Raw genomic sequence first — 230,686 nt, 5'->3', positions numbered from 1 at the left:
GCGGGTGCCCGACGTGCAGGCCCGCGCCCGACGGATACGGGAACATGTCCTGGATGAACATCTTGTCCGGGGCGTCGGGGGCCGCGCCGCCGACGGCGCTGAGGTCGCCGGCCAGCGGGCCCACCGGGTTGGGCGCCTCGTAGGCATGCTGGTCCGCCCAGGTGCGCTGCCACCGGGCTTCGATCTCGCCGGCAAGCTCCGCGGTGTACCGGTGGCCGGGCACGTTCGCGTCCGGGGCCGTCGATGCGGTGCGGGAAGAATCAGCTGAAGTCACCCGACCAGCGTAAATCGTCCGCAACGATGGGCTGCCGCGGGGAGTCGGGTCGTCGGCGCACCGTCCCCGCCGCGCCCGCTCCACGGGCGGGTCCCGCACGGTGGTAAGGCGGCTCACCAACAACGATTCGTGCTGCTCCGACCGTCGGTCGTATGGTTGTCGCTGTGAACGTCCTGCTTGTTGTCGCCGCCGTCATCGTCTTCGCGCTGGCCGCGATGTGGCTCGTGGTGGGCGCGATGGGCATCACCGGCCGGCTGCGACGTAATCGGTGGGTGGGCGTTCGTGCCGACGCCACCATGCGCTCCGATCAGGCGTTTGCCGTCGCGAACCGGGTGGCCGCCCCGGGTGAGCTGGCCGCCGCGGGCATCCTCGTGCTCGCCGGCATCTTGACCCTCGGGGTGGGCGGCTACTGGTCGCTGGTGTTCGCCGTGGTCGGCTTGATCGCCGCGATGTTCGTCGTCGGGATCGTCAGTGCCTATGGTGTCCGCGCCGCCGCCGCGGTGCCGGCCGACGACCCCGCGGACGACTGCGGCACGTCGAGCTGCGGCGCGTGCAGCCTGCGGGGAGCCTGTTCGAACGAGTCCGCGCAGGCCTGACCCGCGTGGCCGCCCCGCTGGCAGTCGCGCGCGACTGGTTCAACCGCTCGCCCGTCGACGGGTTCATCCTCGCGATCATCGGGGCCGTGATCCTCGCGGCACTCCTGCCGGCCAAGGGCGACGCCGCCGAGGTGCTCGACTGGGTGGTCGTGGTCGCGATCGCCGCGCTGTTCTTCCTCTACGGCACCCGGCTGCATCCGCGGGAGGCCCTCGACGGCCTCAAGCACTGGCGCCTGCATCTCACCATCCTCGCGTTCACGTTCGTGGTGTTCCCGCTCGTCGGCCTGGCCATCGGCCCGCTCGTCGAGCCGATCATCGGCGGCGACCTCTACGCGGGCCTGCTGTTCCTGTGCCTGGTGCCGTCCACGGTGCAGTCGTCCATCGCGTTCACCTCCATCGCCCGCGGCAACGTACCCGGAGCGATCGTCAGCGCATCAGCGTCCAACATCCTGGGTGTGGTGTTGACCCCGCTGCTGGTGGTGTTACTGATGACCACCGACGGCGACGTCACGATCGACGGCACCTCGGTGCTGAAGATCCTCGGTCAGATCCTGCTGCCGTTCATCGTCGGCCAAATCGCCCGGCCGTGGGTCGGTCCGTTCTTCGCCCGGCACGCGAAGATCACCAAGCTCGCCGATCGCGGCACCATCGTGCTGGTGGTCTACGTGGCGTTCAGCGAGGGCGTCCGCGAGGGCATCTGGTCGATCGTCGACGCCGGGCAACTGGTCGCCGTCGCGGTGATCTCGCTGATCCTGGTCGTGGTGATGCTGGTGGTGACGCGCTGGGTGCCGCGGCGCCTCGGATTCTCCCGCGAAGATGTGATCGCCATCCAGTTCTGCGGCACCAAGAAGAGCCTCGCCACCGGCCTACCGATGGCGACGGTCCTGTTCGCCGGGTCGACGGTCGGTCTCATCGTGTTGCCGCTGATGATCTTCCACCAGATCCAACTGATCCTCTGCTCATGGCTGGCCACCCGCTACGGCCGTGAGGCAGACGCGGCGACGGTGCCCTAAGGCCGTACCCGCGTTTCGTCCACTGCGAGGAAACAGAAACTAGCTACACTGGCCCGATGGCTGCCGATTCGACGAAGACGATCCGGGACACCGGCGACCCCGCACCGGTGCATCGGGAGGTCCACGGGGACGTGCCGACCGCCGGCGATCTGGAGGCGGCGATCGCACATCAGGTCCGGATGCTGCGCCGCAATGCCGGGATGTCGGTCGCAGACATGGCCGCCAAGGTCGGCATCTCCAAGGCGATGCTCTCCAAAATCGAGAACGCGCAGACCTCGTGCAGCCTCTCCACCCTCGCCCGCCTGGCCGCCGGACTCGACGTCCCGGTCACCTCGCTGTTCCGCGGCGCCGACGTCGAGCGGGAGGCGATCTACACCGAGGCCGGCAAGGGCGCGGTGATCGTGGGACGCGGCACCCGCGTCGGCCATCACTACGAACTGCTCGGCGGTCTGCGCGGCCAGCACAAACGTCTCGAACCCGTATTGGTCACCCTCACCGACGACAGCGAGGTGTTTCCCCGCTTTCAACACCCCGGCACCGAGATGCTGTACATGCTCGAAGGCGTCATGGTCTACGGCCACGGCAACGCCGAGTACACGCTGCGTCCGGGTGACTGTCTGCTCCTCGACGGTGAGGGCATCCACGGGCCGCACGATCTGGTCCGGCTGCCGATCCGGTTCCTGGCGGTCACCGCATATCCGGACAATCACGACACCGAGTGACGGCCCCGGCACGACGACCTGGGCATAATGCTCCGCATGAGTGGATCTCACGTCACCCCCGAAGATGTCCCTACCGAAGATGTCGTGCGCCGCTACTTCGCGATCGTCGCCGATCTGGCATCCACCGAGGCCGATCTGCGGGGCATCCTCCATCCGGATGCGTCATTCAACGAACTGCCCAACCCCATCGCGCCGGGCGGAAACACGCGCGATGTGGAGGAGACCGTGGCCGGGTTCCTGGCCGGCAAGCAACGCCTGACGACGCAGAGCATCACCATCGACGAGGTCCTGGTCTCCGGCGATCGCGCCGGGGTGCGGTCCCGGTGGCAGGGCACGATCGGCGAGACCGAGATCGTGGCGCACATGGCCGGGTTCGTGACCGTCGCCGACGGACTGATCCTCACCCACGACACCTACGACTGCTACGAACCGTTCAGCCTGCCGGGTTGAGCCACACGCGCAGGACCGTGCCGTTGCTCAGTTTCGCGCGACATCGATCGGATGGGTCGCGAGCAGCGGCGTGGGCCACGTCTGGCGACGCAGCACCGAACCCCAGAGATCGGTCGTCGTCGGCGCCAACAGATCCTTCGCCAGTGCCGAGGCCAACAGCCAGCTGTTCTGTTCGAGTTCGGCGTCGAGCTGACGCTCACCCCACCCGGAGTAGCCGGCGAACACCCGGACCCCGTCGAGAACGTCGGCGAGTTCCGTCGGATCGCCGTCGAGGTCGACCAGCACCACGCGTCCGTCCACTGGGCGCAATGCCTCGTGGCCGGAGATGTCGGCGCCCAGCTTCACCACACCCAGGCACAGCGCGGCATCCTGCTTCACCGGTCCGCCGACGAACAGCGCCCGCGGCGATGCGGACAGGTCGGCCCACTGGGGGAGCAGGTTGTGCACCGCGGTCTGACTCATCCGGTTGAGCACCACGCCGAGGCTGCCGGCGTCGTTGTGCTCCATGATGTAGATGACAGTGCGGGCGAAGGTCGGTTCGATCAGATCGGTCGACGCGATCAGCAGTGTGCCCGGCCGGACTCGACCGGCCGTGGGCATGTCGGGTGCAGCGCCCTCCGAGTAGAACTCGGGGGTCGGATCCTCTGAGTCGTCGCCGCCGGCCACTCCCCCATCATGGCATGGCTCACCGGTCGAGGTCGGTAGTCTGAATCAGTGACGTCAGGCTCGCCGCACACCTCCCCCGGTCTGCGGGGGTTCATCCGCTCGTTGGGGCACTCGCCCGGGCTCGGGCGGCTGCTCGCGGTGCGGCTGACCAGCCAGATCACCGACGGTGTCTTCCAGGCGGCGCTGTTTGCGTCGATCCTGTTCAATCCGGAGCGACACGCCGATCCGCTGGCCGTGGCCGGCGGCCTCGCCGTGCTGCTGCTGCCGTATTCGCTGATCGGTCCGTTCGCCGGCGCGCTGCTCGACCACTGGGATCGGCGCAACGTGTTGATGTTCGCGAATGTGCTCCGGGCCGGGCTCATCTCTCTGGTCGCGCTCGCCATCGCCACCGGCGCGAGTGACACCGTGGTGCTCTTCGGTGCGCTCGCTGTCACCGGCGCCAGTCGGTTCGTCGCATCGGGCCTGTCGGCGTCGCTCCCCCATGTCGCCCACCGCGACGTCATCGTCGCCACCAACGCCCTGTTCACCACCCTCGGAGCCGGCATGCTCGCGGTCGGCGCGGGCATCGCCGCGGTCCTGCGGATGATCTTCGGACCGGACAACTCCGGCAGCGCGTTCACCACCCTCGGCGGAGTGGTGATCGCGCTGATCGCGGCAACCCTGGCGCACGGCTTCGGCCGCCTGCAACTGGGCCCCGACGAGCCCGACGACCCGGGACGCTCGGCCCTGCACGCCATCACCGTCGGCCTACCACACGGGATACGGGCGGTCGCGCACTCGCGCACCGTTGCGGCCGCGTTGTCGGCGATCGGCGCCCACCGCCTGGTCTTCGGGATCAACACGCTGATGCTGCTGGTGCTCAGCAAGGAGGCCGGGGTGGGTGATGGCCTGGCCGGGGTGTCGGTGGTCGCGGGATTCACCGCCGGCGGCGCCTTCCTCGCCGCGGTGGTCACCCCCATCTCGGTGGAACGCTACGGCCGACGCCCCACGCTGATCGGCGCCATGCTGCTCGGCGCCGTCGCCGAGGCGTCGCTGCTCACCTTTCACCCGATCGTCTTCTGCCTCGGCGCCTTCGTGCTCGGGCTGATCGGGCAGATCGCGAAACTGTGCGGCGACGTCGCCATGCAGGTGGACATCGGCGATATGGTGCGCGGGCAGGTGTTCTCCGTGCAGGACGCCGTGTTCAACATCGCCTACGTCGGCGCGGTCACCATCGCGGCACTGGCCATCCCCGACGACGGACGATCAGTGGGACTGCTGATCGTCGGTGTGGTGCTCTACCTCGTCGGCGTGATCGTGGTGCGCTTCGTGCACACGCCGCCCCATCACGGGCCGCTGGCCGTCACCGAGCCTCGAATCGGGGCGATTGGTCATCAAAACTGACGTCGGCGCGGCCGTCACCGTCGGAATCCACCAAGACGCGATCGAACCGGCCGTCACCGTCGGAGTCGACGTAGAGCCGGTCGGCCACCGGAATGCCCGCGCGGCGAGTGCCGACGAGTTCGATGTCCGCGGTGCCGTCGCCGTCGAGGTCGATTGAGCGGACCACCACCGCGTCGGCATCATCTTCCCGGCCGGCGGTCTCGTGCGGAGGCATTGGTTGGTCCACCCGACCCGGCGGGGGCGGGATCTCGAGCTCGTGTGTCGATGGTGCGCCACCCACCGGCCCCGTGGCGGGCTGCCCCCACACGCCGGAACCGTCGTCCCGGTAGAAGTCGTCGGCGCGCCCGTCGTCGTCCCGGTCGAGCGCGACGACGTCGGCCACCCCGTCGGCATCGCTGTCCCACATGGCATCGTCGCGCCGGCCGTCACCGTCGAAGTCGAGGACCACCCCATCCGGCCGCCCGTCTCCGGAGATGTCGGTGTCGGCGCCCGACACCCAGGAGGTGGTGTCGCCGTTGCCGGTCCCGAAGAGGTACTCGATGGGGTCCATGGTTCTTGGACGCTTTTCAAGCGGCTGTGGTTCCGTGGTCCGACGAAATGCTCGGCCCTCATCGCGGAGGCACTGACGACAGAACGCACGGGTCGGTTGCCGTGGCGCAGGCCGGCGACCAGCTGATGGATGGTGGTGGCCGCGGCGACAGCACGACCGAGGAGCCGATTTCCGGTGGTCATGCGTCTGCTCTGCAGGTGGGCGCCGCGGATGTGGACTCGGCGGGAACAAACCTGTCGTCGGGGAACGTCAGACCTGCGACACATTCACCTGACGCAATGTCTTCGAGGGGAAGATCGCCACCATGTCTGACAGCACCGCCGCCCACAGCGCCGCGCAGCCGAACATCAGCCCGGACCGGCCCTACGACGAGTCCACCGACCCGGCAGCGAACTCTGCGGCCGCGGCGCCGCCGGCCGATTCGGCCCGGCCCGAGCCCGTCGCGGATGCCGACCCCGTCGCGGCCGCCGAGCCCGCGCCGACGCCTGCCGCCGGTACTCAGCCCGCCCCGTCGGGTGGCGACGACACCGTCCGCCACACCACCGATGCCGCCGGTAACGATGTCGCCGTGCACTACGACGAGGCCGGCAACGTCACCCTCATGGAGGCCGACACCAACGCCGACGGCATCGTCGACACTGCTGCCGCCCCGACCGCCGATGGCGGAGCTCAGATCGTCACCGACACCGACTACGACGGCGAGGTCGACACCATCGTGCACGTCGACGACACCGGCACCGCCACCCAGATCGACGTGGTCGACGACGGCCAGATCGTGGCCACTGCCCTGGACTACGACGGCGACGGCGACGGCCAGATCGATGCCTACTCGGACGACTACGGCAACACCTACGGCGAGGACCCGACCGGCCCGGCGCCGGAGGATCCCAACACCGGCGGGTATGACGACAGCATTCTCTGAGCACCCCGCACCATCACCGGAAGCCACCCGACAGGGGGGCTTCCCCATCAAGAGTCACGGCCGTGTCGCAGCGCGCGACACGGCCGTGGTGGTATTCGGTTCGGCGCAATCCACCGCCGCCAGTGCACATTTCAACAACCCTGGCGCCAACGATCCGATGTCCGACGAGTTCCATCCCTTGATACCGCGCCCCACCCGACAAGTGCTGTGCTCGTACGCCAGATATTGCAGTGCACCAATCCCTCACCCTTCCGGTCCGCAGCAGTCCACAAACCCGGGTGGGGTTGACGGGAACCTTCCCGCTGCACCGCTGCGTCTGATCTGTGTTCCGCGAACGCGCAACACCAGCGTCCCACCAGTAAGGAGCTCACAGATGTATCCCAGTCAATCGCCGTCGACCCCGCACCGCCCGTTCATGATGGCCCCACCGATGCCGCCCATGTCGCCGCGGGTGACGGCACCGATGCCGGCCACCAACGCCGGATGGGCTGTGGCCGCGATGATCTTCTTCTGGCCGTTGGCGTTCGCTGCATTCGCCCATTCGTCCAAGGTGACCGGGCTGTGGCTGTCCGGCGACCATGCCGCCGCTCAGGACGCCGCCGACCGCGCCAAGCGACTCGGCAAGATCTCACTGCTGCTCTGGGCGATTCTGAGCGTCGCATTCATCGTGCTCTATGTGGCGATGATCGCCGAGATCATCTCCTCGGCGAGCTCCGTCTCCTACTACTGAATCGGCTCAGCCACCTCGCTGTCATCTGGGGCTGTCCACGACACGTGGGCAGCCCCAAATGCGTATCTGTGCCACGTCGGTTCGGCACAGAGCCGGCAGCGTTCACGGTCGAGGGAATGCAGCAACGGCAGGCGCGCAGCTCATGCCAACGTATTCGGCAGCAGAGCAGAATCTTTCGAGGAGATTCCGGCGAGATTCCCTCTCGAGAGCTCCGCGTGGACAACGAGGTGGTTGCGATCAGCAGCAGTGCACTGCCGGGCAGCACGGGGCTGGTGAGGAAGGGTTGAACAGTATGGCGTCGCTGTTACTGACTGTCAGGTCGGTGCTGTGACGGCGACAGATGATTCGGCGGCGGCCAGTGACCGGGCGGCGGGTAGTTCGGGTGAAACCCCTGACCGTACGGGGAGTTCGGGGGCGGATATACCCGTGCGAGATGGCCGGGTGTGGGATAACCGGGAGCGACCTGACCGAACGACTGGATCGCATGTGCCTGACGCAGCAGTCGTGCGCGTCGGCGATGCAGCAGGACGGCGCCGACGGCGGCGGCGATCGGCAAGCCGATCATGCCGACCAGCCGCCCGAAGGCCTCGGCACCCGAACTCGGGGCAGGCGTGGTCGATGCCGAGGCGGCTCGACCGATCGTGCCGAGGATCATCAAGCCCACGAGCACCCAGAGCAGGATCGCTCCGGTCAGCGCGGTCGAAGCCTGTCGACGCAGCGGGGCGGGATCCCGCGGGGGCCCGGATGGGGGCGGGTAGGCGGTCATGGCGGGCCTCTCGGTGTGGTGCGGGATGGAGTGGTCACGTCATCGAACTGGTGGGTCACATCACGTCGTCAGTGGTGTGGTCGGCTCCGCCGTCGATGTAGCTGACGGTGTCGCTGTAGCCGTCACGGTCGGTGTCGGGCGGCGGTCGGGCGCGGCGTGCTCGTGTGGCGTACAGATGAGATGCACCCGACGGGCGGCAATGTTCCCGCCGAGCACACCGAGTCCGGTCAGCGAATCAGGCCGGATTGGGAGAGAAAGGTCTGGGCATCCTCGACCGAGGCCAGACCGTCGACCGTGATCACCAGTCCGGTGCCGGCGTCGACGTAGTCGATGGTGGTGCCGGCGCCATCGGTGTCGACTTCGCCGGCGGCCTGACGGTCGGGAGACTCGATGAGGATGCCGGTCCCGTCGGTGTAGACGCCGTTGCGGATGTTGACGATGCGAGTGTCGGCCTCGTTGCTGTCGATGTGGAACATCATGTAGTCGCCGGGCGGTTCCATCAGCTCGACCAACGATCCACCTTCGGCGAAATCACACATCATCGTCACCGCTCCGTTGGTCGTGAAACCGGTTTTGCGGCAGTTGGTGGTGTCGGCCTGCAATGACCCCGGCAGGGTGGCGAGCAGGGTCGCTTCGTCTGTGACGATGCTGCCGCCGTCGTTGCCGGTGGCCGCGGCTGCCGCCGTCGACTCCGCCGCACCTGCCGCGGCGGTGGAGTCCGGGCCGGCAGGGTCGTCGGACCCGGTGCGCGTCACCACGATGGCGGCGGCGATGATGCCGAGGACCACGACGGCGGAAACGACGATCGCGGCGGTACGGCCGGTCCGACGACGCGGCGGCGTGGGGTCCTCCTGAAACTGTGGGCCCGCGATCGGTCTGCCGGTGGGCTGGCCACGGCCCGGAGGGTGGCCGAGTTGGCCGTACCAGGCCGGCATCAGTGCCTCGGGCCCGGGCACCCGCTGGTGATCGGTGTTCGGGGTGGCCCGGACCAGGGCCGTGGTCACCGCACCTTGGGCGACCACGGTTTTCGGGTCGTCGAGGGTCGCCACCGGGCCCAGCGCCCCGAGCTCGTGTTGGATACGCGGAATGCGGGACGAGCCACCGGTCAGATACAGGGCGGTGATCTGGTCGGGATGAGTGATGGCGGCGTCGAGCAGGGTCTCCCGGGTCAACCGGATCGCCTCGGTCACCGCCGGGGTGATGAGTTCGTCGAACTCGTCGCGGGTGAGCTGCAGGGTGGTACGTGCGCCGTTGGGGGCGGGCACGGTGATGGTGGCCGACGGCGTCTCCGACAGCAGCTCTTTGGCGTGTCGGATCGAGTCTTGTAGGGCTTGCAGCGTGTCGATGGGTGCCCCGCGCCGCAGCCATTCGACCAGATCCGGGTCGCGTTCGGCGATCCGGTCGAACACCCAGCGTTGGATCAACGCATCCAGGTTCTTGCCGCCGAGCCCGTTGTTCCCGCGGGCGGCGACGACCTCGAAGTCGCTGTCACCGGTGACGGTGAGGACCGCGATGTCCAGCGTGCCGCCACCGAAGTCGAACACCACGATTGTGGCGCCCGGCGCCATGGCGTGCGATCGGGAGTAGTGCGCGGCCGCCGCGCGTGGCTCGGAGATGGTGCGGATGTCGTCGGCGGGCACCCCCGCTCCGGCTGCTGCGTCGGTGAGCACCGCGATCTGCTCCGGCGCCCAGGCCTCGGGATGGGTCAGCACCACCTGGCTGGGGGGATGTCCGGCGTGCGCGGCGACCGCGCGTCCGATGATGGTGCGCAGCACCGCGCTCACCAATGTGGCGGTCGGCACGGTGTGGCCGTTGACCGTGGTCACCGATTGGCCGCCGATCAGCCGCTTCGGGGAGGCCACATACCCGGCCGGGTTGTGCTGGGCGGCATCGATGGCGGCGTATCCGACGATGACGCGCTCCGGGGTTTCCAGGAACACCGCCGACGGCATCAGATTGCTGGTGTGGGTCAGTGACAGCGTCTCCACACCGCCGCTGGTGGCGCCGGAATGGGCGGCAGCGGAGTTGGAGGTGCCGAAGTCGATGGCCAGAATCCACGAGGCGGCAGAAGGCATGTAGAAGGGGTCCTTGCTGGTTAGCGGCTGGCGCCGCTGCTGGTGGTGTCAGGGCAGTAGCCACGGATGAGCGTGCCCCGGGGCGGCGACGCGGCGGGGACCGGATCGGTGGCCCGACGTGGGGGGGTTGGTGCGCAACGTCCGCTGAGATTCGAGCACCGTCACCGATGCGTCATGTTCAGCCATCACTGCTGGTCCCCCGGTTCCCTCACCCCGCCCCTCGCCAGCCCCAGGGCAGATGCGGAGTCGCGCGTGACCCGGGGTCCGGGGATATCGGGGTGTGAGTGTACCGACACCCGACTCCGGCCGGGAACACGGCGCTGCACTACTCTGCATCCGAACAACAGAATCGTGCAGGTCTGGTCGGGGGGAACCAAATCGGCCGCCGGCGCATCCAATCATGCAGACCACACAAATCTTGCGTGCGGGCCGCGGCCGGTCACAAGGGATCTCCCTTGCAGCGGCACACCCGCAGAAGGAGACACCACACTGATGACGCGTTGGCAACCGACACTCCGCACGATCGGTATCGCAGCAACTGCGACCGCCACCCTCACCGCCCTGACCGCCTGCTCCACCGACGGCCAATCCACCAGCGACAACGCCGCCGCCAGCAGTGCGGCACAGCCGTCGGTCGATGTATCCGCCCTCGATACCGGCCCCTACCCCACCGAGCCGCGTTCAGAGTTCGGTCGCGCCACCGATGACCAGATCGTGCAGGTCGAAGGTCAACGCATGGCGCAGTTCATCGTGGTGCCTTTCGAGGTCGATCGCGATATCACCAACGGCAAACTCCCGACCTCGGCGATCAGCAGCCGCCAGAACCTGACCGTGGTTCTCGGCGAGGGCACCGCCGACATACCCGCCAACGACGAACTCCTCTATGGGTTCACCACCACCGCCGCCACCCCGGACTCCACCATTCGTGAGGGCACCAGCCGCAGCCTCAGCAGTATGGTGTTGCGCTACATGACCCCGCAGGCCGCCGAGGACGCGGCCCGGCAGCTCGCCCAACAGGTCGCCTCCAACAGCAACGCCACCGTCACCACCTTGCCCGGCCTACCCGGCACTCACGTCATCCGCGACAGCGGCACCGACGGCACCGAGCGGCTCATCACCTTCACCCCACACGACACCTACGTGATCTACGAGTGGTATCAGACCACCACCGAGCAGCAGGAGCTACTGGAACCCACAGTGCGTAAGGCGATCTCGCTGCAGACGGCATTGATCGACCAGTTCCCCGCCACGCCCACCAAGGACGAGGCGGCTGCCCGCGGCATCACCGGCCCGACCCGACCGATCGTCGATCAAGATCACGTCCTCATCTACGCGCTGCCCTACACCGACGAGGAAATGTCGGGCGGCAAAACGGGTTTGACCCCGCAAAGCATGCGCGCGGTGTACGGACCACGTGGGATGGCGCACTTCAGCAGCGACCCCGTCGGCACCTTCAACAGCCTCAACGACGCCGGCTCCACCGCCAACGCGGTCGAGCGCTCCGTGGTCTACCGTGCTGCCACCCCCGAGCAGGCCACCACGCTCATGAAGAGCTACGCGGCCAACGCCACAGGCGAGGGCATCGACTCCCCGCCCGGACTGCCGTCCGCAGTCTGCTCCACCACCAACACCACCTACACCTGCTGGGTCCACAACGACCGCTACGTCGGCGAGATCCACTCCGACAACCAGCAGGACGCCTACCAGCAGGCCTCCGCGCAGTATGTTCTGTTCACCAAAGCCGACCAGAACGACAGCTGACCGGCACGTGTAAAGGAGTCGGCGCCGGTGCGCCGACCTGCTGTCAGCGATTGCCTCCCGGGAACCGATCGGATTCGATGGTCATCTTGGGCCACGGCGGCTGGCGCAGCACGGCAGCCGAGCCCAGCGTCGCCGCGATGAGTCCGGTTATCACCCCGATCATGGCCACCCGACCGGCGTCCACGACCGGAGTCCAGGTGGTGGTGCCGTCGGTGATGGTCAGCACCCCGACCGTCACCGGCGCACCCCGGAGTCCCGTGCGCGAGACCGAGATCATCGTGGTGCGGTCGTCGATCGTGTGCGGTTCACCGAGATAGCGTCCGCCATGGGGGCGGGTGGGGTCGAGTTGGGACATGCGGCCTCCTTGACGTCGCGGCTCCTCACCGGAGAGCACTCGCAGATGGATACGGCCACCTCGCCGGGTTCACGGTGGCCAGGGGTGCCCGATTCAAGTATCGCCCCGGGCCGGTAGGTTCAGGATTCATGTACGTGAGCGAACTGGGCGAGCAATGGCGACGTGCACGCCTGCGCCCGGAAGTCGTCCACCTCGACTCCGCGGCGGCGGGCCGGTCGTCGAACGCCGTGATCGGATCCATCTCGGCGCACCTGTGGCGCGAGAGCGAGCGGGGGTCGTACGTGGCGGCCGCCGATCGCGCCGACGAGATCGCCCGGGACAAGCGCGATCTCGCGTCGCTGATCGGCCACACCGCCGACGAACTCGCGTTCCGGGAGAGCGCCCGCGCCGCGCTGCGGGCGCTACTCACCTACTGGAATCTGCCGATCTCGAGCACCGTGTGGGTGGCGAAGAACGAGTTCGGCCCGAACCTCGTGGAGTTCGAACGTCGCGGCTACGCGGTGCGGCCGCTGCCGGATGCCGACATCGCCGGCCACGTCGACACCGACGCGCTGGAGAACATGCTGCAGTTCGAGCAGCCCGACTTCATCCACATCTGCCACATCGGGGCGATGTCGGGGATCGTGCAGCCCGTCACCCGGATCGTCGAGATCGCGCATGCGGCAGGCGTTCCGGTGGTGGTCGACATGGCCCAGACCGCCGGCCACGTGCCCACCGTCACCGGCGCCGACGTCGTCTACGGCACCAGCCGCAAATGGCTGACCGGACCGCGCGGGGTCGGATTCGTCGCCGTGCGCAAAGACGCCTTGCGTCCGGTGGAGATCGAGAGTTCCGAAGCATTTGTCGCCGGCCGGCTCGGCCTGGGGATGGCGGTTTCGGAGGTACTCGCCATCGGGCAGCAGCGGGTGTTCCGCGAACTCGCCGCGATCGGCCGGGCGACCCGCGAACGCCTCGACGGCATCGGCAGCTGGGAAGTGCTCGAACCGGTCGACGAACCATGCTCCACCACCACCCTGGCGCCGCCGCCGGGCTGGCAACCATCCGACGTGGCCGCCGCCCAGGCCAAGCTGTTCTCGCTGGGCATCCTGGTCACCTGCGCCGACTCCTGGCGCGCCCCGCTGACCACCGAACAGTCGGTGCTGCGGATCAGCCCACATCTCGATGTGGAGCGCGAGGACCTCGACAAGCTCGCCGACGCGCTGCGAACGATGGGCTACTGAGACCGCACCTGCTCGACGATCTCGGTGATCGCAGGTCGCGCCCGGTCGGCGTCGGCGTCCACCAGCCCGATGCGGGTGCGCCGGTGTAGGACATCGCCGACGGTGAGCGCGCCCTCGTGGGTGAGTGCGAACTCCACCTCCGCCCGGACGACGTCGATCTCGTCGACGATCGGCTCCAGTGGCCGCTCGACCTGTGCCGACGACACCACCTTGGTCGCCTCGGAACCGAAACGGCTGATCAGCGACGCCGGCAGCTCCGGCGGTTGCGCGATTCCGGCGGCGCCGATGAGCGGGGTCGTCGCGGTGATGCAGCGACCCGCGGGCAGTCCCCCGGCCGCCACCGCAGCATCGACGGCGTCCTGCGCCATGCGCCGGTACGTGGTCAACTTTCCGCCGAGCACACCGACCACCGTCTGATCGCTCACCTGTATCCGGTGCCGCCGCGAGAGATCGGCGAGACTTCCGGCGCCCGAAGACCTGCCGTCACCGACGTCGACGAGTGGCCGTAGCCCGGCGTAGGTCCCGATGATGTCGGACCGGGTCACCGGCCGGTCGAGCGCAGGGTTGATCGCCTCGAGCAGATAGTCGACCTCGGCGTGCGACGCCTGCGGGACGTCGGGGATCGGACCGGGCGCATCGACGTCGGTCAGGCCGACGAACACCCGCCCGAGCGGCTCGGGCAAGGCGAACACGAACCGCGAGATCGACCCGGCCACCGGTACCGTCAGCGCACCGGCGGGGTGGCCGAAGGTCGCCGCGTCGAGGATCAGATGGGTACCGCGACTCGGCCGGATCCGGACGGTCGGGTCCACCTCACCGGCCCACACGCCGGCGGCGTTGACGACCGTACGGGCGGCCACGTCGAAGGTCTCGCCGGTGCGGGCGTCGGTCAGCCGGGCGCCGGTGCCGGTGACCCGGTCGGCGCGCGTGTGGGTGCAGATCATCGCGCCGAAGGCGGCGGCCGTGCGGGCGACCGTGACCACCAACCGGGCGTCGTCGACGAGTTGCCCGTCGAAATGCGCGGTGGAGCCACGCAGCCCGCTCCGCGAGGTCTGCGGGCACAATTGAAGGGTCTCGGTCACCGACAGCCGTCGCGGCCCGGGCAACACCGAGGCGGGGGTACGCGCCACCCGTCGCAGCACGTCGCCGGCCCCCACGCCGGTCCGGATCATCGCCGCCGCGGTGCGTGCACCGAAGTCCGGCACCACCTGGGCCAATGGACGGATCAGGTGCGGAGCGATGGTCGTCATCAGGTGATGCCGCTCGACGGCACTCTCGTAGGCGATGGGCAGATGCGCGCCGGCCAGGTAGCGCAATCCGCCGTGCACCAGCTTGCTGCTCCACCGCGAGGTGCCGTACGCCAGATCGTGCGCCTCCACCAACCCGACCCGCAGCCCGCGGGTCGCGGCGTCGAGGGCCACGCCGACGCCGGTGATCCCGCCGCCGACGACGAGCACGTCGAGCGGGTGGTCCTGCTCGGCCAACTCGCTCAGCCAGCGGCGCCGCCGGGTGGCGTCGAGTCCCGTCATCCGATGATCGTCGGTGGCTCGCCGTCGGGACGGCGCAGATACGACGACAACGCGTGGTGCAGTTCCCTGCTCCACTCGTCGCCGAGGATGGACTCGACCAGCGCGCGCGACTGAATCGCCGACTGGGTGATCAACAACACCATCGACGCCAGCTTCTCCGGGTCACCGTCGCGGACCTGGCCTCGCCGCTGCCCGTGGGCGATCGCATCGGAGAGGATGGCGAGCACCCCCTGCTGACTGGTCCCGAGACGGTCGAAGACATAGGGCGTCATGAACTCCCGCTGGGCCCGCCACAATGCCGCGACCAGTTCGTCGTCGCGCAACGCCGCCGCCACCCGCACCACCAGATCCACGGTGGCGTCGAACTCCGCGGTGCGCAGCGGAGTGACGTCGGTGACCGCCGTGACGATGCCCATCACCTCGCGGGTCAGCAATGCGCGAGTGATCTCGGACATGTCCGTCCACCGCCGGTAGACGGTGGGACGGCTGACGCCGGCCTCTCGGGCCACCTCGGCCAACGTCACCTTGTGTCCGTCGCTGCGGATGAGGCAGGCACGGGCCGCGTCGAGTACCTGCTCACCGATATCAGCTTTACAGATTGACATGATGTGTAACATCGTAACCTATGGCAGGCCTGCCCCACGACCACCGCACCGACCGGACAGCGGTCGGCCACGTGACCGTGCTGGTCAATCCGCATGCGCGTCACGGCGCCGGCGGGGCGGTCGCCGAGACCGCGGTCGCCGAGTTCGCGGCGCGCGGTGTCGACACCGAGATCATCACCGGATCCGACGCCCAGGATGCCGCCGAACGGACCGGCAAGGCCGCCCGCGGCGACACCGACGGCATCGTCGTGGTGGGTGGGGACGGAACCATCCGGCTCGCCGTCGAAGCGACCTTCGGAACACACAAGCCGCTCGGCATCGTGCCCGCCGGCTCCGGCAACGACGTGGCCCGCAATCTGGACATCCCACGCGACGACGTCACCGCCGCGGTCGAGATCATCGCCACCGGGCACACCCGGGCCATCGATCTCGGCCGGGTGACCTTCCCGGATGGCCGCGGCGCGCTGTTCGTCACCGTCGCCGCCACCGGCTTCGATGCGTCGGTGACCGCACGCGCCATCGACATGCGGTGGCCCAAGGGTCAGGCCCGGTACACGCTGGCCGCGCTGCGCGAACTCGTCCGACTGCCGTCCTATCACTACGACGTGCGTGTCGACGATGTCGAGGTCGACGACGACCTGGTGTTCGCCGCCATCGGCAACACCACCTCATACGGCGGCGGTATGCAGATCACCCCGCGGGCGTCGATGACCGACGGCCTGCTCGACCTCACGCTCGCCCATCATCCGGAGCGGTTCGCCCGCGCCACTGTTGCGCGGGTGTTCCCGAAGGTGTTCGGCGGAACCCACGTCGATCACCCGATGGTGCGCACGATGCGCGGCAAACAGATCGAGCTCTACTGCGATCCGCCCGCCTTGGTGTCAATCGACGGCGACATCGTCGGCGAGCTGCCGGCGGTGTTCGAGGCCGTGCCGGCGTCGGCGGCGGTGTTCGCCCCCTCGTGATCCTCGGCGGGCGCGCGTTCCGCTGCTCGGCGCGCGAGTGGTGATCAGCCCTGCTGCTGCCACCACTCCCGCAGCGCCTCCTCGGCCTCCTCGTGGCTGAGCGGTCCGCGATCGAGGCGCAGTTCCTTGAGGTAGCGCCAGGCCTCGCCCACCTTGGGACCGGGCGGCAGTCCGAGCAGCTGCATGATCGCGTTGCCGTCGAGGTCCGGGCGCACCCGCTCGAGATCCTCCGCGGCCTGCAGATCGGCGATCCGGGCCTCGAGATGGTCGTAGTTCTCCTGCAGCCGCCGCGCTCGCCGCTTGTTGCGCGTCGTGCAGTCGGCGCGCACCAGCTTGTGCAGCCGATCCAGCAGCGGACCGGCGTCGGTGACGTAGCGCCGCACTGCCGAGTCGGTCCAGGCGCCGTCGCCGTAGCCGTGGAATCGCAGATGCAGGAACACCAGCTGCGACACGTCGTCGACGATGGCCTTCGGATACTTCAGCGCGCGCATCCGCCGCCGCACCATCTTGGCGCCGACCACCTCGTGGTGATGGAAACTCACGCCGCCGCCCGGCTCGTGACGACGGGTGGCGGGTTTGCCGATGTCGTGCAGGAGCGCCGCCCACCGCAGCACCAGGTCGGGATCGCCCTCCTCGAGGTCCATCGCCTGCTTCAGGACGGTCAACGAATGTTGGTAGACGTCCTTGTGCTGATGGTGCTCGTCGATCGTCAGCTTCATCCCGGGCACCTCCGGCAGCACCCGCTCGGCCAGTCCGGTGTCCACCATCGCGTCGACCGCCTCGAGCGGATGCTCGCCGAGAATCATCTTGTCGAGCTCGGCGCGCACCCGTTCGGCCGTGATGCGTTCGATCTGCTGAGACATGTCGGCGATCGCGTCGAACACCCGAGGTGCCACCCGGAACCCAAGCTGGGAGACGAACCGGACCGCGCGCAACATGCGCAGCGGGTCGTCGTGGAAAGACTCCTGCGGGGTGGCCGGCGTGTCGATCACGCCGGCCAGCAGGGCAGTGAGCCCGTCGAGCGGGTCGACGAACTCGGCCGGACCATCGCGGCCGACACGCACCGCCATCGCGTTGATGGTGAAGTCGCGACGAACCAGGTCCCCGTTCAGGGAATCGCCGAAGACGACCTGCGGGTTGCGGCTGACCCGGTCGTAGGAGTCCGCGCGGTAGGTGGTGATCTCGATGGTCGCGTCGCCCTTGCGGGCGCTGACCGTGCCGAACTCGATGCCGGTGTCCCACTGCGCGTCGGCCCACCCAGACAGGAGCGCAGTGACCTGCTCGGGCCGCGCATCGGTGGTGAAATCCAGATCGCCGGCGAGCCGGCCGAGGACAGCGTCACGCACCGACCCGCCGACCAGATGCAGCTCGTGACCGGCGTCGGCGAACAGTGTCCCCAGGGGGACCAACACGTCCGAGAACGCCTGGAGCGAGACTGCCGCGCCGGCCAGCAGACGAGTTCGGCGATCGGGGTCGGTCACGGCAAGACAGCCTACCGTCGACGCCTTCGCCATCCGCAGCGCATCCGGTGCCCGATGGCCCCCCGAGTAAGTGCCGACCGGCCACGATCAGGGTGAACCGGGGCACAGACCACCGCCCATCCGTGCCGACGCCACCGACTTCGCCACGGCCCATCCAGGCAAACGCCAGGTTGCCAGCGGCTAGCATCGGAGACGTGTCCGCCGACCCGTCCACCGACCCCTCTGACGTCTCCGACGACGTCATGGCGGGTTCGCGTGGTCCCAACGGCGCCGGCCGCCGCGATTCCGGGCGCCAGGATTCGGCCAGATCGTCCGATTCTGGCACCGGTCACCGGGTCACCCCGGCCGACCTCGCCCGCGCGAACTCCCGCGGCAACGGCGGCGGAACCGGCGCGGGATCCACCACGACCGACGACTCGGGCGGCACCGGGCGCCGGGGACGACGCGGGCGACGGCGCCGCGGGCGACGGCCGCCACATCCGGGCGCGACCGAGCCGGCCCGCGACGAGAAACCCGCCGCCGAACGACGTGACACGCCCAATCCCGGACAGATGCCCAAGAGGTCCGGCACCGCCGGCCACGTCGAGGAGGAGCTGCGGCCGACGCACTCGCGGGTCTCGCCGCCGAAACCCTCCGACCTGGTCGCGGTGACCGCGAAGGTCACCAAGACCGGTTTGACCCACCCGGCGGTCGGCGCCGAGGCGACGTCGACGACGTCGAAATCGACGAACCGGCGCCGCAGCGGCGGCAAGGGGACCGAGCGCAACCAGGAGCGGCTGCGCACCGTGCGCGAGACGTCGGCGGGCGGCCTGGTCATCTCCGATCTGGACCTGCCGGACGCAGAACTGTGTGCCGCACTCATCGGCCGCATGGACCGTCGGGGCCGAATGATGTGGTCGTTGCCCAAGGGTCATATCGAGACCGGGGAGACCGCGGAGCAGACCGCGATCCGCGAGGTCGCGGAGGAAACCGGGATCAGCGGCACCGTGGTCGCACCGCTGGGCAAGATCGACTACTGGTTCGTCAGCGAGGGTCGCCGAATCCACAAGACCGTGCACCACTACCTGCTGCGCAGCATCGGCGGCGAACTGTCGGATGCCGACTACGAGGTCAGCGAGGTGGCGTGGGTGCCGCTCGAGGAGTTGCCCCGCAAGCTCACGTACTCTGACGAGCGGCGACTGGCCCGGATGGCCCGCGGCGTGATCGCCGATCTCGCCGCCGACCCGACCCGGTTGGCCCAGTCCGAGGCCGAGAGCATCCGCACCGAACCCAACGCCTATGAGAGAGCCGCAGCCGCCCGCAACCAGCGCCGCAACGAGCCGTTGCCACCGGCGCGGTCGCGTCGACGGCGGCGGCGGCCGCGGCGCCCACCGGCCGGCGATGCCTGAGCCTGCACCGTTCCCGTTCCCGCTGCTTCTCCGCCGATCCGCGCATGGTCCCGCTGCGTTCATCCCCGCTGTGTTCGTCGCCGTGCTCGCACTCGTGGTCGTCTCCTGCGGACTGGCCGTGTTCGCGCCTGCCGGTCCGGCCGGCGCCGCACCCGTCGCCGATGACGAGGCCGGCACATCGACCGGCGGTATCGGCTCCTTCCTGCGTCTGACGATCGACGAGATCACCCCGTCGATCGTCACCAGCGGCGGCGGCGCCGACGTCACGGTGAGCGGCACCGTGCACAACATCGGCGACCGCGATCTGGCCGACCTGTCGATCCGGCTCGAACGCGGCGACGCGGTCGCCGACGCCGACGGACTGCGCAGCAGTCTCGCGGTGACCCCGGTGCCCGTGAGCGCGGCCACCGCATTCCGCCCCATCACCGACGAACTCACCCCCGGCGAGTCGGACACCTTTAGCGTCACCACTCAGCTGTCGGCGGCCGACGGCCTCGACATCCAGCGCACCGGAGTGTTCCCGCTCACCGTCAACGTCAACGGCGTCCCCGACTACGGCAACGCCGCCAAGCTCGCACAATCGCGCACACTGCTGCCCGTGCTGTCGCTGCCTCCCAACGCCGCGCGGGCCGATCAGTACGTCGACCCCAGCACCGACGTCGGGGACGCGAACATCGATGGCGACCTCGGCTCCGACGGGTCGGTCTCGGCGAATCTGTCGAGTCCGGCGCAACTCACCATGCTGTGGCCGTTGGCCGCGCCGCCGCAGCTCACACCCGGCGTGCTGGGGGGCAACACCGAACCGGTCCGCCTGGTCGGCGAGGCCATGGCCCGCTCCCTGTCCGACGGTGGCCGGTTGCGCACACTGCTCGACGCCGCCCGGTCGGTGGCCGGTGCCGCCGCCGAACCGACGCCGACTCCCCCGGCACCCGAGCCGCCGGCGCCCGGGGCCAGTGCCCCGGCCGAACCGACGGACCCCGCCGCGTCGATGCCTCCGGCCTCGGGAGAGGCCGGCCCGCCGACCTCCGCAGCCCCCCAGAACGCCCAATCCCGACTGGCGCAGAGTATGTGCCTGGCGGTGGACCCCGACCTGTTGGTGACCGTGCGGGCGATGTCGCTGGGCTACGTCGTGTCGTCGGATCCGATGGACCCGACGTCGCCGACCACGCCGGGTACCGGCCAGCCCGCCGCCCTGCAGTGGCTGACCGAACTGCGTGAACTCGCCGGCCGGATGTGTGTGGTCGCGTTGCCGTTCGCGCAGGCCGACCTCACGTCGTTGTCCCGGATCAACGACTCCGGGCTGACCGACGCGGCCCTGTCCGGTCCCGCCGATGTCGTCGACACCGTGCTCGGTGTGCGCAGTGTCCGCGGCCTCACGGTGCCGGCGCTCGGTGCGATCGACACCACCGGCGCCGAGGTCCTCGGGTCCGCGTCGATGGGTGCCGCGGTCACGTCGACCAGCAGCGTGGCCACCGAGCGCGCCGACCCCACCGGGCGATACCGCGTGGGTGACCTGGCGGTGCAGACCACCGAGGCCCAGGTGACCGCAGCGCTCGCCGGGCTCGGCGACGCACCCACCACGCCACCCCTGACGACGGCCGACGAGGAGGTCTCGTTCGCCGGCGAATCGGCCACCGCCCGCCGACAGGCCGCGGTCGCCGCGGTGGCGTACCCGGCGATCGACGCACCCGCCCCGTCGAGCCCCACCGGTCTGCCGACCGCAGGTCGCAGCGAGTTCGTCGTTCCGCCGACCTACTGGTCGCCCACCGCCGACGACACCGAGGCGCTGTTCACCACGGCGACGCTGCTGCTCGAGGCCGGCGCCGCCGCACCGGCACCGCTGACCGAGGTGCGCGCCGCGCTGGGCGCGACCGTGACGGCGGCTCGCCTGGTCGAGCCACCGGGCGTCGAATCCCTCGCCGAACTGGGTATGGCCGTCTCCGACGACGTCGCCGCCACGATGGACGACGCGGCCGAACTGTCGTTCCAGCTCCAGGCATCCCTGATGAGTTCGGCCGACGTGGCCGCGACCCCCGAGCGCTACGTGGCCCCGCTGCGGGAGGATCTACTGCGCGCGATCCGCACCCCGGACACCGCGTCGGCGGCGTTGCGTGCCGATCTGCGCGGGCAGCGCGCTGCCCGCGTCACCGCCGTCGACGCCACCCTGCAGCGGATGCGCAACGCCGTGACCCTGCTCGACCCCGGTGGTCGGTACACCCTCGCCTCCGAACGCAGCCCACTGCTGCTGGTGGTGCGCAACGACCTGTCCCTGCCGATCCGGGTGCGGATCAACGTCGACGCACCGTCCGAACTCGATGTCGGCGACCTCGGGGTGATCGAGATCCCCGCGCGCGGCACCCGCCAGATCCAGCTCCCGACCCGCGCGGAGACCTCCGAGGAGGCGATCACCGTCACCATCGGGTTGACCACCTCCAGCGGCATCTCCGTCGGGTCGCCCATCCGGCTGTCGGTGCATGCCAACGCCTACGGCAAACCACTGTTCTGGGTGACCATCGTCGCCGCGGTCGTGCTGGTCCTGCTGGTGGCGCGCCGCCTGTGGCACCGCTTCCGCGGACAGCCCGACCCCGCCGACGAGGACCGTCCCGACCCCGACGAACACGATCGCCTGCTGGCCGGTGCGACCTACCAGGAACGCCGCCGTAACCTGCAGACCGAACACCCGGGGCACGAACACCCCGACGAGCATCACCCGCACGAACATCGAGACATGGCGTCGCACCCCGAGGAGACCCCCGACCATCAGGAGCCGACCACGACGAGTTCGAGTGACGGGGACAGGCCATGAGTGAACAGCGACCACCGGAGTCGGGCCGGGCGACTCCGCGACGGATCCCGCCGGGAGCACCGTCCGCTCCGCCTCCGCGCGGCACACCGGCGGGTCGCGGCCGGCCCGCTGCGCCACGGTCGCGAACGGACACCCTCACCGACTCCCGCAACCCGCGTGCAACGCCGACCGGCGGCACAAATGCCGGTGAACGTGCGGGCGTCGACATCGACGAGACGTCGACCGGCCTGTCGCGCGACTCCGACGCCAGCATCCTCAAGACCAGCGGCTCCATCGCGCTGGCGACGCTGACCAGCCGCATCACCGGATTCGTGCGCACCGTCCTGGTGCTCGCGATGCTCGGTCCGGCCATCGCGTCGGCGTTCCAGGCCGCCTACGTGCTGCCGAACATGATCGCCGAGGTCGTCCTCGGTGCGGTGCTCACCGCCATCGTCATCCCCGTGCTGGTGCGGGCCGAGGCCGAGGACGACGACGGCGGACGCGCCTTCATCAACCGCATCTTCACGCTGACGGTGGTCACCCTGGGCGCGGCCACCGTCATCTCGTTGATCGCCGCTCCCCTGCTGACCTACCTCAACGTCGGCGACGGCGACGTCAACCGGGACCTGACCACCGCACTCGCCTACCTGCTGCTGCCCGAGATCCTGTTCTACGGCCTGTCGGCCCTGTTCATGGCCATCCTGAACATGAAGGGCTTCTTCAAGCCGGGCGCGTGGGCACCGGTGCTCAACAACATCGTCCAGATCGCGACGCTGGTGCTGTACGCCGCGATGCCCGGCGAGATCACCCTCAACCCGGTGCGGATGTCCGATCCGCAGCTGTTGGTGCTCGGCATCGGCACCACCCTGGGCGTCGTGGTGCAGGCGATGATCCTGGTGCCGTGGCTCAAGCGCGCCGGGGTCCGGCTGCAGCTGCAGTGGGGACTCGACGCCCGACTGCGCCGCTTCGGCAACATGGCGGTGGCCATCGTCATGTATGTGGCGATCCTGCAGGTGGGGCTGGTCGTCACCTATCGCATCGCCGCGCACGCCGACGCCGCCGGCATCAGCGTCTATGCCACCCACTGGCAGCTGCTGCAACTGCCCTACGGCGTGCTCGGTGTCACCATCCTCACCGCGATCATGCCGCGGATGTCGCGCAACGCCGCCGCCGACGACAACCGCGCGGTCGTCGACGACCTGTCGCTGGCCACCCGACTGACAATGGTCGCGCTGGTGCCCGTGGTCGCCTACATGACGTTCTTCGGTCCGGCCATCGGTGTCGCCGTGTTCAACTTCGGCAAATTCGATGCCGAGACCGCATCACAGCTCGGGTCGGTGCTCGCCTGGGGTGCGTTCACGCTCATCCCCTACGCGATGACGCTGGTCCAGCTGCGGGTGTTCTACGCCCGCGAGGACGCATGGACGCCGACGGTGATGGTGCTGGGCATCACCGTGGTCAAGGTGGCCGCGTCCCTGCTGGGTCCGGTGCTGTTCACCGATCCCGAGCTGGTGGTCCGCTGGCTGGCGCTGTCCAACGGGCTGGGCTATCTGGTGGGTGCGGTGGTCGGACACTTCCTGCTGCGAAAGCGGCTCGATGGCGCCCGGCTGACCGATGTCGCGCGGACCACCACGGTCACCCTGGTCGTGTCGGTGGGCATCAGCGCCATCGTGTGGGCCGTCGCCCAGCTGTCGGGCCTGCACCTGATGATGACCGAGGCCGGCAAGTTCGGCTCGCTGATCTACCTGGTGCTGACGGCGGTCGTCGTGCTCGGCGTCACCTACGCCGGGCTGGCGGTCGCCCGCCTGCCCGATGTGGTCTCGATCGGGCTGACAGTACGTCGCGTGCTGGGCAGATTCATCCCGGCCTTGGCACCGGCTGAGAGCCCGGTAAGAGATTCGACAGCAACCATCACGGTTCAGTTTCCGCAGACCGCCACAGACGAATCGCTCCCGTACTCTGGTCAAGTACAGGTGCTCCGGCGATTCGACCGGGGTACTGCCACATGGCAGTCGTACTCGGTTCACAGCGGTGGAGCCGCGCGCCTCCGCGATGGTGGCGAGATGCGGATCCACGCGCCCCGCGACATGCGCTATCGCAGGAGAGGAGCTCGGCGCGTGACTGACAATGAGATCGGTGCCACGCAGGACACCGAGATCATCCCGGACTCTCCGGCCGACACCGGCGGCTCGGTGGGGGTCGATGATCGGTCCGAGACGTCGACGGCGGAGACTGCCGCCGACCGCGTTGGCGATTCCGGTCACACCGAGAAAGACTCGGACACAGAGAAACCCGACCAACCGGCCACGCCGGCACCGGCCACCACCCGGATGCCGTCGGCCGGTCCCCCCGCACGTCCACGCGGTCCGCGCCTGGTGCCCGGCGCGGCCGTCGCCGGCGGCCGCTACCGGCTGCTCGATCATCACGGCGGTACCCGCGGTCTGCAATTCTGGCGGGCGCGCGACATCAACCTCGACCGCGAGGTCGCACTGACCTTCGTCGACGCCGAACAGCTCGCGCCGCCACCACGGCGCGGCGAGACCGCCAAGGTCACCGATGACGGACCACAGGGCGTGCTGTCGCGGACGCTGCGGCTTGGTCAGATCTCCTCGGCCGGGGTCGCGCGCGTGCTCGATGTGGTGCGCGGATCGTCGGGCGGCATCGTGGTGAGCGAATGGGTCACGGGCTCGTCGCTGGCCGAGGTGGCCCGTTCCGAACCCTCCCCCATCGGCGCGGCACGCGCGGTGCGCGCGCTGGCCGCCGCGGCCGAGGCCACCCACCGCTCCGGCGGTGCGCTGTCCATCGACCACCCCGATCGCATTCGGATCAGCACCGACGGCAACGCCGTCCTCGCCTTCCCCGGCACCCTGGCCGGTGACGACAAGTCCTCCGACGTCCGCGGTCTGGGGGCGGTGCTCTACGCCCTGCTGCTGGCCCGCTGGCCACTCGACGGCCGCACCGGCACCCAATTGGTCACCACCTCCGACACCACCGACGAGGTCGGCGGTCTGCCCATCGCGCGGCCCGACAAGAACGGCACGCCGGTCGAGCCCCGCGAGGCACGACCGGACACCCCCTTCGAGATCTCGGCCGTCGCCGCGCGCGCCCTGGACGGCAATCGTGGGATCCGCACGGCCGGAACGGTGCAGCACGTGCTCGATCAGGCGACGGTCATCGACCTGAACACCGATATGTTGCCGGCGATCGAGACCGACCGGGACCCGATCACCATGGCGCCCCCGCCGGCCCGCACGGCACCCGGCACCGAGCCCGAGCACACGGGCCGGCGCAACATGGCGCTGCTGGCCGGGGCCGGGTTGTTGGCACTGTTCGTCATCATCGCGCTGATCGTGTGGGCGACCAACATCTTCGGCTCCGACGGCGACGCCTCCGACATCGACTCCATCCTCACCACCACCTCCGCACCGCCGGCCCCCGAGACCCAGAACGAGGCAGCGCCGCCACCGGCCGCGCCGGCGCCCATCCCGCTACAGCGGGTGAATCTGGTCGACTTCTCCAATCAGCCGCCGGACAGTTCCGCCAACCTGGGCAACGTGATCAGTGGTGTCGCGCCCCCCTGGAGCACCGACATCTACCGTGGCTCACCCGATTTCGGCGGCCTCAAGGATGGACTCGGGCTGATGTTCGACCTCGGCAGCGACCAATCCGTCGCAACCGTCACCATCCGGACACCCACTCCCGGCTTCGACGTGTCGATCCGGACCGCGACGTCGGCGCAACCCACCTTCGCCGAGACCACCGAGGTCGCCACCGGCACCGTGTCGCAACCGTCCACCACCATCACCATCCCGAACCCCACCGAGGCCCCGTTCGTGATGGTGTGGTTGACCTCGCTGCCGGCCGGTGGCGGTGGCTTCCAGGCCGAGATCGCCCGGGTCTCGATGGCCGGCTGAGCCGCGCCGACAGCAACCTAGTTCTTGCCGACAGCAACCTGATTCGGGCCGCCGGGCACCTCGTGCGGCGCGACCGCGTCCGCCGACGCTGCTGCCGGTGCCCATCCGGGCGGACCGAGGACCAACCCGAGTCGTGTGCGAAATCCTCGCGCCGCCCGTACATCCCGGGCGATCGCCACGTATTCGTGGGTCTGCAACCGCCAGATGTTGTAGGTGTCCACCGGGGTGGTGAGTCCGTAGGTGGGTCGGTGCACCTCGGGTGCGAAGCTGCCAAAGAGGCGATCCCAGATGATCAGGGTGCCACCGTAATTGCGGTCCAGATATTCGCTGTCGCTGCCGTGATGAACCCGATGATGTGATGGCGTGTTGAAGATGTATTCGATGGGCCGCCAGAGCTTTCCGATGTGTTCGGTGTGAATCCAGAACTGGTACACGAGATTCAGTGAATACGCCGCAAAGACGATGGCCGGCGGAACACCCAACAGGGGGAGTGGTAGCCACATCAGGATGCCGGCGCTGTTGTTCCACTTCTGCCGCAGCGCCGTGGTGAAGTTGAAGTACTCGCTGGAGTGATGGGCCTGATGCGTCGCCCAGATCAACCGCACACGGTGGGCCAGTCGGTGCTCCCAATAGAACAGGAAATCGAGGCCGACGAACGCGATCACCCAGGTGTACCAGGCATCGGCGGGCAGCTGCCAGGGCGCCAGATAGGCGAAGATCGCCGCATAACCGAGCAGCGCCAACGCCTTCCATGCCGCGCTCGTGCCGATCGACACCACACCCATGAGCAGACTGGCCCGCGAGTCGCGCGGGTTGTACGTGCCGGGTTCGGCGGAGAGGCGCTGCGTACCGGCCGATTGGGCACGCTGGGAGGGACGTTCGCGATCGGTGTGGTCCAACTTCCAGGCCGCCCACCATTCGAGCGCCACCATCGTCACGAAGAACGGCACGGCGAGCACCGTCGGCTCGCGCATCGCCTCGGGAAGAAAATCCAGCACCGGTCACTCCTTGCTCGGCGGCCATCGGGCCGACATATCTGACATGTTCACGTGTCAGATATTTCTGACACGATAGCGTGTCAGATAACGTGCTGTAAACAGATCACGTGAAGTCCACTCGAGGAGCCACGTGTTCGCAGCGGCAGGAGCGTGCAGGATGACCACCACCGGCGGTCGGCGCTACGGCGGCGCCGACGCGGCGCAACGGCAGGAACGCCGGCGGACCGACCTCATCGTCGCCGGACTCGATCTGTTCGGCAGCGAGGGATTCGCCAACGTGTCGGTGAAGCGGATCTGCGACCGTGCCGGGCTCACCCAGCGCTACTTCTACGAGTCCTTCGATGATCGGTTCGCCCTGCTCGCGGCCGTGTACGAGGACTGCGTCGTGGTCGCCCGCACCGCCACCGTGGCCGCCGGTGGCCCCTTCGTCGCCGACGCCGGTGCAGCGGGCATCGCTGCCGGCGACGCCCCGGCCGTCGCGCGAGCCACCCTGGGCGCCTTCATCGGCACACTGGCCGATCAGCCGCGCCGCGCCCGGGTGATGTTGGTGGAGGTCGTCGGCGTCAGCCCGGACCTCGAACGACAACGCCTGACGGCGATCCACGGGTGGGCCGACCTCATCCTGACGCTGGCGCTGGGGGAGCGGCGGCCCGATCGTCGGCAACGGCTGGCGGCGATCGGTCTCGTCGGCGCGGTCACCCAGCTGCTCGTGGACTGGTACACGGGCACCGCAGGAGAGTTCGCGCCCGGGGATGTGACCGATGGTGATCTGTTCGACCTCGACACGATTCTGGAGGTCAGCGTGGAGCTGTTCGTGGCCGCCTACCAGCGGCTACTCGGCTGAACCCGACCCCGGCCCCGAGCGGCACGCCCGGCGGATTCCACAGGCGTGTGCGGTGTCCCCTGATCTGTGGACAACGCGCAGGTCACTGGCACATCCACAGTTCAGTTCCACTAATCTTCATTCCCATGACTCGGGGGAGCGTCGACGCACGCAGCGACGAGGACCTGCTCCTCGCCCATGTGCGCGGCGATCCCGGCGCCTTCGCGGTGCTCGTCGAACGACACCACGCCTACCTGTGGTCGGTCGCCTGCCGCACCAGCGACAACCGCGACGATGCCGCCGACGCGCTCCAGGACGCACTGCTCAAAGCCCATCGGATGGCCGACCAGTTCCGCGCCGACGCGAAGGTCACGAGCTGGCTGCACCGGATCGTGGTGAACTCCTGCCTCGACCGCATCCGGCGCAACCGGGTCCGGCTCAGCGTGCCGATCCCCACCTACGACGTCGAGCCGTACGCCGACGAACGTGACCAGATGGCCGCAGTGGATCTGTCGCTGTCGATCGGGCGCGCACTCGACGCCCTGCCACCCGATCAGCGCGCAGCGGTCGTCGCCGTCGACATCGAGGGCATGACGATCGTGGATGCCGCCGAGCGACTCGGCGTGCCGGTGGGAACCATCAAGAGCCGCTGTTCGCGTGGTCGACTACGTCTCGCGCAGATCCTCGGCCACCTGCGCGACGGGTGATCGTGGACTCGGCGACAATTGCTCACAGATCCGATGGAACCGGACCGTGGCCCGGTGCGTCCTAAAGTTGACGAGCACGAGCAGACGTCCGGTCGGGCGGCTGATCGAATGGCCAAAGAAGTGGGAGAGTGCAGCGATGGTCCCGCCGGGAGCAGACAATGACGAGACGTCATCCGCCGCTCAGTCCTCGCCCTACCCACAGCCGCCTTATCCGGTCGACCTGCTCGCCGATCTGCATGCGGACGCCCTGCCGCCCGACGTCGCCGCACACATCCGGTCACGCCTCACCGACGACCCGCACGCCCGGTCGGTACTCGAGGCGCTCGACCGCACGACCCAGGACCTGCACGATGCTCCGGTCCCGCCGGTTCCGGTCCCACCCGCCGTCGACGAGATGACCCGCCAGACGCTCGACCGAATCAGCGCCGAAGTATCCGCCGGCGCCGGCGGCACCGTCGTCGCACCACGTCGTGCGCACCGGGCCTGGAGGTGGGCGGCAGTGGGTACGGCCGGTGCCGCGGCGGTTGCCGCCGTCGCTGCGATATCGGTCGCCGTGGTGCGCTCGCCGGAGCCGAGCACGCCGGTGCAGGCCCAGCCGTCGACCACCGCCGACCAGTCGGGGCCGGGGGACCGGGTCACCCTGCTGTCGGTGCTCGGCAACCACGATTTCGACCCGTTCGGCTCCGAGGCGGCGCTACGCCAATGCACAGCCGCCAACGGCGTCTCGGCCGACACCGGCATCGTCGGCTCCGGACAGGTGTCGCTGCAGGGCCGGGACAACGCCGTCGCCATCCTGCTCGCCACCGGCGTGGCCGGCGTGTTCGATGCGCTGGTCGTCGGACCGGACTGCAGCGCCGGCAACCCGTCGACCATCTCGCGGACCACCATCGGCGAATGACCCGCTGTCACCGGGACGAGAGCACGCCACGCCGGTGCCGCAGCAGGCACGGGCGCGGACGGTGGGAACATCTGCCCTTACCCTGATGTTGACAGAGCCGAGACCGACGCAGCGCAGGAGCTGCCTGACCCGCGCGTCGATGACTACGGAGGACGGATGACCCACGCAGACAGCCAGCAGATCCACGACCTGATCATCATCGGGTCCGGCCCGGCCGGATACACCGCGGCGATCTATGCGGCACGCGCTGAACTGGCACCGATCGTGTTCGAGGGAACCCAGTTCGGTGGCGCCCTGATGACCACCACCGAGGTGGAGAACTTCCCCGGCTTCCAGAGCGGCATCCAGGGCCCGGCGTTGATGGACGAGATGCGTGAACAGGCCATCCGCTTCGGCGCCGACCTCCGCATGGAGGATGTCGACACCGTTCGCCTCGAGGGAGCCATCAAGGAGGTCGAGGTCGGTGGCGAGGTGCATCGCGCCCGCGCGGTGATCCTGGCCATGGGTGCCGCGGCCCGCTACCTCGGCGTCGAGAACGAGCAGGAACTCCTCGGCCGCGGCGTGTCGGCCTGCGCCACCTGCGACGGCTTCTTCTTCAAGGACCAGGACATCGCCGTCATCGGCGGTGGCGACTCGGCGATGGAGGAGGCCACCTTCCTCACCAAGTTCGCGCGCAGCGTCACCCTGATCCACCGGCGCGACGAGTTCCGGGCCTCGCGCATCATGCTCGAGCGTGCCCGCGCCAACGACAAGATCCGCTTCGTCACCAACTCCGCGGTGACCTCCGTCGTCGGCGACGGCTCCGTCACCGCGCTGGGGCTGACCGACACCGCCACCGGCGAGACCAGCACCATCGAGGTGACCGGCATGTTCGTCGCCATCGGTCACGATCCGCGCAGCGAACTGGTCAAGGGACAGATCGATCTCGACGCCGAAGGCTATGTGCAGGTCGACGGACGCACCACCCACACCTCGGTGCCGGGTGTGTTCGCCTGCGGCGACCTCGTCGACCACACCTACCGCCAGGCCATCACCGCGGCCGGCAGCGGGTGTTCGGCCGCGATCGACGCCGAACGCTGGCTGGCCGACCAGGGTGTGGCCGCGCCGTCGGTCGAGAGCGACATGTACGTCGTCGACGCCACGGCCTGACGTCCCAACCGGTCCCACTCGCCCCGTCCAGACAGACCAGACAAGCCCGAAGAGTCCACAAGGAGGACACCCATGGGAGCAAACACCGTCGCCGTCACCGACGCCACCTTCGCCGATCAGGTACTCATGTCCGACAAGCCGGTGCTCGTCGACTTCTGGGCCACCTGGTGCGGTCCGTGCCGCATGGTCGCGCCGGTGCTGGAGGAGATCGCCCGCGATCACGCCGACAAGCTGACCGTCGCCAAACTCGACGTCGACGAGAACCCTGCCGTCGCGCGTGACTTCAAGATCATGTCGATTCCCACCATGATCCTGTTCGAGGGCGGCAAGCCCAGCAAGACCATCGTCGGAGCCAAGGGGAAGGCCGCCCTGCTGCGTGAGCTCGACGACGTGGTCGGATCCCCCGCATAACACATCTACCTGGCGATTCGGCAGGCGGATTACCGCTGCAAACGTCGCCGACCCCGATGATGGCGCCCCGAGCGGCGCCATCATTTGGTCGTGCCGTCACGACCTGAGAGAATGCCTGGTGTTTGCGCCGGTGTGCGGCGCGGATCGGCGCACGACGCGCCGGCACCACGCCGCCGGGCCGCACCGAACCGATGAGGAGTTGCTGATGCCGATGTTCCGCCTCGGGGACCATGGCTCAGCCGTGGCCGAGATCCGCAACATCCTCGTCGGACTCGGGCTCCTCACCGCGACCCCCGCCCCGGAGTCACTCTCGGGCACCATCAGCGGCTGGACGCCACCCGAGGCCGTCTTCGACGACGCATGCGACCGGGCCGTCCGAGCATTTCAGCAACAACGCGGTCTCATCGTCGACGGTGTCGTCGGCCCGGCCACCTACCGCGTGTTGCGCGAGGCCTCCTACCAACTCGGTGCGCGCGTACTGCTGTATCGCCTCTCCGCACCGATGGTCGGCGACGATGTGGCCACCCTGCAGGGTCGACTGCAGAATCTCGGCTACTACACGGGCCTCGTCGACGGCACCTTCGGCGAAACCACCCACAATGCGGTGTGCCTGTATCAAGGCGAATTCGGCCTGTCCTCGGACGGCATCTGTGGTCCGGCGACACTGCGCTCCCTGGAACGACTCGGCACCCGCGTCACCGGTGGCTCTCCGCACGCCATCCGCGAGGAAGAGCACGTGCGACGGTCCGGACCCCAACTCTCCGGCAAGAAGATCTTGATCGACCCGGGTTCCGGTGGGCTGCACCACCTGTCGACCGGAGCCCGGGCCGAGGCGGAGTCCGCGGTGCTGTGGGATCTCGGTTCGCGGCTCGAAGGACGGATGGCCGCGGCCGGCATGGAGACCTTCCTGTCCCACGACGGTCGCGGGCGGCCCGGCGACGACGAACGCGCCCGCGTCGCCAACATGGTCGGTGCCGATCTGATGGTCTCCTTGCGCTGCGGTCATTACCCCAGTGAACTGGCCCACGGCGTCGCGTCGTTCTACTTCGGCAACTCACACGGTTCGTATTCCACCATCGGCCGCAATCTGGCCGGCTTCATCCAGCGCGAGATCGTGGCACGGACCTCACTCACCGATTGCCGTACCCACGAGCGCACCTGGGAAGTGTTGCGGCTCACCAGGATGCCCGTCGCGCTCATCGACGTCGGCTACATCACCAACTCGGCAGACGTCGCACTCCTCAACGACGCCCAGACGCGCGACGTGATCGCCGAGGCCATCCTGGTCGCCGTGAAGCGCCTGTACCTGCTGGGCAACGACGATCGCCCGACCGGCACGTACACGTTCGAGGAACTGCTTGCCGCGGAACGTCTTTCGAGCTGACAAGCGGTAGTTCCACAGCTACTCGACGGCACCTCGGTCAGTGGCGACGGCCGACCGGCACCGCGGTACGCTCGCGGCCGGCCAGATCCAGCGCTGCCATCACCACCAGCTTCTCCAGAGCGTGTTCCACCTCGTGCTTCCACCCGAGCCCCTCATCGAGTTCCAACCGGAATCGCGGGAACCGGGGGTGTGACGCGATCAGATCAAACCCGGAGTCCTTGAGGAAGTCTGCATCGATCATGCACCGCAGACACAGACCCACCTGCGGGCTGTCGTGCATGGCGCGGGTGATCTCGACGATAGCTTCGTCGGCCCACAGCCGCATCTCCTCGGACATGCTCTCCAGGGCGCCGAGTTCGGCGACAGCTTCGGGCTCGGCCGGCGCCGGCGTCGGCTCGCTGTGCGGTCCCGATTCCTCCGGTGTAATCCGGACCAGACCGAACGCCTCGATCGCCCGCACCCCTCGTCGCACCAGATCCGTCACGACGCTGTCGAGCAGAATCGGCGCGGCCTCCTCGAATCCGGGCTCGGTCCGAATCGAGGTCAGCAGCACCGCGTCGGCACTCACCGGTGAGGTGGGGAAGAGGGTCGACCGCGGCACGCGCCGCGGCGGGGCATAGAAGGCATTGCCGACCACCTTGCCGGTCTGGCCGTCGATCGCGACCTGGGCGCACGTGCCCCACTCCAGCAAGACCCCAGAGATCCAGGCTTCCTTGTCGAACTCACTCTCGAACGAACCGAAATCACCGAAGATGCTCTTCTCCGCCTCCCGCGTCGACCCCGGATCCACTTCCCAGAACACACACCGACGGGTGTGGAGCGGTAGCGAGTCGAAGGACTCGAGATCCAGGCGAGTGACCGCGAGGCTCATACCGCCGGCCTCCCCGAGGAATGTGAGGTTACGCCGAAAGTTATGTGCGCCAAGAGCTTTCGTGCTTTCACCATCGTCCTCGCTGCTGAAGTGTCACTGTGACGTAACAACCGGGTACCTGCGGTTGGAAAAATCACATGGTCACGAAGTTCCCCGCGGATCGATCACGCCCACGATCCGCTCGAGATCATCCACGGAGCCGAACTCGACCACGATCTTTCCCTTTCTCTTCCCGAGACTGACTGTAACTCTCGTGTCCAGTCGATCCGAGAGCCGCTCCGCAACATCCTGGAGACCCGGCATCTGCATCGGCTTGCGCTTGACTGGTCCGGTCGGGGAGGACGGCTGATCGTCGCCGCGGTTGGCGAGCGTGACGGCCTCCTCGGTGGCACGCACCGACATGCCCTCGGCCACGATGCGGGCCGCCATCGCTTCCTGCGCCTCGCTCCCTGTCTCCATCGAGAGCAACGCCCGGGCATGGCCGGCCGACAGTACTCCCGCCGCCACGCGCCGCTGCACCGGAATCGGCAGCTTCAGCAGCCGGATCATATTGGTGATCAGCGGTCGTGAGCGACCCAGACGGTTCGCGAGTTCCTCGTGGGTGACGCCGAACTCATCGAGCAACTGCTGATAGGCGGACGCCTCTTCCAACGGATTGAGCTGAGCACGATGAATGTTCTCCAGCAGTGCGTCGCGCAGCATGTCGGCATCGGCGGTCTCACGCACGATTGCCGGAATGGTGTCGAAGCCCGCCTCTTTGCTGGCCCGCCAGCGGCGCTCACCCATGACGAGCTCATAGGTCACCCCCTCGTCGGTCGGTGCCGGCAGTGGCCGCACGACGATGGGTTGCATGAGCCCGAACTCTTTGATGGAGTGCACCAGCTCGGCGAACGCCTCTTCGTCGAAGACCGTTCGCGGCTGCTTGGGATTCGGCTGGATCTGTACCGGTGGGATCTCGCGGTACACGGCGCCGACGTCTTCCGAGACGAGCGCCTCCCCGTCGACACCGTCGATACGATCTGCCGAAGCGGGTGCCGACGATGTTCCGCCAGGGGGAGTGGCGGCCGAACCCTTGCCGATCACCACATCCGCAGCAGCGGACCCCAGTCTGGGTCCCGACGGTGCGTCGCCCTCCGGCGGCCCGGTGGGGATGAGCGCGGCCAGGCCACGACCGAGGCCGCCGCGCCGTTGTGTGGTTTCTCGCTGACTCACTGTTGTCCTCTCCCTGTGTTCACCGTGAAACCGTTCGCGGTGAGTTCGCGGTGACACCGTCGGCCGTGATGCCGTCGAACGCGACCTTCATGGTGCCGGATATTATCCCCACGTCGAGCTGCAATTCCCGGCCGCATCGACCGCTCCGCACCGACTGTGGATAACCCTCCGGATGTTCATACCGTCGCACCGCGCAGCGCGATCTCGCGGGAGGCGTCCAGATAGCTCATCGCTCCACGTGATCCCGGGTCGTACTCGATGATGGTCATCCCGAAGCCCGGCGCCTCGGAGACCTTGACGCTGCGGGGAATGATCGTGTTGAGCACGGTCGCACCGAAATGCCGGCGCACTTCCTCGGCGACCTGATCCGCAAGCTTGGTGCGCCCGTCGTACATGGTCAGCACCACGGTCGACACATGGAGGCCGGGATTGAGATGCGCCTGCACCAACTCGATGTTGCGTAGTAGCTGCCCCACACCCTCGAGCGCGTAGTACTCGCACTGGATCGGGATGAGGACTTCCTTGGCGGCGACCATCGCGTTGACCGTCAGCAGACCCAACGAGGGCGGGCAATCGATCAGGACGTAGTCGATGCCCAGATCGGACAACGCGCCTTCATCTATGGCGTTGCGCAGACGATTCTCCCGCGCCACGAGTGAGACCAACTCGATCTCGGCGCCGGCCAGATCCAGGGTTGCCGGGACGCAGTGGAGACGGTCGTTGTTCGGACTCTGCTGAATGGTCTCGCGCAGCGACACCTCGCCGAGCAGCAATTCGTACACCGACGCGATGTCCGGCGCGCGGTGGTCGATACCGAGCGCGGTGCTTGCGTTGCCCTGCGGATCGAGATCGATGACGAGGACTCCGAGGCCATGCAGCGCGAGCCCGGCAGCGATGTTCACCGTGGTGGTTGTCTTGCCGACCCCACCCTTCTGATTCGCGATGGTGATGATGCGGGGCGATGGAGGATGGGGGAGCTCACCGGCACCACCGGGCGTCAGCACCTGACTCGCGCGCGCTGCGGCAGCCGCAATCGGGGTGTCATCGAACCCGGGGACCGAACTTGGGGAGGGGCTTGCCTCTGAGGTTGTTTCACGTGAAACGCTTCGGTCCTGTTCGACCACGCCTGGACTCCTTCGCCCGACTTCGTATCCATTGACACCGTGGTCGATCTGACCGCCCCCGGTGTCGGCGACATCGGCGGCTCCCGACCGATCCCCAGCCTGCCGTCCATTCTGCGCCCTTCGCCGACTCCACACCAATCCGGTCACCCCTTCCGATCTGACCGACGCGCACGTCGCTTCGCCACCCGACCGGCACCCGGCCTCTTCGCCTGTTTGCCGCCTGGTCCGTCGTCGTGCTTGCGACCGATGACGACGGTGGTCGGTATGTCCAGTACCCCGCTGCCGCACTGTTGCACGTGCAGATCGACGATTCCGTGACGGCGCGCGACACCGGCGTCGCGCTCGATCTCGTCGGCCGCCGATGATCCCTTGATCGCGACCAAGCGGCCGCCGTCCCGGATCAGGGGAGCGGACCACTTCGACAGCCGCTCCAGGGGAGCGACGGCGCGGGAGGTCACCACGTCGGCGCCTGCGATATCCGCACGCACCGCCTTCTCCTCGGCGCGCCCTCGGATCACCCGCACATCGAGATCGAGATCAGCAACCATCCGATCCAGGAAGTCACTCCGACGAAGCAACGGCTCGACCAACGTTATCGACAGGTCGGGTCGGGTCAGCGCCAGCGGAATACCCGGCAGGCCCGCGCCGCTGCCGATGTCCACGACGCTCTCGCCGCTCTCGATGACCTCGCCCAGCACCGCGCAGTTGAGTATGTGTCGTTCCCATAGCCGCGGCACCTCTCGGGGACCGATCAGGCCGAGAAGAACCCCGTCCGTCGCCAACGCAGCACAGTAGCGTTCGGCCCGATCGATGGCGGGCCCAAAGACCTCAGACGCCGCGGCCGGTGCGGATGGGATCTCTCCTTCGTCGACGCGTTTCACGTGAAACATCCTCTCACTGCTCTGACTCTCTCCGGTCGCGCCATAGCCTGTTTCACGTGAAACCTGGGCGTGAAGGTTTCACGTGAAACGTACCCAAGTCGCGGAGCCATCGACCTCTCCCTTCGAACTACCTCGCCGTGCGAACTACATGAATGTGATTCTCCCCGGAGACGACGAAAGTCCCGGCCGCAACCGGGACTTCTCGTCGGGGTGGGGATGGCCGTCACGCAGTCGGCAGTACCACCACGCGCCGCTTCGGCTCAGCACCCTCGCTCTCGCTGACGACGCCGTCGACAGCCGCCACCGCGTCGTGCACGATCTTCCGTTCGAACGGGGTCATCGGGTCGAGCGCCTCACGTTCACCGGAGTCCAGCACGCGCCGCGCCACCTCGGCCCCGAGGCGGGCCAACCGGTCGCGGCGGTCGGCGCGCCAGCGTGCGATGTCGAGCATCAACCGGCTTCGCACACCGGTTGACTGCTGAACCGCCAGTCGGGTGAGCTCCTGCAGCGCGTCGAGCACTTCGCCCTTCCGGCCCACCAACCTGTCCAGATCGTCGCCGCCGTCGATGCTCACAACTGCGCGATCGCCATCGACGTCCAGATCGATGTCTCCGTCGAAGTCCAGAACGTCGAGCAACTGCTCGAGGTAGTCGCCGGCGATCTCGCCTTCCTCGACCAGCCTGTCCTCTTCCGCCAGATCATCGTCATCGGAGTCATCGTCCGAATCGGCTGTCGCATCAGCATCGGCCGCAGCCTCGGCACTGTCGTCCGAGTTCTCGTCAGACACATCGTTCGTGTCGGCGGCTTCCGAACCGGACGTCTCCGTCACGTCGTCGGACGACCCGGTGCTGGTTGCCTCCGCCACCGACTTCGCCGCGTCGGTCGACACATCCGACGACCCGGTGTTACTGGTCGCCGAGTCCTCGATCTCCCGGACCTGCTCGTCATGCGCAGCAGTCTCTGCTGTCATCTCACTTCCACCTAACTGTGCTTCTCAACCAAACGTCTACGTGCCACTCGGGGGGAGGGGAGTGGACCACCCTTCGGTCCTCACTGCGCCGGACTCGTTCGCCGAGACGTCACGTGAGGCCGAACGTCAATGCCGGCCGCCGGGCCGACCACCCTTGCGCCGACGTGATCCGCCCTTTCGGTTCTTCGCCGCGACGTGCGCGGTGCCCGACTTCTGGGTTCCGGGCTTCTTCACCGTCTCGCTCCCGGAGCCGCCACCAGAGGGCCGCTGACTCCCGGCGGCATCCGAACCCGACGTAGTCGTGCCCGACGACGCGCCCGAAGACGTCGACTCAGCTGTCTCCGCGTCCGCCGCCGAGCCACTCTCCGCGGACGACTCCTCGCTCGCGGTGGCCGTGTCCGACGGCGCAGCGGTCGAGTTGGACTTCGATTTGTCGAGACCCAACATCCGCTGCAGCCCGGCGAGTGGTCCGGCCGTTCCCGCGGCCGTCGCCGTCGTTGCCGGCACGTCGTCGTCAGCGGCGACGACCTCACCGTCGACCGTCGCGGCCTTTTTCGAACGATCGGGACGCGCACCCGGCTTGGGTGCATTCGCCTTGAGCTTCTCCTGTTTGAGCCGTTTCGCTTCCTCTTCTTCCCGCTCGATGCGGCCGAAGACGATGTGCTGCTGGGCGTAGGTCCAGAGGTTGTTGCTCATCCAGTAGAGGAGGATCGCCACCGGGAAGAACGCGCCGGTCACCAGGATGCCGAGCGGGAAGATGTAGAGCGCGAGCATGTTCATCATGCGGGTCTGCGGGTTCTCCAGGGCCGCTTCGGGCTGGCGGGCGACAGAGGCGCGCGAGTTCATGTGCGTGGCGATCGACGCGATGATCATCATCGGGATCACCACGACGGCGATCTGGGTACGGGTGAAGTCGATCGGCGACCCCGGTTCCACGAACGCCTGGAACTCGCTGACCGGCTCGGTGATGTACGACGAGAGCGGCACGCCGAACAGACGGGCGTCGAGGAAGTTCTGTACCAGTTCGGGGCTGAACGCGTAGTTGCCGAGCGAGCGCGTCTCCTCGGCGGTCATCCCCGGCTGTCCGAAGCCCGTGGCCATTCGGTTGAAGGATCGCAACACGTGGAACAGACCGATGAAGACCGGAATCTGCAGCAGCATGGGCAGGCAGCCGAGCAGGGGATTGAAGCCGTGCTCGCGCTGGAGCTTCTGCATCTCCTCGGTCATCTTCACGCGATCCTTGGCGTACTTCTTCCGGATCGCCTGCAGCTGCGGGTTGATCTCCTGCATCTTCTTCGTGGTGCGGATCTGCTTCACGAACGGCTTGTAGAGGATCGCGCGCAGCGTGAACACCAGGAACACCACCGACAGCGCCCATGCCACTCCGTCGCCGCCTGGTGAGTCCGGCGTGACATGGCTGAACAGCCAATGCCAGACCCACATGATCCAGGAGACCGGGTAGTAGATGAAGTTCAGCACGGGTCAGTTACCCCTAACCTCGGACGGTGTCGATTCCTCGACAGATCGTTCACTGGTGACGGTTTGTTCGGCGGTGGTGAAGAGATCGCGGAACCCTCGTTCCGGAACCGGGTCATAGCCCGGCTTGTGCCAGGGCCCGCATTTGAGCAGTCGCACCACCGACAACCACCCTCCGTAGAGGAACCCGTGTCGAGTCAACGCTTCCACCGCGTAGCCCGAACAGGTGGGTTCGAAGCGGCACGTCGGCAGACGCATCGGGGACACCCAGGTGCGGTAGAGCTCGATGAGGAAGATGACCACTCGACGCGGCAACCGGTGGATCCAACGCGCCGGCGACAAATGGGCCGATTCCGGCGGCGTTCCGGCGGCGTCGCGCTCAGGCGTCTCGGTCACGGTGCCACCCGGGCCTGGCGACGAGTGGACACGCGCTCGTCGAAGGCCGCACGGACCCGTCGTCGGGCCAGCGCCTCGGTGATCTGCACGGCCAGCTCGGGGCTGCCGAGAACGGCCGAGGAGGGACGTGCGCGGATGACCATCATCGTCTCCGGGACGGGGAACCGGTCGCAGACGTCGGCGAACGCGGCACGCAGCCGACGCGCCACTCGATGCCGGATCACCGCATTCCCGACGGCCTTGCTGACGATCAGACCCAACCAGGGACCGCCGACTGTGGCCGGCCCTGGCGTCCGTTCACCATGGGTTCGTCGAGCAGAGGTTCGTCGAGCAGAGGTTCGCTCAGCAGAGGTTCGCTCGCCGGCCGACCCGTCGTCGGGGTCGGATGGGAGCGAGGTGTCCAGCGGGAGCACATGGATGACGAGATCACGCGTCGTCACCCGCACCCCGCTCTTCAGCGTGCGATCGAAGTCGGATCCACGTGAGATCCGATGTGTGGCAGCCACCATCGATACGACGAGCCGGCGGTGGGAACGCCACCGCCGGTGACATCGAAGTGGACTCAGGCCGTGAGCTTCGCGCGGCCCTTGCTACGGCGACCGTTGACGATGGCCCGTCCGGCGCGGGTACGCATCCGCAGACGGAAACCGTGCACGCGTGCGCGACGACGGTTGTTGGGCTGGAAGGTCCGCTTGCCCTTGGCCATGAGTGACTCCTTGTGCTCTTGTGTGATCTCACGCCGACAGCACGCGCGAACCACATCCCTGGTTGGTGGTCTGCTGATCCCGGTGCGGTGCCGAACTGACGCCGGATGGATGACCGGTGGCCATCACGCAAATCCGTCACCTGGATGACCAGTCGAGACTACTGAGTACGGCACCGCAAATCAAACGGGCCGATGGCAAGCACCCACACGCGTGACACCGCCCACAGGGGCCCACTCCACACACCGTGCCGACCGATTCATCCGATCGATTGCCCCATTCACTTTGTCGGGCGCGCTGCACTCTGTTAACTTCGGCGCAGGCTCAACAAAGAGACGATTCAGTGGACTCCCTCCTGGCCGGCCCGAGAACTCGAGATACCCCCAGATCTGTACACAGCTGTGGACAACTATGTGGACAACTCCCGACGGGGTGCGGCATGGTGACATCCTCGTGACCGACGATGGTCGTAGTTCCGTAGGAGGGGTGCAGCACCGTGGTGAGTGATCGCGATTCGTTCGGCGAAGTGTGGCAGAGCGTGGTCGCCGAACTCAACGACGACGCCTCGGCCCACCACCACGAACCACTGACCCGCCAGCAGAAGGCCTGGCTGTCGCTGGTGCAGCCGCTCACCCTCGCCGAGGGGTTCGCACTCCTGACGGTCCCGACCCCGCTGGTGCAGGAACAGATCGAGCGCAATCTGCGCGACACGATCCGTTCGGCGCTCAGCCGCCATCTCGGCCAGCCGGTGGATCTCGGTGTGCGGATTGCCACGCCCATGGTCGAGGAACCGGTTGCCGAGCCGGCCCCCGCGGTCGCCGATCACGGTGATCACGCGCCGCTACACACCACCGGCCCGGTCGGTCCCTCCCCGGCATCCCCGTCCCCCACGGCCCCGTCCGGATTCGACGGTCGACCCGATCGGATGAGTGCCGGGTCCGACACGTCGGACTGGTCGACCTACTTCGCCGAACGACCCACCGCAGGGCAGTCGCCGTCGAGTGCCAACCTGAGCCCGAAGTACACCTTCGACACCTTCGTCATCGGCGCGTCCAACCGCTTCGCGCATGCGTCGGCGGTGGCCGTGGCCGAGGCGCCCGCCCGTGCCTACAACCCGCTGTTCATCTGGGGAGAGTCCGGGCTCGGCAAGACCCATCTGCTGCACGCCGCCGGCCACTACGCCCAACGGCTGTTCCCCGGGATGCGGGTGAAGTACGTGTCCACCGAGGAATTCACCAACGACTTCATCAACTCGTTGCGTGACGACCGTCGGGTCGCGTTCAAACGACGCTACCGCGACGTCGACGTGCTGCTCGTCGACGACATCCAGTTCCTGATCGGCAAGGAAGGTATCCAGGAGGAGTTCTTCCACACCTTCAACACCTTGCACAACGCCAGCAAGCAGATCGTGGTGTCGTCGGACCGTCCGCCCAAACAGCTTGCGACACTGGAAGATCGGCTACGTACCCGATTCGAGTGGGGACTCATCACCGACGTCCAGCCGCCCGACCTCGAGACCCGCATCGCCATCCTGCGCAAGAAGGCCCAGATGGACAACATCGCGGTGCCCGACGACGTGCTCGAACTCATCGCGTCGAAGATCGAACGCAATATCCGTGAACTCGAGGGCGCCCTCATCCGCGTCACCGCGTTCGCCTCACTCAACAACGCCGAACTCGACAAGTCGCTCGCCGAGGTGGTGCTGCAGGCGCTGCTGCCCAATTCCGGCACCCTCGAGGTCAGCGCGGCCAGCATCCTGGCCATCACCGCCGAGTACTTCGACATCTCCGTGGAGGAGTTGCGCGGCCCCGGCAAGACCCGCTCGATTGCGCAGGCCCGGCAGATCTCGATGTATCTGTGCCGCGAACTCACCGACCTCTCGTTGCCGAAGATCGGCGAGACGTTCGACCGCGACCACACCACGGTGATGTACGCCGAACGCAAGATCCGCAAGGAGATGGCCGAGCGCCGCAAGGTCTACGACCACGTCCAGGAACTCACCGCTCGCATCAAACAGCGCGCGAGCTGACCGCCTGCGCCGACAACTCTCGACTCGAACCACAGACTTTGTCATTCCGGGATCCCTCCGATCCCGGCCTCGTCGTGCCCCGGAACGGCTATGCACCAGCTGTGGATAACGCTCGGGATAACTGCGGATCCCATGTGTACCGAAAGTGGACAGCGCTGGAACGGTCTGCGGCGCGCCCACAGGCAACCGGATCCCCTCACCAGTTGTCCACCAGAGATCCACACCCACCCATGCCCGATGACCTGCACGAGACTGCGGCGGTGCACAGATCCACAAGGCCTATTACTGAGATGGATCCCTCTCTGAAGAGAATCTTTCAAAAGAAGATCTTGTGCACAGACACCATCGACGTGTGATTCCGCCGAGGTCTGGGCGCCCCCGGAGTTCGCCCCATTGGCTTCCCGTCTGGCAGGCTCGTTCTACAGTTGGAATCCCATCAGCAAATCCCACCGACGTCATAGCGCTCGGCGGACGACGGTGGGTGTGGCGAGAGCAGCTGAACAGAGAAGGGCAACCACCCAGCATGAAGTTCCGTGTCGCACGTGACGAGTTCGCAGATTCCGTTGCCTGGGTGGCCCGCAGCCTGCCGGCCCGCCCGCCGGTGCCGGTGCTCGGTTGTGTGGTGCTGACCGCCGAGAACGGGCTGGAGGTCTCCGGGTTCGACTACGAGGTCTCCGCGCAGGAATCCATCGGCGCCGAGATCGCCGAGCCGGGCAAGGTGCTGGTGTCGGGGCGTCTGCTCGCCGACATCACCAAGGCGTTGCCCAACAAGCCCGTCGATGTGAGCCTCGACGGCTCCCGGGTGGCCATCAGCTGCGGCAGCGCGAAGTTCTCGTTGCCGACCATGCCCGTCGAGGACTATCCGGAGCTGCCCACGCCGCCCTCGGTTACCGGCACCATCCCCGCCCAGGTGTTTGCCGAGGCCATCGGACAAGTCGCTGTGGCCGCCGGCAAGGACGACACCCTGCCGATGTTGACCGGCGTCCGGGTGGAGATCGACGGCAACCGCGTCGTCCTCGCCGCCACCGACCGCTTCCGCCTCGCCGTTCGCGAGCTGGAATGGCAGCCCACCGGCGCCGACACCTCCGGCGCGGTTCTGGTCCCGGCCAAGACGCTCTCGGAGAGTGCCCGCACCGCCGGCTCGGGCACCGGCGAGATCTCGTTGGCCTTCGGTGCCGGGTCGAGTATCGGGGGCGAAGGCATCATGGGCATCCTCGGCGAGACCAAACGCAACACCACCCGGCTGCTCGACGCCGAGTTCCCCAAGTTCCGTCAGCTGTTGCCGGCCAGCCATACGGCGATCGCCACCATCGACAGCGCCCCGCTGCTCGACGCGATCAAACGTGTGGCGCTGGTCGCCGAGCGGGGCGCGCAGGTCCGGATGGAGTTCAGTGAAGGTCTGCTGGTGCTCACCGCCGGCGGCGACGAGGCCGGCAAGGCCGAGGAGGAGCTGCCGGTGCAGTTCCACGGCGAGCCGCTCACCATCGCGTTCAACCCCGGCTACCTGCAGGACGGCCTGTCCGCGATCGGCGTGCCGACCGTCGACTTCGGTTTCACCACCCCCAGCCGACCGGCGGTGCTGCGGCCTTCGACCGGTGAAGAGCCCGTCGCCGACGAGTCCGGCGCGTTCGTCGCTCCGGACAGTGTGTTCACCTACCTGCTGATGCCGGTACGCCTACCGGGCTGATCCGACCGCGCTCCGGCCGCAGCTCCGCACCGACCGAAGGAACGTCACATGCAACTCGGACTCGTGGGCCTCGGCAAGATGGGTGCCAACATGCGCACCCGCATCCAAGAGGCGGGGCACCAGGTTGTCGGCTACGACCCGCGGCCGGAGGTCTCCGACGTCGCCACCCTGTCGGATATGGTGGCCGGGCTCGACGCACCCCGCGCGATCTGGGTGATGGTGCCCTCGGGAGAGCCGACCCGGACCACCATCGCGCAGCTCGCCGAGCTCCTCGAACCCGGCGACGTCGTCGTCGACGGCGGCAACTCCAAATACACCGACGATCACCCGAACTCGGAACTGTTGGGCGGCAACGGCGTCGGTTATGTCGACTGCGGCGTCTCCGGCGGCGTGTGGGGACTGCGCAACGGATACGGCCTGATGGTGGGCGGCTCCGACGAGGACGTGACCCGGCTGATGCCGATCTTCGACGCACTGCGCCCACCCGGGGAACGCGCCAACGGCTTCGTGCATGCCGGCCCGGTCGGCGCCGGCCACTACGCCAAGATGGTGCACAACGGAGTCGAGTACGGGCTGATGCATGCCTACGGTGAAGGGTACGAACTGCTCAGCGCCGAACCGCTGATCACCGATGTGGAGGGCACCCTGCGGGCGTGGACCACCGGCACGGTGGTGCGGTCCTGGCTGCTGGAGTTGCTTGTCCGAGCACTCGATGAAGATCCCGGACTCGCCGAGATCTCTGACTACACAACCGATTCCGGCGAAGGACGGTGGACGGTGGAGGAGGCGATCCGACATTCGGTGCCGGCCAACGTGATCTCCGCGGCGCTGTTCGCACGGTTCGCTTCCCGTCAGGATCAGGGATCGCCCGCTCTGAAAGCGGTGTCGGCACTGCGTAATCAGTTCGGCGGGCACTCGGTCAAGGACACTTCGGGACGCTCGTTCGGCGAAACCGGCACCCCGACGACCTGACGTGTTCGTCCGGGAACTGTCCCTGCGCGATTTCCGGTCGTGGCGGGAGATCGATCTGACGCTCCGCCCCGAGCCCACCATCTTTGTGGGGCGCAACGGATTCGGAAAGACAAACCTGCTCGAGGCGGTCGGCTATCTGGGTACCCTGCGGTCCCATCGGGTGAGCACCGACGCACCACTGGTGCACAGCGGAATGTCGTCGGCCACGGTGACCGGCACCGTGGAGAACCTGGGGCGCGAGCTGACGGTGCAGCTGCAGATCAACGCCGAGGGCGCCAACAAGGCCACCGTCAACGGCGCTCCGTCCCGTCGCAGCCGCGACATCCTGGGGATCCTGCGTTCGGTGATGTTCGCACCGGAGGATCTGCTGTTGGTGCGCGGCGACCCGTCGGATCGTCGACGGTTCATCGACGAACTGGTCGCCCAGCGCGGACCGCGTTGGGCCGCAGCACGTTCCGACTACGACCGGGTGCTTCGGCAACGGTCGGCGTTGTTGAAGACCGCCGGATCCGCGCTACGCCGGGGCGGGTCGGAGGCCGAGTCCGTGATCAGCACACTCGATGTGTGGGACGGGCAACTCGCCGATCTCGGCGGGCAGGTCACCGCCGCCCGGATCGAGGTGCTGCGGCAACTGTGTCCGCATGTGACCGCGTGCTATGCCTCGATCGCGCCGCATTCGCGGCCGGCGACGATGCGTTACCGGGCCGCGGCCGGGCCGGATGTGGTGGCCGCCGACGATGCACCGGTCTCCGCCGAAGAGATCGGGGCGATCCTGTTGGCGCGGCTGGCCGACCTGCGCGACAAGGAGATCGACCGCGGTGTGAGTCTGGTGGGGCCGCACCGCGACGACATCGACATCGTCCTCGGCAACGAGGTGGCCAAGGGTTTCGCCAGCCACGGCGAGTCCTGGTCCTTGGCGCTGGCCCTGCGGCTGGGTTCGGTCGAGCTGGTGCGCGCCGAGGGCATCGAACCGGTGATCATGCTCGACGACGTGTTTGCCGAACTCGACGCCCAACGTCGTGCCCAACTCGTCGCCTTCACCGAGTCCGCCGAACAGCTGCTGATCACCGCGGCCGTCGGCGAGGACATCCCCGACACGATCGGTGGTCGCCGGGTGTCTGTCGGGGTCGTGGAGGAGAATGGCACCCGGCACTCGGTGCTGACCGAACAGACTGCAGGGGAGGGCGGTGCATGAGCGAGTCGACCCCGCCGGGGCAGGGACAACCGGCCCACTCGTCGGGCTATGAGCTGGCCCGACAAGCGTTGGAAGAGGCGCGCGCCGCAGCGCGCGCCGCAGGTAAATCCGTCGGCCAGGGTCGGTCGTCACCGACGAACGCACGCCGCCGCCCGGCCGGCCGCCGCCGCAGCTGGTCCGGATCCGGGCCGGACGCGCGGGATCCGCAGCCGCTCGGTCGCCTCGCCGGCACGCTGGCGCGGGAGCGTGGGTGGGAGTCGCAGATCGGGCAGGGCACTGTCTTCGGTCTCTGGGAGCAGATCGTCGGTGCCGACGTGGCCGCTCACGCTCACCCGACATCGTTGCAGGACAACGTCTTACACATCGCCGCCGAATCCACCGCGTGGGCCACCCAGCTGCGCTACATGCAGGGTCAGATCCTGGTGAAGATCGCCGGTGCCATCGGTGATGGGATGGTCACCAGCCTGCGGATCACTGGTCCCAAGCAGCCGTCCTGGCGTAAGGGACCCAGGCACGTCTCCGGTCGCGGACCGCGCGACACTTACGGCTGATCACCCGGCCGCCGTGGCGGCCGCGATCTCGGGGCCAGCCAGCGTTCGCCAGACGGAAGAATCTGGCGTCATCCACAATCGGACCGGCATCTTTCGAAAAAAATCGATCTACGCGGTTGTTAGCGGCCCCGGATACCCGTTCCTGGTCGGGTCAGGCAGTAGTATGTAGGGAGTTGTCCCGACAGGGGTGGACACACCCGGGCCCAACGCCCGGACTGCATACCGATTCTCGTCCGCGCGAGGCGTGCGGATGACATCGTCGTGTGTCCAGTGTCTGCGTCTGCCGGGTTTCACCGAGACAGAAGGAGCGGACGCACCTCGTGGCCGACAAAGGTAAGTCCAAGAAGCCGGGCGAGTACAGCGCTGATTCGATCAGCATCCTGGAAGGTCTCGAGGCCGTTCGCAAGCGGCCGGGTATGTACATCGGTTCCACCGGTGAGCGGGGTCTGCACCACCTGATCTGGGAGGTTGTCGACAACTCGGTCGACGAGGCCATGGCCGGCCACGCCTCCAAGGTGGAGGTCACGCTGCTCGAAGACGGTGGTGTCCAGGTGGTCGACGACGGCCGCGGCATCCCGACCGACATGCACAAGACCGGTGTGCCGACCGTCGAGGTCGTGATGACCCAGTTGCACGCCGGCGGCAAGTTCGACTCCGATGCGTATGCGGTCTCCGGTGGTTTGCACGGTGTGGGCATCTCGGTGGTCAACGCTCTGTCGACCCGTGTCGAGCTGGAGATCGACTACGGCGGTTTCCACTGGGAACAGCACTACGACCACGCCAAGCCCAGCAAGCTGGAAAAGGGTGATGCCACCCGCAAGACCGGCACCACCGTGCGGTTCTGGCCGGACGCCGACATCTTCGAGACCACCACGTTCAGCGCCGAGACGGTGGCGCGACGCCTGCAGGAGATGGCGTTCCTGAACAAGGGACTGACCATCACGCTGACCGACAACCGGCTCAGTGACGAGGCCGCGGTGGCCGAGGCCGAGATGGACGAGGACAGCGCCGAGGCCGCGGAGACCATCAAGTCCGAGGTGGAGAAGGCGCAGAAGGCTGCCAAGGTGCGCACCCGCACCTATCACTACCCCGATGGCCTGGTGGACTACATCAAGCATCTGAACCGGACGAAGAACGCCATCCACACCTCGGTGGTCGGCTTCACCGCCAAGGGCACCGGCCATGAGGTGGAGATCGCGATGCAGTGGAATGCCGGCTACTCCGAGTCGGTGCACACCTTCGCCAACACCATCAACACCCACGAGGGCGGTACGCACGAAGAGGGCTTCCGCGCGGCGTTGACCAGCACCGTCAACAAGTACGCGGTCGACAAGAAGCTCCTCAAGGAGAAGGACGGCAAGCTCACCGGTGACGACATCCGGGAGGGACTGGCCGCGGTCATCTCGGTGAAGGTCGGCGATCCGCAGTTCGAGGGTCAGACCAAGACCAAACTCGGCAACACCGAGGTCAAGAGTTTCGTGCAGAAGACCTGCAACGAGCACCTCGCGCACTGGTTCGAGGCCAACCCGGCCGAGGCGAAGATCATCATCAAGAAGGCGGTGGACTCCGCGCAGGCGCGGATGGCTGCCCGCAAGGCCCGAGAACTGGTGCGGCGCAAGACCGCGACGGATATCGGCGGACTGCCCGGCAAGCTCGCCGACTGCCGCAGCAACGACCCCACCAAGTGTGAGGTCTACATCGTGGAGGGCGACTCCGCCGGTGGTAGTGCCAAGTCGGGTCGCGACTCGATGTATCAGGCGATCCTGCCGATCCGCGGCAAGATCATCAACGTCGAGAAGGCACGCATCGATCGAGTCCTCAAGAACACCGAGGTCCAGTCGATCATCACCGCCTTCGGTACCGGTATCCACGACGAGTTCGACATCGCCAAGCTGCGCTATCACAAGATCGTGCTGATGGCCGACGCCGACGTCGACGGCCAGCACATCGCGACCCTGCTGCTGACGCTGCTGTTCCGGTTCATGCGTCCGCTGATCGAGCACGGCCACGTCTACTTGGCGCAGCCGCCGCTGTACAAACTGAAATGGCAGAAGACCGAACCCGAATTCGCCTACTCCGACCGGGAACGCGACGGCCTGCTCGAGGCCGGCCGCGCCGCGGGCAAGAAGATCAACACCGACGACGGCATCCAGCGCTACAAGGGTCTCGGCGAGATGAACGCCAAGGAACTGTGGGAGACCACCATGGATCCCGCGGTCCGTGTGCTGCGCCAGGTGACCCTCGACGATGCCGCCGCCGCCGACGAACTGTTCTCGATCCTGATGGGTGAGGACGTGGCCGCCCGCCGCAGCTTCATCGCCCGCAACGCCAAAGACGTTCGCTTCCTGGACGTCTGACGGCTCAGCCGTCCTGCGTTACCAGTGACCTCTGAGAAGGATTCTTCATGACTGACACCACACTGCCCCCCGCCGGGGGAGAGGGCGACCGCATCGAACCGGTCGATCTCGGCCAGGAGATGCAGAACAGCTACATCGACTACGCGATGAGCGTCATCGTGGGCCGTGCGCTACCCGAGGTGCGTGACGGTCTCAAGCCGGTGCATCGCCGCCTGCTGTATGCATCCTTCGATGCCGGCTTCCGGCCCGACCGCAGCTATGTGAAATCCGCGAAACCCGTTGCGGAGACGATGGGTAACTACCATCCGCACGGTGACAGCGCGATCTACGACGCGCTGGTGCGCCTCGCGCAGCCGTGGTCGATGCGCTATCCGTTGATCGACGGCCAGGGCAACTTCGGTTCCCGCGGCAACGACGGCGCCGCCGCCATGCGCTACACCGAGGCACGGCTCACGCCGCTGGCAATGGAGATGTTGCGGGACATCGACAAGGAGACCGTCGATTTCATCCCCAACTATGACGGCAAGACCAGTGAGCCGACGGTGCTGCCCGCGCGCATCCCGAACCTGCTGATCAACGGTTCCGGCGGTATCGCGGTCGGCATGGCCACCAACATCCCCCCGCACAACCTCAATGAGGTTGCCAACGCGGTGTTCTGGGCGCTCGAGCATCCCGACGCCGACGATGAGGCCCTGCTGTCCGCCTGTATGGATGCGATCAAGGGGCCCGATTTCCCCACCGCGGGACTGATTGTCGGCAGTCAGGGCATCAAGGATGCCTACAGCACCGGCCGCGGCAGCATCCGCATGCGCAGCGTGGTGGAGATCCAGGAGAACAAGGGCACCACCCAGCTGCTGGTCACCGAGCTGCCCTACCAGGTGAACCCCGACAACCTGATCCAGTCGATCGCCGAACAGGTCAACGAGGCAAAACTCAAGGGCATCAGCCGGATCGAGGACCAGTCCTCCGATCGCGACGGCATGCGTATCGTCATCACCCTGCGCCGCGACGCGGTCGCCAAGGTGGTGCTGAACAACCTCTACAAGCACAGCCAGCTGCAGACCAGCTTCGGTGCCAACATGCTTTCCATCGTCGACGGGGTGCCGCGCACCCTGCGCCTGGACCAGATGATCCGGCTGTATGTGGAGCACCAGATCGACGTCATCGTGCGGCGCACGCGGTACCTGCTGCGCAAGGCCGAGGAACGTGCGCATGTGTTGCGCGGCCTGGTCAAGGCGCTCGACGCGCTCGACGAGGTGATCGCGCTGATCCGCGCCTCGGCCAACACCGAGGCCGCCCGCACCGGCCTGATGGATCTGCTCGACATCGACGAGATCCAGGCCGACGCTATCCTGGCGATGCAGTTGCGTCGATTGTCGGCGTTGGAGCGGCAGAAGATCATCGACGAGTTGGCCGAGATCGAACGCGAGATCGCCGACTACAAGGACATCCTCGACAAGCCCGAGCGTCAGCGCGCGATCGTACGAGACGAACTGAAAGAGGTCGTCGAAAAGTACGGCGACGAGCGACGCACCCAGATCATCGCCGCGGACGGAGACGTCAGCGACGAAGACCTGATCGCGCGTGAAGAAGTGGTCGTCACGATCACCGAGACCGGTTACGCCAAGCGGACCCGGTCGGATCTGTATCGCAGCCAGCGACGCGGCGGCAAGGGTGTGCAGGGCGCCGGCCTCAAGCAGGACGACATCGTCAAGCACTTCTTCGTCAGCTCCACCCACGACTGGATCCTGTTCTTCACCACCAAGGGCCGGGTCTACCGGGCGAAGGCCTACGAGCTGCCCGAGGCCAACCGCACCGCCCGCGGTCAGCACGTGGCGAACCTGCTGGCCTTCCAGCCGGAGGAGCGGATCGCCCAGGTCATCCAGCTGCAGACCTACGAAGACGCGCCGTATCTGGTGTTGGCCACCCGCAACGGGCTGGTCAAGAAGTCGCGGCTGGAGGACTTCGATTCCAACCGGTCCGGCGGGATCGCGGCGATCAATCTGCGCGGCGACGACGAACTGGTGGGGGCGCAGCTGTGCAGCGCCGACGACGACCTGTTGCTCGTGTCGAAGGTCGGGCAGTCGATCCGCTTCCACGCCGACGACGAGGCGTTGCGTCCGATGGGGCGGCAGACCTCCGGTGTGCAGGGCATGCGGTTCAACGGCGAGGACGAACTCCTGTCCCTCAACGTCGTCCGCGATGGCACCTACCTGCTGGTCGCGACCTCCGGCGGGTACGCCAAGCGCACCGGCATGGACGACTACCCGGTGCAGGGCCGCGGCGGCAAGGGTGTACTGACCATCCAGCACGACCGGCGCCGCGGCGAACTGATCGGTGCGCTGATCGTCGACGACGACTCGGAGCTCTACGCGATCACCTCCGGTGGCGGCGTCATCCGGACCGGGGCCAAGCAGGTCCGCAAGGCGGGTCGGCAGACCAAGGGGGTGCGCCTGATGAACCTCGAAGAGGGCACCACCGTGATCGCGATCGCGCGCAACGCGGACGAGCCGGAAGAAGATGCCGGCGCCTCGGCGGGTCCCGCCAAGTAGTGGCCGGATCCGGCCATCGGTAGCGGTTAGTGTGGGTCCTACGACCACCGAATGAGGGAATGCCAGTGAGCTCACCGAACACACCGGACGACAAGAAGCCGACCAACGGGGACTCCGGTCCGCACGCGGCCTCGAGTTCGGGGCCGCAGGGGACCGCTCCGGGTGGCCTCGTGCCGCCGTGGCAGCGTGGACCCAACGGGACCGGGCATCAGTCGGAGGCACCGAACGGGAACTCGCGTCAGCCCGGCCCGCCGCCGCGGGGCATCGTCAGCGCCACCGCGGCGGCCAGCATGGCCGGTCAGCAGGCACCGATCACCAAGCTCGACGACCCGCGCGAGTCGGGATCATCGACGTCGTCCTATGGCGCGGCAGCGACCAAAACCGACTCGGGTGAGAAGTTCGTGGAGTCGCCGACCCGGCACATCGACCGTGACTCCCTGCCGGGCGAGAAGCTGCCGAACCTCGATGCCATCCACCATGTGAACGAGCCGAAGCCGGCGGCACCCACACCCGCTCCGACGCGATCGTCGCCGGCCGAGATCGGTGCGCGGCCGCTGCGCGCGGCCGTGCAGTTGCGGCGCATCGATCCGTGGGCGACGTTCAAGATCGCGGCGGTGCTGTCGGTGGCCGGCTTCCTCATCTGGATGATCTCGGTTGCCGTGCTGTATCTGGTGCTCGACGGCATGGGCGTCTGGGAGCAGGTGAACAGCTCCTTCGGCACCCTGGTCACCGCCGACGGGTCCACCAGCGAGGGCGACATCATCGGTGCGGGAGCGGTGTTCGGCTGGGCCACGCTACTCGGCGCGATCAACGCGATCCTGCTGACGGCCCTGGCCACCATCGGCGCCTATATCTACAACCTGTGTGCCGATCTCGTGGGCGGCGCCGAGGTGACTCTCGCCGACCTCGACTGATCCCACCGCCGGTCCTCGGGTACGAGTGGTCCCCTTCTGGATGTGCAGAGGCGGTTCCTTTCCGGTGGTTGAGTAGCCTGCGAGCCGCTAGGCGAGCATGCGTATCGAAACCACCACCACCCGTACAACCTAGACCCCAACCCCCCCTGACCACCCGTTTTGCTCCCACACCACCCCGTCGGGTAATCTCTGTCTTCGGTTCACGGGCCTATAGCTCAGGCGGTTAGAGCGCTTCGCTGATAACGAAGAGGTCGGAGGTTCAAGTCCTCCTAGGCCCACTGCGAGAGGTGTGTTGCACACCCGATTCGCACACCCAAGACCGGTTGTCTTCAGCTGGCGCGGGGCCTTAGCTCAGTTGGTAGAGCGCCGCCTTTGCAAGGCGGATGTCAGGAGTTCGAATCTCCTAGGCTCCACCACATTCGTGCTCCACGTCATCCACCTCGATTCGCTGAAGCCACCTTGCAACGGAAGCAAGGTGGATTCGTCGTTTCGGGGTATCTGCGATCAGAAGGATCAGGCCGTCGGTCACGTGGTGTACGCGGTTGTGACCTCGTGCCCTGCGCGTATTAGGTTCGACGGGCTGCAATCAATTCGATGGGGGTCGTTTGATCATGGGTAAAGCTCTTGTCTCCGTTCTGGTCGCCGCGTTCGGGGTGCTGGCAGTTGGCCAGGAGTCGAAGCTCTCACTTGCAGTCTGGTGATGCCTATCACACTCGCTTGGGTCACGTGTCCTCCAGACGAATGAATCTGGGCTTGTGCCCGCGCGAGACCGCCTTCCGGATACGGGCAAGGGTGCGTGGGCGTGGCACAATCCGCACCAGAGGTCATGCACAACACGGCGTGAGGGGCGTCGTTCGGTAAGGTGCTGCACAGCTTCGTCGGGGGGTGAATTCTGGATGGCTGGTGTCGGGGGTAGCGCGCGTCGTAGCGTGCCGACCCGCTGCGGTCCGGCTCTGTTTACGCGGATTGCTCGTCGCGTCCAGAAGGCTCCGCTCAGGAGTGTGAGCGCCTCATGACTGGCGATCAATCCGAGTGGTTCGACGACGTACCTGCCTGGCCGGCGGGGCAAGGTGCGCCCGCTCACCAATTGGCTCGCGATCTCGCGTCGGCCCGATTGGTCGGCGCTGGTGCACCTGTCCCACAGAGCGTCTCACCAGATCCGATGTCATTCGCGCCCGAGCAGAGTTCCCGAAGCGACTCGCCTGCTGACAGTGTCGACGACTACCCGGACACCGAATACCAACCGACAGCATCGGACGACGGCGATCCCTTCGAACTGATGCGTGTGCGGTCCGCCAAGACCAAGACCAAAGATGGTGCGCCGAGTTTCGTCCGCAAGCACCGCACGGCGCTGATCGGCACGGTCGCAACTGTCGTCGGTTTGGTGGTGGTGAGCGCGGTTGCGATCGGCCTTCTGACCGGCCAGAGCGACGACGACTCGACGACGACCCAGGCGGACGCGGTCGCCAGTTCGCCGGCGGACGTCTCGGATCCGGCAGCGGTGGCCGATGCGTGCCCGTCCCTGTCCGACGGTGCAGTGACCACGGGCAACGATGCCGGAGATCAGAAGACCGGCCCCGGTGCGATCAAGGCCTTCAACTGGGGGTATTACGTCGAGCGATCTGCTCGTGCGGCACGAGAAGTCGCAGCGCCGAACGCCGTCGCCCGCGAAGGTGTGTTGCAGAGCTTCATCGACCAGGTGCCCGAGGGCAGCACGCATTGTCTGTCGATCACCGATGAGGGCAACGGGACGTACGCGGTGGTGCTGACCGAGATCCCACCCGACCCCGACGCCGCACCCATTGTCTATCCCCAGATCATCAAGACCATCCGAACCGACGGCAAAGTGTTCATCGCCTCGATCACAAGCGAGGAATGACCGAGCCACCTCGGTCGTGATCGCGAGTGAGCAGCACGACCGAGCAGCTACCCACGACCAGACCCGGGCATCGAAAGGAATCAGACGACAATGGCGAATCCACCCAAGCGGAGGGGTCGACACCGCGCTGAAGAAGACCGGCGGACCCCTGTGCTGATGACGGTGACGTCGGCAGCGCTCGCGGCGTCCATCGCGACCGGCTTCGCCGCCGGCATGGCGAACGCCGTGCCGCACCAGGGTGGGACGAGCCCCAGCGATACCGCGCCTCAGCAGGGTGGGACAACCCCCGACGCGCAGGCGGTGCCGCAGCAGGGCGGCACCACCCCGACGCCTGATGTGGCGCCGGTCAACGTGCCCGGACCGGGTGTCATCCCGGCACCGCCGCAGGAAGCTCCGTACCAGCCCTACGTCGAGCCCAGCACCTACACGGCCCCCACCTACGAGGACGCCTACAACCCGGTGCCGCAGGGACCGCTGACGGCGCCCAAACCGGTTGCGCCCGTGCGGCCGATCGCCCCGCCGCCCGAGAAGATCCGTGTCGGCAACTACATCACCGACATCCCGGAAGGCATGTCGGAACGGGACGTCAACTCCATCAACGCGTGGGCCGCCTACGGTGAGGCCAAGATCGCGCAGGGTCTGATCTCGATCGGCGTACCCGAGGACGAGGCGACCCGGCAGGCGGCATCGACGATCATTGGTGTGGCGCTGGGTGGTACGGCGGGTGCGGCGGCCGGAGCGGTGCCGGGTGCGGTGATTGGTGCGCCGATTGGTCTCGCGGCGGGAACAGTTATCGGTGCGGTCTACAATGGTGTCGCGTTCGCGTGGACCGGACCCACCACCCCACAGTGGTGGGGATTTGTCGGCCTCGGCGCAGCCGCCGGCGCGGGCATCGGCCTGGCCGCCGGCGCTGCGGGCGGTGCTGCGCTGGGTGCCGCCACCGGCGCCGTCATCGGCGGAACCGCCGGCGGCGCACTCGCGTACGCGCTCGGCGCCGGTGACCCCGGCGCGAACCCGGACGAACCGTGGAAGCAGGGTCGGCCCGATGCCGAGCCGCTGCCCAATCCCGACGCCAACCAGTTCGAGCTGGAACTGTCCCCCGAGGACGCGCAGAAGGCCGGCCTGCCGTCGGTGTCCTACGTGGTGAACTCGCGTGGGGACGTTCACGCGTCGGTCAACGGCATGGAACTGAACTGGACGGTCGAACAGGCGATGGCGCCGTATGGGCTACTCGGTGCAGCCGGACCGCAGGCCGAGAAATCCGCCCTGCAGGCCACCAAGCAGCGCACCGATCAAGCACAGAACGCCAACCCGGATCTGCATGTGGCCTGGCCGCAGGAGACGGCTCCGGAAGCCTGAGTGGTCGAAGGCTTCCTACACTGACTGTGGCCTGCCGCGTGGCGGGCCACAGTCGCGACCAGACACAGTTCGGAAGAGACGATGACCGAGGACATGCAGGGACACGGTGGTCCCATCCCGCCACCCTCGTACAACGAGCGCAGTGTGGTCGTCTGCGGAACCGCCGGGGGAGTGGGCACGTCGGTGGTCTCGGCGCTGCTGGCCGAGTACCGGGCGGCCGCCTCGTTGCACGGCGCGTCCTGGTGGGTGGATGCCGCGGGCAATGACGGCGATGTGCACCAACGTCTGCGGGCCACCGGCGACGAGGCGCTGCTGCGGACCGCGGCCGGAACCGGCCTGCTGCCTGCTCCCGAAGCCGCGATCACCGACGTGGTGGCGCACACCTGGCGGTTCGGTGCGATCCCGGTCGTCGATGCGGGCGCCCGGCCGCTGACCGCGCTGCCCGAGTTGTGTTCGCCGGAATTGGCCGACGTCACACCGGTTCTCGTGGTCGGCCCGCGACCGGATCTGCTCAACCGGTCGCGCGAGGTGTTCTCCGAATGGGACCACGCAGGCGTCCTTCGTCGCACCATCGTCGTGATCTGTTGCCAGGTACCGACGTTGAACCACCAAGCGCTCACCGGAATGCTCACCGATGCCGTCACCGGGCAGGTGGCCGGCGTGATCGGCTTGGACTACGAACCCGTGCTGGGTGCCGGCACCGCGCTCGACAGTGCTGCACAGCAACGCTTCTCACCGGCCACCCGGCTGGCGATCCAGGAACTTGCCGCGGTCACCGTGCGCCGGTAGATCTTTCGGATCTACGAACCCTGACCCGCGATCCAGAAGTACGTCACCAGGCCCAGCACGATCACCGCGAGATACAGCCAGCCGATCCAAATCGCCACGCGGGCAAAAGGTTCGCCGAGTTCTCGCGTCCGGGCGATCTGCGATCGTGATCGATAGCCGAGGTAGAGCCCGATGGGCGAGGTGATCCCCAGAAGTGAGAGCACCAGGGCCCAGATCGCCGTCCGGTTGGTGCGTCGCGGCTTCGCCGCCTGCGACGTCCGAGCCGGCTGATTGCGCGTGGGCACCTGTTCCTCCGGGCGTTTGTCGTCGTCGATCTCGATGCTCGAGTATGCCTGCGCCGGCTTCGACGGCTGATCCTCGTCCATCGCTGTGGTGGTCGACGAGGTGGCCGCAGGTGCCGGCCCCTGCAGGGGCCGGGAGTCGTCGGCCTCGGCGGCCGGTGTCGGTTGCTGGGCCTGTGTCTCGGGTGCCGGCTCCGGCTCCCGGGACACCCGACTCGTCTGTTCGTCGGTCGGCGGAACCGCTACTGTCCGGGTCGGCATGTCCCCCGGCGGCAGGAAACCCCGTGAGGTGCCGCTCGGCCGCGGTGGGCCGGCATACGGCCGGCCCTGGGGTCCCGCGGTGGGCGGGCCGGGTCGAGGCGCACCGGGCGCTCCCGGCGGCGGGGGCCGTCGTCCGGGCGGCGGCCGATAGCCGGGCGGCGGAGGACCACCGCGCGTCGGTGGCGGGCCGGTGCGTCCGCCCGGGCCGGTCGCCCACGGCGGGATGCCGCCCCCCGGGCCACGTTGCGGTGCCGGCCGTGCGCCGGGTCCGGGACCCGGAGCGCCTGGACCGCGTGCCGGTCCGTGGCGGGTGGGCGGACCACCCGACTGTGCTGCACCGGACTGCGCCGTACCCGACTGTGCCGTACCCGACTGTGCCGTACCCGACTGTGCCGTACCCGACTGGGCCGTACCCGACTGTGCCGTATCCACCTGCGGAGGCCGCGGCATCGAGCGGTTCTGTGGTGGCGTCGGATGACCACCGGGCGATGGTGTGGCTGATCCCGGCGACGTGACGGGCGCCGTCGGCGGCCGCTCCCAGGGCGCCGACACCGGAGTACTCGGACTGGCGTCGCCGTCGGCGTCCGCACTGTTCCGGGTGGTGCCCGGATCAGGAGTCGGACGCGAGCTGTCGTCGGTGGTCACTGTTCCAAATTACCGTTTCCGCAGGACCGCTGTTCGGTCGCCGGCCGTGCGGATGCCGACCGCAGCCTGACCCGCGCTCGTCAGGATCGTCACGGGATCACGACGCCGCGGAATCCGCGTCGGCACCGTCGGTGACGGTGCGAAGGTCCTCCACGCGTGGCACGGTCGCCGACACCGGCGGGATCTCCCGGCGGGAGCGCTGCAGAATGCCGACGGTGATCGCCGCGGCGAACAGCGCGGCGACACTCGATACCCCGGCCCACACGTACTTGTTCGACATGCCCACCAGCGTGCCAGCTGCCCAGGTCGCCTGTCATCTCGGGTGTAGGCCTTCCATCGGTGTCACCTGCGGTCACCGGCCACAGACCCTTCATCGGCAGAAGTGGTTGGATGGTGATGTGACTACTCAGAAGCAGACCGCGACTCTCAAAACCAACCGCGGCGACATCGTTGTCGAACTCTTCCCGAACCACGCACCCAAGACGGTGGCCAACTTCACCGGCCTCGCGGACGGCTCCAAGGATTACAGCCAGCCCAACGCCTCCGGCGGCGACAGCGGACCGTTCTACGACGGCTCGGTGTTCCACCGCGTCATCGAGGGCTTCATGATCCAGGGCGGCGATCCCACCGGCACCGGACGCGGCGGACCGGGCTATCAGTTCGCCGACGAATTCCACCCGGAACTGCAGTTCGATCGCCCCTACCTGCTGGCGATGGCCAACGCCGGACCGGGCACCAACGGCTCGCAGTTCTTCATCACCGTGGGCCCCACCCCGCACCTGAACCGCCGGCACACCATCTTCGGCGAGGTCAGCGACCCCGCATCGCAGCAGGTCGTCGACGCCATCGCCACCACGTCGACCGATCGCGCCGACCGCCCGCTCGACGAGGTGGTCATCGAGAAGATCGAAATCAACTGACCGGCCCGCAGTATCCCGGCCCGCAGTACACCGCAGGTCCGCCTGCGGTGTGCTTTCGGCACCCCGACCGTCCCACCGGCCTGTCCTGCAGCCGGTGCGGACGGCCGGCGTGCCCCGAGTGTCTCCGGCCCGCCGCGGTCGGACAGCACTGTGTCGACTGCCTGCGCAATGACGGGGTGCAGCGATCGACCGCGGCCCCGACGTTCGGCGATCGGGGCATCCGGCCGATGGTGGCGAGCCCGATGGTCGCCGCACGGCCATACGCCACCTACACGCTGATCGCGATCAACCTGGTCATCTTCGCGCTCTGCGCGATGCAGGCCCGCGGGTTCGACATGCTCGACTCGCGGCTGTTCGTCGACCTCGCGTTGGTGAAACCCTGGGTCGCCGACGGCGAGTACTGGCGGTTGTTCACCGCAGGGTTCCTGCACTTCTCGATCACCCATGTCGCGGTCAACATGATCTCGTTGTTCATCCTCGGCCGCGACCTCGAGATCGCCATCGGCATCCCGCGCTACCTGGGGGTATATGTCACGTCGCTGCTCGGTGGCAGTGCCGCGGTGATGGCGTTCGGCTCCGACATGTCGATCAACGCCGGGGCGTCGGGAGCCATCTACGGCTTGATGGGTGCGGTCCTGATCGTGGTCCTCAAGGCCCGGGTGTCACCGACACCGGTCATCTCCATCATTGTGCTGAACCTGGTCCTGTCGATCACGATTCCAGGCATCTCGCTGCTGGCCCACGTGGGTGGTCTGGTGTTCGGCGCCGCCGCAACCGCGGGCATCATCTTCGGGCCGCAATGGTTGCTGTCACCGGATCGCCGGTCGGCGGTCGCGGCCGCCCGCATCGGCTGGATCGTCATCGCGGCGCTACTCGTGGTGGCGTTGGCCGTCAGCGTGGCGGTCGGGATGTCGTATACCGGCATCCGCGTCTACGGCTGACGCCGACCCGCGGTCGTCGGTCACCTGCGTTCATCGTCGACGACGAACCCGGCCAGGCGCAGGTCATCGGCGACCGCGCCGAGGTCGGCGCCCAGATCCCAGCGGCTGAACACCACCAGCCGGGTGTCGTCGCGCAACGCATCCACCGGCGCGGTCGCCGGTGCGTCGTGGTGGAGGACATCGAACTCCAGCTGACCGGTGCGCCGGCCGATACGGCGGAAGTCGAGCAACCGGATCCGGTCGATCCGATCCCGCGGATAGGTGTGCGCCCCGCCGATGGTCCGGACCCGGATCGCCGGCTGCCCGTCCGGTGTGGAGGTCACCGCCAGACGCGGCCGAATGAGCAACGCGTAACCGGAGAACCCCAACAGCAACAACCCGGCCGCACCCATCAGGACCAGTCCCGCGGGATCGCCGGCCGCCCACACCGCGGCCAACAACAGGATCAGGCCCCCGATGCCCAGGGCCCCGGCGGCGGGACGAGGAGTGGCCCATTCGGTTGTGGATAGAGGGGCAGAGTTATCCACAGGTTTTACTCACAGTGGGGATGACTTACACACATGTGATTTCCACAGTGTGAATGAATTACACACATGTGAGTAGCTTCTGTGGACGGACGATCGAGCACGTCCGTGCACGCGTCAGCGCCACCGCATGGTCATCAACAAACCGACCACCATCAGCGCAAACCCGATCAAGAAGTTCCACGGACCCAGCTCGTACATCCAGTTCAGCGGCTTGCCCTCGGCGCCCAGCGCGGACGGGGTGGCGACCAGATAGAAGACGATCAGCCAGGCCAGGCCGAGCAGCATCAGGCCGAGCATGATCCACACGTAGATGTTGCTCGAAGGACCGGCTTTCACCTTCACCGGCGTCCGGCTGGCCGGGTTGATGGTGTAATCGGTCTTCTTCCGGACTTTTGACTTCGGCATGACTTCCTCTGTAGTGCTGAACAGCTCATCGGGCTGTCGGTCGGTCGCGACGGTACCGGGATGATCCCCCGTTGGGCGGTCCGCCGCTCGCAAAAGGTGTTCCTCTACGGTATCTCACCTGGTCGCCGACCCCCCAACGTCGCGAAGAGGCACCGCGGCGGCGGCGAAATCCGCTCGACCGGCGTGGGGTCGCCCAAGGTAGCCTGACGGGGTGAATCAGCCGCCTGTGCACGAGGGATCGGGGTCTGCCGCCGGTCGCATCCTCGTCATCGACAATTACGACAGCTTCGTCTACAACCTGGTCCAGTACCTGGGCCAACTGGGCGTCGAGGCGGTCGTGTGGCGCAACGACGACCCACAACTGGCCGACCCGGCTGCCGCGGTCGAGGGCTTCGACGGCGTGCTGCTGAGTCCCGGTCCGGGCACCCCGCAACGCGCCGGCGCCACCATCCCGATGGTCGGCGTCGCTCGACAGTCCGGGCTCCCGCTGCTCGGGGTGTGCCTGGGACACCAGGCCATCGGCGCGGCCTTCGGCGGCACCGTCGACCGGGCCCCCGAACTCCTGCACGGCAAGACCTCGCAGGTCATCCACGAGGATGTCGGCGTGTTGGCCGGCCTGCCGAGCCCGTTCACCGCGACGCGCTATCACTCGCTGACCGTGGTGCCCGACACGATTCCCGACGAGTTGATCGTCACCGGCCGTACCGAATCGGGCATCGTGATGGCGATGGCGCACCGCGAGCTCCCGATTCACGGGGTGCAGTTCCATCCGGAGAGTGTGCTCACCCAGGGCGGGCACCGCATGCTGGCCAACTGGCTGGGGATCTGCGGCATCCACATCCCGGAATCCCGCGTCGCCGTGCTGGAGTCCGAGATGGCGGCGGCGGTCGGCTGACGTCGGATACAGCCCGCAACCAGAGGGTCGAGCGGGGGGTTGCTGCCGAACGGGGATCAGCCCGGCAGCAGACTCGCCTGACCGACCACCACCGACACCGTCCCGCCCTTGCGCACCCGGGATCCCGGGGCCGGGGTCTGGCTGAGCACCTTGTCGTTGTCGGGGCTGGTGATGGGTACGTTGCGGGTGGTCTGGTTCAGGGTGCCGCCGCCCCAGCCTGCGTCCACGAGGCGGGCGCGGGCCTGCTGCACGGTCTGACCTCGCAGGTTGGGCATCACGAACATGTTGCCGCGCGACACCACGATCTGCACCGTCGCGCCCTGCTCCACGGTGGCCCCGGCCGACGGTGAACTGCTCACCACCTGCCCGGCCGGGAGTTCGGAGTCGCCGGACACACTGACGACCTCCAGCCCGACCTGCTCGAGGACGGTGCGCGCCTGATCCTCGGTCTGGCCGGTCACATCCGGCACGGTGATCTCCTTGGGACCGTTGCCCACGAGCACCACGACCGCACCGTTCACCGGCGCCTCGGCACCCACCGGCGGGGTGGTACCGACCACCCTGTCCTTCAGATCACCGGTCGAGTCGACCCGATCGGTCCGGACGTTGGAGAACCCCAGCACCCGCAACGCCTCGGTCGCCTCATCGGGTGTCTGACCACGCAGATCGGGCATCTGATGACGCTGCGGGCCGGTCGAGATGTACAGGGTGATCCTGGACCCCTCGGTGGCCAGCACGTTCTCGGCCGGCGCCGAGCGGGTCGCCGAGCCGGCCGCCACGTCGAGACTGGGTTCCTCGAGTTCTTGCACGGTGAACCCGGCTGTCTCCAGACTGGCGCGAGCCTCGGTCGCGGTCTTGCCCGCGACCGCCGGGACCGGGATCTGGGCGGCGGTGCTCGATCCCCACGGCGACCACAACAGCAGACCGGCGACCAGCGCGATCACCGCGGCCACCGCCGTGCCGATGATCAACCCGAGCCGGCGCCGCCGCACCGGCTGCTCGTCGTCGCCGTCGTCATCGTCGCGGCGATGCGAACCGCCGGTCACCGCGCGCCGCGGACCGGAATCGGTCAACGACCGCCGGGACATGCTGTCGATGAACTCGGTGCGGTCGGCATCCGACATCAGCATCGGCGCCGACGGGCGGCCACCGGCGAGCACCTTGATCAGATCCGACCGCAGATCGGCGGCCGACTGGTAACGGTTCGCCGGGTTCTTGCTCATCGCCTTGAGCACCACCGAATCGAGCTCGCGCGGGATGTCCTCGCGAATCGACGACGGCCACACCGGGTCCTCGTGTACGTGCTGGTGCGCGACCGCGACCGGGGAGTCGCCGGTGAACGGCGGCTCGCCGGTGAGCAGTTCGAACAGCACGCAACCCATCGAATAGATGTCGCTGCGCGGGTCGACCTTGATGCCGCGAGCCTGCTCCGGCGACAGGTACTGTGCGGTACCCATCACCGCCGAGGTCTGCGTCATCGTCGAGGTGGTGTCGCTCATCGCGCGGGCGATGCCGAAATCCATCACCTTCACCGCGCCGGCCTTGTCGATCATCACGTTGGCCGGCTTCATGTCGCGGTGCACGATGCCGTTGCGGTGCGAGAAGTCCATGGCCGCGGCCACGTCGGCCATCCATGTCATGGCCTGGCGCGGCGAGACCGGACCGTTGGACCGCAGCACGTCGCGCAGGGTGTCGCCATCGACGTACTCCATCACGATGAACGGCAGCGGGCCTTCCTCGGTCTCTGCCTCGCCGGTGTCGAAGACCTGCACGATCGTCGGATGGTTGAGTTTGGCGGCGTTCTGCGCCTCGCGGCGGAACCGCAGATAGAAGGTGGGGTCGCGTGCGAGGTCGGCGCGCAACACCTTGATCGCGACGTCTCGGTGCAGTCGGAGATCCCGCGCGAAGTGGACCTCCGACATCCCGCCGAACCCGAGCGTCTCGCCGAGTTCGTAACGGTCCGAGAGATGGTGCGGCGTCGACATCACGTTGCGCTCACCATCTTTCGCAGCTCCGAGCACGACCACTCGAGAGCGATCGTCGCTCTCGGGCCGACAGCGTCACCGACACCCCTCCCATTATCGCCACCTCATCGACCGGACAGGCCAGGGATCGTGAACGTCGGGAAGACCGGGTTGTCGGCGGTCGGCGCACCGGGATCGGTGGTGTCGGGTGTCTGGGGCACCGTCGGATCCTCGGTGGTGGGTTCGGGTGTGGTGGTTTCGGTGGTGGTCGTCGGTTCCTCGGTGGTCGTCTCGGGCTCGGGCTGTACCTGTTCCTCGGTCGTCTCGGGGACGGTCGTGGTGGTCTCGGTCACCGTGGTCGTCGACGAGGTCGCCGGCACCCCCGGCGACGACGAGTTCAGGTTCAGCAGCCAATAGCCGATCAGCACCAGTGCGGCGATGAGCAACGCGCCGGCCACGCCCGCGAGCACCTTCTGCCCGGTCGTCCAGCTGTTGTCGTCGGCCGGCGGCATCGGCCGACTCGGCGGCCGGCTGGAGGTGCGGGCGGTCGCCGGCTGGGTGGACGCCCCGGTCATCGCTCGGGTCTGCTGCGGACGCATCGCCGCCGCGGCTGCGGCCCCGCCGACCGCACCGGCCGCGGCCGCTCCCGCGATGGCTCCCGGCCGCGGCGGACGGTGCCCGGCACGCACGGCGGCCACCGCGTCGGCGAACTCGCCGCCGTTGGCGTAGCGCTGCTGCGGGTCCTTGGCCATCGTCGTGTCGATCAGCTCGCGCACGTTGGCCGGCACCGTGTTCGGCAGTGGCGGCGGGGTCTCGCGGATGTGTTTCATCGCGACGGTGATCGCCCCGTCCCCCAGGAACGGGCGGCGACCGGTCAGCGCCTCGTAGCCGACCACACCCAGCGAATACACGTCGGATGCCGCGGTCGCCTCGTCACCGGTGGCCTGTTCCGGCGAGATGTACTGCGCGGTGCCCATCACCATGCCCGTCTGGGTGACCGGCGCCGAGTCCACCGCCTTGGCGATGCCGAAGTCGGTGATCTTCACCTGACCGGTCGGCGTGATGAGGATGTTGCCCGGCTTCACGTCGCGGTGCACCAGGTGCTGGGTGTGTGCGGCCTGCAACGCCCGACCGGTCTGTTCGAGCATGTCGAGGCTGTTGGTCAGCGACAACCGGCCCATCCGGGAGATGACCGAGTTCAACGGCTCACCGTCGACGAGCTCCATCACCAGATAGGCCAGTGGTTCGCCGCCGCCCCGATCGGGTGTCTCGCCGTAGTCGAAGACGTTGGCGATGCCCGGATGGTTCAGTTTGGCGGTGGTCTGCGCCTCGGCCCGGAACCGTGCGGTGAACTCCGGGTCGTGGGTGTACTCGGCCTTGAGGACCTTCACCGCCACTCGCCGATTGAGCCGGGTGTCGAGTGCCTCCCATACCTGGCCCATGCCACCGGTGGCGATGAGACGCATCAGCCGGTAGCGGTCGGCGATGGTGGTGCCGCTCTGCAATGTCATCAGCTTGCACCTCCTACCAGGGCATTGATCACAGCTCGTCCGATCGGCGCGGCCACCGCGCCACCGGTGGAGGCCGGGCCCAGGTCACCGTTCTCCACCACGACCGCCACCGCGACCTGCGCGTTGGCCGACGGGCCGAACGCGATGTACCAGGAGTACGGCGTCTCCGACTCGACATCGGAGGTCGCGGAGTGCTCGGCGGTACCGGTCTTCGACGCGATCGACACCGGACCGCCGGCGCCGGCGGTGTTGCGTTCGGAGTCGATCATCATCGACGTCAGCGTCGCCGCCTGATCCGAGCTGATCGGTTCGTTGATCGTGGTCGGTTGGGTCGTCTGCAGGGTACGCAGATCGGCGGCCTGCAGCTTGTCCACCAGGTAGGGCTGCATCCGCACGCCGCCGTTGGCGACCGTCGCGGCCACCATCGCCATCTGCATCGGGGTGACCCGCACGTCGCGCTGGCCGATGGAGGCCTGGCCGAGGGCGGCCAGGTCCGGGATCTCGCCGACGGTGGACTGCGACACCGGCAGGGGAGTGTCCGGCTGCTCCTCGTCGAGGCCGAATCGATTCGCCGTCTCAGTGAACACGGTGATCGGGTCCTTCATCTTGGTCGTCGTCAGGTCGACGAATGCCGTGTTGCAGGAGTACTCGAACGCCTGCGAGAGCGACACCGTGCCGCCCGACGACCCGGGGCACGTCTGGCCGCCGTAGTTGCTCAGCGACGTCGCGGTGTCGGGCAGGGTGATCGACGATGCCGCGGTCAGTCGCACGTCCGGGGTGATGCCGTCGCGCAGCGCCGCTGCACTGGTGATCACCTTGAACGTCGATCCCGGCGGATAGAGCTGGTTGACGGCCCGGTTGAGCATCGGGTTGTTGATGTCGCCGGGCTGGTTCCACGCCGCCCAGCTGCGCTCGCGCACATCCTGATCGTGGCTGGCCAGCCTGTTGGGGTCGTAGCTCGGCGACGACGCCATCGCCAGGATCTTGCCGGTGTTGGGCTGCAACGCCACCACCGCACCGCGACAGCCACCCTGGCAGCCGTTGCGCAGGCCGTCGTAGGCCACTCGCTGCAGCCGCGGCATCACCGTGCTGACCACGTTGCCGCCGCGCGGATCGCGCCCGGAGAACATGTCCATGAACCGCTGCCCGAACAGCCGGTCGTCGTTGCCGTTGAGGATCGAGTTCTCGTACAACTCGAGCCCGGAACTGCCGTACTGGAACGAGTAGTAGCCGGTGACCGGCGCGAACGCCTCGGCGGTGTTGGCCGGATAGGTGCGCAGGAATTTCAACCGGCTGTCGGTGGGCACCGACACCGCGACCACCGAACCGGTGTCGGCGGTGATGGCGCCGCGCTGGCGGGAGTACTCGTCGAGCAATACGCGGTTGTTGCGCGGGTCCGCGCGCAGCGCATCGGCCTTGAACACCTGCACGTAGGTGGCGTTGGCGAGCAGGGCGACCACCATCACGATCACCGCGATGGACACCCGCTGGATCGGCTTGTTCATCGGCGCACCGCCTGGGTGGGCAGCGAGTCGATGCTCTTCGGTGGGGGACGCCGGCGCGTGGGGTCGGGTTCGCGGGCCGCATTGGAGATGCGGATGAGCAGCGCCACCAGGATGTAGTTGGCCAGCAGCGACGACCCGCCGTAGGACAGGAACGGGGTGGTGAGGCCGGTCAGCGGGATCAGTTTGGTGACGCCGCCGACCACCACGAAGATCTGCACGGCGATGGTGAACGAGAGCCCGGTGGCCAGCAGCTTGCCGAAGCTGTCACGCACCGCCACCCCGGTGCGCAGGCCGCGCATTACGAAGATGAGGTACAGCATCAGGATCGCGGCGAGGCCGGTGAGCCCGAGCTCCTCACCGACGGTGGCGATGATGAAGTCGGTGTTGGCGAACGGCACGATGTTGGGCCGTCCCGAACCGAGGCCGGTGCCGAACAGGCCGCCGGTGGCCAGCCCGAACAGACTCTGCCCGATCTGGTAGCCGGAGCCGTCGAAGTCGCTGAACGGATCCCGCCAGACCTCCACCCGCACCTGCAGATGGCCGAAGATCTGGTAGGCGATGAACGCGCCGATCACGAACAGCGTGATGCCCAGCACCAGCCAACTCGCGCGTTCGGTGGCCACGTACACCATCGTGAGCACCGTGGAGAAGATCAGCAGCGAGCTGCCCAGATCCGACGAGTAGGCCAACACCGCGATGGAGACGAACCAGGCCGCCAGCAGCGGCCCGAGGTCGCGGGCGCGCGGGAAATCCATACCGAGGAAGTGCTTTCCCGCGGTGGTGAACAGGTCACGCTTGGACACCAGGAACGCGGCGGTGAAGATGATGATGAGGATCTTCGCGAACTCGCTGGGCTGAATCGAGAAGAACGGCAGGATGATCCAGTTCTTGGAGCCGTTGATCTCCGACATCGACGACGGCAGGATCGCCGGGATGATCAGCAGCACTAGGCCACCCAGACCCAGCGTGTAGGCATACCGCGACAGGGTGCGGTGGTCGCGCACCAGGATCAGCACCGCCGAGAACGCGATGATGCCCAGCACCGCCCACAGCAGCTGTTGATCGGCGTTGTGGGTGACGTCGGTGTCGTTGATGGTCTCCCCGGTGGGGCCGGTGCCCAGGTCGAGCCGGTGGATCAGTACCAGGCCGAGCCCGTTGAGCACCGCGACGACCGGCAACAACAGCGGATCGGCATGTGGTGCGTAGCGACGCACCACCAGATGCGCGGCCCCGAACAACACCGCGTAGGCGGCGACGTACTTCGCCAGGTCCCAGGTGAGGCTCTGCTCCTGGGCGGACTGCACGATGAGCAACGCCACCGTCACCAATCCGATGGCGAAACCGAGCAGCAGCAGCTCGGCGGTGCGGCCGGTCTGTTCGGGAGGTTGGCGCGGCGGAGCGTGGACGGTCGCGGACGGTTGACTCATCTAGTGGCCCCGGCAGATCTTGTTGCCGTCGTTGTCGTACTGGGGCGCCACCGTCGACGACGTGGTGGTCGATTCGGTCGTCGACGGCGCCGGGGAGCTCGCCGGTGTGGGTGTCGGTGGTGTTGCGGGTGTGGCCTGCGGGGCCGGCTGTCCGGGTGTGGGAGCCGGGGCCGGGGTCGGCGTGGGCTGCGGATCCGGGCACAGCGGAAGGAAGTTGAGCGCCTCGACGCGGTCCTCCGCGTCGGCGAGTGGCATGTTGCGGATCGAGTTGCCCTCGACGGCGTTGCGGTCGAGTTCGGCCAGATCGGAGGTCTGCAACGGGGTGCAGGTGTCGGACGTGTCGTATTCGACGAACTCCACCTGCGGCTGCTCCTGGTCGAGCCCGGTCACGCACACCGACTGATTGGCCGAACTGAGGTCGAGGAACATCACCGTGTCCGGCGATCCCTGGTAGATCACCACCTCGTTGCTCTGGGCGCCCACGAAGTAGCTGTTGCGCACCATCGCGCGGGTGACGAACGCACCCACGACGATCAGGGCGATCACCGCCAGTGCGGTCCCGGCGAACACCCAGCGGCGCCACGGTCGGTGCGGTGGCGTGTGGTCGTCGTCGGTCATGATGGTGGGGCGTTGCGGCTTCTCCGCCGGGGGGCGCAGGGCGGCTGCGCGTCCGGCTGCGGTCGCCGGGTTCGGGGTGTAGCCCTCGTCGTCACCGCCGGCGGCGCCGCCGACGATGGGCCGCGAATCGCCATACTCGGTGTCGACGACATCGGCGACAATGACCGTCACGTTGTCGGGTCCGCCGCCGCGCAGCGCGAGTTCGATGAGCCGGTCGGCGCATTCCTTGTGGTCGGTGATGGAGCCGAGCGTGTCGGCGAGGGTCTCTTCGCTGACCACGTCGGACAGGCCGTCGCTGCACAGCAGGTAGCGGTCGCCCGCGCGGGCCTCGCGGATGGTGAGGGTCGGTTCCACCTCTTGGCCGGTCAGTGCGCGCATGATCAGCGAGCGCTGCGGATGGGTGTGGGCTTGCTCGGCGGTGATGCGCCCCTCGTCGACGAGGGTCTGCACGAACGTGTCGTCGCGGGTGATCTGGGTGAGCTGGTCGTCGCGGTACAGGTAGCCGCGGGAGTCGCCGATGTGGCACAGGCCGATGCGGCTGCCGGCGAACAGGATCGCGGTCAGGGTGGTGCCCATGCCCTCGAGTTCGGGGGAGTGGTCCACCTGTGCGGCGATGGCCGCGTTGCCGTTGTGCGTGGCCCGGTCGAGCTGGGCCAGCAGGTCGCCGCCGGGTTCGTCGTCGTCGAGGGTGCGCAGCGCCTGGATCACCAGCTGGCTGGCGACCTCACCGGCCGCGTGACCGCCCATGCCGTCGGCGAGCGCGAGCAGCCGCGCACCCGCATACACGGAGTCCTCGTTGTTCGAGCGCACCAGTCCACGGTCGCTTCGCGCGATATAGCGCAGTACCAGGGTCACGGTCGCAACTCGATCACGGTCTTGCCGATCCGGATCGGCGTGCTCAGCGGGACACGCACGGCGGTGGTGACCTTCGAGCGGTCCAGGTAGGTGCCGTTGGTGGAGCCGAGGTCCTCGAGGTACCAGTCGTCGCCGCGACGGGACAGGCGGGCGTGCCGTTCGGATGCGTAATCGTCGGTGAGCACCAGCGTGGAGTCGTCGGCGCGTCCGAGCAGCACCGGCTGGGTGCCGAGCGTGATCCGGGTGTTGGCCAGGGCGCCCTGGGTGACGACCAGGTAGCGCGCGGAACCGCGGGCGGTGCGTGCACTCGACCGATCCCGTTTGTCGCTGCGCGTGTAGCGCGCCAGTCGGCTGCCGCCGGCCGACGCGATGTCGGCCCGCAGGGTTCGGATGACGGCGTACACGAACAGCCAGAGCAGCAGCAGGAACCCGATACGGGTCAGCTGCAGCACCAAGCCCTGCATTTAAGAGTTCACCTCCAGCGCCATCACTTCTCGGCCCACGCGTTCCACCCCGGGCGCCGGTCGTACAAACGGACCCGACTGCATCTTATGGGCAGACCGCGCTTTCCCCTTCATTGAGATGTGACAGTTCAGTATCAACGCCCGGTCTCCTGGTGAGAGACCGGGTGAATGGGCGGTGACTACTGGAACCGGACGGTGATGTCGGAGTGGCCCACGCGGATCCGGTCACCGTCGGCGAGTTCCCAGCTGCTGACCTGCAGATCGTTGACGGTGGTGCCGTTGGTGGAGTTCAGGTCGGTCAGCATCGCGACGCTGCCGTCCCAGCGGATCTCCACATGCCGGCGGGACACGCCGGTGTCCGGCAGACGGAACTGGGCGTCCTGGCCACGGCCGATGATGTTGGAGCCTTCGCGCAGCTGGAAGGTGCGGTTGCTGCCGTCCTCGAGGAGCAGGGTGATCGCCGCGGGTGCATACCCCGGACGGCCGTACCCCTGGTCGTAGCCGCCCTGCTGGCCGTAGCCGTAGACGGGCTGGCCGTAACCCTGCGGGTAGTCGCCCTGCTGGTAGTCGTAGCCCTGCTGGCCATAGCCCTGGTCGTAGCCGCCCTGCTGGTAGCCCTGGTCGTATCCGGGCTGGCCGTATCCCTGCTGGCCGTAGCCCTGGTCGGCGTAGGCCTGGTCATAGGCACCCTGCTGGGCGTAGGCCGGGTCGTAGCCCTGCTGGTAGCCCTGGTCGTATCCGGGCTGGGCGTATCCCTGCTGTGCATAGCCCTGGTCGGCGTAGGCCTGCTCGTAGCCCTGCTGGCCGTATCCCTGGGGGTAGCCGGCCTGCTGGTAGTCGTAGCCACCCTGCTGGCCACCCTGGTCGTACGCCGGGTCGGTCCCCCTGCGCTGGTCGTATCCGGGGTTGTTGGTCATCTGTGGGGCTCCTACTTGTCGATGTGCACTTTGGGGGTGCTGCTCTGCCTGTGGTGCGTGCTGCGCCGCCGGATCGTGCGGCGCTGGTGGATCTTGTCGGCCGGGCGACATCGGTCTGGGTCGGGCATCCGGATTCACCGAGCCGTGGGCACGGAAGATACCGGTATGCAATGACGGGGACTCGTCGAACTCTACGACGACGCGGCCATATGTTTGCCAGCCGTTGTCGGAGATGAAGTTCTCGAGGTGTTTGGAAAAGGTCTTGCGGTTGAGTTCGTATTCGGCCGCGACGTGCTTGAAGTCGGTGGAGCTGAACTGCAACCGGTAGCTGTTGGGGGCGAGAATCGCACCGTCGCCGAGATTGCGCAGACCCTCCTGCGCCTCGCGCTGCAGGCCGCTCTCGATCTCCTGCGGGGCCACCTGCCCGCCGAAGACACGCGCGAAGCTGTCGTCGACCGCTCCCTCGAGCTTGCGTTCGATACGCTGCAAAATACCCACCGGCGACCCTCCCTTCGCGGCTTGCTGCACACGGCTGTGGCGTGTCGCCGTGCGTATGGCCTTGATAGATGATACCGATTCTGACCATTTAGCCTGGGTCGACGTCAATGCAGCAACGTTCGCAACATCAGCAACAGCGACGTCGTGCTGTTCACCCTACCTGCCATACCAACGCTGACCAGCGCATACGGGTGTATTTCCGATCACGAACAGGTACATCCACGTCGCCAAACACGCCCACCCCCGTCGACCGTGCCCCGTTTCCCGTCGAGTGGGTCCCGTTCGCGGTCGACTGTGTCCCCTGAGCGACGCGTTTTGCTTCCGTCCCGTCGACCTTGCTATCGTTCTCGGGTCTCACGCAGACAGCCACGGGCGAGTGGCGGAATGGCAGACGCGCTGGCTTCAGGTGCCAGTGTCCTTCGGGACGTGGGGGTTCAAGTCCCCCTTCGCCCACTGACTGACAAAAGGCCAGGGTGCACAGTGCATTCTGGCCTTTTGTGTGTCGCGAGTCCGCGGGACCGGGGAGGCTGTGCGACGTGACCAGTTCGTCGAGTGGAATGCCGCTGAACGCATTGCCGTTGAGTGCGTTGCCGCATCCGCCGGGTCGGCTGCCCGTCCTCGGCGATGTGCGGTCCGTGGACCGTCGGCGCCCGACGCAGCACGAAACCGAACTGACCCGCGAACTCGGCCCGATCTTCCAGCGCGAGTTGCTCGGCAACCGGCTGGTGGTGGTCGGCGGAGCGGATCTGGCTCGGCAGACGCTCGATGAGGAGTCCTGGGGGCGTGTACTGGTCGGGCCGTTGGCACAGTTGCGTGCGGTCGCCGGCGCCGGTTTGTTCACCGCGCGGACGAGGGACCCGCTGTGGGGTCAGGCCCGTCGGATCCTGACACCGGGCTTCGCACAGGCCGCTATGCGCGTCTATCACGATGCGATGGCAAGTGTCGCCGACGATCTCACGCAGAAATGGACGGAGTCGCCGGTCATCGACGTGCACCGCGATATGACCGCCGCCACGCTGGAGGTCATCGGGCGCGCCGGCTTCTCCCGTCGCATGGGGCTACTCGGGTCCGACGATGGCGCGGCTGACGGCACCGGCGAGTTTCTGGACGCGCTGGGCCGAATTCTGTTGTGGGCCGGTGAATCCACCAACGACGTTCCGATGCTGGGCCCGATACGCGAGGTTCTCGGATCGCGGCGCCGTAACGCCGACATCGCCACCGGTCGGCGCTTCGTCTCGTCGATCATCGAGACCCGGGTACGCGAGGGCGCCCGCGGTCGCAACGACCTCCTCGGGCTGATGTTGGAGACCGCGGACCCGGAGACGGGCGAGCGGCTCCCGTTGCGCAACGTCACCGACCAGGTGCTGACCTTCCTGGCTGCCGGCCATGAGACGACCGCGGCGCTGATGGAGGTGGCCCTCTACTATCTCGCGGCCGAACCGGAGGTGGCCGATCGGATCGCCACGACCGAACTCGACGGAACCGCCCTGACGTACGAGAACGTCGTCAGGCTGCGGCAGATCCGCGCCTACCTGAACGAGTGTCTGCGCCTGTGGCCCCCGGCGCCTGGATTCTTCCGGCTGGCCCGCACCGACCAGGTGCTGGATGGCTATCACGTGCCGGCCGGCCGCGCCGTTTTCGTGCTCGCGCTGGCGGCGCAACGCGATCCCGCCGTCTGGGGTCCCGATGCCGACCTGTTCCGGGCGGACCGCTTCCTCGGTGAACGCCTCACCGCGAGCTCGCGAAAGTTCTTCGCCCCGTGGGGTACCGGACCCAGATCATGTATCGGGCGACAGTTCGCAATCCACGAGTCGTCGCTGCTGTTGGCGTCGGTGTTGTCGAGATTCGACCTACGGCTGGAGAAGCCGACCGACCTGGTGATGCGCGAGCGCGCCACCCTGCGGCCCGAACCGTTCACGCTGGTGGCCAGCCCACGGACGACAGTTCCGGCCGCACCTGTAGCTTCTGGCCGCAGTTGAAGGTCCAAGCCGGAACCCGCAACTGCGGCCAGAACTTTCGGTCAGTCCACCAACGACGCATACACGAGGTAGTTCTCGTCGGTGGGCTGCCCGTCGACCACGAAGCAGGTGACCAGGATCAGCCGGCCGGGCACCGCCTGCCACACCTCGTCGTAGCGGTCGAGATTCCATTTGTCGTACGTCGCGGTCGCATCGACGCGGTAGGTGCGTGACCCGGCGGTGGTGTCGAGCTGGATCTGCGCACCGGGCTCGACTCGCTGCAGCGGCGCGAACACCCCGTCACCGTTGTGGATGGCGTGTCCGGCGAGGTAGACGGTGTCGGCCGAGCCGGGGGTGCCGCGTTCGGTCCACCACCATGCGTCGTCCTCGGTGGGCGGATCGATCTCCCCGCTATCGTCGACGATGGGCCGCACCACCGCGTCGACCTGCACCGACGGCACCGTCAGTCGGACCGGTTCACCGACCGGAGCGGTGCGGGTCGCCGACGGCTCGGTGCTCCCGGAGAGCACCTGTGGCGGCTGCACATCGGTGGCGCCACCGCACCCGGTGAGCATCAGCACGGCCATCGCGAGTGCTGCCACCGCGGTGATCAGCACGAGGAATCGTCGTGTGCGCATCACTGATCCCCGCCGATCAGCGGTTGGGCCGACGGATCACCGCGACCGCGGTACCGCCCACGATGACCAGGGAGATGGCGCCGCCGAGCAGCCCGGCCTGCGTGACAGATCGCTCGTCACCGGTGTCGAAGGTGGGGCGATCGGTGGTGATGACCGGCTTCTCCTCGACGATGGTCTCCGGCGGCACGCAGTCGCCTTCTTCCTCGCAGTCCGTGGGCTTCGGGCAGTCGTCCTCGTTCTCGTTGTCGTTGTCGTTGTCGTTGTCGTTGTCGTTGTCGTTGTCGTTGTCGGGCGTCGGGCACTCGTCTTTGCCCCCGTCGTCGCACGGCTCGCAATAATCCTGGCCGTCCGGGCACACCCAGCAGTCGTCCGAGTCGTCCGGGCAGGTGCCGTCCTCTTCGCACGGATCGGGCTGCGTCGGATCGGTCGGCGGGGTCGCCACATCGTCCGGTTCGCCATGGCCCGGATCGGGATCCTCGCCGCCGCTGGGCGGGTGGAGGACGCCGGGTACGCCGGGGTCGGGGTCGCCGACCGGCGGCAGCAGATCGTCATCGGGGCCCGGAGGCGGCGGCGCGATGGTCGCGACACCGTATCCGGGCTGGAACGGCTGGGCGGGGCTCTCGGCGAACGCGATCCCGGCTCCGGGTGCGGATAGTGCGGCGGCGACGGCGGCTCCGATGACGACGCGGCGGGTGGTGGTGAGGGTGTGCATGGCTGGCTCCTGGGGTCCGAGGCCGACCGTTGTCGGCCTTCGGGTGTAGGAGTCAGCAGCGGCGGAAGCTGCAACACTTTTCTCAGAGAATTTGTTGAACTCGCGAAATGGCAGGTCAGCGCAGTGTCGGACCGGCGGGTCCGCTGGTCGGGCCGCACAGCGGAGGGCAGGCGGCCGGGTCTGGGTCCGGCGCGGGTTCGGGCACGTTCGGGTCCGGAACATCAGGGTCCGGCGCACCAGGATCGGGCTGCGGCTCCTCGCCGCGCCCCCCCGACTCCGGCTGCGAAGACACCGACGGCCGGACCGATTCGCTCGATTCGGACGGCGTTCTCGACTGGGACGGACCCTCCGGCACCGACGTCACCTCGGGCGGCGGCAGCACGGGCCCGGCGGGGTTCGACGTCGGCCCGACGGTCGTCGCGGACCTCGGCGGGGTCACCGCCTCCACTGTCGGCACCTCGACGACGGGTGTCGGGTCGACCTCCTCGTCGGTCCCGACGGCGACCGCTGCCACGATTGCCCCCGCCGCCAGCAGCACCGTCACCGCCGCCGTCGTCCACAGCCACCAGCGATGCCCACCCGGCGCCGCGACCGGATAGTCCCACGCCGGTTGCCCCGCGATCATCGTCGTCGACTCGGCCTCGGACGCCACCTGGCCACCGCTCGCGTCGACCGCATCGGGTACCGACGCGGCGTGCGCGTCGCCGGCCCCGTGGGCGTAGGCGGCCAGTACCGGCTCGGCATCGGTGACGACCCGTTCCCGCAGCACGATGGGAGCGGCCAGCATGGGCAGGGCCACCAGGATCGCCGCCGGGCTGAAGCGCCGCCGCCGCTCGCCGGTGCAGGTCGCACAGTTGTCGACGTGTTTGGCAATCCGCTTGCGCCACAGCGGCGTGAACTCGCCATCCCAGGCCCGCAACATCTCGGTGAGCTCGTCGCACCCTTCGCCGCCCGCCCGGGCCACCAGCAACGTGCCGAGACTGCGCTCGAGGGCCTTACGGCTGCGCGAGGTCAGCGCCGTGACATGTGATGGCGTCACTCCCAGCACGGCGGCGATCTCGGTGTTGTCGAGGTCATGGCGCAAGCTCAGCTCCACCACCTCACGGTCCTTCGGCGAGAGGCCGTCCAGCGCCGACCGCACCAGCTCGCGGATCTCCTGCCGGTGCAGATCGGCATCCGGCAGGTCGTCGTCGGCGGTGTCGTGCCAGTCGGTGAACACGGTTTCGCGTTTGGCACCCCGCAGCATGCGCAGACACTCCGACCGCACGATCGCATACAGCCACGGCCGCAGTCGGGCCGGATCGCGGAGCTGATCGATCCGCGCCACAGCGACGAGAAAGCTGTCGTGGGTGACGTCGGCGGCACGCTCGCGACTGCGCACCATTGAGTACGCGAAGGTGTGCAGCGCTGCACCATAACGGTCGTAGACGGCGCCCAGCGCCTGCATATCGCCGGTGCGCAGCGCGGCCACGAGCCTCTCATCGGCGGGTCCGGGGCCGCCGGCCTCCAGTGGTACGGACATCGCGGTCTCCCAGGGTCGGGTGCGAACGGGTCATCGTGATGGAGGCGCCAGAGTGTTCCGATGCAACAGTTTTCCGCGGACGGTTTCGCGCGGGCTACCGTCGGAGGGTCGTCGAAAGGATCACCATGCCGTCATTGTCCGCCGGCCTGTTCGACCTGATGCAACGCCGGACGCTGCTACCCGCTCCGGTGGAGCAGGCGCTCACCGGGCCCGGCCGCGACGTCGCGGGGCTGACCGTGGTGGTGACGGGGGCGTCGGCCGGGATCGGGCGAGCTGCGGCGCGGTTGCTCTCCGAACGGGGCGCCCACGTCATCGCGGTGGCGCGGCGCAAGCACGAATTGCAGACCCTGTCCGATGAGACGGGAGCAGAGCATAAGGTCTGCGACCTGTCGGATGAGTCCGCGATCACCGAACTGGTGGCGTACCTCGTCGAGCGGGAGGTGGATGTCCTGGTCAACAACGCCGGCCACTCGATCCGCCGGTCGATCATCGACTCGACCGACCGTCTGCACGACTACCGGCGGACGATGCAACTCAACTATTCCGCAGCTGTACAGCTGAGTCTGGGGTTGTTGCCGGGCATGGTCGATCGAGGCCGCGGTCAGGTGGTGAACGTCTGTACCTGGGCGTTGATGGCCAACACCTTCCCCCGATTCTCCGCGTATGGAGGTTCCAAGAGCGCCCTCGCGATCTTCGGACGCAGTCTCAACGCGGAGCGGCCGCATCCGGGTGTGCGCGCCACCAACGTGCACTTCCCATTGGTACGGACCGAGATGATCGCTCCAACTGCCGAATACGACGATGTGGATGCTCTCACCGTCGACGACGCGGCGCGGTGGATTCTGCGTGCGGTGACCCACCAACCCAGCGAGGTCGCGCCCGCGGCGCTGCGGGCGCTCCTGCCGGCGATCGACTACTTCACGCCCGGCACCGCCGACCGGGCGATCGCGTCGCTCACGTGACGCACTGTGGCGGTGCCGGCATCGATGAGGTCACCAGAGGAAGTTGCCGACGGCACTGAGAATGCCGTACACGAGATCGGCGATCAGACTGAACATGGCGCACCTCCCTCCGATGACCTGGGATTACCCGCGTAAGTGTAATCCAGATCACACCCGGGAGCGATGGGGATGCTTCGGTCGGACGACCCCAGGGTGAGGGTGTCGGAACCCTGGAGACGGCGAAACGCCCGGACTCACCGCCGTTGCGAATATCCCGTCCGATCTCCCGCCGGCGTGAGAAAGGCAAGTTCTCACCCCGGGCGATTACGGAGTTGTACTCGAGTCGAGTACGGGATTGATCAGTGAAAAGAGAGTTCAGGGGGGGAACGACTCTCGCTTGCGTTGATCATCACGCAATGTCGGTGAGGCCGGGCGATCACCCTACCCGGGCTCAGTAGAACTGGCCGAGGAAATCGAGTGCTGCGCCGACGAACTCGGTCAGAATTGCGAACAGATCCATAGTTGTCACCTCCTTTCCACATATAACGGACACGAACACCAACGACCGCGAGAACCAAAGGGGGCCTGGATCTCTCGGCCGAAGTTCAGGGGTATGGCAGATCACGTTGCGATCGCCGCTGGCTGGACGATCCTCTGTGCTGCATTTCGGTGACGCTCAGTGATTCGTTACAGCCACCGGAAGATTTATTCTCACGAACACCATATACCGAAGTGTACGGATGACCCAGTCGGGTGTCACCTAAATCTTGGTTCTTCCGCAGCAAAGTCTCAGTCAACCCTGATAATGGGAAGCTGTCCTTTTCTCAACGGTAGTTGAGAAATCACAACGCGTGTTGAGAAAACGCCCTTTTTCACATTTCGAATACCTTTGTTGTCATTTCCCTTGTGGGCAGAGCGTCGGCTTGGTGAGCGCACACCGACACTTGAACCTGAACACGGATTCAAGTAGCTTCGGAGCCGAACCCGACGCGACTCGCACCCGACCCGGGTCGCGACCGTCCACGACGAGGGATGTGGTGATGGAGCTCGACGGCAAAGTGGCCATCGTGACCGGAGGCGGCGGCGGTATCGGCGCCGCACTGGCCAAGGCGCTGGTCGCCCGCAACGTCCGTGTGGTGATCACCGACCTGGTGGCCGACGGACTCGATCGTGTCGAGGCGGCGATCGACACCTCTGCTCCCGGGTCGGTGGCCACGATCACCGGTGACGCGGCCTCGTCTGAGCACATCGATGCCACCATCGCACTCGCCGAAGCGGAGTTCGGGCCGGTCGACCTGTATTTCGCCAATGCCGGCATCAGCGGTGCACCCGGCCTCGACGTGACCGACGACGAATGGGCCCAGGTCATCGACGTCAACCTGATGGGCCACATCCGCGCCGCACGCCGGCTCGTTCCGGAGTGGGTGGATCGGGGCGCCGGATACTTCGTGTCGACCGCGTCGGCGGCCGGCCTGCTCACCCAACTCGGTTCGGCCACCTATTCGGTGACCAAACACGCCGCGGTGGGTTTCGCCGAGTGGCTGAACGTCACCTACGGTGACCGCGGCGTGCGCGCGAGCTGCCTGTGCCCGATGGGGGTCGACACCAAGCTGCTGCGCCCCGACGCCGCGCCGGCCGACGACCGCGCGATGCTCATGCAACGGGCGGTGGAGACCGCGGGTCGCGTGCTGACCACCGAAGAGGTCGCCGACGTGGTGATGGATGCCCTCGGCGACGAACGATTCCTCATCCTTCCGCACCCCGAGGTCCTCGAAATGTATCGGCACAAGGGTGCCGACTACGACCGCTGGCTGCGCGGCATGCGGCGATATCAGCAGGGTCTGGTCGACTCCGCGAACCCGTGAACCGGCCGAACCGACCGACAAAGGAGAATCCGATGGATCTGTTCACCCCGTCCGAACGCGGTGCGAAGTACCGCGCCCAACTGCTCGAGTTCATGGACGCCCACATCTATCCCAACGAGTCGGTCTACGCCCAGCAGATGAGGGAGTCCGACAACCCGCATGCGACTCCACCGATCCTGCTGGAACTCAAGCAGAAGGCCAAGGACGCCGGTTTGTGGAACCTCTTCCACCCGCATCCCGAATGGGGGCCGGGCCTCACCAACCTCGAGTACGCGCCGCTCGCCGAGATCATGGGCCGGGTCGGGTTCGCCTCGGAGGTGTTCAACTGCAACGCCCCCGACACCGGCAACATCGAGGTGTTCACCCTGTTCGGCACCGATGAGCACAAGAAGCGCTACCTGCAGCCGCTGCTCGACGGTGAGATCGCCTCGGCCTTTGCGATGACCGAACCCGACGTCGCGAGCTCGGATGCCACCAACGTGGAACTGTCCATGGTGCGCGACGGCGACGAGTACATTCTCAACGGACGGAAGTGGTTTGCCTCCAACGTGATGCGTCCGGACTGCAAGGTGCTCATCGTGATGGGTAAGACCGATCCGACCGCCCCGGTCCACCGGCAGCAGTCGATGATGGTGGTACCCACCGACGCCCCGGGACTCACCATCGTGCGGAACCTGCCGGTGTTCGGCTACGTCGACCGCGAGGGCCACGGCGAACTGATCTTCGACAACGTCCGGGTGCCCGCCACCGACGTCCTCAAGGGTGAGGGTGAGGGATTCGCGATCAGTCAGGCCCGCCTCGGCCCCGGCCGCATCCACCACTGCATGCGAACCATCGGTGTCGCCGAGCGCGCGCTGGAACTGATGTGCGCCCGGGCCACGCAGCGCGTCACCTTCGGCAAGCCCATCGCCGAACGCGCCAACATCCAGGACTGGATCGCCGAGGCGCGCATCGACATCGAGATGGTGCGGCTGCTCACGCTCAAGGCCGCGCACATGATGGACACCGTCGGCAACAAGGAAGCGGCCACCGAAATCGCGGCCATCAAGGTCGCCGCGCCGAACATCGCACTGCAGATCATCGACCGCGCGATCCAGGTGCACGGCGGCGGCGGGGTCACCGACGACTTTCCCCTGGCCATGGCCTACGCCCACATCCGCACACTGCGGCTGGCCGACGGCCCCGACGAGGTGCACAAGCGCGCCATCGCCCGGCGCGAACTGCGGCCCTATCGGGACGCGGCGGCCGCCGCGCAGGAGACCGTCGCCGGCGTCTCGGATCAGGCGCTCGTATCGCGATGACGTCGCGGCCGCTCACCGCGCGCGGTGAACGCACCCGGGCCGCGCTGATCGTCGCAGCCCGAACGGTTTTCGAACGCGACGGGTTCGCCGATGCCCGCCTCGCCGACATCACTGTGGAGGCGGGCTGCGCGACCGGGTCGTTCTACACCTATTTCGACTCCAAGGAGGACATCCTCGACGCCGTGCTCACCGCCGCGCAGGAGGAGATCCTGCATCCCGGGATGGTGCACGGAGAAGCGCACACCGATGATCCGATCGCCGCCATCGAGTCCGCCAATCGCGCCTATTTCGAGGCGTATCGGCGCAACGCCAAACTGATGATGGTACGCGAACAGGTGGCCGGCATCAGTCCCGAGTTCCGGCAGAAACGGTTCGAACGTGGGCAGGTGTTTGTCGAACGCAATGCGCGTGGGATCCGCGAACTACAGCACGCCGGCCTCGCCGACGCGGAACTCGACCCGCTGCGGGCAGCCCGTGCGCTCTCGGGGATGGTGTCGCGCATGGCATATCAGAGTCTCGGCGTCGGCGGCGGCGACGACATCGACGACCTGGTGTCCACCGCCACCCGCCTGTGGGCCAACGCCCTCGGCCTCACCCGCAAATAGCCCCGGGCCACCGGTGCGACACCATCACTCGAAATACCGCCGCGGCACATCCACCAGCATCGTCTCGATGTCCTTGTCGCTCACACCGCGTTCGCGCAGCGCCGGCAGCACGTCCTCACTGATGTGGCGGTAATTCCACTTCGGCACCGCCTCGCGTTTGGCTTCCGGCGAGAACCAGTCGATGAAGCACGACGCGTCGTGCGCCAACCCCATCCGGTCGGCGTAACCGTTTTCGCACAGGGTGGCCACCGTGTTGACGCGGTCCTCGAACGGCAGAAGCACGTCCAGGCCGAAGCGATCCATGCCGAGGATCGACCCGGCGTCGGCGAGCTGCATCAGATAGTCCAGATCAGTGGAATCACCCGAGTGCCCGATGACCACCTTCGTGAGATCCACACCCTCCTCTTTGAGCACCTGCTGTGCCACCAGACCCGATTGGGTGTGCGGGTTGGTGTGCACGGTGATCGGTGCGCCGGTCTGCACGTGTGCTTGACCGACGGCGCGCATCGCGCGTTCCACGCCGGGGGTCAGGCCCTGCTCCTCGATGGCGCACTTGAGGAATGCCGCTTTCACCCCGGTGTTGGCGATCCCTTCGGTGAGGTCCTTCACGAAGAAGGTGACCAGCGGCTCGGCGACGTCGAAGAGCAGACCCGGCCCGGTGTAGTGGAACTGGAACGGAATGTCGTTGTAGGTGTAGAGCCCGGTGGCGACCACCAGCTTGAGGTCGGTCTGCTCGGCGATGCGCTGAATCCGTGGGATGTAGCGGCCCAGACCGAGCACCGTCGGATCCAGGATGGTGTCGATCCCGAGCCCCTTGAGCTCGGACAGGTCGCGCACCGCCTCGGCGATCTTCTCCTCTTCGTCCCAATCGTCCTGGTAGTTCTGGCGATACTCCTCGCCGAGCACGAACACGTGTTCGTGAATGAGGACGTTGCCGAGATCGGCGGAGTCGACGGGTCCGGTGACGGTGTTGACGGTGCTCATATGGCTCCTTTGCGCAGACGGCGGTCAACGATGTGGTCTGGCTCACTCTCTTCGGACTGTATTTGAGGCTGACTTCAACTTCAAGGGTGGTCGCCGACCGGCCGGGTGGCGCACCGGAGCGCATCATGGAGATATGTCGACCTCGCAGTCGCTCGGCGCCTCTTCGTCAGATGCACGCAGCGGTGAGACCCCACGGGAGAACGTTCTCGTCATCCACTGGCACGACCTCGGTCGCCACCTGGGCTGTTACGGAGTCCGCGGAGTTCCCAGCCCCAATCTGGATGCGCTGGCCGCCAACGGTATCCGCTTCAAGGCGGCCCACGCGACGGCGCCGTTGTGCTCGCCGTCGCGCGGGTCATTGTTCACCGGCCGCTATCCGCACCGCAACGGCCTCATCGGCTTGGCTCATCACGGGTTCGAATATGGCGAGCGGGTGCGTACGCTGCCGACGTTGCTGTCAGAGGTGGGCTATCGCACGGTGCTCATGGGGATGCAGCACGAAAGCGCCGACGCCACCACCCTCGGATTCGACGTCGTCGACGATTCCGACACCCATTGCGACGTCGTGGTGGATCGAGCTCGCGACTGGCTCGCCGAACATGTCCGCGTCTCCGACGAGCGGCCGTTCTTCCTCACCGCCGGGTTCTTCGAGACCCACCGCCCGTACCCGGAGGATCGCTACCCGCCGGTCGACCCGGCGACCATCGTCGTGCCCGACTTCCTCCCCGACACCGACGACGTCCGCACCGATCTCGCCGGGCTGCACGGCGCGATCGCGACCGCCGACGCCGCGGTGGGACGTCTGCTCGATACGCTCACCGACCTCGGACTTGACGACACCACCTGGATCGTCTTCTTCACCGACCACGGACTCGCCTTCCCGCGCGCGAAATCCACTCTCTACGAAGCCGGTACGGGAATCGCGCTCCTCATGCGGCCACCTCGTCGACGTGCTCTGCTGCCCCGCACCTACGACGGGCTGTTCTCCGGTGTCGACCTCGCGCCGACCATGCTGGATCTGTTGTCGGTGCCGATCCCGGACGCCATCGACGGCGTGTCCCATGCCGCATCGATGATTGCCGATAGTGAAACACCGGTCCGCACCGAGGTTTTCACCGAGAAGACCTACCACGACGACTTCGATCCCATCCGTGCGGTGCGCACCGGCGAGTACTCCTACATCGAGAACTACGCCGACCGGCCCATCCTGCTCCTGCCGCGTGACATCGCCGACAGCCCGTCGGCCCGCGCGATCGATCACGAGTCGGCCCGGTCGCCGCGCCCTGCACGCGAACTCTATGCGCTGGCCGTCGATCCGGACGAACACCACAATCTAGCCGACGACCCAGCGTACGCCGAAACGCAGCGGATCCTCGCAGAGACCCTGGCGCAGTGGCGATCACGCACCGACGACATCCTTCCCGACGACACCGAGGGTGCCGCTGTCGCCGAGCGCTTCGGTGGCCGGTAGAGCCGATCGGCTACCCTGCCCTTCGGGATTCGTTCGATCAGGGGGTGGAGTTCGGTGCGTACACCACGACGCGTGATTGCCGTAGTGGCGGCAGTGGTCGGTGCGATCGGTGTTGCGGGATGCGGGGATTCGGGTTCGGCAGCGGAAGACGGTACATCGGCTGCGCAGTCGGCGTCACCGGAGGTCAAGGCGCTGCTGCTGACCACCGAGGAGCTTCCGGCGGGATTCCGGACGATGCCGATCCCGGCCGGGCAGGTGGCGCAGGCCGCCAACGGCGTCCTCGACGTCGCGAAGGGCGCCACCATCAGCCCGCCCGAGTGTGCCCCGGCAGGTACCGCCACCGACGACGACGCCGGCATGGTGATGTTGATGGCCGTCTCCGGGTCCACCACGGTCACCGAGACCGTGACACCCGCGGGTGGTGGCTCGCTCGACGACATCCGGGCGTCGCGGACCGGGCAATGTGCGAGCGTGACGGCGACCATCGCCAACGGCGATTCGACGGCGGCCGAGTCGACCATCACCAATGCCCCGCTGGACCTGCGCGTGACCGCCGCCGACGACGTGTTCGCCGTCGAGCAGACCAGTACGTCGACCTTCAACGGACGGGAGGTAGCCGCCACCACGCTGCTGGCCTGGGCGACCGTGGGCGACTATGCGGTGACCGTGACGTCTGCCGGCGCCGTCGCCGACGACCCCGACGTGGACACGTTCGAGAAGACGGTGGCCGCGGCAGTCGACAAGGTCGCCTCGGCGGCGAGCTGAGGCCGCAATCACCGACCCCGACGTCGCGGCAGCCCCGACGATGCGCTGAACTGAACGCATGGAACTGCTGCTGATCCGTCACGCCAAACCGTTTCGGCTTTCCGATCCGGCAGGCGCCGACCCCGATCTGATGCCCGAGGGTGAGGATCAGGCGAAACTCCTGGCAAAGGCGATGGCGGCCGGACGCTACGGCGCCGTGGACGCCGTGGTCAGCAGCCCGATGCGCCGTGCTGCACAAACCGCGTCGGTGACCGCGGCCGCGCTGTCGCACGAGATCGCCTTCGACGACCGGCTCGTCGAACTCGATCACGGCTGGACCACCTACGGTGTCGTGCACACCTACACCGATCGCGCGACGCTGCTTGCCGACATGAACGCCGGCCGACTCGGCGACAACACCTTCGACCTCGACGATTTCCGCAGTCGGGTGGTCGCGGGGATCGAATCGCTGGTGGCCGACGACGATCGGACGGTGGCCGTGGTATGTCACGGCGGGGTCATCAACGCCTACCTGTCGCACGTCATCGGCGCCGAACAGATGTTCTTCACCGAGCCGTTCTACACCTCGGTGTCGCGGGTGATCGCGCTGCCGGGGGGCTACCGGCAGGTGATGTCGCTCAACGAGACCGACCATCTGCGATAACCGCCGACGGCGCCGTATCCGCTTGCGGTGCCGGCCGTGGGCCGCGTCAATTATCGTCTCGGCCGGCCGCTGCCACCGCAGCCGTATCGTCGTCAGTCGGCGCCGGCGGCGATGGTGAGCCAGATGGTCCGCGACAGTGCGGCCACCACCTGATCGTCGGTCGACACGTCGGCGCCGGAACCGATGATGTGTTGGGTGATGGTGCGTTCCACCATCCACGTCACCGCGGCCACCGACTCGGTGGTGACTGCGTCGTCGACGCGGCCCTGCGTCTGCCACCGTTGCACCCGGCCGGCCGCGAAGTCGATGAATTCGTGGATGCGGCCGAACCAGAACTCCGCCACTTCCGCGTCATACGCGGCGGCCTCACCCAACGCCCGCATCAGCGGCCAGTGCTTGCGGAACTCCGCAATCATCTCGGCGATGGCCCGTTGCACCCCGGCGACCCCGGCATCCAGTGAGGCGTCGTCGGCGAACCACGATGTCGGAGCGGCGAAGAACTCTTTCGACGCCACGTCGGCGACCTGGATCAGCACCTGACTCTTGTTCGGGAAGTACTGGTAGAAGTTGGTGCGCGACATCCCCGATCGTTGCGCGATCCGTTGCACCGGCAACTCGGTGAATCGCTCACCGGTGCCGAGCAGATCCTCGACGGCGCCGAGGACCCGGTCGGTGACCTCGGCCCGACGTTGCATCGTCTGCCCTGCCTGCGTCCTGGTCACCGACCCCATGAGCCCGATGCTACGCCACCCTTGACACCCCGTGTGTGCAGGCATAACGTCATCCTGACACTGTGTCGGACTGCATGTCGGGGGCCGGCCGGGAGGAGCGACCATGAGCTCAGCCGTCGAGCAGTTCGATGCGGTGATCGTCGGGGCCCGCATCGCCGGATCGGCCACCGCGATCACGCTGGCCGAACGGGGATCGCGGGTCCTCGCGATCGATTCCGCACGTTTCCCGTCCGACACCCTGTCCACCCATCTGCTGTGGCCGACCACCCTGGCCGAGATCCAGACGTTGGGTGCGCTGCCCGCGGTCGAGGCGAGCGGCGCGCCCCGGATGCCGCTGGCCGAAGCGATTCTCGACGACATCGGATGGCGCACCACCTACACTCCGGTCGCCGGCATCGACTTCGCGATGTGTCTGCGTCGGACCCATCTCGACAACATCCTGGTCGAGACGGCACGGGCGGCCGGTGCCGAGATCCGCGAGCGATGCACCGCCACCGACCTGATCTGGATCGACGGTCGCGTCGTCGGGCTGAGCTACACCGACGACGACGGTGTGAGCCACGACGTCCACGCACCCATCGTCGTCGGCGCCGACGGCCGTAGGAGTTTCGTGGCCCAGCAGGTGGGGGCGCACACCCCGACTCTGGTCTCCCCGAGCGGCCGTGCCTGCTACTACGCCTACTGGGCCGACGACCGTGAGGATCTGCGCCACATCGCCTCCCAGTGGCGGGTCGACGGCCTGTTGGGCACCGCATTCCCCTGTGACGGTGGTGATCTGCTCTGCCTGCTGCAACCTCCGGTGGCGGTGGTGCCGGAGTTCCGGGGACGCAAGATTCACGACGCCTACCTGCGGGGAGTCGAGGCGCTGCCGGGCCTCGCAAAACGGCTGTCCGGCTGCGAACTGACGTCGCGGGTGCGCGCCTGCGTCGGCATCGAATCCTATTTCCGGCGGTCGAGTGGCTCGGGCTGGGCCTTGCCCGGCGACGCCGGCCACTTCAAGGATCCGGTCACTGCACAGGGCATCCGGGACGGTTTGCGTTATGGCCGCCTGCTGGGTGAGGCGCTGGCTCCGGTGCTCGGGGCACGTACGGGCGTCGACCCGGATGTGGTCGACCGGGTGACCGCGGACTGGGCGGCGCAGCGTGAACGCGACTGCATCGACGTGTACCAGTGGTCCAACTTCCTGGCGTCCGGACTGCCGCCGTCGCCGCTGGAGTACGAACTCTACCGCCGGGCCCAGCAGCGGTCCGACTACGCCGCGGTGCTCAGCGACATCTACAACCGGGTGCAACCGCCGGCCGCGATGATGCCGGCCTCGACGATGGTGAGTGCGGTGGTCAAGGCGCTGCGACGTCCCGATGTGTCGGCTCGTGCTGTCGCCGCCGATGTGCGCTTCCAACAGCAACGGATGGTCGCGGGGTGGCGCGAGAAGCGGCGCTTCCTGCGGTCCGCGCCGAGCGAGGCACGTTTGCTCGGCGACGACGTCGCGCACGACGTGGTGACGGTCACCGTCTGATCGGCAATCGCCAGCCACCTCTCAGCCGGCGTCGATCGTTTCACCAGTCCTCGGGCGCAATCTCAATGGTGTCAACGAGATCCACCCCGGATCGCACACCACGAGAAAGGCCGACGATGCCCACCCCGCAGAAGACCACCACCAACAACAACGCTCCGCAGACCCCCGCCCGCCGCCGCCGTCGCGTCCGTCACTGGGACGCGCGCACCCGCCGCTGGCTCTGGGTTTGGCAGTGAGCTGACAGCTCGCCGACCAGCTGCCGTCGGTCAGCCGCCGGCCCAAATCATCGAGCCCAGGGCATCGCGCCCTCGCCCAGCAACCCCGTCGTGGACACCCCGGCGGGGTTGCCGCCGTACTCGCCGATCGTGTCCAGCGCCGCTGCCACCGTGCCCGACCGCCGACGTACAGCAACCTCGAGCGACCATGTTAACGAAATCCGCGTCGCAATTATTCTCCCGGAAACCAGCACGCAATAGTTCGGGCGTGAACTGAATGTCGTAGCCGCCCAACGGCCACACACTCCGATCCCCGGATCGAATCCTCTTGTGAGGCAGCGCCGCCTCGACTTCCGCACCCCGGTGTCGACGGCCGCGAACCGTCGCGCCTCATTCTAGGAGACCCCGTGCCCTCTTTCGACGAGACCATCACCGAGAACATCGCCAAGTCGCTCGGTGAGATCCCGCACCCCTCGCTGCCGAAGGGTTCCAACATCTACGGTGGCACCAAGATCTTCCCCGACTATCAGGCCGAGGACGGCGAAACCTACTTCACCCTGGTCCACGGCATCGCGCACGAGTCGTCGGTGTCGTTCGTCGCCGTCCTGCAGGCCACCCGCGCACTGCGCAAGGGCTTCGAGTCCGCCATCTACTTCTACGGCCCCGGCGCCATCAATTGCCTTGCCACCCGCGGCTTCCCGAAGACGGGTGACTCCGGCTTCCCCGGTGAACAGAACATCAACGACTCGCTGGAGACCTTCATCTCCGAGGGCGGCACCGTGTTCTGCTGCCGCTTCGGACTCGCCCTGCACGGCGGCCGCGAGGAGGATCTCATCGAAGGTGTGATCCCCGCCCACCCACTCGACGTGCAGGACGCCATCATCCACTACGCGCGCAAGGGCGCGATCATCAACTCCACCTACATGGTGTGACCGACCTCGAGGCATTCTCATGACCACCATCGCTGCGGTCGCGGCCAACTTCACCCGCGACCTCGAGCAGAACTACCAGACCATCGCCGACTACGTCGCCCAGGCCCGCGACCGTGGCGTCGAGTTCCTGGTCTTCCCGGAGGCGGCCATCGGCGGTTACCTCTCGTCACTCGGCAATCACGGTGACACGGTGAAGAACACCAGCCGATCGTTGCCGCCGGCGATCAGCCTGGACGGGCCGGAAATCGAACGGGTGCAATCGATCATCGGCGACATGGTGATCGCCATCGGCTTCTGCGAGATCGCCGACGACGGCGAGACCCGCTACAACGCGGCCGCCGTCCTCGACGGCACGCAGATCTACGGCAGCTACCGCAAGGTGCACCAGCCGCTGGGCGAGAACATGTCGTACTCATCGGGTACCGACTACGGCGTCTTCGACACCCCCGTCGGACGCGTCGGTCTCCAGATCTGTTACGACAAAGCGTTTCCCGAAGCCGCACGGGTGATGGCACTGAACGGCGCCGAGATCATCGCGAGCCTGTCGGCCTGGCCGGCAGCCCGCACCGCCACCGCCGAGAACCTGCAAGACGACCGGTGGACCTACCGGTTCAACCTGTTCGACACCGCCCGCGCCCTCGACAACCAGGTGTTCTGGATCGCCTCCAACCAGTCCGGCACCTTCGGCTCACTCCGCTACGTGGGCAACGCGAAGATCGTCGACCCCGGCGGCAACATCCTCGACACCACCCTGCTCGGCAGCGGCATGGCCGTCGCCGACATCGACATCGCCGGCACCTTCACCGCCATGCGCGGCGGGATGTTCCACCTGCGTGACCGTCGGCCCGACGCCTACGGGGTGCTCGCCGAACTCGACGCGACCGGCAGCGCACCGTGGCGGGACCTGTCCCATGCCTGAGATGACGTTCACCGTGCGCTGGCCGGACGGCCAAGTGCAGGAATGCTATTCGCCCAGCCTGGTGATGCACGACCATCTGGACGTCGGCGGACGCTACACGGTCGACGAGTTCACCACGCGCGCCACCGCGGCGCTCGGGGAGGCCGCCGAGCGGGTGCGGGCCAAGTTCGGTTTCGCCTGCACCTCCGCAGCCGCCTCCGCCGACGACATCACCCGCACCGCACAACGTTACGACGCCGACGCCCCGGTCGAGGTCGTCCGCATGTACCCATCCTTGCCCACCACACTGGAGACATCATGAGCGCTCCCGCTCATCATCCCGTCGTCATCGTCGGCGCCGGTCAGGCCGGCCTCTCGGTCAGCTGGTATCTCGGCCACGCCGACGTCGACCACCTCGTCGTCGAGGCCAAGACCCCCACCCACGCCTGGGCCGACGCACGCTGGGACAACTTCACTCTCGTCACCCCGAACTGGCATTGCCGGCTGCCCGGCTACGCCTACGACGGCCCGGACCCCGACGGATTCATGACCCGCGACGAGGTGGTCGATTGGCTCGCCGGATGGCTCGACACCTTCGACCCGCCGGTACGCACCCACACCACCGTCACCCGACTGCGCCAAACCGGGCACACCGGCTTCGAACTGACCCTGACCGGTGCCGACGGCGACGAGATCGTGACCAGTGATCAGGTGGTGATCGCCACCGGCGGCTATCCGTTGCCCGTGATCCCGCCGTACTCGTCGGCGCTCGACCCGTCGATCACCCAGATCCACTCGGAGCAATACTTCAACCCCGAGCAGCTACCCGACGGTGCGGTGCTGGTGGTCGGTTCCGGCCAGTCCGGCGCACAGATCGCCGAAGATCTCCACCTGGCCGGCCGCGAGGTCCACCTCGCCATCGGGAACGCGCCACGGGTGGCCCGCCTCTATCGAGGCCGTGACTGCATGACCTGGCTGGCCGACATGGGTCTCTACGACACGCCGACCCAGCAGTATCCGGGAGGCAAAGCCGCACAGGAGAAGACGAACCACTACGTGACCGGCCGCGACGGCGGACGCGACGTGGACCTGCGCCAGTTCGCCGCCGACGGCATGCAGCTCTACGGCACGCTCACCGACGGCAAGGACGCGACGCTGCGCTTCGCCCCGACCCTGACCGCGGCACTCGACAAGGCCGACTCCGTCTACAACTCCATCTGCGCCGACATCGACCGCCACATCGAGGCCAACGGCATCGACGCTCCACCGCCGTCCCGGTACGAGCCGGTCTGGGCGCCGCAGACCGATCCCACCGACCTCGACCTCGCCGCCGCCGGCGTCACGAGCATCGTGTGGGCCATCGGGTTCCGTCCCGACTACCGGTGGATCGAGGCCAGCGCCTTCGACGGCGGTGGTCGCCCGATGCAGACCCGCGGCGTCACCCAGGTGCCGGGCCTGAGCTTCATCGGCCTCCCCTGGATGCACACCTGGGGATCCGGACGGTTCCTCGGCATCGACCGCGACGCCCGCCACCTCGCCGACACCATCGTCGACGGATTGCGAACCTCGGCACCGCGACTCGCGGCCGTCCAGTAGCCGGGCCCACCACCATGACTCGTCAACCGATCTCCGCGGTCCTCGCGCACCGCGCCCGCGTCACGCCCGACGACATGCTCGTCACCGACCGGACCGGTGCCGCCTCCGCCGCGGAGATCGACGCCCGAGTGACCCGGGTGGCCCGGCTGCTGCTGGACCACGATGTCCGACGCGACGACCGGGTGGTGGTGTCCCTGCCCAACGGAATCGGTTTCGTGGTGGCCTGTTTCGCCATCTGGCGGGCCGGCGCCACTCCCCTGCCGCTGTCGCCCGACCTGTCCGACGACGAACGAGTCGCGCTCGAGGACATCGCCGAACCCCGGGCGGCATTCGGTCGCCGACCCGTCCGACCTGACATCGCCTGGGTCGACGAAGCGCAGGCCACCGGCCTGTCCGACGATCCGCTCCCGGATCGGTGGGCGCACAGCTGGAAGGCGCCGACCTCCTCGGGCAGCACCGGACGTCCCAAGGTGATCGCCAGCAGCGCACCGGCTCTCGTCGACCCGGACGCACCGATCGCACCTTTCGTGCCCTGGCAGGCCACCCAACTCGTCTCGTCGCCGATGTGGCACTCCACCGCGTTCACCTACGCGTTTCGTGGCCTCACCGCCGGCCATCGGCTCGTCATCGAACCGGCCTTCGACGAACGCGGTTTCCTCCACGCCGTCGAGCGCCACGGCGTCACCTGGGCGGTCCTGTCGCCGCCCTCGATCCGGCGGCTGCTGCGAATGCCGGCGCAGATGCGTCGACGTCACGATCTGTCCACCCTGGCGTCGGTCCTGCACCTCGGCGGGCGCTGCCCGGTGCCCGACAAGCACGCCCTCATCGACTGGCTCGGCGCCGAACGGGTCATCGAGGTCTACGCGGGTACCGAGTCCAACGGGCTGACCATGATCGGCGGCGACGAGTGGCTCAGTCGGCCGGGCTCGGTCGGAAAACCCATCAGCAACACTCGCATCCGCATCACCGCGGCCGACGGAACACCGGCGGCGCCGGGCGAGATCGGCGAGATCTGGATGCAGCGTGGACCCGACGCCGCCTACCGTTACCTCGGTGCACCGTCGCGGCGGACCCGCGACGGCTGGGACACCCTCGGCGACCTCGGCTACCTCGACGCCGACGGCCACCTGTTCGTGATCGACCGCGCCGCCGACGTCATCCACCGCAACGGCGTCACGATCTATCCCGCCGACATCGAGCAGGCCTTCGAACAACACCCGCACGTCCGTGGTGCCGTGGCCGTCGGCGACGACACGGACCCACCGCGCCTCACCGTCATCGTCGACATCGCCGACACGACCGTGAGCGACGCCGCGCTCACCGAGTTCGCGACCCGACACCTACCGGCCGACCACCGACCCGACCACATCTGCCTCACCCACCGACCACTCCGCAACGACGCGGGCAAGATCCGCCGACGTTCCCTCACCGGTTGCCACCACCCGGAACACTCGGCCTCCCTGCGAGCGAACGGAGTTCCCGCGTGACCGTATCCACCCGAGTCGATCTCGCCCTGCTCGGTATCCGCGGCACCCCACCGGTCCACCGCACCGGTGGCGCCGGACCGTCCGACGACGGCCACCTGCTGATCGACGGTCTCAACGCCGCGATACCCCGAAACCCCGACAGCCCCTTCGCCTTCGACGGCGAGCGCGTCCTCTACGACGGCGTCGACGCGGGCATCGAGATCGCGACGATCGGTCGACCCCGCTTCTACGACCTCACCACCGACGACGGTGTGCCGTACGAGAAGATCGCCAAACTGCACGGCGCCGACGTGCTCGCCACCACCGTGGTGCAGACCTGCATCCGCTACGATGCGGACCAACGCTGCCGCTTCTGCTCCATCGAGGAGTCCCTGCGGTCCGGGGCGACCGTCGCGGTCAAGAAGCCCGAACACCTCGCCGAGGTCGCCCGCGCGGCCGTCGACCTCGACGGCATCACCCAGATGGTGATGACCACCGGAACGTCGAACGGCAAGGACCGCGGCGCCAAACACCTCGCCCGCTGCGTGCGCGCGGTCAAGGCCGCCGTGCCGGATCTGCCGATCCAGGTGCAGTGTGAGCCACCGGCCGACCTGTCCACCATCACCGACCTGCGCGAGGCGGGCGCCGACGCGATCGGCATCCACGTCGAATCCCTCGACGACGCGGTGCGTCGGCGGTGGATGCCCGGCAAAGCGTCGGTACCGCTGGACGAGTACCGCGCGGCCTGGGCCGAGGCGGTGCGGGTATTCGGCCGCAACCAGGTGTCCACCTATCTGCTGGTCGGTCTCGGCGAGGAAGCCGACGAGATGATCACCGGCGCCAAACAACTCGCCGACACCGGGGTCTATCCGTTCATCGTGCCGTTCCGCCCGCATGCGGGAACGCTCGCCGTCGACGTGGATCGCGCCGGCGCACCCGATCCCGCCATCGTGGAGAAGATCAGCCGTGAGGTCGCCGCGCATCTGCAAATGATCGGGATGACCGGCGCCGAGCAGCGCGCCGGCTGCGCGGCCTGCGGGGCGTGCAGTGTGTTGCAGAACGTAGGGGGCTGAGCATGCTGGACGGCACCCAGATGACCACGCCCGAGCTCCGGCCGGCCGGTGACCTGTCGATTCTGGCCGGTACGCGTGCTCGCCCGACACCGCCCTACCTCATTCAGGTCATCGACACCGCGCAGGCACACGCCGCCTATCGCCTGCTGCGACACCAGGAATTCGTCGAGCGCCAAGGCCTGTTCACCCACACCGACCGCGATGACGTCGACGACGACCCACGCACCGTCGTGCTGGCGGCGATCGCCGGTGACGGCACCGTGATCGGGGGTGTACGGGTGGCACCCTGCACCGCCACCGCCATCGGCTGGTGGGCGGGCAGCCGCCTCGTCGTCGCCGATCCGGCGCACGCGTCCGGTGTCGGTGCTGCACTCGTGCGGGCAGCCTGCGCCTATGCCGAGTCATCGGGCGTGGTGCGGTTCGACGCCACCGTCCAGGACCGATACGCGACGATGTTCGGACAGCTCGGCTGGCAGGACCGCGGCTCCGGACCCACCCTCGCCGGACGGGCACACCGGCAGATGCTCTGGCCCATCGGACACATCCAGCAGGCCACCGACTCCACCAAGGCGATGCTCGCCGACATCCTCGCCCCACTCGGCCATCAACCGGGAGGACTGGGCCCCAGCGGTTTCCGCGGCGACGACGGCGTGCCGCTACCGGATTCGGAGGTCATCGCCGCCTGTGACGCCATCCTGCCCGCCATGGTCGAACGCGACCCGGAGTGGGCCGGTTGGTGTTCGGTGCTGGTCAACCTCAACGACCTCGCCGCGATGGGTGCGCAACCGCTCGGCCTGCTCGATGCCGTTGCCGCGCCGACCCGATCGCAGCTCACCCGCATCGTGCGGGGTGTCGCCTCGGCGGCCCAGGCGTGGCGCACCCCGGTCCTCGGTGGGCATACGCAGGTGGGGGTGCATGCCTCCTTGTCGGTGACCGCACTCGGCCGCACCGCACGTCCGGTGGCGGCGGGTGGCGGCCGGGTCGGCGACACCGTATCGCTCATCGCCGATCTCGGCGGCGGGTGGCGGCCTGGCTACCACGGGCGGCAGTGGGACTCCACCAGCAGTCGATCCGCCGACGAACTCGCCGACATGGCGGCACTCATCGGACGACGACAGCCGGCCGCCGCCAAGGATGTGAGTATGGCCGGCATCGCCGGCACCCTCGGGATGCTCGCCGAGGCGTCGGGGACGGGTGCCGAACTCGACGTCGGCGCCATTCCGCGACCGGCCGACGCCGCAATGGGCGACTGGCTCACCTGCTTTCCCGGCTACGCGATGCTGGTGGCGGACCGCGGCCCGGTCGAGGACACACCCGCGCCCACCACGTCGGCGGCGTGCGGCCGACTCACCGCCGAACCAGGTGTGCGACTGCGGTGGCCCGACGGTGTGGTGACCATCGCCGTCGCGTCCACGGTCACCGGGTTGGGCGTCGCGTGAGTAGAGTCCGTTGACATGACCACCGTCACGCTGGGCGCCCTCGCCGCCCACTTCGGACGCGATGTGGACCGGGGTGTGTCCAAGGCGGTCGGCATCATCGAGGCCGCGCGCCGCGACGGCGTGGACCTCCTGGTGTTCCCGGACGCGTCGATCGGCGGTTACATCGGCGACCTGCGTCGCCCGGACACCGCCGAGTTGCCACCGACGCTCGATCCCGACGGTCCCGAACTCGCGGCGATCGCCGCGGCGGCCGGGCCGATGACGGTGTGCATCGGCTATACCGAAGCGGCAGAGGGGAAGCGGTACAACAGCGCGGTGTGCCTGTCCGGCGATGGCGTCCACGGCAGGCACCGCAAGGTGCATCAACCGGCGGGGGAGTCGTTGGCGTATGCCGCGGGAGAGTCGTTCTGCGCCTTCGACACCCCGGTCGGCCGCCTCGGTATGCTGATCGACTACGACAAGACCTTCCCGGAATCCGCCCGGACTCTGGCCCTCGACGGCGCCCGGATCATCGCCGCCCTCAACGCCTGGCCGGCCAGCGTCACCGACCGTGCCGCGCGGCTACCCGCCGACCGGCAGTCACGGCTGTTCGACCTGTACGACTGTGCCCGCGCCGCCGAGAACCAGGTGTTCGTGGTGTCGTCGAACCTCACCGGGGTCACCGGATCGCTGCGTTTCCTGGGGCAGGCGAAGGTGGTGGGTCCGGGCGGCGACGTCCTCGCCAACACCCGATCGAAAGGTGGCCTCGCCAAGGTGGATGTAGACGTGACCGCCGAGATCACCCGCGCGCGCAGGGTGCTCAACCACCTCGCAGAGCTCAAGGCCGAGTCGTACCATCGGCGTCCGTCGGACACCGCGCCGGGCCGGTGACCACGATGCGTATCGCCCTGCTGACCTACTCCACCAAACCGCGCGGCGGCGTCGTCCACACGCTCAATCTCGCCGAGGCGCTCGCCCGCCACGGCGCCGACGTCACCGTGTGGAGCCTCGCCCGCGGCGGCGACGACGGCTTCTTCCGTCGGGTCGATCCGGCTGTCACGCAACGACTCATCCCGTTCGCCGACGTGCCCAACGAGACCGTCACCGGAAGGATCGTGCGGTCCATCGACACCATGCGCAACGCGTTCGACCCCACCGCCCACGACATCGTGCACGCCCAGGACTGCATCAGCGCCAACGCCGTCGGCACCTGTATCCGCACCATCCACCACCTCGACCAGTTCACCACCCCGATCCTGGTGGAATGCCATGAGAAAGCCGTCGTCAACCCGTACGCCCGGATCTGCGTGTCCCGTGCGGTGGCCCAGGAGGTCCGCGACGGTTGGGGACTGTCACCGACGGTGATCCCGAATGGCGTCGATCACCGACGTTTTCACGCCGCGGCCGCGCCCGAGGCGGCCGATGACCGACGACGCTGGCGTGACCGGCTCGGACCCTACGTCCTCGCCGTCGGCGGCATCGAACCGCGCAAGGGCAGCCTCGACCTGCTGGAGGCCTACGCACGGCTGCGACGCCGAAATCCCGACCTAGCGCTGGTTTTTGCGGGTGGGGAGACACTGTTCGACTACCGCGACTACCGGGCGGAGTTCGACCGCAGGCAGTCCGAACTCGGCGTCGAGCCGGTCGTGCTGGGCCCGGTCCCCGACGACACCCTGCCCGCCCTCGTCGCCGGATGCGACGTCTTCGCCTTCCCGTCGACCAAGGAAGGCTTCGGCCTCGCCGCGATGGAGGCCCTGGCCGCCGGCCGTCCGGTGGTCGCCCGCGACCTGCCCATCCTGCGAGAGGTGTTCGGCGACACCGTCACCTACGCCTCCGACGTCGACAGCCTGGCCGCCGAGCTCAGCGCCGCACGCACTCCCGATTCTCGTCGACGAGAGGCCGGTGACGCGCTGGCCCGATCGCTCACCTGGGACAATGCCGCCAAGGCGCATCTCGACTTCTACGCCGCGCATCCGGGCCCTGTCGGTGGTCGAGTAGTTTCGAGCCGCTAGGCGAGAAACGTATCGAGACCACAGTCACCCATCCTCGCCCTCACCCCTGCGCCATCAACACCGGCACCAGCTGCTCGGCCGCACTCCACGCCCCGTGATGGCCGGCCATGTTCACCTCGATCTCCGGATCGGTCAGACTGCGGGTGAGGATCGTGGAGCCCCGGGCGACAGCCACCAGATCGCCGATCCGCTCGGCGACCACGTCGGTGACCTCGATACCGAACCACTCTTCGTCGAGCACCTGCTCGCGCGCCACCACGTGCGCGTCGTCGCCGAGCGCGTCGGTCCAGAACGTCTGCACATCGTCACGCGCACCGGGCCGCGTGTAGACCTCCCGCACCCGCATCTCACCGGCGACGGCCTCCACACCCTTCAGCATCTCGTCTGTGGTATCGAGGTCGAACCGCTTCTCTGCCTGGATCATTCCGTGGTCACCGGTCACCACCAGCGTCGTCTCCCGCGGCAGTGCGGACGCGAGGTCGGCGACCAGCCGGTCGACGACGCCGAGCGTCTTCACCCACTGCGCAGACCCCGGTCCGAACAGGTGGCCGGCCGCGTCGAGGTCGGGCCAATAGGCGTAGACGAAACGATTCCCCGAGGTGGGTGTCGAGAGTGTCTCGCGCACCTCGGCGAGAATCTCGGCCGGGTTCTGCGCCGACCGATAGGTGCCGTCAGCCCGGAACGCCGCACGGCTGAACCCCGATCCGCGATACAGGCCGGGCATCACATACGTCACGTCCACGCCTCGGCCGGCCATCTCCGGCAACAACCCCGTGACCGGCTGGATCTGTTCTGGCACATAGGTGTCCAACGCCGAGCGCCCATCGGACCGATCGAGTGTCCACCGCAATGCATTGAGCAGCTGTCGGTTCGGGGCCCGGGTGGCCTCGCGGTCGGTGCGAAACGAGTACCCGATCACGCCGTGACTCCCGCAGGTCGCCCCGGACATCAGACTGGTGATGCTCGACGCGGTGGTGGCCGGGAAGCCGGCACGGATGATGGTCGAGCGCAGCGACGTCAACGTCGGCGCCACCTCGGCGTGCGCACTGAGCAGGGTGTCGCCGAGTCCGTCGATCAGCAGCAGCACGACATCTTTGCTCGCCGGAACCGGCACGGCCGGTGACAACTGTCCGGTGAAGGCGTCGTCGATCGCCGGCAGAACATCGGCCAGAGTCGCGTAGCTGCTCCAGCGCCACGGGTGGAGCTCGTCGATCACTTCATTCACAGACGACACGGTAACCACAGATCCTGTGCACAACGCGTGCTCATCACGATTTTCGTCACCGTCGGGTCCTACTCTGGGGGCCATGTCCGGCTACGAACCCATCGGCATGAACGGCGCCGATCACCTCAGCGCCTTCGACGAGCGCACCGTCGATCGGGGCTCCGACTATGCCGATCAGGGCCGCATCGTAGGGCTGACCTGGTCCGACGACGAGCTGCTGCTGACCGGATTGTGCCGTGGCTCCGGCGGCCACAGCTATCACACCACCGTTGAGTTCACCGCGGACGAGGACACCCGCACCCTTGATTCGGCCGAGTGCAGTTGCCCGGTCGGGTTCTTCTGCAAGCACGCGGTCGCGTTGCTGTTGACGGCGTTCGACGAGGAGTACAACGCCGCCCATCCGCCCGCGCCGACACCGGTGGTTCCCGCACCGGTCGCGCAACTCCCCGCGCAGTGGCGATCCACCCTGGGCGCGCTCGTTCCGCCGTCGAGGGAAAGCGGCGAACCCGAGCCCCTGGGCATCCTGGTGGAACTACCGCCCTCGCATCGGTATGCGCCCAACCCGGCGCCCACCCTGCGGCTGGTGCGGCGCGGGACCAGCGGCAAATGGGTCAAGACCGGCATCAAGTGGAGCACCGTCGCGGCATCTGCCTCCGGCGCGTTCAGTGCGAGGACGTCGGACGGCTACGATCCCGACCAACAACGGGCCGTCGTCGCCATCGCCCGCGCCGCCGCCGAGGGCGGGATGAACGTCGACACCTTGTCGCTGACCTGGGCCCCCGCCGACATCTGGACGATGCTCGCCGACGCACAGACCGCCGGGGTGGCGCTGGTCGCCGACCCGTCGACCGGCGCCGAACGGGTCGAGATCTTCCCGGGTGCGCGTATCGCGTTGCGCATCACCGCCGTCGACGACGGCGCGTTGGTGTCCCCGTATCTGCAGGTCGACCACGAGGCGTGGGATCAGTCGCCGGTGGGACTGATCGGATCTCCGATGCCGCACAGCGCCTTCACCGTCGCCGACGATGTGCTGCTGATGGGACCGTTCGAATGTCCCACCCACCGCGGCGCACTCGACAGTCTCGTCGCGGCCGGTGGCATCACCATCCCGTACAGCGACGTCGACGAGTTCTCCGCCGACCTGCTGCCCGAATTGTCGGCGCATGTGCCGGTCGACATCGTCGACGACGCCATCGCGCCCCCGGTCATCGAGGGACCGATACCCCTGCTCACCGTGCAGGTCGGCGACGAATCGGCGACGGTGCACTGGAGCATTCGCTACACGATCAATGGTCGGCCACGCGATTTCGAGGAACGCGAATCACCGTCGGCGAGCGCCTTGCGCAACACCGACGACGAAGCGCAGGCGTGGAAGGATGCGCGCGATGCGCTCGAACTGGTCGCCCTGCGCTGTTCGCGATGGCTTCCGCAGGCCACCCGGCTGGTCCACCAGGATCTGCGGGGCGGCGCGCATGTCGACGACGATCTCGACGCGGTGGTGGCCGAGGACACCGAGACAGCCGTCCAGAAGGCCAGTACCCGACTGCTGCGACGCACCTTCACCTACTCGATGCTGGACACCGCCGTCCTGATCGGCGAGCTGATCCCCGAACTCGGCGACGACATCGCCGTCGAGATCACCGGCAATCCGGCCGACTTCCGGCCCGCCGAGAACGAGCCGGAGATCGCCATCTCCGAGGAGGAGACGACCGCCGGCAACGACTGGCTCAACCTCGCGATCAGCGTCACCGTCGACGGGCACGACGTCCCGCTGGGCGCGGTGATCCGGGCCATCGCCGCCCGGGCCACCCACCTGCTGCTCGCCGACGGCACCTATTTCTCCCTCGACGACCCGGGCCTGCGGCGCCTCGCCGAACTCATGCAAGAGGCTCAGGAACTCGGCGAGGTCGACAACGGCCACGTCCGGCGCGACACCTACCACGCCTCCCTCTGGGAGGAGCTGCTCGGTCTCGGGGTGGTGGACGACCAACTCGCCGAATGGCATGAGCGGGTTCGCAAGCTGGCCACCGCCACCCTCCCGGCGCCGGGCGGACCACCCGCCGGGCTCGCTGCCGACCTCCGCGACTACCAGGCCGACGGCGTCGACTGGCTGCGGTTCCTCTGGCACAACCGGCTCGGCGGCATCCTCGCCGACGACATGGGACTCGGCAAGACGGTGCAGGCGCTCGCGTTGATCGCCGAGGCCTCCGCCGAGGTCCCCACCGGCAGCTTCCTGGTGATCGCGCCGACGAGTGTGGTGGGGAACTGGGTCAGTGAGGCGCAGCGGTTCGTGCCCGGATTACGGGCCGTCGCGGTGACCGCCACCGAAGCCAAGAGCGGCGTCAGCTTCGCCGAACAGATCGACGGCGCGCACATCGTGGTCACCTCATACACCCTGCTGCGCTTGCAGTTCCAGCAGATCAGCCAGTTCCAATGGACCGGTGTCATCTTCGACGAGGCCCAGTTCGTGAAGAACCACAACAGCAAAACCCATCAGTGCGCCCGACGCCTCGGCGCCGAAATGAAGCTCGCCATCACCGGCACCCCGATGGAGAACAACCTGATGGAACTGTGGTCGCTGTTGTCGCTGACCGCACCCGGGCTGTTCCCGTCACCGAAGGTGTTCGGCGACTACTTCCGCAAACCCATCGAATCCGGACAGAATCCCGGCCGCCTCGAGCAGCTGCGCCGTCGGATCCGGCCGGTCATGTTGCGGCGCACCAAGGATCAGGTGGTCGCCGACCTGCCCGCCAAGCAGGAGCAGGTGCTCGCCGTCGAGCTGGCGACCAAACACGACAAGATCTACCAGACCCGGCTCAATCGGGAGCGGCAACGTGTGCTGGGTCTGCTGGGGGATTGGGAGGAGAACCGGTTCGCCATCTTCCGGTCGCTGACCATGCTGCGCCAGCTCAGTCTGCACGCCGGCCTGGTGGAGGACAAACACCACGACGTGGCGTCGGCCAAGATCGACTATCTGGCCGAACAGCTGCCCGAGCTGATCGCCGAAGGCCATGCGGCACTGGTGTTCAGCCAGTTCACCGGGTTCCTCGGGCTGGTCCGCGAGCGGCTTGACGACCTGGGCATCGCCTACAGCTATCTCGACGGCTCGATGTCGGCGAGTCAGCGCACCACCCAGATCGACGCCTTCACCGACGGCACCGCCAAGGTGTTTCTGATCAGCCTGAAAGCCGGCGGGTTCGGCCTCAACCTCACCGAGGCCGACTACTGCTTCGTCTGCGATCCGTGGTGGAATCCCGCCGCCGAGGCCCAGGCCGTCGACCGCGCCCACCGCATCGGCCAGACCCGCCCGGTCACCGTCTACCGCCTGGTGTCGAAGGGCACCATCGAGGAGAAGGTGGTCGAGCTGCAGGACCGCAAGCGCGCCCTGTTCGACGCCGTCGTCGACGAGGGCGACCTGTTCGGCACGGTCATCAGCCCCGACGACGTCCGCTCCCTCGTCGGCGGCGACTGACCCGCTAGTGTCCCGCGTCGGAAATTCGTTGATGATTTCGACGCCCAGGCGGCGCCTCGCTTCGTTGGCGTCGTCGCAGGTACATCCAGTACCTGCTTCCTCCGCCGCCTCGCGATGCATCCACCTGGACCGCCGAACTCATGAAACAATTTCCGACGCGGGACACTAGGCGAGGGGCGTATCGAGACCACTCAACCTCGCCACCCCAAACCACCTCCCCGACAACACATATTCGAGCTCCACCAACCGATGCCGGGGCACATCGATGGCACACCCGGCCAACTGCAATCGCTGACGTCCCCGCGGCAGATACAGCACCACCCGATGTTGTCCGGCCGGCAACGGCACCTCGATGCGCCCCCACCGGCCCCGCAGCAGTTCGTGCCCGTCGACCTCCACTTGCGCACCGCCGGCCGGCGCCGGCAGGTGGGCCGACGGCATCCGGCACGTCACGGCAACGCCCTGATGAAGCTGTCGGGGTGCCCGACCCGGTGGGCGGGTCGGCGGAGGTGGTGCCACATGCGGTCGACGCGCCCAGGCACGGGCCGGGAGCGGGCGTCGTCCGACACCAATGGTGAGCCACGACGACGGGGCATCTGGTTCGGCGGTCATGTCGTGCTGCACCGTAAGGCACCGAGAGCTCGCGGCGGGGGAGGCCCGCCGACAGGTCGTCTACCCGAACGACGACCCCCGATTCGACTACGCCGGACCCAGATCCCCGCGCCACTGCCCGGTGATCTCGTCCACCTTCGCCCCGGTCGTGGGTGCGAAGCGGCTCTCGTCGAACCGCGGCTCGCCGTGCAGTGTCAGGTCGTAGCGGGCGAGTTGGTCGCGCACGGGGTCTTTCATCTCGGCGAAGATCAGCGTGATGTCGTGCGCGCGCAGGTAGTCGTCGAGCTCGACGATCTCGTCGACCGCGGTCGCGTCGATCTCCGTGATCGGTTCGGCGGCGAGGATGACGGTGTGCAACTCGCGGCCATCGTGGCGCGCGCGGCGTACCTCGGATCGCACGTACTGATCGAAGATGCCGCCGTTGGCGAAGAACAGCGGCGCGTCGAACCGCAGGATCAGCACACCCTCGATGCGTTCGGCGCTGGGATGGCGGCTCACATCGTGGTAACCGCGGACACCGGGCACCCGGCCGAGCTCGGCGCGATACGGCCGCCACGCCTGGTTGATGAACGCCAGGAACGACAACGTGATCGCGACGACGATCCCCTGCAGCACCCCGAACAGCGCGACCCCGAGGAACGCCGCGACCGACAGTGCACCCTCGATCCAGCGAACCCGGAACAACCTGACCACACCGCGGACATCGACCAGCGTCAACACCGCCGCGATCACCACCGCCGCCAACGCCGACGACGGCAGATACTCGGTGATGTTGGGTGCGACGAAGATGAACACCACGATCATCAGCGCCCCCACCAGCGGGGCCAGCTGGGTTCGGGCACCGGCCGATTCGGCCACCGGCGTGCGCGACGACGACGCCGAGATCGCGAAACCGCTGAGGAAACCGGTGGCGATGTTGGCGGTGCCGACCGCGGCCATCTCCTGGCTGCCATCGACTGTGGTGCCGGCACGGGCGGCGAAGGTGCGCGACAGCACGCTGGTGTCGGCGAACGCGATCAGCGCGATACCGATGGCCGGCCCGATCAGGTTGACAGCGTCGTCGACGGTCACCCCACCGAGCGCGGGGGTGGGCAGACCGCGTGGCATCGGTCCCACCACCGGAATGTCGTCGGACCAGCCGAACACCGCGACCACCACGATCGCACCGACCACGGCGATCAACACACCGGGGAACGCTTTGCGCCACAGCCTGAGCAGCAGGATCACGGCCAGGCACGCCACGCCGATAGCGGCCGACAGCCCGTCGATCTCGCCGTCGACGATGCCGGTGACGAAGTCGATGGCCTCATCGAGCGCGGAGTTGCCCTCGATGGAGAAGCCGAGCAGTTTCGGTAGCTGACTCAGCAACACCACGAGCGCGATGCCGTTGAGGTAGCCGATGCGGATCGGTTTGGACAGCAGGTCGGTGACGAACCCCAGGCGCAGCAGGCCGCCGATGACGAGCACGATACCGACCTCGATGGCGAGCAGTCCCGCGAGTGCCACGCGTTCCTCGTCGAAGGCGGCCAGCGGGATGATGGCGGCGGCGATGATCGGGGCGAGCGAGGAATCCGGGCCCAGCACCAGAATGCGCGACGGCCCGACGATCGCGTAGGCGAGCAGCGGGATGACCGTGGCGTACAGGCCGGTCACCGGCGGCAGGCCCGCCACTTCGGCATAGCCCATGCCGGCCGGGATCAGCAGGGCGGTGAGCACCACGCCCGCGACGAGATCGCCACGCAGCCAGGCACGATCGTACGACTTGAGCGTGGCCAGACCGGGTAGGTAGCGGTCGAGCCGCGAGGGCGAAGCGGTGGGCGCCATGGCAGGCATTATCACCCACCGTGTGCGTCAGCCGGTCGACATCACGGCCGCCGAGACTTCTTCCGCGACATCGAATGCGTCGGCGACGACCCCCATCCCGTTGGTGACCACGGCACCCTCATGGATCAGCAGGAGGCGTTCGCCGAGGGCAGCCGGTGACGGGCTCGTGGCATCGGTGGCCAGCTGCGTGAACAGTTCCCGCATCCACTGCTTTTGACCGACGATGACCGGGTACGCGGGATGGCTGGGGACGCTGATCTCGGCGTGCGCGTTGATCATGCTGCATCCCTTCGGGCTGTGATCGGTGGCCCAGTCGCGCGCGGCGCCATAGATCGCGTGCAGACGTGCCCGCGGGTCGCCATCGGCCTGCGCGAGACGTTCGGTGACCAGGTCGCGCCACGCCAGATCACGCGCCCGCAAATACTCGACCACGAGTTGCTCCTTGGACCCGAACCGGTCGTACAGCGTCCGCTTGGTGACCCCGGCATGCGCCGCGATCGCCTCGACGCCGACGGCGTGAATGCCCTGTTCATAGAACAATTCGGAGGCGGCGGCGAGAATCTCGCGGGCTTTCGGTGTCCAGTCGACCTCGGTACTCACCTGACAAACACTACACCGATCGGTAAAGTCACGAACATGCTGACTTCACCGATCGGTAAAGTTTCGTCCTGGGTGACGCCCGCACTCTCGGCCTTGTTCGTGCTCTGTTGGTCGTCGGGATTCATCGGCGCCAAGCTCGGTGCCGCCGATGCGCACATCACCACGGTCTTGATGTGGCGGTTCCTTGCGGTCAGTGCGCTCCTGCTGCTGGTCGGCGTGCTGCTGCGCCGGCGAGCGGCGCCACGTCGTCGACCGGCGCGGGCCTACGTCCATCAGGCCGTCATCGGTGGGCTCTCACTGTTCGGGTACGCCGCCACGGTGTTCTGGGCCATCGGGCTCGGCGTCAGCACCGGCACCACCGCGCTGATCGACGGCGTGCAGCCACTCGTCATCGCCGCACTGGCCGGGCCGGTCCTCGGCGCCGCCGCGACCGGCCGGCAGTGGTGGGGCCTGCTCGTCGGAGCCGCGGGCGTGGTGATCGTGACGTGGACCGACGCGACGAGTGCGGCAACCGACGCGCCGTGGTGGGCGTATCTGGTGCCGCTCATCGGCATGGGATGTCTGGTCGCGGCGACATTCATCGAGCGGCGCATCGACTCGCCGATGCCGGTGTGGGAGGCGTTCACCGTGCATTGCGTGACCACGGCGGTGTTGTTCACGGTGGCGGCGATCGCGACCGGTGCCGTGGTACCGCCGATGCAGTGGGACTTCTGGCTCGCCATCGGGTGGCTGGTCGTGTTCTCGACCCTCGGCGGGTTCGGCCTGTACTGGGTGCTCGTCCAACGGGTCGGCGTGACGTCGGTGAATACCCTGATGTTCCTCATGCCACCGGTGACCGCGGTGTGGGGAGCCGCGATGTACAGCGAACCACTGGCGTGGACAACGGTTCTGGGCTTGTCGATGGCCCTCGGTGCGACCTGGGTGGTCAATCGTGCGGGACCGGTCGGTGCGCGGTCGCTGCGCTACGACACCGCTGCCTCGAACGCCTCGATGAGGTCGGCCGACAGGCGTCCCCGCGTCGACACCTCATAGCCGTTCTCCTGCGCCCAGCGGCGGATGGCCTGGTTGCGTCGTCGGGCCTGGGTGCGCGTGGACGTCCCGGCCGTGGTGTCGCCCGCCGGCACCCGCGTGGCCATGCCCACGTACTCGGCGATGCCCGTCTCGAACCTCGCGACATTCGCGGAGCGCAGGTCCAGGCAATAGCGGACCGGCCGACGGCCGGGCAGTTTCACCTCGAACTCGACGCGGTTGAAGTCGTCGGGATCGATGGGTTCCCCGTCCATGTCGTCGAGGATCTCGATGCGTTGTATCCGGACCAATGTGGCGACCACCCTCCCCAGTGTCATACTTGATCGCGGGTTCACGATAGTACATACGCTGCGCAACGTTCCCGTCGGCCGCAGACCGACTGAGGTGAACGTGCCGGTTTCCGGCACGTTCGCCTCACAGTCGGATCGGACGACCGCTCAGCGGGACGCCAGCATCGGTGTGTGCAGGTCGTAGTAGGAGACGTCGCCCATCAGCCGCATCTCTTCTTCGAACAGCGGCCGCAGATCGTCGGGGATCTCCATCTTCTCGCCCTCGCGGGCCTCAGCCTCGGAGGTGAAGTAGATCGCCTCCACATACGAGTCGCTGCCGTCACCGCACAGCAGGCCGCCGATGATGTCCGGACGCCCCTCGTGCACCCGGTCGCCCACCTCGCCGAGCAGTTCCCGCATGCGGCCGACATCGCTGGAGTGGCCCTCCATGATCTGGACGAAACCGGCGTCGTCGGAGCCGCCGTGCATCCACTCGGTGACGTCGGTGCAGTCCATGAAGGTGACCGGCCCGTCGAAGCACTGTTCGGTCTCGGCCCACCAGGTCCCCTGTTCGGGGCGCTCACTGTTGCGCTTCGCCGCCTCCTGGGATTCGAAACGGGCCAACGCCACGAACGTCCCGTCGTCGGCGGTTCCGGCGGTGGTGCCGAGATAGCCGGTCGCGCCCGGCTTCAGCTCGGTGTCCCAGCGGTCGAGGCAGCGCTGCAGCCCCTCGGGATCGGACACTTTTCCTTGAAACAGTTGAATGAACATTGTTGCCTCCATGCGGATTTCCGCAGTGAGATCAATCGGTGGTGGCCGACCCGTCGCAGGTCCCGTCGTCGTACGACGGCCTATGGCCGCAGCCACTCCACCGACAATCGTGCTCCCACCCCGAGGCCAACGCAAGGGTCGCCGCGGCCGCCGCCGATGACCCGTAGCGTGGATGCTGCCGACCCCGACGGAGCCCCGATGACCGACGAGCAACCGCGTCCCAGCGCACCGATGGACCGCGACAGCCGCGAGCGCGTCCTGGTGATCATTCTGGCGCTGGCGGGACTGCTGATGACGTTGGGGATGGCGGTGTTGCCGGTGATCGCGGGGGTACCGCGGGGCGCGGTGTTCGGGGTGGTGGTCGGCGCGGGCAATGCCGTCGGGTACCTCACGATGGTGGCGGTCGCCACGCAGTCACCGCTGCGGTGGGGACTGGTGCACCGCGCCGCGTGGGCCGTGATCGGCGTGTCGGTGATCGGGGCCGTCTGGGCCGTGCTGGCGTCGGCCGGTGCCGACTTTCTGCTCGCGATGTCGGGACTGATGGCGGCGATGGTGCTCGTGGTGAGCCACCTCGTCCGCGGCCGCTAGCGGGACTGTTCGATCACCCCGTTCGCCGCATCGAGGAACTCGCCGAAGCGTTGCGCGCCGACCTCCCGGGCGCGGTCGATGTCTCCGGATCGGGCGAGTTCGGTGGCGGCCACATCGGCTGACTCGGTGGCACCGGTCATCATGATCTCCGGAGCCTGGAACAGCACTGCCGACCCGACGTCGATGGCGTCGAGCGCCGACTGTTGTGCCGGGGTTGTGGGCGCGGCGATCTGCGGCGGATTCGGCACGATCGGTGCGGTGAGCGCATCGAGGATGCGCGCCCGGCCCGTGTCGAACGCCGCCCCGACCGCCGCGGAGCCCGCGCCCGACCGGGCCACATCGGTCACGTGCATCATCTCCACCACCGCCACCTCGAGAGCGTTCTGCGCGCGCGGCAACACCAGATTCAGGTCGTTGTCGATGATCCCGTCCATCGACGACCGCGCCGGTGCGGTGACCGTGGCCAACGCGGTTCCCAGTGCGCGGTCCGAGGACCGGCCCGCGGCCCGGGCCGCGCCGTACACCCCCGGCGCCTGCACCGCCGCACGCGGGACGTCGACGACGAAGTCGACGATGTGCGGGCAGATGAGTGAGCAGTAGATCAGCTGGTTGGTGGCGAACGCGGTGACCAGGGCGCCGGGTGGAGGTGCGGCCACCTCAGCTACCTCAGCCACCGCGCCGGTCGATCGCGTGTCGACCTGCTGCGCCGAGGACCATCCGACGGGCGCCCACGTCAGCGCCGCCATCACCGCCGCCACACAGATGGCTGCCACACGCGCATGACGCGACCACGACATCAGGGCCTCCCAGGCTTGGCGGGTCTGCCGAGTGTGCGACGACGAACCTGAAGGCCTCCTGAACGCGGACGGTCAGGACTCCGCCGGTGACTCCGCAGACGTTGACGAACTGCGCGCGAAAACCTTGCGAATCGTCACCAGCGCGACGATGGCGAGCACGATGTCGGCGAGGATGAACAGCATCGCGCCGAGACCGATGTCGTCGCCGATCGTGTTGGTGAACAGCCCGAAGTCCCACAGGCCGTGCAGAACCATCGGGAAGATCAGTGTCCCCGACACGCGCCGCGCGAGGTAGAAGAAGTATCCGGCGATGGCGGTCGTCAGCACCTGCGGGATGGCGCCGATGCCTTCGGAGAAGATGTTGGTGGCGTGCGCCAACCCGAACAGCACCGAGGTCCACAGCGCCACCATGCCCTCGCTGTAGCCGGCGTCGCGGAAACTCACCACCCCGATGCCGCGGAAGATGCCCTCCTCGCTGAACCCGACGGCCAGGGTGCCGAGCAGCAGCAGGATGGTGAAGGTGAGACCCTTGTCGGCCAGCCGCGAGTATGCGGTCCCGGCGACGATCGCGAACAGCATCACCGCCGGAAACAACCACACCCACCGGGGCAGTCGGTTCTCCTCGACGAACACCGGACGCCACCAGCGCAGCACTGCCACCGCGATCAGCACGATCAGACAGCCCAGGCCGGTGGTCACCCACAAACCGCGGGTGATCTCCGAGACGGTTTCGAAGTTGCCGTACTCGGCGCCGTCCGGAGTGGTCAGCAGCGGCACCGTCTGGATGACCACCAGATATCCGATGGCCAGCAGGATGAAGCCCCAGATGGGGAGTCGTCTTCTGCCCTGAATCGGCTCAGCGGTCATCGGCGGCGCTCCGATCGTCGTTGCGGTGTGCGTTGAACGTACCGGTTTCCGGAACGCTCAGCGCACTTCCCGGCCGATCAGTGCGCCAACCCGAGTGCCACCGCCTCGTCGCGGGTCAGGCCCGACGTCGCGGTCACCACGTCCACGAGTTGGTCGAAGGTGCGGCACACCGTCGCCGACCCAGTCGGTGAGCTCACCGTCCAGCCAGACGGGATCGCTCGGATCGTGTGCCGTGACAGGACCGTCGACAGCCGGCGGGCCACCGCCGACCGTCGACGCGGGCCGCTGACCTGGTCGGCAGCCCAATCCACAGGCGCGCCTGCACATCCGCCGCACATCAGGGCATCACATCGCCCGAGTTGGGGCCCAACACCTGCCCGACGAACAGGTTGCCGCCCGGATCGGAGGCCAGCAGCACCGCAGTGGGTGCGATCTCCTCGGCCGTACCGAACCGCCCCAGCGGCAACTCCGCACGCTTCGCGCGTTTCCAGTCGGCGTCGATACCGGCGACCATCGGCGTGTCGATCGGTCCGGGCGCGATGGCATTGACCAACACACCCTGCGACGCCGTCTCCAGTGAGATCGACTTCGTCATCGCGATCACGCCGGCCTTCGCGGCCGCGTAGTGCGCCATCGACATCCCGCCCTTGATACCGAGCTGGGAGGCGACGTTGATGATCCGCCCGTGACCCTGCGCCAACATCGGACGCAGCGCCGCCCGGTTGAGCAGAAACACACTGGTCAAATCGATGTCGATGGTCTCGCGCCACTGCTCGCTCGACATCTCCGCCGCCGGCGACTGCGTCAGGATGCCGTGCGAGCACACCAGCACGTCGAGCCCACCGTCGTCGGCCACCAGCCGTTCGACCAGCGCGGTCACCGCTTGTTCGTCGGTGGCATCCAGCACCTCCCCGCGGCGTGCGGAAAGTTCGGCCGCGACGTCGACGACGCGCGGGTCCCGGTCGGCGACGGTGACGTCGGCGCCTTCGGCGAGAAACGCGGCCGCGATGGCCCGGCCGATACCCGACGCGCCGCCGGTCACCAGCGCGCGTTGACCTTTCAGGATCTCCGACATGTGAACTCCTCTCAATCCCGCATGGCCACGGTCAGCGCACCGTCGACGACGATGGCCTGGCCGCTGACGTAGGACGCCTGCGGACTGGACAAGAACGCGATCACCTCGGCCACCTCCCGCGGATGGCCGACGCGGCCCCACGGGATGTAGCCACCGGCCCGGTCGAGCCCCTCGGGGCCCAGCGAGTTCTTGGCGTCGCTGGACTGCGGGGTGCGGATGAGGCCGGGGATGATGGCGTTGGCGCGGATGCCGCGCGGGCCGTATTCCACCGCGAGGCTACGCATCATGCCGATGACACCGGCCTTGGCGGTGGCGTAGTGGGCATGATTCTGCCAGCCGTACACGCCACCGGCGATCGACGATATCGCGGTGACCGAGCCGCCCTCGCCCATATGCCGCAGACCGGCCCGCGCCGTGCGCATCACGCCGTGCAGGTCGACGTCGATCATGTCGTGCCACTGCTCGTCGGTGAGGTTGCCGAAGTCGGCCTCACGCAGGATGCCGGCGTTGGCGACGGCGATGTCCAGGCGCTGCCACTCCGACCTCAGCTTCTCGGCGAAGGCGTCGACAGAGTCGGTGGACCGGACGTCGACCTCCACGATCTGCCCTTCGCCGCCGGCGTCGTGCACGTCACGCAGGGTGGTCTCGGGGTCGTGCGGGTCGCCGGGAAAGGTGCCGATGCCCACCCGGATACCGCGTTCGGCGAAGCACACCGCGGTGGCGGCGCCGATACCCGATGCGGCGCCGGTGATCATGGCGACGGGCTGTTCACTCATACCGGTGCTCCCGAGTCGGTGGCACCCAGTGGGGCCGGGGCCGGCTGCAGGTTGTCGGTGGGGGTGTCGTCGGCCACCTTGTGCGCGCCGAGAACCACGACCGCCGAGGCGATCGCACCCACCGCGCCCACCCACAGTGCGGCTGTCGAGTAGCCGATGGAGGCGGCGGTCAGGCCGGTGAGGATAAAGCCGGAGATGATGGCGCCCGGCTGCGACATCGCGCCGATGAACGCGCTACCGGTGGCACGGCAGTCGGTGTCGAAGCACTCGGCCTGGAAGAACATGATCGCGGCGTACGGGCCGAGCAGGAAGAACAGTCCCATCATGTAGGTGATGAGCACGAAGATCTGGCTCGACGGTCCGAGCAACATGGCGCCGAAGAACAGACCCGACAGCGTCCAGCCGACGGCGATGGTGTTGCGGCGACCGAACCGGTCACCCGCCCAGCCGTGTGCCAGGTAGCCGGCGACGGCCACCAGGTTCGACAGCACCACCAGGATCAGGGTGCTCGATGCGTCGATACCCTTGCCCTTCTCCAGCACGGTGGTGCCGAGCACCGAGAACGTCTGGATGGCAAACCAGTTCAGCAGCCACGCCACCGACAGGACGACGGTGTTGCGCAGGTGCTTGCCGGTGAAGATCCGCCTGAACGGTGCCGAGGTCTGCTCGACCGTCGCGGTGGCGGCGGCCAGTTCGGCTGCCTCGGCGTGCTTGCCGGCGGCACGCAGTCTCTTGATGGCGTCCTGCGCCTCGAACTGAGGGCTCTCCTTCAGCGTGCGGCACACCAGGGCGACGATCACGGCCGGGATGGTGGCCAGCAGGAAGGCGATGCGCCAGGAGTCGGCACCGAACACCGCGGTCACCACGGCGACGAACCCGGCGGCGAGCAGCGCGCCGGCGGGCCAACCGGTCTGCACCATCGAGTAGACGAACCCGCGGCGCTTCTTGATCTTCTCGTCCTCGGTGAGCTCGTAGAGCTCGTTGAGGTAGGTGGCGTTCACCGACTGCTCGGCCAGGCCGAGACCGCTGATGGAGCGCACCCCGATCAGCGACGTCGCACCGAAGGTGGCCGCGGTGGCCGCCGACGACGCGGCGGTACCGCCCACCGAGATGATCATGCCCTTGCGGCGGCCGAGTTTGTCGACCATCGGACCGACGAGCAGGACGACGACGGCGGTGCCGACACTGACCAGCGTCGACACGAGGAGGGCGTGGCTGGTGGTCCAGCCGAAGGACTCCTCGATGCGCGGCAGCAGGGTGCCGAACAGGATGAAGTCGTAGACGGCGATCGTCCACGCGAAGAACGCGATGCCGGAGGCGCGGCGGGTCTCCTTACCCGTGACGCGCCGCAAACCCGGAGTCCGGGAGATGTGTGCTTGAGACATGAGAGGTGCTCTCTTGCTTGGTGTTCGGATGGATGGGGTGCCGGCGCGTCGTCGAGTCGGCGGGGCGACGTCGGATGACGTCAGGTCAGTTGCGTGGGGATCGCTTCTTGAAGTCCTCGGCGATGGTGTTGAAGTTCGCCCAGGTGACGCCCTCGTGGGAGTTGATGTGTTCGATGAGGCGTTCCAGCATCAGCAGCACCTGCGGGCGTCCGGAGACGTCCGGGTGGATGGTGAAGGTGAAGACGGCGTAATCGCTCTCCCGGTAGACCCAGTCGAACTGGTCGCGCCACATCTCCTCGATGTGCCGCGGGTTGACGAAGCCGTGGCTGTTGGGACTGCCCTTGATGAACATCATCGGCGGCAGGTCGTCGAGGTACCAGCTGGCGGGGATCTCGACGAGGTCGGTCTCCTGCCCGCGTACAAGGGGTTTCATCCACTCGGCGGCCGGCTTGTCGTAGTCGATCGGGGTCCACGAGTCGCCGACGCGCACGTAGTACGGCTCGAAGTCGCGGTGCATGAGCGAGTGGTCGTAGGTGATGCCGCGTTCGACGAGCAGTTCGTTCGTGACCTTGCTGAACTCCCACCACGGGGCGACATAGCCGGTGGGGCGGGTGCCGGTGCGGGTGCTGATGAGATCGATGCAGTGGTCGAGGATCTCGGCTTCCTGCTCGCGGGACATCGCGATCGGGTTCTCGTGGCTGTAGCCGTGCAACCCGATCTCGTGGCCGGCGGCGACGACGGCGTCGAACTGCTCGGGAAAGGTCTCCACCGAGTGTCCGGGCCAGAACCAGGTGGCCGGCAGGTCGTATTTGGCGAGCAGGTTGTTCAGCCGTGGCACACCGACCTCGCCGGCGAACACGCCGCGGGAGATGTCGCCGGGCGAGTTCTCACCACCGTAGGAGCCCAGCCACCCGCCGACCGCGTCGACGTCGATGCCGAAGGCCACGAAGATCTCTTTTGCCATGATTCAGTCCTCCTTGTTATCTGCGTGGGTGTCGATCATCGAGGTGATCGACTGCGACTCGTTGCGGCTTTGAGACAGCCAGAGAGCCAGAAGAATTCGTAGTTGAGTGGCTGGCAGTCCCGATGCCGCGGGCACCCCTGCGGCCACCAGGTCGGCGCCGCCGCCGTTGCCGTAGACCCCGCAGACGGGGCCCTCGGGCACGCGGGTGGACAGCACCACGGCAATCCCGTTGTGCACGAGTTCGTTCACCGTCTGCACGATCGTCGGATTGGCGTTGCCGATGCCGGTGCCGGCGATGACGATCCCGGTGGCACCGGCCTTGACGGCAGCACGGATGAGCGTGTCGTCGGCGCCGGGGTACGTCTCGACGAGATCGACGCGGGTGTGGTCGAGATCGGCGGTCGGGCGGGGCAGCGGTTTGGGGCGCCGGGGCACGGCGGCCACGGTGACGGCGCGGTCGGTGACGTCGCCGACGCGGCTTCCGGTTGTGCATCGGAAGGCGTCCAGGGCGGTGGTGTGCACCTTGCGGGTACCGCGGGCGGGCAGGATGCGCCCGCCGAAGACGATCAGCACGCCGAGGTCGCGGGTGTCCGGCGATGCGGCCACCCGGACTGCGTCGGTGAGGTTGCGCGGGCCGTCGCCGTCGCCGGCATCGCCGGCACGCTGTGCTCCGGTGAGGATCACCGGCCGCGGGTCGTCGTGCACGAGGTCGAGCAGGATCGCCGTCTCTTCCATCGTGTCGGTGCCGTGGGTGATCACGATGCCGTCGACCGGGTCGTCGGTGCGGTCCAGCAGGTCGGCCACCGCGTCACTGACCATGCGCAGGTGATGCAGCGACATCCGATAGGAGCCGACCGTCATCAGGTCGATGGTCTCGACCTGTACGCCGGTGATGGTCGCCGTGTCGAGCAGGTGCGCGGCGGTCCGGGTCGCGACGACGCCGGCGCCGGTGGATTCCGACGCGATGGTGCCGCCGGTGGCGATGACGACAACGCGGGTCATCGCGCACCGCCGACGGGCTGAGACGCACCATATCGGGTGGCTCGAGGTGTGGGGTGGGGGTGAAGCATGCGATCGAGTAAAGCACTACACAAACGTTTGACGCAATCGTTTGTGTATCTTTGGTCAAACGTTTGTGTAAACCGGTTCGTAACACGCCGCGGCTGTAGTCTGATGGCGTCGACCGGACGAGGAGGGCGGGTGACCGTGACACGAGGGCCGTTGACGTTGCGCATGATCGCGACGGAACTCGGTGTGAGTCCGTCGACGGTGTCGCGGGTGCTCAACACCGAGGGCGATGCCGCGCTGCGGTGGGGATCGCCCGACACGGTCGCCAGGATTCGGGCATTTGCCCGCGAACACGGATACTCGCCAAACCCACAGGCCTCCGGCCTGCGGACCCGCAAGTCCGGGCTGATCGGCGTGCTGGTGCCGCGCCTTCAGGACTACGTACTCGCGACGATCTACGAAGGAATCGAGGAGGCGGCGTCAGAGGCCGGGCTCTCGACCTTCGTCACGAACTCCCGCGACACCACCGAGAATCAGCGGGCCCGCACACGAATGATGATCGACCGGCGGGTCGACGGGATGATCTTCGGCGACGCCCATCTCGACCACGAATTCCTCGACGAGGTGCACAACCAGGGACTCAAGTTCACGCTCGCGTCACGACGTTCCGGCGACTACCCGGCCGCGACGGTCGACGATGTGCGGGGCGGCCGGCTGGCGGGGCAGCATCTCGCCGAGACCGGACGTAGCGACGTCGCCGTGCTGGCCGGCCTCGAGTTCGCATCGACCGCCGTCGACCGCACCCGCGGGCTCGTCGAGGCGTTGGCGGACCACGGTGTTCACGTCCCCGGGGATCGCATCGTCTACTCCGGATTCGACCCGGCCGGCGGTCGCGCGGCCATCGAGCAGATTCTGGCCACCGGTTCGGTGCCCGACGCCATCTTTGCCACCAACGACTTCGCCGCGCTCGGCGCGTTCGGAGTGCTGCGTGACAAGGGTATTCGCGTTCCCGACGACGTCGCGGTGGTCGGTTACAACGACACCCCGCTCGCCGAGGGAGGTGCGGTGCCGTTGACCACGGTCCGGTCGCCCATGCATGAAATGGGTCGGGAGGCACTTCGGCTGCTGCTGGAGGTGCTCGCCGGTAAGTCCCCGGAGTCGGTGTTGCTGGAGCCGGAGCTGATCATCCGCCGCAGCAGCCTCGCTGACGTCTGACTGCGGTGAACGTACCGGTTTCCGACACGTTCACCGCACTTGCTGTGACGGCACATCGCCGTCCCCGCGCAGCACCACCAGCCGCAGCGCTGCCCGCAGTTTCTCGGTGGTCGTCCGCCACGCCTGCTCCTCGCGGCGGCAGGCGGCGGCTTCGTCCGCGTCGTCGGCGAGGTCGGCCTCGGCCGCCGACTTCATCCACTCCAGGTACTGCTCCTGGCTGGTGCGGATGTACCCGAGAATCGCGGACTGGTCGTGGCGGCAGATCGTCGCCACCTGGTGTGCGTCCAGGCCGGAGCCGTCCTCGTCGAGGACGATCAGCGTCTGCAGCGGGTCGGGCAGCGCATCGCCATGCGGCGCGGTGTCGCGTGCGGTGCCGGCGATTGCGGTGATGATGCCGGGCGCCGACTCCGCGGTGAACTGCAGCCAGTGCCCGACCGCCGAGACGAGGTTCTCCCGGTGGAACGCGGTCATCGGCACGGACTGGAATGCCATCAGCGACGTCTGGTGCAGGACCAGCGTGATACCCGGCCAGCGCACCGACTCCGTGGCGACGAACTGCGCGGCGGCCGCGGCGTCGGGCACGTCGTCGACCAGCGTCGTCACGAACTCGATGGTCGGTTCCTCGGTGAGCACCCGCAGCCACGACGGCAGTGAACCGGTGGGCAGCGGGACGTCACCGTCGGCGTCGAGGGTGATGCGGCGCCCGGCGATGTCCTCGAGTGCCCCGACGATCAACCGCAGCAGATGCTCGCGCGACACGGGGTAGGCACCGACGGCGATGGTGGCTTCCGGCGCTGGCGGTGCGTCGCCCTCGAGGAACGCCGGGTGCACCACCTCCCAGATCTCGCGCAGCGCATCGACGGCGACCTGCGCCAACCGGTCGACCTGTCGACGGTTGACCTCGATGATCAGCCGACCATCGCGCAACAGCCGCCAGCCGGCCGCGGTCAGCGCGTCGAGCTGCTCGGCGAGGATGTCCGGAGTGGTGTGCAGGTCGACGACGTGCGCGGTGCAGCGGATGCGGTGCGCACGGGTGAGCGTGAACGTCAGGGTGCCGTGCGGACCGTCGGGAAACCCCTGGGTCTGCTCCAGATGGTGCTCGTCGCCGATGCGCAGCTGGGCGGCGCGGTCGGCCAGGTCGTTGCGGAACGCACGCCAGGCATCGTCGACTGATCCGTCGAAATCGAAGTCTCGCATGGCTTCTCCTCTCGTCAGGCGTGCGACGTCGGCAGTGCGGCCTCGTCGTCCCCGTACGACGACCGTCGCGGTGTATCTCGATGTCTGAACCATAGGGGAGGGGTCCGACAGGTCGGGGCGACCGTGGCGGAGTCGGCCGACGCCACCGGAACCTGGGCTCGATTTCGGTGACCATGTAGTTGTTGCATCGCGCAACGATGGGTGCGGCGTTACACAGGGGCGCGTGCGGCGGCAACGACGCGACTGCGGGGACAGCGCCAACGACGGGACTGCGGTCCACTCCGATCGCGTGGGCCGGGGCAGTGGACTGTCCTGATAAGACAACGTCGTCTGGCTACTGGACGAATAATTCAGTGGTGCAACGTCATTGGCACAACACAGAGTACGAGTTGGTGAAATACCAGTCAGGCGTGGACAACTCGGTGTCGATATGGATGCCCGCTGTGAGGGACGGCGCAGTGCAACCTGTCGCATTCGATGAGAAAGCACATGGGGTTCTCAGCCAGTTTTCACATTGCCCCGCGATTCTGTTTGTGGCGACAATCTCGGTCGAAACAGCTCGGAAGGTACACATCATGAAGCGACGCGCCCCGCTGAAGGCAATCATCCTGGGAGCCGCGATATCCGGTCTCATGCTGATGGGCGCGGGCGCCGCGGCGGCGGACCCCGGGACGACGGCCGGCCAGGACGGCGCAAGCACCATCACCGCGACCGCGACCGCCACCGGTACCGGCACCGACTACGGCCGCGGCACCACTCGGTCAGATAACTCCCCGGGGACTGCCGGCGGACTGTCCTGATCCGCGATCGCTCAGCGCGGGGCCCCGCCTCGCCTGTTGACTGACGACGATCCTGGCCTCTGCCGGCTCATGACACGGGCATCCGGGTTACCACCTCACGGTCCTCGGCGGCCAGCGTCACCGGTGTGCCACGCAGGATCAGGTCCTCGAACCCTCCGTCGCGTTCCATCACGGTGATCGCATACATCTTGTCGGTCGCCGAGGAGTTGACGATCCGGTGCACCGAGCCCTTCGGCAACACGATGACCGTGCCCGCCGACACCGGCCGCTCGTGCTCGTCGGAGTAGGCGACACCTTCCCCGGCCACGATCACGAATGTCTCCGTGGACTCGGCGTGACTATTGGGTGGCTGGGCACCCAACGGCTCCCAGATCTCCAGGCACACGGTGGTATCCGACCCAGAGGTCGTCGGGCCGGACAGGACCGCGAGGGTGACGGTGTCGTCTGGGCTGATCTTGTAGCCCACGAGGCTCTCGACATCGACAACAACGGGTGCGTCGGACACTACTTCTCCTTCCGAGCAGGCGGCCATGCGGGGTGAATACCCGACGCGGCGGCCGAGGCGATCATACGTTGTGTCAGTTCGTCATCGGCTTGCGCGCGCAGCGGATGGTCGGCCTCGCGCCTCCACACCGACGCACCCCCGACGATGACCTCACGCAGGTTCCGCAGCCCACACCCCAGCACATAGGTCGCGACCGGGTCCCAGATCGGTCCGGAGTGCGGGGAGTACGGATCGACCACCAGCAGATCCGCGAACTTGCCCACCTCCAGCGAACCGACGCGGTCGGCCACGCCGATGGCAGCTGCCGATCCGATCGTGTGCAGTGTGAGCACATCGGCCGGTGTCAGAATGGTGGGGTCGCTGTGCAGGCCGCGCTGCAGGAACAGTCCGGTGCGCATGTTCTCGAACGGATCCGAGACGTCCGTGCAGGATTGGTCGTCGACGCCCACGCCGACGGTGATCCTGTCACGCAGCAGGCGGGGGATGTCGGCGATACCGGACCCGAGCCGTCCGTTGGACATCGGCTGCCACACCACCGACGAACCGGTCTCGTGGACCCGGGACACCATCTGATCGGTGGGATGCACGAAGTGGCCGAACGCGAAATTCGGGCCCAAGACGCCGGCGGCGTCGTACCAGTCGAACTTGGCCTGCTGGATGTCGATCTGCTCAGCGGTCTCCACGAAGTGCGCCTGGTTGGTGATGGCGTAGCGATTCATCAGCGCGCGTTCACGTTCGGCGGTCACCGCCGACGACGACCACTGCACCGCGCCGTATACCGAGCCACCCAGATTCTGGTCGGTCGGCACGGTGTCCAGGTGCTGCATCACCGCGTCGAACCCGGCGAACGCATCCGCTTCGGCGAGCTGCTCGTCGTCGAGCCGCACACTGGTGACGAACCGGATCCCGGATGCGGCCAGACCGTCGACCTGACGGGTGACGAACTCCGGTGTGTGCACCCGTTCCGGGCGCAGCACCGACTTCTCGTAGTCGAAGATCGCGATGACCCGCGACTGGGTGAAGTTGTACACCGACGTGATGCCACACGACAGATGATCGAGACCGCCGGCCAGCGTCATCCAGTACAGGTCCTCGGCCTCGGCGCCGAGCAACATCTGACTGTTGAGCGACACCCACTCATACAGCGGACTGCTGGCTGCGACACCGCGCATGCCGCCGGTGTAGATGTGGCTGTGCGCGGACACGAAACCCGGTGCCAGAAAACGACCTTCCAGATCGTGATGCGGCAGCGGGGCGTCGGCGGGCGGCGTACCCTCGCCCATCCCGGAGATCCGGCCGTCGTCGTCGACCGACAACCAGCCCCAGAACCAGGGCCGATCGCCGGTCACCGGCAACACCAGCGCGTTGTGGTAGGTCGCCGCGGTCATCCGGGCAGGACCTCCGATGTCCAGGCGTCGCCGTCTCGCCGGAACCGGGTGCGCTGCGACGGGCCGTCCGGATCGCCGCGCCAAAAGGTGATCTCGGTCAGGTCGATCGCAAAGCCCGTCCAGGTGGACGGCTGCTCCAGCTTCGGATTCGAAGTGTCGAATTCGGCCCACCGGCGGCGGCGTTCGTCGGCGGAGAGCGCGACCGACTCGTCGTCGTTGAGCCAGGCGAGCAGCTGCAGATAGCGGGTGCGCTTGCCGTAGGCATCGCGCAACTCGTCGTCGGGCGCGAGGCGGACGTCGCCGTGCGCGACGATCTGCCGTCCGACACCGGGCCAGGCGAGGGCGATCGCGGCCCGCGGATGTTCGGCGAGCTCGGCCACCTTGGACGACCGGCTGTCGGTGTGGAAGTAGACGGCGGTGTCGTCGGCTTCGCTGAGCAACACGTGCCGGACGCGGGGGTATCCGTCCCGTCCGCTGGTGGCCAGCGACATCAGCGCCGGCGGGGTGTAGGGCGACGGCAGCCACTGCTGCAGCAGCAGCATCGGGTCGACCGTCAGGTAATCGTCGACGGCACAATCGGTGCCGAACTCGGCACTACTCGTGATCATGAGTGCACTCTTCCTGGATTGAAGGTGGAGATGTCGTCGAGCGCTGTCACCAACGCCTCGACTCGCTCCTCGAACAGCTTCTCACCGATGCCGGCGTCCGCGCCGGTCGGATCGCCGATCACCCCGGACTCGTCGAAATCGGTGGAGAGCCAACCGAACTTGACGGTCTTGGTGAAGCCCACATGGGTGGTGTCGGCGACCGCGTCGGCCACCTTCGACTCGGCCTGGTCCATTTGCACCAGGTCGGGACGCAGATGCAGCATCATCGACGTCTCCGCCCAGCCTGCATGGATGCCGAGGCCCCGTTCGGTGGGGCCGGGCTGCGCCCGTCCGGACGAGAAGAACGTCTGCAGATTGAAGCGCCGGCGCAGCTCCCGTGCGGCGACCTCCAGCAGCGCCGAATTGCCGCCGTGCGCATTGAGGAACAGCAGCCGCCGCGCCGGTGTCTGCGCGATCGACGCACCGATGTCGACGAGGGTCTCGAGCAGGGTCGAGGCCCGCAGCCAGATCGTGCCCGGGAGCAGGGCATGCTCGTCGGACTTGGTGTAGCCCAGCGCGGGCAGCAGCCACACGTCGTGTCCGGCAGCGGCGCCGCGCGCCACCACCGCCTCCGACACGGCCTCGGCCATGATCAGATCGGTGGCCAGCGGCAGGTGCGGTCCGTGCGGCTCGATGGCACCGGTCGGCAAAACCAGCACCGAATCCCGCGACAACGCCGTCGCGACCTGGGCGGTGGTCAGTTCGGCATAGCGCCGGGTCATCACATCCACCGTCCGGGATTGAGCAGTCCTTTCGGATCGGTCTGCGCCGCGAGGGCAGCCACCCGCTCGGCGTCGAGATCCACGTACCACTGATGTGGGGAATGCACGGCGATGCCGAGTTCCTCGAGCGCGGGGACACCGTCGACGATCTGCTGCGGACTGCGGAAGATCCCGTTGATCATCCCGAACATCTCGCCGTAACCCGCTTCGAGGTGAACCGTGCCGCCTTCGTAGACCTGCTCGACGTCCTCGAACCGGGTCGCCATGGCGTCGCCGAGGCATTCCATGTGGAACCACTTGTTCGGTTGCGCCTTCATCAGCCACCAGGTGGGGTGGTTGTAGGAGAGCGTGGACAGCTTGATCGACTCGGCGATACCCTCGCGGACCGCCTCGATCCGACCGCCGGCGCTGACCAGCAGATCGGTGACCTCGTCGAGGGCACGTGCGTCGATGATGCCGCGGACGTTGGCGCGGCCCTTGACGAACGCCGGGTCGTCGGGCAGGGCGTCGACGATCATCGGTCCGTCCGCGGACAGCAGCCGCGGCTTGGGTTCGATCGTCGACACCTGGTGTGCCGCACGGAAGGCCTCACCCTGCGAATCGAAACTGGCGTAGACACACCGCCAGTCCTGCAGCGGCTCCACCCGCACCGAGGCGCCCACGATGATGCCCGCCACGCCGTAGGTGTGCACGAGCGGCTGCGCGTCGTCACCCTCGAGATGGGTGATCTCGGCGTCCTCGTGTCCGAACACCACGTCGAGTGATTCCACCCAACCCTGGTGGTTGCGGCCGTGCACGATGGTGCCGGTGCCGGCCGACCCGCCGGCGAGGAAGCCGCCCAGGGTGGACTGCACCGTGGACGGGTACATCCACAGCTGACTGCCGTGCGACCATGCGGTCTGCTCGAGATTGATCATCCGGGCGCCGGCCTGCGCGCTGATCGAATGTTCCGTGATGCCATGGATTTTGGTCAGCGAGGTCATGTCGAGCACCAGTCCGCCGAAGCGAGGGACGACCTGACCGTAGTTGCCGGTGCCCTTGCCGCGGGTGGTCACCGGCACACCGCGCTTCACGGCGGCGCGGATGATGGCCGGGACCACGTCCTCGGTCCGCGGATAGCAGACCAGATCGGGGGTACCGAGGTCCAGGGCCGACAGGATCGGGCTCATCGCCGAACCGTCGCGCGATGCCCGTTCCAGGGCGCGCGGCAGCGTGCCTACGCCGCGCGGTCCCAGGATGGCGAGCAGATCGTCGGCGAGCGCGGCGACGTCGTCGGGTCCGAACTCGGGCCGTCCGTCGTCGGAGGGGGTGGCGAGCAGCGGTGCGGACTTCACGGCATGCTCACTGAGGTGTCGATGAACTGGTTCGTCGCAACCTGTTCGGGGGTCAGGCCCTCGGCCACGGGGGTGCCCTGCTCGTCGAAGATCGGTGTGGTCACGTCGATGACGCGCTGCACCCGGGTGGCGTCGAAGTCGCCGACGGTGCCGTTGTCCCCGTTGCCGACCAGCTGCAGATTCTGCATGGTCTCGACGGCGTAGTCGGCGTTGCGCTGGGTGTAGACCCAGCCGGTGTTGTACTGCGTGACGGCGTCCAGGATGACCGCGTCGGCGGCGGCCGGATCGGCCATGTAGTCGACCACGCCGCGCTGCAGCACCGGCACCAGCTGCTCGAGGCAGGCGGAGTTCTCCTCGAGGTCACCGGAGCGGACGGCCACCGCCGATTTGTAGCTCGGGAAGCCCGCCTCGTGCACCAGCTGGAAGTCGACCGGCTTCTTCCAGCCGTCGACCTCCTCCTCGTACAGCTGCGGCTCCGCGCTGGCAAAGCCCTGCTGTGCGGCCTTGCCGCCGTCGGCGACGAAGTTGGCGGGGGTGCCGTCGTAGCTTCCGTCGACCTGATCGGCCGACAGGATGTCGGCGCCGGTCAGATAGCTCATGTAGGTGGCGCCCTCGAAGTACAGGACACGTGCGTCGATGGCCTTCAGGTCGGCGATGCTCTGCACCTGCGGATAGGTGGCCGGGTCCCACATGATCATCTGCGGGCTGATGTCGAGCGGCGCCATCACGGCCGTCGTCGGATTGGACTGCGAGTTCTGGATCGACTGATCGGAGTCGACATAACCGAGCATGATGTCGGGGTCGGCATACATCTGCGAGGTCACCGACTGGAAGCCGATCGCCGGTCCGCCGGCGCGGATCTCGAGATCGACGCCGGTGTACTCACCGCGGTCGAACAGCGGGCCCATCACACGCTTGCTGCCGGCGTCGAAGCTCGGCTCGGGTCCGAGCAGCTCGTAGAGGTGACCGTGTTCGGCCTCCGGGTTCCAGTCGGTCTGGACCACGACCTTCGCGGGGCAGTTCTGGCTGAGATCGACGGGGCCGATCGCGCCGGTGTAGCCGGAGGATTCGGTGCTGTCACCGGATCCGCACGCCGCGGTGAGCGCGACGGCGGCGGTCACGGCCGCGATTCCGGTGGTCTTGGACAGGCGACGCCAGGTGGGGGTACTCATGACTTCCTTTGCTTTGGGTGTTGCTCCGCTGGTCGAGTAGCGACCGACCTTGCGAGGACGCGTATCGAGATGGATCAGCGGTTTGGGGTGAGTGCGATCGAGGGTCTGGTGATCAGTGCTGATACCAGCGGCCGACGACGCGGTTGCCGAGCCAGCCGAAGAACCAGAAGACGGCCACGCCCAGCAGGGACGCGAGGATGATCGAGGCGAACAGCTCTTCGGACTGCAGTCGTGATCGGTAGTTGTCGATCAGGATGCCGATGCCGGGATTGCCCTGCTTGAAGAAGAAGTCGCCGACGATGGCACCGACCACCGCAAGTCCTGCGGAGATGCGCAGGCCCGCGAAGATGGCCGGCATGGCGGCGGGGAACTCGAGCTTGCGGAGCACGGTGAGGCGGCTGGGGCGGTGCAGGGCGAACAGGTCGCGCATCTGCGGGTCTACCGACCGCAGACCGAACAGTGTGTTGGACACCAGCGGGAACAGTGCGATCAGCACGCACACGAACACCCGTGCGCTGAAACCGAATCCGAACCAGAAGCCGACCAGCGGCACCAGCGCGAGAATCGGGATGCACTGCAGGATCACGGCGTAGGGGAACAGTGCGTTCTCCATCATGCGCGACTGCGACATGACGACGGCCCACGCGATGCCGATGATCGCGGCGATGGCCAGGCCGGTCAGCGCGACGCCGGCGGTCCGGGCGAGGCCCTGCCACATCTCCTGCACCGAATCACCGAGCAATCCGTCGGTGATCACCTGATGCGGCGCCGGCATCAGGAAGCGGCGGGCGGGATCGAGAACGCCGTAGGTGACCAGGTACCAGAGCCCGATGACGATCGCAAGAACGATCAGCGGCCCGCCGGCCCCACGCAGGAGACTCCGAGATCGGTTGCGGGGCTTGGCGCCCTCGGTGTTGCCGGTCGTCTCGGACTTGCTGCTGTCGGCGATTGCCATATCGGTGGTCGATTTCATGTCGGTGGTGGATGTGGTGTCGGTGGTGGTGGGCGTGCTCATGAATGCGCCTCCCTCAGCGCGCGGGAGATGCGGCCGGCGATCTCGGCGAATTTCGGATCGAATCGCAGTTCGGGTGATCGGGGGAATGGGAACGGGACCTCGATCTCGTCGACGATGTTTCCGGGACGCCCGGACATGACGAGGACCCTGCTGGACAGGAAGGCGGCCTCGGACACCGAGTGGGTGATGAACAGTCCGGCGAAACGCTTGGCGGCGAACAACTCCGTGAGTTCCACCCCCAGACGCTCGCGGGTGATCTCATCGAGCGCGGCGAACGGCTCGTCGAAGAGGAACAGGTCCGGATCCATCGTGAGCGACCGGGCGAGCGACACGCGCATCCGCATACCGCCGGAGAGCATGTGCGGCAGATGCTTTTCGAAGCCGGTGAGTCCGACGGTCTCCAGCGCCGCCGCGATGCGTCGGTCGCGTTCGCCGCGGGGCACCCCGTCGAGTTCGCCGACCAGCGCCACGTTCTCCCACACGGTCCGCCAGGGCAGCAGCGTGGCGTCCTGGAACACGTAGCCGATGCGTTCGGCACCGCACTGCATGTAGCCGTCGGTGATGGTCTCGAGCCCGGCGGAGAGACGCAGCAGTGTCGATTTGCCGCAGCCGGACGGGCCGACGACACTGACGAACTCGCCTTCGCGCACCGTCAGGCTGACATCGCGCAGGGCGTGGGTGCCGCCGGGGTAGGTCAGCTCGATGTGCTCGAAGCCGACCAGTGGATGGCCGATCTTCGGCTCGATGGTCGATCCTGGTGAGGTCATTTGTTCTCCATGACGCGGTGGGTTCGGGATATGGAATCGATGGCGGCTGCTGGTGCGGCCGTCCAACTGGTGGTCTCGGTGCGGGCGACGATCGCGCCGTTGACGATCACCACCCGGTCGGCCGGTGCCGTCGCGATCGTGTCCACGACGTCGGTGCCGCGGACCGCGAGGAAATCGGCGCGGGCCCCGACCTGTGGGCCCGCCGGTTCGAGTCCGAGTACCGCACGGGCCGAGTCGGTGACCAGCTCCAGCGCGGTGTCGGGGGATTGGTGGGCGGCGGCGACCAGCAGAGCCGCCGTCTCCAGCGGGTCGGCCCGTCCCACCGGGTTGAACGGGTCGCGCACGTTGTCGGCGCCGGCGGCCACCAGGACACCGGCGTCGCGCAGCGCGTCGATGGCGGTGATGCCGCGGCGACCGGCGGACGGACCGTGGCGGCCTTGCAGGTACAGGTTGGTGATGGGCAGCGCGATCACCGACACCGAGGCGCGTGTCAGAGTGCGGGCGACCCGCTGCAGGTCGGCCGGCGGCAGGGTGGCCAGCCGGCTGCAGTGGCCGGCCGTGCGGATGCGATCACGCGGCCAGTCGGCCACGCGATCGGCGAAGGCCTCGATCGTCAGGTGATCGCCGTCCATGAATTCGTCGATGTGCAGATCGGCTCCGATACCGCGCTTCTCGGCGAGATCGAGCAGCCGGATGACGTCCGCGAGCGGGTCGTCGGCGATGTGCGGTGCACCACCGACGAGGTCGGCTCCGGCATCCAGCGCACCCTCGACCAGGGCGGTGGGGGTGGTGGGGCTGGCCAGCACGGCGATCTGAATGGTCATCAGGCCGCGAAGTTGCTCGCGGACGTCGGCGAGCGCACGCACCGCTCGCAACGGATCGTCGTCGTGCAGCACGTCGGCATGTGTCCGGACCGCGGTGATGCCGTTGCGCAGCATCGCCGTTGCGGTCTGCAGTGCACGTCGCCGGAACGACTCCTCGTCGAGGTGGACGCTCCCGGACCGCCAGGAGGCGATCGCGTCGCCGAGATCACCCAGCGGCGGTGACAGTTCCGACCAGGACAGGGCCTTGTCGAGGTGGGCGTGCGGTTCTGCTGCCGCCGCGGTGAGGACGAACCCGCGCAGGTCGAGCCAATCAGGCTGACTCGTGTCCTCCGCCCACGCATCGTGGGGACGGATGCCGCCGACGCGAGACACACCGTTGTCGTCGAACAGGGTGATGTCGACGACGGAGCCGTCGGGTAGTGACCCCGTGATGCCACGCACGGCTTGCGGAGGCGTGGGCTGCATGGGTGAACTCCGTTCGTGGACTGAGTGGATGGATGCGCATCGTCGCGCCGGTTTGTGGTTCCCGCCGTGGCTGGGATCGGCGGAGAGGGATGTGGTTGTGGATAAACACTGACACAGAATGTTGACCACGTCAACACGAGCTAGAGTTGGGGCTCACTCGATTGCCGGGGTGTCACCCAGGCTGCGAGCGTGTTATCGGAGACTGTGATCTAGGAGACTGACGACATGGCACTCGATGAACCGGATGCGGCGCAGGTATCGCTGGGCGCCGAAATCCGCCGACGCCGCAAGGAACAGGGCCTGACCCTGGCGAATCTGGCTGCCCAAGCGGGAATCTCGCACCCTTTCCTCTCGCAGCTGGAGCGCGGGTACGCGCGTCCGAGCATGACGACGCTGGAGCGGATCGCCCGGGCTCTCGACACCACGCAGGTCAGTCTGATGCTGACGGCCGACCCGGCGCGGGCCCGCAACACCCCGACTTCTGCGCCGGAGGGCGCGCAGGTCGTCCGGTCGGACGAGGGTGCGCGCCTCCCGCAGGCCGGTGACAAGGCCGGCTACGCCCGGCTGCTGGTCAGCGGCGATGCCGCGTTCTTTCCGCAGGAGCAGGTGTTGAGCAGGCGGGAGTACGCCGAGTACTTCCGCCACGAGCAGGACGAGTGGGTGCATGTCGTGAGCGGCGAGATCGAGGTCGACCTGGGTGACGGCCACTACCTCGAATTGCACAAGGGGGACAGTCTTTACTATGCTGGGGGCATTCCCCATCGGTGGCGGCTCGTCGGTCCCGATGTCGCGCACCTGATTCGGGTGCAGGCGTCACCGTAGGGTGCGGTTCCTTTGGCTGGGAACTCGGTGGAGATCAACCCAGAATCCAGGAGATCTCCGATGTCTTTGTCCACCAACGGGGTTACCAGCCCCATCAGCGTCCGAGTGGCGTCGCGGCGGCGTCTGGCCGGGCGCGTCGACGAGTTCGTCCTCGCGCCGGTCACCGACGAGCCGCTGCCCGCGTGGACAGCCGGATCCCACATCGACCTGACGACGCCGGGCGGACCGGTCCGGCAGTACTCCCTGTGCCCGACGCCCGACGATGCGATCTACCGGATCGCCGTCGAGCGACGGACCGACAGCCGCGGCGGGTCCGAGTCGGTCCACGACGGGCTGGTGCCCGGTGTGCAGGCGTGGATCAGTGCGCCGCGCAACCACTTTGCGCTCACCCGTGCGCTCGAGTATGTGTTCGTGGCCGGCGGAATCGGCATCACACCCATGCTGGCGCTCATCGAGGAGGCGCAGCGCGCCGGCCGGTCCTGGCGGTTGATCTACGTGGGCCGTTCGCGCGCCGAGATGGCCTACGTCGACGAACTCGAGGCGAGTCATCCCGACCGGGTGACGATCCACGAATCCCACCGATCCGGCCGTCTGAACCTGGGTGACGAACTGGCCGGTCTTGCGCGTGGTACCGCAGTCTATGTCTGCGGACCGCCGACGATGGTCGATGCCGTGGCCGACGCCTGCGCGTCGCAGCCCGCCGTCGACTCGTTCGCCGAGCGGTTCACCGCGGCCGTGGAGTCCGGTGCCCCCAATCAGGAATTCGAGGTGTCGCTGGCGTTCTCGGGCACCACGGTTACGGTGCCGACGGACCGCACCATCCTCGACGTCCTCGGCGAGCGCGGGGTCGTGGCACCTTCCTCGTGTCGCGAAGGCATGTGCGGGACCTGCGAGACCGGTGTGGTGAGCGGTGAGATCGATCATCGCGACTCCATCCTCTCGCCGGAGGAACGCGCGGAGAACGAATCGATGATGATCTGCGTATCCCGCTGCACCAGTGGCCGATTGGTCCTCGAGCTGTGACCGACATTGCGCTCGTCGGTGCTGAGGCGGTACTGGTCGACGCCGAGGTCTCCGCTGGCGCAGCGGTCGTGATCCGCGACGGGATGGTCGTCGAGGCGCCGGGCGCGCCCGGTGCGCAGACGGTCGACGTCTCCGGCTGTGTCGTCACCCCGGGTCTGGTCAATGCGCATCATCACCTGCTGCAGAGCGCTTTCCGGTCCGGGCCGACCACCCGGTTCCTGCCCATGCGGGACTGGCTCGCCCGGATGAGCGAGCGCTACACTGCGGCGCGGGTCGACCCCGAGCTCACCGCGGCCGCCGCGGCCGTCGGACTGGCCGAATCGTTGCTGTGCGGGGTCACCACCGTCGCCGATCACCACCTCACGTGGCCGGCTGATCAGAACCCGGCCGAGCTGGCCGGTGCGACGATCGACGCGGCCCGGCGGCTCGGGGCCCGACTGGCGTTCGTCCGGGGAACCGCCCGCGACGATCCCGACGCCGCGGCGCAGTCGGTCGTCGACATCCACGACACGCACCTTCCCGATGCCGCCCGCGGCGTGTCGGCCGACGGCATGATCCAGCTGGCCGTCGGTCCGTCGGGCGTGCACGCCGACGGACCGGAGACGTTCGCGGCCCTGACCGAAGTCGCGGGCCGACTCGGCCTGCGCCGGCGTACGCAGGCCAACGAGCAGATCGACGTGGCGATCGCCGCCGAACGCTACGGCCGGCGCCCGCTGGAGCTGCTCGAGGACTGGGGCTGGTTGGCCGAGGACGTGACGGTGGCGCATCTGTGTGAGATCACCGACGCCGAACTCGACCGGGTCGCCCGGTCGGGGGCCTCGGCCACGCACGCACCGGCGTGCGACGTACCGATGGCCTGGGGCGTCGCCCGCGTCGCCGCACTCCGCGCGGCCGGGGTGGCGACGGGCCTGGGCACCAGTGGCGGCGGCAGCAATGACGCCGGCCACCTGCTCGCCGACGCCCGGCTGGCGATGCAGATCTCCGGACTCGTCGGGGAACCGGTGTCGGCGCGCGAATGCCTCGCGATGGCCACCGAGGGATCGGCACAGGGCCTGGGCCGCCCCGAACTGGGTCATCTGCGTCCCGGTGCCGCCGCCGACCTGTGTGTGTGGGACTGCTCGGATGTCTTCGACGCCGGCGCACCCGATCCGATCGACGGACTGCTGTGGGCCGGCCCTGGCCGCCGTCCGCGCGACGTGATGGTCGGTGGCCGTTGGGTGGTCTGTGACGGTGTGCTGCTCACCGCCGACTCCCGCACGCTCGCCCGCGACCTCACCACGCTGCTCGGCTCCCGCGCCACCTCCCGGTAGCCGAGGCTCCCGTTCTGCCGGTCGCCGGTTGCGCTGGTCGAGTACGCAGCGAACGAAGTGGGTCACCGTATCGAGACCCCAGGCCCGGAATCCCCCGGCCCCCACGAGCGTTGACATCTCATGTAACTGTTGCCCTGGCCGTGGGCGCCGTCACATGGAGCAGCACCACGCCGAGGCGTGAAGAGAGGTATCCATGACAGCTCATGCCGTCGAGGCCGTGACCGGCACCACCGCCGACGAGTTGCTGATGCCTGCCCGGGACTCGTTCTACGACGCCCCACGCGGGCTCCAGAAGATGGCGCCGGGCGAGATCATCCGCTCCCGGCGGGTCGAACTCAAGGACTACTGGGCGTCGCATCACCGCAGCCAGGCGTGGCAACTGCTGTACCGATCCACCGACCTGCACGGTGACGCCGGTGTCGCCGCCACCACCGTGGTGCTGCCGCGCAAGCCGGCGCCGCCCGGACGGTTCATGCTGTTGTCGTTCCAGTGCGCGATCGACGCGGTCAGCACCCAGTGCTTCCCGTCGTATGCGCTGCGCAAGGGCGCCGACGCGATACGCACCATCGCGCCGTTCGAATTCCTGGTGGTTCGCCGAGCGCTGGCCAAGGGATGGGCGGTGTCGATCCCCGACCACGAGGGCATGCTCGGCGCGTGGGGAGCGCCCCGCGAACCCGGCTACCGCACCCTCGACGGCATCCGTGCCGCGTTGTCGTTCCCGCATCATGAGATGCCCGCCGACACCCCCGTCGGACTCTGGGGCTACTCCGGTGGCGGGATGGCGACATCGTGGGCGGCCGAGGTGGCGCCGACGTATGCGCCGGAGCTGAACCTGATCGGCGCCGTGCTCGGTTCCCCGGTCGGCGACATGGCCTCAGCGCTGATGCGGCTCAACGGTGGGCTACACGCCGGGCTGCCGGTGATGGCGATCGCCGGGCTGCGCCGTGTCTACCCGCAACTCGAACGCGCGATTCTCGAGCACGCCACCGAGAAGGGGCGCCGGCACCTCGAGGAGATCGCCCGACTCCCGGTCCTGGATGCGGTGCGGCAGTTCCGCAACCACGACATCGACGATTACCTCGACATCCCGCTCGCCGACCTGCTGGCCCAACCCGACATCGTCGAGATGATGGACGACCTGCAGCTCGGCACGCACGCGCCGGAGATCCCGCTCCTGGTGGTGCAGGCGGTGCACGACGAGGTGATCGCCGTCGACGACGTGGACGGTCAGGTCGCCCGCTACCGCGAGCACGGCGTACCGGTCACCTACGTGCGCGACCAGCTCAGCGAGCACTACTCGCTGCTGCCGCTGTCGGGGCCGATGGCAGTGGGGTGGTTGCTCGACCGGCTCAAGGGTCGCCCTCCTCGCGATCGCACCGTGACGGCCGTTGCGGGACAGCGGCGTCCGCGGTGGACGATGCGACTGACGGGACGCGGGCGGTCAGTGGAGTCGGTGACGGCGTCGGACGGCGGTCAGCGACCTGCCGCGTAGGTAGCGCTGCCCGCAGATACCCTTAGTGTCGGAATCCACCTTGGATCCAAACCAAGGTGGATTTCGACATTCGAGGTGGCTGTGACGAGCCAATCGGTGCCCGTGCGCTACCTCGCCCGAAGTGACCAACGACCCTCGACACCACCACACGCCGAGCGCAGGCTGAGGTCATCAGCTTGTGCCAAGATGCGGAAAGGGTGGCGGCGATGAGGTACGACGACCACATGTGGGGCAACAGCTGGGGCTGGGGTGAATGGATCCTGATGACCAGCCTGATGGTGGTGTTCTGGGCGGCCGTCATCGCCGCGATCGTGTCGGCTGTCCGGTATCTGGCGGGCTCCCGCCGGAACTCCGACGGGCAGCCGGACCAGCCGCCGAGTTCCCCGCCGCAGTCGCGGGCCGAAGAAGTCCTCGGTGAACGGTTCGCGCGCGGCGAGATCGAGGAGGACGAATACCGCAGTCGTATGAGCACGCTGCGCGAGCATCGCTGATCCGCATGCGTTCGCACAGTCGGCTGTGGACGATCGTCGGCATCGTGGTGGCGTCGTTGGTGCCGGGCATCGGTGCGCCCCAAGAAGACTTTCGCGCGGCCATCGCGCACTCGCGCGCGAAGCTTCACGCGCACATGAAAGATCAGCGCGCGAAGTCCTCCGCCGATGGTGGTGCATCCTCACGGCACCGCCATCGGCGCCAGACTGTTCCCCCGCGGGATCGTCGCGCAGTTGCTGCGTGTGGGAACCCCGTTGAAGCGTTCGGTCAGATACGGCAGGGCTTGTGCCTCGAACACGGGGAACGCTTGACCGTGCGTGCGTCCGTCGTACTGGGCGTAGGTGACATCGACGCCGCGGGTGCAGTATTCGTTGGCCAGGCCCACCACGTCGCCGGTGACCATGATGGTGTCGCCGATGGCGTCGCTGTGTCCGACGGCCAGGAACAGCGGCGAGCGCGGGGTACCTGCAGTGCCCATGATGTTGTCGTTGACCGCGCGGACCACCTCGGGCACGTCGAGCAGCCCGGAGTAGGGCGGCTTCACCATGTCGGCACTCGTCAGACCGGGATAGTTGCCGGCGAACTCGGTGATGCACTCATCGCTGACCTGCTGGGCGGTCTGCTTGCCGCGAGTGGAGAGGAAGGAGTCGACGTCGAGGTCGTAGGTGCGTTGGTAAGCGACCACGAGCGCGGGGATCACCCCGGCCCACTCGTCGCTGCCGTCGATGTAGGGCAGGTTGTGGGCGAGGTCCACGGGCAGGCCGCCCGCCGCGGTGCCGACGATGTTGAGCTCGGGGGCGTAGCGCGGCGCGACCTCCGCGCCCCACTGGGTCGGCACCGAACCACCCGAGTAGCCCACCAGCCCGACCGGGGTGGAGTCCGGCACGCGCAGGAAACTCTGCGCAGCGCGGACACCATCGAGCGCGGCGTACCCCGACTGCCGGCCGATGGTCCATTCCAGGTCCTCGCCCTCGTAGTCGGGCGCCACGACGGTGTAGCCGGCAGCGAGATAGCCCGCGATCACGCCCTGTTCGGCGGTGTTCAGCGAGTTCGCGTACCCGCCGCTGAGGGTGTATGACGGATCGCACTTGGAGCCGAGCGCGTCGTAGGCCATGTGGTAGGACACCAGCCGGGTGGGGCCCGGCGTCAGCGGCCGCAGCACCGTCGCCACGGTGACGGCCCCATCACCGGCTTGATCGGTCGTCCGGTACAGCACCTGCGTCCCGGTGATTGGAGAGTCGAGCGTCGGGGTGCGGAACGTCATCGGCCGCGACCGCAGAACCGTGCCGGGTGCGATGTTTTCGAGGGGGCCGGAATAGCTGTAGAACGGGTCGGCTGAGGGGAGTGGCGAGCCCGGGCCGGGCGCAGCGATCGCCGCCGGAGCCGCCGCCAACACCACCGATCCGAGAGCCAGTCCGAGGACGACGAGGACACGAAGCAACAACAGCTGGGAGGCGCGGGCCATGGATTGAGTTAATCAGGTGTTGACCCTTCGTGCGGGACGGTCCGCAGTAGCACGCCGTCGGGCGCTGCGAGGACAGTCGCGCCCGGCGCCGGCACCGAGCGCGCGGTCATCACGACGGTGGCGCGATGAAGAAGTTGTCCCGGAACAACCCGGTGGGGTCGTAGCGACCCTTCAACGTCCGCAGGCGGTCGAGATGTGCCGGCGGAAATGCTTGTGCCAGCACCGCATCACCCAGGTCGGTCTCGAAACTCAGGTAGAGACCGTCGAAATGCGGCACCAGCCGCGGCCACCAGGAGTCCAGCTTCGTCGCCCGGGTGCCGAAGGCGGCGACCGAGAAGTTGGCGTCGCGCCACCCGTACGCGGTGGCGTCGTCGGGGACGTCGGCGACCGCGCCGCCGACCGACCGGATCTGGAAGAAGTAGCTGGCGCCCGCCTCGATCAGCTCGGCGGCCTGCGCCGCGAATTCCGGGGTGATGTGCCGGAGCAGACCGGAGTGCGACAGTGGTTCTCCCTGCGCCTGTTGTGGGCCGGGGTCGTTGGCGGCGTTCATGATCTGGTCGTAGGTGACCAACGAGATCGCCTGGTCGAGGATCGGGGCGATGTCGCCGATGGGGGTGAGTCGTTCGACGATCACGTCCGGGTCGTCGGAGTCGACGACCAGCAGTGCCCGGGCGACCGTCGGATGTCCGGGTTGTGGTGCGCCCATGATGAGTTCACCGGTGACCGACCGGTCGGCGGCCTCGATCGCCGCGCCCCACTTCTGCAGAAACGTCGCGATGTCGCTCGCATCGAACATGAGCTGTGCGAATCCCACCCGGCCGACGCGGGACGCCTCGAACTCGAAGGACACCGCGACACCGAAATTGGCGCCGGCGCCACGCACGGCCCAGAACAGGTCGCTGTTCTCGTCGTCATCGGCGTGCACGAGTGACCCGTCGGCGAGGACGACGTCGACGCCGCGCAGGTGGTCGATGGTCAGTCCGTGTTCGCGGGCAAACCACCCGACGCCGCCGGCGGTGGCGAGGCCGCCCACCCCGACGCCGCCGTAGTCGCCGCTGCTGATCGCCAAACCGTATGGCGCCAGTGTGTTGGCCACGTCGACCCAGCGGGCGCCCGGCCCGACCCGCACCAGGCCCGCATCCGGGTCGGTCACCTCGATCGTGTTGAGCGCGCCGACATCGATCACCAGGCCGCCACGATTGATCGACCGCCCCGACAACCCGTGTCCGGCACTGAGAATGCCCAACGGCACATCCCGATGTCGGTCGGCGAAGCGGACGGCGTCGGCGACTTCGTCGACGGTTTGCGGACGCAACACCAGGCCGGGCGCGCCGCCGCGCAGGTACGCCGAGCGATAGCGGGCGTACCCGCGGTCCCCGGGCTCCACCGCGGTCACGGCCAGCGACTGCGGCACGTCGTCATAGTCGATGCCCGTGACTCGCTTGGCCTTTGACTCGGCCGGCCGGATACGACCGCCGACGATCCCGCGCTGTGCACGCAGGCCGGCCACCGTCTCCCTGACCTCGGGTGCGAGCTCCCGGCCGAAGTGCTCGATGGCCCGCGCGTCGTCGGCGGCCAGGATGAAGGTGCTGACGCCGTGGTCGACGGCCAGGTCGACGAGATCGTCGACGCCGAGATCGGGGCCGATGTTCAGCAGGCGGGTGATCTCCCGCGGATCGCGGCCGGCCGCGGTCGCCGCGTCGTCGATCGTTCGGTTGCCGCGTGCGAGATCACCCGGCTTCAGGTAGGCCAAGGACGGTAGCCAGCCGTCGGCGGCGCGCCCCACCAGCCGTAACAGGCGGGGTTTGAGAGCTCCCACCCAGATCGGGATGTCATGTGCGGGGGCGGGTCCCCGTTTCGCACCGGCGACCCGGTGATACGTGCCGTCGACGCGCAGCGGCGTCCGGGTGTCGGTGTCCCAGATCCCGCGGATGATGCGGATCGCTTCGTCGAGGGCCTCGACACTCTGGCCGGGGGACAGACGCGGTTCACCCATCGCCTCGATCGCATCCCAGAAGCCGCCCGCACCCAGCCCGAGCGCAACCCGGCCGTGGGACAACAGGTCCAGCGAGATTGCCTGTCGCGCAAGTACAGCGGGTTGGTGTAGGGGCACGTTGAGCACATTGCCCGCGACCTGGATGGTCGAGGTCTGCGCCGCCACCCAGGACAGCAGTGTCCACGCGTCCAGCAGCGCCGGCTGGTAAGGGTGATCCTGGAAGGTCACCAGGTCCAGTCCGCTGGCTTCCGATGCGATCGCCATCTCGACGGCCCGTTGCGGTGCGTCCGATGACGGCGTCACAAAGGTGCCGAACCGTAGTTCATGTCCGTAGTCGGCCATGGTGACCTCCTCGTGGTGAGTATGCGTTATCGCGTGCTGGTCGTCTCGGGGAGCAATACCTGCGGGCCGAAACGCGTGTGCATCTCCGTCTCGTCGAGCCGCGAGCGTCCCCACCGGCCGTGCACCCTGTTGTAGCGGCCGCCGATCTCCAGTTCGCGGGAGACCGAGATGTCGCCGACCAGCCAGGGCAGCCATCCGGTGCGCTCGAGGTAGGGACGTATCCGCTCGGCCGTCTCGGCGGAGTCGGCGGCGAACGGCAGGACGGCGGGCGGCGTGAGATCCGCGCTCTCGCCGATGAAGGCGGTGGCCAGATTCGAGAACGCCTTGGCCTGAGCGGTATTCGCCGGCAGCAGGGTCGCCACGAACTGACCGGCCGACCCTTCAACGGGTGTGCGGGGGACGATGCCGGCGGCGGTGACGTCGAGCGGATTCGAGACGTCGAGCAGGATCTTGCCGGCGAGCAGCTCACCCAGTTCGGCGATGACGGCGCGCTGAGCCGAATCCCAGAGGGTCGCGAGAACCACCAGTTCTTGTCCAGCAACCGCGTCGGCGAGGCTCGGGGCCACGGTGACCTCGGCACCGTTGGCCCGCGCCCGCACGGTACGGGCAGCGATCTCGGCCTTCTGGAGACGATGGTGATACAGGACGACGTCGGCGCCGTGCGAGGCGAACAGCGTGGCGATCGCGGTGCCGTGCCGACCGGGTCCGATGAGTGCGAGGGATGTCATGTCAGGCCTACTGAGTGGCGAGCGGAAGGTGGGGGTTGTCGGCGAGGTCGAGGACGAGCTTGCCGGTGGCATGTTTGGCGTCGAGCCGACGATGGGCTTCGACGATCTCGGTGAACGGCATCGTCTCGACCGGCAGGATGAGGGTGCCGTCGGCGATCGCCCCGAGCAGTTCGGCGAGTTGGGCGCTGGAGTGCTGCACCCGGACCAACGGGATGTCGTGGGACATCATCGTCTCGGGAACGAGGGTGATCGCTGCACCGCCCGCCGCGACGATCTGGGTCGCGAGATCGCCGGCGTCGGCCGAGCCGGCCAGGTCGATCGATGCGGCGATCTGTGCGCCGCCGGCAGCGGCCGTGACGCGGCCGGCCAGGCCGTCCCCGTAGACGACCGGCGTCGCGCCCAAGTCACGCAGATGCGCCTGATTGGCCGCCGACGCCGTGCCGAGCACCGAGAGGCCGCGCCGCACCGCGAGCTGGGTGAGCACGGTGCCCACGCCGCCGGCCGCGCCGTGCAGCAGGATCGTGTCGCCGGGTGCGAGGTCCAGCGAGTTCAGGGCGGTCAGCGCACTCTGGCCGACGCCGCTCAGTCCACCCGCGAGCGCCCAGCCGAGGTCGGCGGGCTTGGCATGCAGCTGATGCGCGGTGGTGACCATCAGGTCGGCGTCGGCGCCGTTGGCGCCCCACCCGATGACCTCGTCGCCCGGCGTCCAGGCCTGGGATTGGGACTCGACGACGATGCCGGCGAACTCGGTGCCCAGGAGCATCGGAACCTGACCGCCGAAGGAGCCGGATCGGCGTCGGGCGTCCACCGGGTTGAGCCCACCGGTCCGCACCGCCACCCGCACCTGATCCGGTCGAAGTGCAGGACTGGCGTGGTTCTCGATGCTGATGACGTCTGGGGGTCCGAACCGGCGTACGACGGCGACCCGACCGGGCTGGGACATGCTGGCTTCCTCTCGACGGGCGGCGCCGCCCATCGGCACCGATATCTGTAACTACAGATAATCGTCGAGTATTCCCCATCGGGTGGAATCCGGCGGCGCGGTCGCGCGGGGCTACTCGTCGACCGGCGCGGACAACACGCCGGTATGGGCGGCCAGCTTGCGGGCGAATTCGAGGAGAGGGCCCACCTCGTCGTCGTCGATGAGCGGCTCAAATGTCTCGGCGAGACTCTGGCGGTGCGCCGCGGTGGCGCGTTCGATGACGTCGACCCCGGTGGGCGTCAGCGAGACCCGTACCGTGCGGCCGTCCTCGTCACCGGATGACCGGGTGACCAGCCCGGCCTCGGCCAACCGTTTGATCAGGTTGGATGCGGACCCGGAACTGTAGACCAGAGCCTTCGCGAGTTCCGTCGCATGCAACGAGTTGTCGGGCGACTCCCAGAGGGACAGCAAGGCCTCGTAGGCGGGAACGGTGAGGCCGTAATCGCGCTTGAGCTCCACGGCGAGATCGGTGAGCATCGCCTTCTGGCCGAGAAGCAGGCCGCGCCAGATCTCCTGGCGCGCAGTGAGCGGCTCGTGCATGTCGGTCTCCTGAGTGGGGACCAACCACTCTATCTGTAGTCACAGGCAGTTGGGGTGGGTGGTTGCCGAGATGACGTCGCACACCCAGTTCATCGCTCTCGACGCCGACGTGCGGTGGTAGGCGGCGCCAGGGAATCTGTGCGGTCCAGCTGTGCTCTTGCTCGGTTCTTAGATCATCGCGAAGCGGCTCTCCAGATATCGCGTGACTGCTCGCCCGTCAGTCAACTCGTCACGCGCATCAGAGGTGAGCCAGTAGTACCGAAGCATCCAGAAGAGCGCAGTGCCTCCCGGCGTGTAAGAGTCGGGTGTGTCCAGCGTGAACTGCCGGTCGTCGGTCGAGATGACGGTGATCGGATGGCCTGTGTTGGACTTTCCGTCCGGGATGTAGTCGAGGATGGCCTGGATTTCGTCCCACTGAAACGTCGTCCACCGCCTTCCGTTGTAGAAGTCGACGCCTTGACTGCCAAGCGCGATGCGAGGCCCATCACGGAATGCGGAACCGATCAAGGCGGGGACGCACAGAATGGCAACGAGTAATGCCCCAATCGAAAAGAACAGTCGCTGGCCGTCGCTGAGTTCGAGGTCAACTCTGTCTTGGGGGGCAAGAACAGCAAATAGGAATCCGCTGAGGATGAGCCCGCAGAAAGTCGCGCTCATGATTCGTCTCGAGACGGAGTCGGGCTCGACGATCGTGCGGTCGGAAGTCGATGTCGCCCGAGGGGTTACCCGCCTCCGGTAGAGGCGGTATCCGGTCGTCACATAGCCGCACAACGAAATGCTCAAGCCCACAGCGATCAGGGACGTCAGGGCGTTGCCGTTGAGCAGAGCTCGCATAGCCCAGTTGAGGCAGAAGGGCACGGCCGCAACGAAAAACACCATGCCGGCGATCATCCATTTCGAAGGACCTCGCCAGCGACTGGGAGTGGTGAGGGTGGTCATCGGCAGACCACCCCGGCAACTTTCTGACCGACCCAACCGCCCGCCCAACTGCCGAGTGTGCCGCCCACCGCGGCGCCGCCTAAGGCCGCCGGTGCCGATGCCGCCCCCATGCCTGCTGCCGCCCCGAGCGCACCCCCGGCTGTGCCGGCCACTGCGCCGCCGACCACACCGAACGTCCCTGATATCGCGGCTTCACATCTCTGTCCGGCGTCTGCGGTGGCGACATCGTAAATGGCCGTCGCAATACCCAGTGCCGGCCCAGCGAACTTTGCGCCAACCCCGACCTTCTTGACGTCGTCGGCGCTGAGCGTCGGAATACCTCCCCCGCGCGTCGCATACTCGTCGAGTCCGCTCATCGCGCCACCCACTGTCGTCAGGCCTGGATGCGTGAAGAACGGACTGTCTGCGGGGATCTCCACGGTCCGTCCGTCGGCGGTGCTGACGCGGGCGACCTTGTAGCCGTCCTCCCGCTCTTCGGCGTGCACCGTGGTCCCGTCAGCCCACGTGGTCGTCATGAACTTCGTGCTTTCAAAGTTCTCCCACGACCTGCTCTTGGAAATCACGTTCCCGTTCCTGTCATAGTGCAATACCCGGACGTCGTTGAACACTGACGCTGCCACCGGCCCGCGATAGGGATTCATGAGGATGTGTTCCTGCCGACTCCCGTCCTGCATGTGCATGGTGGTGACTCGGTTACCCTCTGCGTCCTCATATTTGGTGATTTCGCGCACCGTCACTCCCATGTCCTCGGAGCGCACCAGCACCTGCTGGTACAGGCCCATGGGGTTCCGAGGGTTGGGGACTTCATCGGCGGGCTTGCTGGTACCCGGCAGTGGGATGATCGATTTCGGGATCTCGAACCCATGGGCGCTCGCCGCGGCCACAATGCTGTTGGCTGTTTCCTCGTCTGCGTCACCGACGGCGAGCAAGAAGCGATTCACTCCGGCCTGCTCGGCCACTGCTCGGTCCGCGAGGGTTTCCGCTTCGTCCGCTGACATCGGGGCGGCCTTGATCAGGACGACCCAGTCGTCCGTCACCCAGAGATCCCCGGCGTCGATATCGTTGGCCTTGGCGAGGAGCGAAGCCCGTGCGTCACCGAGCGGACCGGCGCCGGCGCTGGTCGCCGTGCCCACGGCGGCTGCATTGTCGGATAGATGAGCGGCGGCAGCGTTCGCTCGGCCGAACACCGCGGCTGCGGCGTCGTGCGCGTCCCCAGACCAAGCGTTTAGCTCGGGGAGCGTGCGGCAGGCGGCGTCCAACGTTCGCACCGCATCGTGAACGTATTGACCGGCGGTCGTGACGGCTGCGCCACCTGGTCCGAGTGACGCGGGGTCCCAACTCTCGAGCCGAGGTCGTGACGGCAGCATTGTCTCTACCTCCAGAGGCGGGTGAGGTCCGCTGCGAGATCCTCATCGGTGACACTGTAGTTTTCACCTGCACCGCGCACGGCCAGACCCATCGTCGTGAGACCTTCTTGCATCCTCTGGCACTGCTGGTCTAAATACGTAGCTACCAGGCGGGCGGCCCATTGGCTGGTCGATCCGTCCAGCCCGTCGGCTGCACGCGCGGCCACGGCCGGCAGGTCGGCACCGTCAATACTGTCGGCAGCGCCAACTGTCTGCGTTGCCAGAGCATGTAGGACGTCTGGATCAACCAGCACTGATACCCCCGAAAAGTCAGTCCCGCCCGTTGTCGGAGGGAGCATACCAATTCGGACATGGCGGACTTGAGGGGTGATCAGGGCGTCATTTGTTCGGCCGAGGCTACGGCGGTCGGCGGAGTACGTCTCGAAACTGGCGTACACCTCCCGCGTCAACGTGACAAACGCGACAGCGCCCATCGGGGCCATGCAGGCCTACCGTGAGACATGGCCAGTACAACGTCGTACTCCCAATTCATTGCCCTCGACGCCGACTCGCTCTGGCGGATTCTCGGTGATCCGTCACGACTGCCCGAGTGGCACAGCGGGTATCGATCGGTGACCGTCGACGACGCGATTGCCGTCGGCACCGAAGGCTCCTACGTCCAGACGCATCGCGTTGCCGGACCACTGCATCGACGCCTCGCGCCACCGTTCACCATCACCGGCTACGACCCTGGCCGTCGTCTGCAGCTGACGCAGAAGGAACCGGTAGGGGCGACGGTCATCGACTTCCACCTCGCACCGGCCGATGGCGGGTGTGTTGTCTCCGAAAAGGTCACCGTGACAGCCACATCCGGACCGGTGAGCCGCGCCCTCCGATCTGCCGTCCCACACCTGACCGACCGTGTCGACCTCGCCCGCCTCGCTCGGCTCGCCGGCCTCGCACCGGCCAACGACGCACTGACCGTCGTACTGGCCGGTGGCAGCGGCGCCCTCGGACAGCATCTGGCCGCCGACCTTGCGTGTCGCGGGCATCGACCGGTGATCCTCACCCGCAGCGTCGATTCGACGTCGCCGTTCGAGCAGATCGAATGGGACGGCCGTACCGTCGGCGCGTGGGCCGACATCCTCGTGACCGACCGTCCGGTCGCGGTGGTGAACCTCGCCGGCAAGTTGGTGGATTGTCGTCCGACGCAACGCAACATCGCACTGCTGCGGGACAGCCGCGTCGACGCGACCCGCGCGCTGGTGGCTGCCTCGAGACTCCGCGACACCCCGATCGCGCACTGGCTGCAGGCCAGCACCACCGCCATCTGGAGCGACGCGGGCGAGCAGTGGTGCACCGAGACCACCCCCGTCCCCGAGGGCCTGCCGCAGATGACCGGCGTCGCGCGACCGTGGGAGGACGCGGTCGCGGGTGCGAACGCCGATCATCTGGTCACCCTGCGCACCTCCATCGTCCTCGACAATCAGGCACCCGCGATGAAACGTCTCGCCGACCTGACCCGCGTCGGGCTCGGTGGTCGAGTCGGATCGGGCCGTCAGTGGTTCAGCTGGATCCACGTCGACGACTGGCTGGCGATCGCCCGCGCCGCACTGGGTCTCGACCCCGAGCTCGTCATCCCGGACGGGGTCGTCGTCGGCGCCAGCCCGCACCCGGTGCGCAACGCCGAGCTGATGGCGGCGTTGCGGCGGACACTGCACCGTCCACCGGCCCCACCGACCCCCGCCCCGCTGCTGCGGCTCGGCGCCATCGCGCTGCGCACCGACCCCGCGCTCGGGCTCACCGGCCGACGCGCCCGGTCGCAGGTGCTCGACGACGTCGGGTTCGAGTTCCGCTTCCCGCACCTCGACGACGCGCTCGCCGACCTGCTTGGGAACTGAGCCCCAACACAATTCGTCCCCCGGGTATCGCCTCACCCTCCGCCTGCAGTTGGTGGACGAAACAACACCCGGGGGACGAACCGTCGCGTGCGGTGTCGCTTGCGCGCGTCCGGGTTCTGTCGGTCGGGGGGGTCTGGACTCGTGTGCGGAAACTCAGCGAGGAGTACCTGCAGTTCGCTGAACCTTCTCGAGGAGTTGTTGTCTCAGTCACAAAGGTGGGCAGGTCGGTGCCACGACAATATGTGCCATGATGAAGTTCTAGTATTCATTGGCGAATACTCATTTGGGGGGCGGATGATCATGGGGGATGGCCGACGCTGCGTGCTGCGATGCGTGGCGGCGGCTCTGACGGTGGTGACTGGCATGTTGGCATCAACGGCTGTGCCAGCTGGCATCGCGTCTGGGGCGCCGAATGCTTTTGCTGACCAGCGGGTGTCGAAGTTGACGGCGGATGGCTGGCGTGTCACCGCGGTGAAGTCCCAGGAGAAGGTCCACAGTGTCGCGCCCCTGAATCAGTCGCCGTGGACACGCGAAGGGTTTCTGTCGCTGCGCGGAGCGGGACACATCGCGGGCTCCGGTGGCGAGCCTGTGACGGCGGGCACTGTTACTGCGGGCTTTCAAGTCGGCTGCAACATCGATGTCACTTCCGGTCTGGCCTTGGGCGTGACGGCAGGACCGACCGCTCAGATGGCGATATCGTGGCCGCCCGCGCTGATCGTTGGCGCGCAGGCCATGCCGAACGTCGCGACCACTCTCAAGCCGGGCACGATTGCCGACGTCCCGTTCGGCACCAAGACCCTTACAGGTGCTACGGGTGGACTCACTGTCGATGGGGTGCATGTCAAGGTCGATGGGTGTCTCGGTCCCGTCGCCGTGCGGGCGTACGTGACCGTCGCCATTTCCACACCGGCAAACGACACCACGGTCAACGTCTACGGCAAGCCTCACTACCTGTAGTCAGCCGAAGTGTGACGCGCTGACGCGCGGCGGCGCAGCCCGTCCGCCTTGGTGGCGACTCGCCGGACTGACCAGTTCTGCTTCGAAAGGCAAACAATCGTGACGAGAGCGCAGACATCCGTGACCCGTGGTGCGGAGTCCGGCAATGAGCCCGACCATGACGAACCAGCCGCGTCGAGCGGTCAGCGGGCCACGATGGTGTCGGGGTCTCTCTTCGTTGTCGGCTGCGTACTACTGGTCATCGTGGCGGCCAACCTGTCGAATATGGCCGAGTGGGCGGACCGATGGGGGCAGGTAGCGGTGTTCCTCATCTTCTTCTTGGTCATGTCGATCGCGGGACGCTGGTTCTGGGCTGGTGTTGACTTGGTGCTCGCGAGAATCCGCAATCGATGACTCTGCGACGCGGAGCGGCAGGGCGGTGCGCCGAGTTGGCGGCGAGCGTCTCAACGACCGCGAATGTCATCACGACCTGTGGACGGTGCCGCGGTTGGTTACGCGCCGTAGTGCTGACGACGAGCCTCCTCGTCGCTGGGGTTGTTTCCCTGGTGGCTGGTGCACTCGCTCCCCCAGAGGCGCGTGCGGACGCGCTGTGTGATCAGATGCGAGAACAGTACGGTCCGGCGTGGCCGTGCATCAGTGTGCCCACCTATTCGCCACCCCCTACGCAGAACACCCCACCGCCCTCCGCCGGATATGCACATGGCGACGCGGGCGGGGGGCCCGGCATTGCAGGCAGTCCCGGCCCCGGACCCGGTGAAGGCAACGGGGTTCCAATCGTGGACGTTCCCGGCTCGCCCTCTCGCGAAAGCCGCGCAACTCGCGAGCCCAGTCCGAATTCATCAGCACCGCAACGAGATCAGGGACCTGCAGCTACCTCTGTCGACACGTCGCCGGAGAACAGTGGTGCGACTACCTCGGCTGTCCCAGATGTCGTGGTGCGCGGCGACGACAAGGACGTCGGCCCGCGCGCGCCGATGTCGGAGACTGTCGAAGGCACGGGAGCGTTGCTGCCGGCCGGCGGCCGCGGCTCCGATATCCCGTTGCCACTGTGGCTCCTCGCCGGGGCCGCGGCGCTCGCGGTAGCCAGTCCACGTACCCGGCTCGACGGGATGAGATTCCTCAAACCGGGCGGTTCCACAAGGGGCACAGTCGGTCCGAGTCGTCTGGTACTGATTCACGACAGCGCCAGTCCGCGCGCCTACCACTTCGAAATGGACGTGCCCAGCGGTGGCCAGACAGTCATCAACGCCGACGGGTCAGCAACCGTTGTCGACCAGGACGGAAACGCAGTACAGGAAGTCGCGAGCCCGTGGGCCTTCGACTCGACCGGCCGCCCTCAACACACCTGGTACTCCACCGATGCCGAGGGCAACCTTGTCCAGCACGTCAGGCCAGACGACGATGCCGTGTACCCGATCCTGGCTGATCCCACGGAGACCGAATACTGGGATGCAAGACTCTCCGCGCCTCCCACGGGGCCCTACACTCCCGAGCAAGAACAGCAGCGCGACACGATCAGTCAGTACGAGGCAGAACACGGTGACCCGCTCACCGAGACGCGGTCGAGCCAGGCGCCGCTCGACGCTGGTGATGATGCTCTTGGCAGCATGCTCTCTGCGGATGCACCACCCAATGCGACGGCCGAGGCCGACGGCGTCTCCGATGAAGTGGCGCAGGCCAACCCCCTGGTGGGTGGCGCCCAGCAGCAGACCGACCAGAGCGACACCGAAGCACTCGGTGATCTGGTCGCACCGTGGCAAGCGGAACCAGACAATGCGCCCCGTGGGATCACCACCGATGGCGATCAGAGCACTGCCGGCGCAGAGCCGGCGCCTGGGCAGTCTCTCGGATACGACGACTGGGTACGCAACAACTACCTCGGCGAGGACGTCGGGGTCATCAATCAGCGCACAAGCTCGGATGGGAGTCTCGAGTACTACCGGGTGGAGACGGCTCCAGACGGCACAGAGACTGAGATCACTGCGTCGAGCGCTCGAGTAACGGAGAACGGCGATCTGCTGTACGTCTTCTCCGACGGATCCGTCCTCAATCCTGATGTGAACGAGGGTATCTGGTCACTGACGAAGTATGACGACAGCGGTGTTGCGACAACGCAGTTCGCGAACGGTGAGCAACTCGAACTCCGCCCGGACGGCAGTGGCGTCCGCGTTCTTGCAGACGGTACGCGAGTCGAGTTCCGCACAGGCAAAGACCCCGACGGGAAACCCGCCCTCGTCGACCCCGCGAGTGGCGCGGTCCTGGATCTGCCGTCGGTTCTGGGCGTGCTTGCGACGAGTACCATTGCCGCCCACGGCAGCTTCATCGAAGCCTTGGCCACACCCGGAGCGGTGAAAGGCTGGCAGGTGCCGAGAACACTGGGCGCAGGAGCGGTCCGTTGGGGAGGTCGTGCGTTCGGTCCGGCTGGTGCGATATTGGGCGCCGAGATGGACACCGGTACCGGAACACCGCGGACGCAAGCCTATGTTCAAAATGGTGCCGCGTGGGGTGCGGGTGCGGGGGTGGGGTTTGCTGCCACGATGGCTGGCGTGGCCTTCGCGCCTGCGGCCGCCGCCGGACTCATTGTGGGGGCGATTGTCTACGGTGTAGTCAAAGGCGCGTACTGGCTTCTCAGCTAGTCCGTGCTATGGAACTCATGGAGATTTGCTTTGCGTCCAGGTGTGATGTTCGCGTTCCTCGGGATGCTGGTCCTTATCGTCAGCGGTCTGCTTGTCGGAGCATTCCTCTTCCTTTTTATGCGCGGAAGCGTCTCGGGTGCGGTCGGAATGGTGGCGTGTGCAAGTAGTGTCGGCGTACTCGTATGGATCCTGGCATCACGACTCTGGCGTGCCGATCCGAGTGCGACTGTCTACTGGCTCGACACCGGCTGTATTGGGCGCAACTCGTTGCCGGTCGTCGAGCCTCTTCTTCTTGCTCTTGTGTATTCATCAGGCGGAGCTGGTTTGGTTCTCGTCAACATTGCGTTCGGCGATGCGGCGACTGTGCGTGATCATATCCAAGTTGTCGTGATCACCGTGGTCATGGTGGTCGCCGTCATCGCGATGCCGATCTGGTCATGGCGCGCCGCGGGTTCGGGGGCGCATCTGCGGTTCGGACCTGATGGGCTGCATTGGGTCACTACTGGCGGTCGGGCGCACTTTCTGTCGATCGACGAACTCGTTCAAGCAGAATGCCGCGCGTACCGGAATGGCAACCTGCGAATCGCTGTGGTCCCATCGCCGGCACATTCTGATCGCGTGCTAATCCGACTGGTCAACTACGGTCCGAATCTCGAATCCGTGCTACAAGCCCTCGACGACTATTTGACCGCCGCAGGGGGATCGATACAACGAGTCAATCGATTCCGCTGATCCAGAACTCCGCTACCCGTGCCCGGCAATTGGGGTGCAGTTTCCGGAAATTGGAGGAACCCCGATGCGTCCCGGCGTCGTGTACGTTCTTGTGGGTGTTCTCGCGGTCGCGGCTGCGGCAGCAGCCGCGGTGGCCTTTGTAGCCGCATTTGACCCGGCGCGCAGCCTGACCGGAACGGTGGGCGCAGGTGTCATGGCGTGTCTGTTCGGCACCTTTGTGATCCTCAGTCTTGATCGGCTCGTGCATACTGACCCGGACGCGACCGTCTATCAGCTGGATTCGCACCACATACCCCGCAATGTGTTGCCGGTGATCGAACCTCTCGTCATCGCTGCCATCTGTGTCCTCAGCGCTATCGGAACAGTCCTTCTGTACTTGGCTCTCGGTGACTCAGCCACCCTGCGTGACGATATCCAGACCGCCGTGGTGGTGGTGCTCGCTGTCGCCACCACAATCGCGATGCCGATCTCGTCGTGGCGGTCGGCTCGGTCGAATGCGCACTTGCGGTTGACGCCCGATGGTATGCGCTGGATCGCCACCGACGGCAAGGCGCACAGCTTATCGATGGAGGAGCTTGTGGCCGCCGACTGCGTAGTATTCCGAAGCGGCAAGTTGCACATTCAACCGGCGGCCACGGCAGTCGAACCATATCCGCGGTTGATGCAGATCCAGCTGGCATACTACGGTCCCAATCTCGAATCAGTACTGGTGGAGCTCGAGGAGTACGTTGCCGCCGCGGGTGGGGCAATTCAGCGAGTCAACCGATTCCGGTGACTCGCGCGCGACAACGCCTCGGGGTCTTGCTCAGAGCCTCCGCCCCAACACAATTCGTCCCCCGGGTATCGCCTCACCCGCCGACCGCAGTCGGCGGATGAAACAACACCCGGGGGACGAACACTCCGGCCCGCGGCCGGCAGAGACCCGCGCCTCAGATCCGCGTCACGTCGAGGTCGCCGTCCTGGTACTGCGAGCGAAGGCGCTTCTTGTCGAACTTGCCGACGCTGGTCTTGGGCACTTCCTGGATGACGGTCCAGTTCTCCGGCAGCTGCCACTTGGCGACCTTGTCGGACAGGAACTCGCGCAGGGTGTCGGCGGTGGCGTCGGAGCCCTCGCGCAACACCACCGCGACCAGTGGCCGCTCATCCCACTTGGCGTCGGGGATGCCGATGACGGCTGCCTCGATGACGTCGGGGTGGCCCATCACGGCGTTCTCCAGGTCCACCGAGGAGATCCATTCGCCGCCGGACTTGATGATGTCCTTGGTGCGGTCGGTCAGGGTGAGGTACCCGTCGGGGGTGATGGTGCCGACGTCGCCGGTGCGCAGCCAGCCGTCCTGGAACTTCTCCGGCGCGTCGACGCCGTAGTAGGAGCCGGTGATCCACGGGCCGCGGACCTCGAGTTCGCCGACGCTCTTGCCGTCGTGCGCAACGGGTTCGCCGAGGTCGTCGACCAGGCGGGCCTGCACCGACGCCGGGAACCGACCCTGGGTGTAGCGGTAGCGCCAACGCTCCTCGCCCTCGGTGTCGGCAGGCGGCCGCGCCACCGAACCGAGCGGCGACGTCTCGGTCATACCCCACGCGTGCAGCACCTGCACCCCGTGGTCCTCCTCGAAGGTGTGCATCAGCGACGGCGGCACCGCCGATCCGCCGATCAGCACATCCTTCATGAAGGAGATGTCCTGCGGATGCGCTTCGAGGTACTGGTGCAGGCCCTGCCAGATGGTGGGCACCGCGGCGGAGAAGTTGGGCTTCTCGGCGGCGATCAGCGCGGCGAGGGGTTCGGGCTGCAGGAACCGGTCGGGCATGATCAACGACGCACCGATCATGAACGCCGCGTAGGGAAGTCCCCACGACATGGCGTGGAACTGCGGCACCACGGCGAGCGCCCGATCGCCCTGTTTGAGTGCGGGGCCGTCGGTCATGCACACCTGCATCGAGTGCATGTAGATCGAACGATGGGAGTAGGCAACACCTTTCGGGTCGCCGGTGGTGCCCGAGGTATAGCACATGGCGGCGGCTGAGCGTTCGTCCACCTCGGGCCAGTCGAACTCGGTCGGCTGGTCGGCGATCAACGCCTCGTAGGAGTGCACCTGCACCCCTTCGGGCGCTTCGACTCCCGCGGTGGAGTTGCCGGTCACGATGATGTGCTTGACCGTCTCCAACTGCGCCAGCTGCGGGTTGAGCAGCGGCACCAGGGTGGGGTCGACGATGATGACGTGGTCTTCGCCGTGATTGGCCACGAACACCAGTTGCTCGGGGAACAACCGGATGTTCAGGGTGTGTAGCACCGCGCCCATGGATGGGATGGCCAGGTAGGCCTCGAGGTGTTCGGCGTTGTTCCACATGAACGTGCCGACCCGCTGATCACCGGTCACCCCCAGCCCGCGCAGTGCGTGCGCGAGTTGTGCGCATCGCTTGCCGACGTCGGCATAGCTGCGACGACGCGGGCCGTCGTCGGTCCAGGTGACGACCTCGGCGGCGCCGTGAACGGTGCTGCCGTGGCGCAGCAGCTGCGCGATCGACAGCGGGGCTTCTTGCATGGTGCTCAGCATCGAGACTTCTCCTTCAGGTGTTCGGGGTCGGGACGGCGGGTGGACGCATCACATTCGAGCGTGGCACTCCACCGCGGCATAGGCGATCGGTTTCGCGAAGGGCACGGTCCGGCAGCGCATCTTGTGGACCCCCTTTCACTCGACACACAGTGTGATCCACATCATTGTCCAATTCGCCCAACCCCGTATTGACATCACGGGACACAGAATTGACTTTGGAGGACACCTCGGGTCGACGGGCAGCGGGGTGCCACTTCGACGAGCGCCGCGGGAGGCATGTGCGGGCATACTGATCGGTGACTCGTGCGTCTGACCCTGGAGGTTCTGGTGGCCGGTGGCCTCGTTGCGCTGTTGGACGACATCGCGACCCTGACGCGGGCGGCCGCGGCGTCGCTCGACGACATCGGCGCGGCGGCCGGCAAGGCCAGCATCAAAGCGGCGGGTGTGGTCGTCGACGACACGGCCGTGACACCGCGGTATGTCCACGGCTTCACCCCCGACCGCGAGCTGCCGATCGTCCGCAAGATCGCCGTCGGGTCGATCCGCAACAAGCTGCTGATCATCCTGCCGGTGGCGATGATCCTCAGTCAGTTCCTGCCGCAGGCGCTGCCGTATCTGCTGATCGCCGGCGGCCTGTTCCTGTGCTACGAGGGCGCCGAGAAGGTGTACGAAGCCCTCGGCGGGGGCCACGGCCACCAAGACGATGACGTGCCCGTGGTCTTGAAGGGCCCGGAACTCGAGAAGTCGATGGTCACCGGCGCCATCCGCACCGACCTCATCCTGTCGGCGGAGATCATGGTGATCTCGCTGTCGTCGGTGGAATCCGAACCGTTCTTCACCCGGCTGCTGGTGCTGATCGTGGTGGCCTTCCTCATCACCGCCCTCGTCTACGGCGTGGTCGCGGTGATCGTCAAGATGGACGACGTCGGACTGTCACTGGCGCAGCGCACCTCGACGGCGAGCCAACGCATCGGCCGCGGTCTGGTCAAGGCGATGCCGAAGATCATGTCCACCCTCACCGTGGTGGGTATCGCGGCGATGCTGTGGGTGGGTGGCCACATCCTGATCGTCAACGTCGGCGAGGCCGGCTTCCATTGGCCCGCCGACCGTCTGCACGACATCGAGCACTGGTTCCACGAGTTGTCCCACTCGTTCGGCGGTGTCCTGTCGTGGACGGCGGGGACCGTGGTCTCCGCGCTCGTCGGGTTGGTGATCGGCGCGATCATCGTGGCGATCATGCATGTCATCCCGAAGCGGGGCGGCAAGGGCGTCAGCGCCCCGTCACCTGAGTGATCCGTCACCTCGGTCTAGCCTCGACGGGTGGCCAGATTCCTACCGCTCGCCTACACCGAGGCCGAGCTCAGAGACGAGTTCGACGCGGGTACCGTCAGCCGCGGGGCCGCATACGCGAAACAAGGCCGCGTGGCCGACGTCCGCTGGTCGGGTGGCGGCTTGCGCCTGCTGGCGTGCTGCGCAGGGTCGGACGCCAATGTCTACGACGTCGAGATCGAGTTCGACGACGTCGGCGACGCGGAGCGAATACTTGTGGAGGCCTTCTGCACGTGTCCTGTCGAGATCGACTGCAAGCACGCGGTGGCCGTGCTGCTGCTGGCGAGCCGTCAGGGCGTTCCCGCAGCTGGTACCACGCCATCGACCCCGCAGTGGCGAGCGCTGCTCGGCGAACTCGTCGCCGCCGGGGACGCGGCACCCACCCGCCGCGGTACGGCTCCGATCGGGATTCTCGTCGAGGCGCAGGGCAGTCGTCGCGACGAACTGACCTCACCGACGCTGCGGCTGGTGTCGCCCAGCAAGACCGGGTCGTGGGTGCGGACCGGCTTGACCTGGCAGTCCATCCGCCCCAACTACCGGGAGGACTACTACCGGGTCACCAAAGATCACCCGCCGGAGCACTTTCATCCCACGCATCTGGCGCGGGTCCGAGCGATCGCCGACGCGGCCCACACCGTCAATCCCTACCCCAGGGGTCAGGTGCTGGACCTCGACGAGACGCCCCCGGAGATCTGGGACCTGCTGGTCGCCGCAGTCGACGCCGGGGTGGTGCTGCTCGCACACAAGTCGACCGGTGCATCGAGCGTCGCGCTCGCCGCCGGCTGTCGCGCGTCGTTGCGGATCACCCGCGGCGACGACGGCCTGACCGTCGGGCCCTGGCTGCAGATGGACGGCTACGAGTGGGACGGCTCGCCCGTCGGACTCTTCGGTGAACCGAACCCGCACGGCTTCTACAACCGCGAGGGCGACACCCTGTATCTCGGACCGTTCCAGGCGCCGGCCTCGATGGATGCGTTCCGGGAACTCCTTTCGCTCGGGAGCATCACGGTTCCCGACGACGACGCCGAGGACTTCTCCACCGACCTCTTGCCCGGTCTGAGTGCGTCGATGGCGGTCGACGTGGACGATGACGCGTTGATCGCGCCGGAGGTTTCGGGACCCGCGCTGACGTTGACCGTCCGGGTCGACGACTCCCGCCGCGCGGTGACCACCTGGACGGTCGGGTACGAGGTGAACGGCCGACAGCGCAGCTTCGAGGTCGACAAGTCTGCCGGGGTGCGTGACAGGCAGGCTGAAGCGGAGGCCTGGAAGCAGATCCGGCCCCAACTCGAATCGGCGGCCCGACTCTGCGGGAGTTGGCGCACCCAGGCCCTCCCGCATATTCGGCAAGCGCATCGGCTGGGTGAGGACGTCGGCCTGACGGCGGACGCGCTCGATTCCACCAGGGACGCGGCCATCGCTCGATCCGAGTCGACGCTGCTGGCCCGCCCCTACCGGTACACCGCGGTGGAGACGGCGCGACTGTGCGTCGAGGTGGTGCCGGACCTGCGCGACCATGGTGTGCAGGTGGAGATCGTCGGCGACGCGCCGGACTATCGTCCCGCACAGGAGTTTCCGCGCATCGACATCGCCGCCGACGGCAGTCGGGACAACGACTGGTTCGGCCTGGCCATCACGGTGAACATCGACGGCACCGAGGTGCCGCTGACCGACGTGCTGCGCGAGTTGTCCCACGGAGCCACGCACATGCTGCTGCCGAGTGGCGTCTACTTTCCGCTGGACTCACCGGAACTCGCGCGGATCGCCGAACTCGTCGCCGAGGCGAAGGCGTTGGGCGAGATCGAGAACGGCCGCGTCCGGGGCGACACCTACAACGCCACACTGTGGGAGGAACTCCTCGCGCTCGGTGTGGTCGACCGGGAGTTGACGCAGTGGCATGAGCGGCTGAAACAGTTGGCGTCGGCGCAACCACCACAACCCTGTCCGCCGCCGGCCGGCCTCAAAGCGCAGTTGCGCGACTATCAGACCGCCGGCCTCGACTGGCTGTACTTCCTGTGGCACAACCGGATCGGCGGCATCCTCGCCGACGACATGGGTCTGGGCAAGACCGTCCAGACGCTGGCCGTCATCGCGACGGCGATCGAGGAGAAACCCGACGGACGCTTCCTGGTGGTGGCACCGACGAGCGTGATCTCCAACTGGGCGGCTGAGGCAGAACGCTTTGTCCCGGGACTCGCGGTGGCGACGGTGACGGCGACCAGCGCCCGGGCGGGCGCCCCACTGGCCGAGCAGATCGGCGACAGTCAGATCGTGATCACCTCGTATGCGTTGATGCGGTTGGACTTCGATGAGATCGGCGCCATCGAGTGGACCGGCGTGATCTTCGATGAGGCGCAGTTCGTGAAGAACCACAACGCCAAAGGCCATCAGTGCGCGCGGAGGCTGACCGCGGAGATCAAACTCGCGATCACCGGCACGCCGATGGAGAACAACCTGATGGAGCTGTGGAGCCTGCTGTCATTGACGGCACCCGGGCTGTTCCCGTCGCCCAAGGTGTTCACCGAGTATTTCCGCAAACCGATCGAGAGCGGCACCGAACCCGACCGACTGGCGGTGCTGCGTCGACGTATCCGCCCGGTCATGTTGCGCCGCACCAAGGATCAAGTGGCCAGCGATCTGCCGGCGAAACAAGAGCAGGTGCTGTCGGTGGACCTGACCGCCAAGCACGACAAGATCTATCAGACGCGCCTGACCCGGGAACGCCAGAAGGTGTTGGGGCTGTTACGCGACTACGACGAGAACCGGTTCGAGATCTTCCGGTCCCTGACCATGTTGCGGCAACTGAGTTTGCACGCTGGTCTGGTCGACGACAAGCACGCGAAGGTGGACTCGGCCAAGATCGATTTCCTCGCCGAGCAGATTCCCGAGCTGATCGACGAAGGACATTCGGCGCTGGTGTTCAGCCAGTTCACCAGCTTCCTCACCCTCATCGCACAACGCCTGGACGAGATCGGCATCGGCTACAGCTATCTCGACGGGTCGATGCGGTCGGCGCAGCGGGCAACCGCGGTCAAGAAGTTCACCAGCGGCAAGACGAAGGTCTTCCTGATCAGCCTCAAGGCCGGCGGATTCGGGCTCAACCTGACCGAGGCCGACTACTGCTTCGTGTGCGATCCCTGGTGGAATCCGGCGACCGAAGCCCAAGCCGTCGACCGAGCCCACCGGATCGGGCAGACCCGGCCGGTCACCGTCTACCGACTCGTGTCGGCGGGCACGATCGAGGAGAAAGTGGTTGCGCTACAGGATCGCAAACGCGAACTGTTCAGTGCCGTGATCGACGACGGCGATCTGTTCGGGTCGGCCATCAGCGCCGAGGACATCCGGGAGTTGCTGGGTGGGCAGTGACACGGTTGGTCGGCGGCGATCCACTCAGGGCAGGCCGGCCTTGTCGAACTCGGTCTGCATGCGGGGGCGATTGCGGTGGGTGTGCCGTAACTCTGCGATCAAAGCGTCGACCCCGCCGGCGCGGTCGGTCTTCGCAGCCAACCGCCGCATGCGTTTCAGGTGGCGCGCCGCTGTGCGATAGTGCGCGGCGCCGGCGTTCTCGAGTTCGGACAGCGTCAACGCGGTCAGTGGCTCGAGGACTGCTAATCGGTCGATCTTCTCGTACCTCTTGATCAGGTCCAACCACAGGGAACTGTCGGTCAGGCCCAGTGAGTTCGCCTGCGCCCAGGCGCGCTGAGGGTCGTGAAGTGTGTGGAGGCTGAACACGACGGCATCCCGCGGGCGTGCGTCGAGTGTCTCGGTGACCTCGTCGTGCATGGCGGCCCACTCGTCGCCGGCGGTCGCATGGAGTCGGGCCGCGGTGGTCGATGACGGCCACCGACGAAACACCTCCAGTCGGACGGCGAGCACGTCGTCGGGTCGGTGGGTGGCGACCAGATCGCACCAGGTCTCGGCCGCCGCGAGTGCCTGATGCCACGGATCACGGGTCGCGGCGCGTTGTGCCCACTAATGGGAGCTACTGGGTCTGGTCGTGAGTTTGGGTCAGACTTGGTGTTGGTGGCTGCTGCTGGGTGAGCACTCGTGCCTACGGAACCGTTGATGGCGAGTTCTGGATCGAGACCGTGCCCCTGGTGGTCGGCCAAGAGGGTGTGATTGCTGCTGGGATGTCGTGCCGGCTCCGATGTGGTTTCGGGGTGTGAGCACTGAACCATTAGTTCGCGAGGGTCCTCCGGCCAGCTGCCGTGTTGAACAATCGACGGCTTGGTAGCTGTGAGGAGGCACCGGCAGTGGCAGTGTTGTTCGTCGGGGATGATTGGGCCGAAGACCACCACGATGTCGAGTTTCAAGACGAGCGTGGGCAGGTGTTGCGGCGGGCGCGGTTGCCTGAGGGGATCGCCGGGATCGAGAGGTTCGGGGAGATCGCGGCGACCTTCCTCGACGAGGGCGATCAGCCTGACCAGGTGCTGGTGTGTATCGAGATCGATCGCGGTCCGTGGGTCAACGCGTTGATCGCTGCGGGGTATCGGGTATTTGGAGTCGATCCCAAACAGGCCCATCGCTACCGCGAGATCGTGGTCAGTTCGGGCGCCAAGAGCGACAAGGGTGATGCGCATGCGCTGGCCGAGATGCTGCGGAGTCGTCGCCACCAGTTGCGGGAAAGTGGTGGGGACTCCGAGATCGCGGACGCGGTCAAGGTGGTGGCCCGCGCGCATCAGACGATGATCTGGGAACGCACGCGCCACATGCTGCGGGTGCGTGCGGCGCTGCGCGAGTACTTCCCGGCGATCCTGCTGGTGTGTTCGGCGTTGGATCTGGAATTGACGAGCCGGCCGATCCTGGGCTTGCTGACCAAGGCGCCGACCCCGGCGCGGGCGGCGAAGCTGACCAAAAGCCAGATCCTGCCCCTCCTCAAGGGTCGCCGCAACAAAGACACCAAAGCTGTTGAGATACAACAGATCCTACGCGGACAGCACCTCGGCCAACCTGATCGGGTCACCGACGCCTACGCGGCCTCGGTGCGCGCCTCGGTGGCGGTGCTGGGTGTGGTGATCGAGCAGATCGACGAGCTCGCCGGCGAGGTCGATGCCCATTTTTCCCAGCACCCGGACCATGAGATCTACCTCAGCCAGCCCGGCATGGGGCCGACCGTGGGACCCCGGGTGCTCGCCGAGTTCGGGGACGACCCGTTACGTTTCCGCAACAGCAAAGCCCGCCGCAACGCGGCGGGCACCAGCCCCATCACGAAACAGTCGGGCAAATCGCGGATCGTCTCCGCCCGCTACGTCCACAACGACCGACTCGTCGACGCCCTGATGGCCCAGGCCCACGGAGCCTTCATGCACGACGACGGCGCCCGCGCCTACTACCGCAAACAACGAGCCCGAGACGTCGACCACAACGCCGCGCTACGCCAACTCGCCAACCGCCTCGTCGGCATACTCCATGGCTGCCTGGCCCGCGGTATCCCCTACGACCCCGCCACCGCATGGAAGGACCAAACCACCGCCGCGGCTTGACATCAAACCTTCAGGGATGTCTCGATCGCGAGGTCGTACTGCTCGATCTCGGCGAGGGCTTTCGCAGCGTCGTGTAGCCAGGCCGCGGCACGCTCGTCGCGCGCATGCGTCCGGATGATCGCGTCGACGTCACGGTCGAGCACGGCCAGCCGTTGGTCGTTGTAGTGCAACATGACTCGCGCATGACTGTAGCGGTCGCGCAGATCGTCGGTTGCGGGTCCGAGATCATCGCGGATCTCGTCGATGCGCCTGCGATAGCGCGCCATCCCGACATCGCCCAATGCTGCGGCGTAGCGCACCGGGTCGATCGTGAAGAAGTCACAGTCACTGTGGAACTGAAAGGTGATCATCCAGTCGACCAGCTTCGCCGGTGCGACCTGCGCCGGCGCGGCCATGTCCGCGTGCAGTTCCAGGAGGCTGCGGATGGCGTCGCCCATGATGCCGCTGGAGTCGTCGGCGCGCATGATCACCGTGACCGCCGACGCGATGGCCTTCTGGGTCACCGCGAACACCTCGACGGGGTCGCCGTGGGCGGCGGCCTGCTGGAGCATGGCCACCGCTTCCTGCATGCGCGCTCCGTGCGCGTTGGAAGCCCGCCAGGTGTGCAGATCGGCGCGGGTTCGGATGAGTGGGAGCACGTCGTCGGCGAGGGAGCTCATCGCACCATTGTGTGCGCGGCGTTCCGATAGCGCGCGATATCATCAGGTGGAGGAGGCGATCATGAGCGACATTCTCATCCGGGATGTGCCCGACGACGTGCTGGCGGCGATCGACGCGCGCGCGGCGCAGTTGGGACTCTCCCGTACGCAATATCTGCGACGCAAGCTCGCCCAGGATGCACAGGTGGAAGCCGGTGAGGTGACCGTTGACGACCTGCGATCGTTCGGTTCCCGATTCGCGAATCTGGCCGATGACGAGTTGATGTCAGATGCGTGGCGATGACGAGGTCGTGGCTGGTCGGCAAGTCGGCCTTGGTGCAGGTCGAGCGGCTGGTTGTGTAGTCTCTGGTCCAGGCCCTGTGGCCAACCCGGTGTAGCGTGGTTGGGCGAATCTATCCGTGGCCACGACGCACCGACCTCGCCGCGAACTCATCGAGCGCGTCGGCGACTTCCGTTGCCTGCCACATCCGGTTGCGAGCGAATCCGGTGAACTCGCGCAGAATTCCGGCCTCGACCAGAGGGTCGATGGCCCTACCGGCGTTGTCGGGGGAGATGCCCAACGCGGCCGCGGTGGCCCGTCGATCCACCACCGGCTGCCGGAGTAGGAGATCCATCAGCTTCTGGGCGCCCGATCCCCGACGGGCACGAACTCGTTCGCCCCACAACTCGCGAATGCGACGCAGATCAGACACCAGTCGGCGGCCGTTGTCCACCGCGGAAAGCGCTGCATACGAGAATGTTTCGACGACTGGCGACGGATCGCCAGTCCGGTAGGCATCCAACGCGGCAAAGTAGCTGTTCGTGTCGGCGAGCAGCCCCGCCGACACTGGCACGGTGACGTTCTGCGTCAGCCGGCTTGCGCGCAGCATCGCCTGCACGAGCGCGCGGCCGGTCCGCCCGTTGCCATCGGGGAACGGATGGATGGTCTCGAACTGGGCGTGCGCAACCGCGACGTGGATCAGCGGTGAGACGTCGGCGCGGCGCGAAAACGCAATGAGGTCGTCCATGAGACCAGGCACATGCGCGGGGGTGGGCGCGACGAAGTCGGCATCATGGGGGCCGATGCTGGTCCCGCCGATCCATACCTGATCCTCGCGCCACCGCCCAGCCATCTGGGGACTCGTGTCCTCCATCAAGGCGCGGTGCATAGCGAGGATCGCGTTGGTGTCCAATCGGTCGGCCAGTTCGATGGCCGCCGTCGTCGCCGCGACATTGCCGACGATCTCGGTGGCGTTGCGTTCCGCTCGACTGCCCAACTCGGCGAGCGCGACCTGCTTGGCCCCCGACGACAGATTCTCGATCTGCGACGACGACGCAGATTCGGAACGGAGAAGGATCGCGGAGAAGGGTGCGAGCTCGTTGCGGAGTTCGGCATCGAATCGGGTGATCACCGAACTGGCCTCGGCGACCAGGGCAGACGTCTCCGGAGAAACATGTGGGGTCAGGTCGGCGATGTGCGGGACCAGAGCTGCACGGTACGGACCGCGGTACCGCTCGCGCTGCGCCCGGGTCAGCAGGTCGGCAGGAGTGGTCGGAGACCACTCGACGACCTCACTGGACACCGCTGGCCAGGGGTTCTGGCTGCGGTTGTCGGCGGAAAGTGAGGGCATGGGGCGATCATGCCTTCAGTTATTCGGTAAGTGAGGGCATGAAGGTGGCTGACCCTCGCTTGCGTGCGTGGCAGCGTGAAGTCAGTGGCCCACCACATCGGATCTCGTCTTGTCGAGCGAGATCGTGGAGTGTCGGTTCGATTGGTTTGAGTCAGCCGTTGGGGATCTTGTCGATAGTTGCTTTCGTCAATTCGATAGCCCGCTCGCAGACCTCGTCCAAAGTCGGAGCGGGAAGAGTCCGGTACGAGGCCGCTGTGGTGACTCCTGACTGGTACGACTGGACGTACGTGAAACAGTTTGTATCGTTCATCGACGTGACTCCGACGGTTCTGCCGTTCAGGGTGATGTCTGGGCGCCAATTGAAGAGCTTGTTGTCCTTCTTGTAGGACTCGAGGCTTTCGAAATCGGCGACGACCTGATCCGCACCCCAGCCGCCGATTTCTTCGCCTGCATACTTCCACGAACAGCCTCGAAGTGTCTGACCGGATACGACTGCAGCATCGATAGTGCTGGATAGGTCTATCCCTACCTCGCCCGCAACGGTCTGGTCGACAGCCGTACAAGGCTCGTAGGGGGTACCGTCATTCGAGCTATTCCACCGTTTAGCCAACGTTGTCTCAAAAGGTAGAGGTTTGCCGGAAGCGTCGGTCTGCCGAATGCCCGCGGAACTTGGAACACTTGACGTCGTGGTTTCTTCATCAGAACCCGCGCTACAAGCAAGGGCTGTTGACGAGATCGAGGCAAGGATGCAGAACAGCAGCATCCTGTGCGCTGCCCTTCTTGTTGGATTACCGGTCACTGCGGAATCCCTCACCGGCTTCGCGATCAGTCGCGGCGAGTTCCTTTGCCGCGCGATCGCACTGGTCTGCCAAGTCGTTTAGGCGATTAATCTGGTCGACGAGCTCGCTCCGCCAAGAACCATTCGCCCCCACAATCGCAAGCAGCGAATCTCGCAGTGATTCCCCCTCAGCGCAGTCCTGGCCGAAGTAGTTGCTTCTCAGCACGGGCTCGACAGCTCTGTGGGCCGTTTCAAGCAACTCAGCCGCCTCCCGAGCACTCGCCGCCCGCGCCGCCCACATCCCCTGCTCAGACAGCACACCCACCCCGTCAGCCGGCTGACCCCAGTCCAGCGGATTGGGGGCCGGTTTGATCTCCGGCATCGCCACGCACGGTTCGAGGGCGTTGCTACCCAGCTTCTTGTCGTCAGTCACTGATGTCCTCCCACGTTGATTGGACGCACAGACCCCCGTTGCGGTTCCCGCGTCAACGCCTGCGAGCGAAGTGACGATTGTCGCCCGCGAGGTCAGCGTAGCGGGCCGCCGACCAGCCGCGATGGCTGGAATCCTCCTGCGGTGATCACGGGGCCATCCTTCACAGACTTGATCGGGTCCGGCTGACCTCATCTGCCGAGGTCAGCGCCCCGAGCCCACCGGCGACCCCGCTGATCGTGCTGTACTGGAGGGGTGATCAGGCTCCTCGTGATTGTCGTCGTGGTGGCGGCGATCGCGGTTGCCCTGGTGGTGGTCGGGTCTTGGCTGGTCGACGGTGCCCGGTCGCTGGGCACAGGGATCGCTGACCGGGTCCGACGGGTCGGATCGTCCACCCAGCAGTCGCTCCCCGCCGACTCCGACCCGCAGCTCGACACCCCAAACCAGCCGCTCGCGCAACTGGCCGACGACCTCCGCGCCGCCAGCGCCCGCCGCTGGGCGCGATGCCGCGCCATCCAGGAACAGGCAGAACCGGCCGAGTCCGAGCAGTACCGGCAACTCGCGGCACACCGGTGGGACCCCGACATCGTCGAACCCGACCGCCTCCGCAACGAATCGATCGGACAGATCGCCGCCACCGCCGGCCTGGTCGCCGACCGCGTGAGCGACTACCCCGCCTGGAAGCTCGACTTCTTCGACAGGCACGGCGTCCGCGTCGACCTCGCCGCCGAGGTGACCGCGCTGGCGACCTCGGCCGCCAACGTCCGCGACCAGATCTCGCTCCTGGGCGATCCGCCCACCAACCTGGCTGCCGACCACGACGTCGTCACCACCTACGCCGCCAAGGCGCAGCTGCTGTCGCGGCGGCTCGACGGACTCGTCGAACGGCTCGGCGCGCTGGGCGAGTACCAGCAGATCGTGGCCGCCATCCAGCAGCGCCAGGACAAGCGGGACTGGCTGGACCGGGTCAGCGCCATCGACGACTTCGAGAACGAGGTCGACGCCCAATGGGACGCCACCGAGGCCGGCCGGATGCGCAATACCGCCGACGAATCGGAGATGCTGGCGTCGATCTACCTGGATGCGCTTGCGCCGCTGGCGAAGACGCTCGGGCGGGAGTGACGGCCCGGTCCATCTCGTGCCACCGCATAGGATGGCCGAATGGATGGTGGGCCGGTTGATGTGGAACGCGAGGAGTGGATTGGTGCTGAGCCGCTGTTCCGTTTGTTCGTGTTCTCCTACGAAGCCGGCATCTACCACGTGGAGGCGTTCGATCATTGGTGTCGTGACGTCACCCGACTGATCGCGGACGCTGGCTACTACTACACCGACAGTGACAAGCTGTGGTCGCTGGCCTTGATCCACGAGGGATCACGAGGTACCGACATGACGTGGCTCTCCGGCTACGACTACCGCATCGCGCCAAGAACGTTCGCCGAGCGGCAAGCTCGTCGCGATATGCAGTTGCGGTTTCTGGCGGCCAGGTCGCGAAGCTCGAAACCGGTTGTCTTGCCGGATGGTTTGCGGGTCATCCGCATGTTTCCCGAATGGGGAGGAGCGGGCCCACTGTGGGAGTCGTTCACCGACAACTATCCAGCCGATCCTCGTCGCCTCGGCCTGAGTCGCGGCTTGGCTGCCAAACTGGAGGCGTGGAACGAGCATTGGGGTTCTCGACACCCCGACGAGCCGCTTGCCGATCCCGACAGTTGGCTCGCCGAGGGCGTGGAACTGCACGCCGAGGTTCAACGTGCGATGGCGGAAATTGCGGAGGTGGCGCCAGAGTTTCTACCGCACGAACGGCAATCCCCCGAGACGCTATGACACGCACGCCGCGGAGCAAAGGCGGAGTTGTCGTGACCACGTGTCAGGATTCACCACCGTGTGACCATTGAGTCACCGACATCGACACGAAAGCGACGGTGCCCCCGTGAACGACGACGAGATCTTCACCGCCATCACCGATGAGCGCCGTCGCCTGGCCGACCTGGCGAGCACCTTCACCGACGACCAGTGGGCCACCCCCTCGCTGTGTGACGGCTGGACCTGCCGCGACGTGGTGGCCCATCTGGTGGTGCCGCTGGTGGTGTCGATCCCCGCGTTCGGGCTGGCGATGCTGCGCGCCCGCGGCAACTTCGATCGCGCCAACATCGCGATGACCGCGAAGGTTGCGGGGAGCTACTCCGATCTGCCGAAGACGCTGCGCGACAAGGCTGACAAACGCTTCACCCCGCCCGGGCGGGGACCGCTCGCACCGCTCACCGACACCCTCGTGCACGGCCTCGACATCCGCCGGCCGCTCGGCATCGCCGCTGACTTCGATCCCGATCGTGTCCGGGAGGTACTCGACTTCCTGGTCGACAACGCGGGCAAGAACATCTTCGGCACCACGCCGACGACGGTGCGCTGGGTGGCCACCGACCTCGACTGGACCGGCGGCGACGGCCCTGTGGTCGAAGGGCCGGCCGAGTCGTTGATGCTGGTCCTCTCCGGCCGGGCGGCCGGGACTGCGGATCTCCGTGGTGCGGGCCTGCAGGAGCTGACCTGACCCCGGAACACCGCCGACCGCACACGCACGTCGCGTAGTTACCATCGCCGCAACCTGTTTCGGAATCAGGCGAGCATCAACCACGCGAGCAGGAACAGCAGTAGCCGTAGAGCGCCGGCCGCTGCGGAGGCGCCGATGAAGATGGCCAATGCGGCACCTGCTCCGGCCCGCGCAGCCAGCAGGCCCACCAGTCCGCCCACAATCAGACTGGCCGTGACAACGGCCAGTAGGGGACTGACGATGATCGTGCCGAACCAGCAGGTCACCCCGACGGCGAACCCCACGACGATCCGCTTCAGTATGCGATCGGGGTCGTGATGAGGTGTGAACACCGGGGGTGACTTGCGGGTCATCGTTCTCCTCGGGTGGGCATCCTGCACTGGTTCGCGTGGCCGCAACCGTTCTCATGCGCGAACACGGCGAGCGATCCTGGCCCCTACAGGGGATCTGATGCGCGGGCCCCGCGGTTTGTTCCCCTGCTGGGTAGCAGGTAGTTCTCGCTCCAAGCGATGCGCACCGGCGACGATTCCGACGCGCTCGACGAACGCCTCGCCGGTGCCGAAGCCCAGATCGCCGACTGCGCGGTCCTGGAGAAGCGGTCAGATTCCTCGTGATCGCCCTCGTCGCAGCGGCGGTGGGGTTGCGGTGGTCGTTGCGCACCAACTTCTGGCGATCCGAACAGGTGCCGGTAGCGCGGGGCAGCAGGCAGCCGTCTCCCGCCTCTGGTGTCGAAAATAGCTCTATACCAACATCATACGGGCGTCCGCCAGATGCTCGATGGGCAGGTTGCTGCGCGACACCGATCCTGGCCACCAACCTGGCGCCAGCGCTCCGGCTCATCGGCGCAGGCCGGACCGGCCCCGCCTACGACCGCGGGGCATCTTTGCGGGGAATTCGGTCCGGTGTGAGCCAGGTCTCGCCGTCACAATAGTGCGGGCCGCAGTCCTCGGCCGGAATGTGAATCTCGGTAGGGTGGCGGGGATCATCGCTGGTGATCACGCACTTGCCCGGCTCGCTCTCGCACTCGGCGGTGTACTCAGGGTCTTCGGGCGGCGGTCCCGGATGCGGACCGAGATTGTCACCGCGACCAGGCCCGTCGACTCCGCCTCCGGGCCGGGGCCCGGGAACTGGGTGCGGCGGCCGCACGTGACGGTAACCGGTGTTGGGCGCGCCATCGGCATCGTCCCTGGCAGAACCCCGCATCCGATTGTGATCTGCCTTGTCAGTCTCCCCTCGCGGGGCGGATCTTCCGAAGAGTTGGGAGCGCCGCTGTTGGTGCCCGTTGGCTGCCTTGTCCTCGCGGCGCTTCTTCTTCGTTCTGCCGCGATCACGCGAGTCCCCTGACGAGGTGGTGTCGCGATCCGCGGTCCCAGGAGTGGCCTTGTGGGGACTGCGATCGGGCTCGGCTGCTCGTGCGCGTGGCCTGCTCGTCTTTGGCCCGGGTGGGGCGCCGGAGCCGGCATGCGGCGATGACGCGCCTGGACCTGGCGAACCTGACCGGGACTTCGGCGCATCGTTGCGCGGCTGCATCTTCTTGGCGGTGGCGCCATCGGTGGAACTGGTCCGACCGGAATGCGGGACCTGACCGGCACCCGCTTCCACGGATACACCGCCGCCGGTGGCGAGGCATATCCCTACGAGTACAGCGACTGCTCTGCGCACCGCAACTGCGGAACCCAACGTCTCGCGGGCCATTGAAACTCCTCTTGTTGAGATGGATCTGCCCTTGGCGATGGGACAACGGCACGATCTCGCGGAGCGCGAATTCATCGGCATGGCGCATTTCTGGTTCGATCAGTAGAGATGCGGCAAATGTAGGTCGGCCGAGTCGCGGCCGGAAGTGCGGAGCGGAAAGGTGGCAGTGTCTGAACGACACAGGGCGAAAGTTGCAGCTGCTGGGGAACATTCTGGGGTCAATCAGGTATCCAACCGGAAGGGGTGAGGTGTGTTTCGGCGCCGACGAAGGGAACAGACTCAGCTGAGAGTCGTCGGCGCCCAACCTGCCAGCGTCGGTTCGATCGAGCAGAACGGCATCACCTACATGACCGTCGAGTACGACTACCAGTTGGAGAAATCTGACGTCCGTGTCGCCGGCGTCGACAGCGTCCAACTGCCATTCGACAACGCGCCGACCTGGGCTCCTGTCGACCACGACGAGGTTGCATGGCTTGCTCAACGCGGTGTGCCGGTTCCGGACCCAGGGAGCAGGCAATGACATCGAAAGAACAAGCTCGCCACAAACACGTGACTCTGGCCATGTGTATTGCCGCCGTGCTGGTTCTTGTGGCCGCGTGCAGTTCCGGGGATACGACGGTCGCTCCCTCCGGCACGAGTGCGTCCACTGCGGCTACCGACCAGCGGTTGCTCCAGAGTTCCGATCTGCCCGACGGATATGACATCTACCCGGGAAACTCGTCTCAGGAGCTGAGTGACACCCAGATGCAGATGGTCACCAGCCGTGAATACGATCCGGCCGAGTGCGCAGACCTCTACCGACAACAGGCTGATGCAACTGCCGCTTCACAGCGCGTAGGAATCTATGCGGAGAAGCGTGCACCATCGGCACCCTCATTCGGCGACTTCATCATTCGTGGTGGTCAGTCGTTGATGGATGTCGAAGACTTGTTCTCGCGCTGTGGGGACCACACCGCAACGGTGCCCGGCGAGGGCCGCATCACGATGGTTTCGGAGACCGTGGAACCGCCTACGGATTTCCCAGCTTCTGCAACATTCGCGGTCCACAGCACAGTGGAGACGGTACCTACCGATCCCGAGCAGGTGGCGACCAAGCAGCAGAGCCTGATCGGTTACGCGGAGTTGCCAGGTTCGGACTCCGTCGTGCAGTTCTACTCGGAGGTTTACGGCTACGACAGTGCGATCGATGGTGAGCAGTTCTGGAACCTCTTTCGAGAGGCGTATCTGCGGGCAGCCGTGCAGGACTGACGGTGTACATGTCGCCCTCGGCGCCGCGGACACGACGGACGCGCCGGCATCTGGGTAGCGCATCGCCGTCGCTCTGGTGGGGGCGAAGGTGAAATGGGCATACCGCGAGCAGCACTCAGCCCAGATCCATCGCACTCACCCGAACCGCCGTGTCGTTGAGGAAGCCCACCTGCGCCGACAAGTTGGCGTGCACCTCCTGCAAGTACTGCCACTGCGGGTCGGGCGCCGACGGGATCGGCATGTCGTAGCCGTCGGCCATCAAGCGGTGGTGCCGGGCGTGATCGCGCAACACCTTTGCGTACTGATCGAAGTCGACGGCCAGTTCGGCGAGCTGGGCGACGTTGCCCAGCAATTCACGCCAGTTCTGCTCCACCCGCTGCACGCGCTGATCGATCGCCGCCTGCAACGCGCGCCCGACATCGGAGGTCGATTCGGGCTTCTCCAGCGAGGACCGAATCCACCAGATGCGGTGGCACTGATGGCTGATCGTGTAGAGCGACGAACTGATTTGCTCGAGCAGGGTGCCGGTGTAGATGAGGTCGCTGCGCACCACGGGCGAGGCCTGGATGGTCTCCACCAGCAGCACTGCGACGCCGAGCAGTTCGGCTTCGGGACGCAGGAGTGTCAACGCGCCGGCGAGCGCACCGTAGGCGGGGACGCGCGGCGCCATGCGGCCACGGAAGACGTGATTAGCATGTCAGAATGCAAGGCGCGCAGGGTGGTTGGGCTCGCGCGCTCAGCCTTCTGCCAGCTGCCGCAAGCGTAGAACCTGACCGACCCCGAAGCCGGACTGCGCGTCTGTCCACCGACGTCAGCGGAGGTCGACACATCACCGGCCACGTAGACCTGGTAGTGCACCTCCGGAGGCTGGCCTGGTCGGCCTGGTTGGCGGGCAGGTGGAAGTCGAACCGACTCCCGCCGGGTTGGGCTACCAGCACAGGGATGCCCACGACCCGTAGCCACCAGTCCCAGGTGCGTTCGGTGGCCTCACGCGCATACGCCTCGGCTGCGGCTCGCTCAGCGCCGGTGGAGGTACGGATCTGTTGCGGCCGCGGGGCGAGCGCGCGATGAGGGTCAGGTTGGCGAGGTTTGCGCGCTCACGCCTGGGGCGCGGCGATGGCTGAGCGCGCCCCCTAGAGCTCGTCGCCCTCGCCGATCCGGATCCCGACCATGTCGCGACCTTGCGACGCCCCGCGTCCCGCTAGCCAGTAGACAGGAGCTGAACGTCCGTGACGGAGTAGGGCCCGTCCAGGAGGTCGGTGAGCCACCCGGGAGTGGACCGAGATACCTCACGACGGGACGCAATGTCCAGCTGCACAAGAGACGTGGTCCCGGAGCCTCCCACGGCAAGCAGCGCTCGGCTCGGCACCGAAGTATCCGCCGCCAGCACGCTCTCCCCGGCGGGCAGCACGAGTAACGGCTCGGAGGTGACGCCCGAGTCCAGTTGACGGACATCGGCACTCACCACACTGCCCTCCCTCGTCACGAAGCCGACGTTCCCTCCGGGCTCGCTCCAACTCGAGCCTGACGACGTCGCAGGTGACGGTAAGTTGATGTTCGGATCGAGATCGGTATGGGTCAGTTCCCCCCGTTGCTCCTGCCAGAAGTACATCTCTCGGACCGAACCCTCCGCCGCGCCCGTCGGGTAGTCGAAGAGAATCGCTGCGGCACCATCGGTTCCGCAGCTGACCGGCCAAAAGTTGGAGTCTCCGAAGGTCGGTCCGGTCCAGTGGGCCACTGCCTGCGGTTGCGGCGTCCCTGCGCTGTTGGAGTAGAGAGTGAAGTTGCCGTCGGCGATGTCTGTCGTGAACTCGCCGGCCGCGGTATAGGCCGTGCCACCACAGAATCCCGTGGACAGCACACGACCGGGAATCTCGATCCGGGAAAGCGTCCCCTGCGAATCCTGGAAGACGCCGACCGAGCCGAAGTGTCTATCGTCGCCATCACCCTGGACGCCGGAATCCGTCCACAGCACAGCGGAGCCGTCCACCGAACGCGCCGTCGGCCCTCCGTGCGCCTTCCCGTCGAGCGAAGTCGTATCGACCGACTCAGAATCCACCGCGTAAACACCCTGCCGATCGGCGAATACCAGTCCCAATGCGGTCTTTTCGATTGCTGCACGAAAGAGGCCGGCCCGATGAATGTATCCCAGGGGTTCGAACTCGGAGTCGACGACGACCAGCCATGAGTTGTCCGCGGCACTGCCATTGCGGTACTCCGGATTCGGTTGCGCGACGAGGATCGCTGCGAACGCATCGGCGGGCAGTCGATCCAGTTCGTCGCCGACCCCGGAGAGCACAGGAGCTGGCTCCTCAAGCGCCGAGCATGCCCCCGACAGCAATACCGCGAGCAGCAGCAGAACTGTGAATACCCTTCTGCTGCCACCCAACCCGTTCTTGGCGGGCACACGCACCTCCGTGTGTTGGTCAGTAGGACGTGACATGTTTGGACTGGATCAGGTCCTTCGGATAGACCGCGTTGTTTCCGACGCGGCCGTGCCATGTGTCCTCGTCGGCGTCGACGTCAATGACGTGATCGGTCTCGTGGGTCGGCTCATAGTAGGCCGCCCAGACGAGCTGCGAGCAATTGAACGACCCCACCCCCGGACCGCCCTGTCGGTTTCCGACGTAGTTGTAGCTGTAGCCCAAACCGACCTTGCTGAGGCCATAGGCCACCGCGTTCGACCGCTCTCCGCTGCTCGCGTCGTTCACCGCGTACTTCCGAGGATTCAACCGCAGCGACTGGTATGCCTCTGGAACGGCGTGGACACCTTTGTCGTTACTCGCCTCGACTGTCGCCCTGTTTGTTGTGAACAGACCATTGTGACCGTGGTTGAGCGTGTGGCCTCGGGTCGCGGTCCCGCCGCCGGTACACGAGTCGGAGTAGAAGAAGTCACCGGGCTGGCGAGCCTGGCCGACCTCCGCGTTTGCCGGCTGGCCGCATTCGTTGGAATCGACGTCGCCAGATCCCGATCCGATCGTCGGACCGCTGACGTAGCGGACGGCTCGCACCGCATTCGACCATGACCCGTCCAGTGTCTGCTGGTAGGTCTCGCCGTTCTGTGTCGCGAGGCGGATCAGCTGTCGGCGCAGCGTGTCGATCGCGATGTTGAAGTTCCGCACCGAAATGTCGGTGAGTTTGCGGATCTCGTCACTGGTCTCCGCACTGCCGATCGTGGGTTGCCCGGCGTCCACGTTGTCGGCGGGGCTACTGGTGGAGGCTGGCGGTTCGAGATCTGGCCCGTTAGAGGTTGTTTCGACGCCGGTGGGGGGAGCCTCACTGGTGGCGGTGGCGCTGTTCGTCGGCGTCTCGGTGGTGCTGGGCGCGGTGATCGTCGGAGCACTACCCCCGTCATCGCCGCTGTGGCAGATGTAGGGCGGATTGGGTGCCGGCGCGTCGTCGATGGTGGTTCCCGGATGAGCGAGAACCCATGCCTGTTTCCACGTCTGGTTGTAGGCGTTGGTTTCGCGTGTGCACCGTTCGGCTGGGGTTTCGGCGTGGACTGCGGGCACGGCGATGGCAGTGAGTGCCATCGCGGTTACTGCAACGAGGCATGCGAGAGCCAGGAGTCCGGCTTTGGTGGCACGGGAGAAGGTGGCGGGCGTAGCAGTGTGATGTCCCATAGGAGGAGGTCAGCCTTCGATCGTGGCGGGAGTGCTCGGGACGGGTGGTGTCTGCGGTTTGCAGACACCACCCGGGCAAAGACCGAGGCTGCGGTCAGATGTTCCTCTGCACGCCGTATTCGGTGTAGACGTAGATGCCGGTGTCGGTGGCCACGGAGATCTTCGCGTACGGGCGTACCTGAACCGGGCCGAATGCGTTGGACATCGACAGCTGGATGCCGGAGAGCACGATGTCAGAGGTCGGTGCGGTCATGGAGATCTCGGCCAGGGTGACGGTCTGGACCCTCCCTGCGCCGACCTGGAAGACCAGGTCGGCGGCCGGGATGACGGTGGCCTCGGCACCCGCCTGAGCGCCTAGCTCCCCGACGGACCCGCCGCCGCCGGACCCAGAGATCTGCACGTTCGGGTTGATCTTGGCGTTGACCCCGGCGTTGAGTGTCAACTCGGGTGTGTGGGCGGTGACCTGCACCCCGGTCGGGGCGACCGAGACCGGGTAGCCGATCTGATAGCCGACCTCGAGGGTGGCCCGGACCGACTCGCCGACGGTGATACCGCGGATGGCGGCGTGTACATCAGCCGACAGCATCGCTTCCCGCGAAAGCGCGTCGACCGAACCGATCGGGGTGGCCCGAATGGAGTAGGCGTCGAGATAGATGGTGTGTCCGTCGCGGGTCGGGTGAGCCGTCGCGGTTGCGACACCGCCCCCTGCGAACAATCCGGTCACCGCGCATGCCATCACACATACCGCCGTGACGACGGCCACCAAGGCCGGTGACCGTCGCCGCCGCCCCGTGCGGCCCCCCGCGGTCGGTGCACCCGGCTCACGTCCAGTCGCCGTCGCGGTCCGCGACGGCGAGTTCTGTTGTAGTGCTTTCACTTACTGTCCCCCAACCCAAGAAGCGTTATGTTTATCGGTTTCGCGATCCAATGATGCAACTGCTCGCGATTCTTGCCATCGCGTCTGGTCTCCCTGCCGACTCCTCCAGTTGCGGAGCGGGCAGGATCGCTGCATTTCGAAGGGTCAGGCTACGTATTCCACAGCCAGGTCCCCAGTAGTTCGATGAGGCACATGTTCATGAGTGGTTCCATTCGCATTGGGAGAAAACTTGCCGTCGACCACGACACCGGGTGACCGAACTGGTAAGAGTGCCAGAGTGTTTCGAGAAAGGGGTGCTGAGGTCAGCGATGTACGACGACCCGCCACGCTGCGTCCGGGGTGCCGAGACGTTCGGCACCGACGATAAGAGTCGAACCCTGATGCACGACCGCGACATGCGAGGCGCGATTTATCGTGTCCCCGAACGTAAGGCCGTTGGTACCCCGCTGCCATCGGGTCACCGCGTCGACAGCCTCCCCGACACGGGCGTGGTGCAGCACCGCAGCTTCGTCTGAGGTCACGTGCACATACCCGCCACCGGGGGCGGGAGTCACCGAGAGTGCCTCGGCGACAGGCGCGAACGCACTGGTTGCTGCCGCGGACAGCACGACCCCCGCACCAACGGCGACAACTCTCTTCTTGCTCATATTCAATGATCCCCCCAACTTCGACGACCACCATGTCGGCGGTCGCTCCGATGACGCGAATCTAACACACTATTCGACAACTGCATGTGACGGTGTGCGGTAACAAAGTCCACGTCGGGCCAAAACGGGCTCTCTCGGTGGGCGAGGGGCGTTCGGCGACCCGATCGAGATAAGGTCGGCGACGTTGGCCACCTCCACGGCCTCATCCCACCCGGAGTGGTGGCAATGACGGTGATCGCCTCATCACGATCCCCCGTCATGGACGCGTCAATCATCAACGTGCCGAGAGGTTGCGGTGTGGTGGTCATGTCAGGCCCTGGAGTCGTTTGTGGCGGAGTTGCCGGCGCGGGTTAGCAGTTCGACGAGCACAGACCTCTGACCCCGGTTTTGCTCAGCCTCGATCCGCCGATGTTGTCTGTGGCCGGCCGGGATGGGATAGACGAAATACTCTGTCTAAGTGACAAATATGAGACTTGTCTAGGGATCCATCCGCACATCAGAAAGCGATCGCGTAGATGCGATTGGAACGTCGGCGCGATGTGTCTCAGTCCGACTGCACCCGCCGATCACTCAAGATGGTCGCCACACGCTTGCCGAGCAGCTTCTCGACGGGGTAGCGGTCGATCTGCTCGAGCGTGAGCTCCGCTGTCGGGCTCATCATGCGTTTCAGATCGTCGGCCGACACATTCGGCACCTCCACGGCGACCTGCCGTGCCTCGACGATGTCGATGTTCTCGTGTGTCCACACGAAATCGGATGCGCGATGGTGATCTTCGGTCACGAACCAGTTCGCCAGGAAGGTCGAACGATTCGGGATGAGCGTCCACACCTTGCGTTGATCGGCCAACGCCCGAGCCTCCGGCCTGGTCGCCGCGAGCCAGTCCACGGTGGTGCCCCCAACTCGGGTGAGGCGCCAGAACTCCCAGCCGTCCTTGGCCATGCGGGTTCTCCTTCGTTTGCCCTCTGGTGTTCATCGCACACCGGGGTGTTGGGTCAGCGTTCGTCGCTAAGTGACTGCTACAGAGCCAGTTTCGGGCGACACTCGGTCAGATTGTTCACACACCCAGCTGGTCGGCAGCGTACGTCGCCTGCTCGAGCGTGAACTGGTCGCCGGCATCCGACGTCAGCTGCTGGATCAGCCCGGAGCGCGACATCCCCATCATGTCCAGGTACGCCTGACCGGCCTCGACAGCTTCCGCATTCCAATCCACATCACCCTGCTGCTCGATGTGGTTGACCGCGACAGTGGCGTCCTTCACCGAGAACCCATCTCCGGCATCGGAACTGAGCTGACGGATCAGCCCCTGCTTGGACATACCCATCATGTCGAGATAGGCCTCGCCCGCGCGCACGGCATTGCGCTGGCTGCTAGTCAGGCTCGGAGTCGCCGGCGCCTGCTCGGTGACCGGGGCCGGTGCCTCGGTGGTCGTGGTGTCGGCAGCCTGGGTCGCGGCGGCCGGTGCCTCCGCGGCGGCGGTCTGCTCGGCAACGGCCTGCCCGACGGGCGCGGGCGCGGAAACGCTGGTCGGCGACGCATTCACCTCCTGGGTCTCGGTGTCCGAGGTGCCGCCCAGGGCGGCACCGACACCGCGAGGATGACGAAGGCGGCCACACCGCCGACGACGATCGTCCTGCGCCGACTCCACCCCTTCTTGCCCTGAGGAGGCGTCGGCTGGCCCCACTGCGCGGTGGACATGTCGTTGTTGTGCTGAGTCATCGTGAACCTCTCCTATCTTGTGGTGCGCTGATCGACTATCGGTGGATGCGTCAGCGGTGGGTCGTGGCGACCGGGTCGTCGGATGATCTGAATCCCGCTGTGCACGAGGGCAGCATCGCTCACGTATCCGTGGACTCACTCGCCGATGCGAGCGTCGTAGGACTGTGGTTCTGGGCGTGCATTTCGATCTCTGACGAACTGACTCAGAGAGTAGAACCGAGGTCTGACAACTTTTCGCCGCCAGTTTGTTCGCACTCTCCGCGAGGGGCCACGATGAGCACCGAGATGGCCGCGGTCTGCTGCGGATCTATTCCGGGCACACGATTCGGTTCTTCGACAAGGCAGGAGTTCGACGCGTAGGAGTGCACGCCGACACCGAGCGCCGACCTCTCGGATCGCGGCACATGTCCGTCGTGCGGATCTGTAAACCATCGTGCCAAGTCGGGGCTCGCGGAGCCATCCCTGGCAGGCTGCGGACCCATGGGGTGGGTGGTCCCGCGACTGGCATTTCGGGTGGTCCCTGGGGCGCCGAGAACGGCGGCCTCAGGCCCGGCTCGACGACGACATCCGCCGTGAGGCTGTGCTGCTCTGATGGACCCGGAACTCAATGATCGAAACCCAGGCCGTCATGAGATCAGGCGCGTCGCTCGATCGGATATCCGGTCAACCCCGCCCGCGCCACCGCAACCGCGGTCGGACTGAGGCGCAACGGGTCCGGCCAGTGGTACGGCGGCGACATCGCTTCGAGTGCGTCGTAGGCGTTGCCGCTCATGCGTTGCACGTCGTACTTGTCGACGGGTTCACCGGTGCTGAGACGGTAGTCGAGTGCGTTCAGCAGTGTCGCGAGGAGTTGCGTCGGGAGCACACTGTCATTGGCGGTACCCGCGTAGAACAGGATCAGCAGTGCCGCATCGGCGCGGAACGGATCGTCGTGGCCCTTGGGGAGAAGCTTGCCGGCGATGTGGTTGGCCAGGCCGACTGGGTCGTCGATCACCTTGGCTCCGGCTTTGGTGAGCAGCAAGCGGCCCTTGAGTTTGCGCAGTAGGCCCAACCGCTGCAACGACTCTCGAAACTGCAGCACGGGCCACGCGTCAATCTCGCGACCCTTTGGATGAATCCAGTCCCGCATCTCCGGGAGGACCTCGCTCGCGGCGGCGACGTCGACCGGCTTCAGATAGCCCGCCGCCGTCAACGGGAAGCCCTCGCCCTCGGCACGCCGCAGGAACCAGATGTGGGGTGCGAGGTCGACCGAGAGTTGTTCTGGTGCAATCGATGTAGCAGGTACAAAGAGCCGAGCCGCCCGCGTCGAGATGTCGCCGGACGTGACATCGTGCTGGAGCCGGAGAAGCATATCGACGACTCGTTTGGGTACGCCGACCAACGGTAGCTGGGTGACCGGACCGGTCATCGTCGTGTTGGCGGCCTCGATGTCGAAATGAGCCGGATCGGGCAGCACCGTCGCCAATTCCTCGGCGCTGAGGAGGTGACCGCAATCCTCGGGCGGTGCCGCGCGGTCCCCGTCGACGCAGATCGCCAGCGGCGCGTCGGGCCGCGGCGGCAAGACGGCTTCCAGGCGCAGAGTCAGGGCCCAGTGATCGCCGTAGTCATAGACGTAGGTCAGGATGTCGCCGGGCTCGTGCATCGTCTCGTCGAGATACACCGACACCGCCGGCTCGCCGTCGTCCCCTTCGACGTAGTCGTGGTCGCACAGAAACAGCTCGCTTGTCGCAGCGAATGGGTCGCCACCCAGAGCGAAGCGGTAGAGGTGATAGTCCAACCAGCCGAACGCACCCTGGATCGCGCGGTGCACGAGGTCCAGCGTCATCTCCGATCGCAACTCGATGGTGCGCCAGATCGGCGGCTCCGAGTCGTCGAGGTCGATGCGGACCCGGAACACCGCAGGGTCAGGCAGCTGTGGCTTCCGGAAATGTCCTCGCTGCGGTGGTTCCGGAACCGCCTCCACGCCGGCCTGGGACGGGTGGAGGCCGCCGAGGATCACGTCGAACCGGGGGCGTGCACCGTCGGACGGGATGTCGGTCATGGGTCGAGGATAAGGGGACCCGACCCGGTGGCCATCAGTCCGCGTCGGGCAGACCGGGCACGATAGTCAGGTGTCGCCGCGGTCGGACCGGCAGGGGACTGGGGTTCGCCGGGGGAATGGTCGGCGCAGTTCTGGCTGGAGGTTCCAGCGGATGGACCGACCCGTTCGGGTCCCGCAACGTCAGCGACCACGGATACGGCACACTCCACCACTCACGAAGGAAAGCGACGCTTTGCCGTGCGACCTCGTGGTGAGCGCGGCGTCCGACGTCTCGGATGTGCTGGTGTTTTCGGGGCTGATAGCGCCACCCGGCGGCGACGAACTGCTGGTGGTATGGCGTCCACTCCTCCCGGCTGCGGTGTGACAGTGCGCTATTGGGGACGACGCACCGCACCCGTCCGGAACTGGTGGCGGTGTAGGTGAGCAGGTGCCCGTGCCAGCCCCGCTCGGGAACCTCCAACTCGATGAACTCGAACACGCCGGTCTTGAGGTCGCCGAGTCGGGCGGCGAGGTCCTCGGTGAAGTCGAGCCAGGGCTCCGGCTCGTCGTCATCGTCGAAATAGTCGACTGGCACGGTGTCCCCCTGATGCTCCTTGCCCGGACTGAAGGCGGTCCGGGCAACACTGATGGAGGGCACGCTACGCCGGGGCAGTGACATCGCTGGGAGTCGAGCGGGGAACGTGAATCCTCAGATTCGGTACGCGCGATTCTTGCTCGTCGGTGGCGCGGTGGCGTGGACTTTGCCAGCGCTGACGAGTGTTCGAAGTGCGGGTCTGAGAGTGCTCACGGGTGTGTGGAGGGACTCGGCCAACTCATGCACGGTCATGGTGCCACCGTGCGACAGTGCATCGACGATCTTGCGCTGGGTCGGGGTGAGTTCGGTTCCCGATTCCGCTTCGGGAGTCAATTCGAACGTGCCGCGCTCGTTGCGGACGATTCCTTCGCTGACGAGATCGGTCAATGCCGCCTGCGCCACCGTCGTGTCTATTGCAAGCTGGCGTCTGAGGTCGTCGACCGTCACCGATCCCAGGTGGTGGATCAGTGCAAGCGCGTTGTCGCCGATAGTGGTGCGTTGGCGGCCGCCGAGCGAATCGAGCCACTCACGGGTTTCCGGGTTGAGGAGTCCGAACCTGTCGAGCACTGTCACAAACGATGCCGGTGTGCTCTGGAAACGCGGTGCAGGCAAACCATTTTGCGTCATCTCTCCCAGCATTCTCGGAATGCCGGAGCCCGCGTTCTCACCGACGGTCTCATTCCGGTCGGCAAACGGGACCTCGGTCAGCAGCCTCGCCAGCAATTGATTCCGCGAGCGCGATTGGCCATCGAAGATCGACTCGACGTCACGACCGCCCCACAGTCCGCCAGGACTGTGAACCTCCAGACGATCCGGATACAACTCCACGCGGACTTGATCGCCGCGCGCCAGCTCGCTGTAGTCGCGATGCGTGACTGCGTTGGCAATCGCCTCTCGAATCGCATCGATGGGAATCTCTGGGACATCTTGGGCGCCAGCGCCTTTGGACACACGTCGAACACGCAGATTGCGCATGACCACGGAAACCGCGTCGTCGATCATGTCCGGTATCGATCCCTCGAGGACCGCGCGGTCGTCCATTCGTTCGTCACCGACGATCACGTCCTTACTGCCGCCCGGGTAGGAGGCGAAGCTGATCATCAGTTGAGGAAAGAACTGTTGGGGGAAACGCCCGAGTGCAAGGAGCCCTCCCAGGGTCGGTACCCCCGTGTCCCGGTCGACAACTCCCACCCGCTCCAATACATCTCGTTCCGAGGAGGTTCCGTCCAGTGCCCTGGGTCGGCTGGCCCGCAACCGTGCGACGGTTCTGGCGATGAGGCTCGAGTCCAGATCGTCGATCCGTGCCTGCATCACGGGCTCACGGTCGGCGTTGCTGGGGACAGTCAGCACCGACAATTGGAAGACCGAGTAAGTGTCGAGCCTGTGATCGCCATCCCCGACGCGCATGTAGGTGCCGCGTTCTTTGCCCTGCGCGGTGACAAAGCAAGGCTTCTCGGCCGCGGGAAGCTCTTCGACCTCGGCTACCACAACCGACGCTCCGTCGACCTCCATCTGATCGACACTCATCGCAGGGGTGGGGGTCAGCGGGCCCGCCGGTTCGCTTCCACTTCGGGGTCGCGCCACATCGGCCATCTGGTTCAGAACTCTTCGCGCATCGAAACCGGGGGCGGGTGTGAACCCGGTCGCCTCGTCGAGCCCCAGAATCACAACCCCACCGTGTGTGTTGCTGAATGCGCTGATCGTCGGCCAGAGACTCTTTCCGACGCCACCACCGCCGGACTTGACCTCGACCGTCGCGGTATCGGTCCCCGCGGTCCGTACGGCGTCGACAATGTCCTGCAGATCCGCTGGTCGCATACGCCGACTCCTTCTGACGCCTGTCACTGATCGATCAGTGTATATCACTGACGGCATCACTCATATGAGTGACGGGATCAGTGATAGAAGTGATGGCATCACTGATGTCAGTGATCGGTCGAGCAGATGCGGCCGAAGCAAATTGTCACCCGTTGCGCAACGGTATCCCCGTCGGGGACTACGCCGTGATCAGGTCGTTTGCCGACGCGAAAACGGAGCGGCTGTGCTCTGGTCATCGCGTGGCGGGACCGGCGGTGAACGGAGACGACATGAACATTCATCCGGGAGAGATCCTGCTGGACTTGATGGATGAGTACGGTCTGTCGCAGCGCCGCCTCGCAGATCTGCTCGGTGTCTCGCCACGCGCGATCAACGAGATCGTCCACGGATGCCGTCGTGTCACGGCGCCGATGTCGTTGCGACTGGGGAAGCTTTTCGGACAAACAGATTCATACTGGACCAAGCTGCAAGCCGAGTACGACCTGCGGGCGGCACGAGCGCACGTGGACGTGTCGGCCATTCAGACGCTTGCGGTGTGATCAACGATATCGGCGAAAGGCTGGCACAGCTCGAGCCATAGCTGATCTGAGTCAATGCGGCCCAGCGAACCGTCGACCACCGATCTGAGCGTGTCGCGTCAGACGGCGTCGAAATCCCGGGGAGCGACGCCCCGCCAGAAACCCGGTCCCGCGGGTGGTGGTTGCGCGGCGAGTTCGGAGCAGGCCAGTCCCTGGCAGGTGGCGTGGAAGGCGAAAATGCAGTCGGCATCTGTGCGGGACGGGTCGATGAGTCCGGCGTCGAGAACCCGGGCGACCCAATCGGCCAGCGCGTCGTAGCTGGCGATCGCGGCCTCGACGACCCGATTCTGTTGCAGCGCAGCAGGAGAGATCTCGTCGAAGGTGAGGCGGAACGGCGCGGGCCGGCTGGTGGCGAACCCGCGGAAGCCCACTACTCCGGCGCGGACGAGGTCGGCGACCGGGTCGTCGGTGGGGACCAGCTCGCCGACGCGGGTGGCGAGGTCGCGGTAACCCAAGGTGGCCAGGGCGTCGAGTAGTCCGTGCATGGAACCAAACAGGGCGTAGACCGCGCGATGACTGGTTTGCGCGGCATCGGCGACCCGACGCACCGACAGCGCCGTCTGGCCCTGCGCGTCCATGAGGTCGGCGGCCACGGTGAGCAGGCGCTCGGCCGTGGCGTCGTCATGAATCTTTGCCAGCTGTGCTGACAGAGACATGTTGTACCGTGCTGCCATGGCGAAGTACCCAAGGATTCGAGAACAGCACATCGCCGTCTTCGGCGAGAGCGGGTCAGGCAAGACTGTTCTGGTTTCGTCGTTCTTCGGCCCGACCCAGGAGGGGTCCTACCAGAATGATCTTTGGGATCTGTTAGCTGACGACACCGGCCAGGGGAGTCGGCTCTACAAGAATTACCTGCGCATGCGAGATCGAGCGGCAGCGCCGATCGCCACCCGATTCGAGTCCACGACCTACTATTTCTCCGTCAGACTCAAAGGCGGAGATAACGACGCGGGCAAGAAGAGGCCGTTCGACGTCCTCCGACTCGCTTGGCACGACTACCCAGGCGATTGGTTTGAATTGGAACCCCGTAGCTCAGAGGAATACAACAGGCGTACCGACAGCTTCCGTTCTCTGCTTCGGTCCGATGTCGCAATTCTGCTGGTAGACGGGCAGAAATTACTCGAGTATCACGGCGAAGAAGAGCGGTATCTCAAATCGCTTATGTTTAACTTCCGTCACGGCCTTCAGCGACTGAAGGACGACCTACTCAAAGACGGCCCCATCATCGAGTTCCCTCGAGTGTGGATCTTGGCCTTGTCGAAGGCTGACCTGTTCCCAGACTGGAACGTCGATACGTTCCGCGATCTAGTGATTCTCACAGCAGCAGAAGATCTCGAACACCTTCGATCGACCGTCGCCGAACTCATCGACACTCCTGAGGCTCTGTCAATCGGCGAGGACTTCATGCTGCTCTCGTCTGCCAAATTCGAACTCAAGTCGGACGGCCCGCAAGCGCTCGACATCGACCTCACTCAGCGCATTGGCCTCGATCTCATCCTTCCTGTGGCGTCGATCCTGCCGCTAGAACGCCGTGTGCAATGGCAGGGGAAGTTCGACATCCCCCTCAAGGTGCTCGACTCACTCGCCGACGGCGCCGAGCTGCTCGCAGTCGGCATAGCCGGCGGAAAATTCGCACCGATCGAAAAGCTCCTGGCCATGATGCCGAATTCCAGCAGAGTGGCCAAAGCGCGGACGATCCTGGCAGCAGCGGTCGAATTGACGGGACCGAAGCTCAAGGAAATGAACGAGCAGGCCCGGGCGCAGCATGATTATCTGAGAGCAACACTGACGCAGTTCAAGCGCGACCTCGAACAAGGCATCAGTAGCAAAGTGATCAGGAACCCGAAGTGAGTACCGGTTTCGCACTTCCCGAGTCGCTCATCTGGGCCACTCGGGGCCGGACCTGGGGTTTTCAGTTTCTTCTCGATGCAGGACTCAGCGATCCGCTTCCAGCCTACGAACGCGCGTTCGCAAGCCTTCGCGACGCGCCGACCGCTTGGCGACGCCAAGACGGACACGTCGCCCTGCGCATCTCAGATCCGCTCGCGCGTCCGGACTCAGCAGGCCGAGTGATCCCCCACGAATTCGTCATCTTCGGTGACCTCGCCGCGGCCGTCGACTCCGTCGACGATGGTCTGGACAAGGTGTGGCCTTTAGTATCTGAAACGTACGCGCGTATCTGGGCTGCCCCCAACCCACCAGATCTGCATAGTGGGAGTACCGGAGGCGAGGGACACACGGCATAGCCGTTGGCGTGGCGGTTTCTGACTCGGAACCTTACGACTACAAATGCGAAAGTCCCACTGGCGATTACGTTAGTCAGGAACCTGCTCGGCGCTAGCTGGTTGGCGCGAAGACTCGGGTTGGAACGCACTCGAACTACCAGTTGCGAGTTCCACACTTGAACAAGAGGCCGCAACCGGGCTGCTGACTGGCTGTCAGGGAATTGCAGGAGTTGACCCCCCCATGTACGAGCTACAACTGACTGACCATCGACGAATACCATCTGCTTGTCCTCTTGCCGGATACCGGCGAAGCACTTGGCAACACCGCTGCCGGGCGGTCGCTGGGCTGGGCCAGGCCGCGGTATATGTCGGCGTGCTTCGGGTTGCTGGACAAGCAGCTCGTTGTGAAGGCGCATGGCCGAGGCGGCGCGTTGCGACGCGCACCCGTCGCCGATGGCTCGGATGTGAGCGTCGACGATGCGACTGGCACGGCGACGATCCGACCGCCCGTTGCGGAGACGGAACTGTATGATCCGATCCTCGCAACCCTGCAGAACGAATGGGCGGAGGACCGCGGGTTCCGTGCCCTGGCGATCGAAGAGACCGCGCACCAAGGGCGGCGCCCCACCGGCGGCCAGTGGACCCGGGCCGATCTGGTCGGCGTGGGCATGTAGACCTTCAAGCATGTCCCGCACGAGCAGTTCGAGATCGTCACCTTTGAGGTCAAGCCGATGGCGTATCCCAACGTCATTCCGGTGTTCGAGGCTCTCGCTCATCGTCGAGCGTCGACGCACGCGTACGTGCTGATCGAAGTGCGAAATCTCCTTGTCGAGGCGCATCGACAGCAGCTCGACGCGATCAAGCGAACTGCCATCGAACACGGCGTCGGCATGATCGTGTTCGACGACCCCGCGGACTGCGAAACCTGGGAGGAGATTGTTGGTGCCCAGCGGAGCGAGACGTCCCCCGAGCTGCTCAATGACTTCATCGAAACGCAGGTGTCGCAGGCCGGACAGCAGACCATTGCGAGTGCGATCGAGCGCAGTCGGGGCGTCGAGTTGCCTTAGGTCCGAAGCGTGGTGACCCCGGAAATCACGCCCGCTCTCCGTTATGCGACACAGCCGGTAGAAAGGGTAAGGCAGACGTGTCTACCCGGCTGCTCACGACTTCGTAGATCGCCACAAGTCTCATCATCTTGAACGGCAAGCAAGATCCAGCCAGCTGCCGGAAGAGCTTTGCAAGAATCAACCCATGCCTCAGCAGATGGTGGTCGAAGGACCGGGCTGGTGTTCACCTGGTTTAGATATCCGCGGCGGCCGGTACCCGCTTGCCGTCGAATCGCCTGTGTTGCGAATGGTGGACACATTGGTTCCGGGCGTCTCAACCCTGACGAGGATAGGTAGGTACTACTCCTTGTATTGGGCTCTCGCGGGCTTCGCCGCCCGCCGCGACCTCAACGCGGATGCCTGCAGAGCGCTGGTACGACGTTCAGAAGTCGCGCTCGGTTGGCTCTCCCTCGGTAACCCGGCGGCTGGATTCGTTGGCCAGGGCGATATGCATGGTGCAGACAGGATCCGGTCGCTGGTGGCTAACGGCGATGGGAAGAATATGGCCGAGGTGGGGCCAGGTTCGTATTCCCCGCGACCGTGGGGGTTCTGGTCGCAGTACGGCGGGCCATGCGTGACGCTTGGTGCGGTGCAGATGCACAAGAGGGCATTGCGGCCAGGGACTGTCGCCTGTCCAGAAGTGGTGGCCGCGATGTTCGAGCCGCTTTTTGAGATCTGCGTCGCCCGTCCTGTACAGGCCGATGACCTTATCGCCCTCCAATCTCTGGCGACTATCGGCGCCGACTCTTTCGATGCTGAGTCGCTGCGGTGGCTGCTCACGAGCAGCGAACAGCGCGAATCGGAGCTGTCCGGGAACGACGAGACTCGGCGAGCAGCGTTCAGAATTCTCGCGCGATGTGCGCAACTCAAAACATCAGATTCTGAAGCCAGTTGGACCGAGGTCTTGCGGGCTGGGGTTGCCTACGGCGCCGAGATTGAGACGGATGAGGTCCTCGCGAACGAACCGCGAACGCTGGCGTGGCGGGGAACCTTACTCAGGCATCATTTCGTCGGTGCGTGGCGGGCGATGTGGGCCGACCTTGTTGAGGATGTGGCTTCCCACGATTCCGGAGCGACTCGTGCGGACCTCCACGACTGGATCACTTCGAGTTTGCGCGAAGTATCTGTTCGACAGTTTGTTGCGGAGTTGCCAAAGACGCGCGATGCAGATGGGCATCCGATCCCCGCTGAGTCGGAGCTGCCGAACAGCCTGGCATCGCCGCAACTGCAGATAGCGTTGTTGTTGACAGGGGCTCAGCGAGACTCGGAGTTGGAAGGTGTGTGCCTTTCGGCATTTCGAGGTGGCGCGCGTCAGACCAAGCAATTTCTAGATCCTCGATGGGTCGATTATCGGCGGGACGCCTATCTGGACCGACCGCTGGGCGACTTTGCTCGCGTACTCGTCGATGACATGCTCGCGCAATCCCATCGCGTCGCGCTTCGGAAGATGCGCATAGGGCTTGACGGGAAGATCACAATGTTCTCAAAACTGCATCAGCGCGAGAATCTGTACTTCACGTCGGGCTCAGAAGGGCGAGGTAATGTCGGTCTTCGGACCGAGCAGATCGGTTCACTCGCCGAACAACTCGGCTTAGTCAGCATCCAAGATGAGAATGGAATCAGCGTTACAACACTCGGATTGAGCGTCCTCGGTCTCGGATCATGAGCGCGACCTTCGAATTCTCATCGCCGCTTACCCTGCTGAGAGAATGGCGAGATAGCGGTCAGAACCTCACGGAAGCGCTAGTGCTCGGCTACACGATCGACCTCCCATTCCTCGAGAAATACTTCATCGGTCAGGCGCGGGGAATGGGTGCTCGCGTCACTGTGCTGTCCGACGCGCACCAGGCCACCCACGACGACGTCGACGTGCGGTACGCAGGAAGGAGCTATCTGCATGGTCATGTCGTCAGCTCGGGCGCGTTCCACCCCAAGTTGGCTATGCTTCTGAACGATGAACAAACTTGGGTTGCAATAGGATCAGGGAACCCGACGACTTCTGGATGGGGACACAACTCGGAGCTCTGGCTTGTCATGCGAGCATTCCGCAGCAAAGGGCCAGCTGCATTCAACGATCTCGCCGAGTGGTTGACAGATCTACCAGACTTTGTGCAAGTACCGAGTTGGATCGGCGCAACGGTCGAAGCTATCGCGGACAAGTTACGCCCGCAGGTAATCGACGAATCATATTCTTCACTAAGGGTTTTCAGCAACCTTACGCAGTCGGTTGTCGGTCAGTTACCAGCAACGGGGGCATCCGAGCTCAACCTCTGCGCCCCGTTCTTGGACCCAACGTCGAACGCCGTCGCCTACCTCATCAACCGCCTTCGGCCGGAAAAGGTCGTGATCGGAATTCAACCCACGCTTGGTAGCTACGACGGCCGATCGATGGTGGATGCACTGAATTCCGTACCAGCGCATGAAGTTCGCTACTTGGATGAGAGTCGAACGTCACACGGAAAGCTGATCGAATGGACGGTTTCGGGTCGACGTCACGCGTTGGTCGGAAGCCCCAATCTCAGTGCTGCAGCCTTGCTCAGATCCACAGCAGGCGGTGGGAACTGCGAACTTGCGATCTCTTCTCCCATAGATTCATCTCTCCTCCCTCCGGGTGCTCTGGCGGAAATCGCAGACTTGGTTAGCCGGCGCACGATTACAGACGACGATCATGTCCAACCCCGCGATCATGCGTTGACGTTGCTAGGTGTGCGTCGACGAGGAGAAGGTGTCGACATCGAGTTCGTGATCTCGGCTCAAGTCGCGGTCGTCGTCGAGACCTCATCCGACGCGGGACCAGGTGAATGGCTCGAGTTCCACAGGATTGAAGGAACTGATGCAGGACTTGTGACCTACTACTGCGCGCAGACGGCGCCGGCAGGCTGCGCGGTACGCCTTCGAGCTGTCATTGACGGGACCACTCATCTGTCACGAGTTGCTTTCGTGACTGACCTGCACCGATGTGGCCCACGAACGAACAGTGCAAGCGATCCCCGGCTCGCCCGCGACTACAGTGTCGATGATCTTTTCGAAAACACCGACCTGGCATGGCGTTTCCGAGACGACTACCTGCGGTTGGCCACCGCTGCCGGCAAGCGAGGAGGTGGACAGATTGCGAGTACATCTGCTGAGGCGGACCCCGACGGAACCCCAACTGAGGATGACCGTTGGGGCGCATGGCTAAGGTCGAGAATGCGTTCAAACCGAGCCTCGCAGGACTTCTGTTCCAGAACGCCGGTGACACAGTCCTTCGAGTTGACTCACCGGGCTGGGCGGTCGATCCCGACGAAGGTGTTGACATTACTGAAGACGAGGACGAGGAATCCGTCGATCCGATCTCGGAACCACTGTCCCCGAAGACTCGTATAGCACCGTCGATCGCTTCGGCAGCACGTGCTGCATGGAAGAAGTGGGACAAGAAAGTGCGCAGCCAGATATCCGGGGCCGAGCCTCCACTGCCAGTGGAGATCCGGCTGCTTGCCCTTCGCTTGCACCTCGACCTTCTGGCCGCCGGCCTCTGGGGGCCCTCTGACGAGGAGTGGACTACCAATTTACTCGACCTCATCTGCGAGGTGATGACAGATGAAGAGGACGAGGTGCATTTGGAAAAGGTTGAAAGCACGCGAGCTGCCCTAGTCGCCAACGGCTTCGCCTTGCTCTTCGATGAGCTGAAGCAAGTCGGTGGAAACGAAGTCGATCTCGCTGCGCAAGAGATGTGGGCAATGGCAGCGAGCGCGGTCGCCAAGGCGCAGGAACCGGATGTCAGCCATCATCTCCTACACCCCGGACGCGCATACGGGCGTATCGCCACAGGCACGGCCGTGGAACGACTAATTCAACGAGCGCGCGAAGCAGCCGATGATCCATGGGCCGAAACTCGGGCACTCCTCGCAGCTGAGGGATTGAACGCAGAGCTGCGCGACGGAGCCTGGACAGCCGACATCGGCGAGAAGAAGAGCCGACGAGCTACTGCTGCGAGGATTGCAGAGGTAGCCGGAGCGCCGTGCTGCGTGAAGGTGGTTAGCGACCATGGGGCTTGCTGCGTTCTATGGGCAGGAAGCGACATCGCGTACGGCGACAGCGTGACTAGACTGTGGAAACTATTTAGGATCAAAGTGATTGGCGGGCCGACATCAACTATCGCGGGATCTGATGGCCTTGCCGGTGCGCGCCGTACATATCCAATATGGTCTCCGAAAGGCGAAATAGCCCAAATCGCCAAAGAAATGGGGATGGATGACCAACTTCTGTCCACCTTCCTTGCGGAGTTCACAACGTAGGTGTGTCACCGCAACTTGGCCCGACTAAGTCTGGTTCGACGGTTGGCTACGCGTGGCCAAACCAGACAGAGGATTCGGCTTGGCAGATCACCGAACTAGTATCACAGCAGAGTTCCCTGTTCAGGACCCTCGGAGACGTCCGTAAGTAGTGTGCGTAACGCGTCGGGGGAGTCCACTGGTGTTGCTCCCTCGTCAATGAGGAGTTGATTCCCGGGCGGTGTATTGTCTCCGTAGGTGAGCGTCAGCAGTCGTCGGCTCAGCTTCTGAGCTTCACGGCCCGCAGCAAGCGAGCCCCCGGATTCTCTTGCTTCGACGACCAGCACTGACCGGGACAGGCCGCAGATCACGCGGTTGCGGGCCATTGCACTATGCGCAGCCCAACCTTGGTTGGGTGGGAACTGTGAAACGACTAGATGGTTGCCTTCAGTGAGAAGATCATGCAACGCGTCTCGCGGATGAGAGCGTGAGATTCCTTCGGGAAGTACGAATATAGTCCTGCCTCTGTTCGCCAGCGCAGAAGAAGCTGAGACCGTATCGACACCACGAGCGTTCCCAGCTACAAGGCAAAGATCCGCGGCAGCAATGACTTTCCCCGCCCTTGCCGCGGCTGATGCGCCTCGATCGCTCACGTCCCGGGAGCCGCTGACCGCTACGCAATCCTGCGTCACTAGTTTGGGGTTGCCCTTGTAGAACAGCACAGGGACTATCGGCCTGCCACGGACTGCAAGCATGTTCGGAAAAGCTGGATCGCCGACGGCGAGGACCCCTATGTCCTCGGAGGAAAGGCGCGCAGCGTGATCCTCGACTCGCGACATCTCAGACAGGTGCTTTTCGATCGCATCCTCGAGCACTTCGCGATTGAGAAGAGCTTTGGTAACCCGCGCCGGGGTGCGAAACAGATGAAAGGCCGCCAAGACGCGAAAGAGCTGTGAACTGTCGCTCATTTTAGTTGCGCATCGTTTTCGCTGCGGCCAGCCCAAAGACTTCGGTTGCACCAACGGCGCGTGCGGCGCGCGCGGTCTCGTTTTGACTCATGCCGGTCCAGAGAACGTCATCCACGACGATGCAGGACCCGCAGATTTGATCCTCAAAGTAGAACGCACCGGTGACATCCGGGGGGTTATCCCCCTTTCGGGGGCCACGTAGTGGGCCGAGCGCAGTCACGAATGGTTTGCCGGTCTTGCGGGCCACAGCTCTCCCGAGTAGCTCACCCAGACTGCCGCCGGTTCCGTTGGACCCAGGAACACTGGTAACGACGCTTGCTCGCGAATAGGCGGGGTGGCTTTGGACTACGTCAGATAGGCCATTGGCGAGGTAGTGGAAATCAGGATCGATCCTAAGCATCGCTGTCGCAGTATGCCGTTGATACTTGAGGTCGTTGATCGCTTGGCCGCTCCGCGTATTGCTCCATTTGGAAGCGGGGAGTCGCGTGTTGATTGTTTTGTATCGGTCGAGCGCGATGGCGAGATTGAGGTTGCCAAGGCCAGCCAGAGGAATTGCCGGATGATTGAGCAGAACCTTCACAAGTCGATGAGCGTCCTCAGGCACTCCGTACGGCCAGTCCAGAACGAGCGTTTCACCAGCGGATGTGACCTCGAGTCTCGGTGCGTATTCGAATTGGTTCCTGAACAGATGTGAGAGGTGATACCGAGAGGCGTCGTCTGCGATTAGATACATCCGGGTGGCCCGGTCCGGCCCACCCGGGTTGATGCGCACAGTCTTCACGCGGGCTATTCGACCTCGGCTGTCGGAGCCAGCGGCCTGGCAATAGTAGAAGTCGCCTGCGAGCTCTGTGGATGCCTCTGATACCGATGCAGGTGCGCTTCTATCTGGCTCAGACTGCGCCTGAGTATGAGGCGCAGGTCCGCGGGACGGAGTTCCGTAGGACTTCGTCCCGGGGCTCGATACACGGACCCGGGTCTTTGCGCTATGTATGGCTCTGGTTGCCCGATCGTGAACTCGCTCAAGTAGGCCCATTACGAATCCTCGAAACCCGACTGGGCGTCGTCAAACTTCAGAGTGCGCGCGTTCTCGGACACTGTCCGCACCGTGCCTTCGGAAAACCCAAGCGGGTCCGTTGCCTCGATCTCGATGGTCACGCTCACTTCGGCGTCGCCGTCACGCAGGTGAGCGAGCACCTCATCGGCGATATTCTTGAAGTCCAGTGCAATCCGATCGGCATCGAGCGTCTTGACGCCAAAGAACCGAGTATTACGTGGCGCGGGTGGGGGTTTCGGTGTCTCGGAATCCTTGTCGGTTCGACGGACGTTCGTATCGGCGTCCTTGTCGTTGGAGTCTCCTCCGTTACGCTCGTCTGCTTTGGACTCAATGTCACGCTGGGCTGACGCACGATCCGGTCTGACAAGCAGTAACGAGTCGGTTGGTGCGGGCGCGGGGTCCTTGTCGCCCGGAATCCACAAGCCTATGTAGCGGTCCGCGCTTGCGTCATAGTCGGTTGCCAGCGCGTAGGCATCGGTCTCCCAGATCATCGGCAGCTCGACGACGCCTTCGTCGAGCACCCGTCGATCGCGCAGTCGCGGCATGTAGGTGTACTGGCTGTACAAGCCCCACAAAGTCCCCAACGACACGTGGCCGTCTTTCCAGATCTGTGGAACCTTGTTGATGGACAACCGGATCGTGGCCGCCGCCTGGCGGGTAGACAGGTCTCCGTCGTTTCCGAGTCGACGGCAGGCGCGTTCGGCGAGCGACTCGGACTGGCCTTCGACCTTGACCTCGCGGATCACGAATGGTGCGCTAATGTCCTTCTGCGCAGACGGCACAAGTGCCCACGTGAACGTTTGCAGCAGGCGAGAACTCGCGGTCTGGCCGGCCTGGTCTCTGCGTTGCGCTGCTTGGTTCTTCTGGTTTTGAGTGAGGTCGAGATCGGTCTCGTTGTCGAGGACGTGCCGCCAGCCGAGGTAGTCACGGACCGCGTTGTCGAGCTCCTCAAGTCGTGCCTCGTCAGCCGCGAGGAAGATGACCATGTTGCGGTGCGTTCGACTGGCGCTGCCCCTCTGCTCGGTTGCCTTCTGTGCGAACTCCTTTGCCGGCGAATCTGTACCCCGCTTGTGCGCAACCTTGGGGTGCAGGACGACAAGGCGTGCTTCGTCGATATCGGGAATGTCGGCGTTGACCTCGGGGCACACGTGAATCCCGGCGAAGTCGCCGCGCGACCGCCCTTGCGTCTGCAGGCGCTGCACGATCTCGGCCCACACGTCTTCTTTGTGCAGGCGCTCGGCTTGGTCTTTGGCCGTACGGGTGATGTTTGCCTGCAGGTCGTACCAATACTTGCCGGAGCCGGAATAGAAGTAGGTGGCGCGGTCCTGCAACTGGTTGAGTGCGGAGTGGAAGTTGCCGGGAACATCGCCCGGGATTGCGGTACCGAGGAACACCCGCTGTGTCGCAATCCCCTTGCTCGAAGCACCAGGGGCGACAGTCGGAGCCGCACCGAAGAACACGGTACGGGCGAGTCGCTTGGTCAGCGACCGCTGGCCGAACAGCGGCTTGTCCTTGTCGACCCGCGCAGGTTCGGACTGCGGACCATCCACATCGGCATCGATGATCGCTTTCCACGAATCCTGTAGGTACTGGGTCAGTTCGGAGTTCACTTCTGACGTGGCGAGTGGAATCGATCCGGGCATGATGAGCGGTGACGCATCCTCGCCCGTCCACAGGGCGTGGATCACCGTCGACATCAGCCGCAACACACCACGGGTTCGTTGGAACCGCTCGAGGGAGGACCATTCCTCGTACAGGGTGTCGAAGAGCTCGGGATGGATCGGGTAGGTCTGCTTGATGCGATCCTCGTAGGCAGTGTCGCGCGACTCGCGTGGGAAGTCGTCGGTGTACTTTCGGTACATTTCGACGTACGACCGTGCGGTTGCGTTGATTGCGGCGAGCGCCGCTGCGTCGGGCTGGGTGAACAGTCGTTGCTTGACGATGTGGTACGCCTCGGTGGAGGAGGCGGGCCGCCACTGATCTGCCACACGACGTACGACGTTCTGCAGACGCTTGAGGGCTTCCAACCCGTGGGTGCCGCCGACTTCCTCGGCATTCCCGATGACTGGCTCGGAATCGTCGCCACTCTCTGAGGCTGGGATTGAAATGGCCAGCAGTATCCCGGACGTACCTTTGGCGGCTTCAGTCAGCGACTGAGCGAACGTGAACTGGTCATCGAAGGTGCCGCCGGCCAGGTCGTCTCGGCCCACGAGGGATCGTGCATATGCCACCCACTCGTCGACCAAGATCACTGCCGGTGAGTACGCCGCGAGGAGGTCGTGAAGCGCCTGGCCGGGCGGCGTGCGGTCGGCGTCGGCTTTCGCCACGATGGCGTAGGCCTCTTTGCCACCGAGCTGCCAGGCAAGCTCGCCCCATACCGTGTTGACGTGAGTGTCTCCATGCAGCACACCGGAAGGGCTGAGGTGGTTGCCCACGATTGCGACGCGGTTCGCTTTGTCGCCTGTGTACCCGCTGGCCACCAGCAGTTCCTGCACGTCCTGCGGGAAATCACCGGCCGGCAGACCTGCGGCAACGTGCCATAGCGACAGCATCGAGTGCGTTTTGCCGCCACCGAAGTTGGTCTGCAAGTTGATGACCGGCGATGAGTTGTCGTCGCCGGACAGGCGCCGGACAGCGCGGCCAATCAAATCCTGCAGTCCCTCAGTTAGATAGGTTCGCCGGAAGAACTCGACCGGATCGGCGTAGTCGGCGTCGACCTCACCGCCACTGGCGACTTTATAGAGATCGGCGGCGAACTCAGAGGCGTGGAAGTTGCCGGTGGCGACGTCCTGGTGGGGCGGTAAGACATCCCGCCACGGCTTGAGGCCTGTCGATTCAGGATTGTCGACCGCCGCTTTGAGGGCCTTCTTGTCGGCTTTGTCGGCGGTAACACGGCGCAGGTTGAGGCGGATCTCCTTGACCTCGTCGCCTTCCTTCGCGGCGCCGATCAGTCGGAGCAGCCGCTCGCCGGTGTCGAGTGCGCGGTATGCGTCGTCGTCGCTGAAGGTGCCGTTGTGTGCCCAGGAGTTTCGGGCTTCACGAAGCTCGCTCGCGTAGGTCTCACCGGATCGGCCCAGTTCACTGTTGAACGGGTACCAACCCTGTTTGATACCACCAGTGATGTTGCCCTCGGTGAGCATCCGGAACTGGACCTGAGGGTCGCGGGGATCGTAGGTCCGGTCACCAGCTGAGTTGTTGCGCTGGTCCTTTGCCTGCACCAGCTTGACCCATTCGGCGCCCTTGGCACGGTCGGCACGCCCGATCACCGTGGAGATGAAGTCGTCCAGGGCTGGTGCCATCGCCTGGAACATGCGGTCGATGCGTTCACGGTTACTCGTCGCCATCGTCTCTCCCGTTCTCGTTCAGTTGGTGTGCGTGTTGGTCAGGTGATATCCGAGGTACCCGATGAACAGTGTCGGAATTGCGGGGTGCCCATCGAAATGTGCATCCGAGGGCTTGCCATCCCGATCCGGGCCAGCTTGAAGTGGGCCTTCATCTCGACCTGCTCGCGTGGGTCAACGTCTGTCGGAACCGGAAAGACTCGTTCGTCTCCGAACTGCTTCATAGTCCTGCCGGTTTCCGTCTCGCCGAACTTGCCAGGCGGGAAGGTCTGGAATCCAGATGGCGTGTTGTGGAGGTACTGATCCAGGCTGCCGTCCCACTTGGATTCTGCGCGCGCTCGTGCGTAATCAGCCATTGCGAGCACCGCGTCCCAAGCGGTGCGCAGCGCCGAGTCGTTCGTGTCGAGCTGATTGAGTCGGGCTACTTCTGACGTGTCACCGGTGAAGCAGACCGAGTCGATCTGGTCGATGCGATCGAGTAGTTCGTCGAAACTCTGTGGCCGCGACACTCGGAACTCAGGAGGCACGTCGAGGTACTGCGACTCGTAGTCGCCGGACTCGTTGAGCCTCGATTCCAGCCATCTGGCGCGATCGCGTATCTCGTCGACGTCGATCCGTGCGAGCTCGGTCTCGAGCTGCGAGTCCTTAAGTTCATTAAGCAGCTGTTGGTTCTGGTCCTCTAGCTGTTCGACACGCGTCTGCAGGAGATCGACCCGGTTCTCAAGTGACCGGACTCCGGCGCGCTCAGGATCGCTCCTGCGGATTCTGCTAACGAATTCGGTCAGCGTCCGTTCGGTGATCTCCTTGAGACCCAAGACCCGCCGTACGAGAGTGATTTCCTCATCGTGCTGTGGCGGCGCAGTGGCCGCGGCCTCTTCAGGGGGCGAAGCCTCATGGACCGATGGTTCGGTCGCATCTTCGGGCTGGGAATTCTCTAGGCTTTTGACAAGTCGACGATTCTCTAATCGGTCATACCGTCGACGCATTTTCTGAACCGTGGCGTCCGGCGGACGGGTGGACGCCTGCTGACGCGCGATCTCCCCGAGTAGATATTGGATCGCCCTGTCACCCTTAGAGCCCAGACTTCGTGTGCCCAATATTCTATGGCGTCGAGCGTCGAGCGCATCGTCCCAGGTCACGCCTGGCTGGTAACTGCGGATCGCCCAGACAGGTGCCGCGAGCTGGTCGCCGACCCGTTGCCGAAAGACCTCCGTACTGTGTGGGTCTAGGACGATGACCTGGGCCAGCCCATATACCTCGCGTGCCCACTGATCGACCTTCCGGGCGAAAGCGTCGACCGGGATATCCGCCACATTGTTTGTGCCGGCGACGAAGACCAACCCGTGGCGGCGATCATCCTCGAGTATCGAGACGAGCCGATCAACGGATGCCGAACCGAACAACTGGTGGCCCGAGGCGAACTCGAGCTGGCCATCGCGGAGCGGCAGGGCCTGCATCAGGTACCGCGCGAGGCGCGGCACCTTCACGAATCGCGCCTGGCTGTTTCGCACAGAAAGCGAGATCCACCCGCCTTCATCGGTGCTGCCATCGGCTATGACTTCGGTAGACCACCTCCCGGTGTTGCCCCCGTCCTCCTGCAGCTCAATGCGAATGGTCGTGGAGTCACTGTCGATGCGCCGTACCGTGAGGCTCGCGCGGGCATTTCCGTAGTCACCGGACTCGCTGAGATCGACATCGAAGTCCTTCTCGCGCAGCCACGCCGCGAGTTGCGGGATCGCGCCATCAAGAAGGTCGTCGCCTTCCGCACACCGCATGATGGTCACGTAGTCGCGCGACCTATCGGTTTCGATCGCCGCGGCCGTCACAGCTCAGCTCCGTCATCAAAGTCGAGGCTGGTCTGGTCGCCGGTTGTAGCCGCGGGGGTACTCGCAGATTCCAGGATTTCCGGCCAACTGGTCACCAGCGCGTTGAAACTCAGCGCGTCTTTGGTCCAGCCATTCGATTCAGCGATGCGGAACAGCAAATGAGCGAGTTCCTTCACCAAGTCGGATTCGATAGCCCCGTCAGGGCGATTCAGAGCATCACGAAGGAAGTCGCCGGTCGGTGCGATGCCGTCACGTTCCAGGGTCTTGATGAGGTGGTGCAGCGCTTCCCAGTTGCTGGTGTGCTCGTCGGTGAGAATGTCGTATTCCCAAGGCAAGTCGCTTGGCTTGAGGAGCTGCACTTTACCTGCGCGGCTGGTCAGGATCTCGCTTCGGTCCATGACGTCGACGCTAGTGTTGCGGGCCCGGGCGAGGTTGTCGGCATCACCGAATTTCCCGACACCGTAGCCATGGTGGCGATACCATGCGATCGCGAAACGGCTTGTCGAGTCGAAGTCGCCTTCCTGCTCATTGAGGACCTGATCAAGAATCTCGTTGATCCGGGTCAGCGCAGATCGCACCGTCATCTTCGAGCCATCGGGTTCCAGCACAGCTGCGTAACGACTGAATACCGCCATTCCCGGGCCGATCGCTGCCTGTGGAAGGTCAACCGGGGCTATCTGCCCTTGCTGCAACTTGCGCAACGCGTCAGGCAGTTCGTCCTCAAGTGTGGAGATGAAATCGCGACGGTCTGTCGTTGGGGCTTGAGGAGATCGCGGGCGGAGTGAAAGCACGATGGATGAAGCGAGCGCGTTGGTTCCGCTTGCGATCATGCGGTTGCTGAGTTCGGAGCGATTGGGCCAAGTTGATGTTATCTCCCAGCCTGAGCGAATCATGCCCTCCAGCAAGGTTTCCCAACCAGTCGACGCGGTCCCTGCCACGTCTGATTCTGACTGTTTGAAGGCATACCATACCGCCATTGGAAAGTCGGATGACGCTGATCTCCGTGCCTTCGCAAATACGGCCCTGAAGCCGTCTTCGAAGAACGTGCGCGCGCCGTCTCTACCACTGTGTCGGTAGGGATTCGCCACAAGTTCCTCTGATTTTGGAACTAGCATCGTCCCGAATAGGGACGGATAAATCGACCGTAGACTCCGCCTCATCCAGACGTAGAAGTAGTCTGACAGGTCGGAGTATCCAATGTTGTCGTAGTACGGCGGATCCGTATGAACAATGGCGTTTTCGAAGCTCCGATTTGCTGCGTCGGCTTGAGAAACAGTCGCTGGAGCGGAACCTGGCAGCAACTCAGCGGTCTCGGCGGTCCAGAGCAGCGAGTTGCTGAATGATCCAGTGTTGACGCCAAGGGGTGCGACCTCCGCAAAATCCCACATCATCGGAAGTGCTTGACGCGCGAAGGTTGAGCTAGTCGATTCCCGCGAGACGTACCAGTTGACCAGGGTGGAGTTTCTGTCAGTCATCTTACTGACCACAACCGCGAGGTATGTTGCCACTGCGTCGGCGTAGGTGGGGGACCCGCTGTCGGCGAGGACTCGTTCGCGGGCTTCGGTGACGAGGTCGCTGAAGGTGGTTAGTGCGACGAGTTGGCGGTTGGTGAATAGGTCAGTCCATTTAGTCATGCCATACGCCTGCACTCGAAAACTTGGTGCTTGAGGTGGAATCTCAGCATTAGGTATGTCATCCGGCTTCGCGAGGTTCCCGGCAAGTGCCTGGTCTTCGGTCGGCCGTTGGTACAGTCGCTGTCGGCTTCCCTCGGCGACGACCGCCATCAATTGCTTTCGCAGCCGACCTGCTCGCCCTTCTGAGCGGACGTACTTCAAGTCTACGGCCGTCGCGCATGCAACACAGTGAGCACCGTTGCGTCCCACCGTCCCATCGGTGTCTTTAGTGGGTGCTGTCGACGTGTCGTGTGCAATTTCGAAAGCAACGTGCTGCCCGGAGGGATGACTGGCGTCGGGCACGACGGTGGGGACGACGTAGGCTTCTTTGCCCTTCTTCTTTCCGAGCCACCAAGAGCGCACGAGGGGCATTTCGATTCCGCATGCGGGGTTGGGGCAGGTGACGGTGCGTGCCCAGATCCAGGCGATGACAGTGGCGTTGGTACCGTCGGCAAGGGCGGCTTTGGGATAGAGGTGGCCAATGCGCTTTTCAGCTTCGTCGCGCATCCATTGGCCGTAGGCGCGGACGTCGGCGGCGAGTCCTTCGGCACCTTTCCATTGTCGGATTTCGGAGTCGGCAAGCCCAGGGAAGATAGGCGGCTGGTCGCGGAACTTCGGTGGGATCTCGATGAGCGCTTTGTTGATAAGCACCGCGACAGGGTTGAGGTCGGAGGCGTGGGCCTCGAGTCCGAGGCGTTGGGCTTCGAGTGGGATGGTGCCGCCGCCGGCGAACGGGTCGAGGATGGGTGGCGGGTTTCCGTTGGTGGACTTGAGAATCTCGGCGTGGGCTTCGGTGAGGAGGTTCTCGTCGCGGATGTTCTCCCAGACGACGAGGCGTTCGATCAGCTTGTGGAGTCGTTCGCGTTCTTTGCGTTGCAGTTCCTCGGTGGGGAACTCGTCGGGTCGTGCGGACGGATCGTCGACGAGCTGAGCGAATAGGACGGCGCGCGCGGCGGCGAGCGGACGGCGCGCCCACCACAGGTGCAGTGTGGAGGGGTGGCCGTGGCGGATGGACTTCTCGCGAGCGGATTCGCGGTTGATTGCCTCCAGCGGGAGGGCCACCTCGATGAGCTTCTTCTTCGTCGTCACGTCTGCGTGCCTATCCGTATCGTTGTCGTGCGTACTCGGGTCTCCCGTTCCCCCTTGGGCTAGAACGGCTGTTTGCCTTTGGACCAGGTCTTGTTCCAGTCGCCTCGAATGCCGGTGCTGTCAAACCCGCCGAGGTCAGTGCTGGCGAAGGGGTCGTCGATGTAGCGGACCTCGTCGTACTGCGCACCGCGTGGGTCGACGCGGACCAGCGCAAGGCGATATAGCGGTGCAGCGTTCTTGCCGACCATAACTTCGTTGTGAGTGACGAAGAAGTAGTCGGCGCCGTCAATGCGTGCCTTGACTTCGATGCGGTAGGTGTCGCCGTCGGCGTCAGTCGACAGGATGTCGAAGCCCTTGTTGTTGAAGGCTTGTTCGACTGGCTTTCTCCCGAGTTCGCGTTCACGAGCCAGGACTAGATCGACTCCACGGCGTTCCACCGCTTTGGTTTCGGTCGCATGAACGGGCGCGTTTGCGGGTACGTCCTCTTCGAGCATTGCGAGCGGTAGTACGAGGGCTGCGGTGAGCAGGTTCGGCGGTTTGGTCGACATCAGTTCCTGCTGGTCGAGGAGGGTAAGTCTGGAGCGGAGGCGATGGTCGATCTCGACGGCTTTGCGATTGAGGCTGTCCGAGGACTCCTTGGGTTTGTCGCCGGCGCGTTCTTTGTCGGAAGCGACCGCGGCGTCGAGGAGAAGGCGTTCGGACTCCCCATTGAGGCGCTTGGTGACAAGTTCGCGAGTCTTGGCGAGTTCGGCTGCTCGTCGCGGTCGCACCTCGTTGAGGTAGTCAGGTAGTCGGTGGGCGATGATCCAGCTGGTGGCCTTGTCTTCGGCTTCGCCGAGCCAGGTCTGAGTGCGGGCAGCGGTGACCGCGGGGTTGTCGGGTGCGGCGACGCAGTCGAGGTATGGGGCGGGCCCCGCCGGTGTCACGGTGCCGTGGCTGTCGACGTAGGCATAGTTGAAACGCCTGGCCACTGTCGCGCTGGTGGCGTCGGTTACCTCTTCTATGACCCCGACGAGGAGGTGGGGCTCGTCGAGCTCGGCAGAGACCAGCACGGTGCCGGTGTTCAGTGCCCGTCCGAACTGGCGGATGGCTTCGTCCATCACCGCGTCGTGCAGGGGGTGGCCCGGTGCGAGAAGATCCGCGCGGGCGAGATCGTCGGGCTGGACACGGCTCAGGTCGAAGCAGACGCGGTCGTAGCGTGTGGCGATCGGCCCGTGCTTGCTCGCGCGGATGTGGGCAGGCACGTTGGCGATCTCGTAGCGGCCTTGTTCGCGTCGGGCGATGCGGCCGCCAAGCCGGGTGAATGCGGCTTTGAAAGCGAGCTCGATGTAGTGCGGCTGCAGGCGGCGCGCGCGGGCCTCATCCATGGCGGCGCGGAGTTTGGCGAGCTCGGCGTCCGCGAGATGGTCCGAAGCCAGCGCCCGTTCTTCGAGAAGTTCGCGCAGACCGTCACCAACAGACTGATCGATCACCTCGTGCATCCTGGCCTTGATGTCAGGCCGTTCGCCGTACTGGATGGCTTCCTTGAGTAGATCCCGCAGCGGTCTGTCGGTGAATGCTTCACCGAGAACATCGAATACCTTGCCGCCATAAGCTTTTCGCTGCTCGTCGATCTTCTCGAGAAGCCGCGTGAAGACCGCGCCTTCGCGGGTGTTGTGGGCGACGATGTTCCACAGTCGACATACTTCTTCTTGGCCGATGCGGTGGATGCGGCCGAAGCGCTGCTCGATGCGGTTCGGGTTCCACGGCAAGTCATAGTTGACCATGAGGTGCGCGGCCTGGAGGTTGAGGCCCTCGCCGGCTGCGTCGGTAGCGATCAGAATCTGGCAAGTGTGGTTTTTGGTGAACTCTTCGGTGATCTGTCGTCGGTCGGCCCGGCGCACCCCACCGTGGATGGAGCGGACGGCGTCGGGGTTGCCCAGCAGTGTGCCGATCTTGCGCTGAAGGTACTCAAGGGTATCTCGGTGCTCGGTGAAGATGATGAGCTTGCGGGGTCGGCCGTGGCCGTCGTTGGTGAGTGCGTGATCTTGCAGGATCGTGGAGAGCTCGGACCATTTGCGGTCGGTGCCGCTGTCGCGGACCCGTCGTGCGCTTTCGGTGAGATCGGCGAGCTCGACCAGCTCGGCGTTCAGCTCCTCGACAGTTTGCGCTGCGGTCGCGGCGTCGAGCAGTTCTTCTTCGAGGTTCTCGAGTTCCTCGGAGTTGTAGTCATCGGCATCGATGTTGTTTTCGTCGATCGACGGTTCGGCCTCGCGGAAAGTGCCGTTCTGAATCTCAGCCTTGCGGCGCTCGAGCCGTGCTGTGCGCCGACGGAGGCTTTGGTAGATCGCCTCGGGGCTGGATGCCAGGCGCCTCTGCAGCACGGTCAGCGCGAAACCGACAGTGTTCTTGCGTTTGCCGCCGACGCGGTCGGCGCGGTTCATGCCCTCGCGGACGTAGGTCGTGACCTGCTCGTAGAGATCGTATTCACCCGCGGTGAGTTCATAGGGCACCGTCTCGGCGACGCGCTCGGGAAAGAGTTTTTTGCCCTCGAACGTGAGCAGGTCTTCTTTCACCATGCGGCGCATGATGCCGTCGGTGTTGGCGGTCTTGGTGTTCTTGCCGGCGAAGCGGTCGCGATCGAGCAGGGTCAGGAACAGCTGGAAGTCCTCCTCCTTGCCGGAGTGGGGGGTCGCGGTCATCAGCAGCAGGTGGCGGGTGATGGTGCCGAGCATTTCGCCGAGCAGGAACCGTTTGGTCTTTTCGACCTTGCCGCCGAAGTAGTGGGCACCCATGCGGTGGGCCTCGTCGACGATGACCAGGTCCCACTCGCTGTCTTTCAGTTGGTTCTGGAGCACGTCATTGCGCGAGAGTTGGTCCATGCGAGCGATGAGTAGCGGGTGGCCTTCGAAGGCGTTGAGGTCGACGCTGCTGTCGATGAGCTGATTGGTGAGCAACTCGAACCGCAGACCGAACTTGAAATACAGCTCGTCCTGCCACTGTTCAGCGAGGCCGCCCGGCGCCACGATCAGGCATCGCTGCACGTCGTCGCGCAGGATGAGTTCTTTGATGTAGAGACCCGCCATGATCGTCTTGCCCGCACCCGGATCGTCTGCGAGCAGGTAGCGGAGCGGCGTACGCGGCAACAGTGCTCCGTAGACGGCGCGGATCTGATGAGGCAGCGGTTGCACGTCGCTCGTCGCGACCGCCAGCATCGGGTCGAACAAACCGGCTAGCTGGATGCGCTGCGCCTCGGCCACCAGCTTGAAGTCCGAGGCCGAAGCGTCAAACGCACGACTACCGGACGTCGCGACCGAGAGGGCATCCTCGTCCTTGCGGAACACGACCTGCTGGCCAAGCGCGCCCGCCGTCGTCTTGTAGGTCAGTTCGACCGCATCGCTTCCATGCGCCTGCGCCGCGATGACGGTCACCACCTGGGCTGGGATTAGCCCCTCCACACGGAGCCCCGGCTTGAGGTGTTCGAGCAGCATTCGTGTCCTCCTGGTCGATAGCCTCGCCACGTTAGTCGCAGACTCCGACAGTTTCAGGGTCTTAGCGACTCCGGATCCGACTTTCGCTAATCTTCGCACCAACATCGGTTAGGGGAATCGGGCGTATGGGACGAGACGATCGGGCGCGCATCAAAGCACTCGCACACACGGCTTCGGAGCTGATCAAGCAGGCTGAGGAACTGCGCAAAGTCCGGAGGCAGGTAGGGGAGTTGGGCGCGGCGGCCGACGCGGAGCTCCGGCAACGCGTCGTGGACCTCGAGTTTGACAGCGAGCAGATCAAAGTTTTGCCCCTTCGCCCCGGCGACGTCGATCTCCTGGCGAGCATCGAGAAGGCTCGACAGCTCAGGATGCTATCGGCCAGCGACCGTTCGTTGATTGACAGTCTTTCCCCAGACGTTGAACGTGCCGTCGACGATGCTCGTGGTTCTGTCGGGGCCCGCCGAATCTTTATGAGTAAAGAGAAACGAGAAGCAGGCCGCCAAGCTGGCGAGTTTCTCGAGCGATACCTGGAGTGGGCCGAGGTGGAGAAGGTATCTGACCGGCTGCCCAGTCTGATCGTGACAGCCACGGAAAGCAGCTCGCTGGGTGACGTCCGCTCGGCGTTTACTGACTGGCTATCGAAACCGCGGGAAATCCGAGCTTGGGGTGACGTAACTGTGATCGACGGTGCGCCAGCAACAGGACTCGGCAGCGCAGTGACGACGATCAAACGTGTCGCGGACGCCGAGAACCAAGCCAGGGCCGACGCACTCGAAGCCGGCAACACCGTTCGGCACGTTGAAACTGAGAAACTCATCAGCGACATGCCCGTGGAGAGGCTCAAGGACGCCACACGAGACCGGCTGCGCGTTAACGCTTTGACGGACGCAGGCATCACGACCGTGGCACAGGTGATGGAGCACGGCGAGGTACTCGAAGGCCTGCCGGGCGTCGGACAGACCACCGCCACACGTATGCGCGGGGCTGCTCAGACCCTCTGGCAGACCACTTACGAGGAGATGCCGGTCCGGATCGACATCAATAGCCGAACCTCGCACGGCACGAACCTGCTGAAAGCGCTGGGCAGCTGGAGGGCCTTGCGCGCCGGGCAGCCAACAGCGCGGGAAACCGAGCTGTTGCAGCCCATGGCTGCGCTCGCCGCGTCGGCGTTGGACACGCCGTTGTTGCTTGCAGTCTTCGCTAAGCGCGACTCCTACACAGCGGACCACCTCGTGCAGGACATGCACGCGGTCAAGACTCGCGCGCAGTCAATCAGTGCGGCCACGAATACGGTCACAGACCCGTGGGACGGCTTCATGGAGCATCCTGCCGACTACTTCGCGCTGCTGTCCGAACTCGGCCTGTTGACTGAGGACGAGAACAGCATCTTCGGTGATCTCCCCACGGAGGTTATTGAAGCGGTGCGCCAACAGGAGCTTGACGGAAAGCACCTCAGGGCGTCGTTGCGTGGGTACCAGAGCTTCGGCGCCCGATTCGCGCTCGTGCAGAAGAAAGTGATTATCGGCGACGAGATGGGTCTCGGTAAGACAATCGAGTCGATCGCAGTCCTGACGCACTTGCGCGCCAGAGGCTCCCATCACGCACTTGTCATCTGTCCGGCTGCCGTCGTCACAAACTGGATGCGCGAGGTGGCCGCAAAGTCGACTCTACGTCCGCACCGGCTTCACGGATCTCAGAGGGAAAGCGCACTACGCCAATGGTCGCGAACCGGTGGAGTTGCTGTGACCACCTTCGAGACGCTCGCGTGGTTGAGCAGTGAAGATTTCTCGACGGATGGCATCGGATGCGTCATCGTCGACGAGGCGCACTACATCAAGAATCCGCATGCACAGCGCTCGCTACGCACGGTGAAGATCATTAACGACCTTCCTCGCGCAATGCTGCTGACAGGCACGCCGCTCGAAAACCGGCTTGATGAGTTCCGCAACCTTGTCGAGTACGTACGACCAGATCTCGCCATCGATGCGACCGAGTTGTCCCCCCGGCGGTTTCGCCAGCAAGTCGCACCTGCCTATCTGCGTCGCAACCAGGAAGACGTCCTCACCGAGCTCCCGGAACTGGTCGAGGTCGAAGAATGGTTGCCCCTATCGGCCGAGGACATGAACGCCTATCGCGCGGCAGTGTCAGAAGGAAACTTCATGGCCATGCGGCAAGCCGCGATGACGCAAGGCAAGAAATCGCAGAAGATGGCCCGGCTGCTCGACCTGATCGAAGAAGCGGAGTCAAACGAACGCCGCGTGATCGTGTTCTCCCACTTCCGTTCCGTCCTCGACGAAGTTGTGCGGGCACTGCCTGGCAAGGTATTCGGACCGCTGACCGGGTCGGTACCGGCTGCTCGGCGACAGGAAATGGTGGACAAGTTCTCGGCCGCCGGACACGGCGCGGTGCTGGTGTCCCAGATCGTCGCCGGCGGTGTGGGCCTCAACATCCAGGCCGCGTCCGTGGTGGTCATCTGCGAACCCCAGCTCAAGCCGACTACCGAATGGCAGGCCATTGCCCGCGCGCGACGGATGGGCCAACTCGAGTCGGTCCAGGTTCACCGCCTCCTCACCGAGGAAGGCGTCGATCTCCGCGTTACCGAGATCCTCGCGCGCAAGAGGGAACTGTTCGAAGACTTCGCAAGGGTCAGCGACATCGCGGACAGCGCGCCGGAAGCTGTCGACATCTCCGAGGCGGAACTCGCGCGGGAGGTTATTGCGGAGGAGCGGGAGAGGCTGTTCACCAAGGAGCGGTCAGCACGTGACGCGGTCGTGTAGGTCTGCAGGATTTCGAGCTATGTTGAGCCAACGTGGTTCGGCTAAGACTGTCGTAGTCGTCAGTCATGATCCGGGTCATGACTCAGTGGATACCAGTGATCGGTGGGCTCACGACCGCTTTGATTGGCGCTCTCGCGGTTCTCTTGCGGGCTCGCTCCGAGATGGCAGCCAAAGGCAACTGGGAGCGCATTAAGCTCCTCCAAGAGATCAGCGAGAGGTTGGCTGAGGACGACCTGCGCTCGTGGATTGATCAGTATACGCATCTACTGATTCGCTCCACTGCAATAAGTTCGACCCGGGTGAAGGTGGGTCGATTCTATGCAGTCTTTGTTCCTGCCGGAACTGTGGCACTTGCAGGTGGCTGCATCGGCCTTGCTGGTGTAGTCGTAGACAGTGTCGAGATTACGTCGATTGCCACGATCATGTTTTGGGCGGGATTGGCGGCGACGCTGTTGTGTATGTTTATCCCGTTGGCGCCCGATCTCCTTCCCGGCGTGCCACGTAAACAGATGAACGGCGAGCTTCTCGCGCTCCGAAAGGATATTCTCAACTCCTACACTGGTGTCGGACGCGAAAGGGGGACGACCATCGCATCCGATATGTTTGCGGCATTCAGTGCGAGCCGGAAGGAGAAAACTGAATCTGCCGGGAATGAACAGAAACTCTGAAACGGAAATGAGCGAGGAAGGGAAGTAGGGGCACAGATCAACCGAGTTGGCGAGACATATGTCAGGGCTGGGCAAGTCCGGCATCCGGATCGCTACCCCTGCACGAGTCTCTGCGGCCTAGTAGTTCACGCGCGAGGGCATTGCTGGAGTCACGCTTTGGCAGATCAGGAACTGCTCATCCGGTGGTGCGCATGCCAACGTGACAGTCAGGTCCAGCCACTAGCTAGGAGGAAATAGCCGTGATCGGCTCGGCCGGACAGTCGCAGGAGGCAACGGCGGTTGCGGATCAACTCGATCGAATTGGTAGGAACCAAGCGGCCTATACCGTCCAGGTACGTCTAGGCCCGCCCAGTTGGTTCCGATCTCGCAAGCCAAGGGGTTGGTGAGGGTGCGTTTCACCGAGCCTCACCAGACCAGATGGCCGAGATCGACATCGTCACCGTCGAATCCGATGAAGCGAGACTCGTGCTCGAGTGCTTCGGAGGCGACGTTTCTGCCCTGCTTGTCGCACGTGCAAGGCATCATGCGCCTATGACCTACCCACTCGGCGTCGTAGCTGGCGCTGTGGCAACGGCCAAGACGGCTTCGCCGCTCGAACAGTTGACGATTGTCGTACCTACCGTGGGATCTGCAAGGGATGTTGTGCGCCTAATGGCGCGTGCTGGCGCGATCGCGAACACCACCGCCCTCCCGGTGTCTCAGCTGCTCACACGTTTGGCTCCTCCTGCTCTCATTCCCCGGCAACCGCTTCCATACCCACTCCTTGAAGCCGCGATCCAACGCGTCCTCGCCGAGGCCCCAGGTGTCTTCGCCGACGTCGCCGACGAGCCGATCACCGCCCAGGCTCTCGCCAGCGCGACCTGGGAACTCACCGCCATCGCAAATCCGACGATGGACTCGCCGTCCCCTCTGGTCGCAGACCTGCTCCGCATCTACCGAGCTGCCACCGACCGGCTCACCAGCTCGTACTACCTCCAGCACGAGGCCTACACGGCCGCCGCCGAACGTCTCGACCAGCTCGGCGCGATCATCGTCTACCACTCCGTTGCCGACTCGCGCGCTGAACAGACTCTCCTGAACGAACTTCAACAACGCGGCGAAACCATCGAACCGACCGTCGATGTCACGCCGACGCAGATCATCCACACCTCCGACGCCGACGACGAGGTCCGGGCCGTCGTCCGGCTCGTCCGCAAGCACCTCGCCAACGGCGTCCCCGGCCACCGCATCGGCATCTTCTACGGCAGCGACGACCCTTACCTGCCGCTGCTCCACGAACACCTCACCGCCGACCACATCGCATTCACCGGACCCGAATGCCACTCCCTCGTCGACCGCCCCACCGCCCGAGCACTACTCGGTCTGCTGGAACTCGACCACGACACGATGCCGCGACGCGAACTCTTCACACTCCTCGCCGAGAGTGTGCTCCAACGCCCCGACCTCGACGTCCAGCCCATCTCCCAACGCCGACTCGAACGACTCACCCGCGACGACGAACCCATCGTCGGCGGTACTGACTGGGAACGGCTCACCCGCGTCGGAGCGCACGAGAAACACCACGCGACTGCCGTGGCACTCCACACCTATATCCGTGAGTTGCAGACCGACCTCCGCGCCATCGTCAACGCGCCCGACTGGGCCACCGTCGCCGAGCACCTCACCGCGCTGCTCGCCCGCTACTTCCGCGCACCGACCAGCGACACAGCTGCCGCCGACCTGGCCGCGATCCGCGCCGACTGCGTCAGCCTCGCGCACATGGACGGCATCGCACCGGCGCCCACCGCAGCGCGCGTCCTCGACGCCGTCACGGTTCGGCTCACCGCTCACCGGGGCATGCACGGAGACTCAGGCGCCGGAGTCACCATCGGTCCGATCGCCGCGGGCGTCGGCCGCGACCTCGACGTCAGCATCGTCATCGGAGCCGCCGAAGGCATCATCCCCACACCCCGCCGCGACGACCCGCTACTGCCGCCCGAACTGGCCGGGATCACCGCCCGCGACCACATGGAACGCCAACGCCTCGCCTTCGCCAGCGCTGTCAGCGCCGGCCGTACCGAACGGATCGTCACGTTCCCTCGCGGCAATCTTCGTGGCGGCGCCGAGAAGGTCCCATCGCGCTGGCTCATCCCCGCGATGGCTCAGCTCGCCGGCCGCGACGTCAACGTCGTCAATTGGCAACGCGAGACAGAGAATTGCCCAGCAATCGTGGCGGTCGAATCGTTCGACGTCGCCGCCCAACGCGCCGACGACCGCATCGGTGCATCCGCCGCCTCGGACACCGAATGGCGGCTCCGCGAACTCGCCTCCGTGCCCGCCAACCGACGCCGCGGCACCCTCAACGACCCCATCATCAACCTCGGCATGGCTATGCGCAGCGACCGCCTCAATGGCCGCTTCACCCGCTTCAACGGCAACCTGTCGACGGTCAAAGACCTCATCACCACCTTCGACCACCCGGTGTCGCCGACCGGGCTCGAACTCTGGGTGCAAAGCCCCTACCAGTACTTCCTCGAACACATCCTGCGGCTGCGCGCCCTCGCCGACCCCGACGAGATCGCCCAGATCGACGCACTCACCCGCGGCACCCTCATTCACACCATCCTCGAGCGCTACGTCCTCGCTACCATCGACGGCGCCGAACTCGACGTCGGCCGCCTGCACCTCGTCGCCCAGGAAGTGCTCGACGAAGCACAGGCCGACAGTCCCGGCTGGCTGGAACAACTCTGGGCCAAAGACCGCGGCACCATCGTGCGCGACCTCGACGACTGGTTCGGTCATGACCACATCGACCACGCCGGCGGCTGGCAACCCACCCACGCCGAACAGAGCTTCGGCACCGGAACCGATCCCGAGGTCAGCCTGACGCTCGGCGACCACAGCATCCGCTTCCGCGGACAGATCGACCGCATCGACCGACACAGCGGCGGCCGCATCCGCGTCACGGACTACAAGACCGGCAAGAGCGATAAGTACCGAGATCTTACCGACCTCACGCCGACCAACTCTGGACTACAGTTCCAGCTCCCCGTCTACGGCCTGTTCGCGCGCACGCTGGGCGACGACGTCGAAGCCCGCTACTGGTTCGTCACCAGCAAAGGCAAGTTCGGCTCCATCGGCTACCCGATCACCGACGACGTCATCGCCACCCTCACCGACGACATGGACCTTGTCCACCGATCCATCCGTGCCGGCCATTTCCCACCCAAGATCGAGGACACCCACTGGGAACTCCCCGTCATCGACCTCCTCGGCCGCGCCGGACTGCGCCGCGCCTGGGCCGCCCTCGAAGGCGTCGACGAGATCGCCGACTACGTACGGAAGTACGGAGGCTGACATGACCACCGAGCACCTCGCCGACCAAGCAGCCCGCGACCGCATCACCACCGACACCGCCGCCGCCCTGTTCGTCGAAGCCGGCGCCGGCAGCGGCAAAACCCACTCACTCGTCGGCCGCATCTGCCAACTCGTGCTGCAGGACGGCATCGACCTCGACCGAATCGCCGCCATCACCTTCACCGAGAAAGCGGCCGCCGAACTCCGCGAACGCGTCCGCGTCGAGCTCGCCAAGAACGACACGGAACGTGCGCACGCCGCGCTCGAACAGATCGACACCGCCGCCATCGGCACCCTGCACGCCTTCGCCGCCCGCATCATCAGCGAACACCCCCTCGAAGCCGGGGTACCTCCGCGCATCGCTGTCGTCGACGCGATGGGCTCGCAGTTGTCGTTCGAACGACGGTGGCGCCGCATGCGCACCCGCCTCTTCACGGACGCCGCCCCACCCATGCTGGTGGACGCCATGGGCATCATCATGGCTGCCGGCGCCTCACTCGATCAGATGCGTGGACTCGCTGACGCGCTCGACCGCAACTGGGATCGCCTCACCCTCGACGACAACCCACAAGGCATCGCCCCCGCCGACATTGACCGCATCCTGCGCGAAGCCGACACCATCACCGAGAGGATCGACGACTGCCTCGACCCCGACGATAAGCTCGCGCAGCAGCTCGACAAGGTCCGCGAATGGCGCATCCTCGTTGCAGCAGAACGGGATGCGACCGGCTGGATTCCCATGGCGGGGCTGTGCCCGGGGCCCGGCAACGGCGGTGCCGGCAAGAACTGGCAGGGCGGTAAGGCGCAGGTCGACGAGATCAAAGCAGCGATCAAGGCGTTGCGCGACGAGATCTGCCCCGACGTCGTCGGCACCTACATTGACGGCGCCGTTCGGGTGGTGGTGCGCCATCTGTCCGAGATCGTCCTCGACGAAGCTAGCGAACGACAACGCAGCGGACAGCTCGAGTTCCATGATCTCCTCGTGCTCGCACGTGATGTGCTCGGCAAACACGCCGTCGCCGCCGCAGCGCACAATCGGTATCAGAGGGTGCTACTTGACGAGTTCCAAGACACCGACCCGCTGCAGCTCGAGTTGGCGCAGCGCATCGTTGCCGGCCTCGACGAAGCGGGCCGACTGTTCACCGTCGGCGACCCCAAGCAATCCATCTATCGCTTCCGTCGCGCGGACATCGCTGCCTACATGGCTGCTCGGGACTGCACCCCGTCCGCCGACGTCGTCCAACTGACCACCAACTTCCGCTCTACCCGACCGGTCATCGACTGGATCAACACTGTCTTCGGCCGGCTCATCGTCGCGGATGGCCACGTGCAGCCGGCATACACGCCGCTGCATCCCGCGCCTGGAAGGCCGCGGTGGGACATCGAGTGGGGTCCGGAGCCATTCGTGTTCCCCGACAACGACGAACCCGTCGACGACGAGGACTCACTCTCACCCGCCGAAGCCATCCGGGCGCGCGAATCCCGCGATGTCGCGCGGATCATCGCCACCGCCGTCGAAAAGGGCTGGCACAGAGAATCACTCGACGATGACAAGACCTACCGGCACGACGCGCTGCGATGGAAAGACATCTGCATCCTCATCCCATCGCGCACAGTGCTGCCGTTCCTGGAAAAGAGCCTCGACGCGGCGGGCATCGAGTTCCGTTCGGAAGCATCGAGTCTCGTGTACTCGACACAAGAGGTGCACGACCTGCTGGTGACCTGCCGGGCGTTGGCGAACACCGCCGATGAAGCCGCGCTCGTCGCCGCCCTGCGTACCCCGCTGTTCGGCTGCGGTGACGATGATCTGCTGCGCTGGAAAGCTGCGGACGGGCGGTGGAGCATCTACGCGACGCCGCCTACGGATGAGCTGGCTGACTCGCCGGTGGCGGCCGCGAACGCGTATCTTCGGGGGCTGTGGCTCGAGCTCGGCGATCTGAATCCGGGTGCGCTGCTGAGCCGGCTGGCGACCGATCGGCGTGTGTTCGAGGTGTCGATGGACTCGCCGCGTCACCGCGACGTGTGGCGGCGGCTTCGGTTCGTCATCGACCAAGCCCGTGCGTGGTACGCCGAGGACCGCGGATCGTTGCGCGACTACATCGACTGGGCCGACACCCAAGCCGACGAGAACGCGCGCGTCGCCGAAACTGTGCTTCCGGAGATCGGCGTGGATGCCGTGCGGATCATGACCATTCACGCCGCCAAGGGCTTGCAGTTCCCGATGGTGGTGGTTGCTGGGATGAGCGGCGGCTTCCGCACGCAGCTCGAACCACTGCTGTGGGATGACGACGGCACGTTGCAGGCGTGCGCGTCGAAATCGGTGATGTCGAAGGGTTACAAGCCGGCCGCTGCCACGGAGAAGGATCGCGCGGAGGCCGAGAAGAAGCGGCTGCTCTACGTGGCGTGCACCCGCGCCGAGAGTCATCTCGCGGTGTCCGGGTACGTGGGCAAAGGTGCCTCGTGGGGTGCGACGCTGGCGCCTGCGATCGACAGTCTGCCGAACTCGGTGCCGGAGCTCATCGAACCTGTGCGGCGCGACGACGAGCCTATCGAGCAGTTCGAGCGTCAGTCGTGGGATGAGTGGTCGGCGGAGACTGCCGCGATCGAGGTGACTTCGGCGTTGCGGGCGTCGTACTCGGCGACGCGCATCGTGCACGGTGAGGAGAGTGCAGAGGTTGCTCTGTTGGAGGGCTATCGCGGTGCTGGTGTCCTCACTGTGCCCGCAGAAGAACGGGTTTCGGCAGGTGTGGCGAGTGCGGATAGCGGTGCATCTCTGGGTACGGCGCTGCACGCGGTGCTCGAGGTGATCGAGTTGGGTGCGCCGCTCGACGACGCTTTCGAGACCACTGCTCGCCATGCCGCGGTCGTGGCCGGCATCGTCGACGTCGAGCACTTCGTCGCGTTGGCACGGTCGGCGTTGGAGTCCGAACCGGTGCAGCGAGCTGCCGTACGTGAGCATTGGAAAGAGATGCAGCTCGCTGGCCTCGGCCCGGACGGAACAACGGTCGTCGAGGGAATCGCTGATTTGGTGTACCGAGACGACGGTGGCGGGCTTGTGATCGCGGACTACAAGACCGACGTCGGCGTCAGTGCACATACGCTAGAGGCCTACTGGGCGCAGTTGGCGATCTACGCGGACTTGCTGCGGACCGCGACGGGTGAGCGAGTCACTCGGTTGGAGTTGGTGTTCTGTCGGGTGGGGCCGGCGGCGGTAGTGGCGAGGAGTATGCACGGGTGATGGCGCAGCAAAGAGTTCGAGCGGTTTGCAGCGTCATCGCCAGGGGCTCCCACCGATGGTGCCACTCAGGTGGCGTCCGCCGCTGTCGTCGATGTGGTTGGTTCGGTCAGTCATGCAAAGAGGGGGTCTAGTAGGACTTTGTTAGGTCGGTGTGTCGCAACGGATTTCGCTGGTGCGGCTGGGATAATCGTGAGGTGGATGACAGGGAGTTGCGGCGGGTCGAGACGGAGCTGGATTCGTTTGTCAATCAAGTGTTCTCATCGTTGCTCCGTAAGGATCGGCGGGCTGTCGCGGGCTTGTATCTACGTGGCGTGATGCTCGATGGTCGACGCAAATCGATGCAGCCGATGGCGCAGCGATTGCGGGTGGATCATCAACGGCTACAGCAGTTCGTCACCACCTCGCCGTGGGATGTGGGTCCGGTGCGGCGAACACTGTCTCGCAAAGCGTGCGATCTGATCAGCCCGGATGCGTGGGTTGTTGATGACACCGGGTTCGCCAAAGACGGGCCGGCATCGGCGTGTGTGGCTCGCCAATACTCGGGCACCCTCGGCAAGGTCGGCAATTGCCAGATCGCCGTCAGCGTGCACGCCGCGACCGACATTGCCTCAGCTCCGCTGGATTGGCGACTATTCGTACCTGAGAGCTGGGACGATACCGGCGAGGACCTCGATGACTCCAGTCGGGCAGCGATCAGCCAGGCACGCCGCCGCTGCGCGATCCCGTCGGCCGAGCAGCACCGCCGCAAGTGGGAGATGGCCGTGGAGATGATCGATGAACTCATCGACTGGGGACGCATCCCACCGGTGGTCGTCGGTGACGCCGGCTACGGCGACGCCACCGAGTTTCGGCGCGCCCTGACCGACCGCGGCATCGACTACGTGCTGGCGGTCAAATCCGCCACCACCGCCCATACTGGCGATGCGGTACCGGTCACCACGGCGCCCACAGGCCGCCGAGGCCGTCCGGCCGGACCCCGATACCCCGACCCACCGGCGTCCTGCAAAGAACTCGTGATAGCCGCCGGCCGTGCCGCGGCCACCGAAATCACCTGGCGCCAGCCCACCAACCCCGACCCAACTGCTCATGCCACGGTGATGCGCTCACGCTTTGTCACCCTGCGTATCCGACCTGCCAACCGCGATATCCCCCGAGCCGCCGACGGCAGTCTGCCCGTACTCTGGCTCATCGCCGAATGGCCCAGCGGCAAAGCGGAACCCACCGACTACTGGATGTCCACCCTGCCACCCGACACACCCGCCAGCACCCTCGTACGCCTGGCCAAACTCCGCTGGCGCATCGAACACGACTACCGCGAACTCAAAACCGGACTCGGCCTCGACCACTTCGAAGGCCGCACCTGGCTCGGCTGGCACCACCACGCCACACTGGTCACCGCCGCCCACCTCTTCCTGACCACCCTGCGGCTGACCCACCCAAAAGCCTCTGGGCAGGCCTGACCCTCTACGGCGTACTGCGCGAAATCCAACGCGCACTGGCCCATTGGATCGGCACCTGCCCGCTCTGCCACCACACCTTTCCAACCTAACAAAGTCCTACTAGTAACGGTGCGCTTCTTATGGCTGAACTAGGTCCTGACCTACCGTCCGACTTGTTGCATCCGCGGAATCGCCGCGATTGCAATGGACCGATTGCAAGAATATAAGGACGAGGCGTGTATCCGACCCAGCCACAGCATCCCCGTCAGAATACGAGCGTCGGTGCGTGCCCGTACCTGCCTTCGTACGTGAACCCACATCAATCCGCCCCATTGGCGGGTTCACCACCGCAGTTACCGACGCGCGGTCGTTCGCCCGCACGGCAGAACTGGATCGTGGCGGGACAATTGGCCTGACTTGCTCGACACCTTGACCGTCTACAGGACGCTTCAGACGACTTTGCCCGCACCGAACTCGAACACATCCATGGTCAGGACCAGGCTACCCTGATCCTCTGGGCGTCGTTTTCCCAGCGCTGCGGCGGTGGCGCGGGGGCCAACCCGAGGCGTTGGCGTTCACCGCGATCCCTTTTGCGCACTGGCAGAAGATCTGGTCGAACGACACGTTCGAACAGGTTGCTGGGTCGGTGGCGATCCACTTCAACGGCAATGACGAACTCGGTGATTGCCGGCCTCATCGCGCGAGCAGACGACGTGGTGGACATCGGCGCGTGCAGACCCGCCGGGTCGTTCGTCAACGAACCGGCTTCGGCCGTTACTAAGCTGGGTTTCGTAATCCGCTTCGGCCCGACAGACGCGTCGCTTCCGACAAGGCTCCAACCCGAGCGGGAAGTCCGTCGTGTCTTCCTGGAGCCGCAGTGTCGTTGTATCGAGCCTCGGTGTCGGGCGTTCGCGCTCAGATCACCGCAAACACGCTTGTCCCGACCTTGATCGAACAGCACTACTTCGAGTACGGGTACCACGCCTCGAAGGCGGAAGTCCGTTCATGGGAGCGCAGTGTTGCCGTCCTCGTCGGTGACCTCGAGGATGCGGGTCTGCAACAGGCTGAGCTGCTTCTCGAGTACCGGTTACCGCTGACCAGCAAGCGTGCTGATGTCGTGATTTGCGGTGTGCACCCGAAGACGGGGGAATCGTCGTACGTGGTCGTCGAGCTCAAGCAGTGGACGTCGGCCGCGATGCTTGACGGTGCGGAGGATGTCGTGCTGTACGAAGGAGATCGCGAACGCCTCCATCCTGTAGAGCAGGTGAGGCGCTACTGCTCGCACATCGCGGACTTCATCGCGAGCCTGGCCGGCAGTTCTGAACAGCTGGCTGGTGTGGCGTACCTGCACAACGCCTCCGACGACGGCGTTCGCGCACTCTGGGGATATCCGGAGTCTCAGACCGGTCGGATGTTCACAGGACAACGGCGCAGCGAGATGATCGACTTTCTTCGGTCGCGGATTGCGGACAAGTCGGGCGCCGATGCCGCCGATCAACTTCTGTCATCTGCAGTCCGTCCGAGTAAGCAACTCATGGCCCTGGCCGCGGACGAGGTTCAGCGTCGTGAGCAGTTCGTGCTGCTCGACGAGCAGAAGGTGGCCTACTCGCTCGTGATGCGGGCGGTCCAGAACGCGTCGCGCCAGAACACGAAGCAGGTTATTGCCGTGGTGGGTGGGCCAGGGTCTGGGAAGTCGGTCATCGCACTGAGCCTCCTCGGTGAGCTCGCTCGGCAGGGGCGGACGGCCGTGCACGCGACCGGGTCGTCGGCCTTCACCAAGACCCTTCGCAAGGTGGCCGGCGCTCGAGCGCCTCGCGTGCAGAAGTTGTTCACCTACTACAACAACTTCATCAACTCCGAGCCCAACGACCTCGAGGTCCTCATCTGCGACGAGGCTCATCGCATCCGTGAGACTTCGACGAACCGATTCACTCGCGCAGTTAACCGGACTGGGCGCCCGCAGGTCGTAGAGCTCATCGACGCCGCCCGCGTTCCGGTCTTCCTTCTCGATGAGGATCAGATCGTCAAGCCGACCGAGCGCGGCAGTGTCGACGAGATCCGTCGAGCGGCCGAACGAATGGGTTGCACTTTCGAGGTCGTGCATCTCGACGGCCAGTTCCGATGTGGTGGCAGCCAGGCGTACGACTACTGGGTGCAGCGGCTGCTGGAGCTCAAGCCGGGTGGGCCGATTCGGTGGGAGGGTGATGACGCGTTCGACGTGTCGGTCGACGACGCGCCATCGATCATCGAGACTCGGCTGCAACAGATGCTCGACGACGGCTACTCGGCACGTATGGTCGCCGGGTACTGCTGGAGGTGGAGCACGCCGGAGAAGGGTGAGCCGCTTGCCGACGATATCGCGATCGGTGGCTGGCGCCGTCCCTGGAACAACCCGAAGAGCACCAAGCATGAGGGGGCTCCCGGCCGCGAGCTCTGGGCGACCGACCCGGCCGGCTTCGGCCAGATCGGCTGTGTGTACACGGCGCAGGGTTTCGAATACGACTACGGTGCAGTCATTTTCGGACCTGACTTGGTGTGGCGGGCAGATCGCTGGGTCGCGCAGCCTGAACACAGCTACGACAGACAGGTGAAGACCGCCGACCACGCGGCCTTCGACCGCGCCATTCGCAATACGTACAAGGTCCTTCTCACCCGAGGCATGCGCGGGATGCGCATGTATTCAACGGACTCTGAGACGCAGGAGATGCTGCGCTCCTTGGTTGGTGGGCGGTAGTCGTGCCTCTCGTCCTCACGACCTACTCGGGCATTGCGCCTGATGTGCAGGCGAATCTCCGCTTCGGAATTGAGCACGGACGTTGGGGGCTTCGGCGCGAGCCCTACGAGTGGAAGAGGGGCATGTCCTTCGACTGGCACGTCATCGGAGCAAGGGCGAGCGGTCTCCGACGCGGACCGCGATGCCAGCCGGACGAGTGGGTGACGAGTGCCGTCGACGTGTACCTTTCCGGGTGTTGTCACCCCTCAGGATCGAGTCGAGCTACTTCTGGCCAGACGAAAAGAACGAGTCAACACTGAAGTATCCCTATCGATTCGACACCGAATTGGTGGCGAGTGCGATGCAAGTCCCGACCGCGTACGGCGAGCCCATGCCGAAAGTCGTCTCTGACGGCATCCGCCGCGCCGCGAATCCGAAGGCGGAGTCAGTTGCGATCCTCAGCGATGCCAAGTGGAAGGAACTCGTCGACGAGATCGCCAGACGTGGGCGTTCGTAGCGGACGAGCGGTGTGGGATGCGCGATAATGCGAACCGGTCGACATCAAGACATCTCGAATCCATCGTGCTCCGGCCAAGCGACCCCATCGCGAGGGTCGAGAACAGGTCGATCATCTCCTGCGCCGGCCGTTCCGGCACGAGTAGAGTGCGCAGCTTCGGACGAATGAATCGCTCGTAGTCGAGGATCTGTCCCAGCGCGAGCCGGAGCGTCTCACGGTCGATGCTGGACTTCACCTCGATTAGGTCGTCGGCTGTGACGTCGTAGAGGTCGGTTGCCAGGACAGCCCCCGACGGTGTTGGGATTCGGTAGGTCATCACGGTATGGGCCCCGCTTCCCGAGGTGATCTCGATAGCGCTCCTGCAGCTCGGCTTCGCGTCGGTCACGCTCTGTCGCCGACGAGTGGGTGGTGACCTCGAACCGCTCGACGGCGTTGTTATCGACTTCGACCAATGCAGGGGCCGCAGGGTCCAATTCGCTTTCACCCCTAGTCGATTCGGCAGACCTTCGTAGCGTGTTGGAGTGCGACACATCTCCTGCATCGAGATCGGTGGTCCGGAGGAAGAGTTCCGATTGTGTCGGGATCGGACCGAGGTTGCCTCGAGAACCGCCGCGGCGCGCTCGGTCGTACTTCGATCGTTGACTGTGGGATTGTCGATGCAGCTGATTGGGGTCGACTCGATACTCGACAATCCAGTCGCTGTCCTGCCAACTGCCGATGACTGGTCTCTTGGCCGGGATGGACCAATGCTCGCGGGCATGCTTTTCGACGCGGGCGAGATCCTCGGATGTCGCAATGGGGGAGGAGCCAGGGAATGAGAAATGCTCGAAGGACTGCCACCATCCGTACATGCCGAAATCGTAGACGGCGCCCACGACAATCAGCTCAGCTTGCCACGACTGACCCACTCTCGAACACATCAATCGGCATCGCGCGGCGCAACCGCCAGGTAATCGAGATCGGCCGCTCACCATAATGCGTGATGTAGTCGACCGGTCCCAGATACACGAACGGGGCGGCCCCGAAGTCACCGTCAGGTCGGTCGCGGACGAACAGCAGAATGTCGCAACCGTTGGTGCGCTGCCGAACATAGCGCTGACCCATGTCGGAGTCGATGGCGGTGTTGTGCGGTGATTCCCAATGGAACTCGGTGCGCGATATGGGATAGTCGCGGTACATCGTCGTGGGACTGAACTCCCGAATGTCCTTATGGAGGTTCACGAACAGCGCTCCGATGTCGCCGCTCCAGGTGACCCCGCCAGCCTGACCGCGTGCCTTACGCGTTTCGTTGGCGAAGCCGATCGCAGCGAGGACTTCCTCGCGTCGATATTGGGCGTGCGTGAGCAGAGGCAGGTCGTCCGCGGTGTCAGCCACCGCCCGGGGCACGTGGGTGATGTGCTCGGTTGCCACATCCAGCATCTGCCCGATCTCGGCGCACACGGCGGGATGCGCCCGCAAGTGGTCGAAACCCGCATCGTAGGAATCGAAACCACCGCGGTCGGACCACAGCGTGAAGAACAGCATCCTCGCCAGAGTCTGCGCACGCGGGCTCAGGTCGGCGTAGCGCGGACCGTCGGTGGACGCCAAACGACGCCAGAGGGATGCACGTTCGTGGTCGTCGACGTGGGCGAGTGCCCGTACGCGCTTCACGAGTGCTTCTTCGTCCGGGCCAGATTCAGCGACCGGCAGATGCGCGTCGCGCAGTAGGGGAGTCCACGCTCGCGTACCGCTGCCGGCGTAGATGTCGGTCAGTTCGCCACCGGTCGTGGATAGGTAGTCGCCAAGAATTGGCGCATTCACTTCACGAACCGACGCCACCAGGGCTGCGCGTCGATTTGATGGCAGTGCCTGCTTCACCGACTCGAGCACGATCTCCTGTGCCTGACGATCGAGCACCAGGCGGCTGGCGCCGGGCAGGAACGGGAATCCGTCGCCAATCTCCTCGACGAGATGGCGTCCGCGCGCACCGGTCAGCGCAGTGAACCGCGGTGCGAAGTTGAACTCGGCGCGCTGATGACCGATGAAGTCGAGGACGGTCAGGACAGCTTTGCCGGTGCTGCGGCGCAGTCCGCGCCCGAGCTGCTGCAGGAAGACGGTGGCGCTCTGCGTGGGTCGGAGCATGAGGAGGGTGTCAACGTCGGGAATGTCGAGGCCTTCGTTGAAGATGTCCACCGCGAACAGACAGTTGACCGCTCCGGTGCGTAGATCGGCGAATGCTTGTGCACGGTCGGTTCCACCGGTATCGGCCGAGATCGCGTGCGACGGGATTCCTTGGCGGGAGAATTCGCGTGCCATGTACTCGGCGTGAGCGATCGATACGCAGAATCCGAGGGCTCGCATCGATGTTGGATCAGTGACGTAGTCGCGAACACCGTTGAGGATCAGTCGCGTTCGTGCGTCGTTGCCGGTGTAGACATTCTCGAGGTCCTGCTTGTTGTAGTCGCCGCGTGACCAGGAGATCGTGCGCAGATCGGTGTTGTCGGCGATGCCGAAGTAGTGGAAGGGACACAGCAGATCCTGTTCGAGGGCATCCCACAACCGCAGCTCATAGGTAGACCGGCCGCCGAACCATCGGAGGATGTCGAGCGAATCCGTTCGCTCCGGGGTTGCGGTCAGTCCCAGGAGCTCCTTGGCGTCGAGCCGATCGAGCAGCGATGTGTACGTCGACGCGGCGGCATGGTGGAACTCGTCGACCACCACGATGTCGAACGCTGTCGGATCGATCGATGTGCCACCGGCGCCGCTGAGGGATTGGATGCTGGCGAAGACGTGCTTCCACGCCTGCGGGCGGCGCCCGTCGACGTAGAGCTCGCCGAAGCTGCCATCGCCGAGTACCTCCCGGTACTTGCGGAGCGACTGTTCAAGAATCTCCTTGCGATGCGCCACAAACAAGAGGCTGAGCTCACTGCCAGCATCTTCGCAGAGGCGTCGGTAGTCGAGAGCTGCGACGACAGTCTTGCCGGTTCCGGTCGCAGCGACGATGAGGTTTTGATGCTGGTCGTAGACTTCGCGTGCCACCGAGAGTGCTTCGAGGATGCGTTCCTGATGCGGGTACGGCTGAACGTCGAGACCCGAGACAGTGATGGTTTCGCGCCCCGATCCCGACCCGCCGGCTTCTGCGAGGGCGGTATCGAGTCGCTCGGCGTCGGTGGCGGGGTCGTACGGCTTGAAGGCCGGGTCATTCCAGTAGGTGTCGAAGGTGGCCTCGAACTTCCGGACGAGGGCGGGCGTGCTCACGTTGGAGATCCGCACGTTCCACTCGAGTCCATCCACCATCGCTGAGCGGGAGAGGTTAGAGCTTCCGACATAGCCGGTGTCGAAGCCCGAGTTGCGACGAAATAGCCACGCTTTGGCGTGCAGCCGCGTCGACGCGGTCTCATACCGGATGCGGACGTCTGCCCCGTACTTGGACACCAGCTCGTCGATGGCGCGGCGTTCGGTTGCGCCGCGGTACGTTGTGGTGATCACCCGTACTGGAATCCCGCGTTCGCGCAGCGCACGTAGCTCACGGCCGATCACTGCGATGCCGGCGAATCGGATGAACGCGCACAGGAGATCGACACGGTCGGCGCTCGCCAGCTCGCGTGCGATTTCGCCCGCCATGTTCGGTTCGTCGCGGGTGTTGGTCAGCAGTGCGACTTCCGACAGCGGGGTGGCCGGCCGGATCGGTAGAGACTGATTCTCCATGGACATAGAGGTCAGCAGCTCGCGCCGAGCGACAACGTCGCGGCCGCCATCAGCGAGCCGAGCGATGATGTCGTTGGCCGCCCCCAGACGGTCCGCCTTGTCGACCTGGCCCAAGTGACGCGCGATCACCGAGGCGATATGACGGGCGTACACATGCGCTTCGTCGTCCACCGGGACTGTGTCGAACGCTGGCGTCAAGTCCGTCTCGTGGAGCCGTTCCTGCAGACGCTGCGTGACGACTGATTCATAGATTCCGGGCGCAAGGGGATCGTGCACCTTGGGAGTAGATCATGACGCTACGACAGATCGCGATGTTGTCGAGTCCGCGTCAAATTGTCGTCGCACTATGTGATGCTGTCCCGTGAGGTCGTCGAAGGGAAGTTCTGGATGTCCGAAATGGCAAGCGGTAGTAGGTCCCTGATCGAAACGGTGTGGAACCTGTTGGACGACGACACCGATTTGAGCGACGAGGCGAAGTATGTCGTTATCGCCGCACTCGACAGCAAGCATGCACTCGCTGAGCAACTCGGCAGCGGTGCGACGACTCATCAGCGGCCGGAGACTCTCGCAGTCGAAGAGGAGCCGGCCGGCGCCTTCCTACGGGAGATCCGTGTCTCCGGCTTTCGTGGTATCGGCCCGCAAGCGACGCTGCAGATCACTCCCTACCCGGGGATCACGGTTGTCAGCGGACGCAACGGTTCGGGGAAGTCCAGCTTCGCCGAGGCGCTCGAGTACGCGCTCACCGGGCAGAGTTACCGCTGGAAGCACAAGGCGAAGCTGTGGGTCGACGCATGGCGCAACTTGCACCTAGGGCAGCCGTGCGAGGTTCGAGTCGACTTCACCACCGAGAACGGCCCTAGGACATCGATCGGCGCGCAGTGGCCGGACGATGCCGATCTCGACGGTGCAAAGCACTGGTCCCAACGGGAGGGCGAGAAACGACAGGAGGGCGTCGACGCTTTGGGTTGGTCGACTGCCGTCGAAGTCCATCGGCCCATCCTGAGCTACGACGAGATCGGCGGCTTGCTCGAACAAGAACCGTCCAAACTGTATGACGCACTCGACAAACTGCTCGCTCTTGACGAGATCCTGGACGCAGAGACCCGGCTGAACGCGGAGTACTCCGAGCGTCGCCAGCCGCGCAAACTCGCGAAGGACGCAAAGGCTGCGCTGAAGAAGGGCCTTCCGGGAGTCGACGACGCGCGAGCCGCCGAGTTGGCAAAGCTGCTGCGTCCTCACGCTCCGGACCTGGAAGCGATCACAAACCTCGTATCTGGCGGCGACTCCTCCGAGCACGCAACGGTTGCGGCGCTCAACACCATCGCGGATATGGACGTGCCAGACGGTCGGACCGCTGCCGACATTGCCACCAGCCTGCGGGACGCGATGGCGAATGCAAGAACTCTTGCCGACGACGCAATGCGGACAGCCGAGCTGCGTTCCGATCTGTTGAAACGGGCACTCGAGTTCCGGAACACTGACGGCAGCGATTCGCCAGTTTGTCCGGTTTGCGGCGAGGGAGTACTGGACAGCGAGTGGGAAGCACACGCCCGCGAGGCCATCGCCACCGACGACTCGCAACTCGCGATGTACCGCGAGGCACGCCGCGACGTACACGACCGGGAGCAAGCGGCCCGCGCTCTGCTCGGGTCCCTGCGCAACGTCGCGCCAGTCAACGGGACCGAGTTGTCCACCCTGGCCGCATACGATCAGAGGGTCGCCGCGGCTTCAGCGGTGCCCGACAACGTCGAAGACCTTCCTACGCATATCGAGACGCACATCCCGCCCCTTCACGAGGCGCTTGAAGCCCTTCGCGCGGAGGCAGCGGAGACGGTGCGAAGCCTGGAGAGCGCGTGGATGCCGATCGCGGAGGAAGCGCTCGAATGGCTGGCACTCGAACGTCGCGCCCGAGACACCGACAACACCCTGAAGGTCGTCGAGTCGGCACGGAAGTGGGTGCAAGACAACGCGCAACTTTTACGTGAGCAGCGGCTCGAGCCCATCTCACAAGGGGCGCGGGCCATCTGGTCGCAGTTACGTCAGGAGAGCGATGTCGACATCTCGACGATCGCACTAGAAGGCAAACGTACACATCGCAGAGCTGTGTTGCGGGGGCACGTGGACGGAAAGCCAGCCGGCGCGCTATCAGTGATGAGCCAAGGCGAACTTCATGCGCTTGCGCTCGCATTGTTCCTCCCGCGAGCGACAGCGTCCGCCAGTCCATTTCGGTTCATCGTCCTCGACGATCCGATCCAGGCGATGGACCCAGCAAAGATCGACGGATTCCTCAACGTCCTGCGCGAGCTTGCCATGACCCGGCAGGTCATCGTCTTCTCGCACGACGACAGGTTGGCGTCAGCAATCCGGCAGCAATCCATCGACGCGCACCTCATCGAGGTCACCCGGGAGTCCGGGTCACAGCTGGTCGTGCAGCATGCGGAGGAACCGGCCCGCCGCTACGTCGAGGACGCCCACGCGATCGTTGCCGATGACAATGTCCCCGAAGAGGTGAAGCGGCGAGCGTGCCCGGGGCTCTTCCGATTCGCGATCGAGGCAGCGGCTCGCCAGCACTACTTCACCCGGCGCAACGTCGAAGGCAAGGCGCAGCAGGAATCCGAAGAGCTGTGGGCTGAAGCCAAATCCGCGACGGCGTGCGTGGCGCTGGCACTCAAGGACGCCAGAGATGCCGACATGTCGGGCTGGAAGTCATACCGCGCCTATCGCGGTCCGGCGATGTCCATCGCCACCAAAGGAGTTCACGCCGGCGCCACGATCACGAAGGAGGACATCGGCGACCTGCGAAAGACAGTGGCCGACGTCTTGGAGGGAAAGTGAGTCCCGCCGAACTACTCGCCTACGCACAGCAGTTGATACGCGGACTGGGCGATACGACGTCGGGAAACGCGTCCCGACTGGCTGCGGTGGTGGCGCGGCAGGCGCTGGAGGCATGCGTTGATGACAGATGCGCTGCGGTCGGCGCGCCGTGCGGCAGCGCGACGATGCGATCTCGCCTGGCGATTCTGAAGGCACTCGACGACCGGGAGGCTGCCGATCGATTGGCGTCGCTGTGGCACCAGCTGAGTGCTGCCTGCCATCAGCATGCCTACGAGTTGTCGCCGACGGTGGGGGAGGTTCGTGCGTTGTGTGAGGGGGTTGCGATGGCTGTGCGCGAGTGATGGTGATTATGTGTCTGATCAGGCCAGAACTATTGTGGCCCAATGTGATCGAGATTTGGATCTCACGGTATGTATTCGGCTGCTTCAGAGACCCAAGTCTTCGTAGCTACGCGAAAGCCGAGCCGGTACGTGAAGTCGGGAAACTGTTCGGTGACCTTCTTGAACAGCGTTCGAGGCCCCCTGGCGCCGAATGGCATTTCGGTTAGGTAGCTGAAAAGGATCATCTCGAACGCAGCAGCTTCCACGAAATCGACGTCCTCGGTGTAGCCGACGATAGCGTCAATACCGGTCTTCTTGTTCTTGCAGAATCGATTCAACGAATCGTCAGAGCTTTCGAGAGTGCCGCAGGAGGACATGAAGATGACACGGTCAGTGCAACGTCCTTCTAGTTTGGCGCCAAGCGTATCCAATCCGAGCGGGTCACCGCCGATGTCGAGGAACTCGGGTTCGCCGTGAAAGCCGAGGTAGAGGAAGCGGAAGTCACGAAGCGCATTTGAATCCCAGTTGTTGAGGTGACGCCAGAGTTCGGGCAGCGTATTGACGTTGCGGTGGTGGATCTGCAGAATGCCCATGCGATCGAGCATCTCTAGGGCGGGTTCGATGGTTTGGCGATCGACAGGGTCTTCATGGTTCCAATCGCCTTCGAGGCAGAGAACGCCGGGCGGCTGGTGCTTCATTTGTCCTCCCTTGGCCCTGCTGAAGGCGCCGACCCAACGCCGTCTCCACGGTTACCTGCTCAGCGTGTCACCCGCAACCACTGTTTAGAGTTGATCGCTTTCGATACGGTGGTTTTGGAATGCGGCCTGTCGGGTGGGAGCAGGCGATGAAGGGATGCAATCAGTCGGTCGAAATCATCAAGGAAGCGTTTGATGGACGAAGTTGCAGGTGACTTTGAAGCGCTCGGACGGCTCGCCGTTGTCGCGCCGCGTGAAGTCTGGAAACACGAAGCGTTGGACTTCACGCCCTGGCTGCTGCGCAACGTCGATGTGCTCAACGACCTCCTTGGCATGGACCTCGTCTTGGACCGCGCCGAGCACCCGGTCGGTGACTTCAGCCTGGATCTCATAGGCCGCGATCAATCCAATGATTCGGTCGTCATCGTCGAGAACCAGCTCGAACAGTCCGATCACGGGCATCTCGGTCAGATTCTGACGTACGCAGCCGGAACGGAACCGACTACGATCATCTGGATCGCCAGCCACTTTCGATCTGAACATCGTGCTGCGCTGGACTGGCTTAATGAGCGGACTGACGAAGATACAAGATTTTTTGGAGTCGAGATTCAGGTCGTCCGTATTGGTGAGTCAATCCCAGCTCCCGCGTTCAAGCTTGTGGCACAACCCAATGACTGGGGAAAGCGCGTAAAGGCAGCGACAGCAGTCAACAGTGAATTAACGGAAAAGGCGCGGTTCTACTGGGACTTCTGGGACATGGCCCGCCAGCAGATCCAGTCACAGTACCCCGCATGGACCAACGCCCGGACTTCGACCCGATCCTCGTGGTTCAATACAGCCTCCGGTATCAGCGACGTCGTCTTCGTGATGCTGTTCTCTCGTGCAGGATTGTCGGTGCAATTGTATTGTCAGGCGAGCGATCCGACGGTCAATGCAGCTCGCTACGAGTTCTTACATCGACAGAAGAATGGGTTCGAAGCCGCCCTTGGAGGCCCAGCGGAGTGGGACCCTATGCCTGGACGGAAGGCCGCGAGAGTGTCATTGCTCAACCAAGCCTTTGACGACGTGTCGAGAACCGATCAGTGGGATGCGATGATCGCGTGGTTGCTCGACGCTCAGCTGCGTCTCCGGAGTGCTCTCGATGCTGTCGGCGGTAAGACGGAACTATTGGTGGCGCGCGATCAAGCCCCCGATCGCTAGAGGTGAGTTCGTGCCGATTTGCCGCGAACTAGTATCCGTGGCAGGCAGGCGATGCGCCTGTTGCCGAATGGTGAGGGGACTGTGGCCCTACGACTTCGGCCCCTGATGCGTCATTGCCGGCGCGCCCATGCATCCGGATTGGTAGTAGAAGTTCTGAATCGTCGCACTGTTGTATCCCTGGTCAGACAGGGCGCGACTGATCAGCCGGGACGCTGCACAGTACCGGCCAAGATGGGCGTTGAGTGACTTTGTTGCCTGCACGGCAGTCTTGTAGCCCGCGGCGTACTCGATGGCCTGATCGTGTGACAGACGGTTCATCGTCAAGTCGCGGTCGGCGTACTCCGCGACCTCGATGTCGCTGCTCGCGTCAGTCACCGAACCGTTGAGCTCCAACGGAAGGCCTGTGCGACACCCGGTGCTCCGATCGACACCGCGCCAGCCAGAACAATCCCGGCGATCCAACGCTTCAACACAGAGTTATTCCTGACCATCAAGCCGCACGAACGAGATGATCTTCGCATTCGGCACCGACTGTGCGACAGCGCCGACACGTCATCCGAACAGCTGAATGTTGAGCCATTCCGTTGCTCCATGAAGCTATAGCGGCCGCTGAATGCGAAGGCGGTCGATGCGCTGCCGGTGACGACCGCCCCTGCGCGATCAGTCCGTGACGCCCGCATGCATGAACAGGGCTTTGTCGATGTCGCGGATCGACCAGGGCTGTGCCGTTTTCTCCGTCATCTCGTGTGCCAGTTCATTCACACTGGTCATGTACTTGCTGTAGTTGAACTTTGGATGGACGTGACCGAAGCTGACGAGAGCAGCAGCCGCTCGTCGGTCATAGACCGCCATCCGGTCGGGTGCGCCTGCCGCAATGATCGTCGAGGCGAATGCTGCGCCGTTGCGGCACCCCGGAAGGTGCAAGAGCGCGGTGCGCGCCTGACCGGCCGCCTCACCGGTTGCCAAGGACGTATCGCGAGCGCGTGCAATTGCGTCACGGGTCAGTTGACGGACTTTGGCGTCGGGTGTCTGGTTGAGCTCAGTCGCCCAACGGGTGCTGAGGTTAAGCCGTTTCCACAGCATCAGGGCACCGATGTCGGACTTACCGAGTTCGCCGGATTGCTCGGCGCGCGCGATCACCTCGAGGAAGACTTCGTCGTACGGCGAGTCGGCGTCGTCATCAGGGTATTTGGCTCGAGCTTCGGACAGGTCCGCGATCATATGGTCGTCCATGGGGCGAACGTACGCGGCGCTACGTGGGGTTTCGTAGAGTTTGGGCGGTTTGAGGTCGGACCGAGACGATACCGTCACCCCGTGCCCCACGAAGTCCCGGATTCACCGAGGTTCGCCTCCCCGAGCGAAGAAGCCGTCTGGAACCTCCTGCGTGAGCAACTCCTCGACGACGACCTCATCATCCACGGCCAACGCGTCACCGACCACGACAAAGACCACGAGATCGACATGCTGGTCGCCATCGATGGCGCCGGCATCGTGTGTCTGGAGGTCAAGGGCGGCGAGGTGTGGCACGACGAGGACAGTTGGTGGCAGGCGCGGGCCGGTCAGCCGCCGAAGCGGATCGATCCGGTCGGCCAGGCCCGTCAAGCCTGCTACGCGCTGCGCGAGTACGTCGAGCTCGATCCCCGGTGGACGCAGGGACGTCTCCGGTGGGATCACATGGTGGTGCTGCCGCATTCGGAACTGCCCGCCGACTTCTCGCTGCCGGACTGCCCGCGCTGGAAGATCATCGACCGCACCCAACTCGGCCAGCTGATGCCGCTGGTGCGCAGCGTGCTGCTGCAGAAGGGCGGCGAGCTGCCCGTCGTCGACGCCACCGGCATGCAACAGCTACGCAACGCGCTGAGCGGGCGTGGACTGCCCCAGCGCGACGTGGTCGCACGCGCGCTCGAGAACGAGGACCAGGCCGAGGCCCTGACGTCGCATCAGGCGGTCATCCTCGGGGCCATCGAGAAGCTGAACCGCGTGGAGATTCGTGGTGGCGCCGGCAGCGGTAAGACGTTCCTGGCGCTCGAACAGGCACGGCGATTGTCTCGGGCGGGCCAGCGCGTGGCGTTGGTCTGTTACTCGCACGGGCTGGCCTCCTACCTCGAACGCATCACCTCGGCGTGGAAGCGGCGCGATCAGCCGGCCTATGTCGGCGAGTTCCACGAGCTCGGCATCCGCTGGGGTGCCGCCGAGGGACCCGACGAACAAGAGCGCAACAAGCGGACCGCGGACTTCTGGGAACGAGTGCTGCCGAACCAGATGCTCGATCTCGCGGAGAAGTTGGAGCCGGGCCACCGCTTCGACGCGATCGTCGTCGACGAAGCGCAGGACTTCGCCGACGAATGGTGGAAACCGATGCTGGCCTGTCTGCGTGACCCCGATAGTGGCAGCATCGACGTGTTCAGCGACGAGTCGCAACGCGTCTTCGACCGGCAGGGATCGCCGCCCGTGCCGTTGGTGCCGCTCGTCCTCGATCACAATCTGCGTAACACGCGGCAGATCGCCACGGCGTTCAGTCCGCTTGTCGGGCAACGGATGCAGTTGCGTGGCGGCGACGGTCCGGAGGTGCGGTTCATCGCGTGCACTTCGGAGGAGGCCATGGACGTCGCCGACGATCAGATCGACCCGTTGCTCGAGGAAGGCTGGCGGCCGGAGGACATCGCGCTGCTCACCACCGGCAGCCGTCACCCCGAGCAGGTGGAGCGGCAGGATGCCGGCAACAAGTCGTACTGGAACACCTTCTGGGACGACGAGCAGGTGTTCTACGGGCACGTGCTCGGCTTCAAGGGACTCGAGCGGCGCGTCGTCGTGCTGGCGCTCAACGAGTCGAAGCCGAAGGATCGGTCGAAAGAGCGACTGTACGTGGGGCTTTCGCGGGCGCGTGATCAGCTTGTGGTGTGTGGTGATCCGGAATTCGTGCGGGAGGTCGGGGGAGCGGATGTGGCGCGGCGGTTGGGGATCTGAAGTCGACTCATGGATCGAACACGAGCGGTTACTCCAAGCAGTGTCGATCCTCTGCAATCGTTCCTATGCATCCTCGCCGGAGTTCTCGATCCACTCCGGATAATCGGGGGGTAACTGCGGGAGCGTCGCGGCGTCGTACGCGTTGGTACCTGGAGGCGATATCAGGTCGGTTTGGTAGCCGCCGTAGTCACTATCTGGCTCGCTAGGGTCGTCGACGACTGCCCATGATGGGAAGACCTGCGTCCACCACGCTTCGCACCCTGTCGGATTGTCTGGCCGCGGCGGATCGCCCTCGCCCCAGGGGCTCAGGTTGGTAAAGGAGTTAACTCGCCAACCCTCGAATACATTCCACGTCGGGACTTTTGTGCCGCCGGGGTCATGTTTGGTGGTCTGTGTGTCAGTCTGGCCCTTCAGCGCGTCGTCCTCACCCGGAATTCGTCGGAGTTCGATGAGGTCGGCGGATGTGTCGAGGGCGACTCGCATCGATGTTGTGTCTAGATCCGCGGACGGCGAGCGGCTGTCGGCTGTCGGCTGTCGGACTGTGCACACGGTGGCCCGGACTGCATCCTCGTCGGATTCGAGATCGAGGATATGGGCTCGGTAGAGCTCGGGTACCGCGCCCCGCCCTTGAAACTCGGGCTGAGGCCAGGCGTATGTTCGCGGAATCTGTCCTCGTGATTCGCTGACAGCATCTTCGTAGCCGGGGAACGACCGTATGGTACCGACATCTTGTGTGAGTATCGCAGCGCCGTAGGTCGCTCTCACAAGCTCTGCCGAGCGGCTTGTAAGCAGGTCCGCGTTGTCTGCCGACCAGACTATTGAGTAGGGAGGTTCTGGTGGAGGCGGTTCTGTCGCTTCGTCTTCTGATTCGCCCGAGGCGCATGCGGACAGCGCGCTAGCGGCCACCAGCAATAGTGCGCCCACCTCACGCGCTCGGCGTAGGCTATTCACGCTTCCTCGTCTCGTCATAGGCAAAGCGCAGGTCACCCACGCTGCTGTTCTTGCTCGTATCCAGTTGCCTCACAATCGCCTCCAGGCCCGAGTCCAGCTTGTTCACGTCGTAGTTGCTCTTGATCCAGTCGAAGCTCTTGAGGCTTCCTTGATCGTCGAACCAGCCGCCATATTCGGACACGAAGCCGTCGTCCATCTGGCTTCTTAAGTCGTCTACTTGGCTAGCGATTGTGAAATGCAAACGCGTGTAATCAGTCTGTACCGGATTGATGTTCTCAGGTGTAGGCGCGGGTCCGATCAACGCCTCCTTCAAAGACTGCGCGGCGCTACTGGTCAACGGCTCCACCGCACCCGAGCCTGGCATCGAGTTGGTGCCGAGTTTGAGGATCTCGGATCCAACATCGTAGGCGGAACCGCGCATCTTCCAGTCTCGCAGTTCGCGCTCGTAGGCATCGTCGGCTACCTCTTGACTTGAGATGTCGGTCGCCTGATCGATCAGTCCTTGGAGTACTCCGGCCCGTCGCAGATATGAGCCGGAGTCACCCGCATTCGGGTCGTCGGCGTACTCAGCAGCTGCTTCGCGGACTTCGGCGCTAGCCCGGCCGAGTAGTGTTTTGCCCGCTTCATCGTCAGTGGCGATGGCCGAGAACACTCGTTCAGATCCCTCGAATCGGCCGGGGCCTTCCTCCCCTGGGTCGGCCCATCCGTCCGTGTCGAATCCGAGCGTCGCGGGGTCGTCGGACCCGCCCATCTCTTGGACATACGGGGACAGTGAGTGCGCAAGCGCCCGCGTGAGCTCCGGATTGGCTTCACCAATGGACACTCCGTTCGATCCTTGGAACGGCATGTCCATCAGTTCGGCGTAGCCGTCCTTTGAAGCCATGAACTTGGCGACTTCTTCCATGGTCTCGCCGGTGAGGTTGGCTCGGAACGTGTCATATCCATCGGCACTGTTCGCCACTGTTGCATCCGCGCCAGCGGGGCTGAACATCGCGCCCGCAGCTGCCCCGTCGTCTTTCCACTGCACGGTCATCAGATCGTGGATGAAGTCTTGGCCGTGTTCGCCGGTGAATGCCTCGTGTACCGCGACCTTGTCGCGGCCCACACCGGCCAGAATGTCCTCCACCCCGGCTCTGTCCGCCGCCGAGACCGCCGGCATGGCTCCGAGACCCGAGTCTGAGCCAAAGAAACTGTCACCCGCGGTCGCCCTCGGCGATTCCTGTTCGTCCCAGGCGATTGCGTCGGAGTATTTGCGCGCGACTTCGGTGAGCGAGCGGTCGAGCTCGCCGCCGGCCTGATATCGCGAATCGCCTGCCTGTACAAGTCGTCCGAGCGCGCTGTTCTCCTTGACGCCGCGCAGGTCGACCCCATTGGTCGTTCGGGTCACCAGGTCCGGCCGGGACACCGAATCCTTGATCGTCTGAGGGAGCATCGCGAATCCGCCGTTGCCTGCCGAGCTGTGGACGTTCGCATTCGAGATGACCTGCAGGCCGTTGGCCAAACCGGCGCGCAGCGACTCCTCGCCTTGGCCACTTCCGAAGCTGTCGAACGCGGAGATGCCGCTCATCTCACCGTTACCGACGTCGACAGCTCCAGTCGCCAGCTGCAGATACTTCATCTGCTCGGGCGACAGATCGATGCTCTCGCCTCGGTTCAGCTTCGCCAACTGTTCCGGCGTCAGCTGCGTCGCGCGTTGGAAACGTGCCCGTTGTTCACCTGTCGCCGTGCCGCTCAGGATCGCCCGCGCATCACCGGCTGCCTTGGACGGGTCGATCGTCGAACTGTTCTGGGCGATCGACTCAGGAGTGAGCGCACTGATCGAATCGAGGACGTTGGCTACAGCGGTCGACGCCTGCTGCACGGTGGTATCTGCGTACTCGGCGGCCTCCAGCAACCTGCTGCTCCACGAGTCGGCGAGCCCCTGGTCGAACTCGGCGCCGTCCGGCGCGTTCGCCTTCACGAAATCGACGGTGTAACCGGGGTCGCCGGTGCGCAGCATGTAGCCCTGGTCGGCCGCGTCTCCCTTCAGTCCCTTGAGGGCGTCCATGGCCCCGCGAATCTGTGGTGGCCAGTCCTCCAATGATGTGGCCAGATCCCCGAATTTGGCGCCGACATTCTTCAGCCACCGCGACTCGTTCTCGGCGCGGCCGTCCGCCGCGGTCCGAGAGAATCCCTTCCACTGGTTGGTCGTCAGGTTCAAGACTGGGTTGCCGATGAGCGGGGCTTCGGCGTCGATGCCCTCTTGGAGGCTGCGCACGGCGGCGGCGATTGACGACATGGTCTCTGGCCGCCACGCCGCAACCTGGTCATACGTGGGTGTCATCGCGGGCTCAGTTTTCGTTGTACGGGTCGTAGGCGCGTTCGCTGGGCAGGGCAACAGCCCGACGGATCATCGTCGAGTTGTTCTCGTCCATCTCTTCGGCCGTGCCCTTGAAGCCCATGATGAGCTCCGACCACCCCTGGACGTGATCGCCGGCATTGGCAAGGGCAGTCTGGACGGCCTGGTCACCCTGTGCCGCGGCGGCCCGCATCGGGTCCGTTGCGCCCTCGAAAGCCGCGCTCAACTCGCCGAAGCTGGCGCCCAGCGTCAATCCACTGATGCGCTGGCCTGAACTGGCGATCGACTGTGCTGCGCCGGCCACCGCCGACGGATCGACAACGAAATCCGACATCCCGACTTGTACCCCCTCATGGTGTTCTTACCAGCTCACTGGAATGGGCGCACAACCAGGCCGGATGCAACGTGCGTGGGCAGCCGGCGAAGGCAGGGCGCGGTCCTTGGACGCATGAGAGGCGCGTTTGGTTCCATCGGCGTCGGTTCTATGTACTCATTCAGCGTCGCCTTCTCGATGGTCGGCACGTGGATGACGGTGAACGCGAGGAAGACAGCATCATCGGTCTGCTCGATGGCTTGCTTGACCGGCTTCGGTTGCAGCGCGATGTGATCGTATGGCGCGGTATTCGGAGCGCCCGGTCGATATTTGGTCGAGAATCCACTGACTTGTCGCCGTGCTCGGGCGAACCGTGCCGCGCGGCAGATTCATCGCAACGAGCTCACGGGGGTCGGTGGCGTCGCGTTCACTGATCCCGGCATAGATCCGGTGGTACTGCGCTGCGGGTACGGGCAGGAACCGGCGCGCCGATCACGCCGACCAACCATCCTCACCGCGTAGTTCCGCCCGGACAGTCTGCGGCTGCGAGTTGCGGAGAACAGGCATACCGGTGACGGCCTACGAACTCTACGGAAGCGCACCGACGGCGATCGATCCAACCGCAGATATTCCAGACCGCGGGGGCGTCGTCTGGCAGTATTACCAGCTCTTGCAAGGATCGGACACAATGCAAGGATTCGATCTCGCCGACCCAGACCTACAGCCCTACACGACCACAGAAAAGCTCGATGGTAAGGATGTGGGCCTCCGTTTGATGACTTACGACGAGATCCTTGCATCAGGCGAGGATCCCTACATCGCGAAGGATGACTTCGGTCAGGCTATGGAGCACTACATGGCGAAGAAGGGTTACGACCTGGGTGAGCTGAACCGTGGCTGGCAAGCTGGACGTGACGGCAGATGAGGGCACCAGTTCGGGCTGTGTGCATGGCGGCTGCGATCGTTGCCTTGGCGTCGTGTAGTTCGGAACCTTCCGTGCCCCCCACCTCGTCACCCGCGTGGCAGGATGAGCCATTGCCGCCGATGATTTCGCCCAACGCCATGTGCGAGATTCTGAGCACCGAGGATTTGACGACCGTGATCGGCGATAACCCACCGATAGAGACCTGGCCGCAGCAGTGGGGGAACCTGCCCGCATGCCGGTGGAAGGGTGCCGGGAGCATCGAGATGCGTCCGCTCGACGATCTCACATCGTCTGCTCCGGAATCGATAGTGCGCACCTACGAGACACCTACAGGTTCGGGGCGGGTCTATTGGACCGCGGAGGCTTCCAGCGGCGTCGACCTCGACTGTTCGGCATTGGTGACTTCGTCACTTCTTCCGCAAGGGTACGAGATGGATCTGCGTATCAGTGGTGGGGCCATGCCTCAATTATGTGAGGCTGCAACACCTCTCGTGGAGAAGGTCCTCGAGAACATCATGCTGGAGCGTCCCTAGGATGCCCCGCTTTGAGGACCTTCCCGCCGAGTTGCGCAGTACCCTCCGCGCGCGGATACCTGCCCATACGCTGGCGGCGCGGGAGGCCGCATTCAACGGTTCCCAATCGAAGGCCACCTCGCAGCGGTCTATCGAAGACCCTCCTGGCCAACCGATGTCGGTACCTGGCGACGGCAGTCACTCGTGGGCCGACGCCAGGCGACTGTTGGCCGGCGACGCAGACCGCCAGCAGGAGTTCCGTCGCCGCGTGGACGAGCAGATCAATGCCCGGCTCGACGATCACCATGGTTTGATGCCGACGGCAACCCGCGACGAGCTGATTGAGAACACTCGCTACTGGATGCAATACCAACTACAGCAGTGGCAGAGGGCGTTGGACGATCACAGGTCGTGAGTCCGGCGGGACGCGAACCTCGCGAGACAGCGCGAGCCCGCCGTGGACCCGCACCAATGTACATTGACATCATAGCCGCCGGTGGCGATGGCATTCTCGAGATCCATGTGAATGTGAGGTGAGCGCGATGGCCACGACCCCGAACGAGCGCGTCCTGGATGACTGTGCGCACACCAGGGTGGGCGATGTTCCACCGGTGCCGCAATCGGTCGGAGCTCTGTTCGCAGACCTGCGGCTGACACGAGCCGACGATGTCGATCGGCGGCGTGAGCTGCTCGACTGGTTGATTCAGCACGAGCCGTCCAAGCGCCTGATTCGAAGTCTGGAGCGCCGAGGGTATGCCGACCTCGTAGCAGCGGCTGCTGCGAAGCGCTGAAGTGTCGCAAGGGAATACAGCGCTGGTACCACAATCAGATGTCGTCGTTCTGCGTTCTTTGCCTTCGGTGGTCTGCGCATCACCGGCTGATGGCCCGCCGCGCAATGTCGATGGCCGTGGGACTCACCTTGACGTCCATCGCCCACACGATCAAAACCGCGATGATCAAAGTGATGGCTGGCGCTCGTATACAAGCCGAGACCTTCCTCGGGCAAGTGCCGCATAGGCGATGCCGGTGACGAAACGGTCCCAAGGACAATCGGCACCCAGAAGAAAAGGCCGACCCCATTGACCGAGTACAGCGGATCACATGCCGCCCCGACCCGCTGCTGCAGGGCTCCGACCGCCAGAGCTGCGCCGCCGGTCGCCTTCTCCTCGGCAAGCTCGCTCACAGTTCCGCGATTGCCGTCTTCAACGATTCGATGACACGGACGAATCACCTTGCCTTCGCGCCGAGTTCCATCGGCATACGTCCGGTGTTCACCGTGCCCGGTGCGACGCCTGTGACCCCCGAGTGGCCCCACCAGAACTCCACGCTTCGGCAGATGATCGACGCTAGGGTCATCATGTTCACATCGAAGGACCTCGCCTGCGGGCAGTTGCCGCGCCGGGTCGTTCGCATTCGAGTGAGGTGAGCCACCTCGGCGGCTCGACGGGTAGCAAGGAGCATGAGTTGGCAGGCGAGTCTGAATCCATGGCGGGCTACAACACGCCGATCCCCACCAGCGTCATGACGCCGGACACGGTGTCGACGCGTATCGGCGAACTCCAGTTCGCCGACGGGGTACCGACTCCGGAGACGACGCAGACATTGTTCGACCACCTCGACTTCCTTCGCGGCGTCGAAGCGTTCCTCAACTGCATCCCCGCCGCCTCGCTGGAGGGGCTGCGCCGCGGGATGCTGCAACTCGGCATGGATGCGTGCCACAAGGGCGGCATCACCGACCGGCTCCTCGATTCGAATCCACTGCTCCTGACCGGCAACTGCGACACGGTCTACGCATTCGCGATGCTCGATCTGGAGCGTGACGGCGCGACCGTTGTCGAAGTTCCGCCCGGATGCGGCCCGGGCACCGTGGACGACGCCTGGTTTCGGTTCGTGGTGGACATGGGGATGCCCGGACCCGATCGCGGCGCCGGCGGCACCTATCTGATCGTCCCACCGGGTTACGACGGCGAGCGGCCGGATGGCTGGTTCGTCGCCGAATCCCCCAGCGCCGTCAACTTTCTGATCCTGCGCGGATTCCTGGTCGACGGTAAGGCCGATGCCGCGGTCACGATGTTCACCGAGGGCGTCAAGGTGTATCCGTTCTCGGAGCGGAATGATCCGCCCGCGATGGAGTGGTTGTCCGCGTCCGGTAACGAGATAAACACGGTGCACGCCAACGATTTCACGTTCTACGAGGAAGTTGCGCACGTCATCGCCAAGGAGCCGATCGGCGTCATCGACGCCGAGACCCGCGGCCTGCTTGCGTCGATCGGCATCACGAAAGGGGCGCCGTTCGCCCCCGACAAGCGCATGCGCAAAATCCTCACCGACGCGGTCGCCGTCGGCAATGCAACGGCGCGCGCCTTGGGATTCCGGCCTCGCGAAGACGGCTTCCGGATCTACCCGGATCGTCGCTGGCTCAACCCGTTCCCGGGCGGCGACTACCAGTTCCTCCGCGACCAAGGAGCGGGCGGCCGATTCCTGGACGGACGCACCACATTCTTCTACCTTGCCACCGTCAACACCCCGGCGATGGCACTGAAGATGGTGGGGAAGGGGTCGCAATACGCATACGCGACCCTCGACGCGGACGGCGAACCGCTCGACGGCGCCAAGACCTACCGGATGCGTCTGCCGGCGGACGCTCCGGCGGCCGACTTCTGGTCGGTGACTGTCTATGACCCGCAGACCAGATCCGA

195 protein-coding genes and 3 tRNA genes (2 of these 198 only partly in view) are annotated in these 230,686 nt (G+C 66.0%); 100 read left to right on the top strand and 98 right to left on the bottom strand.

The genetic code is table 11. The features are described 5' to 3' along the window. Positions 1-274, bottom strand: partial view of a leucine--tRNA ligase gene (gene leuS, locus NWF22_RS10245; protein ID WP_160901615.1) — the 5' portion only. 2,606 nt of this gene lie to the left of the window's left edge; only the first 274 of its 2,880 coding nucleotides appear in the window; its start codon is at positions 272-274; its stop codon lies beyond the left edge, outside the window. A gap of 152 nt (positions 275-426) precedes the next feature. Between leuS and NWF22_RS10240 the strand changes: the two genes are divergently transcribed. The 4 genes from NWF22_RS10240 to NWF22_RS10225 are packed head-to-tail and all read left to right on the top strand — an operon-like array spanning position 427 to position 3,055. Then, on the top strand, positions 427-870 hold the full coding sequence (locus tag NWF22_RS10240) for an SdpI family protein (protein ID WP_160901614.1): 444 nt from the start codon (positions 427-429) through the stop codon (positions 868-870). A 5-nt stretch (positions 871-875) separates the two neighbouring features. Next, positions 876-1,883: a bile acid:sodium symporter family protein gene (locus tag NWF22_RS10235; protein WP_373692012.1), complete on the top strand. Its 1,008-nt coding sequence runs from the start codon at positions 876-878 to the stop codon at positions 1,881-1,883. Positions 1,884-1,939: 56 nt separating this feature from the next. Continuing rightward, entirely contained in the window at positions 1,940-2,605 is a 666-nt protein-coding gene (locus NWF22_RS10230; protein WP_160901613.1) for a helix-turn-helix domain-containing protein, read from the top strand. Between the two features lie 36 nt (positions 2,606-2,641). Continuing rightward, positions 2,642-3,055 (top strand): nuclear transport factor 2 family protein, encoded by a 414-nt coding sequence (locus NWF22_RS10225; protein ID WP_160901612.1) that lies wholly within the window; start codon positions 2,642-2,644, stop codon positions 3,053-3,055. 27 nt (positions 3,056-3,082) lie between these two features. Here NWF22_RS10225 and NWF22_RS10220 read toward each other — a convergent pair whose 3' ends face one another. Beyond that, a complete protein-coding gene (locus NWF22_RS10220) occupies positions 3,083-3,655 on the bottom strand; it encodes a YqgE/AlgH family protein (RefSeq protein WP_160902143.1) in 573 nt (190 codons plus the stop codon). A gap of 114 nt (positions 3,656-3,769) precedes the next feature. Here NWF22_RS10220 and NWF22_RS10215 point away from each other — a divergent pair, with 114 nt between their 5' ends. Further along, complete coding sequence (locus NWF22_RS10215; protein ID WP_160901611.1) at positions 3,770-5,104, top strand: MFS transporter; 1,335 nt, start codon at positions 3,770-3,772, stop codon at positions 5,102-5,104. Here NWF22_RS10215 and NWF22_RS10210 read toward each other — a convergent pair. Beyond that, positions 5,064-5,654 (bottom strand): hypothetical protein, encoded by a 591-nt coding sequence (locus tag NWF22_RS10210; RefSeq protein WP_160901610.1) that lies wholly within the window; start codon positions 5,652-5,654, stop codon positions 5,064-5,066. The genes NWF22_RS10215 and NWF22_RS10210 overlap by 41 nt on opposite strands. A 304-nt stretch (positions 5,655-5,958) precedes the next feature. On the opposite strand from NWF22_RS10210, the gene NWF22_RS10205 reads away from it, so the two are divergent. Continuing rightward, positions 5,959-6,576 carry a hypothetical protein gene (locus NWF22_RS10205; RefSeq protein WP_160901609.1) on the top strand — a complete coding sequence of 206 codons (618 nt, stop codon included), beginning with the start codon at positions 5,959-5,961 and terminating at the stop codon, positions 6,574-6,576. 373 nt (positions 6,577-6,949) lie between these two features. After that, complete coding sequence (locus NWF22_RS10200) at positions 6,950-7,306, top strand: CD225/dispanin family protein (protein WP_160901608.1); 357 nt, start codon at positions 6,950-6,952, stop codon at positions 7,304-7,306. A gap of 304 nt (positions 7,307-7,610) precedes the next feature. Here the strand turns inward: NWF22_RS10200 and NWF22_RS10195 are convergent, their stop codons facing one another. Next, complete coding sequence (locus NWF22_RS10195) at positions 7,611-8,072, bottom strand: hypothetical protein (RefSeq protein WP_160901607.1); 462 nt, start codon at positions 8,070-8,072, stop codon at positions 7,611-7,613. A gap of 227 nt (positions 8,073-8,299) precedes the next feature. Further along, entirely contained in the window at positions 8,300-10,147 is a 1,848-nt protein-coding gene (locus NWF22_RS10190) for an Hsp70 family protein (RefSeq protein WP_160901606.1), read from the bottom strand. Between the two features lie 492 nt (positions 10,148-10,639). Between NWF22_RS10190 and NWF22_RS10185 the strand changes: the two genes are divergently transcribed. Further along, on the top strand, positions 10,640-11,908 hold the full coding sequence (locus NWF22_RS10185; protein WP_233751026.1) for a DUF7373 family lipoprotein: 1,269 nt from the start codon (positions 10,640-10,642) through the stop codon (positions 11,906-11,908). 43 nt (positions 11,909-11,951) lie between these two features. On the opposite strand, the gene NWF22_RS10180 is transcribed toward NWF22_RS10185, so the two are convergent. Continuing rightward, complete coding sequence (locus tag NWF22_RS10180) at positions 11,952-12,263, bottom strand: hypothetical protein (RefSeq protein WP_160901605.1); 312 nt, start codon at positions 12,261-12,263, stop codon at positions 11,952-11,954. A gap of 128 nt (positions 12,264-12,391) precedes the next feature. Between NWF22_RS10180 and NWF22_RS10175 the strand changes: the two genes are divergently transcribed. Continuing rightward, a complete protein-coding gene (locus NWF22_RS10175) occupies positions 12,392-13,483 on the top strand; it encodes an aminotransferase class V-fold PLP-dependent enzyme (protein WP_160901604.1) in 1,092 nt (363 codons plus the stop codon). Here NWF22_RS10175 and NWF22_RS10170 read toward each other — a convergent pair. Both NWF22_RS10170 and NWF22_RS10165 read right to left on the bottom strand, forming a co-directional pair. Further along, positions 13,477-15,012 (bottom strand): glycerol-3-phosphate dehydrogenase/oxidase, encoded by a 1,536-nt coding sequence (locus tag NWF22_RS10170; RefSeq protein ID WP_160901603.1) that lies wholly within the window; start codon positions 15,010-15,012, stop codon positions 13,477-13,479. The two genes, NWF22_RS10175 and NWF22_RS10170, sit on opposite strands and share 7 nt — an antisense overlap. Continuing rightward, positions 15,009-15,617: a TetR/AcrR family transcriptional regulator gene (locus NWF22_RS10165; RefSeq protein ID WP_233751025.1), complete on the bottom strand. Its 609-nt coding sequence runs from the start codon at positions 15,615-15,617 to the stop codon at positions 15,009-15,011. Before NWF22_RS10165 ends, NWF22_RS10170 begins: the two co-directional genes overlap by 4 nt. Positions 15,618-15,637: 20 nt before the next feature. On the opposite strand from NWF22_RS10165, the gene NWF22_RS10160 reads away from it, so the two are divergent. Further along, positions 15,638-16,582, top strand: coding sequence for a YegS/Rv2252/BmrU family lipid kinase (locus NWF22_RS10160; protein WP_160901601.1), 945 nt, complete (start codon positions 15,638-15,640; stop codon positions 16,580-16,582). 44 nt (positions 16,583-16,626) lie between these two features. Here the strand turns inward: NWF22_RS10160 and NWF22_RS10155 are convergent, their stop codons facing one another. Further along, complete coding sequence (locus tag NWF22_RS10155; RefSeq protein ID WP_160901600.1) at positions 16,627-18,096, bottom strand: CCA tRNA nucleotidyltransferase; 1,470 nt, start codon at positions 18,094-18,096, stop codon at positions 16,627-16,629. A gap of 161 nt (positions 18,097-18,257) precedes the next feature. Here NWF22_RS10155 and NWF22_RS10150 point away from each other — a divergent pair, with 161 nt between their 5' ends. From NWF22_RS10150 to murJ, 3 genes are read left to right on the top strand one after another with little or no spacing between them, the layout of a single operon-like run. After that, positions 18,258-19,451: an NUDIX hydrolase gene (locus tag NWF22_RS10150; RefSeq protein ID WP_258321379.1), complete on the top strand. Its 1,194-nt coding sequence runs from the start codon at positions 18,258-18,260 to the stop codon at positions 19,449-19,451. Further along, on the top strand, positions 19,444-22,257 hold the full coding sequence (locus tag NWF22_RS10145; RefSeq protein ID WP_202398449.1) for a hypothetical protein: 2,814 nt from the start codon (positions 19,444-19,446) through the stop codon (positions 22,255-22,257). The genes NWF22_RS10150 and NWF22_RS10145 overlap by 8 nt, the downstream gene beginning before the upstream one ends. Further along, positions 22,254-26,150: a murein biosynthesis integral membrane protein MurJ gene (murJ, locus tag NWF22_RS10140; RefSeq protein ID WP_160901599.1), complete on the top strand. Its 3,897-nt coding sequence runs from the start codon at positions 22,254-22,256 to the stop codon at positions 26,148-26,150. Before NWF22_RS10145 ends, murJ begins: the two co-directional genes overlap by 4 nt. 17 nt (positions 26,151-26,167) lie before the next feature. On the opposite strand, the gene NWF22_RS10135 is transcribed toward murJ, so the two are convergent. After that, complete coding sequence (locus tag NWF22_RS10135; RefSeq protein ID WP_160901598.1) at positions 26,168-27,148, bottom strand: sterol desaturase family protein; 981 nt, start codon at positions 27,146-27,148, stop codon at positions 26,168-26,170. A 157-nt stretch (positions 27,149-27,305) separates the two neighbouring features. On the opposite strand from NWF22_RS10135, the gene NWF22_RS10130 reads away from it, so the two are divergent. From NWF22_RS10130 to NWF22_RS10105, 6 genes are all read left to right on the top strand, one after another. Then, a complete protein-coding gene (locus tag NWF22_RS10130; protein ID WP_160901597.1) occupies positions 27,306-27,992 on the top strand; it encodes a TetR/AcrR family transcriptional regulator in 687 nt (228 codons plus the stop codon). A gap of 125 nt (positions 27,993-28,117) precedes the next feature. Then, a complete protein-coding gene (sigM, locus tag NWF22_RS10125) occupies positions 28,118-28,678 on the top strand; it encodes an RNA polymerase sigma factor SigM (RefSeq protein ID WP_160901596.1) in 561 nt (186 codons plus the stop codon). Positions 28,679-28,814: 136 nt separating this feature from the next. Continuing rightward, positions 28,815-29,576: an RsmA family anti-sigma factor gene (locus NWF22_RS10120; RefSeq protein ID WP_160901595.1), complete on the top strand. Its 762-nt coding sequence runs from the start codon at positions 28,815-28,817 to the stop codon at positions 29,574-29,576. Positions 29,577-29,732: 156 nt separating this feature from the next. Then, entirely contained in the window at positions 29,733-30,725 is a 993-nt protein-coding gene (gene trxB / locus NWF22_RS10115) for a thioredoxin-disulfide reductase (RefSeq protein ID WP_160901594.1), read from the top strand. Positions 30,726-30,797: 72 nt separating this feature from the next. Then, positions 30,798-31,136 (top strand): thioredoxin, encoded by a 339-nt coding sequence (trxA, locus tag NWF22_RS10110; protein ID WP_160901593.1) that lies wholly within the window; start codon positions 30,798-30,800, stop codon positions 31,134-31,136. 205 nt (positions 31,137-31,341) lie between these two features. Then, positions 31,342-32,520 (top strand): N-acetylmuramoyl-L-alanine amidase, encoded by a 1,179-nt coding sequence (locus tag NWF22_RS10105; protein ID WP_160901592.1) that lies wholly within the window; start codon positions 31,342-31,344, stop codon positions 32,518-32,520. A 37-nt stretch (positions 32,521-32,557) separates the two neighbouring features. Here the strand turns inward: NWF22_RS10105 and NWF22_RS10100 are convergent, their stop codons facing one another. The 9 genes from NWF22_RS10100 to rpmH all read right to left on the bottom strand — a co-directional run bounded on the left by NWF22_RS10100 (position 32,558) and on the right by rpmH (position 40,156). Beyond that, complete coding sequence (locus NWF22_RS10100; RefSeq protein ID WP_160901591.1) at positions 32,558-33,391, bottom strand: hypothetical protein; 834 nt, start codon at positions 33,389-33,391, stop codon at positions 32,558-32,560. A gap of 141 nt (positions 33,392-33,532) precedes the next feature. Continuing rightward, complete coding sequence (locus NWF22_RS10095; RefSeq protein ID WP_160901590.1) at positions 33,533-34,603, bottom strand: ParB/RepB/Spo0J family partition protein; 1,071 nt, start codon at positions 34,601-34,603, stop codon at positions 33,533-33,535. 176 nt (positions 34,604-34,779) lie between these two features. Next, positions 34,780-35,727, bottom strand: a complete 948-nt coding sequence (locus tag NWF22_RS10090) for a ParA family protein (RefSeq protein WP_160901589.1) — start codon at positions 35,725-35,727, stop codon at positions 34,780-34,782. A gap of 143 nt (positions 35,728-35,870) precedes the next feature. Beyond that, positions 35,871-36,617, bottom strand: a complete 747-nt coding sequence (gene rsmG, locus NWF22_RS10085) for a 16S rRNA (guanine(527)-N(7))-methyltransferase RsmG (protein WP_160901588.1) — start codon at positions 36,615-36,617, stop codon at positions 35,871-35,873. A gap of 214 nt (positions 36,618-36,831) precedes the next feature. Further along, complete coding sequence (locus NWF22_RS10080) at positions 36,832-37,578, bottom strand: Jag family protein (RefSeq protein WP_160901587.1); 747 nt, start codon at positions 37,576-37,578, stop codon at positions 36,832-36,834. A 126-nt stretch (positions 37,579-37,704) separates the two neighbouring features. Beyond that, the gene (gene yidC / locus NWF22_RS10075) at positions 37,705-39,057 is read right to left on the bottom strand and encodes a membrane protein insertase YidC (RefSeq protein WP_160901586.1); all 1,353 of its coding nucleotides are present in this window, start codon (positions 39,055-39,057) and stop codon (positions 37,705-37,707) included. Positions 39,058-39,060: 3 nt separating this feature from the next. Next, positions 39,061-39,396, bottom strand: a complete 336-nt coding sequence (yidD, locus tag NWF22_RS10070; RefSeq protein WP_202398494.1) for a membrane protein insertion efficiency factor YidD — start codon at positions 39,394-39,396, stop codon at positions 39,061-39,063. 50 nt (positions 39,397-39,446) lie between these two features. Further along, a complete protein-coding gene (gene rnpA, locus NWF22_RS10065; protein ID WP_160901584.1) occupies positions 39,447-39,959 on the bottom strand; it encodes a ribonuclease P protein component in 513 nt (170 codons plus the stop codon). Positions 39,960-40,012: 53 nt separating this feature from the next. Then, on the bottom strand, positions 40,013-40,156 hold the full coding sequence (gene rpmH, locus NWF22_RS10060; protein ID WP_006337454.1) for a 50S ribosomal protein L34: 144 nt from the start codon (positions 40,154-40,156) through the stop codon (positions 40,013-40,015). A gap of 494 nt (positions 40,157-40,650) precedes the next feature. On the opposite strand from rpmH, the gene dnaA reads away from it, so the two are divergent. The 13 genes from dnaA to NWF22_RS09995 all read left to right on the top strand — a co-directional run bounded on the left by dnaA (position 40,651) and on the right by NWF22_RS09995 (position 56,438). Next, entirely contained in the window at positions 40,651-42,183 is a 1,533-nt protein-coding gene (gene dnaA, locus NWF22_RS10055; RefSeq protein WP_160901583.1) for a chromosomal replication initiator protein DnaA, read from the top strand. Between the two features lie 523 nt (positions 42,184-42,706). After that, positions 42,707-43,870 carry a DNA polymerase III subunit beta gene (gene dnaN, locus NWF22_RS10050; RefSeq protein ID WP_160901582.1) on the top strand — a complete coding sequence of 388 codons (1,164 nt, stop codon included), beginning with the start codon at positions 42,707-42,709 and terminating at the stop codon, positions 43,868-43,870. Positions 43,871-43,918: 48 nt separating this feature from the next. Beyond that, on the top strand, positions 43,919-44,842 hold the full coding sequence (gnd, locus tag NWF22_RS10045) for a phosphogluconate dehydrogenase (NAD(+)-dependent, decarboxylating) (protein WP_160901581.1): 924 nt from the start codon (positions 43,919-43,921) through the stop codon (positions 44,840-44,842). A 1-nt stretch (position 44,843) separates the two neighbouring features. Next, on the top strand, positions 44,844-46,037 hold the full coding sequence (gene recF, locus NWF22_RS10040; protein ID WP_160901580.1) for a DNA replication/repair protein RecF: 1,194 nt from the start codon (positions 44,844-44,846) through the stop codon (positions 46,035-46,037). Further along, complete coding sequence (locus NWF22_RS10035) at positions 46,034-46,588, top strand: DUF721 family protein (RefSeq protein WP_160901579.1); 555 nt, start codon at positions 46,034-46,036, stop codon at positions 46,586-46,588. Before recF ends, NWF22_RS10035 begins: the two co-directional genes overlap by 4 nt. Before the next feature lie 320 nt (positions 46,589-46,908). Continuing rightward, on the top strand, positions 46,909-48,945 hold the full coding sequence (gene gyrB / locus NWF22_RS10030) for a DNA topoisomerase (ATP-hydrolyzing) subunit B (protein ID WP_160901578.1): 2,037 nt from the start codon (positions 46,909-46,911) through the stop codon (positions 48,943-48,945). A gap of 47 nt (positions 48,946-48,992) precedes the next feature. Then, positions 48,993-51,497 carry a DNA gyrase subunit A gene (gene gyrA / locus NWF22_RS10025; protein WP_160901577.1) on the top strand — a complete coding sequence of 835 codons (2,505 nt, stop codon included), beginning with the start codon at positions 48,993-48,995 and terminating at the stop codon, positions 51,495-51,497. Positions 51,498-51,562: 65 nt separating this feature from the next. Beyond that, positions 51,563-52,411, top strand: coding sequence for a DUF3566 domain-containing protein (locus NWF22_RS10020; protein WP_258321378.1), 849 nt, complete (start codon positions 51,563-51,565; stop codon positions 52,409-52,411). Between the two features lie 204 nt (positions 52,412-52,615). Beyond that, a tRNA-Ile gene (locus NWF22_RS10015) sits at positions 52,616-52,689 on the top strand. Between the two features lie 62 nt (positions 52,690-52,751). Beyond that, a tRNA-Ala gene (locus NWF22_RS10010) sits at positions 52,752-52,827 on the top strand. A 746-nt stretch (positions 52,828-53,573) separates the two neighbouring features. Continuing rightward, positions 53,574-54,290 carry a DUF8176 domain-containing protein gene (locus tag NWF22_RS10005; RefSeq protein ID WP_160901575.1) on the top strand — a complete coding sequence of 239 codons (717 nt, stop codon included), beginning with the start codon at positions 53,574-53,576 and terminating at the stop codon, positions 54,288-54,290. Positions 54,291-54,446: 156 nt separating this feature from the next. After that, a complete protein-coding gene (locus NWF22_RS10000) occupies positions 54,447-55,649 on the top strand; it encodes a hypothetical protein (RefSeq protein ID WP_233751024.1) in 1,203 nt (400 codons plus the stop codon). Positions 55,650-55,730: 81 nt separating this feature from the next. Then, complete coding sequence (locus NWF22_RS09995; RefSeq protein WP_202398448.1) at positions 55,731-56,438, top strand: hypothetical protein; 708 nt, start codon at positions 55,731-55,733, stop codon at positions 56,436-56,438. Positions 56,439-56,449: 11 nt separating this feature from the next. On the opposite strand, the gene NWF22_RS09990 is transcribed toward NWF22_RS09995, so the two are convergent. Then, a complete protein-coding gene (locus NWF22_RS09990) occupies positions 56,450-56,980 on the bottom strand; it encodes a DUF4190 domain-containing protein (RefSeq protein ID WP_233751023.1) in 531 nt (176 codons plus the stop codon). Between the two features lie 493 nt (positions 56,981-57,473). Here NWF22_RS09990 and NWF22_RS09985 point away from each other — a divergent pair, with 493 nt between their 5' ends. After that, positions 57,474-57,695 (top strand): hypothetical protein, encoded by a 222-nt coding sequence (locus tag NWF22_RS09985; RefSeq protein WP_160901573.1) that lies wholly within the window; start codon positions 57,474-57,476, stop codon positions 57,693-57,695. 27 nt (positions 57,696-57,722) lie between these two features. Here NWF22_RS09985 and NWF22_RS09980 read toward each other — a convergent pair whose 3' ends face one another. Next, positions 57,723-57,905, bottom strand: a complete 183-nt coding sequence (locus tag NWF22_RS09980; RefSeq protein ID WP_160901572.1) for a hypothetical protein — start codon at positions 57,903-57,905, stop codon at positions 57,723-57,725. A gap of 118 nt (positions 57,906-58,023) precedes the next feature. Between NWF22_RS09980 and NWF22_RS09975 the strand changes: the two genes are divergently transcribed. Together NWF22_RS09975 and NWF22_RS09970 are read left to right on the top strand one after the other, a co-directional pair. Next, complete coding sequence (locus NWF22_RS09975) at positions 58,024-58,545, top strand: peptidylprolyl isomerase (RefSeq protein ID WP_160901571.1); 522 nt, start codon at positions 58,024-58,026, stop codon at positions 58,543-58,545. Further along, positions 58,542-59,486, top strand: coding sequence for a rhomboid family intramembrane serine protease (locus NWF22_RS09970; protein WP_202398491.1), 945 nt, complete (start codon positions 58,542-58,544; stop codon positions 59,484-59,486). Before NWF22_RS09975 ends, NWF22_RS09970 begins: the two co-directional genes overlap by 4 nt. A gap of 20 nt (positions 59,487-59,506) precedes the next feature. Here NWF22_RS09970 and NWF22_RS09965 read toward each other — a convergent pair whose 3' ends face one another. Together NWF22_RS09965 and crgA are read right to left on the bottom strand one after the other, a co-directional pair. After that, positions 59,507-60,013, bottom strand: coding sequence for a PH domain-containing protein (locus tag NWF22_RS09965; RefSeq protein ID WP_160901569.1), 507 nt, complete (start codon positions 60,011-60,013; stop codon positions 59,507-59,509). 114 nt (positions 60,014-60,127) lie between these two features. Next, a complete protein-coding gene (crgA, locus tag NWF22_RS09960; protein WP_160901568.1) occupies positions 60,128-60,418 on the bottom strand; it encodes a cell division protein CrgA in 291 nt (96 codons plus the stop codon). A 211-nt stretch (positions 60,419-60,629) separates the two neighbouring features. Here crgA and NWF22_RS09955 point away from each other — a divergent pair, with 211 nt between their 5' ends. After that, complete coding sequence (locus NWF22_RS09955; protein ID WP_160901567.1) at positions 60,630-61,313, top strand: aminodeoxychorismate/anthranilate synthase component II; 684 nt, start codon at positions 60,630-60,632, stop codon at positions 61,311-61,313. A 56-nt stretch (positions 61,314-61,369) separates the two neighbouring features. On the opposite strand, the gene pknB is transcribed toward NWF22_RS09955, so the two are convergent. From pknB to NWF22_RS09920, 7 genes are all read right to left on the bottom strand, one after another. Next, a complete protein-coding gene (gene pknB, locus NWF22_RS09950) occupies positions 61,370-63,298 on the bottom strand; it encodes a Stk1 family PASTA domain-containing Ser/Thr kinase (RefSeq protein ID WP_160901566.1) in 1,929 nt (642 codons plus the stop codon). Between the two features lie 104 nt (positions 63,299-63,402). Further along, positions 63,403-64,788, bottom strand: a complete 1,386-nt coding sequence (locus NWF22_RS09945) for a protein kinase domain-containing protein (RefSeq protein WP_160901565.1) — start codon at positions 64,786-64,788, stop codon at positions 63,403-63,405. Continuing rightward, positions 64,788-66,293, bottom strand: a complete 1,506-nt coding sequence (locus NWF22_RS09940) for a penicillin-binding transpeptidase domain-containing protein (RefSeq protein WP_160901564.1) — start codon at positions 66,291-66,293, stop codon at positions 64,788-64,790. Before NWF22_RS09940 ends, NWF22_RS09945 begins: the two co-directional genes overlap by 1 nt. After that, positions 66,290-67,720, bottom strand: coding sequence for an FtsW/RodA/SpoVE family cell cycle protein (locus tag NWF22_RS09935; RefSeq protein WP_160901563.1), 1,431 nt, complete (start codon positions 67,718-67,720; stop codon positions 66,290-66,292). The genes NWF22_RS09940 and NWF22_RS09935 overlap by 4 nt, the downstream gene beginning before the upstream one ends. After that, positions 67,721-69,193 carry a PP2C family protein-serine/threonine phosphatase gene (locus NWF22_RS09930; RefSeq protein WP_160901562.1) on the bottom strand — a complete coding sequence of 491 codons (1,473 nt, stop codon included), beginning with the start codon at positions 69,191-69,193 and terminating at the stop codon, positions 67,721-67,723. It abuts the gene before it with no gap. After that, positions 69,190-69,657, bottom strand: a complete 468-nt coding sequence (locus NWF22_RS09925; protein WP_160901561.1) for an FHA domain-containing protein FhaB/FipA — start codon at positions 69,655-69,657, stop codon at positions 69,190-69,192. Before NWF22_RS09925 ends, NWF22_RS09930 begins: the two co-directional genes overlap by 4 nt. A 179-nt stretch (positions 69,658-69,836) precedes the next feature. Next, complete coding sequence (locus tag NWF22_RS09920; protein WP_160901560.1) at positions 69,837-71,072, bottom strand: FHA domain-containing protein; 1,236 nt, start codon at positions 71,070-71,072, stop codon at positions 69,837-69,839. A gap of 370 nt (positions 71,073-71,442) precedes the next feature. Here NWF22_RS09920 and NWF22_RS09915 point away from each other — a divergent pair. Together NWF22_RS09915 and NWF22_RS09910 are read left to right on the top strand one after the other, a co-directional pair. Further along, positions 71,443-71,525 (top strand) — tRNA-Leu (locus NWF22_RS09915). Between the two features lie 83 nt (positions 71,526-71,608). Then, positions 71,609-73,051 (top strand): cytochrome P450, encoded by a 1,443-nt coding sequence (locus NWF22_RS09910; protein WP_258321376.1) that lies wholly within the window; start codon positions 71,609-71,611, stop codon positions 73,049-73,051. Between the two features lie 41 nt (positions 73,052-73,092). Here NWF22_RS09910 and NWF22_RS09905 read toward each other — a convergent pair whose 3' ends face one another. The 3 genes from NWF22_RS09905 to NWF22_RS09895 all read right to left on the bottom strand — a co-directional run bounded on the left by NWF22_RS09905 (position 73,093) and on the right by NWF22_RS09895 (position 75,902). Then, positions 73,093-73,668, bottom strand: coding sequence for a class F sortase (locus NWF22_RS09905; protein WP_160901559.1), 576 nt, complete (start codon positions 73,666-73,668; stop codon positions 73,093-73,095). Between the two features lie 16 nt (positions 73,669-73,684). Then, on the bottom strand, positions 73,685-74,380 hold the full coding sequence (locus NWF22_RS09900) for a hypothetical protein (RefSeq protein ID WP_160901558.1): 696 nt from the start codon (positions 74,378-74,380) through the stop codon (positions 73,685-73,687). A 115-nt stretch (positions 74,381-74,495) separates the two neighbouring features. Beyond that, complete coding sequence (locus tag NWF22_RS09895; RefSeq protein WP_160901557.1) at positions 74,496-75,902, bottom strand: sigma-70 family RNA polymerase sigma factor; 1,407 nt, start codon at positions 75,900-75,902, stop codon at positions 74,496-74,498. Positions 75,903-76,027: 125 nt separating this feature from the next. On the opposite strand from NWF22_RS09895, the gene NWF22_RS09890 reads away from it, so the two are divergent. From NWF22_RS09890 to NWF22_RS09875, 4 genes are all read left to right on the top strand, one after another. Then, a complete protein-coding gene (locus NWF22_RS09890) occupies positions 76,028-76,864 on the top strand; it encodes an SDR family NAD(P)-dependent oxidoreductase (RefSeq protein WP_160901556.1) in 837 nt (278 codons plus the stop codon). 1,019 nt (positions 76,865-77,883) lie between these two features. Continuing rightward, positions 77,884-78,708, top strand: coding sequence for an SDR family oxidoreductase (locus tag NWF22_RS09885; protein WP_160901555.1), 825 nt, complete (start codon positions 77,884-77,886; stop codon positions 78,706-78,708). A 32-nt stretch (positions 78,709-78,740) separates the two neighbouring features. Continuing rightward, a complete protein-coding gene (locus NWF22_RS09880; protein WP_160901554.1) occupies positions 78,741-80,009 on the top strand; it encodes an acyl-CoA dehydrogenase family protein in 1,269 nt (422 codons plus the stop codon). After that, positions 80,006-80,614 (top strand): TetR/AcrR family transcriptional regulator, encoded by a 609-nt coding sequence (locus NWF22_RS09875; RefSeq protein ID WP_160901553.1) that lies wholly within the window; start codon positions 80,006-80,008, stop codon positions 80,612-80,614. Before NWF22_RS09880 ends, NWF22_RS09875 begins: the two co-directional genes overlap by 4 nt. Before the next feature lie 24 nt (positions 80,615-80,638). On the opposite strand, the gene NWF22_RS09870 is transcribed toward NWF22_RS09875, so the two are convergent. Further along, entirely contained in the window at positions 80,639-81,598 is a 960-nt protein-coding gene (locus tag NWF22_RS09870) for a phosphotriesterase family protein (RefSeq protein ID WP_160901552.1), read from the bottom strand. 133 nt (positions 81,599-81,731) lie between these two features. On the opposite strand from NWF22_RS09870, the gene NWF22_RS09865 reads away from it, so the two are divergent. The 3 genes from NWF22_RS09865 (at position 81,732) to NWF22_RS09855 (ending at position 84,477) form a co-directional block, all read left to right on the top strand. Then, the gene (locus NWF22_RS09865; protein ID WP_160901551.1) at positions 81,732-83,069 is read left to right on the top strand and encodes a sulfatase family protein; all 1,338 of its coding nucleotides are present in this window, start codon (positions 81,732-81,734) and stop codon (positions 83,067-83,069) included. A 72-nt stretch (positions 83,070-83,141) separates the two neighbouring features. Continuing rightward, positions 83,142-83,834, top strand: coding sequence for a hypothetical protein (locus NWF22_RS09860; protein WP_160901550.1), 693 nt, complete (start codon positions 83,142-83,144; stop codon positions 83,832-83,834). Between the two features lie 58 nt (positions 83,835-83,892). Further along, entirely contained in the window at positions 83,893-84,477 is a 585-nt protein-coding gene (locus NWF22_RS09855) for a histidine phosphatase family protein (protein WP_160901549.1), read from the top strand. Between the two features lie 92 nt (positions 84,478-84,569). On the opposite strand, the gene NWF22_RS09850 is transcribed toward NWF22_RS09855, so the two are convergent. Beyond that, positions 84,570-85,208: a TetR/AcrR family transcriptional regulator gene (locus NWF22_RS09850; protein ID WP_160901548.1), complete on the bottom strand. Its 639-nt coding sequence runs from the start codon at positions 85,206-85,208 to the stop codon at positions 84,570-84,572. Between the two features lie 103 nt (positions 85,209-85,311). On the opposite strand from NWF22_RS09850, the gene NWF22_RS09845 reads away from it, so the two are divergent. From NWF22_RS09845 to NWF22_RS09800, 10 genes are all read left to right on the top strand, one after another. Continuing rightward, the gene (locus tag NWF22_RS09845) at positions 85,312-86,724 is read left to right on the top strand and encodes an NAD(P)/FAD-dependent oxidoreductase (RefSeq protein WP_160901547.1); all 1,413 of its coding nucleotides are present in this window, start codon (positions 85,312-85,314) and stop codon (positions 86,722-86,724) included. 622 nt (positions 86,725-87,346) lie between these two features. Beyond that, a complete protein-coding gene (locus NWF22_RS09840) occupies positions 87,347-87,871 on the top strand; it encodes an MSMEG_0572/Sll0783 family nitrogen starvation response protein (protein ID WP_160901546.1) in 525 nt (174 codons plus the stop codon). 19 nt (positions 87,872-87,890) lie between these two features. Further along, positions 87,891-88,790 carry a carbon-nitrogen hydrolase family protein gene (locus tag NWF22_RS09835; RefSeq protein WP_160901545.1) on the top strand — a complete coding sequence of 300 codons (900 nt, stop codon included), beginning with the start codon at positions 87,891-87,893 and terminating at the stop codon, positions 88,788-88,790. Continuing rightward, positions 88,783-89,091, top strand: coding sequence for an MSMEG_0570 family nitrogen starvation response protein (locus tag NWF22_RS09830; protein ID WP_160901544.1), 309 nt, complete (start codon positions 88,783-88,785; stop codon positions 89,089-89,091). Before NWF22_RS09835 ends, NWF22_RS09830 begins: the two co-directional genes overlap by 8 nt. Next, complete coding sequence (locus NWF22_RS09825; protein WP_160901543.1) at positions 89,088-90,365, top strand: MSMEG_0569 family flavin-dependent oxidoreductase; 1,278 nt, start codon at positions 89,088-89,090, stop codon at positions 90,363-90,365. The genes NWF22_RS09830 and NWF22_RS09825 overlap by 4 nt, the downstream gene beginning before the upstream one ends. Positions 90,366-90,379: 14 nt before the next feature. Beyond that, positions 90,380-91,852 carry an AMP-binding protein gene (locus NWF22_RS09820; protein ID WP_160901542.1) on the top strand — a complete coding sequence of 491 codons (1,473 nt, stop codon included), beginning with the start codon at positions 90,380-90,382 and terminating at the stop codon, positions 91,850-91,852. Further along, entirely contained in the window at positions 91,849-92,904 is a 1,056-nt protein-coding gene (locus tag NWF22_RS09815) for an MSMEG_0568 family radical SAM protein (RefSeq protein ID WP_160901541.1), read from the top strand. Before NWF22_RS09820 ends, NWF22_RS09815 begins: the two co-directional genes overlap by 4 nt. A 2-nt stretch (positions 92,905-92,906) precedes the next feature. After that, positions 92,907-94,343, top strand: coding sequence for an MSMEG_0567/sll0787 family protein (locus NWF22_RS09810; RefSeq protein WP_160901540.1), 1,437 nt, complete (start codon positions 92,907-92,909; stop codon positions 94,341-94,343). 15 nt (positions 94,344-94,358) lie between these two features. Continuing rightward, on the top strand, positions 94,359-95,213 hold the full coding sequence (locus NWF22_RS09805; protein ID WP_160901539.1) for a carbon-nitrogen hydrolase family protein: 855 nt from the start codon (positions 94,359-94,361) through the stop codon (positions 95,211-95,213). 5 nt (positions 95,214-95,218) lie between these two features. After that, entirely contained in the window at positions 95,219-96,334 is a 1,116-nt protein-coding gene (locus NWF22_RS09800) for an MSMEG_0565 family glycosyltransferase (RefSeq protein ID WP_160901538.1), read from the top strand. A gap of 40 nt (positions 96,335-96,374) precedes the next feature. Here the strand turns inward: NWF22_RS09800 and NWF22_RS09795 are convergent, their stop codons facing one another. Next, positions 96,375-97,559 (bottom strand): alkaline phosphatase family protein, encoded by a 1,185-nt coding sequence (locus tag NWF22_RS09795; protein WP_258321375.1) that lies wholly within the window; start codon positions 97,557-97,559, stop codon positions 96,375-96,377. Positions 97,560-97,641: 82 nt separating this feature from the next. Between NWF22_RS09795 and NWF22_RS09790 the strand changes: the two genes are divergently transcribed. Further along, positions 97,642-101,031 carry a DEAD/DEAH box helicase gene (locus tag NWF22_RS09790; RefSeq protein ID WP_160901536.1) on the top strand — a complete coding sequence of 1,130 codons (3,390 nt, stop codon included), beginning with the start codon at positions 97,642-97,644 and terminating at the stop codon, positions 101,029-101,031. 165 nt (positions 101,032-101,196) lie between these two features. Here NWF22_RS09790 and NWF22_RS09785 read toward each other — a convergent pair whose 3' ends face one another. The 3 genes from NWF22_RS09785 to NWF22_RS09775 form a co-directional block, all read right to left on the bottom strand. Next, positions 101,197-101,643, bottom strand: a complete 447-nt coding sequence (locus NWF22_RS09785; RefSeq protein ID WP_160901535.1) for a hypothetical protein — start codon at positions 101,641-101,643, stop codon at positions 101,197-101,199. Positions 101,644-101,730: 87 nt separating this feature from the next. Continuing rightward, positions 101,731-103,467: a SulP family inorganic anion transporter gene (locus tag NWF22_RS09780; protein WP_160901534.1), complete on the bottom strand. Its 1,737-nt coding sequence runs from the start codon at positions 103,465-103,467 to the stop codon at positions 101,731-101,733. Between the two features lie 27 nt (positions 103,468-103,494). After that, positions 103,495-104,067: a TetR/AcrR family transcriptional regulator gene (locus NWF22_RS09775; RefSeq protein ID WP_160901533.1), complete on the bottom strand. Its 573-nt coding sequence runs from the start codon at positions 104,065-104,067 to the stop codon at positions 103,495-103,497. Between NWF22_RS09775 and NWF22_RS09770 the strand changes: the two genes are divergently transcribed. Then, positions 103,954-105,099 (top strand): DMT family transporter, encoded by a 1,146-nt coding sequence (locus NWF22_RS09770; protein ID WP_507237300.1) that lies wholly within the window; start codon positions 103,954-103,956, stop codon positions 105,097-105,099. The genes NWF22_RS09775 and NWF22_RS09770 overlap by 114 nt on opposite strands. Here NWF22_RS09770 and NWF22_RS09765 read toward each other — a convergent pair. Together NWF22_RS09765 and NWF22_RS09760 are read right to left on the bottom strand one after the other, a co-directional pair. Beyond that, the gene (locus NWF22_RS09765) at positions 105,030-105,398 is read right to left on the bottom strand and encodes a histone-like nucleoid-structuring protein Lsr2 (protein ID WP_160901531.1); all 369 of its coding nucleotides are present in this window, start codon (positions 105,396-105,398) and stop codon (positions 105,030-105,032) included. The two genes, NWF22_RS09770 and NWF22_RS09765, sit on opposite strands and share 70 nt — an antisense overlap. 135 nt (positions 105,399-105,533) lie before the next feature. Beyond that, complete coding sequence (locus tag NWF22_RS09760) at positions 105,534-106,136, bottom strand: hypothetical protein (RefSeq protein WP_160901530.1); 603 nt, start codon at positions 106,134-106,136, stop codon at positions 105,534-105,536. A gap of 198 nt (positions 106,137-106,334) precedes the next feature. Between NWF22_RS09760 and NWF22_RS09755 the strand changes: the two genes are divergently transcribed. Further along, positions 106,335-106,724, top strand: coding sequence for a hypothetical protein (locus NWF22_RS09755; protein ID WP_160901529.1), 390 nt, complete (start codon positions 106,335-106,337; stop codon positions 106,722-106,724). Here NWF22_RS09755 and NWF22_RS09750 read toward each other — a convergent pair. The 8 genes from NWF22_RS09750 to NWF22_RS09715 form a co-directional block, all read right to left on the bottom strand. Then, positions 106,721-107,521, bottom strand: coding sequence for a hypothetical protein (locus NWF22_RS09750; RefSeq protein ID WP_202398445.1), 801 nt, complete (start codon positions 107,519-107,521; stop codon positions 106,721-106,723). The two genes, NWF22_RS09755 and NWF22_RS09750, sit on opposite strands and share 4 nt — an antisense overlap. A 72-nt stretch (positions 107,522-107,593) precedes the next feature. Beyond that, positions 107,594-108,388 (bottom strand): CPBP family intramembrane glutamic endopeptidase, encoded by a 795-nt coding sequence (locus NWF22_RS09745; protein WP_160901528.1) that lies wholly within the window; start codon positions 108,386-108,388, stop codon positions 107,594-107,596. 77 nt (positions 108,389-108,465) lie between these two features. Continuing rightward, positions 108,466-108,585, bottom strand: a complete 120-nt coding sequence (locus NWF22_RS09740) for a DUF2240 family protein (RefSeq protein WP_233751022.1) — start codon at positions 108,583-108,585, stop codon at positions 108,466-108,468. A gap of 140 nt (positions 108,586-108,725) precedes the next feature. Continuing rightward, entirely contained in the window at positions 108,726-109,463 is a 738-nt protein-coding gene (locus NWF22_RS09735; protein ID WP_160901527.1) for an SDR family NAD(P)-dependent oxidoreductase, read from the bottom strand. 11 nt (positions 109,464-109,474) lie between these two features. Then, a complete protein-coding gene (locus NWF22_RS09730) occupies positions 109,475-110,239 on the bottom strand; it encodes an SDR family NAD(P)-dependent oxidoreductase (RefSeq protein WP_160901526.1) in 765 nt (254 codons plus the stop codon). Further along, entirely contained in the window at positions 110,236-111,624 is a 1,389-nt protein-coding gene (locus NWF22_RS09725; protein ID WP_233751021.1) for an MFS transporter, read from the bottom strand. Before NWF22_RS09725 ends, NWF22_RS09730 begins: the two co-directional genes overlap by 4 nt. Before the next feature lie 85 nt (positions 111,625-111,709). Beyond that, on the bottom strand, positions 111,710-112,588 hold the full coding sequence (locus NWF22_RS09720) for a polysaccharide deacetylase family protein (RefSeq protein WP_160901525.1): 879 nt from the start codon (positions 112,586-112,588) through the stop codon (positions 111,710-111,712). A gap of 3 nt (positions 112,589-112,591) precedes the next feature. Next, positions 112,592-113,590 carry an asparaginase gene (locus NWF22_RS09715; RefSeq protein WP_160901524.1) on the bottom strand — a complete coding sequence of 333 codons (999 nt, stop codon included), beginning with the start codon at positions 113,588-113,590 and terminating at the stop codon, positions 112,592-112,594. 231 nt (positions 113,591-113,821) lie between these two features. On the opposite strand from NWF22_RS09715, the gene NWF22_RS09710 reads away from it, so the two are divergent. After that, positions 113,822-114,811 (top strand): LacI family DNA-binding transcriptional regulator, encoded by a 990-nt coding sequence (locus tag NWF22_RS09710; protein ID WP_160902137.1) that lies wholly within the window; start codon positions 113,822-113,824, stop codon positions 114,809-114,811. 30 nt (positions 114,812-114,841) lie between these two features. On the opposite strand, the gene NWF22_RS09705 is transcribed toward NWF22_RS09710, so the two are convergent. Further along, positions 114,842-116,008 (bottom strand): TY-Chap domain-containing protein, encoded by a 1,167-nt coding sequence (locus tag NWF22_RS09705; RefSeq protein WP_160901523.1) that lies wholly within the window; start codon positions 116,006-116,008, stop codon positions 114,842-114,844. 575 nt (positions 116,009-116,583) lie between these two features. Here NWF22_RS09705 and NWF22_RS09700 point away from each other — a divergent pair. After that, complete coding sequence (locus NWF22_RS09700; protein ID WP_160901522.1) at positions 116,584-116,808, top strand: hypothetical protein; 225 nt, start codon at positions 116,584-116,586, stop codon at positions 116,806-116,808. A gap of 67 nt (positions 116,809-116,875) precedes the next feature. Here the strand turns inward: NWF22_RS09700 and NWF22_RS09695 are convergent, their stop codons facing one another. The 9 genes from NWF22_RS09695 to NWF22_RS09655 all read right to left on the bottom strand — a co-directional run bounded on the left by NWF22_RS09695 (position 116,876) and on the right by NWF22_RS09655 (position 125,647). After that, positions 116,876-117,313, bottom strand: a complete 438-nt coding sequence (locus NWF22_RS09695) for a cupin domain-containing protein (RefSeq protein WP_258321374.1) — start codon at positions 117,311-117,313, stop codon at positions 116,876-116,878. Continuing rightward, positions 117,313-118,701, bottom strand: coding sequence for an amidohydrolase family protein (locus NWF22_RS09690; RefSeq protein WP_160901520.1), 1,389 nt, complete (start codon positions 118,699-118,701; stop codon positions 117,313-117,315). Before NWF22_RS09690 ends, NWF22_RS09695 begins: the two co-directional genes overlap by 1 nt. Beyond that, the gene (locus NWF22_RS09685; RefSeq protein WP_160901519.1) at positions 118,698-119,309 is read right to left on the bottom strand and encodes a pyridoxine/pyridoxamine 5'-phosphate oxidase; all 612 of its coding nucleotides are present in this window, start codon (positions 119,307-119,309) and stop codon (positions 118,698-118,700) included. The genes NWF22_RS09690 and NWF22_RS09685 overlap by 4 nt, the downstream gene beginning before the upstream one ends. Continuing rightward, on the bottom strand, positions 119,306-120,070 hold the full coding sequence (locus NWF22_RS09680; RefSeq protein ID WP_160901518.1) for a creatininase family protein: 765 nt from the start codon (positions 120,068-120,070) through the stop codon (positions 119,306-119,308). Before NWF22_RS09680 ends, NWF22_RS09685 begins: the two co-directional genes overlap by 4 nt. Then, a complete protein-coding gene (locus tag NWF22_RS09675) occupies positions 120,070-121,404 on the bottom strand; it encodes an FAD-binding oxidoreductase (RefSeq protein WP_160901517.1) in 1,335 nt (444 codons plus the stop codon). Before NWF22_RS09675 ends, NWF22_RS09680 begins: the two co-directional genes overlap by 1 nt. Continuing rightward, positions 121,401-122,576, bottom strand: a complete 1,176-nt coding sequence (locus tag NWF22_RS09670) for a substrate-binding domain-containing protein (RefSeq protein ID WP_160901516.1) — start codon at positions 122,574-122,576, stop codon at positions 121,401-121,403. The genes NWF22_RS09675 and NWF22_RS09670 overlap by 4 nt, the downstream gene beginning before the upstream one ends. Before the next feature lie 112 nt (positions 122,577-122,688). Continuing rightward, positions 122,689-123,591 carry an ABC transporter permease gene (locus NWF22_RS09665; protein WP_160901515.1) on the bottom strand — a complete coding sequence of 301 codons (903 nt, stop codon included), beginning with the start codon at positions 123,589-123,591 and terminating at the stop codon, positions 122,689-122,691. Next, positions 123,588-124,358, bottom strand: coding sequence for an ABC transporter ATP-binding protein (locus NWF22_RS09660; RefSeq protein ID WP_160901514.1), 771 nt, complete (start codon positions 124,356-124,358; stop codon positions 123,588-123,590). The genes NWF22_RS09665 and NWF22_RS09660 overlap by 4 nt, the downstream gene beginning before the upstream one ends. Beyond that, entirely contained in the window at positions 124,355-125,647 is a 1,293-nt protein-coding gene (locus NWF22_RS09655) for an amidohydrolase family protein (RefSeq protein ID WP_160901513.1), read from the bottom strand. Before NWF22_RS09655 ends, NWF22_RS09660 begins: the two co-directional genes overlap by 4 nt. A gap of 225 nt (positions 125,648-125,872) precedes the next feature. On the opposite strand from NWF22_RS09655, the gene NWF22_RS09650 reads away from it, so the two are divergent. The 5 genes from NWF22_RS09650 to NWF22_RS09630 all read left to right on the top strand — a co-directional run bounded on the left by NWF22_RS09650 (position 125,873) and on the right by NWF22_RS09630 (position 130,785). Continuing rightward, the gene (locus NWF22_RS09650; protein ID WP_160901512.1) at positions 125,873-126,469 is read left to right on the top strand and encodes a helix-turn-helix domain-containing protein; all 597 of its coding nucleotides are present in this window, start codon (positions 125,873-125,875) and stop codon (positions 126,467-126,469) included. Between the two features lie 60 nt (positions 126,470-126,529). Next, positions 126,530-127,492, top strand: a complete 963-nt coding sequence (locus NWF22_RS09645) for a PDR/VanB family oxidoreductase (protein ID WP_160901511.1) — start codon at positions 126,530-126,532, stop codon at positions 127,490-127,492. Then, positions 127,489-128,802, top strand: a complete 1,314-nt coding sequence (locus NWF22_RS09640) for an amidohydrolase family protein (RefSeq protein ID WP_373691991.1) — start codon at positions 127,489-127,491, stop codon at positions 128,800-128,802. Before NWF22_RS09645 ends, NWF22_RS09640 begins: the two co-directional genes overlap by 4 nt. A gap of 193 nt (positions 128,803-128,995) precedes the next feature. Next, positions 128,996-130,294, top strand: coding sequence for a lipase family protein (locus NWF22_RS09635; RefSeq protein WP_160901510.1), 1,299 nt, complete (start codon positions 128,996-128,998; stop codon positions 130,292-130,294). A 206-nt stretch (positions 130,295-130,500) separates the two neighbouring features. After that, complete coding sequence (locus tag NWF22_RS09630) at positions 130,501-130,785, top strand: SHOCT domain-containing protein (protein ID WP_160901509.1); 285 nt, start codon at positions 130,501-130,503, stop codon at positions 130,783-130,785. A 179-nt stretch (positions 130,786-130,964) separates the two neighbouring features. Here NWF22_RS09630 and NWF22_RS09625 read toward each other — a convergent pair whose 3' ends face one another. From NWF22_RS09625 to NWF22_RS09590, 7 genes are all read right to left on the bottom strand, one after another. After that, a complete protein-coding gene (locus NWF22_RS09625) occupies positions 130,965-132,248 on the bottom strand; it encodes a lipase family protein (protein ID WP_160901508.1) in 1,284 nt (427 codons plus the stop codon). Between the two features lie 109 nt (positions 132,249-132,357). Continuing rightward, on the bottom strand, positions 132,358-134,586 hold the full coding sequence (locus NWF22_RS24485; protein ID WP_160901507.1) for an LLM class flavin-dependent oxidoreductase: 2,229 nt from the start codon (positions 134,584-134,586) through the stop codon (positions 132,358-132,360). A gap of 26 nt (positions 134,587-134,612) precedes the next feature. Next, the gene (locus tag NWF22_RS09610) at positions 134,613-135,314 is read right to left on the bottom strand and encodes an NADPH-dependent F420 reductase (protein WP_160901506.1); all 702 of its coding nucleotides are present in this window, start codon (positions 135,312-135,314) and stop codon (positions 134,613-134,615) included. A 7-nt stretch (positions 135,315-135,321) separates the two neighbouring features. Further along, positions 135,322-136,257: an NADP-dependent oxidoreductase gene (locus tag NWF22_RS09605; RefSeq protein ID WP_160901505.1), complete on the bottom strand. Its 936-nt coding sequence runs from the start codon at positions 136,255-136,257 to the stop codon at positions 135,322-135,324. 111 nt (positions 136,258-136,368) lie between these two features. Further along, positions 136,369-136,836 (bottom strand): MarR family winged helix-turn-helix transcriptional regulator, encoded by a 468-nt coding sequence (locus NWF22_RS09600; protein WP_160901504.1) that lies wholly within the window; start codon positions 136,834-136,836, stop codon positions 136,369-136,371. 168 nt (positions 136,837-137,004) lie between these two features. Continuing rightward, complete coding sequence (locus tag NWF22_RS09595) at positions 137,005-137,775, bottom strand: hypothetical protein (protein WP_160901503.1); 771 nt, start codon at positions 137,773-137,775, stop codon at positions 137,005-137,007. Beyond that, positions 137,772-138,908: a hypothetical protein gene (locus NWF22_RS09590; RefSeq protein ID WP_258321373.1), complete on the bottom strand. Its 1,137-nt coding sequence runs from the start codon at positions 138,906-138,908 to the stop codon at positions 137,772-137,774. The genes NWF22_RS09595 and NWF22_RS09590 overlap by 4 nt, the downstream gene beginning before the upstream one ends. 734 nt (positions 138,909-139,642) lie before the next feature. On the opposite strand from NWF22_RS09590, the gene NWF22_RS09585 reads away from it, so the two are divergent. The 5 genes from NWF22_RS09585 (at position 139,643) to NWF22_RS09565 (ending at position 146,122) form a co-directional block, all read left to right on the top strand. Continuing rightward, complete coding sequence (locus NWF22_RS09585) at positions 139,643-141,022, top strand: DUF1731 domain-containing protein (RefSeq protein ID WP_160901502.1); 1,380 nt, start codon at positions 139,643-139,645, stop codon at positions 141,020-141,022. A gap of 363 nt (positions 141,023-141,385) precedes the next feature. After that, on the top strand, positions 141,386-141,979 hold the full coding sequence (locus tag NWF22_RS09580; RefSeq protein WP_233751020.1) for an MspA family porin: 594 nt from the start codon (positions 141,386-141,388) through the stop codon (positions 141,977-141,979). A 935-nt stretch (positions 141,980-142,914) separates the two neighbouring features. Continuing rightward, complete coding sequence (locus NWF22_RS09575) at positions 142,915-144,615, top strand: hypothetical protein (protein ID WP_160901500.1); 1,701 nt, start codon at positions 142,915-142,917, stop codon at positions 144,613-144,615. A 45-nt stretch (positions 144,616-144,660) separates the two neighbouring features. After that, on the top strand, positions 144,661-145,347 hold the full coding sequence (locus tag NWF22_RS09570; RefSeq protein ID WP_160901499.1) for a hypothetical protein: 687 nt from the start codon (positions 144,661-144,663) through the stop codon (positions 145,345-145,347). Positions 145,348-145,411: 64 nt separating this feature from the next. Next, positions 145,412-146,122, top strand: coding sequence for a hypothetical protein (locus NWF22_RS09565; RefSeq protein ID WP_160901498.1), 711 nt, complete (start codon positions 145,412-145,414; stop codon positions 146,120-146,122). Positions 146,123-146,276: 154 nt separating this feature from the next. Here NWF22_RS09565 and NWF22_RS09560 read toward each other — a convergent pair whose 3' ends face one another. Continuing rightward, positions 146,277-147,899 carry a long-chain fatty acid--CoA ligase gene (locus NWF22_RS09560; RefSeq protein WP_160901497.1) on the bottom strand — a complete coding sequence of 541 codons (1,623 nt, stop codon included), beginning with the start codon at positions 147,897-147,899 and terminating at the stop codon, positions 146,277-146,279. 327 nt (positions 147,900-148,226) lie between these two features. Here NWF22_RS09560 and NWF22_RS09555 point away from each other — a divergent pair, with 327 nt between their 5' ends. Together NWF22_RS09555 and NWF22_RS09550 are read left to right on the top strand one after the other, a co-directional pair. Further along, a complete protein-coding gene (locus NWF22_RS09555) occupies positions 148,227-149,192 on the top strand; it encodes a DUF808 domain-containing protein (RefSeq protein ID WP_160902134.1) in 966 nt (321 codons plus the stop codon). A gap of 27 nt (positions 149,193-149,219) precedes the next feature. After that, positions 149,220-152,594, top strand: a complete 3,375-nt coding sequence (locus NWF22_RS09550) for a DEAD/DEAH box helicase (protein ID WP_160901496.1) — start codon at positions 149,220-149,222, stop codon at positions 152,592-152,594. A gap of 24 nt (positions 152,595-152,618) precedes the next feature. On the opposite strand, the gene NWF22_RS09545 is transcribed toward NWF22_RS09550, so the two are convergent. Further along, complete coding sequence (locus tag NWF22_RS09545) at positions 152,619-153,104, bottom strand: hypothetical protein (RefSeq protein ID WP_160901495.1); 486 nt, start codon at positions 153,102-153,104, stop codon at positions 152,619-152,621. A gap of 383 nt (positions 153,105-153,487) precedes the next feature. Here NWF22_RS09545 and NWF22_RS09540 point away from each other — a divergent pair, with 383 nt between their 5' ends. After that, the gene (locus tag NWF22_RS09540) at positions 153,488-154,711 is read left to right on the top strand and encodes an IS110 family RNA-guided transposase (RefSeq protein ID WP_373692011.1); all 1,224 of its coding nucleotides are present in this window, start codon (positions 153,488-153,490) and stop codon (positions 154,709-154,711) included. 2 nt (positions 154,712-154,713) lie between these two features. On the opposite strand, the gene NWF22_RS09535 is transcribed toward NWF22_RS09540, so the two are convergent. Then, positions 154,714-155,370, bottom strand: coding sequence for a DUF6880 family protein (locus tag NWF22_RS09535; RefSeq protein WP_160904560.1), 657 nt, complete (start codon positions 155,368-155,370; stop codon positions 154,714-154,716). Positions 155,371-155,431: 61 nt separating this feature from the next. Here NWF22_RS09535 and vapB point away from each other — a divergent pair, with 61 nt between their 5' ends. After that, positions 155,432-155,653 carry a type II toxin-antitoxin system VapB family antitoxin gene (gene vapB / locus NWF22_RS09530; RefSeq protein WP_160904559.1) on the top strand — a complete coding sequence of 74 codons (222 nt, stop codon included), beginning with the start codon at positions 155,432-155,434 and terminating at the stop codon, positions 155,651-155,653. Between the two features lie 109 nt (positions 155,654-155,762). Here vapB and NWF22_RS09525 read toward each other — a convergent pair whose 3' ends face one another. The 3 genes from NWF22_RS09525 to NWF22_RS09515 form a co-directional block, all read right to left on the bottom strand. After that, complete coding sequence (locus NWF22_RS09525) at positions 155,763-156,980, bottom strand: Fic family protein (protein ID WP_160904558.1); 1,218 nt, start codon at positions 156,978-156,980, stop codon at positions 155,763-155,765. Positions 156,981-157,131: 151 nt separating this feature from the next. Next, entirely contained in the window at positions 157,132-157,779 is a 648-nt protein-coding gene (locus NWF22_RS09520) for a DUF3558 family protein (protein WP_160904557.1), read from the bottom strand. Beyond that, positions 157,769-158,191, bottom strand: a complete 423-nt coding sequence (locus NWF22_RS09515) for a hypothetical protein (protein WP_160904556.1) — start codon at positions 158,189-158,191, stop codon at positions 157,769-157,771. Before NWF22_RS09515 ends, NWF22_RS09520 begins: the two co-directional genes overlap by 11 nt. Positions 158,192-158,443: 252 nt before the next feature. On the opposite strand from NWF22_RS09515, the gene NWF22_RS09510 reads away from it, so the two are divergent. The 3 genes from NWF22_RS09510 to NWF22_RS09500 all read left to right on the top strand — a co-directional run bounded on the left by NWF22_RS09510 (position 158,444) and on the right by NWF22_RS09500 (position 160,733). Next, positions 158,444-159,310: a hypothetical protein gene (locus NWF22_RS09510; protein ID WP_160904555.1), complete on the top strand. Its 867-nt coding sequence runs from the start codon at positions 158,444-158,446 to the stop codon at positions 159,308-159,310. A gap of 39 nt (positions 159,311-159,349) precedes the next feature. Next, a complete protein-coding gene (locus NWF22_RS09505; RefSeq protein ID WP_160904554.1) occupies positions 159,350-160,009 on the top strand; it encodes a hypothetical protein in 660 nt (219 codons plus the stop codon). Between the two features lie 106 nt (positions 160,010-160,115). Continuing rightward, positions 160,116-160,733: a maleylpyruvate isomerase family mycothiol-dependent enzyme gene (locus NWF22_RS09500; RefSeq protein ID WP_160904553.1), complete on the top strand. Its 618-nt coding sequence runs from the start codon at positions 160,116-160,118 to the stop codon at positions 160,731-160,733. Positions 160,734-160,798: 65 nt separating this feature from the next. On the opposite strand, the gene NWF22_RS09495 is transcribed toward NWF22_RS09500, so the two are convergent. Then, positions 160,799-161,086 carry a hypothetical protein gene (locus NWF22_RS09495; RefSeq protein ID WP_160904552.1) on the bottom strand — a complete coding sequence of 96 codons (288 nt, stop codon included), beginning with the start codon at positions 161,084-161,086 and terminating at the stop codon, positions 160,799-160,801. A gap of 1,858 nt (positions 161,087-162,944) precedes the next feature. On the opposite strand from NWF22_RS09495, the gene NWF22_RS09490 reads away from it, so the two are divergent. After that, a complete protein-coding gene (locus tag NWF22_RS09490; RefSeq protein WP_160904551.1) occupies positions 162,945-163,676 on the top strand; it encodes a hypothetical protein in 732 nt (243 codons plus the stop codon). Positions 163,677-163,791: 115 nt separating this feature from the next. On the opposite strand, the gene NWF22_RS09485 is transcribed toward NWF22_RS09490, so the two are convergent. From NWF22_RS09485 to NWF22_RS09470, 4 genes are all read right to left on the bottom strand, one after another. Next, on the bottom strand, positions 163,792-164,346 hold the full coding sequence (locus NWF22_RS09485) for a hypothetical protein (RefSeq protein WP_160904550.1): 555 nt from the start codon (positions 164,344-164,346) through the stop codon (positions 163,792-163,794). Positions 164,347-164,877: 531 nt separating this feature from the next. Continuing rightward, complete coding sequence (locus NWF22_RS09480; RefSeq protein WP_160904549.1) at positions 164,878-166,083, bottom strand: hypothetical protein; 1,206 nt, start codon at positions 166,081-166,083, stop codon at positions 164,878-164,880. A 19-nt stretch (positions 166,084-166,102) separates the two neighbouring features. Then, on the bottom strand, positions 166,103-167,209 hold the full coding sequence (locus tag NWF22_RS09475) for a hypothetical protein (RefSeq protein WP_160904548.1): 1,107 nt from the start codon (positions 167,207-167,209) through the stop codon (positions 166,103-166,105). Positions 167,210-167,393: 184 nt separating this feature from the next. Next, positions 167,394-168,023 (bottom strand): MspA family porin, encoded by a 630-nt coding sequence (locus tag NWF22_RS09470; protein ID WP_258321371.1) that lies wholly within the window; start codon positions 168,021-168,023, stop codon positions 167,394-167,396. Positions 168,024-168,484: 461 nt separating this feature from the next. Between NWF22_RS09470 and NWF22_RS09465 the strand changes: the two genes are divergently transcribed. Then, positions 168,485-168,691, top strand: coding sequence for a hypothetical protein (locus NWF22_RS09465; protein WP_258321370.1), 207 nt, complete (start codon positions 168,485-168,487; stop codon positions 168,689-168,691). A 676-nt stretch (positions 168,692-169,367) separates the two neighbouring features. On the opposite strand, the gene NWF22_RS09460 is transcribed toward NWF22_RS09465, so the two are convergent. The 6 genes from NWF22_RS09460 to NWF22_RS09435 form a co-directional block, all read right to left on the bottom strand. Then, positions 169,368-169,763 (bottom strand): hypothetical protein, encoded by a 396-nt coding sequence (locus NWF22_RS09460; RefSeq protein ID WP_160904546.1) that lies wholly within the window; start codon positions 169,761-169,763, stop codon positions 169,368-169,370. A gap of 115 nt (positions 169,764-169,878) precedes the next feature. After that, a complete protein-coding gene (locus tag NWF22_RS09455) occupies positions 169,879-170,364 on the bottom strand; it encodes an Ltp family lipoprotein (RefSeq protein ID WP_202399119.1) in 486 nt (161 codons plus the stop codon). After that, positions 170,361-170,540: a hypothetical protein gene (locus NWF22_RS09450; protein WP_160904545.1), complete on the bottom strand. Its 180-nt coding sequence runs from the start codon at positions 170,538-170,540 to the stop codon at positions 170,361-170,363. The genes NWF22_RS09455 and NWF22_RS09450 overlap by 4 nt, the downstream gene beginning before the upstream one ends. 634 nt (positions 170,541-171,174) lie before the next feature. Then, a complete protein-coding gene (locus NWF22_RS09445) occupies positions 171,175-172,581 on the bottom strand; it encodes a plasmid pRiA4b ORF-3 family protein (RefSeq protein ID WP_160904544.1) in 1,407 nt (468 codons plus the stop codon). 34 nt (positions 172,582-172,615) lie between these two features. Continuing rightward, positions 172,616-173,239: a TY-Chap domain-containing protein gene (locus tag NWF22_RS09440; protein ID WP_160904543.1), complete on the bottom strand. Its 624-nt coding sequence runs from the start codon at positions 173,237-173,239 to the stop codon at positions 172,616-172,618. A 30-nt stretch (positions 173,240-173,269) separates the two neighbouring features. Beyond that, on the bottom strand, positions 173,270-174,973 hold the full coding sequence (locus NWF22_RS09435; protein WP_160904561.1) for an ATP-binding protein: 1,704 nt from the start codon (positions 174,971-174,973) through the stop codon (positions 173,270-173,272). A 269-nt stretch (positions 174,974-175,242) separates the two neighbouring features. Between NWF22_RS09435 and NWF22_RS09430 the strand changes: the two genes are divergently transcribed. Then, the gene (locus tag NWF22_RS09430; RefSeq protein ID WP_160904542.1) at positions 175,243-175,512 is read left to right on the top strand and encodes a HigA family addiction module antitoxin; all 270 of its coding nucleotides are present in this window, start codon (positions 175,243-175,245) and stop codon (positions 175,510-175,512) included. Positions 175,513-175,610: 98 nt separating this feature from the next. On the opposite strand, the gene NWF22_RS09425 is transcribed toward NWF22_RS09430, so the two are convergent. Continuing rightward, positions 175,611-176,207 (bottom strand): TetR/AcrR family transcriptional regulator, encoded by a 597-nt coding sequence (locus NWF22_RS09425; RefSeq protein WP_160904541.1) that lies wholly within the window; start codon positions 176,205-176,207, stop codon positions 175,611-175,613. Between the two features lie 16 nt (positions 176,208-176,223). Here NWF22_RS09425 and NWF22_RS09420 point away from each other — a divergent pair, with 16 nt between their 5' ends. The 5 genes from NWF22_RS09420 to NWF22_RS09400 all read left to right on the top strand — a co-directional run bounded on the left by NWF22_RS09420 (position 176,224) and on the right by NWF22_RS09400 (position 183,159). After that, the gene (locus NWF22_RS09420; RefSeq protein ID WP_160904540.1) at positions 176,224-177,402 is read left to right on the top strand and encodes a TRAFAC clade GTPase domain-containing protein; all 1,179 of its coding nucleotides are present in this window, start codon (positions 176,224-176,226) and stop codon (positions 177,400-177,402) included. Between the two features lie 667 nt (positions 177,403-178,069). Beyond that, complete coding sequence (locus tag NWF22_RS09415; RefSeq protein WP_160904539.1) at positions 178,070-178,450, top strand: hypothetical protein; 381 nt, start codon at positions 178,070-178,072, stop codon at positions 178,448-178,450. Positions 178,451-178,576: 126 nt separating this feature from the next. Further along, positions 178,577-178,843, top strand: coding sequence for a hypothetical protein (locus NWF22_RS09410; protein WP_160904538.1), 267 nt, complete (start codon positions 178,577-178,579; stop codon positions 178,841-178,843). A 184-nt stretch (positions 178,844-179,027) separates the two neighbouring features. Continuing rightward, complete coding sequence (locus NWF22_RS09405) at positions 179,028-180,548, top strand: hypothetical protein (protein WP_160904537.1); 1,521 nt, start codon at positions 179,028-179,030, stop codon at positions 180,546-180,548. 1,507 nt (positions 180,549-182,055) lie between these two features. Further along, positions 182,056-183,159: a hypothetical protein gene (locus NWF22_RS09400; protein WP_160904536.1), complete on the top strand. Its 1,104-nt coding sequence runs from the start codon at positions 182,056-182,058 to the stop codon at positions 183,157-183,159. Positions 183,160-183,260: 101 nt separating this feature from the next. Here the strand turns inward: NWF22_RS09400 and NWF22_RS09395 are convergent, their stop codons facing one another. The 6 genes from NWF22_RS09395 to NWF22_RS09370 all read right to left on the bottom strand — a co-directional run bounded on the left by NWF22_RS09395 (position 183,261) and on the right by NWF22_RS09370 (position 196,556). Continuing rightward, on the bottom strand, positions 183,261-184,103 hold the full coding sequence (locus NWF22_RS09395) for a DNA-processing protein DprA (RefSeq protein WP_160904535.1): 843 nt from the start codon (positions 184,101-184,103) through the stop codon (positions 183,261-183,263). A gap of 1 nt (position 184,104) precedes the next feature. Then, complete coding sequence (locus NWF22_RS09390) at positions 184,105-184,683, bottom strand: hypothetical protein (RefSeq protein WP_160904534.1); 579 nt, start codon at positions 184,681-184,683, stop codon at positions 184,105-184,107. A gap of 452 nt (positions 184,684-185,135) precedes the next feature. Next, the gene (locus NWF22_RS09385) at positions 185,136-188,501 is read right to left on the bottom strand and encodes a Swt1 family HEPN domain-containing protein (RefSeq protein WP_160904533.1); all 3,366 of its coding nucleotides are present in this window, start codon (positions 188,499-188,501) and stop codon (positions 185,136-185,138) included. A gap of 38 nt (positions 188,502-188,539) precedes the next feature. Further along, complete coding sequence (locus NWF22_RS09380) at positions 188,540-190,324, bottom strand: hypothetical protein (protein WP_202399118.1); 1,785 nt, start codon at positions 190,322-190,324, stop codon at positions 188,540-188,542. Continuing rightward, positions 190,321-193,086, bottom strand: a complete 2,766-nt coding sequence (locus NWF22_RS09375) for a DUF1156 domain-containing protein (RefSeq protein ID WP_160904532.1) — start codon at positions 193,084-193,086, stop codon at positions 190,321-190,323. Before NWF22_RS09375 ends, NWF22_RS09380 begins: the two co-directional genes overlap by 4 nt. A gap of 59 nt (positions 193,087-193,145) precedes the next feature. Beyond that, the gene (locus tag NWF22_RS09370) at positions 193,146-196,556 is read right to left on the bottom strand and encodes a DUF8742 domain-containing protein (RefSeq protein WP_160904531.1); all 3,411 of its coding nucleotides are present in this window, start codon (positions 196,554-196,556) and stop codon (positions 193,146-193,148) included. 125 nt (positions 196,557-196,681) lie between these two features. On the opposite strand from NWF22_RS09370, the gene NWF22_RS09365 reads away from it, so the two are divergent. The 6 genes from NWF22_RS09365 (at position 196,682) to NWF22_RS09340 (ending at position 210,748) form a co-directional block, all read left to right on the top strand. Then, a complete protein-coding gene (locus NWF22_RS09365; RefSeq protein WP_160904530.1) occupies positions 196,682-199,333 on the top strand; it encodes a DEAD/DEAH box helicase in 2,652 nt (883 codons plus the stop codon). Positions 199,334-199,410: 77 nt separating this feature from the next. Beyond that, positions 199,411-200,001, top strand: coding sequence for a hypothetical protein (locus NWF22_RS09360; protein ID WP_160904529.1), 591 nt, complete (start codon positions 199,411-199,413; stop codon positions 199,999-200,001). A 651-nt stretch (positions 200,002-200,652) separates the two neighbouring features. Next, positions 200,653-203,337: a PD-(D/E)XK nuclease family protein gene (locus NWF22_RS09355; protein WP_233752088.1), complete on the top strand. Its 2,685-nt coding sequence runs from the start codon at positions 200,653-200,655 to the stop codon at positions 203,335-203,337. A gap of 1 nt (position 203,338) precedes the next feature. After that, positions 203,339-206,575, top strand: a complete 3,237-nt coding sequence (locus NWF22_RS09350; RefSeq protein WP_160904527.1) for a UvrD-helicase domain-containing protein — start codon at positions 203,339-203,341, stop codon at positions 206,573-206,575. Positions 206,576-206,769: 194 nt separating this feature from the next. Further along, the gene (locus NWF22_RS09345; protein ID WP_258321367.1) at positions 206,770-208,035 is read left to right on the top strand and encodes an IS701 family transposase; all 1,266 of its coding nucleotides are present in this window, start codon (positions 206,770-206,772) and stop codon (positions 208,033-208,035) included. Between the two features lie 856 nt (positions 208,036-208,891). Further along, positions 208,892-210,748, top strand: a complete 1,857-nt coding sequence (locus tag NWF22_RS09340) for a DNA/RNA helicase domain-containing protein (RefSeq protein ID WP_373691990.1) — start codon at positions 208,892-208,894, stop codon at positions 210,746-210,748. A 437-nt stretch (positions 210,749-211,185) separates the two neighbouring features. Here the strand turns inward: NWF22_RS09340 and NWF22_RS09335 are convergent, their stop codons facing one another. Beyond that, positions 211,186-211,629, bottom strand: a complete 444-nt coding sequence (locus NWF22_RS09335) for a hypothetical protein (RefSeq protein ID WP_160904565.1) — start codon at positions 211,627-211,629, stop codon at positions 211,186-211,188. 500 nt (positions 211,630-212,129) lie between these two features. After that, a complete protein-coding gene (locus NWF22_RS09330) occupies positions 212,130-215,207 on the bottom strand; it encodes a DEAD/DEAH box helicase (RefSeq protein WP_160904566.1) in 3,078 nt (1,025 codons plus the stop codon). Positions 215,208-215,282: 75 nt separating this feature from the next. Between NWF22_RS09330 and NWF22_RS09325 the strand changes: the two genes are divergently transcribed. Together NWF22_RS09325 and NWF22_RS09320 are read left to right on the top strand one after the other, a co-directional pair. Then, entirely contained in the window at positions 215,283-217,766 is a 2,484-nt protein-coding gene (locus tag NWF22_RS09325) for an ATP-binding protein (protein ID WP_233752092.1), read from the top strand. Beyond that, the gene (locus NWF22_RS09320; protein ID WP_160904567.1) at positions 217,763-218,107 is read left to right on the top strand and encodes a hypothetical protein; all 345 of its coding nucleotides are present in this window, start codon (positions 217,763-217,765) and stop codon (positions 218,105-218,107) included. The genes NWF22_RS09325 and NWF22_RS09320 overlap by 4 nt, the downstream gene beginning before the upstream one ends. A 62-nt stretch (positions 218,108-218,169) precedes the next feature. On the opposite strand, the gene NWF22_RS09315 is transcribed toward NWF22_RS09320, so the two are convergent. After that, the gene (locus NWF22_RS09315; RefSeq protein WP_160904568.1) at positions 218,170-218,784 is read right to left on the bottom strand and encodes a DUF6642 family protein; all 615 of its coding nucleotides are present in this window, start codon (positions 218,782-218,784) and stop codon (positions 218,170-218,172) included. A gap of 192 nt (positions 218,785-218,976) precedes the next feature. On the opposite strand from NWF22_RS09315, the gene NWF22_RS09310 reads away from it, so the two are divergent. After that, a complete protein-coding gene (locus NWF22_RS09310; RefSeq protein WP_160904569.1) occupies positions 218,977-219,981 on the top strand; it encodes a DUF4268 domain-containing protein in 1,005 nt (334 codons plus the stop codon). An 87-nt stretch (positions 219,982-220,068) separates the two neighbouring features. Here NWF22_RS09310 and NWF22_RS09305 read toward each other — a convergent pair whose 3' ends face one another. Continuing rightward, positions 220,069-220,356 (bottom strand): hypothetical protein, encoded by a 288-nt coding sequence (locus NWF22_RS09305; RefSeq protein ID WP_160904570.1) that lies wholly within the window; start codon positions 220,354-220,356, stop codon positions 220,069-220,071. Positions 220,357-220,641: 285 nt separating this feature from the next. Continuing rightward, positions 220,642-221,214, bottom strand: coding sequence for a hypothetical protein (locus tag NWF22_RS09300; protein WP_202399124.1), 573 nt, complete (start codon positions 221,212-221,214; stop codon positions 220,642-220,644). Positions 221,215-221,295: 81 nt separating this feature from the next. Between NWF22_RS09300 and NWF22_RS09295 the strand changes: the two genes are divergently transcribed. Beyond that, positions 221,296-222,948 carry an NERD domain-containing protein gene (locus NWF22_RS09295; protein ID WP_160904571.1) on the top strand — a complete coding sequence of 551 codons (1,653 nt, stop codon included), beginning with the start codon at positions 221,296-221,298 and terminating at the stop codon, positions 222,946-222,948. Positions 222,949-223,011: 63 nt separating this feature from the next. Here NWF22_RS09295 and NWF22_RS09290 read toward each other — a convergent pair whose 3' ends face one another. The 3 genes from NWF22_RS09290 to NWF22_RS09280 all read right to left on the bottom strand — a co-directional run bounded on the left by NWF22_RS09290 (position 223,012) and on the right by NWF22_RS09280 (position 226,571). Beyond that, positions 223,012-223,431, bottom strand: a complete 420-nt coding sequence (locus NWF22_RS09290; RefSeq protein ID WP_160904572.1) for a hypothetical protein — start codon at positions 223,429-223,431, stop codon at positions 223,012-223,014. Between the two features lie 460 nt (positions 223,432-223,891). Then, complete coding sequence (locus NWF22_RS09285) at positions 223,892-226,222, bottom strand: TPR repeat domain-containing protein (protein WP_160904573.1); 2,331 nt, start codon at positions 226,220-226,222, stop codon at positions 223,892-223,894. Positions 226,223-226,229: 7 nt separating this feature from the next. Next, complete coding sequence (locus NWF22_RS09280; protein ID WP_160904574.1) at positions 226,230-226,571, bottom strand: hypothetical protein; 342 nt, start codon at positions 226,569-226,571, stop codon at positions 226,230-226,232. A gap of 550 nt (positions 226,572-227,121) precedes the next feature. On the opposite strand from NWF22_RS09280, the gene NWF22_RS09275 reads away from it, so the two are divergent. The 5 genes from NWF22_RS09275 to NWF22_RS09255 form a co-directional block, all read left to right on the top strand. Next, entirely contained in the window at positions 227,122-227,475 is a 354-nt protein-coding gene (locus tag NWF22_RS09275) for a hypothetical protein (protein WP_160904575.1), read from the top strand. A gap of 119 nt (positions 227,476-227,594) precedes the next feature. Then, positions 227,595-228,008, top strand: a complete 414-nt coding sequence (locus tag NWF22_RS09270; protein ID WP_160904576.1) for a hypothetical protein — start codon at positions 227,595-227,597, stop codon at positions 228,006-228,008. Between the two features lies 1 nt (position 228,009). After that, on the top strand, positions 228,010-228,402 hold the full coding sequence (locus NWF22_RS09265) for a hypothetical protein (RefSeq protein ID WP_258321369.1): 393 nt from the start codon (positions 228,010-228,012) through the stop codon (positions 228,400-228,402). A 127-nt stretch (positions 228,403-228,529) separates the two neighbouring features. Next, the gene (locus NWF22_RS09260) at positions 228,530-228,778 is read left to right on the top strand and encodes a hypothetical protein (protein ID WP_160904578.1); all 249 of its coding nucleotides are present in this window, start codon (positions 228,530-228,532) and stop codon (positions 228,776-228,778) included. Positions 228,779-229,451: 673 nt separating this feature from the next. Beyond that, on the top strand, positions 229,452-230,686 hold the 5' portion of the coding sequence (locus tag NWF22_RS09255; RefSeq protein WP_233752093.1) for a DUF1254 domain-containing protein. Its footprint extends 229 nt past the window's final position; only the first 1,235 of its 1,464 coding nucleotides appear in the window; it begins with the start codon at positions 229,452-229,454; the stop codon falls past the right edge of the window.

Origin of the sequence: Gordonia mangrovi (assembly GCF_024734075.1) — a bacterium.
GTDB lineage: Bacteria > Actinomycetota > Actinomycetes > Mycobacteriales > Mycobacteriaceae > Gordonia > Gordonia mangrovi.
The sequence above is the reverse complement of the archived record's forward strand: the minus strand, read 5'-3'. Positions and strand labels throughout refer to the sequence as shown.

Excerpts from the sequence above, each read along its gene's own strand:
- NWF22_RS09725 (WP_233751021.1), bottom strand. The coding sequence starts at position 111,624 with ATGTCTCAAGCACACATCTCCCGGACTCCGGGTTTGCGGCGCGTCACG.
- NWF22_RS10105 (WP_160901592.1), top strand. The coding sequence starts at position 31,342 with ATGCCGATGTTCCGCCTCGGGGACCATGGCTCAGCCGTGGCCGAGATC.
- NWF22_RS10155 (WP_160901600.1), bottom strand. The coding sequence starts at position 18,096 with ATGGCGAAGGCGTCGACGGTAGGCTGTCTTGCCGTGACCGACCCCGAT.
- NWF22_RS09855 (WP_160901549.1), top strand. The coding sequence starts at position 83,893 with ATGGAACTGCTGCTGATCCGTCACGCCAAACCGTTTCGGCTTTCCGAT.
- NWF22_RS09280 (WP_160904574.1), bottom strand. The coding sequence starts at position 226,571 with ATGTCGGATTTCGTTGTCGATCCGTCGGCGGTGGCCGGCGCAGCACAG.
- NWF22_RS09680 (WP_160901518.1), bottom strand. The coding sequence starts at position 120,070 with ATGACCCGGCGCTATGCCGAACTGACCACCGCCCAGGTCGCGACGGCG.
- NWF22_RS09445 (WP_160904544.1), bottom strand. The coding sequence starts at position 172,581 with ATGACCGACATCCCGTCCGACGGTGCACGCCCCCGGTTCGACGTGATC.
- NWF22_RS09350 (WP_160904527.1), top strand. The coding sequence starts at position 203,339 with ATGACCACCGAGCACCTCGCCGACCAAGCAGCCCGCGACCGCATCACC.
- NWF22_RS09495 (WP_160904552.1), bottom strand. The coding sequence starts at position 161,086 with ATGACCCGCAAGTCACCCCCGGTGTTCACACCTCATCACGACCCCGAT.
- NWF22_RS10205 (WP_160901609.1), top strand. The coding sequence starts at position 5,959 with ATGTCTGACAGCACCGCCGCCCACAGCGCCGCGCAGCCGAACATCAGC.
- NWF22_RS10180 (WP_160901605.1), bottom strand. The coding sequence starts at position 12,263 with ATGTCCCAACTCGACCCCACCCGCCCCCATGGCGGACGCTATCTCGGT.
- NWF22_RS09355 (WP_233752088.1), top strand. The coding sequence starts at position 200,653 with ATGGCGCGTGCTGGCGCGATCGCGAACACCACCGCCCTCCCGGTGTCT.
- NWF22_RS09650 (WP_160901512.1), top strand. The coding sequence starts at position 125,873 with ATGGCACTCGATGAACCGGATGCGGCGCAGGTATCGCTGGGCGCCGAA.
- NWF22_RS09505 (WP_160904554.1), top strand. The coding sequence starts at position 159,350 with ATGGATGGTGGGCCGGTTGATGTGGAACGCGAGGAGTGGATTGGTGCT.
- NWF22_RS09300 (WP_202399124.1), bottom strand. The coding sequence starts at position 221,214 with ATGGACGACCATATGATCGCGGACCTGTCCGAAGCTCGAGCCAAATAC.
- NWF22_RS09880 (WP_160901554.1), top strand. The coding sequence starts at position 78,741 with ATGGATCTGTTCACCCCGTCCGAACGCGGTGCGAAGTACCGCGCCCAA.
- NWF22_RS10160 (WP_160901601.1), top strand. The coding sequence starts at position 15,638 with ATGGCAGGCCTGCCCCACGACCACCGCACCGACCGGACAGCGGTCGGC.
- NWF22_RS10170 (WP_160901603.1), bottom strand. The coding sequence starts at position 15,012 with ATGACGGGACTCGACGCCACCCGGCGGCGCCGCTGGCTGAGCGAGTTG.
- NWF22_RS09310 (WP_160904569.1), top strand. The coding sequence starts at position 218,977 with ATGGACGAAGTTGCAGGTGACTTTGAAGCGCTCGGACGGCTCGCCGTT.
- NWF22_RS09850 (WP_160901548.1), bottom strand. The coding sequence starts at position 85,208 with ATGGGGTCGGTGACCAGGACGCAGGCAGGGCAGACGATGCAACGTCGG.
- NWF22_RS09730 (WP_160901526.1), bottom strand. The coding sequence starts at position 110,239 with ATGAGTGAACAGCCCGTCGCCATGATCACCGGCGCCGCATCGGGTATC.
- NWF22_RS09285 (WP_160904573.1), bottom strand. The coding sequence starts at position 226,222 with ATGACACCCACGTATGACCAGGTTGCGGCGTGGCGGCCAGAGACCATG.
- NWF22_RS10080 (WP_160901587.1), bottom strand. The coding sequence starts at position 37,578 with ATGACAGCAGAGACTGCTGCGCATGACGAGCAGGTCCGGGAGATCGAG.
- NWF22_RS10220 (WP_160902143.1), bottom strand. The coding sequence starts at position 3,655 with ATGCCCACGGCCGGTCGAGTCCGGCCGGGCACACTGCTGATCGCGTCG.
- sigM (WP_160901596.1), top strand. The coding sequence starts at position 28,118 with ATGACTCGGGGGAGCGTCGACGCACGCAGCGACGAGGACCTGCTCCTC.
- NWF22_RS09715 (WP_160901524.1), bottom strand. The coding sequence starts at position 113,590 with ATGACCCGCGTTGTCGTCATCGCCACCGGCGGCACCATCGCGTCGGAA.
- NWF22_RS09890 (WP_160901556.1), top strand. The coding sequence starts at position 76,028 with ATGCCGTCATTGTCCGCCGGCCTGTTCGACCTGATGCAACGCCGGACG.
- NWF22_RS09565 (WP_160901498.1), top strand. The coding sequence starts at position 145,412 with ATGCGTCCCGGCGTCGTGTACGTTCTTGTGGGTGTTCTCGCGGTCGCG.
- NWF22_RS09710 (WP_160902137.1), top strand. The coding sequence starts at position 113,822 with ATGATCGCGACGGAACTCGGTGTGAGTCCGTCGACGGTGTCGCGGGTG.
- NWF22_RS09875 (WP_160901553.1), top strand. The coding sequence starts at position 80,006 with ATGACGTCGCGGCCGCTCACCGCGCGCGGTGAACGCACCCGGGCCGCG.
- NWF22_RS10165 (WP_233751025.1), bottom strand. The coding sequence starts at position 15,617 with ATGTCAATCTGTAAAGCTGATATCGGTGAGCAGGTACTCGACGCGGCC.
- NWF22_RS10175 (WP_160901604.1), top strand. The coding sequence starts at position 12,392 with ATGTACGTGAGCGAACTGGGCGAGCAATGGCGACGTGCACGCCTGCGC.
- NWF22_RS09810 (WP_160901540.1), top strand. The coding sequence starts at position 92,907 with ATGCTGGACGGCACCCAGATGACCACGCCCGAGCTCCGGCCGGCCGGT.
- NWF22_RS09820 (WP_160901542.1), top strand. The coding sequence starts at position 90,380 with ATGACTCGTCAACCGATCTCCGCGGTCCTCGCGCACCGCGCCCGCGTC.
- NWF22_RS09925 (WP_160901561.1), bottom strand. The coding sequence starts at position 69,657 with ATGCAGGGCTTGGTGCTGCAGCTGACCCGTATCGGGTTCCTGCTGCTG.
- gyrA (WP_160901577.1), top strand. The coding sequence starts at position 48,993 with ATGACTGACACCACACTGCCCCCCGCCGGGGGAGAGGGCGACCGCATC.
- rpmH (WP_006337454.1), bottom strand. The coding sequence starts at position 40,156 with ATGGCCAAGGGCAAGCGGACCTTCCAGCCCAACAACCGTCGTCGCGCA.
- NWF22_RS09660 (WP_160901514.1), bottom strand. The coding sequence starts at position 124,358 with ATGACCTCACCAGGATCGACCATCGAGCCGAAGATCGGCCATCCACTG.
- NWF22_RS09360 (WP_160904529.1), top strand. The coding sequence starts at position 199,411 with ATGACTCAGTGGATACCAGTGATCGGTGGGCTCACGACCGCTTTGATT.
- NWF22_RS09420 (WP_160904540.1), top strand. The coding sequence starts at position 176,224 with ATGGCGAAGTACCCAAGGATTCGAGAACAGCACATCGCCGTCTTCGGC.
- NWF22_RS09705 (WP_160901523.1), bottom strand. The coding sequence starts at position 116,008 with ATGCGAGACTTCGATTTCGACGGATCAGTCGACGATGCCTGGCGTGCG.
- NWF22_RS09385 (WP_160904533.1), bottom strand. The coding sequence starts at position 188,501 with ATGGCGACGAGTAACCGTGAACGCATCGACCGCATGTTCCAGGCGATG.
- NWF22_RS09450 (WP_160904545.1), bottom strand. The coding sequence starts at position 170,540 with ATGACTCAGCACAACAACGACATGTCCACCGCGCAGTGGGGCCAGCCG.
- NWF22_RS09760 (WP_160901530.1), bottom strand. The coding sequence starts at position 106,136 with ATGTTCATTCAACTGTTTCAAGGAAAAGTGTCCGATCCCGAGGGGCTG.
- rsmG (WP_160901588.1), bottom strand. The coding sequence starts at position 36,617 with ATGTTTCACGTGAAACGCGTCGACGAAGGAGAGATCCCATCCGCACCG.
- NWF22_RS09885 (WP_160901555.1), top strand. The coding sequence starts at position 77,884 with ATGGAGCTCGACGGCAAAGTGGCCATCGTGACCGGAGGCGGCGGCGGT.
- pknB (WP_160901566.1), bottom strand. The coding sequence starts at position 63,298 with ATGTCGACGCCGCACCATCTCTCGGACCGTTACGAACTCGGCGAGACG.
- NWF22_RS09785 (WP_160901535.1), bottom strand. The coding sequence starts at position 101,643 with ATGACCGCCGAACCAGATGCCCCGTCGTCGTGGCTCACCATTGGTGTC.
- NWF22_RS10225 (WP_160901612.1), top strand. The coding sequence starts at position 2,642 with ATGAGTGGATCTCACGTCACCCCCGAAGATGTCCCTACCGAAGATGTC.
- NWF22_RS09625 (WP_160901508.1), bottom strand. The coding sequence starts at position 132,248 with ATGGCCCGCGCCTCCCAGCTGTTGTTGCTTCGTGTCCTCGTCGTCCTC.
- NWF22_RS10240 (WP_160901614.1), top strand. The coding sequence starts at position 427 with ATGGTTGTCGCTGTGAACGTCCTGCTTGTTGTCGCCGCCGTCATCGTC.
- NWF22_RS09800 (WP_160901538.1), top strand. The coding sequence starts at position 95,219 with ATGCGTATCGCCCTGCTGACCTACTCCACCAAACCGCGCGGCGGCGTC.
- NWF22_RS09395 (WP_160904535.1), bottom strand. The coding sequence starts at position 184,103 with ATGAGCGACAGTTCACAGCTCTTTCGCGTCTTGGCGGCCTTTCATCTG.
- rnpA (WP_160901584.1), bottom strand. The coding sequence starts at position 39,959 with ATGGTGGCTGCCACACATCGGATCTCACGTGGATCCGACTTCGATCGC.
- NWF22_RS10100 (WP_160901591.1), bottom strand. The coding sequence starts at position 33,391 with ATGAGCCTCGCGGTCACTCGCCTGGATCTCGAGTCCTTCGACTCGCTA.
- NWF22_RS10035 (WP_160901579.1), top strand. The coding sequence starts at position 46,034 with ATGAGCGAGTCGACCCCGCCGGGGCAGGGACAACCGGCCCACTCGTCG.
- NWF22_RS09605 (WP_160901505.1), bottom strand. The coding sequence starts at position 136,257 with ATGTCCCAGCCCGGTCGGGTCGCCGTCGTACGCCGGTTCGGACCCCCA.
- gnd (WP_160901581.1), top strand. The coding sequence starts at position 43,919 with ATGCAACTCGGACTCGTGGGCCTCGGCAAGATGGGTGCCAACATGCGC.
- NWF22_RS09595 (WP_160901503.1), bottom strand. The coding sequence starts at position 137,775 with ATGACCACCCTCACCACTCCCAGTCGCTGGCGAGGTCCTTCGAAATGG.
- NWF22_RS09685 (WP_160901519.1), bottom strand. The coding sequence starts at position 119,309 with ATGATCACGAGTAGTGCCGAGTTCGGCACCGATTGTGCCGTCGACGAT.
- NWF22_RS09670 (WP_160901516.1), bottom strand. The coding sequence starts at position 122,576 with ATGAGTACCCCCACCTGGCGTCGCCTGTCCAAGACCACCGGAATCGCG.
- NWF22_RS09630 (WP_160901509.1), top strand. The coding sequence starts at position 130,501 with ATGAGGTACGACGACCACATGTGGGGCAACAGCTGGGGCTGGGGTGAA.
- NWF22_RS09490 (WP_160904551.1), top strand. The coding sequence starts at position 162,945 with ATGACATCGAAAGAACAAGCTCGCCACAAACACGTGACTCTGGCCATG.
- NWF22_RS09570 (WP_160901499.1), top strand. The coding sequence starts at position 144,661 with ATGTTCGCGTTCCTCGGGATGCTGGTCCTTATCGTCAGCGGTCTGCTT.
- NWF22_RS09990 (WP_233751023.1), bottom strand. The coding sequence starts at position 56,980 with ATGCCGACCCGGACAGTAGCGGTTCCGCCGACCGACGAACAGACGAGT.
- NWF22_RS09755 (WP_160901529.1), top strand. The coding sequence starts at position 106,335 with ATGACCGACGAGCAACCGCGTCCCAGCGCACCGATGGACCGCGACAGC.
- NWF22_RS09700 (WP_160901522.1), top strand. The coding sequence starts at position 116,584 with ATGAAGCGACGCGCCCCGCTGAAGGCAATCATCCTGGGAGCCGCGATA.
- NWF22_RS09770 (WP_507237300.1), top strand. The coding sequence starts at position 103,954 with ATGCGCCGCGATCGCCTCGACGCCGACGGCGTGAATGCCCTGTTCATA.
- NWF22_RS09405 (WP_160904537.1), top strand. The coding sequence starts at position 179,028 with ATGCCTCAGCAGATGGTGGTCGAAGGACCGGGCTGGTGTTCACCTGGT.
- NWF22_RS09475 (WP_160904548.1), bottom strand. The coding sequence starts at position 167,209 with ATGGCACTCACTGCCATCGCCGTGCCCGCAGTCCACGCCGAAACCCCA.
- NWF22_RS09265 (WP_258321369.1), top strand. The coding sequence starts at position 228,010 with ATGCCCCGCTTTGAGGACCTTCCCGCCGAGTTGCGCAGTACCCTCCGC.
- NWF22_RS24485 (WP_160901507.1), bottom strand. The coding sequence starts at position 134,586 with ATGGCCGACTACGGACATGAACTACGGTTCGGCACCTTTGTGACGCCG.
- NWF22_RS09635 (WP_160901510.1), top strand. The coding sequence starts at position 128,996 with ATGACAGCTCATGCCGTCGAGGCCGTGACCGGCACCACCGCCGACGAG.
- vapB (WP_160904559.1), top strand. The coding sequence starts at position 155,432 with ATGAGCGACATTCTCATCCGGGATGTGCCCGACGACGTGCTGGCGGCG.
- NWF22_RS10130 (WP_160901597.1), top strand. The coding sequence starts at position 27,306 with ATGACCACCACCGGCGGTCGGCGCTACGGCGGCGCCGACGCGGCGCAA.
- NWF22_RS09995 (WP_202398448.1), top strand. The coding sequence starts at position 55,731 with ATGACCGAGGACATGCAGGGACACGGTGGTCCCATCCCGCCACCCTCG.
- NWF22_RS09665 (WP_160901515.1), bottom strand. The coding sequence starts at position 123,591 with ATGAGCACGCCCACCACCACCGACACCACATCCACCACCGACATGAAA.
- NWF22_RS09690 (WP_160901520.1), bottom strand. The coding sequence starts at position 118,701 with ATGACCGCGGCGACCTACCACAACGCGCTGGTGTTGCCGGTGACCGGC.
- NWF22_RS09905 (WP_160901559.1), bottom strand. The coding sequence starts at position 73,668 with ATGCGCACACGACGATTCCTCGTGCTGATCACCGCGGTGGCAGCACTC.
- NWF22_RS09610 (WP_160901506.1), bottom strand. The coding sequence starts at position 135,314 with ATGACATCCCTCGCACTCATCGGACCCGGTCGGCACGGCACCGCGATC.
- NWF22_RS09830 (WP_160901544.1), top strand. The coding sequence starts at position 88,783 with ATGCCTGAGATGACGTTCACCGTGCGCTGGCCGGACGGCCAAGTGCAG.
- NWF22_RS09440 (WP_160904543.1), bottom strand. The coding sequence starts at position 173,239 with ATGTCACTGCCCCGGCGTAGCGTGCCCTCCATCAGTGTTGCCCGGACC.
- trxB (WP_160901594.1), top strand. The coding sequence starts at position 29,733 with ATGACCCACGCAGACAGCCAGCAGATCCACGACCTGATCATCATCGGG.
- NWF22_RS09435 (WP_160904561.1), bottom strand. The coding sequence starts at position 174,973 with ATGCGACCAGCGGATCTGCAGGACATTGTCGACGCCGTACGGACCGCG.
- NWF22_RS09365 (WP_160904530.1), top strand. The coding sequence starts at position 196,682 with ATGGGACGAGACGATCGGGCGCGCATCAAAGCACTCGCACACACGGCT.
- dnaN (WP_160901582.1), top strand. The coding sequence starts at position 42,707 with ATGAAGTTCCGTGTCGCACGTGACGAGTTCGCAGATTCCGTTGCCTGG.
- NWF22_RS09315 (WP_160904568.1), bottom strand. The coding sequence starts at position 218,784 with ATGAAGCACCAGCCGCCCGGCGTTCTCTGCCTCGAAGGCGATTGGAAC.
- NWF22_RS09805 (WP_160901539.1), top strand. The coding sequence starts at position 94,359 with ATGACCACCGTCACGCTGGGCGCCCTCGCCGCCCACTTCGGACGCGAT.
- NWF22_RS09825 (WP_160901543.1), top strand. The coding sequence starts at position 89,088 with ATGAGCGCTCCCGCTCATCATCCCGTCGTCATCGTCGGCGCCGGTCAG.
- NWF22_RS10200 (WP_160901608.1), top strand. The coding sequence starts at position 6,950 with ATGTATCCCAGTCAATCGCCGTCGACCCCGCACCGCCCGTTCATGATG.
- NWF22_RS09900 (WP_160901558.1), bottom strand. The coding sequence starts at position 74,380 with ATGCACACCCTCACCACCACCCGCCGCGTCGTCATCGGAGCCGCCGTC.
- NWF22_RS09835 (WP_160901545.1), top strand. The coding sequence starts at position 87,891 with ATGACCACCATCGCTGCGGTCGCGGCCAACTTCACCCGCGACCTCGAG.
- NWF22_RS09745 (WP_160901528.1), bottom strand. The coding sequence starts at position 108,388 with ATGACCGCTGAGCCGATTCAGGGCAGAAGACGACTCCCCATCTGGGGC.
- NWF22_RS09735 (WP_160901527.1), bottom strand. The coding sequence starts at position 109,463 with ATGTCGGAGATCCTGAAAGGTCAACGCGCGCTGGTGACCGGCGGCGCG.
- NWF22_RS09465 (WP_258321370.1), top strand. The coding sequence starts at position 168,485 with ATGTACGACGACCCGCCACGCTGCGTCCGGGGTGCCGAGACGTTCGGC.
- NWF22_RS09655 (WP_160901513.1), bottom strand. The coding sequence starts at position 125,647 with ATGCAGCCCACGCCTCCGCAAGCCGTGCGTGGCATCACGGGGTCACTA.
- NWF22_RS09585 (WP_160901502.1), top strand. The coding sequence starts at position 139,643 with ATGGCCAGTACAACGTCGTACTCCCAATTCATTGCCCTCGACGCCGAC.
- NWF22_RS09645 (WP_160901511.1), top strand. The coding sequence starts at position 126,530 with ATGTCTTTGTCCACCAACGGGGTTACCAGCCCCATCAGCGTCCGAGTG.
- NWF22_RS10145 (WP_202398449.1), top strand. The coding sequence starts at position 19,444 with ATGCCTGAGCCTGCACCGTTCCCGTTCCCGCTGCTTCTCCGCCGATCC.
- NWF22_RS10210 (WP_160901610.1), bottom strand. The coding sequence starts at position 5,654 with ATGGACCCCATCGAGTACCTCTTCGGGACCGGCAACGGCGACACCACC.
- NWF22_RS09780 (WP_160901534.1), bottom strand. The coding sequence starts at position 103,467 with ATGGCGCCCACCGCTTCGCCCTCGCGGCTCGACCGCTACCTACCCGGT.
- NWF22_RS09870 (WP_160901552.1), bottom strand. The coding sequence starts at position 81,598 with ATGAGCACCGTCAACACCGTCACCGGACCCGTCGACTCCGCCGATCTC.
- NWF22_RS10185 (WP_233751026.1), top strand. The coding sequence starts at position 10,640 with ATGACGCGTTGGCAACCGACACTCCGCACGATCGGTATCGCAGCAACT.
- NWF22_RS09535 (WP_160904560.1), bottom strand. The coding sequence starts at position 155,370 with ATGAGCTCCCTCGCCGACGACGTGCTCCCACTCATCCGAACCCGCGCC.
- NWF22_RS09430 (WP_160904542.1), top strand. The coding sequence starts at position 175,243 with ATGAACATTCATCCGGGAGAGATCCTGCTGGACTTGATGGATGAGTAC.
- trxA (WP_160901593.1), top strand. The coding sequence starts at position 30,798 with ATGGGAGCAAACACCGTCGCCGTCACCGACGCCACCTTCGCCGATCAG.
- NWF22_RS10195 (WP_160901607.1), bottom strand. The coding sequence starts at position 8,072 with ATGACCGCCTACCCGCCCCCATCCGGGCCCCCGCGGGATCCCGCCCCG.
- NWF22_RS09865 (WP_160901551.1), top strand. The coding sequence starts at position 81,732 with ATGTCGACCTCGCAGTCGCTCGGCGCCTCTTCGTCAGATGCACGCAGC.
- NWF22_RS09485 (WP_160904550.1), bottom strand. The coding sequence starts at position 164,346 with ATGGCGCCGCGCGTCCCCGCCTACGGTGCGCTCGCCGGCGCGTTGACA.
- NWF22_RS09560 (WP_160901497.1), bottom strand. The coding sequence starts at position 147,899 with ATGCTGAGCACCATGCAAGAAGCCCCGCTGTCGATCGCGCAGCTGCTG.
- NWF22_RS09980 (WP_160901572.1), bottom strand. The coding sequence starts at position 57,905 with ATGTCGAACAAGTACGTGTGGGCCGGGGTATCGAGTGTCGCCGCGCTG.
- NWF22_RS09460 (WP_160904546.1), bottom strand. The coding sequence starts at position 169,763 with ATGGCCAAGGACGGCTGGGAGTTCTGGCGCCTCACCCGAGTTGGGGGC.
- NWF22_RS09790 (WP_160901536.1), top strand. The coding sequence starts at position 97,642 with ATGTCCGGCTACGAACCCATCGGCATGAACGGCGCCGATCACCTCAGC.
- NWF22_RS09525 (WP_160904558.1), bottom strand. The coding sequence starts at position 156,980 with ATGCCCTCACTTTCCGCCGACAACCGCAGCCAGAACCCCTGGCCAGCG.
- NWF22_RS09845 (WP_160901547.1), top strand. The coding sequence starts at position 85,312 with ATGAGCTCAGCCGTCGAGCAGTTCGATGCGGTGATCGTCGGGGCCCGC.
- NWF22_RS09720 (WP_160901525.1), bottom strand. The coding sequence starts at position 112,588 with ATGGCAAAAGAGATCTTCGTGGCCTTCGGCATCGACGTCGACGCGGTC.
- NWF22_RS10190 (WP_160901606.1), bottom strand. The coding sequence starts at position 10,147 with ATGCCTTCTGCCGCCTCGTGGATTCTGGCCATCGACTTCGGCACCTCC.
- NWF22_RS10000 (WP_233751024.1), top strand. The coding sequence starts at position 54,447 with ATGACGGTGACGTCGGCAGCGCTCGCGGCGTCCATCGCGACCGGCTTC.
- murJ (WP_160901599.1), top strand. The coding sequence starts at position 22,254 with ATGAGTGAACAGCGACCACCGGAGTCGGGCCGGGCGACTCCGCGACGG.
- NWF22_RS09325 (WP_233752092.1), top strand. The coding sequence starts at position 215,283 with ATGCTGTCCCGTGAGGTCGTCGAAGGGAAGTTCTGGATGTCCGAAATG.
- NWF22_RS09400 (WP_160904536.1), top strand. The coding sequence starts at position 182,056 with ATGGCTAAGGTCGAGAATGCGTTCAAACCGAGCCTCGCAGGACTTCTG.
- NWF22_RS10005 (WP_160901575.1), top strand. The coding sequence starts at position 53,574 with ATGTCATTCGCGCCCGAGCAGAGTTCCCGAAGCGACTCGCCTGCTGAC.
- NWF22_RS09290 (WP_160904572.1), bottom strand. The coding sequence starts at position 223,431 with ATGCGAGTCGCCCTCGACACATCCGCCGACCTCATCGAACTCCGACGA.
- NWF22_RS09270 (WP_160904576.1), top strand. The coding sequence starts at position 227,595 with ATGATTTCGCCCAACGCCATGTGCGAGATTCTGAGCACCGAGGATTTG.
- NWF22_RS09425 (WP_160904541.1), bottom strand. The coding sequence starts at position 176,207 with ATGTCTCTGTCAGCACAGCTGGCAAAGATTCATGACGACGCCACGGCC.
- NWF22_RS09600 (WP_160901504.1), bottom strand. The coding sequence starts at position 136,836 with ATGCACGAGCCGCTCACTGCGCGCCAGGAGATCTGGCGCGGCCTGCTT.
- NWF22_RS09580 (WP_233751020.1), top strand. The coding sequence starts at position 141,386 with ATGTTGGCATCAACGGCTGTGCCAGCTGGCATCGCGTCTGGGGCGCCG.
- NWF22_RS10120 (WP_160901595.1), top strand. The coding sequence starts at position 28,815 with ATGGTCCCGCCGGGAGCAGACAATGACGAGACGTCATCCGCCGCTCAG.
- NWF22_RS09940 (WP_160901564.1), bottom strand. The coding sequence starts at position 66,293 with ATGAACAAGCCGATCCAGCGGGTGTCCATCGCGGTGATCGTGATGGTG.
- NWF22_RS09750 (WP_202398445.1), bottom strand. The coding sequence starts at position 107,521 with ATGTCGTGGTCGCGTCATGCGCGTGTGGCAGCCATCTGTGTGGCGGCG.
- NWF22_RS10230 (WP_160901613.1), top strand. The coding sequence starts at position 1,940 with ATGGCTGCCGATTCGACGAAGACGATCCGGGACACCGGCGACCCCGCA.
- NWF22_RS09935 (WP_160901563.1), bottom strand. The coding sequence starts at position 67,720 with ATGAGTCAACCGTCCGCGACCGTCCACGCTCCGCCGCGCCAACCTCCC.
- NWF22_RS09260 (WP_160904578.1), top strand. The coding sequence starts at position 228,530 with ATGGCCACGACCCCGAACGAGCGCGTCCTGGATGACTGTGCGCACACC.
- crgA (WP_160901568.1), bottom strand. The coding sequence starts at position 60,418 with ATGCCGAAGTCAAAAGTCCGGAAGAAGACCGATTACACCATCAACCCG.
- NWF22_RS09895 (WP_160901557.1), bottom strand. The coding sequence starts at position 75,902 with ATGTCCGTACCACTGGAGGCCGGCGGCCCCGGACCCGCCGATGAGAGG.
- NWF22_RS09370 (WP_160904531.1), bottom strand. The coding sequence starts at position 196,556 with ATGCTGCTCGAACACCTCAAGCCGGGGCTCCGTGTGGAGGGGCTAATC.
- NWF22_RS09945 (WP_160901565.1), bottom strand. The coding sequence starts at position 64,788 with ATGACATTGCAGAGCGGCACCACCATCGCCGACCGCTACCGGCTGATG.